This window comes from Rhodanobacteraceae bacterium, from assembly GCA_024234055.1.
Lineage (GTDB): Bacteria > Pseudomonadota > Gammaproteobacteria > Xanthomonadales > SZUA-5 > JADKFD01.
The window spans coordinates 868,093-1,078,740 of the sequence record JACKOW010000001.1 but is presented as its reverse complement, the minus strand read 5'-3'; the positions used below and the strand labels follow the sequence as shown (position 1 = coordinate 1,078,740).

Here is a 210,648-nt window from a genome sequence, read left to right as displayed (position 1 = left end):
GAACCCGTCGAAGAGCTATCGTTCAGTTTTCGCGATCTGCGCCCTGACCGCTATGCTGCGCAGAGACCTTGCAGGGCGACAAACTGATGTCCATGACTGAGACTGGCCTCGGCAGCACACGGGTGGATCCAGGCGAAAGCGAAGATGCAGATTTCGACCTGCCATCCTTTCCCAGCGGACTTTCCCGGCGGGACATTGCCGCCGGGCGGGATTTCTGGCTGGGCCATGTGCACGCGCGCGGAGGGCTGGCTTTCGATGCGCTCGACGGATTTCTGACCGCCCTCAGCGTGCTGCCCCACCCGCCGCTGCCCGACCGCTGGATGGCCCTGGTGCTGGGCGAGGAACTGGCCAGCGCTCGGGCGTCCGAACGCGAGGAAGCCGTGGCCTGGATGTTCCGCATGGCCACGCATGTCGGGCAACGCGTGCGCCTCGACCCCGCCGAGCATCAGTCTTCAGTGCTGCCCGAATTCGACTTCTTTCCCGCCGACGACAGCGAGAGCGAGGAACAGGCCGAACAGCGCACCGCCAGATCCTGGTCAGCCGGCGCCGGCAGCGCGCTGGCGCTGGATCCGGCAGGCGTGGAAGACATGATGCGCAACGAGGCCCTGCGCGCGGAACTGGCGCCCTTTGTATTGCTGGGCCGCGACGGCGACGACGACGCCCACACCTACACCCGCAAGGAACGCCTGCGCCTGATGCGTGCTGCCGCCTGGGGCGCGCATCGGCTGTGGAAGCACTATCAGCCCATCCGCGAGCGCGGAGGCCTGAAACAGCAACCCGTGCGCGCCGCCGACACCCCCGGCCGCAACGACCCCTGTCCCTGCGGCAGCGGCCGCAAGTTCAAGGTCTGCCATGGTGCAGCCCGCCATTGATTCGGTTGTCGGTTGTCGGTTGTTGAAAGAGCGGGCTCACGCGGAGACGCGGAGAACAGCAGACGCGTAGGTCACGTTGGCCGCGCAGCGGGCTACGTGACGCGGCCTTCCTCAAGTGTGGGTCGCGCCAATGTAGGTTCAGACTTGTCTGGACCGACAGGTTGCGGGGATCTCTGAGCAAGACCGCGCTGGCTGACGCAGAAACGCGTCCAGACAAGTCTGGACCTACAACTGCAAACGCCCGCGCGTCTGGCACGCCTCGCTCTACTCCGCGCCTCCGCGTGAACCGGCTCTTACCGACAACCGACAACCGACAACCAAGAACCCGCTCTAACCCCGCTCCAGCAACTTGCGCAGATCGATGAGCGCGGCGTTGGCGCGGGAGATGTAGTTGGCCATGACCAGGCTGTGGTTGGCGAAGAAACCGTAGCCGCCGCCGTTGAGAATCATCGGGCTGTACACCGGTGACTGTGCTTCTTCCAGTTCGCGGATGATCTGCTTGACGCTGATCACCGCATTCTTGTCCTGCAGCACCGGGCGAAAGTCTCGCTCCACGGCTTTCAGCAGATGCAGCAGGGCCCAGGTGGCGCCGCGGGCCTCGTAGAAGACGTTGTCGATCTCCATCCACGGCGTGCGCGTGATCACCACGGTTGGCGCCTGGGTGGACTGCTGCGCCGAGCCCTCGTTGGCCAGATCGGTGTTGATCCGGACCTGGCCGACGCTGGTCGACAGACGCTGCGACAAGGAGCCCATCTGCTTCTCGACCAGCACCAGCCAGGACACCAGATTGTCGGCGCGCACGTAGAACTGGGCGTTGAACTCGTCTTCGTCGGCCAGCCGACCCAGGTAGGACTCGAGGTGCTCGATACCCTCACGATATTGAGCCTCGCTGGAAGGCAGCATCCAGTGGTCGTTGCTGTAGGCAAACAGCGGCTGCGCCTCGCGCAGATCCTTGTCGTCTTCGGACTGGCTCTGCGAGCGCGAGAAATCATTGCGCAGGGACAGGGTGAAATCACGGATCTGCTGCAGCGCGCCAAACTCCCATTCCGGGATGTTGTCCATCAGCACGCCGGGAGGCGCGATGTCGTTCGACAGATAGCCGCCCGGCTTGTCCAGCAGGGTCTCGGCCACCTTGATCACGGTCGATACGCTGACGTAACCCGGGACAATTCTCTGGCCGGCCGCCTTGGCGCGGGCTTCGGCCGTCGCCTGGACCTTGAACGGAGCCGGCTCGGCGGTCCACCACAGCATCAGCACCAGCACCACCAGCAGGTAGACACAGAGCAGGGCCAGCAGGCCCCGACCCCACCAGCTGCGTACCTTCGGCACCTTGTCACCTGAACCCAACGGCGGCAGATCAAGATCCGGACTTTCCATGATTGGCATCCTCGAAGGCTATGCCCCATCCTAACTCAGTCAGCCTTCACCGCTACTGAGTGTGCGATCGACTGCGCGCGCTCGTGGGCGAGCACCGCCGATCCCAGTTCACGCAGGAATGGACGGCCGATCTCCTGATAGGCATAGCGGCCGTCGTTCAGTACTCCGTCGCGGTCGACGAAAAGCACCGCACTCAGGGCAAAGGCAAGGCCACGCTCGGTGTCATGCACGAAGGCGCTGTCGCCGATGTAGCCATAGGATTCGGCATTCTTGCTGGCGATGACCAAGGATGCGGGCAGGCGTCCGGCGCCATCGACCGGCATCAGCCACTTGCTGTGGTCGTCATGAAAATCGGCGGCTGGATACTGCGGATCCGGGCAGGCACTCGGCGTCATGCGCATGATCGAAGCCAATTGCAGGCGCATCGTGGGATCCAGAGCAAAGGCCGGCTGATCGCCCACGGCAGCGCCACTGCCCAGTTCCAGCGTCATCTGGTGCACATCCGGCAGCGGCATGAAGTTCGATGTGCTGAAGTCATGGGCGGCTTCGATGCGAAGGCCGTTCTCCATCCAGGCCTGGCCCTTGAGTGCCGAGCCATGCGGAAAACGCTGCGCGCGCTCGCGGGCGATGGCAGGGGTCGCTGCCCGCAACTGTCCGTCGGCACCCATCAGGCGTGCGGCGAGCTTGCCCGCTGAACGGCCCGTACAACCCAGACGGGCACCTAGACGACAGTCTCGGTAACCGAGCTCGAGCAGGCGCTGATGCAGAGCATCACTGCCGATCAGTTCATAGAGCGCGTTGTAGGCGCGGTTGTCGCTGACCACCAGCATCGCCCGCAACAGTCGCAGCAAGGGCCAGCCCTCTGTCTCCGCAGCCGGCAAGGGCGCGCAGGCAGCGCGACGGTCCAGGACCAGTCGCAGCGCTGGCAACTGTTGCGACAACTGCGCCGCGCTCAGAAACTCGCCGATCAGCGCCGCCAGCGGCAGCTTGACGAAACTGGCTGCCGCGAACCAGCGCTCGCGCTGAACACCGTACTGATGCTGCGCCTGCACTCGCCAGCCATCGCCCGCTGGCGCCAGTCGGGTCCAGATGATCTGCGGCTCGAAGGACCGGGCGTCGGCCAGCACCCGCCGCACCGTCGGCCCCGCGGCCTTCAGCAGTTCCGGCAGTGGATCGCCATCGACCGGCGCGGCGGCCCGCAGCGACCCGGCACAGGCGCCGAGGCCCAGCGCCGCAAGCGCGTCACGGCGACGCATCGTCCTGGGCCAGAGGCTCGGTGCGCTTGCGATACAGCTGCAGATTGCTGTCATTGCGGCGGTGGCGGTAGCCGATGCCGAAGTCCAGCGGCTTCGGTTCGCCCCGCGCATAGGCTTCGCGCAAGCCAGGCTGCTGCCAGTTGTTGAACAGCGCGATCGGCGAGCCATAGCGGCCATAGAGGGTGGCCTGCCACAGCGCCGGGCGGAACCACACATGCGGAATGCCGGAATCGTCCTGCAATACCAGTTCGCTGTGATCGAGGATCAGCTTGCGCACCCGCGAGAAATAGGGTTTGTACATCAGATACGAAGCGCTCTTCAGATAGGTCGCCTGCGGATCGAAATCGGCAATGTAGTCCAGATACTGCGGCGTGCGACTGAGCCCGCCGTCGCCCAGGTCCGCGGCGAAGTACTGGAGGCGCCTGAAGCCCGCATCCTCGGGCAGGAAGTAGTCGATCTCGACGCCGGCAATGGTGCCTTGGGGCGGCTTGGCCGCCAGCCTGGCATCGGCCCTACACAGCTGTCCCGACGGCGCCAACAGGATGAAACGCACATCGAACACCGCATAGCCGGCTTCGGCCAGGAACACGAACAGGATCGGAGTGACACCGGAGAAGCGGCTGCGCCGCAGATCCACGGTCAGATCGTTGGTGCGGAAGAAGCTGAAGGACAGGATGGCGTACAGGGAGCGCCGCACTTCGGCCAGACCCGCCTCGATCTCCTGTGGACGCAAGCCGGTGAAGTCCGGCACGTCGCCGATCGGCTCCAGGCCGGTCAGTACCGAACGCTGCACGTCCGGGAACAGCGTCAGCAGATACAGCGCGTCAGGACCGCTGAAGGGATAGTAGATCCGCTTCGGCGAATCCTCCGGGCCGCCGAGTTCGGCGCGGGCAAAGCGGGCTACGGGCTCGATCTGGGTGGTGCGCAGCTTGGCGAAACTCTGACCCAGGGTCTGCCGATGGCTCTCCAGTGCCTCGGCATCGATACGCTCGGCCAATTCCGATTCCAGCGGTGCGCGCAAGCCAGCCAGTATCCGTGCGGTATCGTTGAGAGCTCCACGATTCCATTCGGGTTCCGGGCTCGCGCCAGGGCACAGCTCCAGCGCCGGCGCCGCGCTGCTGATCAGCAAGGCCAGCGCCGCCAGCATCAGGGTCAGCCTTGGGAACGGCAGGGGCAATCGGCTTGTCTGGCGTGCGAGTTCAGCAGCTGAGTTCAACGGCGTGTTTCCGGGGCATGGTGGCGCAGAGGCCAGTATCCAACAAAGGCCACGGCGATGGAGGCCAGCGACAACAAGACCGCCTGCGGCTGATTGGCTGACAGGAACACCACCATCCAACTGTTGAGCGCCAGGAACAGCAAGCCGGCGGTCCAGCCGAAAGGGGCACGGAAGGGTCGCGGGCGATCCGGCTCGCGCCAGCGCTCACGCAGGAAGCCGACAATCACGGCGATGTTGAACAAGGTCAGAGAAACGCCGATGAAATTGACCACGAACTCGAAGCTGGCGGTGAGCAACAGCAGCATGATCAGCAACCACTGAAAGACGATCGCGTGCCGCGGCGAACCGCCGCTGTGACGGCGCCCGAAAACGGCAAAGGGCGGCCAGTCGTCGGCCATGGCCGCCAACACACGCGGCCCGGCCAGCACCATGGCACTGACCGTCGACACCAGCGTGAAGGCAATGGCACCGCCGACGATCATGCCGCCGGCCTCGCCGAACAGCGCTCGCCCGGCGAGAAAGCCCACGGCCAGCTCGTTCTCCACCGACATCGTGCCCGGATCGACCCGCACCAGATCGGCAAAGGGCACCAGCCGCAGAAAGGCCCAGTTGACCGCCACATAGAGCAGGGTCACGAGTGCGGTGCTGGCCAGCAGCGACAGCGGCAGATTGCGCTGCGGATTGCGGACCTCGCCGGCCACGTACAGCGCCGCGTTCCAACCCAGGTATGCGTAGGTCACATAAACCAGCGACACGGCAAAGGCCGGATCAAACACGGTGGCAGCCAGATCGGTCTGCACCAACGCCCGTTCTGGCGCTACCAGCAGCGCCGCCACGACGATTCCGAGCATGACCAGGATCTTGAAGGCCGTGGTGACCACCTGGAATCCGGCCCCGATTTCCACCCGCAGCATGTGCAAGGCACTGATCAAGCTGACCAGCACGAGGGCCACGGTGGTCGGCGCCTGCGCCGCTGGCGGCCAAAGCTTGCCGAAGTAGGCCGAAAAAGCCAGCGCGGCAGCGGCAATAGGCCCGGCAAATCCGGCGACGACCGAGATCCAGCCCGCCAGGAAGCCAACCGCTGGATGAAACAACTGGGTCAACAGCAGGTATTCGCCACCCGAGCGCGGTCTGCCGGCACCGAGTTCGGCGTAGCAGAGCGCCCCGGCCAGCGCCGACAGCCCCCCGAGCACCCACAGAAGCAGGATGGCGCGCTCGTCAGGCAAGGCGTGCACCTGATAGCTCAGCGTGGAAAACACGCCGGTGCCGATCATGTTGGCCACCACGATGGCGCTGGCGCTCCACAGGCCGAGGCGGCGCAAGACGGGTGCGGTTTCAGGCAAGCGGGCGGTCCGGCAAGAGCAATCAGGGCAGTATGCCGATCTCGACCGCAGGCGCGTAATGGTGGTTGTGGCAATCGCGGCTAAAGCCGCCCTCACCAAACATACCGCAAGCAATTGAATCAAAACATTTTCCGCAAAGTACGCAAAGGACGCAAAGTAGAGCGACTCCAGGATTTCGGTTGGCGGTGTCGCCAGACATCGTGCTCAACCGGACAACCATTGAATTCTTCGCGTCCTTTGCGTCCTTTGCGGACAAAAAATGCCCCCCGAGTTCGCCGACAGTTTGATGCGCGAACAAGCGCAACTACCGGGGCGGCTTGGACTCCCACAGGGCCTCGGCGCGACTCTCCTACAACAGCGCCCGTAGCCGCTCCGGAACCCGATGCTCGGTCGCCGGCTGCAACATCGGCGCCATCGCCAGTGCCGACGCGTCGATCCGGGGCAGGATCTGCTGCTGGAAGCGTTGCACGATCAGATCCTCGCGCCAGTCGGCGCGTTCGCACAGGGCCAGCAGGGCGGCACGCGATTCCCTGCCTTCCCCTACGCACTCGAAAGGCTTGACCGCACCGAATTCGAGCAGCGCGTCGAAACCGTCGATCTGCTCGCGTTCGTCCAGCAGATTGCGGCCAAAAATGGCCAGCAAGGCCGGCTTGCTCATGAACGGCGCCAGCGCCAGGAACACGAAGCGGCACTTCGGACATTCACCACACCAGCGCGAGGATGGCCGGGCACCGAGAATGCGGAAGTTGCGGTTGCAGCTGGAAAACAGCGAGTGATAGCGGGTCAGACGGGCAAAGCGCTCGGTCACGGCCAGTTCGGACAAGGGCCGCAGCAGCGAGTAATAGCCCAGATCGGATGCCACATGCGAGCGCAGGTAGTCGGCAAACAGCGACTCGAAGCGCAGGCTCTTGCTCCACTGGTGGTTGATGTCGAGCTCGTTCTCGCTGAAATTGCCGACGCTGGCCGAGGCTTCATTCGAGAACACGATCTCGTCGTATCCGTAGAGCAGCGCCGCCAGGACCAGAATGGCCGAGTTGATCGCGGTGACCGGGATATGGCCGTTCCAGGCGCCCTGGCGATTGAGTTCGAACAGTTCCGGCGCAATCGTTCTCTGGATGTTGAGCAGGGGCTGTCCGGTGGCTTGAGCACAGGCACGGATCAGGTCGGAACGGCCGATCCAGACCACGGCGAAGGCTTCGCCGGCCTGCTTCAGGGTTTCGATGCTGACCAGAGAATCCTTGCCGCCGCCGATGGGCACCAGCGCGCGCCGGGGCAGGCCTAGCTGCGCTGCTGTCGATGCGGCTGCTGCACCTCGGGGAAAGCATATCTGCTCGCGCAGGTCGAGCCCGTTCTGATGGGCGAATTCTCCCAGGCCATGCAGATAGGTTTCGTTGAGCAGATCGGCCAGCGCCGGATCCGGCAGGGTGCCGGCAAACTCGATGCGTTCGGGCACCAGCGCCTTGTAATAGCTGACGCCGGCAATCCCGTGCAGCAACATCAACGCCTGCGCAAAGGCCTGCTCGCGTCCAGCCGGCACTCGGGCCGGGGCGCCGGGAAACTGGATGCGCTCGACCATCGGCGGGCCGTCATCGAAGGCATAGGCCAAGCTGACCTCGCCGTCGGCATAGGCGGCCTCGGCCAAGCGGAAGACCTGGGCATGCGGGCGGGTGGAATTCGGGCTCATGCGCGGATCTCGGAGATGGGGCAAGGGAAACGGGGCACGGGGCACCGGAGTTGCCGGGAATATGGGACCTCAGGCTCTGCGCTCTTCCCCTGCCCCCTGCCCCTTGCCCCCTGCCCCGTTGGGGAACGGGGCACGGGGCACGGGAGTTGCGGGGAATATGGGACCTCAGGCTCTGCGCTCTTCCCCTGTCTCCTGCCCCCTGCCCCCTGCCCCGCTTCTGCCACTCTAAATGGAATCGTCATAGACCTCTCGCACCAGACCGCGCAGGTTGTAGTTCGACGCCATCGAGGCACCGTAGGCACCGGCATTGGCGATAAGCACCACATCGCCCTCGGCGCTGGCGGGCAACAATCGATCGCGTCCCAGGATATCGCCCGATTCGCAGATCGGTCCGACCACCTGCCAGCGTCCGGCGGAGGGTTCATCGAGGCGACTGAGGTTGACGATCTCGTGCCAGGCCTCGTACAGCGCCGGGCGCAACAGGGTGTGCATGCCGGCGTCGATACCGAGGAACTGGGCGCCGCTCTTGCGCTTGGTCTGGTTGACCCGCGCCAGGAGCACGCCCGCCTCGGCCACCAGATAGCGCCCAGGCTCTATCCACAACTGGTAGCGCGGATACATGGACTTGACCTCTGCCAGCGCGGCATCCAGTTCGCGCAGATCGAGCGCCGGCTCGCCGGGCTCGTGGGGCACGCCCAGACCACCGCCGATATCCAGATATCGCAGCGCCGGAAAGCGCTCGGCCAACGCCGCGAGATCCGAGTACACCGATTTCCAGTGACCCACGTCGAAGATGCCGCTGCCCAGATGCGCGTGCAGACCGACGATGACCGCGCCGGCACGTCGGGCGCTGGCGACGGCCTGATCCAGATCAGCCAGACCGATACCAAACTTGCTCTTCTCGCCGCCGGTCTTGACCTTGTCATGGTGACCGAGTCCACGTCCCAGATCGAAGCGCAGCAGAATCTCGCGACCGTCCCAGAGCTCCGCCCAGTCGTCGAGCAAGGCCAGATTGTCGACGGTGACGTTGACGCCGAGTTCGAGTGCCTGCTGGTACTCGCTGCGTGCCGCAAAATTCGGGGTGAACAGGATTCGATCCATCGGCAGATCCGGAACCGACTGGCGGATATGGGCGAGCTCACCGCTGGACACGCACTCCATGCCGAAACCCAGTGTCGCCAGCCGCTGCAGAATCTGCGGATGCGGATTCGCCTTGATGGCGTAGTAGCGTCGATCGACGGCAGCCAATCCCAGCAAGCCTTGAGCCCGCGCGCAGAGCACACTGTCGGCGTAGACATAGGTCGGCGTTCCGGCGCCGGCATGGGCCAGCAGTGCGGGTCTGACGTGCTGCCACCAGCTCGGCTGCGGCGCCGGCCGCAGCCCTTCGAGCTCACGCCAGGCCGGACCGAACACCGGATCACCCTCGGCACCGGTCAAGCGGGCGCGCACCAGCAGGGCATGCAGACTGGGCACCACGCCGTCGGCATCGGCCGCGTCGATGACGAAGGTCAGATTCAGATTGTTGGACGATTGCGACACCAGATGCACGCGCCTGGCACCGACCTCGGCGAGCAGTTCACTCAGTCGGTGCATCATGCCGCGCATGCCGCGCCCCACCAGCGTCACTGCGGCGCAAGGCGCAATCACCTTGACCCGGCAGACCTGGGCCAGATCGCTGCACAACGCTTCCAGGGTGCCGGCGTCCAGCAGATTGTCGCTGGGATCCAGCGACACGGTGACATTGGTCTCGGCCGAGCCGATCAGATCTACTGACAGTCCATGACGCTTGAAGATGCCGAAGACGTCGGCCAGAAAGCCCACCTGTTGCCACATGCCGATGGATTCCATCGACACCAGGGTGATGCCGTTGCGCATGGAGATCGCCTTGACGCTGGGCGCGCCAGCGGCTGACTCGGCGCTGATCTCGGTGCCGGGAAAATCGGGGCGCTCGGTGTCCTTGATCCACAAGGGCACGCGCACCTCGCGCACCGGTGCAATCGCCCGCGGGTGCAGAACCTTGGCGCCGGTGGTGGCAATCTCCTGGGCCTCGTCGTAATCCAGTTGTCGCAGCAGTCGGGCATCGGGCACCAACCTGGGATTGGCACTGAACATGCCCGGCACATCGGTCCAGATCTCGACCCTGTCGGCACCCAGCAGCGCGCCGAAATAGCTGGCCGAGGTATCCGAACCGCCACGCCCCAGCAGCACGGTGTCGCCTTGAGGCTGGCGGGCAATGAAGCCCTGAGTGATGAACAGCGATCCGCGCATCGCCAGATCTTCCCGAATGGCCGCACTCGGGCGCGGATCGCAGATGGCACTGAGATAGCGTGACCAGTCAGTCTGGATGGCCTGTTCGCGACTGGTCAGGTAGTCGCGCGCATCCAGCCACTGCAGATCCAGACCCAGACTCGCCAGAAATCGCGCGCCGATGGTGCTGGACCAGAGTTCGCCCTGGCCGAGCAGTTCGGCTTGCCAGGCAAACGCGCCCGAAGCTGCGCGCACATCGCTGACCAGGCGCCGCAGGGCATCCACCCGTGGATTGAGAAACTCGGGGGACAAGCCGAGCTCGGCCGCAAAGCCGCGATGGCGTTCGATCAGGGACTCGGCCCCGGCGGCCATGGCGGCCGCATCGCCATGCTGCGCCGCCATGGCCTTGAGCGCGTCGGTGACACCGGACAGGGCCGAGACCACCGTCAGCACCCGCAAGCCTTCCTGATGGCGGGCACTCATCAGACGACCGATGTTCTCCCAGCGATGTCGCCGAGACACGCTGGTGCCACCGAATTTCAGGACGACCCAGCGCGGATCAGCGGCGGCAGGAATCACGGGCAAGGCCCTCGGCAATGGTCGGACCGCGCTATGATGCACTGCAGCGAAGACGATGGGCTATGGAGATGTCGCAGCGTCAAATTGGCGCCGCCTGCCACCGTCCGTCGGGCCGTTCGGATTTGCTTCAGGTTTCGTTGACAGGACCACAGTCGCCCAGTAACCTTCGCCTCGCTATGCGTCCAGCGCACCCTTTGCTTGCCGCCGTTATCAAGGAATCAGAACAATGAAAATGCGCACTATCCTCATCGCCGCTGCCATCACAGCCGTCCTCGCGCCGACACTGTCCATCGCCAAGAGCCAGACCCTGGGCCGTGGTGTGCACGGTAATGCCCGCGCCGGTGCACCGGATGGCGTAGCCACCTCCAACTTCATCGTTGACCTCAGCGGCATCAGCACCGATGCACTCTGCGGCGACGCTGCGACCCCGGGCGCCGGCAGTACCGTCGTTTCGGTCAACCTCGGCAAGAATGCCGTCGTCACGGGCATCGGTGGCGTGGGTTCGTACGAGTCCTTCTCGCCCAGCTGGCGTTCGGAAGTCAGCGCGATCTTCCGTGGCAATGACCCGCTGCAGTCGATCCAATTGGCCTTCTCGAACGACGACAGCTCAGGCGTGGCCAACTACAACATCCCGATCATCGATCTGACTGGTCAGGCGCTGTCGAACATCAACACCGGCAACGCCGGCGTGTTGAACATCGAACTGTGCGAAACCTTCGCAGACGCGGACGTCAGCCCGGATGCCACCTTTGCTGCTGGCGCCAACCTGCAGATTGCTTACTACGTCCCGGCCGTTCCGGCCCCGGCGATGAGCACCTGGAGCATGCTGGCCCTGCTGCTGGGCTTTGGTCTGGTCGGTGGTCTGGCCGTCCGTCGCTTCTCCTGAGTAAAGCCCGAGGCGACCTTCGGGTCGCCATGAGCTCCAAGACGCCCGCCTTGCGCGGGCGTCTTGCTTTCAGCGGCGGCAAAGTTCAGTCTGTTCGGCCTTTCTGCTGCAGGGCCGTATGCGAGGGCCCGATGCCATGCTGAGACCCTTCGTACAGATTGATGTCTTTACCGCCACGCCGCTGGCCGGAAATCCGGTGGCTGTGGTCCTCGATGCCAACGGCCTCGACGACGCGACCATGCAGCGCTTTGCCCGCTGGACCAATCTGTCGGAAACCACTTTCGTGCTGGCGCCCACCGCGGCCACGGCCAGCTACCGCGTGCGCATATTCACGCCGATGGCGGAACTGCCCTTTGCCGGTCATCCCAGCGTCGGTACGGCCTGGGCGCTGCTGGATGCCGGATTGATCAAGACTGACTCGGGGCCGCTGTTCCAGGAATGCAACGCCGGCCTGCTGCCACTCAGCGTGGAGCACAGCGGGGCGCAGCGCGTGGTCTCGGTGCAGGCCCCACTGGCCCGTCGCAGCGCCATCAGTCCCGAGTACATCGAGGCGCTGCCGCGCGCTGTGGGCGGCATCGGCGCCAGCTGTGGAGAACGCCCGATTCTGTCAGACGTAGGCGCCCGCTGGATTCTGCTGGAACTGCCCAGCCGTGCCCAGGTTCGTTCACTGATACCAGACATGGACCTGATCGCATCGATCAGCCAGGCCGTCCGTGCCGAGGGCCTGGCGGTGTTCTCGTTTGAACCCGAGCAGGCTGTACCGCTGGAATTGCGAGCCTTCGCCCCTGCCACCGGCGTGCCGGAGGATCCGGTGACGGGCAGCGCGCATGCCGCAGTCGGCGACTGGCTCAACACCCAGGGCCGACTGCAGGCGGTAGGCGGACGCTATCCGGCCAGTCAGGGCAGCGCCGTGGGCCGCAACGGCGAAGTCCACGTCAGCGCATCCATCGATGGCCGTGTGTCCATCGGCGGTCGCTGCTGTGCCCTGATTCGCGGCGCCGTCGATCTCTGATCAAGTTCTCCGTGGGAACGGAAGCCGCCCGCTGCGGTCTGAACATCGCTGCGACACCCGTGCTCGCAACCTACCGCTCATGATCGAGGATTCCCTTATGCAACAACGCCATCTCCGTGCATGGCTGCCGACCGCACTGGCACTGACTCTGGTGGCCTGTGGCGGCGACGACCCGAAGCCGGCGCAACCCGTGCCGGAGACCGCCGACGCGACCGCGCCGGGCAACTCCATGCCGGCCGCCGTGCCGGTACCGGTGGCCAACACGGCCTTCGAAAAAGGCATCACGGAACTCGCCCGGGGTGCCAGCGTGCATTTCGAATCCGAGCTCAGCTTGCCAGATGGGCGCATTCAGTACGCCAGCGGCGTCGGCCACGAGGAGCAGTACGCCTTCACCGTGCGCAGTCTGCCGCAGCCCGACCCCAATGCGGATGGTGCCTGGTACATGCGCAATGGCAAGTATCTGAGACAAACCGCAAACGGTTACGACGAGAGCATGCTGACACCTGAGTCGGTGACCATCATGGTCGAAACGCTCAAGGCCTTTCCCCGCAGCGAGGCGGATCTGAGCGCCCCGAGCGCACCGCCGGATCAGGCTGACGGCATCAGCTGTCAGCCGCGTGAGGTCGCCATGGGCGCCTCGCCACGTTTGCTTGGGCGCTTCCAGGCCATGGGCGTATGCGTCGACGAGAGCAATGCGCATGTGATCAAGCTGTCCGCCACCTCACAGGCCGGCTCGCGCCTGTCCGCAGTCTTCTCCAAGCACGGTGAAGCCGTGCAACTGCCGGATCTCAAGGTGGCCGACTGGACCCAGGAGTACCCACGCCGAAAGTAAGCCTTCACAGGCTCGCCGCAAACGGCGAGCCTTGGGTTCGGCAGGCAAGCGGCGGCAGGCGGAACTCAATCATCCGCCGGCTCGACGGCTACCCGCACCCGGATCTCGGTGCCCGGCTGACGCTCGCTGAAACTGTGGCCGATGACGCCCTTGTAGTCATAGGTGACATCGTAGCCCAGCAACTGCCGCTCCTTGCGGTACTCGGGGCGCTCTTCGCAGCGACGCTCAGTCACCGTGCGCTCGTAGCGCGGGGCATAGCCATCGTAATAGCGACGATTGTTGTCCCGCGCCACCGCCGTTCCAAGCGCGAACCCGGCAACAGTGGCGGCGGCGCGGCCATCACCATGACCGAACTGGTTTCCGATCAGCCCCCCGATGATGCCGCCAACGATCTCGGGAGTTTCACCGCCGCGCCGATAGGGCGCGTAACGGGGACCCGAAACGTAGGTCACCGGCTCGTTCCAGCACACCCGGCGCGGCTCTGAAACCGCCACCTCGTCATACACCGGCTGCACATCGACGACCCGGGCGAAGTCATAGCTGACGGCGCCCCCTGAACGATCGCCGTAGTCGTCTTCAGGATAGTAGGACTGGGCCGATGCTGCTGCAGCGGGACAGACCAGAAACAGGGCGAGTAGCGTGTGACGCAGCGTAGTCATAGGACCGAGGCTCCCGAAGGTTTGACGCCGCCAGTGGCGCAGACCCAGAGCCTAGGCCGAAGGCCTGAATTGCTTCTGAATTTCTCCTGGGCAGTTGCCGTTGATTCAGGCTTTCCCCACCGGAAACAGAAAAGGCCCGCATCAGCGGGCCTTTGTTGTCACCATCAGGACATCACTACTGGCGCTTGTCGCGCAACTCGCGGTCGATCTCGTACTGCGCGCTGGTGACGTAGGCCTCCATGGCCCGCAGTCGGTCTTCCATCTCGCGCAATCGATATTTCAACTCGCCTGCGCTGACGCCCGGGGGCGGCGCGTCCTGCCATTGGCGAGCATCCCGATCTGCCGCTGGCGGCGGCGGAGGTGGCAGGCTGGAGCGCGGAGGAAGGATCAGAGCCGCCAGCACATAGCCGACAAAAACCAGCGGCACCATCGGCGTCATGCAGGCGATGATGGTCACGATCCTCAGCGCGGTCAGGTTCCAGCCGAAATGGCTGGCGAATCCCGCCAGTACACCAGCGAACCAGCGGCGATCCACGTCCCTGTAGACCCGTGATGCGTGGCTGAAGCGCTCATTCATGCATGCTGCTCCCGTCCATTGAGCCGCCGAAGCGTACTCGTAGCCAAATCTGTGTCTGCGCCTCATATCCGACCTCGCCAGCTGGGGGTGTCGGCATCCAGGATCCGTTCCAGCGTCCGGATGCGCTCTTCCATGCGACGCGCCGTCTGCCACAACTCGGCCACTTCGCCGTCGCCATTGACCGCTTCTTGCTCGCCATCGCCGGTGCGCTTGCTGCGGTAGTGCAGGAACAACCAGACCGGCACCACGATGACCAGAAAGACAATCAGCGGAGCCTCAATCCAGGCCATTGCGCTTACCCCTTGGGCTGTTGAACACGGGCCTTGAGCGCTTCCAGTTCGCTGTTGATGCGCTCTTCGGCTTCCAGATCCACGAAAGCCTGATTCAGTGACTTGGCGCGCCCCAGATCCAGAGATTCGGCCTGTGCCTCTACCGCGTCAATGCGCCGTTCGGCATAGTCGAATCGATTCAGCATATCGTCGATCTTGGCCGAGTGAATCTGGGTTCTGGCCTTGAGCGAGGTGTGCGCGTTCTGCGCCCGGATGACGATGGTACGCTGGCGTGCCTTGGCGTCCTGCAACTTGGCCTGCAGCTTGGCGATGTCGTCATTCAGCTTGGTCAGATTGTCGCCAAGCACACCCAGATCACGGGTGACCTGTTGGCTCTGATCGGTCAGCGCAGCCTTGTGCGACAGCGCAGCCTTGGCCAGATCCTCACGGCCCTTGCGCAGGGCCAGTTCGGCTTTCTGCTCCCAGTCAGCCTGTTCGTCGTCCAGCAACTTCAGCTGGCGCTCGCGCTCCTTGCGCTCGGCGATCACCTTGGCCGCAGCCGAGCGGACCTCCACCAGCGTATCCTCCATCTCCTGAATCATGAGACGGACGATCTTCTCCGGATCCTCGGCCTTGTCCAGCAACGAGTTCAGATTCGCGTTGATGATGTCTGAAAGGCGGGAAAAGACACCCATGTTGCGTTCTCCTGTGAATTCAAACCCTGCTCGGGTACAACATGCTTTGCCAGAGCCGTGCCAACATCACAAGTCACTGTTTTTCAAGGATTAACCTTGGGGCACACCCTCATTCCAAGGATCAAGACTGGCGAGCATGGCCAACTTCAGGCGGATCTCGCCACGTCTGTTCGAATTCGCGTTGGGTGACGGTTAACACCGTCTTCCCTTAGAATCGCGCCGCCCCTCACCCACGCATCTGTCAACCGCCTCAAGGGCAGAAGACCGATGCGATCCCCGCTCCAACCGGAGGTATCAATGAAATCCATTAGGTTGGCGGCCGTTGCCGCTACTCTGTTTTCGCTGTCAGCCTGGGCCCAGAACCCAGCGCCGAGCGCCTCCGCGCCGGCTGTTGCCATGGACAAGACCAAGATGAGCTACGCGGTCGGCTACCAGTTCGGTGCCGATCTCAAGGAACGTGGCGTCGATATCGACATCAATGGCGTCATCAAGGCCATGCAGGACGGCTTTTCCGGCAAGGAAGTGGCCTATCCGCGCGAGGAGCTTGGTGCCCAGATGGAACTGCTGGAAGGCAAGCTCCGCGCCGAGGCAGAAGCCCGCTTCAACAAGCTGGCCGCCGAGAACAAGGCCGCCAGTGACAAGTTCATGGTCGAGAACCGCAGCAAGAAGGGCATCGTCGCCCTGCCCTCGGGCATCCAGTATCGGGTGATCGAGGAAGGCAATGGTGCGCGTCCGTCGCCGACCAGCGAAGTCACTGTGCACTATCGCGGATCGCTGATCAGCGGCTTCGAGTTCGACAGCTCCTTTGCCCGCGGCGTGCCGGCCAAGTTCCAGGTCGACCAGGTGCTGAAGGGCTGGCAGGAAGTCCTGCCGCTGATGCGCGTGGGCGACCACTGGCAGATCTTCCTGCCGCCGGAAATGGCCTACGGCGAGCGCGGTCCGCGCCCGATCGGCCCGAATCAGGCCTTGATCTTCGACATCAAGCTGATCGAAGTGAAGTAAGTCTCATGCTGGGGCCGCAATCGTCCTGTGGGCGGTTGCGGCCTTCGGCAGCAGCGTAGCCCTCAGCGCAACATCGATGGCGCCTGCGACAGCGGTATCCGGGCAGCGGCGCAGGCTTGCAGCAGCGACTGCTCCATTTCCAGCTTGATGCGATTGACCACGCGCAGCGCGTCCAGCGCCTGCGGAGACTGCGGCTCTTCGCCTGCCTCCAGCGCCAGCGTATCCATCTGCGCCTGCCCCAAAGCCACGCGCTCGGCCTCTTCATCTTCGACGAACTGGGCCAGGAACACGAAGCCCCGGATCAAGGCATCACGCAGCGCCTCATCGCCCTGCCCCAGACCCGCGAGCACGTGCAGCGTGGCCTCACGGATGGCGGTTCGCGGATGCGGCAGGAAGGATCTGGGCAGAGCGCAGCAGCCGGGCTCGATTTCACCCAGCACCCGACCGTAATCACGCAGAATCCTGCCGGCCAGCGCCAGCATCAGCCTTGGTCCGCCTGAAACCCGGGCGCGCGGGGGGAAACACTGAGGTGGCGGCAGGCAGTCATCATCGTCGACATGCTTTCATGCGCGCTTTGTCGAAGGCAAGCGATACACTTCACAGGATGGAATGGAACTTGAGCATTACCGCCCTAGCCGCATCCTCGCCTTGCATCGGGATATGCAAGCTCGATTCGAACGGTCTGTGCGAAGGCTGCCTGCGCAGCAGCCAGGAAATCGGCGCCTGGAGCCAGCTCCCGGAAGACGAGCGCCGTCGCATCATGGACCAGGTACTTCCCTTGCGAGCTCGGCAACGTGGCGGCCGCTGAGCAGTTTCCGCCATGGATGGCGCGCATGACGGCGGCGCTGCGGCCCCTCGATCAGCAGGCGCAGGATCCGTCCAACCTGGACGAACTGGAAGGCCTGCTGCCCGCGCACCAGCCGCTGCGTCCGGCCGCCGTACTGGTGGGGTTGGTGCCACGTGCGCACGGTTGGCAGGTCATGCTTACCCGTCGCACCGAACACCTGCCTACTCACGCCGGGCAGATCAGCTTTCCGGGCGGGCGTATGGAACCCATGGACCGCGACGCAGTTGCCGGCGCGCTGCGCGAAACCCAGGAGGAACTCGGCATTGCACCGGCCCTGGTGCGGCCACTGGGTCTGCTGGATGTCTATGGCACGATCAGCGCCTTTGCGGTCACTCCGGTGGTCGGCATCATCGACCCGGAAACGCCTATGCGCCCCGATGCCCGCGAGGTGGACGAGGTCTTTGAAGTGCCACTTCGCTTTCTGCTCGACCGCGCCAACCTCAAACGCGAAGAGCGCTTTTTCGCGGGCCGTTTGCGCGGCTACTATGTCTATCCCTACGGTGAGCGCTACATCTGGGGTGCCACCGCCGGCATGCTGGTCAATCTGATGGAGCGACTGGATCGCCATGGCTTCAACCCCGCTGATCTCGACTGCTGAACTGGCCGCGTCGCTGTCTGATCCCGATCTGCGGATCGTCGACTGCCGCTTCGATCTGACTGACCCGCAAGCCGGGGAACGGGCCCATGCCGAGGCGCGCATACCCACAGCCGGCTATGCGCACCTGAATCGGGATCTGTCGGACCTGTCGAACTCGGCAATCCACGGTCGGCATCCGCTGCCGGGCATGAGCCAGTTGGCGGCCTCATTGTCGCGCCTGGGTATCAACCGCCATAGCAAGGTGGTGGCCTACGATCAGGACAACGGCGCTTATGCTGCCCGCTTGTGGTGGTTGCTGCGCAGCTGTGGCTTTCCATCGGTGCGGGTGTTGAACGGCGGTTTCGCCGCGTGGAAGCGCGAAGGTCTGCGACTGGAAACTGGCGACACCCTGGCTGCCCGTTCCACTCACCTGCCCGAGCGACTGGAGTTGCCGCCATACCTGTGGCTGGATGCCGACGCCGTGGCCATCGGCCTTGAGTCGCAGTCGATCACCCTGATCGACGCCCGCGCCCAACCGCGCTTCCGCGGCGAGGTCGAGCCGCTGGACCTCGTGGCCGGACATGTACCCGGGGCCCTGAACCGGCCCTTTCTCGACAACCTGGACGCCAACGGCCAGTTCAAGCCGCCACAGCAGCTGCGCCGCGAATTCGAGGCCCTGCTTGGCGGGCGCTCGCCGAGCACGGTGGTGCATATGTGCGGTTCGGGTGTGACCGCCTGCCACAACCGGCTGGCCATGGATCTGGCGGGTCTGCGCGGATCGCGCCTGTATCCGGATTCGTGGAGCGGCTGGATCACGGATTCTGCGCGTCCGGTGGCGCGCGGCGACTGAGGCGCGGCAGCAAACAGCGCCGGGGTTGTCGCCGAACAAGGCAGGCGTCCGCCCGAGGAGCTATCGTCGAACGGGTACTCATGCAGGAGCCCGACTGATGGCCTCTATCCAGTTTCTCGGCGCTGCCGGCGAAATCACCGGCTCCTGTCATCTGCTGCGCGCGGCCGGCAAGAAGATTCTGCTCGACTGCGGATTGATCCAGGGGGGGCGCGAGGAAGATGCCCGTAACCGCGAGGCTTTTGCCTTCGATCCCGCCGACATCGATGCAGTGATTCTCAGTCATGCCCACATCGATCATTGCGGCCGCCTGCCCTTGCTGGTCAAACGTGGGTTCAATGGCAAGATCCACACCCAGACCGCCACGGCCGATCTGGTCCACGTCATGCTGGAGGACTCTGCCCGTCTGGCGGCCGCGGATGTCGAGCATGGCAACCGTCTGCGAGCCCGTCGTGGTCTCAAGCCGCTGGAGCCGCTGTATGAACTGGCGGATGTCGCCGATGCCGTGGCGCGGCTGAAGGCCCACGACTACGACCAGCGCTTCGAGCTTTACCCTGGCATCTCGGTGCGTCTGCAGGACGCCGGTCACATTCTCGGCGCTGCCATTGTCGAAATCTGGGTCGATGAAGGCACTGGCGAGCGCAAGCTGGTATTCAGCGGTGATCTCGGCCCCAACGGCGCACCGATCATGCGCGATGCCACGCCCATCGCCGATGCCGATCTGGTGTTGATGGAGAGCACCTACGGCGACCGTCTGCACCGCCCGCGCGACCAGACCATCGCCGAAATCGGCGAGGTCCTCGATGCCGCCCGCGGCAGCGGTGGCAATGTGATCATCCCAGCCTTCGCCGTGGGTCGCAGCCAGGAGCTGCTGTACTGGTTCGCGAAGAACTACGACGAATGGGGCCTGAAGCGCTGGAAGATCTATCTGGACAGCCCGATGGCCACCAAGGTGGTCGATGTCTATCGACGCCACCAGCAACTGTTCGATCGCGATGGCCGGCATCAATGGAACAATGGCGACGATCCCTTCACCCTGCCCGGCCTGAGCTTTGTCAGTTCGATGGAGGAATCGCAGGCGCTGAACCGCCGCGAACACGGCTGCATCATCATTGCCGGCTCCGGCATGTGCAACGGCGGTCGAGTACGTCATCACCTCAAGCACAATCTCTGGCGCCCGGGCGCGCACGTGATGATCGTCGGTTATCAGGCCCAGCACACACTGGGCCGTCAACTGGTGGACGGCCGCTCGACGGTACGGATTTTCAACGAGATCATCCGCGTCAATGCGAGGATCCACACGGTCGGCGGATTGTCTGCGCACGCTGACCAGCAGGGTCTGTTGAACTGGTACGGGCATTTTCACGCCCGACCGCCTCTGTATCTGGTGCACGGCGAAGACCAGGCGCGCGAGACCCTCGCCGAAAAACTGCGCGCCGTGCACGGTGCCGAGGTCAGCCTGGCCAGGCCGGGAATGGAGCGCACGATCTAGTCCGCATCTCTCACACCTGAGCGGGCAGATGCAGCCAAGCACTCTGTGACTGGCGCGTGCCTCGGAATCGCCTTGTTCCACTAGAAGATTGGGGGCATCTGCTCGCGCAGGTGTGAGAAATGCGGGCTAGCCCGCCCGTCGGCCCAATCCTGGGCACGGGTCATGAATCACGGCCCGTAGGAGCGCCCTTGCGGCGCGACCGGCGACGCGACGATCCTGTTCCGAGGCAGCTCGCGGCCAAAGGCTGGACACAGAGTACGCAAAGGAAAGCAAGAAAGAACGCGAAGTAGAGCGATCAGATCGTCGAGTTGCCCCGAGAACAGTGTTGTCGCGGACCACACGAGTCGGTCAGGCGCTGGGATTGGGCAACAAGCCACCGTCGTTGCGAGCCAGCCGTCGAGACGCTGGCCCACCGCTGTGGAGGGCGCCGCGCTTGCGGCGCCGCTTTGCTGTGACTGGAGATCAAGAGCGGCCGCGCAGGCGCGCGTCCCTCCTCAAAACCGCTCCGAGCTGGCCGCATCGTTCATGGCCGCTGCGTAATTCGGGCCGACACAGGTGCCTGGAATAATGCCTACTGGCGTGGAGGGGGCCTGACCCTACCCCAGCAAGCGCCCCAACCGCCGCAGCCGCTGCGCCTGCGCCGGCTCGTCGGCAGGCGGGTAACTCTGGCCCCAGACCGGCGCCGGCCAGGCGGCATCGCCCTGATGCCTGGCGACGAGGTGTACATGCAGCTGCGCAACGACGTTGCCGATGGCGCCGATGTTGATCTTGTCGGCGGCGAATTCCTGCTTCAAGCCTGCTGCCAGCCGCATCGTCAGCTCGAACAGATCCTGTCGATCCGGCTCGGGCAGATCGAACAGCTCCACGGCGCCGGGAAGTCGCGGCACCAGAATCAACCACGGCCAGGGCGCGGCCGGCATGGCCCGGATCTGGATCGAGCCCTGCTCACCCAGCTCGACACTGTCACGGGCCAGGCGCGGATCCAGTTGCCATGCGCTCATGCCAGATGCTGTTCGAAAAAAGCCAGACTACGCTGCAGGGCCAGGTTCGCACTGTGCGGCTCACCATGGACATCACCCAGGCGATTGAAGGCGTGGCCAGCGGGATAGCGATACAAAGGCGCTTGCGGCAGCGCAGCGGCCACTACCTCGACCTGATCGGCCGGGATCAAATCATCCTGCTCGCCAAAGTGAAACATCAACGGCGCCTGCGGTCGCTCGTGCAGGAACTGCGGCACCAGGCGGCCGTAGTAGCTGACGGCGGGCAGCCCCAGACGAGTCGCCGCCAGAAAGGCCACGGCGCCCCCCCAGCAATAGCCGACCACGCCGACGGCCCGGCAACCGGAGGCCAGCAGATAGTCCGCTGCCGCACGCAAATCGCGCATCGGCCCGTCAAAGCCCAGACGGCCGACCAACTCGCGACCCCGGGCCATGCCCCGGGCATCACAATCCAGCGCCACGTCAGCCTGCACACGGTCGAACAGCTGCGGCGCCAGCACCCGATAGCCGCGGCTGGCGTAGTCGGCCGCGACCGCCTGGATATGCGCGGTCACGCCGAAGATCTCCTGCACCACGATCAGGCCGGCACCGTTCCCGCGGTGTGGCCGGTGCAGGAAGGCGCTGGTGTGTGCGCCATCGATGGCGCCGAGCGCGATTCGTTCCTCACCCACAGCGGTGTTCATTGGGAACGGCTCCTAATTTGGCAGCTGTGGTCGATCGCGTGGCCGCCTGGCCAGACTCACCTCGATGGCAACGCGCAAGGCCTGGGTGATTGTCGCCAAGGGCAGGCTAGGTGTGCCCGGGCGATCGCAGACCTGCTCGCTGGCATAGGGCAGATGGATGAATCCGGCGACGGTACCCTGCTCCTCCAGCGCGTGGCGCAGGCGGAAGAACAGCTCGTTGCAGACATAGGCGCCCGCAGACAGCGACACCGAGGCCGGTATGCCATGGGCGCGCAGCGCCTCGACGATGCGGCTGACCGGCAAGGTACTGGCATAGGCCAGCGGCGCGCCCTTGATCAGCGTGCGTTCGCGCGGTTGGGCGCCGCGGTTGTCGGCAATCCGGGCATCGGCAAAATTCAGCGCAAAGCGCTCGGGCGTGATTTCGGCGCGGCCGGCGGCGACGCCGGTGGCAATGACCAGCTGCGGTCTGTTGCGGGCAATCTCACGCAACAGCACCTTGGCAGCCGCACCAAAGGCAGTCGGCAGGCACAGGGCCCGCACGCGACAGCCCTCGACCTCATGTCCATCCAGGGCCATGCAGGCTTCCGAGGAGGGATTGCGGCTATCCCCGCCGAAGGGCTCGAAACCGCTGATCAGGACTTCAGCGCTCATCGGAAACACAGCCACAGCAGCAGACAGAGATTGCCCGCCAGCAGCGGCACGGCGGTCGGAATCTGGGCGCGGATGACGGCGTTGCGATCCTTGAGATCAAGCAGCGCCACCGGCACCAGATTGAAATTTGCAGCCATCGGCGTCATCAGCGTTCCGCAGTAACCCGAGAGCATACCAATGGCTGCCATCGGCGCCGCGTCAGCACCATGCACGCCCACCAGAAAGGGCATGCCGATGCCGCCAGCGATCACCGGAAAAGCAGCAAAGGCATTGCCCATGGCCATGGTCAGCAGGGCCATGCCCAGGCCATAGGCGAGCACCGCCACCCAGCGCACATCGAGCGGCAGGACGGCACCGATGACCTCCGCCAGTGCCGTCCCGACGCCAGCCTTGGCAAACAGTGTGCCCAGCACCGACAGCAGCAGCGGCAGCACAAAGGCCCAGCCCACTGCCTCCAGCAGCTCACCGCCGCGGCCCAGGGCCACGGCCGGGCCTTCGCGGGTCATGCGCAGCGCAAGGGCCAGTGCCAACAGACAGGCGCTCGCCAGACCGTAGAGCGCTGCGCTGGCCTTGTCGAAGGCAGCCACCCCGTTGATCTGCAGCAAGGACAAGGACAGGGTCAGGATCACCGTGACCAGCGGTATCGCCAGCACCGGCAGCAACAACGAGTAGCCGCGCTCACCCTGGGCCTTGGCGGTGCGGTCCGCGGATGCGGTGACGTGGGGCAAGCCGAAGCCCGCAATTACGGCCAGAATCAATACCAGAGCCCCTGAGATCGCCCCGGGAATCAGATCGCCGAAGATCAGCAGTAGCGCCAGGATGGCGAAAAAGGCGCTGCGCGCGAGCCGCCGTGGCCGACCGGAATCACGTGCCGCGCGCGCCGCAATCAGCGCGAAATACGCACCCATCAGGATGTAGAGCGGCGTCAGCGTCATCCTTGGCGCCTGCGGCGATCACGCCAGAGCAGCCGCGCCCCATGGATCAGAAAGGCCAGAACGGCCGTTGGAATTCCCCACAAGGCAATCTCCAACGGCGCCAGCTGCAGTCCGCGCTCGGAGAAATAGGCCTGCATCAGCAGCACTGCACCGAAGGCCAGGAACAGGTCCTCACCGAAAAACAAGCCGACATTGTCGGTAGCGGCTGACATGGCCCGCACGTCTTCGCGTTCCTCGTCGCTGAGTTGGCGCTCTGGTGCCTCGGCTTCAGCCGCCGCTTCGGCCATCGGTGCCAGCAGCGGCCGCACCATCTGCGGATGTCCGCCCAGACTGGTCAGACCCAGCGCCGCAGAAGATTGCCTCAGCGCCAGATAGGCCAGCAGCAGGCGGCCCGTACGGACGCCGCGCCAGGCCCCAACCACCCGCGCCGCCAGGCGCCGCAGCCCATGTGCCTCCATCTGCGCGATCACCGGAAAGGCGAGCACGATCACCAGCAGATAGCGGGCCTTGTTGAAACTGGTGCCGAGTACATCCAGAAACTCGATCCATCCCAGACCGCTCACCAGCCCGGCGCTGAGGGCCGCGACCAACACCACCCGCGCCGGGTGCTGACGCAGAGCAAAACCCAGCACCACCACCAGCACCGGAATCAGCGCCCACAGCGTAGCGCCGCTCATGGCGCGCGAATGCCGAGGCCCGCTGCCAGCAGGTCGGCACGCAATTGCGAGGCCAGCGCCAGCGCGTGCGGTCCTTCGCCATGCACGCAGAGCGTCTGCACTTCGGGAAGGATCCGCGTGCCATCGACGGCCGCTATCGGCTGGGCGCTGGCCAACGCCAGCCCCTGCGCGCGCGCCGCGTCGAGTTCCAGCAGCGCGCCCGGCTGGCTGCGCGGGACCAGCTGTCCGTTGGCCAGGTAGCCACGGTCGGCAAAGCCCTCGCACACATAGTGCCGCGACGAGTCCTCGCAGACCCGTCGCAGCGCGCCCTGATCCGGTCCGTAGATCTGCAAGTCCGGCCCGGCCGCGAGCACGGCATCGACAAAAGCTCGCGCCAGCGCCGACTCCCGCGCCAGCATGCCGTAGAGCGCACCGTGCGCCTTGACGTGGTGCAGCCGGCCACCTGCGGCCCGCACAAAGCCGTCCAGGGCCGAAATCTGGTACAGCGCCAACGCGTACAGGTCCGCCGCGTCGACGCGCATCTCGCGACGGCCAAATCCGACCAGATCCGGCAAACTCGGATGTGCCCCCACCGCGACGCCCGAGGCCAGAGCGGTGGCCACCGTGTGCTGCATGGTCAGCGGATCACCCGCGTGAAAACCGCAAGCGATGTTGCAGGAACTGACCACCTTCAGCAGAGCCGCGTCATCGCCCATGGTCCAGGCGCCGAAGCTCTCACCCAGATCCGCATTCAGATCGCAGTATTCCGCCATGAGCGCCAGGGATCTCGATTGCCGGCCAGCCCGCTGCTGGCTCCATTCCCGAATCTACGCAAGATTGCGCTTGAGGTCGAACCCGATGTGGTCAGCCTGCAGCCCCGGCTGCAGGCAGATTCACCTCACCGAGGCGAGCCCGGACCGCGATTTGCATGCGGACCAGGCGCTCTCGCCGCCAGATCCAGAGTCGCTGCGCCAGCGCCACGCTGATTGGTTCGAACCTGAGCTCGGACCCGGGCCGACGCTGCGCCAGTCGCGCCAGGTCGACACCGGCCAGATGTCCGATGCGCGGATAGCCACCAATGGTCTGGGCCTCGGCCAGCAACACCAGCGGCCCGCCGTCCGGCGGCAGCTGGATCGTTCCCGGAACGACCGGCTCACTGACCAGTGAGCCCGCATGGCCGATCTCCAGGGCCGGGCCATCCAGACGGGCAGCCATGCGGTTGGACGCCGGCGACAATCGGAAAGGCTGGGTATAGAGCGCACGTCGCTGATGCAGCAGATGGGCATGAGCCCCTTCGATGATTCGCAGGGTGGCCTGCCCTTCCATATCCAGTATCGGCTCGCCATCGGCCCACCACGGCGCGGCCTGGGCGTGGGCACCGGACAGACGCTGCGTCAGCACGGCCCAGGGTTCTGGCTGGGAACTGGCCAGTGGCAGACGCGCGCCTCGTTCCAGCATGCCGGGAAACTGGCCGCCGGCCGAGACTGCGCTGCGGCTGCCCAGGACTTCCGGTGTCGCCAGCCCGCCGGCCACGGCCAGATAGCAGCGATGGCCAAGGCGCCCTGGCGACAGCGACAGCTCGGATCCGGCCGCGATCCAAAGCGGCCTCCACAGCGGCGCGACCGCCTCGTCGATACGGGCCTTGCAGCGAGCACCGCACAGGGCAATGACGGCAGGCTTGCGGAAGCGTAATCGGGAATACCCGAAACCGATCTCGAGCGCGGCTGTATCCGGTGCGTTACCCACCAGCACATTGCTGACCACCATGGACCAGTCGTCCAGCGGTCCGGAACCGGGCACTCCCTGCGCTCGCCACGGCCAGCGTCCTGCATCCTGGACCCCACTCAGGGGTGCGATCTTGTCGATTTCAATCACGGGCAACAGCCACCGGCACGAAGCGCACGGCATCGCCGGGTTGCAGCCACACTTCTGGTTGTCGCTGGCAGTCAAACAGCGAAAGCGCGGTACGCCCGATCAGATGCCATCCCCCAGGCGAGGATGCCGGGTAGATGCCGGTCTGGGCGCCGGCCAGTGCCACAGATCCAGCAGGCACGCTGCTCCGAATGGAACTTCGCCGCGGCAGATGCAGCGCCTCGGGCAGGCCAAGCAGATAGGGAAAACCCGGTTGAAAGCCGGTCATGGCTACCCGGTAGAGCGTGCCGGCATGAACGTCGATCACCTGCTTCGCACTCAGCCCGGTGCGTTCGGCCACCTCAGCCAGATCGGGCCCGTCCTCACCGCCGTAGCGCGTTGGAATGTCCCGGACCCGCGGGGTCGATTCGGCCTTCGCCGCATCCAATGGGGCGAGCAATGCCTGAAGTTGTTCCTTCAGTGCGACCGTACCTCCATGCCTGGCGAGCATCGGCAGATCCAGATCGAGTACCAGTGCCGCATAGGCCGGGGCGCAGGCCCTCACCCCCTGCAATCCAGCATGGCTGATGGCCGCACAGGCCCGATGCACCAGACGGTTGGTCTCGATGCAGGCGGAGTCACCGAATCGCAGCAGCAACGCGCGATCACCGAGCGGCCAGAGTTCGTAGTCCATCGTCGGCAGTATCCCATCGGAACACCGTAGACGTCAGCAAGCGGGGAGGACTCGCTGGCACTGCCTCGGGACCACCGCCGTGTCCCTGCACAATGTGCTGCAAGGCCAGGCCTTCATCCGGCCACCGGGCGTAATATGGATGTAGCCCTGCCCCCGACGGCCAATCGGGAATAGTGGGGAATCGGAACGCAAAGGGTTTGAACTGCGATAGCATCAACGTCAGGGAGAGAATCCATGGCCAATGCGCGGACTCGATTCGATACCATCTGCGAGTATCTGGCTCGCACTCACGAAGCCTCGCTGGGACAGCTCTACGGCAAGCCCTGCGCGATGATCAAAGGCCATGCCTTCATCGTCTATTGCTTTGATGGGGTTGCCTTCAGACTGAGTGGCCGCAGCAGACTGCAGGCCTCGGCCTTGCCCGGGGCCCGTTACTGGGATCCGCTCGGTCGCGATGTACCGAACATGGACTGGATCCACGTACCCGAGGCCAATTTCATGCGCTGGGATCGCCTGGCCCTGGAATCGGCGCGTCTGGGCAAGGAAGGTTTCCGCGGTCCGCTGATACGCAGCAGCGCGCCTGCGGAGGCTCCCGTGGAAGACCCGTCCCAGCGTTCCGTACGCAAGCTTGTGCCGAATTTCTCATTCTCGAAACTGTGGTCGTTGATGCCATTGGTCGGGCGCGCCGAGCGCTAGTGCGCTCAGCGCCCTTGCGCCTGGAATCACCCTCAGCGGCGAGCTTGACTGGCAGCGAGATCCCGGGTCAGCCGGTCTAGGATTGGGGGCATCTGCTCGCGCAGGTGTGAGAAATGCGGGCTAGACGAAAGCCTGCTCTCTGCGCCTGACCGGTCTGTCGTCTGGTCGCGACGCGTGGTCGCTCCGGTGGCTGCAAGGGTGACGATCAATTCATACTTACGGCGTGCGCGCATGAGGTGTGGCGCGACCGCCGGATCAGGGCTTCGTGGTCGCGACGCGAGGTCGCTCCTGCGGCCAAAAACCAGGCGCCGCCTGCAGAGGCAGGCGGCGCCGTGGACCTCAGGACTTCGGTGGCATCCAGTTCAGCCTTTCGGTCGGCCGCAGCAACCAGCGGCACAGTGCCGGCAAGAAGACGATGGCAGCGATCATGTTGACCACGAACATGAAGGTCAGCATCAGGCCCATGTCGGCCTGGAACTTGAGGTCAGAGAAGATCCAGGTGGCCACACCCACCGCCAGGGTCAGTGCGGTGTAGAAGATGGCGATACCGGTGGTCTTCAGTGCCTCGAAGTAGGACTGGCTCAAGCCCTTGCCCTGCTGCATCAGTTCGCGCATGCGCGCGAAGATGTAGATGGCGTAGTCAACACCGATACCCACACCCAGGGCCACCACGGTCAGTGTGTTGACCTTGAGGCCGATGTTGAGCTCCACCATGAGGGCTTCACCCAGTGCCGTCACCAGAATGAGCGGCATGACGATGCAGGCCGCCGCCAGCGGGTTCTTGAAGCTGAGGATGCACATCAGGAACACCGCGGCGTACAGCAGATAAAGCATCGGTTTTTCGAGCCGCGTCACCGTCTCGTTGATGGCGGCTGCCACGCCCACACTACCCGTGGCCAGACGCAGATTGACCTCATCGGTGCGGTATTCCTCGCCCTTGTCCGCGGCTTCCTGCATCGCGGCATCGCGCACCACCCGGAAATTGACGTCATAGTCGCCATTCCTGGTACGGAAATCCTTCACCGCGGCAACGACACGGGTAATGGTCTCTGCCTTGTGGTCCTCGGTGAAAATGATGATCGGCATGGCCTTGCATTCGGGCGAATCGATCAGGCCGGAATCGGTTTCCACACTCTGCAGACTCTGACGCATCACCTCCGCATTGCGCGGCAGCGAACGCCACTTGATGCTGCCTTCATTGTACCCGGCAGTCACGATTCGGCCCACCATGGGCAGCGAGATCACCTGTTGTACGCCCGGCACGTTCTGCATGTTCCAGGCGAAGCGATCAATGGTCTCCATCGCCGGATAGCTCTCGGTGCAGGCAAAGGGCCCAACCTCGGCGATCACGTTGATGATGTCCGTCGACAGCGAGAAACGATCGGTGATCAACCTGGAATCCTGGTTGTAGCGGGCCTCGGGCCGAAGTTCAGCCACACCGTCCTGGGCGTCGCCCACCATCATCTTCTCACCGTGCTGGTGGGCAAACCACCAGGTCGTGGCTCCCAGAATGATGATCACAGCCGCGGTGCCATGGCGGCTGAATCGGGTCAGGAATGACCAGATGTGATCGAAAGCCGTGATCTGGCGCAGTCGATACGCACGCTTGCGTGGCAGATTCTTGAGCTTGGTGTAGGACAACAGAATCGGCAGCAGGATCAGGTTGGTGAAGATGGTCAGGAACACACCCACGGTAGCGGTCACCGCAAGTTCGAAGATCATCTTGACCGGTATCAGCAGGATGGTGCCGAAACCGATGCAACCTGCCACCAGAGCCACCGACCCGGGAATCAACAGACGCCGAAAAGCGCGCACGGCGGCCTCTTCCGATGGCACACCCTTGCGGTGTTGCAGTTCCTCGGGTGTTCCCTCCTCCAATCCACCAAAGAAGATCTCGCCACGATAGCGATTGATCATCTGTTCGCCGTGACTGACGGCGATGGCGAAGATCAGGAAGGGTGTCAGCATGTTCATTGGATCGATGCCGAAACCCATCAGCCGCAGTGCGCCCAGCATCCAGATCACGGCGATGAAGGCTGCCAGCACGGTCAGACTGGCGAGCTTGAAGGAGGTCGAGTAGATGAACAGCAGCAACCAGGTGAACAAGATCGTCGCCAGGAAGAAATACATGACCGAGCGCGCGCCATTGGCGATGTCATCGACCACCTTGGTGAAGCCGATGATGTGCACCGTGACGTTTCCGGTTTCGAGCTGTGAGCGGATGGCTTCCAGACGTTTGCCGATGGCCTGATAGTCAAGCTTTCCGCCCTCAGCTGCCGTTTCCGGGATCAGCTCGGCTTGAACCATGGCACCGGAGAAATCCTTCGCTACCAGCCGTCCGACGATGTTGGCCTTGATGATGTTGGTGCGGATGGTCTCGAAGTCCTCGGCAGTGGGATCAAAGCCGGGGGCAGTGGTCGAGAAATTCGCAGGGATCACGTTGCCGCCGGCAAAGCCACCTTCGACGATCTCCACGAAGCGGGTGTTCGGCGTGAATACCGATCGAACGCGCGCCGGATCAACCTCCGGAATGGCCTTGACCGCCTCAGTCGCGGCTTCCAGCGCCGTGAAGTACTCCTTGTTGAAGATGTTGCCGGACTTGTCGATCAGCGCTACAAAGACTCGGTTGGCGCCACCGAACTCAGCCTCGTAGTCCACAAAGGTCTGCATGTACTCGTGCTGCAGCGGCAGCTGCTTGCGGAAGCCCGCGTCGATCTTGAGCGTGCTGGCGGCCGCCAGGAATCCGAGGGTGATCAATGCAAAGATCACCAACACCAGTCCGCGATTTCCGAAAATGATCTTTTCCAGCGTTGGATACCCAGGGTGATCCGCGCCCGATCCGAAACCTGCCATGATCTTCTCCCCGGTTAGTTAGGCTGGTAAGTGGCGACGCCGTTTTCGCCCACGGTCAGGAAATCGGTCTCGCTCAGGGGCAAGACGCCACTCATGACACCGCCGTCGGTGAAGGTATAGGCACGCATCTGATCGGAGCCCGCCGGCAGCAGCAGCACGGTACCGCTGGCTCCGACCAACACGGCACGACTACCCGATACCGCCGCCCCGCCCAGCAAGCTCGCTTCGGTGCCGGTCTGCAGTTGCCGCCAGGACCGACCAAGGTCTCCGGTGGCAAAGGCGTTCCCGCGCAGCCCGAAGGCCAGGATCGAACCGTTGTCCAGGGGCACTGCACCAAACATCGAGCCCTCGTAGGGCAGGCTCTCCCGCACCCAGCTGAGTCCATCGTCGGTGGATCTGTAGGCCGACCCCGTTTCGCCAACGATCAACAGACCCAGCGGATTCCTGACGATCGCGTTCAAATGCGGATCGCCTTCATCACTGCCCATATCCGAACTGGCCAGGCCCGAATCCGGATCGATTTCTTCGTTGTCGGCCTGATCTACCCTGGTACCCGCCGTCACCCGGTCACTGATCAGTTCCACCGTCCAATGGGCGCCACTGTCGGTGGTGGACAGGAACTGGCCGTAGGCGCCGATGGCGTAGCCACGCTCCTCATCCAGAAAGAGCACATCCAGCAAGGGCCCCTCGGCCTGGATGTCGTGATGCTGCAGGGTCCACGTCAGACCGCCATCGCTGCTGTAGATCACGACCTGGTCGTGACCGACGGCCCAGAGCTTGTTGTCGACCGCGGTAACCGCCGTCAACATCGAACGCGTGGGCGACGGTACTTGGCGCCATTCGCTACGGGACTCTGACACCAGAATATGCCCGCGGTCACCGACGACTACTGCACGATCCCGCGAATTGGTGGCATCCAGCAGCAAAGAGCGCTCGATCTGCTCCAGAGACAAGATCTGTGCCGGTGTGGTCGCCGGGTCAGGCCACGCGGTGCCCGCGGTCGTTTCGGCTGTGGTTGCTACATCCTGCGCATTCAGCGCGGACACCATCAGGAGCCCCAGGATGGCTGCCAGCGGCATCGTCCGCCGGTCGTGTTCTAGTGGGTGCCTCATTCGCTTCCCCTCGAATCGGCTGCATTCAGATTCAATCGGTTCAGTAAGTTGCTGTCCAGCCCTCACCTTCCCTCGCCGCAAAAACAAACGCCAGCAGGGGACGAGCGGCCCCGGCTGGCGTGCACAAGCTACTGCTCAGCGAACGCCGCGATTTCGGAGAGCCTGCGGCGAGAAGTTTTCAGGCGAAGTCTGGAACGAGAAGTCGACTGGCGTTTCCTTGTTGTCGATACCAACCGAGATGTAGCGACCGGACTTCAGATCGTAATGGGTTTCCAGGGTCGTCCACAGCACCGGCTGGTCGTAGAAATTGACGATAGCGGCTTCACTGAAGCGCCACAGTTGCTCCTGACTGTCGTAGTGATCGACCAGGATGATCTGCCAGCTGTCCTCATCCACATAGAAGGTGCGACGCTTGTTGATGTGACGGAAGCCCTGCTTCAGTGTGGCTTCGACCACCCACACTCGATGCAACTCGTAACGCATCAGATCCGGATTGACGTGTCCCGGACGCAGGATGTCGGAGTAATCCAGCCCACCCGCGTGAATCTTGTAATCGTTGTAGGGCACGTAGATTTCGCGCTTGCCCGCCAACTTCCAGTCGAAACGATCAAGCGCACCGTTGAACATGTCGAACATGTCATTGGTACGCAGACCGTCCGATGCCGTACCCGGATTGTCGTAGGCCACATTCGGAGCCTTGCGGACACGACGCTGACCCGGATTGTAGACCCAGGCCTGACGTGGCTGAGCTTCCTGATTCAGCGTTTCGTGCACCAGCAGCACGCTGCCGGCCAGACGCGCCGGGGCCAGCACCTCCTGATAGAAGTAGGTCAGGACGTTGTTGATGTCAGCGATGGTGTTGCCTTCTTTCCAGTACAGACCGAGCACTTCCTCGCGGATACGAACCGGTATGTAGGATCCGGAGGCTGTCGGTGCGGCCTGATTGGCCCAGCGCTTCACGGCAACGCCGCGATACTTCATCTTGTGGTTCCAGATGACCTGGTAACCATCCTGCGGGATCGGGAACGGAATACCCTCGGCCACATCGGACACGCCGGCACCCTGACCGATCATCTTGGCAGTGACCGCATTCTTCTTGGTCATCTGATAGACACGATCACTGAAAGACGCGCTGCGACGAGTCGGATAGATGTCCATCCGATAGGTCGGGTACTTCGCAAACATGGCCTGCTGGCCGACCGTCAACTTGGCAGCATAGTCCTTGTAGTTGGCCGGCGTGATCGAGAACGCCACCTTGTCCGTCGGGAACGGATCGGGATGGAAAATGCCAACCTTGTAGGTTGAGGGCGGGCGGGTGATGCCGCCCTCCCAAGCCGGGATGGTGCCTTCCTTGTTGCCCGCCTTCTCGCCGCCCATCGGCGTCAGATCGCGGCCAAGTCGGTCGGCCTGGGCCTGTGGAACGCCAGCTTGCAAACCAGCCGCCATCGACAGGCCAATGATCGCGCCAAGTAGGCGCACCTTGCGGATCGTCATGATGCTCTCCCCTCCTGTCGACATGTTCAGAATGCGTAACGTGCGGTGAAGGCCACGAAATCACGGTCATTGATCAGATTGAAGTTGCCAGCGCCCATGAATCGGGTGTAGCTGACGTCCACGCTCCATTCATTGAGATAGTTGGCTTCGACACCGACTGTGAGCGAGCGACGACCCTCAAGGAAGTTGCCACCCGGACCCGGCGTGATGCCGTTGACGTCATGGTTGAAGGCAACACGCGGCGAGAGAGTGTAGGCAGACCCGAAGGCATTGTTGTAATCGGCACGCGCCGCCAGACGGTAGCCCCACGAGAACTGCGTCGGGAAACCTTCATTCAGCGTTTGCGGATTGCGGAAAGCGCCAGTCAGGAAATCCGGACCACCACCGGTATCGGTACCGTCACCCTGGTAACGAAGCACATCCGGCGAGGGCAAATCCCAGACCTTGGTGAAACCCATTTCCAGTACCGATGCGATCTGATCGGCGGCAACCCAGTTGCCAGGCCCGAAGATCTTGGTGGCGGTGAACTGGAACTGGCTGATTTCGTGGCGATCCCAACCGCGCACGTACTCACCCGGGCCGACGGATCCGAGCTGGCTGATGAAGCGGTTCACCGGCTGCGGGATCAGGTTGTTCAGCGGGCTCAGCGCCGTAAACAGCAGTTCGACGTCATCGATCTGCAAGGGCGCATTGGGGCGGTAGCTCAACTCACCCTGCAAGGCAATGCCCGAGGCCTCCAACGTGGTGTTGAAGCTGAAACCGTAGAGTTCGATGTCTTCCGGGTATTCGGCAAAGTAGCGCGCCGAATTGGCATTCGCGTTGGTCACGCTGATGCTTGACAGCACCGGGATGCGACTATGGTAGTTCAGGTAGTACAGACCGAACTCGGTGTTGTTCAGCTCCGGCGCGAAGTAACGGAAAGCCACGCCGTATTGACCACTCTCCTTGGCATAACGATCGGGGGCGCGTGGCACGGCTGCCGCACAAGCGCCTGAGCGCTGGATTGCCAGCGTGAACGGATCCAGACCCAGCGGGTTCTGACCGGCAAGAATGGCCGGACAGGCTGCGAAATTGATCGGCTCCGGCACAAGGCCGAAGTTCAGCATCACGTAGTCACCGCCTAGCGCCGCAACATCGTTGGTGCTGAAGTAGGTACCCGACGGCTCCGGCTCGGTGATCTCGAACTCCGCCATGTACAGGGCTTCCATCGAGAGGTTCTCGTTGAAGCTGAAACTGGCGTGGAGCATGTCGATCGGAAGAAAGGCCTCCTTCAGTTCGGAACCTGCAATGCGCAGTTTCGACACGTCGATCGGGTTGACGACGTTGATACCGCCCTGGATGAAGGTGCTCTCGCCCCAACTGACCACCTGGCGACCCAGGCGTACGGTGGAATCGACGTTGCCCATCTGGAAATTGGCGTAGGCAAAGAAGTCCAGCAACTGCGTGTCCTTGCCGACCTTCTGCTTGGCCAGATTGGTCAGGTCATTGCGGCGCTGGTTTTCGTAATCGTAGAAGGACGTGGCGCGGGCGAAACCACCGAAGTGTTCGCCATATTGCCAACTCAGTTCGCCATTCCACTTGATGGCGTTGCTGAACACATCGCCCCGATCCCATTTGCGGTTGCCGTCATCGCTGTTGACCGAGAAGCGCCCTGGCAGCAGGCGCTGCTGGGCGTTCGGCAGAGCCCCCGGGAAGGGAATCCCGGTGGGAATGGCGGCAGACGGCGGTACCGGCGTAAACAGATTGGCCTTGCCGATCAAGCCCTCCGAGGGCTTCTCGACGCGCGACTGGATGCCGTAGCTGAAGGTGTTCGAGGTGGTCAGCGAGAATTCGCCGCTGCTGTACTCGTAAGCCAGTGCGGGCATCGCGCCCGCCGCAAGGGCGACCGCGACAGCTGCAGTGAGCACGCGATGCTTCGGCGCGCGTGGGTTTCCGGTGAGCTTCATATTGATCTCCATGGTGATCATTCCGGGTTCGCGTCGAGTGCGTTACTGCGTGCGAATGACAGAGGTGTCGGTAACCGGCACCGTAGTGCCACCGGTCAGCAACATCGCAGCCATCTGCCGTTGCATCTCCACGGTGGCCTCAGCCGATGAAGCCGTCGACAGCAGAGAGCCGTGATCGCCCTTGATGAAGCGAACGGCGCCGCGGATGCCGTTGGCATTGGCTGTGCTCTGGGTGATCGAGGACAGACCCATGTAGGCGATCAGCGGCTCAGTACCGGCCAAGGGTGCTCCGGAAACCGTGTTTGGAATGACCTGGTCCGGCAGGAAGCCGGGGCCACCCACCACTTCGTGCAACAGGATGCGCTTGCTGGTGGTCAGCCTGGCGTAGTTGATCGGATCAGCCGAATCGATGACGGTCTGCGTCGCCAGCAGGAACTGCCCCAGAACGCCCGGGAACGAGGGCGAACTGGTGGTGATCCCGGCGGCCGCCGCGACCCCTGCGCGAATGCGGGGACCGAAGGTGGGGCTGCCGTTGAGCAGGTAAGCGATCTGACCACCGGGCACGCTCAGCACTGCCGTGTTCACGTTCGGCTCAAGGGCCATGAAGATCGTGCCGACGATTGAACCCAGCGACTGGCCAACGAAGCCAATGCGCGAGCCGTCGAAATCCGGCACGGAGTTGCCGTTGACGTCCATGGCCGGGATCGATGCGGTCAGGGCAAACAGATCCGTCACCGCCTGTCGGTTGTTGTCGCGAGAGGTAAGCAGGCTGGCCAGATTGATCGAGTGCGCACCCGAGCTGTCAACCACGCCATCCGGGCCAGGCGCACTGGTGGCATTGTTGATCAGATCCACATCGAAGGTGCGCTCGCGGGCGCCCAGCGCGGCGAAAGGCGTGCCGCCGATGTAGAAGGGTCGACAGAGATCAGCCGGGTCGGTCGGCGATGCACCGTGCAGCGGCTGATCGATAGCCACGACCGCGAAACCGGCCTGCGCCATCGTCGCCGAAATGGCCAGCATGTCACAGCGATTGCGGGTAACGCCGTGCTGGAAGATCGCCACCGGCCATCCCGAAGCCGGGCGGGTCTGACCCGAGGCCGCATTGGGCAGGGTCACCAGTACCGGCACCGTGACCGACGAGGTCTGCACCGGAATCGGATTGGCCACCGTCAGATTGGTCGAGGTCGGATCGAGCCCCAGGGCATTGAAGGGCGGCACATAGGCCCCCGCTGCCGCTTTCCAGAAGCCGGTCAACACGGCGGTCGGCGGAGCAGCCGGCGTACCGGTGCCTGGCGCCGTCAGGTAGTAAGGCAGCGTGATTACGCCGATGTAGATGTCGGCAATCGGCGGCAGGTTGGCAACGGCAGTGGTCAGCCCGGTCGGCGCAAACTGCGAAGGCGCGGGCTGGACCTGAGCACGCAACGCGCGCAGGGTCGGCGACACACCCTGCGTGTTGGCCACCCACGACAGCACGATGTCATCACGAACCACGCCCTGACTGGCCGCGGCGGATTCAATAGAACCGGTCAACTGACGCAGGGGCTCTAGCGCGCAGGCACTGCTGGCCGGCAGCAAGGGATCCAGCGACACGCAGCTGGTGCCGGTACCCGAAGACAGCGGCGTGGTGCGCTTGGTCAGGAAGTAGGTCAGATCCGGCGTGGCGTTGTTGCCGGCCGTATCGGTGACGCCCTTGGTGATCACCGCCATGTACGACTTCAGCTCTTCCAGCGGCTTGGTCGGAACGATGGCCAGGGTTCTGCCCGTAGCATCGGTCGTGGCTACAGCAGCGACATATTCGGAAGGCGAAGCCAGTTCGCGCACGACGCGTTGGACCGCGCCGGCCGCAGGTCCGGAGGTGAAGATCTGCACTTCGAACACCCGAACCGTTTGTCCCGGAACCAGCGTGGACGGCGCAATCGCGGCCGAGAAGGTGGTCGTCCAGGCAGCGCTGGTGCTGAAACCGTCCAACGCGTTCAGGGCAACGAAGGGATCCGAGAAATTGTTGGGATTGGCCACCGGCGCGTTCAGCGTCAGATCGCGACTTCCCAGCAACAACAGGTTGTTGGGCAAGGGCAACACCGACGTGGACGGATCGAACCGCGCCGTCATGATGCCGCTGACGAAGCTACCGTTGGTGTTGGTGGCTGGAGGTTGCGGGGTAGCCCGCGGGCTGTTGCTGCTGCCTGAGCAAGCGCCCAACAGGAGACCGGCGATAGCCAGTGGAACGAGCCGCTGGAGGTGCATGCGCGGATTCCTTTTATCGGTAAACGGGACGGGATGAGACGATCTGATGATAAGTAGTGCTGTCAATTGAACGCAACACAAAACTAACGTTTGCATCAACTACTTATGCTGCAGTGCAGCAGGTGACTGCCGATCGATTTCACCCAGCCACGCGAGATTCGGCAGAGCGCCGAATCCCGCATACGCTGGCGACTTGATGCGCCGCAGGGCGAGTCCTGACACCCGGATCAGGCCCGCATCATGGCCAGTGCGGTGTCCAGCATGCGATTGCTGAATCCCCATTCGTTGTCATACCAGGCACACACTTTAACGAGTGTCCCGCCCATCACCTTGGTGAGGGTGGCATCGTAGATCGAAGAGCGCGGGTCGTGGTTGAAATCCACCGACACCAGCGGCTTGCGGTTCAATCCGAGAATGCCGGCCAACGGGCCGTCAGCCGCAGCCTGGACCAGTCGGTCGATCTCGGCCACCGAGGTCTCGCGCGCGGCGACAAAAGCGAGATCAACCACCGACACGTTGATGGTGGGGACGCGCATGGCGAACCCATCGAGGCGACCATTGAGCTCAGGCAACACCAGGCCCACGGCTGCGGCAGCACCGGTCTTGGTCGGTATCTGCGACATCGTCGCTGACCGCGCCCGGCGCAAATCCGAGTGATAGACATCAGTCAGTACCTGATCATTGGTGTAAGCGTGAATGGTCGTCATCAAACCATGGACAATGCCCACGCCCTCATGCAGCACCTTGGCCAGCGGCGCCAGACAGTTGGTGGTGCAGGAGGCATTGGATACCACGGTGTGCTCGGATTTCAGCGTGTGATGGTTGACCCCGTAGACCACCGTGGCATCAACATCGGCGCCACCGGGCGCACTGATCAACACCTTTTTGGCCCCGCCGGCCAGATGCTGGCCGGCCTTGGCCTTGGAGGTGAACAAGCCGGTGCATTCCATCACCACATCCACGCCGAGCTCAGCCCATGGCAACTTGGCCGGATCGCGCTCAGCCAGGGCGCGAATGCGATCGCCACCGATCACCAGCGAATCGCCATCCACGCCCACCTCGGTGCGAAAACGGCCGTGAGCGGTGTCGTATTGGGTCAGATGCGCATTGGTAGCAGCATCACCCAGATCATTGATGGCGACAATCTGGATGTCCTGGGTGCGGCCGGACTCATACAGGGCACGCATGATGTTGCGACCGATGCGGCCATAGCCATTGATACCGACGCGTAAAGCCATGATGTACTCCTGGATCGACAAGGGATGCCGCATACTAGCGAGCGTGGCGTCCCGATGCGATGTATCCCGAGCGTGTATGCAAGGGACGACTCGTCGCCAGAATGGCAATCTCGATCAGAGCTCCCGAAGCGATCCGCGAATCCCTCGGAATCAGTATCGGCAGCTCTTGCTAATCGAACGATCGCAGGCTACTATGGTGAGCTTCTGGTGCGGGGTGGAGCAGTCAGGCAGCTCGTCGGGCTCATAACCCGAAGGTCGCAGGTTCAAATCCTGCCCCCGCTACCAATGGTTTTCGACAGAAAGCCTCTTCGGAGGCTTTTTTGTTGCCCGAATTTCACCGATGCCGGGGTTGCATGGCTGCGCAGCGAAAGGCGGAAATCGAGGGTCTGCTTGGCCCCACGGTGCAGGCACTGGGACTCGAATTGTGGGGCACGGAACTGGCGCTGTCGCGCGCCGGCGGTCTGCTGCGCCTCTACATTGACCACCAGGATCGGCCGATCACGCTGGAAGACTGCGAGCAGGTAAGCCGTGAGGTCTCTGCGTTGTTGGACGTGCACGACCCGATTACGGGCAATTACACGCTGGAAGTCTCGTCGCCAGGCCTGGACCGTCCCCTTTACGGTGCCGAACAGTACGCCCGCTTCATCGACAGTGATGTGCGTGCGACGACGGCCCTGCCGATCAACGGCCGCAGACGCTTCCAGGGCCGTATTGTCGGCGTCGAGGACGGACAGGTGACTCTGGCAACGGATACCGGCCCGGTGGTTTTGGCTGTGGCTGACATTGAAAAGGCGAAACTGGTCCCGCGATTCACGCCGCAGGCGGCGTCGCGTTCCTCTCGCAAAGGAAAGAAAGATGAGTAAGGAAATGTTGCTGGTTGCCGATGCGGTTGCCAACGAGAAGGGCGTGCCGCGCGCTGTCATTTTTGACGCTCTTGAGGCAGCGCTGGCCTCCGCTGCCAAGCGCAAGCATGGCGGCGACATTCTCACGCGCGTGGTCATCGATCGCGTCAGCGGCGATTACAAGACCTTCCGCCGCTGGGAAGTCATCGAAGACGACGCGCCGCTCGAGTTTCCCGAGCGCCAGTCGGCACTGACCGTCGCCATCGAAACCGATCCGAAAGTCGAAGTCGGCGGCTTCATCGAGGAGCCCATCGAGAACGCCGAGTTCGGTCGCATCTCGGCGCAGGCGGCCAAGCAGGTCATCGTCCAGCGCGTGCGCGAAGCCGAGCGGGCCCAGGTCGTCGACCAGTACCAGGACAAGGTCGGGTCCCTGGTGACCGGCATCATCAAGCGCATCGAACGCGGCCATATCTACCTGGATCTGGGCGGCAATGCCGAAGCGATCATCCTGCGTGAGCGCGTGGTTCCGCGCGAGAACTTCCGCGCCGGCGATCGTGTACGCGGCATTCTCTACGACGTGCGCAGCGAGGCTCGCGGGCCGCAGCTGTTCGTGTCGAGAACAGCACCCGAGTTCATGATGGAACTGTTCAAGCTGGAAGTGCCTGAAGTCGGTCAGGGCGTGGTGACGGTCATGGCCGCCGCCCGCGACCCCGGCGATCGCGCCAAGATTGCGGTGCGCGCCAACGACAACCGCACCGATCCGGTCGGCGCCTGCATCGGCATGCAGGGTTCGCGCGTCAAGGCGGTGTCGAACGAGCTCAACGGCGAGCGCATCGACATCGTGCTCTGGAACGACAATCCGGCGCAGTTCGTCATCAATGCGATGGCACCGGCTGAAGTCCAGTCCATCGTCGTCGACGAAGAAAAGCACGCCATGGATCTGGCAGTGGCGGAGGACAAGCTGTCCCAGGCGATCGGTCGCGGCGGTCAGAACGTGCGTCTGGCCAGCAAACTGACCGGCTGGCAGTTGAATGTGATGACCCAGGCTCAGGCCCAGGCCAAGAGCGAGGCCGAGTCCACGCAGGCAGTGGAGATGTTCGTCGAGAAGCTGCAGGTCGATGAGGAGATCGCGGCGATCCTGGTGCGCGAAGGCTTCAGCAGCGTCGAGGAAGTGGCCTACGTGCCGGCAGGCGAACTGCTCTCGGTCGATGAATTTGATGAAGATCTGGTTGAGGAACTGCGGGCGCGGGCGCGCGATGCCCTGCTGACCGAGATGATCGCGAAGGAGGAGGCGCTCGAAGAGCACCGCCCGGATGATTCGCTGCTGGCCGTCACCGGTATGGACGAGGCTACCGCCTACGCCCTGGCCGGCCAGGGCATCCGCACCCGGGAAGACCTCGCGGATCTGGCGGTGGACGAATTGATGGAAGTCGAAGGCATGACCGAGGAGCGCGCTGCGAGTCTGATCATGACCGCGCGCGAGCCCCTGTTTGCCGGCGAGAACCAGGCTTGAAAGTACACGATGCGCGGCACATGAGCTGCCGCGGTCGACGCTGAATTTGGAGAAGTGCATGGCAGGAGTGACCGTCGAAAAGCTGGCAACCGTGCTGGGGGTAGGCCCCGAGCGCCTGCTTGAACAGCTGGCCGAGGCCGGCATGAAGTTCAGCAGTGTCCAGCAGGAAGTCAGCGCGAGCCAGAAGATCGCGCTGCTGGAATACCTGCGCTCGTCTCATGGCAAGGCCAAGGCCGATCTCAAGGCCCCCAGTCAGATCACGCTGAAGCGCAAGACCGTCAGCGAACTGACGGTGCCGACCGGCGGACCAGGGCGCGGCGCCAAGACCGTCAATGTCGAGGTTCGGCAGCAGAAGGTCTACGTCAAGCGCAGCACCGTGGCAGAGCAGGCCGAGAACGATCCCGAGCGCGAGGAAGCACAGCGCCTGCTGAACGAATCGCACCTGCGTCGCGAGTCTGAGGATCAAGCCCGCCGCGAGGCCGAGGCCCGCCGTCAGGCAGAAGAGGAACGCCAGCGCGAGCAGGAAGAAGAACGCCGCCGCGAGCGCGAGAAGGCCGAGCGTCTGGCCGCCGAGGAAGCAGAGCGCGTGCGCGAGGCCGAAGCACAGCGCCTGGCCGAAGAAGAACGGGTCAAGACCGAGGCCAGCAAGCCGAAGAAGGTCCGGGTCGAAGCCGACGAGAAACCGCGCGGTCACAAGCCCGACAAGGCCGGTGCGCGACGTGCCCCGGTGGCGCGCGTGCTCCAGGACGAAGTCGTGGCCGACGAGCCGGAACCAGTGGCCGCGGCAGGTCAGCTGCACCTGAGCGATCACGCCCGTCGCGCCAAGAAGAAACCGCATCGTCGGCACTCGGCTCCCGAGCCGCAGCGCGGCGGTCGCGATCATGGCTTTTCGAGGCCGACGGCTCCTGTGGTCCGAGAGGTGGAAGTGGGTGACACGATCGTAGTGGCGGAATTGGCCCAGAAACTCGCGGTCAAGGCGCCGGAAGTCATCAAGGCGCTGATGAAGATGGGCGTCATGGTGACCATCAACCAGAACATCGATCACGACACCGCTGTCCTGGTAGCCGAGGAACTGGGCCATTCGGTCAAGAAGTCAGGTGCCCGAGACGTCGAGGCCGAAGTGGTGTCGGTGGATCCCACCGCCGGAGAAGCCGTGCAGCGCCCGCCCGTAGTCACGATCATGGGCCATGTCGACCACGGCAAGACCTCGCTGCTCGACCATATCCGCCGCACCCGCGTGGCCGCCGGCGAAGCCGGTGGCATCACCCAGCACATCGGCGCCTACCATGTGAACACCAAGAAAGGGATCATCACCTTTCTGGACACCCCGGGTCACTCGGCCTTTACCCAGATGCGCGCCCGTGGCGCCAAGATCACCGATATCGTGATCCTGGTCGTGGCAGCCGATGACGGCGTGATGCCGCAGACCATCGAAGCCATCAAGCACGCGCGCGCCGCCAAGGTGCCGCTGATCGTGGCTGTGAACAAGATGGACAAGGCCGACGCCGATCCGGAGCGCGTCAAGCAGGGTCTGCTGCAACACGATGTGATACCCGAAGAATACGGTGGTGATGTGCAGGTGGTTCCGGTATCGGCCAAGGCCGGAACTGGCATCGACAATCTGCTCGAAGCCATTCTGGTGCAATCTGAAGTGCTGGAGTTGCGGGCACCGGTCAAGGGTCGCGCTCGCGGCACCGTGGTCGAATCCACACTCGACAAGGGCCGTGGTCCGGTCGCCACCATCCTGGTGCAGAGCGGCACCTTGAAGAAGGGCGACATCGTGCTGGCCGGCATGCAGTGGGGCCGCGTGCGCGCCATGTTCGACGAGGCGGGTCGGCAGATCGCCGAAGCCGGACCGTCGATACCCGCGGTGGTCATTGGCCTGCAGGGCACGCCCTTCGCTGGCGACGATTTCATGGCCGTCGCCGACGAGCGGGCCGCCCGCGAAGCAGCGGCGGCCCGTGAGCTGCGCAGCCGCGATGTGCGCCTGGCCAAACAACAGTCCTCGAAACTGGAAGATGTCTTCGCGCAGATGGGTCAGGGTGAGATTCAAACTCTCAACCTGCTGGTCAAGGCAGACGTTCAGGGCAGCACCGAAGCGCTGCGCGAAGCACTGAGTGCGCTGGCCACCGATCAGATCAAGGTCAACATCATTTCCTCGGGTGTGGGCGGCATCACTGAATCCGATGCCACGCTGGCCGTTGCGGCCAAGGCCGTGGTCATCGGATTCAATGTCCGCGCCGATGCCCAGGCCCGCAAGGTGTTGCAGGAAGGCGGCGTCGAGGTCAACTACTACAGCATCATCTACGAAGCCATCGATCACGTCCGCAAGGCGCTGACCGGCATGCTTGGCACTGAAACCCGGGAGAAGATCCTGGGTCTGGCGCAGGTGCGCGAGGTCTTCCGTTCCAGCAAGTTCGGCGCCGTGGCCGGCTCCATGGTCATCGAGGGCGTGGTCAAGCGCAACAAGCCGATCCGCGTGCTGCGCGACAATGTCGTCATCTTCGAGGGCGAACTGGAGTCGTTGCGTCGATTCAAGGACATCGTCGAGGAAGTCCGCAATGGCATGGAATGCGGCATTGCGGTGAAGGAATACAATGACGTCAAGGCCGGCGATCAGATCGAGTGTTTCGATCGGATCGAAGTCCAGCGCACGCTGGGTTGATCGGGAGAGACGCTGTGGCCAGAGGTGGTTTCGAACGTACCGACCGTATCGCCGCATTGTTGCGGCGTGAGGTCGCTGTGCTGGTGCATGAAGATGTCAAATCACACCAGTTACCCGAGATCAGCGTATCCGATGTCGAGGTGAGCCGCGATCTGGCGGTGGCCAAGGTGTTTGTCACCGCACTGAATCCGGAAGACGCCAAGCCGGCGCTGACCCTGCTAAAGGAAGAGGCCAAACGCTACCGTCAGTCTCTGTCCAAGCTGATGTCGACGCGCACCGTGCCCGAATTGCGCTTTCACTATGACGATTCGGTGGATCGTGGTGGACGCATTGATGAATTGTTGCGGCAAAGCCGGGCCGCCGATGATTCGATCGGCTGAGTGGCCCCAGGCTCGGGTCTGATCAACGACAGCGTTCAGACCCGCAGTTCGACCTCGGCGCCGACGTTGCAACCGCAGACTCCTTGATAGCCCGCCATCGATATGCGCTCACGCAAACGCCATCTGGATGGCGTGCTCCTGCTCGACAAGCCTTCCGGCCCCAGTTCCAACGCAGCCTTGCAGCAGGTGAAATGGCTCTACCGTGCCCACAAGGCTGGTCACACGGGCAGCCTGGACCCACTGGCGGGCGGCCTGCTGCCTATCTGCTTCGGCGAAGCGACCAAGCTCAGCAGCTATCTGCTCACCGGCGACAAGGGTTATCGCGCGATTGCGCGTTTGGGCCAGCGCACCGACACCCTGGATGCCGAAGGCCGACTGCTGGCCGAAGCGCCCATCGATGAGATCGATACAGTCCACATTGAAACCGCGCTGATCGGGTTCCGCGGCCACATCCGCCAGATCCCGCCGATGTACTCGGCGCTGAAGCGCGGCGGCGAGAGCTTGTATGCGCTGGCGCGACAGGGCCTGGAGGTAGAACGCGAGCCGCGCCAGGTTCATATCGACCGGCTGGAGCTGGTCGACTACACGCCGCCCTTCCTGGTGCTCGACGTCGATTGCTCCTCCGGCACCTACATCCGCACACTGGTCGACGACATCGGTCAGGTCTTGGGCTGTGGTGCCCACGTGCATGCGCTGCGGCGAACCTGGGCCGAGCCCTTTCGCGACCCGGAAATGGTCGAGTTGAGCGCACTGGAGGCCCGGAACGGGCAATTCGCTGCTCTGGACGCATGCTTGTTGCCGTTGGAGTCGATGGTAAGCGCCCTGCCCCGAGCTACCATAGACGGGCCCGACCTGCAGCGTTTTGCCCATGGCAACCCGGTACGCCACGTCGGCGCTCCGGTCTCCCAGGCCATCGCCGTACATGATTCACTGGGACAACTGCTGGGCATGGCCCGCTGCGCCGACGGCGAGACCTTGAAGGCGGTGCGGGTACTCAACCGATCGACGTCCTGACAGGCAAGCGAATGGTCATCGTCGAGAATCACTCGCCTGAACCACCTGGAGAAATGCACACGTGGCCAAACGCAGAGTACTGATCACCGGGGCGTCCGCTGGCATTGGTGCCGCCTGCGCGCGCGAATGGGCTTCGCGCGGTTGGGACCTGCTGCTGGTGGCGCGCCGCCTGGAACCCATGCGCGAACTGGCTCGCGAGTTGGAGACCGCTCATGGCACCTCGGTCGAGGTGATGAGCGCAGATCTCGCCGACCCCGCTGCGCCGGCCACGTTGTGGGCCGATATCCAGGCTGCCGGACTGCAGATCGACGGCCTGATCAACAATGCCGGTTACGGCGTGCCCGGCTCCTTTCTGTCGGTGCCCTGGAGCACGCATGCCGACTTCCTCAGGGTGCTGTTGTGGGCACCCACGGAACTGACCCATCTGCTGTTGCCGGCCATGCAGGCCCGGGGCTATGGCCGTATTGTCAACGTGGCGTCCCTCGCCGGTCTGGTCCCGGGAACCGCCGGACACACACTCTACGGCGGGACCAAGAGCTATCTGATCCGGTTTTCGCAGTCGCTGGCGCAGGAAGTGCGCAGCAAGGGTGTCCATGTCACGGCGCTTTGCCCGGGCTTCACCTACAGCGAGTTCCATGACGTCAACGGCATGCGCCCTGCAGTCTCGCAGATGCCCCGATTCCTTTGGATGGATGCGGCCACGGTGGCGCGCGAAGCCTTCGACGCCGTCGAGGTCGGAAAGATGATCCATGTCAACGGCCGCATCAACCGCGGACTCGCCCTGCTGGCGCGGCTGTTGCCTCAGCGCTTGGCTCTGGCCCTGATGGGCGGCCAGTCGCGCCGATTCCGACGCCAATGATCGTCACATTTGTGTTTCATTCAGGTTGACCCGCGGCTGGCCAGCGAATAGACTCTTGTTCGCTGTGCGTAGCGTCGAGACAGGCGTGCGCTCAACTCGCCCTCACAAGAAAGAAATGGATCCCGCCATGAAGAATTCCTTGATTTCTGCTGCCCTGCTGCTGCTCGTTTCCGGCGCGGTCTCCGCGCAATCGGCCAACGACGCTGGAATCGCTGTTTCCGGCGGCGGTCGTTCGCTCACCGGCCCGGTCGTCCCGTCGGGTCCCGGCCTGACCTGCGCGCCAGCCGGCCCGGTTGTGTCCACTTTCACCGGCGGCACCACGCAGTCCGGCCGTATCTTCCGCGACGGCATCGCCAGCACCTGCGCCGGCAAGGCCTATCCCGGCATCTTCAACCCCGGCACCACGTACAACTACGAAACCTTCACCTACGGCAACACCGGCGCCACCCCGTCCTGCGTGACGATCAACTTCGATCCGGATGCGGGCGCCACCCCCTGCGGCACCAACGCACACGCCAGCGCCTACGCCGGCAGCTATGACCCGGCCAACCAGGGAACCAACTTCCTGGGTGATGTTGGCTCCAGCGTGGCCCAGCCGTTCGCATTCACGATTCCTGCCGGACAGCAGCTGGTGCTGGCCGTGACCAACACGGCTAACGCCGCAGTATGTACCTTCGCCTTCGAAGTGGTCGACCTCCCGTGCGTGATTGCTCCGCCGGTGCCGGCTCCGGTGAACTCGCCGCTGGCCATGATCCTGCTGGGTCTGGCGCTGGCCGGTCTGGGTGGTCTGGTGGTTGCTCGCCGCAGCTGATCCAAGGTCACATCGGTTGAATCAGAAGCCGCCTTCGGGCGGCTTCTGCGTTTGCGGGGTCCGCAGGCGGATCCAGATCCTGAATCCGCCTGCGCCCGGCGTTTACCAATGGCAATGCCGAGCCATTTCCCCGCGACCTCCGGAACCCGGCGGGCTAAACTTGCGCCCTTGCCTTCAAACGGATGACGCCAGCGATGACCTACCCTGCCCAGACCCGATTTGCTGCCGAACTGGCCGAGATCGAGCAGCAAGGCCTGTACAAGCGCGAACGCATCATCGCCACCCCGCAATCGGCGGAAATCGAGCTGGCCGACGGGCGCAAGATGCTCAATTTCTGCGCCAACAACTATCTTGGGCTGGCCGACCATCCAGAGGTCATCGCCGCCGCCAAGGACGCGCTCGACAGTCATGGCTTCGGGGTCGCCTCGGTGCGCTTCATCTGCGGCACCCAGGATCTGCACAAGCAGCTGGAACGCACCATTTCCGAGTTCTTCGGCACCGAGGACACCATCCTTTACGCCGCCTGCTTCGATGCCAACGGTGGCCTGTTCGAGCCCCTGCTGGGGCCTGAAGACGCGATCATTTCCGACGCTCTGAACCATGCCTCGATCATCGATGGCGTGCGCCTGTGCAAGGCCCAGCGTTATCGCTATGCCAATGGCGACATGGCCGACCTGGAGCAGCAGCTGCAGGCTGCGGCCTCGGCACGCACGCGGATGATCACCAGCGACGGCGTGTTCAGCATGGACGGTGCCATTGCTCCGCTCGATCAGCTGACCGCTCTGGCGCGCAAGTACGATGCGCTGGTGCATATCGACGAGTGCCATGCCACCGGCTTCCTCGGCGCGACGGGCCGCGGCACCGCCGAGTTCCACGGGGTCATGGACCAGATCGACGTCTATACCTCGACCCTGGGCAAAGCCCTGGGCGGCGGCCTCGGCGGCTTCACCACCGGCCGCCAGGAGATCATCGATCTGCTGCGCCAGCGCTCCCGCCCCTATCTGTTTTCGAATTCACTGACGCCCTCGATCGTGGCTGCCAGCATCAAGGTCTTCGAACTGCTGACCCGCGCCGACGATCTGCGGGTCAAGCTGATGGAGAACACCCGCTATTTCCGCGAGCGCATGAGCGCGGCCGGATTCGATCTCAAGCCCGGCCAGCATCCGATCACTCCGGTGATGCTGCATGATGCCAAGCTGGCGCAGGATTTTGCTGCAAAGCTGCTGGATCACGGGATCTACGTGATCGGCTTCTTCTTCCCGGTGGTACCCAAGGGCCAGGCCCGCATCCGCGTGCAGCTGTCGGCGGCACATGAACGCGAGCACCTGGACCGCGCCATTGCCGCCTTCACCGCGGTGGGACGCGAACTGGGCGTGATCGGGTAGCGGCACGGGGCACGGAGTTGTCGGTTGTCGGTTGTCGGTTGTCGGTTGTCGGTTGTCGGTTGTCGGTTGTCGGTTGGAGCTTGCTCTGGCGCAGGCCAGGAAGCCCGCTGGCTACCGCTGCACTGTGGGAGCGGACGCCGTCCGCTAACGCATCCTGCCCAGGCTGAAATCAGCGTCATTTCGAGCCACCTGTTTCGGCCCGAAACTGCTCACGAGCCATGAACCACCGGCGTCATTGCGGGCGCACCGAAGCATTCCAGCAGCGGCTCACACCATCACGACGCCGTTCGCCTGCCAAAGCTTCGGTGCATCCAAGCGACCACACGCTTGCGTACCGTCTGTACGATGCGCCCTAATTGGGGATTGCATCCCGATCGGAGTCCAGCCATGAGTGAGCATCACGCCGCGATTCGCTTCACCCACAGCAGCGGCAGTTTTGCCGACAAGAGTTTTTCGCGCGATCACCAATGGCTGTTCAAGGGTGATCAGACCCTGCTGGCCTCTTCGGCCCCGGACTTCAACGGCAATGCGGCGGCGGTCGATCCCGAAGATGCCTTCACGGCGTCTCTCGCCTCATGTCATATGCTGACCTTTCTGGCGATTGCGGCGGTCAAGGGTTTTGAAGTGCGCTCCTACGCCGACGATGCCGTCGGCACCCTGGACAAGAATGCCGAAGGCCGCATGAGCATGGTCAAGGTGGTGTTGCGTCCACGCGTGGTCTTTGGCGATCGGCAGCCCAGTCGCGAGGAACTTGCCGGATTGCATGAGCGTGCCCACAAGGCCTGCTTCATCGCCAACTCGGTCAAGACCGAGGTCACGGTAGAGCCCCAGACAGACTGACAGGAAGTGCTGATGAGTCATGAACACTCCGTTGCCAATCCCGCCTTGCAGGCCGCCCAGCTGGAACAGGCCGTGGCTGATGGCCTGCAGCACGCGCGCCGCCGTGTGGGCGAGGCCGCGCTGCAGATGGAGCGAGGCGTCGGCGAGGCCATGGACAGCGCCCGCGCCCAGATGGGCCATGCCGCAGAACGCGTCGAAGGCGTCATCGACGATACTGTCAGCCGAACGCGCGGACTCTGGACCCGTGCCTGGGTGGCGCTGGTGCGCTGGTTCGATACCAGCGCAGCCTTGCCCGTGGACGCCGCAGCGGCAGATCGCATTGACTGGTTGCGGGTGATTCCCTTCATCGGCTTGCATCTGGCCTGTATCGGCGTTTTCTGGGTGGGTTTCAGCTGGTTTGCGTTGGGCACGGCAATCGTCCTGTACCTGATCCGCATGTTTGCCATCACCGGCTTCTACCACCGCTACTTTTCCCATCGCGCCTTCAAGACTTCCAGGCCACTGCAGTTCCTGTTCGGGATGATCGGCGCCAGCTCGGTACAGCGCGGTCCGCTGTGGTGGGCCGCCCATCATCGCCATCACCATCGTCATTCAGACCAACCCGGCGATCTGCATTCTCCGGTGCAGCACGGCTTCTGGCGCAGCCACATGGGCTGGTTCATGACGCCGCGGGCCTTCGGCATCGATTTCAAGGTGATTCCGGATCTGGCCAAATTTCCGGAGCTGCGCTTCCTCGACCGCTTCGACATCCTGGTACCGGTGCTGCTGGCGGCGCTGCTGATGTGGATCGGAAACCTGCTGGAGCACCACGCGCCGGGCTTGGGCACCAACGGTCCGCAGTTGTTGATCTGGGGCTTCTTCGTCTCCACCGTGGTGCTGTTCCATGCCACGGTCACGATCAACTCGCTGGCGCATGTCTGGGGCAAGCGCCGCTACCAGACCCGTGACGACAGCCGCAACAACTTCTGGCTGGCGCTGATCACGCTCGGCGAGGGCTGGCACAACAATCACCACCATTATCCGGCCTCGGTGCGTCAGGGCTTCTACTGGTGGGAACTGGATCTCACCTGGTACGCGCTCAAGCTGATGAGCTGGTGCGGCCTGGTATGGCAACTGAAACCCGTGCCGGCGCGCATCCGCGATGCCCGCAGCCGTCGACCGGGCGGCTGACACCATGCGCATTGCCATCATCGGATCCGGCATCGCTGGCCTGGGTGCCGCCTACCTGCTCGCCCGCGAACACGAGGTCGTGGTCTACGAGGCCGAGGATCGGCTGGGCGGACACACCCATACCCACGACATTGACGGGGGCTCAGGCAAGATCAGCATCGACACCGGCTTCATTGTCTTCAATCCGGATCACTATCCGCTGCTGACACGCCTGTTCGCCGAACTCGGGGTCGAATCGCAGCCGACGACCATGAGCTTTGCGGTCAAGAACGAGCTCAGCGGACTCGAATACAACGCCACCAATCTGAATCGGTTGTTCTGCCAGCGCAGCAACCTGCTGAGCCCGCCGTTCTGGCGCATGGTGCTCGACATCCTGCGCTTCTACCGCGAGTCGCCAGCGCTGCTGCGCGATCCCGGTCCCGGGCCTTCGCTCGGGGAGTATCTGCGAGAGCACGGCTATGGCAGGCTGTTCATCGAGGATCATCTGCTGCCGATGGCATCGGCGTTGTGGTCCTCGCCCACAGCCACCATCCTCGATTTTCCGGCCAGGTACCTGGTGCAGTTCATGGCCAACCACCAGATGCTGGATGCCGGCAATCGGCCCCCTTGGCGCGTGGTCAAGGGCGGTTCGGCCCGCTATCTGGACAAGCTGGTGCCGGCCATCCGCGGCGAATTCCGCACCGGCGCCGCGGTGCGTCGGGTGGAACGCAGCGAGAACGGCGTGCGTGTATTCAGCCAGGGCGATGAATCGACCTTCGATCAGGTGGTGTTCGCCTGCCACAGCGATCAGGCCCTGGCCATGCTCGACGATCCCAGCGACAGCGAGCGCGAGATCCTCGGCGCCATCAAGTTCCAGCGCAATGACACCGTGCTCCACACCGACGCGAGCCTGCTGCCGAAACGTCGAGCTGCGTGGGCGGCCTGGAATGCACTCAAGCTCAAGCCGGTACCGGGGGCGGCCGAGGCGCCGGCCTGCACGGTCAGCTATTGCATGAACCTGTTGCAGAGCCTGAGTTGCAGCACGCCTTACATCGTCACCTTGAATGCCACCCAGCGCATTGCGCCGGAGCGGATTCTGGCGCGCATGGACTATGCGCATCCGGTCTACACCCACGCCTCGGTGGCTGCGCAGGGCCGCTGGTCCGAGATCAACGGCCTGCGCCGCAGCTGGTATTGCGGCGCCTACTGGGGCTGGGGCTTTCACGAAGACGGCTTGCGCAGTGGCGTGCGCGTTGCCAGCGCGCTTGGTTGTCGCTGGGACTAGCGATGAGCGCCAGCGCACTGTACCTGGGCCACGTCCGGCATCGGCGCAGCCGACCGCATCCACACGGATTCCGCTACCGCATGGCGCAGCTGTATGTGGATCTGGATGAACTCCCGCAGCTGCTGCGCGGCCGTTGGCTGTGGTCGCTGGAGCGGCGCAACATCGCCAGCTTCCGGCGCAGCGACTATCTGGGCGATCCGAAGCAACCGCTCAAGGAAGCCGTTTACGACCGCGTCGAGCAGGCCACGGGGGCGCGTCCGTGCGGCCCGGTGCGGCTGCTCGCGCACTGGCGCTTCTTCGGCTATTGCTTCAATCCGGTCAGCTTCTACTACTGCTTCGAGCCGGACGGCCAAACCCTGCTGGCGATCGTTGCCGAGATCACCAACACGCCCTGGGGCGAACGCTTTGCCTATGTGCTGCCGGCAGCCGAGGCCGCCCGTCATGGCACCGCGCAGCGCGTTCATGCGTGGAGTTTCGACAAGGCTTTCCACGTGTCGCCCTTCCTGCCCATGCAGATGCACTATGACTGGCGTTTCGAGCCGCCGGGCGCGGATCTGCGCGTGCACATGAATGTGGCCGACGAGGCCGGCAAGATCTTCGATGCCACGCTGGTGATGCAAAGACGACCGCTTGATGGCGCCGCGCTCACGAAGTTTCTGTTGAACTACCCATGGATCACCGCCCAGGTTGCCTGGAAGATCTACTGGAATGCGCTGTTGCTGAGGCTGAAACGCACCCCCTTCTTCGCTCACCCCAAAACCTCCTGAGGTGCCGTGCTGATGACTGACAACACCCTGGATGCCGGATACACGGCCACCGCCACAGCGCCTACCGACATCACCGGCCCCTTCTTCAAGCGCCGCCTGCTGGGTGAGTTGACCCGCCTTGACCACGGCCATCTCAGCCTGATCGATGGCAATGAACGCTATGAGTTCGGCGCGGTGAACGCCGCCGCTGGACCACGCGCCACCGTCCGCGTGCACCATCCGGAGGTCTATCGGCAGATGGCGCTGGGCGGCAGCGTCGGCAGTGCCGAGGCCTACATGGATGGCGCCTGGGACTGCGATGATCTGGTGGCGCTGATCCGCATCCTGGTGCGCAATCGCGAGGTGCTCGACAACATGGAGGGCGGCATGGCGCGCCTGGCCACCTCGGCGCTGCGCCTGTGGCACACGCTCAGACGCAACACCCGCGACGGCAGCCGCCGCAACATTGCCGCGCACTACGATCTGGGCAACGAATTCTTCGAGTTGTTTCTGGATCCCTCGCTGATGTACTCGAGTGCGATCTATCTCAACGAGTCGGAGAGCCTGGAGACGGCCCAGCAGCGCCGACTGCAGCGCATCTGCCAGAAGCTGGATCTGCAACCCGGCCAGCGGCTGGTGGAGATCGGCACCGGCTGGGGTGGCTTTGCCATCCACGCCGCCCGGCATCACGGCGTCCACGTCACCACCACCACCATTTCCCAGCGCCAGCATGATCTGGCGCGCGAACGCATCGACCGCGCCGGACTGGGTGATCGCATCACCTTGTTGCTGGAGGACTACCGCGATCTCAAGGGCCGCTATGACAAACTGGTGTCGATCGAGATGATCGAAGCCATCGGCCACCAGTATCTGGATACCTATTTCGCCAAGGTCTCCGGTCTGCTGGAGAATCATGGCAGCGCCCTGATTCAGGCCATCACCATCGAGGATCACCGCTATCAACGGGCGTTGACCGATATCGATTTCATCAAGCGCTACATCTTCCCGGGCAGCTTCATTCCCTCGAACGCGGCCATGCTCGGTGCCGTCGCCCGCAGCTCCGATCTGCGGCTGACCCATCTGGAAGACATTGGACCGAGCTATGCGCTGACCTTGCGCGCCTGGCGCCAACGTTTCCAGGCGGCACTGCCCGAAGTCAGGAAGCAAGGCTACTCGGAGGCTTTCATCCGCATGTGGAACTACTATCTGTGCTACTGCGAGGGCGGCTTTCTGGAGCGCTCCATTAGCGACGTCCATCTGCTGCTGTCCAAGCCGCAGAACCGACGACCGCAGTTCCTCCCCGATCTGAATCCGGAAATCTGATGAACATCGTACTCAATCTGGTGCTGTTCCAGATCGGCTGGGTGGTCACGGTGTTCGGTGCCGGCCACGACGCCTGGTGGGCCGGGCCGCTCTCGCTGCTGATCTTGGCTGCGATCACCTTCAAGTTGACGCCCTGGCCGCGAACCGACATGGCCCTGGTCTGCGTGGCCTGCCTGGTCGGGTTGATTGTCGACAGCGCCTATGTGCAATTCGGGCTGCTGCGCTTCGCCGAGCCGGTCCCCTTCGACGGACTGGCGCCAATCTGGATTCTGGGCATGTGGATGAGCTTTGCGCTGACCCTCAACCACTCCATGCGAGTGTTCAAGCCGCACCTTGGCCTGGCAGCACTGTTCGGACTGATCGGCGGTCCAGTGGCCTATTACGTGGCCGGCAGCAAATTTGCGGCGGTCGAGATGCTGGCCTCGCCCTGGCTGGTCTATGGTGCGATTGCCGTGGTCTGGGGCCTGCTCACCCCGCTGCTGTTGATGCTGGCGTCCAGCTGGGTGCCCAAACTTGACCCGGCCACACCGCGGCTGTCATGAACGAGCTGCTTCTGCACCTGGGCATCGCCTGGATGACCTCGGCCTTGGCCATGAGCGCGGTCTGGTACATCCAGAAACGCACCGCCAATGCCGGCTTTGTGGATGTCGCCTGGGCCGCGCTGCTGGGAGTGGCGGCCCTTTACTACGGCGCAGTGGCGGATGGTGCACTGCTGCCGCGGCTGGTGGTCGCGCTGCTGGCTGCCACCTGGGGCTTCCGCCTTGCCCTGCACCTGCTGCATCGGGTGCTCAATGAGGAAGAGGACGGTCGCTATGCCCATCTGCGCGCGCATTGGCAGGGCCATCAGGGCAAGTTCTTCCTGTTCTTCCAGGCCCAGGCACTGGCTGTCGCCCTGTTCTCGCTCCCTTTCCTGGTAGCGGCCAGCAACCCGGTGCCGGAGTTGACCGCCACCATCACGCTGGGTATCTGCGTGTGGCTGGCCAGTCTGGTCGGTGAATCCATCGCCGACCTGCAGCTGGCCCGCTTCCGTTCCAATCCGCGCAACCGCGGAAAAACCTGTCGCGACGGTCTGTGGCGTTACTCACGTCATCCCAACTACTTCTTCGAATGGCTGCACTGGTTTGCCTATGTTTGTCTGGCCTGGGGCTCACCCTGGTTCGTGCTCAGCCTGATCGGCCCGGCGCTGATGCTGGTATCGCTGTGCTGGGTCAGCGGCATCCCCTTCGTCGAAGCCCAGTCGCTGCGCTCCCGCGGCGACGACTATCGCGAGTATCAGCGCACTACCAGCATGCTGATTCCGTGGTTTCCGAAGAACAGTGAAAAGTAAAATGTAAAACGTCAATGCTGTGCGCGCTTCGATTGACGTTTCACGTTTCACCTTTGACCCATCTCTTCCCTTCCTCTGACCTTCACGCAAGTACCCATGTCCCTCATCTCCCTCTGCGAACGCGGCTTCATTCCTGATGCTCTGACCCGGGTCGGCATTCGCCGGCTCAATGCGCAGAGGTTGCGCGAGGAGTACGCCGGTGACTGGTATAAGCGCTTCCGCTCGCGCATCGACGGCTTGCGCAGCAGTCCGATCGCGATCGAAACCCGGGCCGCCAACGAGCAGCATTACGAGTTGCCGCCGCCCTTCTTCCTGCGCTGCCTGGGCAAACGCCTGAAGTATTCGAGCTGCTACTACAAGACTGGTAGCGAAAGCCTGGATCAGGCCGAGGAAGCCATGCTCGGCCTGTACAACGAGCGCGCCGAACTGGTCGACGGTCAGAGCATTCTGGAACTGGGCTGCGGCTGGGGCTCACTGACGCTGTGGATGGCCGAGCAGTTTCCGAACTCGCAGATCACGGCGGTGTCGAATTCGGCACCGCAACGCGAGTTCATCGAAGAACGCTGTCGCGAGCGCGGTTTCAACAACGTGCGCATCATCACCTGCGACGTCAATCAGCTGAAGCTGGATCCGAACAGCTTCGATCGCTGTGTCTCGATCGAGATGTTCGAGCACATGCGCAACTACGAAATCCTGCTGGGGCGCATCGCCTCCTGGCTGAAGCCGGGCGGCAAGCTGTTCGTGCACATCTTCGTCCATCGCGAAGTCATGTATCCCTTCGAGATCGAGGGCGAGGACAACTGGATGGGCCGCTATTTCTTCACCGGTGGCCTGATGCCGGCCGCTGACACGCTGCTGTACTTCCAGAAGGACCTCTGCCTGGAACAGCAGTGGCGCGTGAACGGTCGCCACTACCAGCAGACCAGCGAACACTGGCTGGCCAATACCGATGCGCATCGCGGCGAGATCCTGGATCTGTTCCGCGCCACCTATGGCGCCGATCAGGCCGCCGTCTGGTTGCAGCGCTGGCGCATGTTCTACCTCGCCTGCGCCGAGTTGTTCGGCTACGCCGGGGGCGAGCAGTGGCTGGTCGGGCACTATCGCTTCGTGCGCCGCTGATGCCGCAGCCCACTGGATTTATGTTGGTGGCGATGGCATACGGAGCATCCTGATCGATCGCCGGGAGCCGGCCATGAGCGCTGCATCGCACATTCCGCTGCCGGACTACCGCGAATATCCGCCCGCCGAAATGCAGGCCCGTGCCGATGAATTCGCGGCCGATCTGGCGCGGCGGCGCACGGTGCGCGAATTCTCCGACCGGCCGGTGCCGCGCAGCATCATAGAAGCCTGTCTGCGCGCGGCCGGCACCGCCCCCAGCGGCGCCAATCAACAGCCCTGGCGCTTCGTCGCCGTGGCCGACGCCGAGCTCAAGCACCGAATCCGCGAGGCCGCCGAGGCCGAGGAGCGCGCCTTCTACGAGCACCGCGCCCCGGCGCAGTGGCTGCAGGCGCTGTCGGCCATCGGCACGGATGCAAACAAGCCCTTTCTGGAGATAGCGCCCTGGCTGATCGGCATCTTCTACGAGCGCTTCGCCTTCAACGAGCAGGGCGAGAAGGTCAAGCGCTACTACCCGCATGAATCGGTGGGTATTGCCACCGGCATGCTGATCGCGGCCCTGCACCGCGCCGGTCTGGCCACGCTCACGCACACACCGAGTCCGATGGGCTTTCTCGGTGAGATCCTGGGCCGACCGAACAACGAGATGGCCTATCTGCTACTGGTGGTCGGCTACCCGGCCGAAGGTGCGCAGGTGCCGGCCATCGAGCGGCTACCGCTCACGGCCTACGCGCAGTTCAAATAGACCTTGTCCATCCTCGGCCATCTGTGTCTGCTGCTGGCGGCGCTGGTCTATCTGATCCCCTGGTTGGGACTGCAGCTGGGCCAGGCCCGGGGCAATGATGCCGGCGCCGGGCTGCTGTGGGCCTCGGTGTGGTTCGGGCTACCAATGGGTGCATTGCTGACGGGCGCATGGATGGTCGTGGTCACGCGAGGCGGCATGGACTGGCTGGCACGCGAACGCGGGCTGCAGTATCTGGCGATCCTGTTGGCTGGTTTGGGTTTCACGGTGGTCGTGACCATGGCCTCGGCGCTCAGGCTGGAACCATCCAGCCAGATTCCCTGGGCAATGCGTCCGCTGGTGCCATGGGCAGCCTGGGTCTTGCCTGCAGCCCTGATCCTTGCGGCAGCGCTGGCACTCAATGGACTCAGCCATGCTGCCGCCCAGGCATCGGTGCGCGGGATCTGGCTGACCACCACGGCACTGTCGGCGCTGGTGGCACTGGGCCTGGTGATGGAAATGGCGCAATCACAGCAAGTCCAGCGCCAGCAGCAGCTGCAGCAGCAGTCGGCGGAACAGGACCGGCGCGATCAGCAGACCCATGACGAAGTCGCCCGGATGCGCCTGCCGGACCATCTGTCGCAGCTGCTCAACCACAGCAATGTCTACGAGAATCCAGCCGTGCGCGCCCTGGCCTTGCAGAAACTCGCCGAGCATCCTGATCTGACCGCCGCCGTGGCCCGGGAGTTGACCCGCGGCCGTGCCTACGAGGCCGTCATCTATCTGCAGGGCAATGATCCCCCGCACCCGGAGCAGCTGGATCAGGCCATCGCCATCGGGATCGAGCGGATCGCTGCCGAACTGGCCTTGGACATCGAGCGCACGCACACGCTCTACGCCGAACAAGGAGAAACCGAAGTCCTGCGAATCCTGGATGTGCTCAAGCGCTATCCACGCGGGCACAGCGACTATCGCCCGGCGATGCGCCGATTGCGTGCGGCGCTGGACGACCCGCGCCAGAATCAGGTACCGCTGAAGGCGCGTGCGCTGCTCGACCGATGGCTGGCAGCCCATCGGGGCTGATTCGGCGCTCTGGAGACATTCGCCAATCACCGCGACGGTCGCAACACCGCGGCCCGTAGCCGGCCGCACGCGCAACATGACCGACGACCGGGGTTACCCGGAATCCGCCGCGCACACACGCGCACCGCGAGCCTCTATGCTCTCCTCCCCGCTCTGATCCCGTTGTCGCTGATCCTGCATGTCGGACCCGTCGCCCCTGATTCCGGAACACACGCCGCTGATGCGTCAGTATCTGGCGCTGAAGGCGCAGCAGCCGGATTTGCTGCTGCTGTTCCGCATGGGCGACTTCTACGAGGTTTTCTACGACGATGCCCGTCGAGCCTCCAGCCTGCTCGAAATCACGCTGACCCAACGCGGACAGTCCGCTGGCCAGCCGATCCCGATGGCCGGCATCCCGGTGCACGCGCTCGATGGCTATCTGGCCAAACTGATCAAGCTCGGCGAGGCGGTCGCCATCGCCGAGCAGATCGGCGATCCCAAGGAAGCCAAGGGACTGGTCGAACGCCAGATCACGCGCATCGTCACTCCCGGCACCGTCGTCGATGACGCCCTGCTCGAACAGCGCCGCGACAATCTGTTGCTGGCGGTGGCGGTGGGAGGCCGAGGGCACGAGGGCACGAGGGCGCGAGGGCACGAAACGGTGGAGAAACCGCGCGTTGCGCTCGAAACCTCGGCAAGCCCCTCGTCCCCAGACTCGGCTCTTGCCTGCCCTCCTGCCCTCGCGCCCTCGTGCCCTCGCCTCGGCCTGGCCTGGCTAGATCTGGGCTCCGGCCGCATCCGCCTCAGCGAAATCGAGGCCTCGGCGCTGCCATCGGAAATCGCGCGACTGGCGCCTGCCGAATCCCTGTTCCCGGAGGATCTGAATCCGCCGGAGGGCTGCGAGGCCGGACTGGTCCGCCATCTGGCGCCCTGGCACTTTGATGCCGACGCTGGCCGCCGCGCCCTGACGTCGCAATTTGCCGTGCGCGATCTCAGCGGCTTTGGCTGCGATCACCTGGGGCCGGCTCTGGGCGCGGCCGGGGCGCTGCTGCAATACGTGCGCGACACGCAAAAAGCCGCCCTGCCCCGCCTTGCCAGCCTGTCGCTGGAACAGGGCGAGGATTCGCTGCATCTGGACGCCGCCACCCGGCGCCACCTGGAAATCGAGGAACATCCCTCCGGCCGTCGCGAACATACGCTGGTCGGCATTCTCGACCGCTGCCTGACGCCCATGGGTGCGCGTCTGCTCAGGCGTTGGCTGGCGCGGCCACTGCGCGACCACGTCGAGCTGCGACGACGCCAGGATGCGATCGAATCAGTGCGCAATCTGGCACTGATGGAGCCCCTGCGCGAGGCGCTGACGCCGCTGGGCGACGTCGAACGCATGCTGGGCCGCCTGGCGCTGGGTTCGGCCCGACCGCGCGATCTCTCCGGCCTGCGCGATGCGCTGGGGGCCTGTCCGGCTATCGCCGGCATTGCCGAGCAGGGAACACCCAGCGCGCTGATCGAGTGGGCCCAGGCCTTGCGCGGTCTGGATGACACCCATGCGCTGCTGCTGCGCGCGATCGTGGCCGAGCCACCGGTGATCATGCGCGATGGCGGTGCGATTGCGCCCGGCTTTGACGCCGAACTGGACGAGCTGCGGGCACTGTCAGCCGGCGCCGACGAATATCTGGTGGACCTGGAACGACGCGAGCGCGAGGCCACCGGCATCAGCAACCTGCGCGTGGCCTACAACAAGGTGCACGGCTTTTATCTGGAAGTCACGCGCTCGCACCTGGATAGGGTGCCGCCGCGCTGGTCGCGGCGACAGACCCTGAAGGGCGCCGAACGCTACATCACCGAGGAATTGAAGACCTACGAGGACAAGGTGCTCGGCAGCCGCGAGCGCGCGCTGATGCGCGAGCGCGGGCTCTACGAGGAACTGATCGCGACACTGCAGACCCAGCTCGACACCTTGCGCGCGGCAGCCGATGCGCTGGCCCATCTGGATGTGGTGGCGGCGCTGGCCGATGGCGCCGAGCGCTGGAACTGGGTGCGTCCGGCCCTGTGCGCCGAACGCGTGCTGAAGATCGAGAACGGCCGCCATCCGGTGGTCGAGATCGTGCGCCGCGAGCCCTTCGAGCCCAATGATCTGGATCTGCACGACGATCGCCGCATGCTGGTGATCACCGGTCCGAACATGGGTGGCAAGAGCACTTACATGCGCCAGAATGCTCTGATCGTGCTGCTGGCACATATCGGCAGTTGCGTGCCGGCGAGCAGCGCCCGCATCGGGCCGATCGATCGCATTTTCACCCGCATCGGTGCCGGCGACGACCTGGCCCGCGGACAATCGACCTTCATGGTCGAGATGAGCGAGACCGCCCGTATCCTGCACAACGCCAGCGAGCACTCGCTGGTGCTGATGGACGAAATCGGTCGCGGCACCAGCACCTACGATGGTTTGGCCATCGCCCGCGCCTGCGCCATCGAACTGGCCGAGCGCAATCGCGCCTACACCCTGTTCGCCACTCATTATTTCGAGCTGACCGAACTCGCCGACGAGTGCGAGGGTGTGGCCAACGTGCATCTGGACGCGGTCGAGCACAGCCACGCCCTGGTGTTCCTGCATGCGGTCAAGGCCGGCCCGGCCAATCGCAGCTTCGGTCTGCAGGTGGCAGCGCTGGCCGGGTTGCCCGGCAGCGTGCTCAAGCGCGCCGAGGCGGTGCTGCGGGGGCTGGAAGAAGGGGCACGGGGCGCAGCGCCGATGGTCGGGACCGGGGACCTGGGACCCGGGACCCGGGAGAGCCGCGCCGCCACTGCAGCGCCAAAACCGGCGCAGTTCGATCTGTTTGCGGCGCCGTCGCCAGCGCTTGATGCCTTGCGGGAAATCGATCCGGATACGCTGACGCCACGCCAGGCGCTCGATCTGCTGTATCGGCTGAAGTCGCTGGCGGGGTGAAGGGCAAGAAGGCGCGAGGCACGAGGGCACGAGGGCACGAGGGCAAGAGGGCACGAGGGCACGAGGGCACGAAAGATCTCAGAATCACTACTAGCCAAACCCCATGGCGCCCGCACGAACCGCCAAGGGCAAGTCCATTAAAGCCCTGCACACAAAAAATCTGACAGCCCCCAGACTCTCGGCACTTCTGCTTTTCCATGCCCTCTCGCCCTCTCGCCCTCTTGCCCTCTTTCCCTCGAGCCCCTCGTGCCCTCTCGCCCTCGTACCCTCTCGCCCTCTCGCCCTCTCGCCCTCTCGCCCTCTCGCCCTCTTGCCCTCCTGCCCTCCTGCCCTCGCGCCCTCGCAACCCAAAGGCGCAGCCTGCACGCCAATTCAGGTAGCCTTCGCCCGGTTTCTCTGGAGGTCTCTCACAGATGTCGGCTACACGCGCACTGATCTTGTTGCTTGCCGGGGTTTTTCTCGGCTCACTGTGCAGCTTTATTGCTGCTGGCGCCTTGCAACAGCGACATGCCGTGCCCAAGGGCACGATGGCCTTGATGCAATACCACTATTCCCAGGCACGCCAGAACGCGAGCTCCAATCGCTGCGACGGCCCAGCGGCTCTGCACCATGTCGGCCGCTTGCGGATGCTGGCCGAGGACGCCACCCCGATCTTCGCCGCGATCGGCTACGCCGATGCCACCTTCGAGCGTCGTCGCCAGGCCTTCCTGACGGAAGTCGACAAGGGCATTGCTGCCGGGGCTGACTGCGCCGGCATAGGCACGGCCTTGAAACAGATCAACGATGCTTGCGCGGCCTGCCATCACGAGACGCGTTAACGCCAACCAGCGCCGCTGGATACCCAGAAGTTCTCACCAAACATATCGCAAGTACCTGATTGAATGGCACGAGGGCGAGAGGGCACTAGGGCACGAGGGCACGCAAGAGCAAGAGCTCGCGGTAAGGCTGACTTTGCGCGCCCTCGCGCCCTCCAACGTTTGATGCGCGAATGAGCCCATCGCCGGAGGCGAAGGGGAGTCCCACGCCGCTCTTGTTGGCGGTCACGCACGGAGGAATCGGGCGTCATGCAACACCGACGGCGCACTGGGATAGACTTGCCCCAGCCTGATTGACTCGAAATGCGTGCGCAAGAATTCTTCCAACACCGATCGCGCGACCGTCATGGCCGGGCCGGACGGCGAAGCGCTGGACCGGCCACCCCGGCTGATCGTGGTCAGTGGCGTGTTTCTCGGTCAAGAACTGGAACTGGGCGCGGAGCCGGTGATCATCGGGCGCGCCAACGAGGCCACGCTGAGCCTGCAGCATCCCAGCGTGTCACGCAGCCACTGCCGGGTCTGGCGCGAGGGTGAGCGTTTCTTCATCGAGGATCTGGGCTCCACCAACAAGACCTACCTCAACGGCCAGGCGGTGATGCGGGCCGAACTGAGTGACAGTGACCAGATTGGCGTTGGCAACCACGCCCTGAAGTTCTTTCGCGGCGCCAGCGCCGAATCCCGCTATCACCAGGAACTGATCGATCTGGCGGTGCACGATGGCCTGACCGGTTTCTACAACCGGCGACATTTCCGCATGTTGCTGGATGAACATGTCGGCAGGGCCAAAGTCGGCACTGCACTGTCGGTGCTGATCGTCGATCTGGACCATTTCAAGCAGATCAACGATCACTTCGGGCATCTGGTCGGCGATCAGGTCATTGCCAGCGTATCGCAACTGATCCGCGATCTGGCCGGCGTCAATTGTCAGCTCGGGCGGCTGGGCGGCGAGGAATTCGCCGTGGCCATGGCCAACGGCAGCCCGACGCAGGCTCGGGAATTTGCCGAGAGCATTCGCGCCCGGGTGGCCCAGCATCGCTTCGATGTGCACGGCGAACCGCAGCGGATTTCGGCCAGCGTGGGCATCGCCAGTTGGAACGACAGCATGCACACCAGCGCCGACCTGCTGCGCCTCGCCGATGAACGGCTCTACCAGGCCAAGGCCAAAGGACGCAATCGGGTCGAATTCGAGTAAGGCTGTTGAACGAGGGCGAGAGGGCACGCAAAGGCCAACGCAGCGCGAGCTTCGAGCTTCCTCGTGCCCTCGTGCCCTCGTGCCCTCGTGCCCTCGTCTTCAGGTTAGACTTTGCGCTGACCCTTGGATGGAGCGACCCGATGCGCCGTGTTTTGCTGACTTTGTCGTTGTGTGCCTCGTTGCTGTCCACCTCTGCAATGGCCCAGACCAAGCCTGAGGATGCGATCAACTATCGCCGTTCGGCGTACACCGTGTTGCTGTGGAACTGGATGCCGATGAACGCCATGGTGCGCGGCCGGATCGCATTTGACGCCGCCGAATTTGCCCGTCGCGCCGAGCGCGTGGCAGCCCTGGCCCCACAACTGCTGGAAGGATTCCTGGAAGGCTCGCATGAGGGCGCCACTACGGATGCGAAGCCGGCCATCTGGACCCATTTCGACGACTTCAGCGCCAAGATGAAGGATCTGGAGCGCGAAACAGCGGCGCTGGCGAACATCGCCAAGGGTGGAGACGAAGCCGCCATCAAGGAGCAGTTTGCCAAGACCGGTGGTGCCTGCAAGGCCTGCCACGACGAATACAAGGCGGACTGAGCACCCAGGCGCCGCATCCGGCGCCGCCTGCCCGCGCCCGTGACTTCCGACCTGCTTGCCCTACGGTCAATTGGTGTTATAGTTGACTACAACACCAGTGCATCGAACTGGCGAGCACGGAGTACCTCATGGGCAGACGAATCAGCTCGAATCTCATTCTGATCGCGATGATCAGCGCATGCCTGGGCGCCGTTGCCAGTGCCGGCGAACGCAATCCGGGCGCAGACCTGACATTGGCCGCCGCAGCCAGCCTGCCGGAGTCGGCGGAGAGCGTGGCTGCCACGCTGTTGCTGGCCGGTTCGCGCCCGGATCTGGCAGACGTATCGGTCGGCTGGTTTGCTGCGGAATCGAGCCCGCAAGGCAAGTCGATCGCCGAACGCGCCCTGGATGATGCCGCGCACAGCGCCGGCGCGGTCGCCAACGAACTGGAAATGCCCTTCTTCTCCTTCGGCGGCAGCGCGAGCTCGGAGTAAGCCCATGGTCCATGTATGGAACGATGCCGTTCCCATCTACCGGCAGCTGCGCGACCGGGTAGTGGCGATGATTCTCGATGGCGAACTCAAGGAAGGTGAGGCCGTACCCTCGGTGCGCCAGGTCGCGGTGGACTTCCAGATCAACCCGCTTACCGTGTCCAAGTCCTACCAGGAACTGGTGGATGAGGATCTGCTGGAGAAGCGCCGCGGGCTGGGTCTGTTTGTGCGCGAAGGCGCCCGCGAGCGGCTGCTGGAACTCGAACGCCAGCGCTTTCTCAGCGATGAATGGCCAATGTTGAAAGCACGACTGGCCCGAATGAATCTGGATATCAGCAAGTTACTGACGACGGGGGATGCATGAACGCGGTGATCGAGTCAGTGGGACTGAGCAAGAAATACAAGGACAAGCAGGCGCTTGACCATTGCGACTTCCGCATCGAGGCCGGTCGCATCGTCGGGCTCATCGGCCCCAATGGGGCCGGCAAGACCACGGCGCTGAAAGCCATCCTGGGCCTGACCAACTACGACGGCCGCCTGTCAGTCCTCGGTTTCGACCCCTTCTCGCAGCGCAGCAAGTTGATGGAGGAAGTCTGCTTCATTGCCGACGTCGCCATCCTGCCGCGCTGGATTCGGGTGCGCGAGGCCATCAGCTATGTCGAAGGCGTACACGCCAGATTCGATCGGGCCAAGTGCGAGCGCTTTCTGGCAGCGACCCAGATCAAGATGCACAGCCGTGTGCGCGAACTCAGCAAGGGCATGATTGCCCAGTTGCACCTGGCGCTGGTGATGGCCATCGATGCGCGTCTGCTGATCCTCGACGAACCCACGCTGGGACTGGACATCCTTTACCGGCGACGCTTCTACGAGCAGTTGCTGAACGACTATTTCGACGAGACCCGGACCATTCTGGTCACCACCCATCAGGTGGAAGAGATCGAGCACATTCTGACCGATCTGCTGTTCATCAAGGACGGCAAGATTGCCCTGTCCGCCACCATGGACGATGTCGCCGAGCGCTACATCCAGGTGCTGGTGGGCAGTGACCGGATCGAGGCAGCCCGAGCGCAGAGGCCTATCGCCGAACGCAAGATGCTGGGCAAGAGTGCCTTCCTGTTCGACGGTTTGTCTCGCGAGCGCGCCCGCGAACTGGGCGAGGTACATCAAGTAGGCGTGGCCGATCTGTTTGTGGCCGTGATGGGTGGAGGTGCAGCGTGAACATCGCAATGAGCCGGTTCAAGACTTCGCTGCAACGGGAGCTGTGGGAACACCGCGGTGGTTTCGTCTACACCCCGCTGATCATCGGCGCTGTACTGCTGCTGTTGCTGATCATGGGCGCCGGCAGCAGTTTCTTCTGGCAGTTCAAGATCGATGGCGCCGAAGCCATGACCGAGGGCGCGCTCAAGCTGGCCGAGGCCAATGTGCAGCCCGAGCAACTGAAGCTGGGCGTGGACGCCTTTCTGTGGGTCACCGCCATCCTTTGGCAGGCGGTGCTTTTCATCGTGCTGTTCTTCTACTTTGTCGGTTCGCTCTACGATGACCGCAAGGACCGCAGCGTGCTGTTCTGGAAATCGATGCCGGTATCTGATCTGGAAACCGTGATCAGCAAGCTCGTGTTCGGCGTGGTGGTCGCGCCACTGTTCATGCTCGGCGCGCTGATCATCGGCCAGATCGTGCTCCTGCTGGCCAGCGGCGTGGTCGTCATGGCCCATGGTGGCAATGCCTGGAAACTGCTGTGGGCACACGCCTCGCCCTTCCCGGTGTGGGGTCAGATCCTGGCGATCCAGGGGGTTCAGGCGCTGTTCCTGCTGCCGCTGTTCGGCTGGTTGATGCTGGCCAGCAGCTTCGCCCGCAGCAAGCCCATCCTCTGGGCGGTGCTGCCACCGGTGGTGTTCGCGATCATGGAGTCCTTCATCGGCTTCACCGCGCACTTTTCGCTGAGCAAGGTGATCTGGGAGTTCGTCCTGCGACGGTTGGCAGCCGGATTTGCCCCCATCAGCTTCAGCGCCAATTTCGGCGACGGACAATCGATGCAGGCCGGCCTGTCCGGCACCCGCTTTGCGACCGAGTTCTCACAGGTACTGGGTCGCCTCGGCACTTCCGATCTGTGGATAGGCGTGCTCATCGGTGTGGTCTTTCTGGCCGGGGCGGTCTATCTGCGGCGCTATCGGGACGAATCCACCGGCTGAGGCCCATTCAGGTGGGCTCGCGAGACCCGCGAGCCCACACGCTTGCCTGAGGCCTGATCGCTTCGCTATACTGCGCGGCTCTCGCCAAGGCGAGAGTTTCCCTCGGGGTGTAGCTCAGCCTGGTAGAGCGCTACGTTCGGGACGTAGAAGTCGCAGGTTCAAATCCTGTCTCCCCGACCAGATCGGCCTGCAACGCAGGCAAACACGCCCCGCCCAGCGGGGCGTTGTTGTTTCTGCTTCCAGCTGACTGCCGCCGCGGCGGATCGACTGAACCTCATGGTGCGCTGGAGCGTCGCCGCAGGCTGACGATCAGCGGTCGATGGTCCGAACCGATGTCCGGCCCGATCCGGAATTCCGCAACTTGCCAGTCCGCCCCATGCAGCAGATGGTCGATGGGCAGGCCCAGTGCGCAACTGACCCATCCCGTCGGACACCAGGTCGGCCACGGCAATCGAGCTTCGGCTGCGTCTGCCAGCCCGGGTTTGCGCCTGAACTTGCGCTCCAGAGCCGGTTGCGCCCAGCAGGGACCAGCCATTGAGCACCAAGCCCGCCAGCAAGACCATCTGGCCCGGCCGCGCGCGCAACACCAGAGCGCCGATCAGACCGGCGATCATTGCTGCCTGATATTGCCAGCGAAAATGCGACAGCAGGTCCAGGCTCCAATGCCAGTGACCGGCGAAACCCAGCAGCGCGCAGCCCACTGCCAGCAGCCCGAAGCGCATCAGCAGGCCAGAAACCGGGCGCCGCAGCACACTCACAGGCCGCGAACCCGGCGCCCGGGCGCTATCGTGTGGATGTGCTCGACCCCAAGAGGTGCCCCATGCTGCAGCTGCGCCCGGCCACACCGGCCGATGTACCGGCAATCCTCGACCTGATCCGCGAACTGGCCGATTTCGAGCAGTTGCTGCACGAAGTCAGCGCCGATGCGGCAACGTTGGGCAAGCACCTGTTCGGCGAGCCGGCGCGGGCCGAGGTACTGATGGCCGAGGTGGCCGGAGAAACGGCTGGATTCGCGCTGTTCTTCCACAACTTTTCGACCTTTCTGGGCAAGCCCGGACTGTACCTGGAAGATCTGTACGTACGGCCCCCATTCCGGGGCCGCGGTTACGGTCGTTTTATCATGAGGCATCTGGCCCGGTTGGCCGTTGAGCGCGGTTGTGGTCGCCTCGAATGGTGGGTGCTGGACTGGAACGAAGCGGCCATCCGCTTCTACCGCAGCCTGGGGGCGGTGGCGATGCAGGATTGGACCGTTCAGCGTGTCAGCGGCGAAGCTCTGTTTAGATTGGCCCAAAGCAGGTCCGAGTAATCGCCGATGAGCAAGTCCGCATTCTGGTTGAGAGTCGCCCTGGCGCTGTCCCTGATAGCGCTGGCCTGGCTGTCGCCGCTGGACCATTACGCGCAGGCGCAGGCGCAGGACGGCCTCAAGCGCGCACTCGCCACCTTTGCCGTGGCGCGCGCGCTGAACGGCGTGATCTCGGTCGCTCAGGGTACCGAAGTGGCCGTGGAACCGGCTGGCGTGGGCATGACCTTTACGCCCGGACAGGTGCTGGATCCGATCAACGATCTGGTCGAGCAGTTCTCCAGCCTGATGCTGGTCGCCAGCGTTTCCTTCGGCGTGCAAAGCGCGCTGCTGGCGATAGGCGGTCATTGGTTGCCATCGGCACTGCTGAGCCTGTTGTTGCTGATCTGGATCTGGAAGCGGCGCACGGCGGCCCGGAGCCTGTGGCTGGACCGGATCCTGTTGCTGCTGGTGCTGCTGCGTTTCGCGGTGCCGGTGGCGGCGCTGGGCAGCGACCTGGCGTACCGGCTGTTCCTCGCCGATCGCTACCAGCAAAGCCAGAGCGCGCTCAGCCTCAGCGGCGATGAACTCGGTGAACTGGCAGCTCCGGAGCCACAACCCGGACCGGAATCCCTGGGCAGCCGCATGCAACGCTGGTGGGCTGATGCCGGCAAATCGCTGGACCTGTCGGCGCGTCTGCAGCGACTGAAGGAAGCCGCCGCCCAGGTGACAGAGCATATTGTCGAGTTGATCGTGGTGTTTCTGCTGCAGACACTGATCATCCCGCTGCTGTTGCTTTACGGCCTCTGGCACGGGACGCTCGCGCTGATGCGCAGCCGCGGTTAGCGCGCGGCGCGTGTGCGCGCCGGTGGTTGGTGGTTGGTGTCGGGACTCGGGACTCGGGACTCGGGACTCGGAGAGGCTACCCACACCGGCGTCATTGCGAGCCACCTGTTTCGGCGCGAAACTGCCCACGGGCCATGAACCCGCCGTCGTAGGTCATGTTGTCCGCGTCAGCGGACTACGTGACATCGATTTGCGTCACGTAGCTCGCTACGCGAGCAACGTTACCTACAACAGCAAATCAACAACTTACGATATGGGTTCATGGAGAGCGTAGCGAAGCAATCCAGGCGTGTGCGGCACGACCCTGGATAGCCTCGTCGCTGCGCGGCACAACGGGCTACGCACGACCGTTTTCCGGGCAGATCGAAGATACTCACGCTTTTCTTCGTGTTCTCTCTGCTTTTCCTTCGTGTTCTCTGCGTCCAGCTTCTGGCCGCGACCTGCCTCAGGACGGGGTTGTCGCGGTGCCGGTCGCGACAGCCGGTCCTTTTCGTCCATTGGCGGACAGAAACTCTAACGCTGAGAACGCCGAGGAACGCGGAGAACGCAGAGACGAGCCGGTCCAGGATTGCCCTGATTTTCTCCGCGTACTTTCTGCTTTTCCTTCGCGATCTCGGCGCTCTGTTTCTGGTGTCGATCCACCTTGCTCCGGATTTTCGCGGATAGCGGGCGCGACGCGAGATCGATCCAGGTGAACCCGCCTGATCATGAACGCTAGTGCGGTCCGCGGGATTAGCGTCCAGACGAGTCTGGACCTACAAGGGTCAGGCGCCGCTAGACTCTGCGACCCTGGGCGCTCATCGACACGGGCGCCGCACTGTCTTTTGGAAACTGCATGACCGCCAACGCCCGTGCCCAATGGCAGATCCATTTCTGCGTGCTGCTGTGGGGCTTCACCGCCATCCTCGGCAAGCTGATCTCGCTGCCAGCCCTGGCGCTGGTGGTGTGGCGCATGTTGCTGGTGGCGCTGGTGCTGGCGCTGGTGCCGCGGGTGTGGCGTGGGTTGACCCGATTGTCGCCGCGCATGCTGCTCGGCTTTGCCGGCATCGGCGTGGTCGTGGCTCTGCATTGGCTGACCTTCTACGGCGCCATCAAGCTGGCCAATGCCTCGGTCGCCGTGACTTGCATCGCCTTGGCACCGGTGTTCCTGGCGCTGGTGGAGCCGCTGATCACTGACAAGCGCTTCGACGCACGCGAGTTGGCCTTGGGCATCGCCGTGGTGCCCGGCGTGGCCCTGGTGGTCGGCGGCGTGGCGCCGGACATGCGCCTGGGGGTGGCGGTGGGCGCACTGTCGGCGCTGCTGGTGGCGATCTTTGGCTCGCTCAACAAGCGCTACATCGAGCGTGCAGATCCACTGACGGTGACCGCGATCGAACTCGGCGCCGGTGCGCTGTTCCTGTTTCTTCTGGGGCTGCTGGTGCCGACGCTGGGCGATCCCCTGCCCTGGCCCTCGTCAGCGGATGCCGGCCTGCTGCTGCTGCTGGCGCTGGCCTGCACGCTGCTGCCCTTTGCGCTGTCGCTGGTGGCCCTGCGTCAGCTCTCGGCCTACAGCGCCCAGTTGGCGATCAATCTCGAACCGGTGTACGCCATCCTGCTGGCCATTCCCCTGCTCGGCGAACAGCATGAGCTGTCGCCCCAGTTCTATCTCGGCGTGGCCATCGTGCTGCTGGCGGTCATCCTGCATCCGTGGCTGCAGGGACGCGCATCGCGGCCGCTGGCGACGCCGCCTTAGCGCTCTGGCCATCGTGCCGTGGTTTCCGGAGCCTGGCCAGAATCAATTTGTTTGTCCGCAAAGGACGCAAAAAACGCAAAGGAAAGCGAAGATTCTCTCCAGTAGGGCGTTGGCAAGTGCGTGGTTTGCTGCACCATGGGCTGGCGGAATCGGTTTGCGTCCCTTCCGATTGCGCCAGCTACAGTCCGGATACTGTCGGCAGGAAGGGGTAGTGAGGCGTCATCGCATGTACGGCTGAGGCCGCCCAATTTTGCGGCCCTCGCTCTCTTTGCGCCGTTTGCGTCCTTTGCGGACCAATCAATGCCTTTCCAGGCACCGACCTACCCTGCCGAAGGCAAAGCGACGACCGCCTGCTCCAGCAACTCCCGCAACAGACTCTGCGCCGACTGCGCCAGGGCCGGATCGAACTGCTCGGGCTGACGTTCGTCCAGATAGCTGGCCTGCGCCATTTCCATCTGCACCGCACTGATGCCCCTTGCCGGCTGGCCGTAATGCCGGGTGATATAGCCACCCTTGAAGCGGCCGTTGATGACGTAGGAGCCGCTGCGCGCGGCGATGACCTCGGCCAGGGCCTGCTCCACGGCCGGTGCGCAGCTCTGGCCATTGGCAGTGCCGATGTTGTAGTCGGGCAAACGCCCCTCGAAGAACATCGGGCACTCGCTACGAATGGAATGGCCCTCCCACAGCAGCGCCCGCCCGTACCGCGCATGGATGGCTTCCAGCGTGGAGTGCAGTGCGCCGTGGTAGGGGCGCCAGTAGCGAGCTACTCGCTCTCGAACCTGGGCGTTATCGGGCGCCCGGCCCGGCAGATAGATGTCACCGCCGGCGAATAACTGCAAGGGACAAAGTCCGGTCTCGGCGCGGCCGGGATATAGCGGCGCACCGTCCGAGGGGCGATTCAGGTCCACCACATAGCGCGACCAGCGCGGCCGGATCAGATACGCACCCATATCGCGGGCAAAATCGTACAGCTCGGCCACCCGCCAATCGGTGTCGGGCGACCGCTGCGCCGGCTCCGTCATGTCAGCCGCGATTTCCGCCGGAATCTCGCTGCCATCGTGAGGCAGGCTGATCAGCAATGGGATCGAACCCTCAAGCCGGCGAAAGTCTTCGCCGGCCCTCCAGGGCAACCACCAATCCGAATCGGTCATGGGCTACTCCGCGACGGCCTGCGGCCGCCGTTCAATGAAAACGCGCCGGTGCGTAGGGCGCCGGATCGACATTCGGTGGCCGGCCGGTGAGCAGGTCCGCGATCAGCAGGCCGGTGGCTGCCGACATGCTCATGCCCAGCATGCCGTGGCCGGTGGCCAGCCACAGATTGTCGAACCCGGGCGCCCGGCCAATGATCGGCAAATCATCGCTGGTCATCGGGCGCCAGCCACACCACTCCTCGATCCGCTCGGCCCCGATCGGATCGACCACATACTCGGCCGCACCCCGGATCAGTGCATCGAGACGCGTGCGGTTGAGAGCCTGATCGTAGCCGGAAAACTCCATGGTACTGCCAACCCGATAGCTGTTTTCCCAGGGCGTGATGGCCACACTGCGCTCGCGACAGACAATCGGCACTCGCGGTGCGCGCGTCGGCACCGTGCTGGTGATCGAATAGCCCTTGCCCGGCTGTATCGGCACTCGCAGCTGCAGTTGTCGGGTCAGCAAGGGGCTCCAGGCCCCCAGTGCCAGCACCAGTTGCGGCGCACTGAAATCGCCGCTGCTGGTCGACACCGTGTTGATACGGCTGCCATCGCGACCGAGTTGCCGGATCTCGGCACCCTCGGTGATGCGCACGCCGAGGCCGCGCACCACCCGAGCCAGTTCCGCCACGTAGCGATCCGGCTTGAACTCGGCGTCCAACGGCGTATTGAAGCCACCGATCACTTCAGGTCGCAAGGTCGGTTCGCGCAGACGCAAGGCAGCGCCGTCCAGTGGCTCGACGTCCATACCCACCGAGCGCAGGGCCCGCGGCCACCAGTCGAAGGCGGCCAACTCGGCCTCGCTGCGAAACACGGTCAGATGCCCGCGCTCGCGGAACTCGCAGTCCATCGACTCGTTGTGGATCAATTCGCCGAGCAGGCGTCGTGATTGGAGCAGCAATCGCGCCTTGCCCGCCAGCGCCTGCTCGAAGTCCTGCCAGTTGCAGCGCCGGGCAAATTGCCAGAGCCAGCGCCAGAGGACGGGATCGATGCGGGGCCGGACGTAGAAAGGCGCGTCAGACTGGACCATCCACGTCAGTGCCTGACGCACCATGCCCGGTTTGGCCAGCGGCGGGGCGTGACTGGGGGTGATCGTTCCGCAATTGCCGTGCGAAGCACCGCTACCGGGTGCGCTTTGGTCCAATATGGTCACTTCCCGACCTGCCTTGGCCAGAAAATAGGCGCAGGACAAGCCAATCACGCCTGCGCCGAGGACCAGAACTTCGCTCTTCTGTGTCATGACGGAAGTCTACGGCAGCTGCAGGCGCCTGTGCTCGTGGCGGCGTCAGAATCAGTACTCAGACCGCCAGAGGCCCCGAGCCTGCGTCATTGCGAGCGCAGCGAAGCAATCCATGCTCTTGTTTCTAGACATTTTTCCAGCACCGCCCCCCCCGCAATCGAGAACGCCGTCGCAGGTCCATGCAGCGATCAGCAAGCCAGGAATGAGGCGCCGTCGACAGTTGTTCTCAGCTTCTGTGACGAGGTTGGCATTGAATCTGCATATGCCCTGACCGAGCCCAATCCCCAGGGGGCTCGCTCAAGTAAGGACGGTCATGCGGACTTCTACTCCCCAAGAACTCGCGTTTGCGCTCAGGTCTCCCTCCTCGGGTCCCCTGGCGGCCGTCGTTTGCGCACTGGCTGATTTGTTTGAAGACCCCAGCTTCAACGAAGGCCATCGCGCGCTGCTCAGTCAACTGCTCGCCGGCGGGGAAGTTCCCCATTTCCTCGCCGAGCGTGCGGCTGAGCGTTTGACCAGTTTCGCCAGTACGCTGGAAGATCTGCACAGCCAGATTCTTTCGGACAACGCCAGCAATCCCTTCGATGAACTCCCCAGCATCGAAGCTCCCCGCTTGCGTCGAGTGGTTTGAAGCCCAGCGGCGCGGAGTCCCTAGAGGCTCCCGCCGCTGCCCCAACGGGCTGCTGAACCACCACACTCCCTGGTTTGAATTCTCCACCGGCCAGACTTGGTGTCGGTCGTCAGTGTTGGTGTCGGATCAGAGCCCGGCAACACGCATGCTCCTGTAGCCCGAACTGCGCGCAGCGCTGTCCGGGCGGAGGATGGTTGTCGGTTGTCGGTTGTCGGTTCGACGCCGCTCAAACCACTCTCACCAAGAATGCCGCAAGTGCTTGAATCAAAACATTTTCCGCAAAGGACGCAAAGGACGCAAAGTAGAGCGATTCCAAGTTGTCAGCCGGTCGTGTCCGCCGCTCAGCCAACCAAGCTTTGAAATCTTCGCATCCTTTGCGTCCTTTGCGGATAAAAAAATGAAACCCCGAGATCGCCGACAGTTTGATGCGCGAATTAGCGCACCGCCAGTGGCGACCGGGGCTCTCACTGCGCCTTGGCAGGCACCAGCAGATTGCGATCACTGTCGGCAATGGTGCCGGTCTGCAGACTGGGCGGCAGATGTCCCACATCGCCGGCGGCGATCAGCCGGGTGCTGCCATCTGGCTCGATGCGGATGGTGGTCATGCTGGTGTGACCCACCGACATTTCCAGCCAGGCCTTGGTGTCCACCCCCAGCGCCCGGGTGATCAGATAACGGGTGACATTGCCGTGGCAGACCAGCAGCAATCGGTCCGGTTGGCCGGCAGCCGGCTTGAAGCGCGTGTCGAAGACCCGATCCAGCTGTTTCGCACAGGCTTCCAGCTCAGCGGTATCGATGGTCGCAGTGATATCGCTGCGGCGCGTGGGTGGGGTGCATTCGGCGAGATCGGCCACGGTCTCGATCGGCACCTCGTTCAGGTCTGCGACCAGTACCCGGGCGGTCTCCTGGGCGCGAGTCATCGGACTGGCCAGAACCTGATCGAAATGCGGCAGACCCTTGAGGCGCGCACCCAGCAAACGCGCCTGAGCCACACCCAGGTCGGTCAGCCCAGGCCCAAGCTCTGGGTCGGCCGAAGGATCGGCTGCGTAGTGCCCGTGACGCACCAGTACGATGGTGCGAGCTGCAGGCTCAGCAGCCGCACAAAACTGTGCCGCTGCGACCAGTACCAGAAAGAATACGGCTAGCCGCATTTGGAATAGCCGCAGTTGAGGCAGGTCTGACATCCGTCCATCAACACGACGGCCTTGGTGCTGCATTTTCCGCACATGCTGGCGCTGGGCGGAAAACTGGCGCTTTCACTGGCGGATGCGGGTGGCGGAACCGGCACTACGGCCAGCGCCGCCTTGGCCTCGGCAGCTGCAGCAGGCGCGCCTACCTCAGACTTTTTTTTTGCGGTTTCGCCTTGCCTGGAGTCATATTCGGCGCGCTTCTTGGCGATTGCTTCGCGCTGCTCGATGCTGAGCTCGTCGCCCTGCAGCATGCCGATCTTCTTCAGGTGGTCCTCGACCACGAAACCGAGTTCGGCCACGATCGAGGGCATGTACACGCCGCCCGACTTGAAGTAGCCGCCCCGCGGGTCGAACACTGCCTTCAGCTCCTCGACGATGAAGGTGACATCACCGCCCTTGCGAAACACCGCGCTCATGATGCGGGTCAGGGCCACGGCCCACTGAAAGTGGTCCATGTTCTTGGAATTGATGAATACTTCGAACGGCCGGCGAGACTCGTGCTCGGTGCCTTCGTTGAGCACGATGTCGTTGATGGTCACGTACAGCGCGTGCTCGAACAGCGGCGACTTGATCTTGTAGGTGCTGCCATCGAGCATTTCCGGACGCTCGACGCGCTCATGCATATGAATGACTTCAGCGCCGGTGTCCTGCTCTTCTTCCACCGGTTTGGCAGCCGCAGCGGCTTCGGCTGCCTGGGCCTTGGCCAGGTCTTCCGGCTTCTGCACGGCGTAGCCGGTGATCTTCTGGTTGATCTTGATGGTCATGTGTCTGGTCCTGATCCTGCAAGCACGCATCCCGATGCCTGGGCGCGTTTGCGAAATTCGTGTGGCTACGATGGGATTTCCGCGCCGGAGCCGGTGACGGCTTGCGCTCGTCAGTACGCTCTACTGCGCGGAGATCAATTTCAATTCATTGCCCTGCTGGTAGGCGGTGGTCACTTCGAGATCGCGACCGATGCGTGCCAGTTCCAGCAAATGGTCAATCTGGATCATGCGGTCCGGGTTGCTGAGCAGGACGATCTGGTCGATGACGTAGCTGCGCTTGACGCCAGCCAGCGCGTCTTCCAGCCCGAGCGCATCGAAGACTTCGTCCTGAAACAGGAACTGACTGTCGCCATGCGGCAACAATTCCACTCTCAGCTTCTGTCCGGGCACCAGATCCGCCGGCAGCGCGACCTGATTGGGGTTGCCCGAGCCTGGCTGGATCTTCGGCGGTGCCTGATTCGCCGACAGCACCGCTTCCTTCAGCGCCTGCTGGGACTTGTCGGCACCGTATTTGGCGTTGAGCTCGGCCAGATGCTTTTCATAGGCGTCTCGACTGCGTGGGGCGAGCATGGTTTCGCCTTCTCCCGGTGCGGCCTGTGACCACGCCGGCGCCATGAAGATCAACGCACCTGCGCAGAGCAACCACCCTGTCCAGCCCCTCATGACCTACCTCCTGACACCCCGCCCGCGAGGTGCGTCGAATAATGCGCTCGCCGCCGTCACGGCTGGCGAGCGTGTACGCTTGACGCTGCCTTATTTCTTGGCAGCTGGCTTCTTTGGCGCAGCCTTCTTGGCCGGTGCCGCCGCTTTCGCTGCCGGCTTCTTGGCCGCCGCCGCCTTGGCCGCGGGCTTCTTCGCCGCAGGCGCCTTTGCCGCGGACTTGGCCGGAGCCGCCTTCGTGGCGGGAGCCGCCTTCTTCGCTGGCGCCGCAGCCTTCTTCGCTGCCGGCTTCTTGGCTGCCGTCGCCGGCTTCGCCGGAGCCGCCTTGCCAGTTACCGCGGCCTTGGCCTGAGCAGCAACCTTGCCAACATCGGCCTTGGCCTTGGCCAGACCCTTCTTCGCCGACTTGACCTGCGCTTCCACGGCCTTCTCGACCTTGGCGACCTGCTTCTTGGCAGACTTGACCTTGGCCTCCACCGCCTTTTCAACCGCCTTTTCAACCTTGGCGACCTGCTTCTTGGCCTGCTTGGCCTTGGATTCAACCGCCTTCTCGACCTCGCTTGCCTTCTTGCTGACGGTTTTCTTCACTTCATCCGCCTTGGCCTCGACAGCCTTGCGGGCCTCGCCCACCTTCTTCGCAGCCGCCTTCTTGACTTCCTTGACCTTGGCCTCGGCAGCAGCCACCACTTCCTTGCCCTCGGCGATCAGTTTTTCACCAATGGCCTCGGCCTTGCTTTTCAGGCTTGCCGGTTTCTTGGCCCCACTTTTTTTTCCGCTCATGTCGACCACTCCCTCGCTCACGTCTGCGCCCGCAGCGGGCGCGGTCAAAACTTTCCGTAATAGCCTTCTTTCAGGGCATCAAACAGGTTGGCCGCGGTGTGCAATTCACCGTCGTACTCGACCTCTTCATTGCCCTTGGCTTCGACCACGCTACCGTCTTCCAGTTCGAAGCGATAGGTCGTGTTCTCAAGATCATGCTCCTTCACCAGCACGCCCTGAAAGGCCTCCGGATTGAAGCGGAATGTCGTACAACCTTTCAAGCCCTGCTTGTGCGCATACAGATAGATATCCTTGAAGTCGGCATAAGGATAATCGGTTGGCACATTGGCGGTCTTGCTGATCGAGGAATCCACCCATTTCTGGGCTGCAGCCTGGATGTCCACATGCGCTTTCGGACTGATGTCATCTGCGGACACGAAATAGTCCGGCAGCTTTTCTTCGGCCTTGTCGCTGTAGGGCATGGCCCTGGGATTCACCAGATGGCGGTAGGCCAGCAGTTCGAAGCTGAAGACTTCGACCTTTTCCTTGGACTTCTTGCCTTCACGGATGACATTGCGCGAATAGTGATGCGCAAAAGAAGGTTCGATGCCGTTGCTGGCGTTGTTGCCGATCGACAGCGAAATGGTGCCGGTCGGTGCGATCGAGCTGTGATGGGTGAACCGGGCACCGGTTTCCGCCAGTTCCGCGACCAGTTCCGGCGCTGCCGTTGCCAGACGCTGCATGTAGCGCGAGTACCTGGCATGCAATACGCGGCCGGGTATGGAATCACCGATCTTGTAGCCGTCTGCTTCCATTTCCGGTCGCTTGCGCAGCATCTCGGCACTGACCTCGAAGGTCTCGGACATGATCGGCGCCGGACCTTTTTCGCGCGCCAGTTCCAGAGCTTCCTCCCAGCCAGCAACCGCCATGTCGCGGGCCACGCTCTCGGTGAATTCCAGCGATTCCGGCGTGCCATAGCCCATCTTGAGCATGGTCAGCGTCGATCCCAAGCCCAGAAAACCCATGCCGTGCCGGCGCTTGCGGATGATCTCGTTGCGCTGGCCTTCCAGCGGCAGACCGTTGATCTCGACGACGTTGTCGAGCATGCGAGTGAACACCCGCACCACTTCCTTGTACTCATCCCAGTCGAAACGCGCACGTGCGGTGAACGGTTCGCGCACGAACTTGGTCAGATTGACCGAGCCCAGCAGGCAGGATCCGTACGGCGGCAGCGGCTGTTCGCCACAGGGATTGGTGGCTCGGATGTGCTCGCACCACCAGTTGTTGTTCATCTCGTTGACGCGGTCGATCAGGATGAAGCCGGGTTCGGCGAAATCGTAGGTCGAGGTCATGATCATTTCCCACAGACCCTTGGCCCTGATCTTGCCGTAGATCTTGCAGGCCACCAGACCGTCGTCGCGACTGACGTAGTTTTCACGGGTGGGCCATTCCCGCCAGATCACCTGACTGGCATCGTCCAGGTTGATCTCTTGCTGCTCCTTGACATGCACCGGAAACACCAGCGGCCAATCGGTATCGTTTTCCACCGCTTCGATGAACTGATCGGTGATCAGCAGCGACAGGTTGAACTGCCGCAGACGACCGTCCTCGCGCTTGGCCTTGATGAATTCCTTCACATCCGGATGGGCCACGTCGAAGGTGCCCATCTGTGCCCCACGACGACCACCGGCGCTGGATACCGTGAAGCACATCTTGTCGTAGATATCCATGAAACTCAGCGGGCCCGAGGTATAGGCGCCGGCGCCCGACACATAGGCGCCGCGCGGGCGCAGCGTCGAGAACTCATAACCGATGCCGCAACCTGCCTTCAGCGTCAGACCGGCCTCATGGACCTTGCCCAGGATGTCATCCATCGAATCGGTGATCGTTCCGGACACGGTGCAGTTGATGGTGCTGGTCGCCGGCTTGTGCTCCAGCGCGCCGGCATTGGAGGTAATGCGCCCGGCCGGAATCGCGCCACGACGCAGGGCCCACAGAAAGCGCTCGTACCAGTAGGCGCGCTTGTCGGCGGTGTCTTCGGCATCGGCCAGGGCCCGCGCGACGCGTTTGAAGCTGTCGTCCATCGTCCGGTCGACTGGATCACCGAGCTTGGCCTTGAGTCGATATTTCTTGTCCCAGATATCCTGGGAGGCCGGCTGCATCGGAATTTCCAGTACGTCATTGCGTACCGCTTCGAGTCGAACGGTGCTCATCAAGTATAGCCTCCCCAGGCTCTGGCGCGTTTTCTTGTATGGTGGTCGGGCAACTAGTTCTAGTGCCAGTCTGAACCCGGACCACTACATCTAGTGGTGGCAACGGTCGGGGAGTTTGAGTAAGCCGGGGCCATCCGTCAAGCGCGAATCGACCCGATTGTGACCCGGAGCCGGCGCAACCGACGAGCGGCGTTGTCGCCCCTCAGACACTTGCGCACCAGCTGCAGCGGTGGCGCCCTCCGCCCCGGCAGCAGGGCTCGCGATCAGATCCCGCGGATCATGTCGTCCACCGAGCGCGGGTGGGCGTAGAGAAAGCCCTGACCCATGCCGCAACCCAGATTCTGCAGGGCCTCACACTGCTCCTGGGTTTCGATGCCCTCACCAATCACTTCCAGTCTCAGCGAATCGGCCAAGGCATGGATGGCGCGGACGACCGCCGTGCTGCCACCATCGCGACCGGGATGAAGATCGCTGACGAAGGAGCGATCGATCTTGAGCGAGTGAATCGGAAACCGATGCAGATAGCTGAGCGAGGAATAGCCGGTGCCGAAATCGTCGAGCTGTACCAGCACGCCGGCCTCACGCAGGCGTTCCAGCAGGCGTCGGACATGGTCGGGATTGTCCAGCAGGGCGCCCTCGGTCACCTCCAGGCGCACCCGGCGCGGATCCAGCCCCTGGGCGCCGATAAGGCGCAATACCGATTGGTCGAAATCGGCGGCCCGCAGCTGTCTCGCCGAGACATTGATGCTGATGTAGGCATCCCGTACCGGCAGCCGGTGCGCATCACGACAGGCCAGCGCAAACATCTGCCAGTCAATCTGTTCGATCGAGCCGTTGTCTTCCGCCACGTTCAGGAACTCGCCCGGCGACAGCAATCCACGCTCGCTGTGGCGCCAGCGCAGCAGCGCCTCGTAACCTACCACCGAGGCATCCTCCAGACGCACGATGGCCTGAAAATGCGGTTCGAACTCGCCGCGCGCCAGCGCCCGACGCAGATCGCCTTCCAGATCGAGGACCCGCAGGGCTTCGGCCCGCAAGCGTTCGTCAAACAGCTCGATGCGCTGACGCCCCTGCGCCTTGGCCCTATACATGGCCACATCGGCGTCGCGCAGCAATTCCTCGGGTCGCGTATAGCGCGAATGGGCGAAGGCGATGCCGATGCTGGCCGAGGTAAACAGTTCCTTGCCGCCGATGCGCATGGGTTCGGACAGCGAGGAAATCAGCCGTTCGGCGACGAAGGTGGCGCGATCCGGATGTTCCAGATTATCCAGCAGCACGGCAAATTCGTCGCCGCCCAGACGGGCTACGGTATCGGGTTCGCGCAGCGCATGCGCCAGGCGTTCGGCTGCCTGCTTGAGCAACTCATCGCCGACCAGATGACCGACGCTGTCGTTGATCACCTTGAATCTGTCCAGATCCAGGAACAGCACGGCAAAACCGTGGGACTCGTTGCGCTTGTAGCGTGCCAACGCCCGCGCCAGCCGGTCCAGCAGCAGGGCGCGGTTGGGCAGACCGGTGAGCGTGTCGTGCAGCGCCTGGTACTTGAGCGTGTCCTCGATGCGCTCGCGCTCGACGATCTGATCGGTCAACTCGCGATTGGCCACTGCCAGTTCACGGGTACGGTCGGCCACGCGCAGTTCCAGATCGGAATAGGCACTGAGCAGCGAATCGCGGGCACGCTTGCGCTCCAGACCGTTGGCGATGTGATAGGCGACGAAAGTCAACAACTCCTGATCACGCGGCGTGAACAGATTGTCCATCGAATAGCTCTGGACTGCGATCACGCCCACCGCGCGCTCATCGCAGACCAGCGGCACACCGAGCCAGGATACCGAGCGCGGGCCGAAACTCACCACATCGCCCGCCGCCGCCAGCGCCTCGATCGCGTCACGGTCCACCAGCACCGGGTGCACGCTGCGCAACACGTATTCGGTCAGACCCTTGGAAATTCTGCGGCGCGCGCGGATGTTGTCGCGTTCGTCGACGGAATAGGGAAATTCCAGATACTCGCCGTCGTCGGACAGCAGCGCGATATAGAAATTGCGGGCGTACAGCAACTGGCTGACGATGCCGTGCACCTCGGCATAGAACTCTTCGAGCGAATCGGCCGTGCTGGAAATCTCGGCGATGCGGTAGAGCGCGGCCTGCAGCCGCTCGCTGCGCTCGCGCTCCCGAACCTCCAGGCGCAAGCCATCATTGGCGCTGGCGAGTTCATGGGTGCGCTGCTCGACATGGAGTTCGAGGTCTTCCTGGGCCCGCTTGCGATCGAGCGCCGTCAGGATGTGCTGGGCGACGTAGCTCAGCAGCGTGCGGTCATCCTCGGTAAAGGTGTGCTCGGCGCTGTAGCTCTGCACCACCAGGGCGCCACGTACCGCGCCCGGGTTACCCACAGGCACACCCAGCCAGCTGATGCTGGCCGGGCCCAAAGGGAATTCACCACTCAGACCCAAGGCCTCGCGCAGCTGGTCGGACGGCCCCATCTGGGACCGACCACTGCGTATCATGGCCAGGCTGATGCTGTTTTCCAGCTCGCTGATCGGAAAGGCCTGACCCGGATCAGGCGGGTCCTGATCCTCGGTATCGGCAAAGTACAGAAAGCGGATGTGGGCGCCATCCGGGTCCACCTGCAGGATGAAGAAGTTCTCCGCATACATGAGCTCGCCCATGATCTTGTGCACGCCATGCAGCATGTCGGGCATGTCGAGGTCAGAGCTGGCCATGTCGGCGATCGCATAGAGCGCTCGCTGCAGGCGTTCGGCCCGCTCCAGTCGGGTGACCGCCTGGGTGAGCGAATCCAGCTCCAGCAGGCGCCCAACCGCTCCGGCCACGTCTTCGCGGAACTGGGCCCATTCAGCCCGCCGGGGAAAGACTGTCCCCATCGGGCATGCCAGAGACGCGCCTCCCATGACCCCCGCGACCAGCTCCTGGCGAGCCAGCGGCAATCGATCGCGGCTTTCGGGCGCCAGTCGCAACAGTTGGCTCTCCGCTGCCCCAAGCGTGCCAACGGGTGCGATCTGCCAACCGACGCGGTCGTCCGGCCCCGCCGAGCGTGACCACCAGATCAACGCGACTGGCCCGAATCGGAAACGCCGATGGGCCTCGCGGGAAACCAGATGCCCCAGCGTGACGAGATCGGAGGCTCGCAGCAATTCACGAACGAAGGCGGCATTGCTGCCGCTCGTGAGATGCTCCTGCCCCACAGACACCATCTCCTGCACGCGTTCGCCCTGATGAAGCCTGAATACATATTAGTGCAGAGGCGGCACCCTGGTGACAGTCCCGGTGAAATTTCAGCTCATGCGACCAGACCCATCGACGCTGTCGACGAATGTTCCGAACTGCGCGTGGCCACGGCGGTCATGTTCATATGAAAGATCGGCAATTGGCATTCACCCGGCGGCTGCTGCAGGATAGGCCTCCGAAAATCCGCGCGCGTCCCGGGAGCAGATCATGATCTACAGCAATATTCTGGACACCATCGGCGGCACGCCGGTCGTCCGCATCAACCGACTGGCCCCGCCGGGCGTCGAGATGTACGTCAAGGTCGAATCCTTCAACCCAGGGGCCTCGGTCAAGGACCGCCTGGCGCTGGCCATCATCCAGGACGCCGAGGCCCGTGGCACCCTCAAGCCCGGGCAAACCGTCATCGAAGCCACCAGCGGCAATACCGGCATCGCTCTGGCCATGGTCTGCGCCGCGCGCGGCTATCCTTTTGTGTCGGTGATGGTCGAGACCTTCTCCATCGAGCGCCGCAAGATCATGCGCGGCTATGGCGCCAAGGTGATCCTGACGCCGGCCGCAGAACGCGGCACCGGCATGGTCCGGCGTGCCGAGGAACTGGCCCGCAAGCACGGCTGGTTTCTGGCCCAGCAGTTCGAGAACCCGGCCAATCCGGCCTATCACCGCAGCACCACGGGCCCGGAAATCCTGCGCGATTTCGCCAACCGGCGCCTGGACTATTTCGTCAGTGGCTGGGGTACCGGCGGCACCATGACCGGGGCCGGACAGATGCTCAAGCTGGCGCGACCCGACATCAAGATCGTGACCACGGAACCGGCCGGTGCCCAATTACTGGCGGGCCAGCCCTGGGCACCGCACAAGATCCAGGGCTGGACCCCGGATTTCGTGCCGGCGGTGCTTGATCGCACAGTCTTCGACGAGAACGTGCCTGTCGATGACCTGACAGCGCGCGACACTGCGCGCCTGCTGGCCCACCACGAAGGCCTGTTCGTCGGCATTTCCGCCGGCGCCACCTTTGCCGCAGCGCTGGAAGTGGCGCGCAAGGCCAGCGCCGGCAGCGTGATCCTGGCCATGCTCCCCGACACCGGCGAACGCTATCTGTCGACTTTCCTGTTCGAGGGCGTGCCCGAGGGTTCCGACGACGAGTGGCTGGCGGCGCAGTAGCGGGCACGGGGCACGGGGCACGGGGCACGGGGCACGGGGCACGGGGCACGGGGCACGGGGCACGGGGCACGGGAAAAGGCTCGCATGCCTGATGGTTCATTGCGAGCCAATTGTGTGAACCCGACACTGCATACGGGTAATGAACCAAAAGCCTGCGTGCAAGAGCGCCCTTGCGGCGCGACCGCTGCGGCGGACCTGCGGTTTGCCAGTCGCGACGCAAGGTCGCTCCTACAGGCAAGCTGGCGGTTCATGGCCCGTGGGCAGTTTCAGGCCGAATCAGGTGGCTCGCAATCACGCCTGACGTTGTCCGGGTCAGAGCGCAGACTCGCCAACTGCCCGCTCTTCCCCCTGCCCCTTTTCTCCCCTGCCCCGCTTCTACGGCCCCAACGGCGGCAGGCGCACCTCGAAACAGGCGCCGCCCAAGGACTCGGAGCGGCTGACCTTCATCTCGCCGTCATAGGAGGCGACGATGTCGCCGATGATCGACAGGCCGATGCCGTGGCCCTGCACGCGCTCGTCGCCGCGCACGCCGCGCTTGAGCACCTCGCTGATCTTGTCTTCCGGTATGCCCGGGCCATCGTCCTCCACCCGCAGCAGCAGGCCCGGACGACGGGCGCGGGCCTGATCGATGGGCGCAGCCGTCAGCAACACCCGCGACTTGCACCACTTGAAGGCATTGTCGAGCAGATTGCCGAGCAGTTCCATCAGATCGCCCTTGTCGCCGTGGAACACGCTGCGCTCGTCGACCTCGAACTCGGCCAGAGCGCCCTTGCGGGCGTAGACCTTTTCCAGCGTCAGTGCGATTTCCTCGGCATGCGCCAGCACCGGCAGCGGCGCGGCGTAGGTTTGATGCCCGGATTTGGCGGCGCGGGCCAGCTGGTAGGCGACGATTTCATCCATCCGCACCACCTGCTCCAGGCCGGAGCGCTTGAGCTTGTCGACCTCTGTCTCGTTCTCGATCAGACCACGCATCACTGCCAGCGGCGTCTTCAGGCTGTGGGCCAGATCGCCCAGCGTGTTGCGATATCGCCGCAGATGCTCGCGCTCGCTGCGGATGAAATCGTTGAGTCCGCGCGTGAGCGCCGCCAGTTCCAAGGGATAGTTGCCGGATAGCTGCTCGGACTCGCCGCGCTCGACCAGCGACAGATCGCGGGCCACGGCACGCAGCGGGCGCAGACTCCAGAACAGCAACAGGGCCTGAAACATCAGCAGCAGCAGCCCCAGCCCACCGAGCACCACCCACATGGTCTCGCGGAAGGCGCCGATCTGGCGCTTGACCGAACTCTGGTTCTCGCCGACGTTGATGGTCAGCCGCACATCCTTGCCGCTGGGCGAACGGGCCTCGAACAGCACGCCCATGCTGAGCATGTAAACGCCGCCAACACGGGTACGGATCGGCCCCTTGTAGGTCATCTCACCCGGCTTGAGTGCATCCTCGAAGGGCAGATCGCGATCCAGCGCCGAGCGCGACTCCCAGCGGAAATTCTCGGCGTAGACCGAGGCATACAGGCCGGAGCCGGGGCGGTCCAGCCGCGGTTCAGGCAGGAATTCAGGCACCAGCACGGCACCACCCACCGAGATATCGGTGCGGGCCAGAAAGGAATACAGCACCGATTGCAAGCGCTCGCGCAGCACCGAGTAGGCCCAGTTCTCGAATGCCCGCTCCAGCGCATAGCCGGTGAGCCCGATGAAGGCCGCCAGCACCAGACTGGCGGCCAGCAGCGAACGCGCCGCAAGCGAGAACTGGCGCCTGGCGCTCATTCGGGCGTGCTTACCTTATTGAGTGGCAACTGACCAGACACAGCATTTTCCGCAAAGGACGCAAAGGACGCGAAGGAAGGCAATGCACCCCGGCAAACAGTCGCGCGCGCCAAGGCTGCCGCAATCCCGATGTCAATCTGGCTCTCTTTGCGTCCTTTGCGTCCTTTGCGGACAAAAAACAGAACGTCCGGATCGCCTCCAAACCCGAGTTCCCATAACCGCACCAAGTTGAGCGGCCGGTGCGGTCATGGACGCCCTCAGGACGTACGCGGTATCGAAAAACGATAGCCGCGGCCGCGCACGGTCTCGATCGGCTTGAGCTCGCCTTCCGGATCGAGCTTCTTGCGCAAACGGCCGATGAAGACTTCGATGACATTGCTGTCGCGATCGAAATCCTGCTCGTAGATGTGCTCGGTCAGATCGCTCTTGGAGACCAGCTCGCCGGCATGCAGGATCAGATACTCCAGCACCTTGTACTCGTAGCTGGTCAAATCGACCGACTGGTCGTTGACGGTAACCGACTGCGCTGTGGTGTCGAGCTTGACTGGGCCGCATTCCAGCAGCGGCTTGCTCCAGCCGGCGCTGCGCCGAACCAGGGCGTTCATGCGTGCCAGCAATTCTTCGATATGGAAGGGCTTGACCAGATAGTCGTCGGCCCCGCACTTGAGGCCCTCGACCTTGTCCTCCCAGCTGCCGCGCGCGGTCAGGATCAGGATCGGATAGCGACGACCGGACTCGCGCAGGCGCTTGACCACCTCCAGCCCGGGCAGCTTGGGCAGGCCGAGATCAACGATGGCGACATCGAAGGGGACCTCCTTGCCCATGTACACGCCCTCATCGCCATCGGCGGCGGTATCCACGGCAAAGCCCTCGCGTTGCAGACGCGCGGCCAGGGTTTCACGCAGGGGTGCTTCGTCTTCGACCAACAGGACTCGCATGGGCAGGCTCCTTGAAAGCGCTCAGGCTGGAATCTGGAAAATGCGTACACGACCGTCGGGCATCAATACCTTGATGCGATAGACAACCGTACCACGGGTTCGAATGGTATCGGCAGCCAGTACCTTGCCGCCGGTCTCCCGTTCGACCTGCTCGATCGCTTCCTTCAGGGTAGCCGCTTCCGCGGGCCAGGCGGCCCACAGTGTCAGCCACGCGATCAATGCAATTCGGAACAAGGACGACATGCTCGGCACTGGTTATGCGTACTCCATGCATCATAGTCGGCGCGGAGGCGCCAGACCACGGAAGCTGCATCCTTGCAGACCGGGCTCTAGCCCAACCTGAACGAGGTTCAGGAGAAGTCTGAAACTCTTCGAATTTGCCAGCAGCGTGTGCCGCACAGCGGCTCACCGGGGCTTTGCCGCGTCAACTCCCGGACAGCGCTACGCGCAGTTCCGGCCGAGGGAACTGGTGTCGGTTATTGGTGTCGGTGTCGGAGAAAAGCCGTTGCTCACTCCGACACCGACACCAGCAACCGACACCCGCTCTACCAACCCTGCCGCAGCCGCGCTGTCAACGCCTCCGCGGTCGCCGGCAGCGTTTCCACCTGTGCCGGCCGTGCGAGCAGCGCCGCGAGCGCTGGCGGTACATCGACGGCGTGCCCGATCAGCGGCTCGACCACATCGTCGAACTTCGCCGGATGTGCAGTGGCCACCAACAGCATCGGGGCGCCGTCACCGTGCTGACGCAGTTGCGCCATGATCTCGACCGCGCAGGCCGTGTGCGGGCACCAGATCTGATGGTAGTCACGCTCGCCCTCGGCAATGCGCGCGCGAATGCGCGCGTCATCGACCCGATGGGCGTGGATGCCACTGGCGCGCAGATCCCGGTCCCGGAAGAACCAGGCCAGGCGTTCGAAGTTGCTCGGATCGCCGACATCCATGGCGTTGGCCAGGGTCGCGATGCTGGGACGACCGCGGTAGTTCGCGCCTCCGAAAAATTCGGATAGCGTCGGATTGGCATTGGTGGCGAAAAGCACGTCGCCCAAGGGGAGCCCCATTTCCCGAACTAGCACCGCCGCCAGCGCATTGCCCAGATTCCCGGTGGGAATGATCAGCGTCGGCGCCGCGAATGGATCTCCCGGATCCCGGGTCCCGGGTCCCCGGTCCCGAGCCAGCTTCAAGGCCGCGTAGGCGTAATACGCCATCTGCGGCAGCAGCCGACCCAGCGAGATGCTGTTGGCGCTGGTCAGGGCGTAGCGCGAGGCCAGCTGGCGATCGCCGAGCAGCTGTTTGACCACGCGCTGGCAGTCGTCAAAACTGCCATCCACCTTGAAGGCATGCACATTGTCGCCAAAGGCGCCGAGCTGATGCGCCTGGCGTGCCGACACCCGGCCATCGGGATACAGGATGACCACCTGAAAGCCGGGACGCCGATGGAAGGCAGCGGCGACCGCGCCACCGGTGTCACCGGAGGTGGCCACCAGTACCGTGCGCAAAGGGTCATCGCGCGTGCGCAATCGCGCCAGACAGGCAGCCAGGAAGCGCGCGGCAAAATCCTTGAAGGCCGCGGTGGGGCCGTGAAACAACTCCAGCAGCCAACTGCGTCCGTTCTCGATCTCGACGATGGGCACCGGCAAGTCCAGCGCCTCGCGACAGATCTCACCCAGCTTCGGTGCCAGCGAGCTGCCGGCGAAGAACGGCGTCAGCAGGCGCTCGGCGACTTCGGGCAAGCTCTGGCAGCCCTCGAAATCATCGATGTTGAACGCCGGAAGGCGTTCGGGTACGTACAGCCCGCCGTCGGCAGCCAGCCCGGCCGACAGCGCCGCATCCAGCGTCACCGGCCATTCCTGACGGGCATCGCGGGTACTGAAGTAGCGCATGATCCTGGAATCCTCAGTTGGACGGGGTAGAGTGTGCGGTTTTGGGGGTGTAGGGCAAGGCGCAATGAAGCTGGAATAGCGAGCTATTCCGACGAGTTGCAACGCAGCGATGCGCCGCCAAAAGCGTGCAATCTGCCCCGTAGCGAACTCGCCTGATGGGTGACGGACCAGAATCTCGAAAGCCCGAAGAATCAGCGTGCTATGGGCGCCGAAAAGCGGTCAACTGAGGATTCCAGGATTATTCGCTCCTGCTGATCACGCTGGCGCCGCTGTTGGCAACGGCGCTGATGAGGATGTCACTGGCCAGCCCGGCCTCGGCGAAAGCCGCCGACATGGCCTCGCCCGCGGCAGTGGCGGCGTCGCGCTGCTCGAACCAGGCGAATACGCTGGGGCCGGCACCGGAAATTGATGCGCCGAGCGCGCCGGCGTCGAGCGCTGCCTGCTTGACTGCGGCGAATCCCGGGATCAGCGAGGAACGGCGCGGTTCCACCAGCACATCGCGCAGGCCGCGCCGGATCAACTCGAAACTGCTGGTGTAGCAACCGGCCAGCACCAGCGCCAGGCCTTCGCTCTGGGCCACGAATTCACTCAGCGCAAACACCCCGCGCAGGGCTTCGCGGGCCTTGCGTGTCTCCAGCACGAAGTGCGGGTGCACCAGCACCGCAATCAGACCCGGCGGCACCGGAATCGGTACCAGCCGATCGGGCGTCGCCAGCACCAGACCACCCAGCAACTGGGGGCCAACATTGTCGCCATGCAGGCTGCCGCTGGCGGCACGCTCGCCTTCCAGCGCATAGGGATAGAGCTGTGCCGGCGTCAGCGGCTCGGCCAGCAAGGCATTGGCCGCCGTCAGCGCCGCCGTCGCCGAGGCCGCTGAACCGCCCAGGCCCGAACCCAGCGGAATGCCCTTGTCGATCTCGAGCTCGACGCCGAAATCCAGGTCCAGCGCCGCCCGCCAAGCCGCCACCGCCCGCGCCGCCGTGTTGTTTTCCGCGTCGAAGGGCAGATCGGTCACCACCCCGGTGATCCCCCGAACCCGCACGATCGGCTCGGCAATCCGCGTAGCCGTCACCCGATCCCCGATTCCCTCCAAGGCATGCCCGAGCAGATCAAACCCCACACCTACATTGCCGACGCTCGCAGGCGCAAAAGCCGATGCCGTGCGAGCGCCAGCCCTTCCCTTTTCCATTTTCCCTTTTCCCTTTTTCTGCTCTTCACTCACAACGGTGCCCCGAGTGACGACGCCACCCGCAGCAGATCGGCAAACACACCGGCGGCGGTCACGTCCGGGCCAGCGCCCGGGCCGCGCACGATCAGTGGATTGTTGCGGTAGCGCGAGGTGGCGAAGGACACGATGTTGTCGGTCAGCGCAATGTGCGCAAAAGGATGAAAGGCCGGCAGTGCCTTCAGCACCACCTCGGCACGGCCATCGGCTTCCAGCACCGCGCAATAACGCAACACCTGATGGCCATCGCGAGCCGCCTTGAAGCGCTCGTGCATGGGCACGTCCATACAGGACAAGCCGCTCAGGAACTCTTCGATGCTGGCATCGGCCAGCTCGGCTGGCACCAGCGACTCGACGTGAACCTGATCCACCGACAGCTGCATGCCCATCTCGCGCGCCAGGATCACCAGCTTGCGGGCCACGTCCAGACCCGAGAGGTCATCACGCGGGTCGGGTTCGGTATACCCGGCCGACTTGGCCTGCCGCACCAGCTCCGAGAACGGAACTTCGCCGTCGTAGCGATTGAACAGATAGGCCAGCGTGCCGGAGAAGATGCCCTCGATGCGCTCGATGCGGTCACCGGTATCGATCAGATCGCGCAGCGTGCCGATCACTGGCAGACCGGCGCCCACGGTGGCTTCGTAACGCCAGCGCGCGCGCCCGCTGCGGGCCGCCGCCTGTACCGCCTGATAGCGCTCGAAGGGTCCACCGCCGGCCTGCTTGTTTGGGGTCAGCACATGGATGCCAGCCGCCAGCCAGCGCGGATAGTGATCGGCCACTTCGGAACTGGCCGAGCAGTCGATGATCACCGCATGCGGCAGATGCTCGGCCTGCACGTGCCGGGCAAAGGCGTCGAGATCACAAGGCACTCCCTTGTCCTCCAGCGCTTCGCGCCAGTGACTGAGATCCAGCCGCTGTTCGTCGAGCAGCATCTTGCGCGAGCTGGCCAGCGCGCGCACGCGCAGATCCAGATGGGTCTCGCGCAGCAGCCGGCCACGGGCCTCGGCAATCTGGTGCACCAGGGCTTGACCCACCTGCCCCGGCCCGATGATGCCGATCGACAGCGTCTGCGCGGACAGATAGAAACCTGCGTGCACCGCGCGCAGCGCACGCGTGGCCTCGCCCTCGGCAATCGCCACCGAGATATTGCGCTCCGACGAGCCCTGGGCGATGGCGCGCACATTGACCTTGGCGCGACCCAGCGCATTGAACAGCAGGGCGCAGATGCCCGGCGTACCGGCCATGCCCTCGCCGACCACGGCGAGCACGCTGATGCCGCGCTCCGACATCACCCGCTGGATCTGCCCACGCGCGATTTCACGGGCGAAGGCCTCGGCCAGCACCTCACGGGCACGGTCCGCGTCGTCAGCCTTGATCACGCAGCAGATCGAGTGCTCGGACGAGCCCTGCGAGATCATGGTGACCGACACCCTGGCGTCGCGCAGCGCCGCAAAAACGCGCTCGGCGGTGCCATGCACGCCGATCATGCCGGCGCCCTCGATGGTGACGATGGCCATGCCGCCAATCGTGGTGATGCCCTTGATCGGCGGCTCGGCGCCGCCTTCGGCATCGATTCGGGTGCCGGGATGATCCGGATTGAAGGTGTTGCGGATGAACACCGGAATACCCTTGGCGGTGGCCGGGGCCATCGTCTGCGGATGGATCACCTTGGCGCCGAAATAGGCCAGCTCGAAAGCTTCCTCGTAGGACACATGGTCCAGCACCATGGCCTCGGGCACACGCCGCGGGTCGGCCGAGAGCACGCCGTCGACATCGGTCCAGATATGAATTTCGGCAGCGTCGAACAGGGCCCCGAAGATGCTGGCTGAATAGTCGCTGCCGTTGCGCCCCAGCGTGGTAATGCGGCCATCCGACAGCCGCCGGGCAATGAAACCCGTGACCACCACGCGCTTGCCAGGGTGATGGCGACGATATTCCGCCAGCAGCTTCTCGCTGGGCAGCCAGTCCACCGCCACATTGAGTTCGGTGGCGGTCACCCGCAAGACCTCGCGGGCATCCAGGAATTCGGCAGTCTCGCCCAGCGCCCGGAAATGCGCCGAGAGCATCTGCGCCGACCAGACTTCGCCCAGTCCCGCCACAAGTTCGACGATCTCGACCGGCACGGTGCCGAGCAGTTCTACACTGCGCAGCAGGTGGGCGAGATCGGCAAAGCTCTGGTCCAGCGCCGCCGCAAAGGCCGGCGCCTGCTGTCCGAGCAACTCGTCGGCTGTGGCCAGATGTCGCTGTTTGAGCGCCGCGAGCTCGGCCGCCCAGTGGCCGGAGCGAGTCGCGGCCTTCTCGGTAATGCCGATCAGGGTGTCGGTAACCCCCTGCATGGCCGATACCACGACCACTTGAGCTTCATCGTCGCGCTTGACCATGAGTCGGGCGACGGCTTGATATCGGGCAGCGTTGGCAACACTGGACCCGCCAAACTTGTGGGCGATCCACCGCATAGTGCGAGTTTCCTGATGGTTGATGCGGCGAAGCGACCCTCCCCGGCGCTCCGAACCTGCGACAGTGCCAGAGACCGGGCAGAGGAATCAATCCGTGAGGTGTTTGTCCAGGGTGTGAAGATGGTTGTCGGTTGTCGGTTGTCGGTTGTCGGTTGTCGGCGCGAGTACTCCGGCTGCGGGTTGCAGCCCTCAGGACTCGCCAAACTACGACGTCATTGCGAGGAACGACGTGACGAAGCAATCCAGCCGGTCGCCGACAAGGCCCTGGATGACTTCCGCTGGATCAAGTCCGGGGTCGCAATGATGCTTTGGGAGTTCAAGCGGACCTGGAACGGTGTCCGACCCTAAGGAGCGTCCAGACAAGTCTGGACGTACCACAGCAAGAGACACGCCAGCCCGCGCCTTGGCCTACACCGACAACCGACAACCAACAACCCGCTAAAAACCCACCCACTCGGTCTGCGGCCCGTAGCCGCCGGGCACGCCCTTGCTGACCACGGCCACGGCGTCGTGCGGGTGCAGGCTTTCCTGGTGCACGGCGCGGGCCCAGAAGTCGGCGATGCGCGGATCGGCCGCCAGCGCCGCGCGCACGCGCCGTCCCGCGTCTTCGCAAAACATCAGATTAGCGCCGTTCAAGCGCGCAAAAGCCTGTTCATCCTCGCGCTTGACCGCGGTCTGCACCGGTGTCTTCAACGCGGATTCCAGCAGATCAATGAAGTCGACGATCGGGAAATCCTGGAAACTCGGCAACAGACGGGCCCGCAACTGCATCAGGCTGCGCTGGCTGTGCGGCGTGGCCATGATGCCCTGCTCGGTGCCGAGCCAGGCCCGCACCTTGGCGTGATCCAGCGGCGCATCGACGGCAAAGTCCTGGGAGAACTGTTCCTGGATCAGCTGCCGCGCCAGCGCTGCCGAACACGGGCAGGTGCTGGAGTAAACCACCTCCGTCGCCAATTCCAGGCTGTAATGGCCGCGCTCGTACAGTGCCGAAATCGACACCGGATAGCGGCGCCAGCCGCTCTTGTCGCTGGCCAGCGCCGGGCGGCGCAGCATGTGATCGAAACGGATGCGCAGGGAGGCGCTGTCGCTCAGATCCTGATGCGAATCCAGGAAATCACGCAGCAGACCGTGCACCGAACGCGGTGTCAGGCTTTCCTCGCTCAGATGCCGGTCCACGTGCAGATACAGACGTGACATGTGGATGCCGCGGGCCTCGGCCCGGCGCAGATTGACGTAGGCACTGACCCGCGCTGGCGATTGCACTACCTTGCCATCGACGCCGATCAGGGTCACCGGCGCCTCGATGGCATCCATCCCTACCCAATCGAGCTGGCCGGCATGCTCCGATGCCAGTCCCTGGGCAATATCGGGCATGGCCCGCACCGTGGCTTCGCTACGCATCTGTCGCTGAACTCCTGTCATCCGGCACCGTTGCCGGGAAGGCCGCCATTGACGACCCTGCTGAAGGCGCGATGCTAGCGGCGCCGACGTGCTGCAGGCGTCAAGTGTAGCCCAATGGCGTCGAGCGCCGGCACGAGGGCCTGGACGGGGGCACGGGACGCGGGGCACGGGGCACGGGGCACGGGGCACGAGGGCACGAGGGCACGAGGGCACGAGGGCACGAGGGCACGAGGGCACGAGGGCACGAAAAAGGCTACGGGCTTCGGGCTCGTGATAGGGTCGGAGCGGCCTATGGCCGCCCCGCCCTCCGAACCGTACGTGCGGTTCTCCCGCATACGGCTCTCCAGCGGGTGGTTTCCTCATCGGGATTGGCTCGCTCGGCCACGGGCTGTGGTCAGGGTGTACAGCCCGAGCTGGGCGAAGTAGGCAATCACTTGCCTCCTTGGACGCCGTTACCCAGCGCCGCCAACATGCGGTCGGTCCAAATGCTCCGGTCTACCCAACCCAAACCCTCGGGCCGGTTCGACGTCGCTTGCCTAGGCTCAGCCAATACCGCGACTTCACTTGCGTTCTCGGTCATCAGATACCTTCCACCTCCACCACACCTATCCCGCTTCCCTACCCGTGGTTTATGGTGACCACGGCTCTCGCGTACGATCCAGTTGGACTCAGGCAGAGGAGCGGCCCTCCAAACCCTGCGCGACGTCCCCGCCACGCGCCCCCACCACCACATCGCCGACACGGTACTACCAGGACTCTGACTCCTGCCGACCACACCCCGACCGACAGGTCTCCTCGCTTCACTCACACACACGTCCCAGCGTTCCACCTCCAACCACGCGGACGACCCGGTCATCGCTTTACACGCCAAAACAGCGTGACCGATGTGTTCCAGACTTCGCCATAACCCAGCAAGCTCGTCGTCGTTCCACGCCGAATCGAGTTCGTCTCCTGCAGACCGCCAGTTCGCTTCCGGTTGCTCTCCACCCCACCTCACGGCGACGCAGTTACCCTCAGCTACGGGGCCTTGGCTTACCCCGGCACGGACTTCCACCGTGCTGTGTGTGTGCGCTTGCGAGCGCACTAGGTCCAGACTTGTCTGGACGCTTCTTCAGCACATCGCCAAGAGCGTCCGGACAAGTCCGGACCCACAAGAGCAGACGTGACTCCGTTCCGCTCTCCATGAACCCATATCGTAGGTTGTTGATGCGTCATTGCGAGGAGCGCAGCGACGAAGCAATCCAGGGTAGCGCCGCACACCCCTGGATTGCTTCCCCCGGATCAAGTTCGGGGTCGCAAAGACGCCGGGGGTTCATGGCCCGTGGGCAGTTTCAGGCCGATACAGGTGGCTCGCAATGACGCCATCAATGACCTCATTCCGTGCCCCCGCCCTCGTGCCCTCAAGCATCTTCCACTAGAACAAGCTCAACTGCGCCGCCACCGCCGATGGGCGCTCCTGTTCCTGTTCGCCGGCGAAGGCGGGCAGATCCGCCAGTTCGGCGCCGGAATGCTGCAGTCGTTGGTACAAGCGACGCGCCAGTTCCGGTGCGTGGCGGTCGTCCGGGGTGTGGGTGAAGAAGTACGGCGACAGTCCGGCCTTCAGCCACTGCGACAGCGTATCCACCCAGATCCCGAGATAGTCGTCCGCGGCCTCCACCTGATTCTGACCCACAAAGCGCACCATCGGGCGCTGACCGATGGCCTGGGTGCGCAGGGGCAAGGCCGGCTTGCGCGACTGGGCCTGCTCGGTGCTCGCATCCAGTCGGGCACCGGCATGCACGCAGCGGGTATCGAACAGACAGCGATCGATGGAATGTTCGCGCAGCAATTCGTGCAGCGCGACCTCGTTGGCGCCCTGATCAAAGAAATCGGGATGGCGCACTTCCACCGCGTACTCGAACTCACCGGGCAGCTGCCGCAGAAAGGCGCGCAACACGTCCAGGTGCATCGCCCCGAAACGTGGCCCCAGCTGCAGCATGAACGGCCCCAGCCGCGGGCCCAGTGGGGCCATCAGCTTCAGGAATTCCGACGTTTCGATGCCACAGTTGCGCAGCATCATTCGATGACTGATGTGGCTGGGAAACTTGAAGCAGAAGCGAAAGCTCTCCGGCGTCTCATCGCGCCAGCGCGCCACCGCCGCGCTGCTGGGCAGGGCGTAAAAGGTGGAATTGCCTTCGACGCAGCCGAACACCTGCGCGTATTGAGTCAGGTAATCCTTGCGCTCGGCGCCACGCGTATACAGCGCACCACGCCAATCGGCGCAAGCCCATACCGGACAACCCATTCTCAGCGTCGAGGTCATCGGCCGATCCTACGCCGATGCGTCGCCTGCATGAAACCTGGACCGGACGGCAAGGTCCTGCCAGGAGCGGACGCGAAGATCACGAAGGAGGGGCAGAAAGGGCGCGAAGGGAAGCGTCGGAGACGGACAAGGCGGGCTGATGCTTTTCGAAACCAGTGGCGGTGCAGCGTATCCAATCCCGCAGCAGATTCTGGTCCTGCCCCGTGCCCCGATGGGACAAACCTGAGCTCGCGTCAAGCGCAGCCGCCCGGACTCCCATCAATGGTGCTCTCCTTCGCGTCCTTTCTGCTTCTCCTTGGCGTCCTTCGCGTCTTGCTTCTGGCCGCACCACCAACGAGGTCAATGGTTTTCGCGAACCGCGACGGCCTTCTGACCTATCCTCCGGCAGTCAGAGAACTGCTCATCCGCGATCAACCCATGGCAGGAACCCGCTACCGAGCGCCGCAGGCACCATCGACCGCCGTGATCACGCGTGCCGGCTTCGAGCGTCTGCGCGCCGAACTGGACGAACTCTGGCGTGTGCGCCGACCCGAGGTGGTGCTCGCGCTGAGCGCGGCGGCGGCCGAGGGTGACCGTTCGGAGAACGCCGAATACACCTATCGCAAGCGTCAACTCGGCGAGATTGATCGACGCGTGCGCTATCTGACCAAGCGTCTGGAGCAGATGCGGGTGGTGGACACGGTTCCTGCCGATCCGCGCGCCGTCTTCTTCGGCGCCTGGCTGCTGCTGGAAGCGCTTGATGAGGAGCGCGAGCTGAAGGTGCGCATCGTCGGCCCCGATGAAACGGATGCGAAATTGGGTTGGATCAGCATTGATTCTCCGCTGGCGCGGGCAGCATTGAAGAAGCGCATCGACGACGAGTTCGAGGTCGAACTGCCCGCCGGCCGCGCCCGCTATGTGATTGTCGAGGTCAGTTACGCGGGGCCAGTCTAGGCACCGGCTCAGCTCGTGAACCCAGGCCAGACCTGCGAGATCAGGCGCGCATCCATCCCAAAAGCCGCTCCGAGCCCATCCTGTCGCCCACGGCGCGGTCGCCGAATTGAGCCGACACCGGCAGTCACTGCCCTCACAGCATGTCGCCTGAGTCAAGCCGCTCCGCGAAGCGGACTCGGCTTGAACGAATTGTCAGGTTGCCGCCCGAGGGCAACGGCTCAGGAGCCCTTCGATGCGCCCGCGCGTGTAGCGTTGAAGCAACACCGGATAGAGGTTCACCAGGACATTGCCCGCAGTCAAATACGCCGCCCAGCCGTGCCAACCCACACTCCACGCATACGCCGCAGAAACCGCGCCAAGGGCCAACAGAACGATGTGGCCACGCTCGCTCTGTCTGGTGCGCACGATAAATGCGATTGCCGACTTCCGGCACCTGATCAATCGAAAGCTCGGGTCTTTCCGTCGCTCCCAGCGGTTCGCGAAATCTCCGTTTGGTGCGAACTTCCGGAAAACGAGCACGCCGAGTCGCTCGTACAGGCGGCCGGAGCGCTCGAAGCGGTGTATGCGGAAGTAGCGATCAGGCAAGGCCCACCACAGCGCGATGCATGCAGCAACGGGAAGCAGGAACCAAGCTCCCGGCAGGAGTTCACCGCTCGGGTACGCAAAGGGCCTCAGCGGCCCCCAGATGTACAGCCAGAACATCATCAGCGGGCCAAGCCACCCGCCCGCCATGCTGGCGAATGGGACGATGTTCAGCCCATGCGTGGGCGGATCGAGCAGCGGCGGTTCGCTTCGCATGGCCCAACGGCTCCAGAATCCTCCGGGGCAGCCTAGCACGAAGTTCTGAGCGCTCTTCTCCGCGTTGTCGCCGCTTTTCCTTTGCATCCTCTGTGTCCAGCTTCTGGCCAAAACCTGCCTCCAGCCAGGTCCGTCGCGAAGCGGATTGCGCCGCGAGGGTGCGTCTGCAGTTCGAGTTTCACGGGGCGGGTCGATCAATCTGCTGCGCCGCAACACATCCTCTCCTTGGCGCGATCCAGGTCAAGGCGTAGTGTCGGTGAAGCCACCATCATCGGTGCCTGCAGGATGAAAAAACGGCTGGCACGGTCGCCAGCCACCCAGAGAGACGCCGTGCCGATCGCGCCCGATTCGGACGATCGCCGCGGCTGACCACCAGCCAGGGAGACTCCGCTCATGCCCGCCTATACCACTGATCAGATTCGCAACGTCGCGCTCGTGGGCCACGCCGGCGCCGGCAAGACTTCATTGTTTGAAGCCCTGCTCTATGCCGGCGGCGCCACCACCACGCAGGGCTCGCTGGAGCGCGGCACCACCGTGTCCGATTTCGACCCGATGGAACGTGATCGCCAGCATTCGATCGGCAGTTCCATCGCCTCCATTGACCATGCCGATACCCACATCAACCTGATCGACACTCCGGGATACCCGGATTTCCGCGGCCCCACCCTATCAGCGCTGGCTGCGGTGGAAACCTGCGCCATCGTGGTCAATGCCAGCAACGGCATCGAGTACTCGACCACGCGCATGATGGAGTACGCCAAGGGTCGGCGGCTGTGCCGCTTGCTGATCGTCAACAAGATCGATCAGGACGGCAATGATCTGGAGATGCTGGTCGAGCAGTTGCGCGAGAGTTTCGGCAACGAGTGCCTGCCGATCAACCTGCCGGCGAAGGGCCGTTCCGCGGTCGTCGACTGCTTCTTCAACCCCAGCGGCGAATCGGATTTCTCGTCGGTGGCCGAAGCCCACCAACGCATCATCGACCAGGTGGTCGAGATCAATGAAGACATCATGGGCCGCTATCTGGAGGAGGGTGAAGAGGGCTTGTCCGGCGCAGAACTGCACGACGCCTTCGAGCAATGCCTGCGCGAGGGCCATCTGGTGCCGATCTGTTTTGTCTCCACCCGCAGCGGCGCCGGTGTCAAGGAACTGCTGGATCTGTTCGAGAAGCTGATGCCGAATCCGGCCGAGGCCAATCCGCCACTGTTCGTCAAGGGCAGCGGCGCCAAGGCCGAACCCTTCCGCACCGAGCCGGACCCCGCCAAGCATGTGGTGGCCGACGTCTTCAAGATCGTCAATGACCCCTTCGTCGGCAAGCTCAGCGTGTTCCGCATCTATCAGGGCACGGTGCGCAAGGACACTCAACTGCTGATCGATGATGGCAAGAAACCGTTCAAGGTCGGGCATCTGTTCAAGCTCCGTGGCAAGGATCACATGGAGATCGAGGACGCGATCCCCGGTGACATTGCCGCGGTGGCCAAGATCGAGGACATCCACTTCGACGCGGTGCTGCACGACAGCCACGACGAGGACGAGATCCGCCTCAAGCCGATCAATTTTCCGCAGCCGATGTTCGGCCTGGCCATCGAGCCGGCCACCCGCGGTCAGGAGCAGAAGCTGGCCACGGCGCTGCACAAGCTGTCCGAGGAGGATCCCTGTTTCCGCATCGAGCATCACAAGGAACTGAATGAAACCGTGATCCGCGGCTTGGGTGAATTGCATCTGCGGGTCATGCTGGAGCGCATGAAGGAGCGCTACAGCGTCGATGTGCTCACCCGTCCGCCGCGCATCGCCTACCGGGAAACCGTTTCAGCCAATGCCGATGGCCATCATCGGCACAAGAAGCAGACCGGCGGTGCCGGCCAGTTCGGCGAGGTTTACCTGCGCATCGAGCCATTGCCGCGCGGCGCAGGTTTCGAGTTCGTTGACGAGGTCAAGGGCGGCACCATTCCCGGCCAGTTCCTGCCGGCCATCGAAAAGGGCGTGCGCCAGGTGCTGGACCAAGGCGTCATCGCCGGCTATCAGATCCATGATGTGCGCGTCATCGTCTACGACGGCAAGCACCATCCGGTGGACTCCAAGGAAGTAGCCTTCATCAGCGCTGGCAAGAAAGCCTTCATTGATGCCGTGACCAAGGCCAGGCCGCTGGTGCTGGAGCCCATCGTCAATCTCGATGTGACCATTCCGGCCGAGCATGTCGGCGACATCACCGGCGGCCTCGCCACCAAACGCGCCAGAATCAACGGCACCGACTCCCTGCGCGGCGACGAGATGATCGTCAAGGCCCAGGCGCCGCTGGCGGAAATCTCCGAATACAGCAATGAGCTGAAGGCCGTCACCGCCGGACGCGGGCGCTACACCATCGAACTCAGCCACTACGAAGCGGTCCCCGGGAACGTGCAGAAGCAGCTGGTGGAGAGCTACAAGCCCAGGCATGAGGAGGAGTAGTTGCCAAGGGCACGAGGGCGGGAGGGCACGAGGGCACGAGGGCACGAGGGCACGAGGGCACGGGGGCACGGGGGCACGGGGGCACGGGGGCACGAGGGCACGCTAGATCAAGGGCCGACGTCGAGGCAACCTCTGCGCGCCCTCGTGTGTTCTACCCGCTCGATGCGCGAATACGCGTACCGACCTGGATGACTGGGACTCCAACTGGGGGCCGGGACTCGACTGTGGGAGCCGGCTTTGCCGGCGATTCGCTTGCTGGACGGATGCCTTGCGCGGACGCAGATCACCCCGAACCAAATGCCATAACACATTGTTTTAATAGCTTGAGATCGATAGGACACAGAAGAACAAGGGCTCGCGGCAAGGCTGCGTTTTACGTGCCCTCGCGCCCTCTTACCCTCGTCCCCGCCACACCAACTCTGGCAACCCGCGCTCCCTCAACCTCAGACCGGTTTATCCGCCGCAGCGCTGCGCACTTCGTGCTGGCGCCCCGCCACGAAGCCTACCCAGGCGGTCACACCGGCCATGATCGCGCCCCAGAGGTAGATGCCGCCGGTGCCGAGGCCCAGCAGCCCCATGCCCTTGATTGACCACTGCGTGGCGACATCGCTCAAACGATAGACAAAGGTGTCGATGAAGCTCTTGCCCTTGTAGCGGACTTCGCGATTGAGCGTGGTGTAGCAGCTGGCGATCGCGGGTTCGCCGAAGGCGAAGCGGATGCCGCGACTCAGCACCTGAAACAGCCCGATCATGAACGCCGTCGGCAGCACGACCAGCGCACCGAGTCCGGCCATCAGCATCAGCGGCATCAGGGTCATCAGCCGCGCGGTACCCAGACGCAGGAATAGCCAGCGCGCCAGGAACACTTCCAGCGTGAAGGCCAGCAGATTGGTCAGCAGATCGATTCGGGCAAAATAGGCTGCACGCAGGGCGTCGTCCGCGTACAGCACGCGGACCATGAAGCCCTGCTGCTGATAGAGGATGCCGCCGCCGATACCACTCAGCAGCATCAACAGGGCCAGCCAGCGCAATGGGATCTGCTGCACGACCAATCGGAAGGCGGCCAGACTGGTGCCGCCAATGAGCGCATCCATGTCGCCGGCGTCGGCGCGCCCGCTGGCGGCCCTGGCATGACGACCGAGCAGAATGGCGCAGCCCATCGACAGCGCCAGGAAGCCGAAGGACAGCAGCAGCACGCCATCGATGTCGATGTGTCCGGCCAGCAGCATGGTCAGCCCGGCACCGCTCAGGCCGCCGGCCGATCCGCCCGCGGCAATGAACCCGAACACCCGCTTGGCCTGTCCCGGGTCGAAGACATCGGTCATGTAGCTCCAGAACACCGAGACCGTGAACAGATTCGCCACCGACAGCCAGATGTAGAACACCAGGGCCATGCCGGTGCGCCATTCGGGCACTTGCCACACCGCCAGAAAACCAAGGATGCAAGCCAGAAAGAAGGCGTAGACCACCGGCACGAAGACCCGCCGGGCAAAGCGAGAAACCAGCGCGCCGTAGAGCGGCTGAGCCAGCAGCATGCACAGGAAACTGCCGGTGTAGAGCCAGTTGTAGAATTCGGGCCCGATGCGTACGCCCATGGCTTCACGCACCGATCGCAGCATGTAGTAGCTGGTCAGCAAGCCGAAGAAATAGACAAAGGCGATCAGCAGCGCTGCGCGCTCACGCCGGTCTACCTCGAACAGGGCTTTCAACTGCATCCTGACAGTGCCTTGGTTGAGCTGCGCTGCAGCATGAATGAAGCCGGGTCGAGACAGCGTTGGGGCTACCCGAGGCTGAGAGGCATCATGCCCAAAGGGCGCCCGGTCGACCAGTCACATCAACGCTCGATCGCCAATGTCCCGACGACTTCTGCCGGGATTCTTCGAATCCGGCGGACTGCGAGCCCACATGTCTCACACCTGTTGCGAAAGATCGCGCAGGGCTTTGCGACTCGCGCCAGGCGCGACGACGAGGAATGGTGATTCCATGGCGAGGAGGAGCAACGCAGCGATAGTCGCAAAGAACCAGCGAGGTCCGCAAAGCGGGCAGATGCAGCCAAACACTCTGTGACTGGCGCGTTCCTCGGAATCGCCTTGTGCCACTAGAAGATTGGGGGCATCTGCTCGCGCAGGTGTGAGGAATGCGGGCTAGACTCATCCGAAGGTCCTGGACGAGGTCAACCTAGATGGGTTTCACGCAGACGCCGCCACAATTGTCCAACCCATACCTGACCGACCGAGTCCTGCAATCGGTGCTGCGCCGTGCCATGCCGCCCGCACTGTTCGAGCATTTTCACGAGGAAGCCAACGAGCTCGGCCAGGTCATCGCCGACGAACTGTACCCGCAGCAACTGCGAGAACGGCAGATCGAGCCCGTGCATACCCCTTTCGATCCCTGGGGCCGGCGCATCGATCACATCGAACTCACGCCACTCTGGAAGGCCATGCCGCAGTTGGCGACTCGCTTCGGCCTGGTCTGGCATGGTTACGACCAGAGCAAGGGCGCCCACGCCCGTTTGTTCCAGTTTGGCATGGTCTACCTTGCCAGCGCCGCCAGCGATTTCTACACCTGCCCGCTGGCCATGACCGACGGTGCAGCCCGGGCGCTGGTGGAATCCGGCAACTCGGCGCTGGTGCAAAGAGCCCTGCCGCACCTGACTGCGCGCGAGGCGCACCAACTCTGGACCAGTGGCCAGTGGATGACCGAAACCAGCGGCGGCTCGGATGTTGGCGGTACCGAGACTCGCGCCGAAGTAGACGCGGACGGCCAGTGGCGAGTCCATGGTCGCAAGTGGTTCACCTCGGCGGCAACTTCGGAGATGGCATTGCTGCTGGCGCGGCCTGCTGGCAATGCCGAGGGCACCGACGGCCTGGCCTTGTTCTACTGCGAACCGCGCGACCGCGGCGGTCGTTTGCAGAACATCACCATCGACCGGCTCAAGGACAAGCTTGGCAGCCGCAAGCTGCCCACAGCGGAACTGCGGCTGGACGGCACCCCGGTGGAGCTGGTCGGCGAGCCCAGCCATGGCGTACGCATGATCGCCCCGGTACTGAACCAGACCCGCGTATGGAACGCGCTGGCGGCGCTGAGCGTTTACCGCCGCGGCTTGCAGTTGCTGCGCGACTACGCAGCACGGCGCCGGGTTTTTGGTCGCATGCTCCGCGAACAGCCCTTGCATCAACACACCTTGGCCGGATTGCAGGCAGAGTTCGAAGCCGGACTGCACCTGTCCCTGTACGTGGCCGAGATGCTGGGCAAGTCCGAGCTCGGTCTGCTGGATGATCGCCATCGCTTGCTGCTGCGATTGCTGATACCGATCACCAAGCTGCTGACCGCCAGGCAGACCGTCGCCGGCATCAGCGAGATCGTCGAAGGCTTTGGTGGTGCCGGATACATCGAAGACACCGGGCTGCCGGCATTGCTGCGCGACGCCCAGGTGTTCAGCATCTGGGAAGGCACCACCAATGTGCTGTCACTGGATGCCCTGAAGATTCTGTCCAGTGATCACACCTGGTCCGCCTTGCATGCGGCCCTGGTGGCCCTGCTCAGCCAGACTGGGTCCGAATTCGACGCCATTGCCACGCAGATAAGAGATGGCTACGAGTCGGCCTACGCGGCGCTGCACCATGAACACGGCGCGAATCGCGGCGAAGCGTTCGCGCGCGGAATCGCCATGACCCTGGGTCGCTGTTTCGCGCTGGCCGTGCTGCTGCGCCACGCGGCCTGGTCGCTGCGTGCAGAGGGCGATCCACGACCAGCGGCAGCGGCGCGACGGTTTTCTGCCCATGGCCTGATCTGCCTGCAGGCGGGTGAGGCGCTGGACTCACGCATTCTGGCCATCGACGAACTGGAGTAGCTCCGTGCAGCATTTGTGCATCGTGACCACCGGCGGCACCATCGACAAGGTGTATTTCGACGATCTCTCGACCTTTCAGGTGGGCGAACCGGCGATCGGCCGGATTCTCGACAACCTCGGCGTGGCTTTCACCTACAACGTCATAGCGCTGATGCGCAAGGACAGCCTGCACGTCACCGATGACGATCGCGAACTGGTGCGCCACACCATCAGCGCCCAGCCGCACGCGCATGTGCTGGTCACTCACGGTACCGACAGCATGGTCGCCACCGCGCGGGTGCTGGCCCAGATTCCCGACAAGACCATCGTCCTCACTGGCGCGCTAAACCCCGCCCGCTTCCAGGGCTCCGACGCGGTGTTCAACATCGGCTGCGCCATCGGCGCCGTGCAGGTGCTGCCGCCTGGCGTGCACATCGCCATGAACGGCCGGGTCTGGGATCCATTCAAGGTGCGCAAGAATCGAGACGCCAATCGTTTCGAGGCTGGCTGAGCGCGCTGACACCGGCCTGCGCCATGCCGCTGCAGATATGATCGGACGGAGTTCCGCCGACCTGGGTCTGGGCATGAGTGATGACATCCCGTACAAGAACAATCCCCTGCATGGAGTCAGCCTGAAGCAGATGCTGGTCGAGCTCGTGGATCACTACGGCTTCAACATTCTGCATGCTTACCTGAACATCCATTGCTTCAAGACCAATCCGAGCGTTGAATCCAGCGTCAAGTTTCTGAAGAAGACCGATTGGGCGCGCGAGAAGGTCGAGGGTTTCTATCTCTACCAGTTCAAGAGCCTGCCCCGGGCCTCTGATGAACAGTTTGCGCTGCCGCCCCGAGATCGCATCGTGCCCGCCGATCAATCACCCGGCGAGCCTGCCCAACTCAGCCTGGAAGCCGCGGAACGGCTGGCCGAGAAGCGTTTGAAGAAATCTGCCGAGCGCGCCCGCGGCGAGGACCGTCCCACGGGCTCCAATCGATATCGGGCCGATCGGCGCGCTGGCCGCCATGCAGACGATCGAAGCACTACCCGTTCCGGCGAGGGCGCAGCCAATCCTTCGGCGAGTTCAGACCCTTCGACGGCGAAGGCCGTGGACCCGTGGGCCAAGTGGAGAAGCTAGAGTCGGTTCGAGCAAGGCCCAATCGGGCGGGGTTTGTTGCCTGGCCAGGCTAGATCAGAAGCGCCGAGTGCAACTCGGCGATCCCGGCAAGCGTCCTTGCGCAGACTGAGGCCGACAAAAAAGCCCCGGCTTGCGCCGGGGCTTGGATTTGCTACTCAGTGAAAGCTGCTCAGAACTGCAGGCTCCACTTGTCGAGGTAGCCGGTGTCGCCGCGGGCGTTGTCATTCACGCGCAGCTTCCAGGTACCGTTGGCCACCTCGGTGGAGGCATTCACGGTGAAGGTCTGGATGATGTTGTCGGTGCCGCCGCCGCTGCGGTTGTGCAGCACATAGACCGAACCGTCCGGCGCGATCAGATCCACCTTCAGATCGCCCTTGTAGGTGTGGTAGATCGTCACCGCCACCTTCAGGGTGCTGGGTGCGTTGCCGGTGCGGCCGGACACGCTGATCGGGCTCTCGATGGTCGAGTTGTCAGTGATGTTGTAGTTGGTCTGGTTCTCGAAGAAGCTCGGCTGGGTGCCGCCGCCACCACCGGCAGTCCAGTTGGCCGTCAAGGTGAAGTTGACGGTTCCCGTGGCATAGCCATAGACGCGAATGTAGTAGGTACCGGCACTGGGTGCGGCGAAGGTACAGGTTTCGTTGCCCGAACCGGTGTAGGGGCGGCAATCGTAGCTGGTCAAGCTGGGCGCCGAACCGTAGCGCACGTACAGATCGACATCGCCGCTGGCATTGGTGGTGGCGATGTTGAGGTTGGTCGAACCGGACGGAACGACAACCGTGTACTCGGCAAAGCTGCTGTTGGCGCTGCTGGAGTTGGTGCTGCCCGTCACCGGCACACCCTTGCTCAGCACTCCACCACTCGGCGGCGGAGTACCGCCACCGCCACCGGTCACCGCTGCGATCGTCGCTGCTGCGTCGATGATGCCGGCGCCGCAACCCGAGCAGCTGGCGGGGAACGGCCGGGCGTTGCTCTTCAGCAGGCTTTCGATCTGTGCCGGCGTCTTGCTGCCCTTGCTCAGGATCAGTGCCGCCAGACCGGCCACGTGTGGCGTGGCCATGGACGTACCCTGATACCAGGCGTAGCTCTGCGAGCCCGGTGTGGTGGTGCCCGAATTCAGCGTCGACAGGATGCCGTTGCTGGACGAGCTGCGGACATCGCCACCGGGTGCGGCCACATCGACCAGCGTGCCAAAGTTCGAGTAGTAGGCACGACCACCACTGCGGTTGGTGGCTGCCACGGTGACCACGTTGCTGCAGTTCGCCGGTGTGGCCCCGGAAGCATTCACATTGGAATTGCCGGCAGCGACGATCACCACAGTGCCGCGATTGACCGCGCCGTTGATCGCGTTCTGGTAGGTGCTGGCACAGGTGCTGCTGCTGCCGCCCAGACTCATGTTGATGACCTTGGCTGGCGTCGCGTTGGCCGGTACGCCGGACACGCTGCCGCCGGAAGCCCAGGTGATGGCGTCCGCGATATCGGACAGCGTGCCACCGCAGGCAGCGAGTACGCGGACCGGCTGGATCTTGGCGTTGAAGGCCACGCCGGCGACACCGGCGGCGTTGTTGGTCACGGCGGCAATGGTGCCGGCCACGTGAGTGCCGTGCCAGCTGGAATTGGAGGCCGGAGAACCCGAATAGCACTGGCCTGCCGTGGTCCAGTCGCCCTGGTCGGCCGGATTGGAGTCACGTCCGTTGCCGTCACGGGCATTGGCCGAGCTGGACACGAAATCGTAGCCCGCGACCACATTGGCGTTGAGATCGGTATGACTGGTGATGCCGGTATCGAGCACCGCCACAACCACACCACTACCGGTGGCATTGTCCCAGGCGGTCGGCAGATTGGCGCCTCCAGTGGCTTCGAAGTAATGCCATTGCTGGCTGTAGGAGGAATCGTTGGGTGAGAGGAAGGGCACCATGATCTGATCGGGCTCCACATAAGCCACGTTGGGATCAGCAGCCAGGTCGTTCATGACCTTGAGCAAGCTGCCGTCATCCAGCGCTTTTCCAATCTTCACAAGGTGCCCGCCAGTGGACAGCGTACGCACATAACTCAGCGTTTGACCCGTTCGCGAGGCGACCTGGTCCAGATGGCGACTGATGGCACTGACGGCATCCCCAGCCGCGCGTGCATCGCCTTCGTTGTAGCCCACAATGATGGCGTCGTACCGGTACGAGTCTGCCAGCGCCGCTGCATTCACTCTTGCGTCTGCAGCGCCGATGAATGCATCGCTGCCTCCTCCCCCGAGTGTCTGCGCGCCGCTCGCGCCGGCCACCAGCAGGCCGGTCAGCAAGGCTGTACCCAATAACGATTTAGTGAACTTGCTAGTCATATGCAGTAATCCCCAAGTTGAATACGCTTTGTAGCCACAGTTCCGCACCGCTGAAGCGGTGCCCTCCCAGAACGTAAATGCCCAACCGCACGACAGATCTCATCCTCCCCAGGATGAAACCGGTCACTGGATGGGCGTCCTGACCTTAGATTTCATGGCAGTTCGGGTCAATCAGGGCACAATCTGTAGCAGTGCTTTAGACGTGCTGCAATGCAGCAATCAACGGGTTCAAGCCGCCCGAGACGTTCATGAACGAAAGCAGAACGCCTTGGTTAAGGTTTATTCAGGATTGGTGTCCAGCGAAACCATTTTGTGCGGCGCACAACAAGTCGCGGACCGAATGACATACGAATAGAGCATATTTCACGCGCTCATCCGGGCACATGCGACCCGCCTGCCCAGAGACTCATCGCCACCGGATTCAGGCCCGCAGGCGTTCGCGCAGATGCACCGGTTTCTGCCGACGCCACCACAACAGGACGGCGATCAGAATCAGCCACGGCTGTAATCTGTGGGCCCAGAGCATGCGATTGTGCGCGGTGCTCTGAGCACGATCGAAGAAGACCGCGACAGCTGAGGGCGGATAGGCCTTGATGGACTCTTCCAGGGGATCCGCCACGGATCGGGCAGTGTCATCGCCCAGGGTTTCCAGCCCGGGAATCTTGCGCAACAAATCGCCGCCCAGAACATAGGTGGCAGCCATCAGAGCATCGCCATTGAAGCCGTTGCGAATGGCCGAACCGATACGTGGCTCACTGGCGAGCGCGCTGAAAGTCACCAGATTGTAGGCCAGCGTACCCAGGCAAACGATGATTGCAATCACGGCCGAAATGTAGCCCCGCGATATGGATTGACCCTTGCTTGCACGCATGTTGGTTTCCAGAGTCTCGGGTGATGGCCCATGTTAGCGCAGCAAGGGTGTTGTTCCTGCGGCAAGCGTCTCAGCTACGACCAAAGGCGAGGTGCAGATCGACGCCGACGAGTGTCTCCACGGGTCTACAACTTTGATTATCCTGATCGGGCGCACACTCGCGAGGCGTTTTTCGTTGCAGAATGGACGCACAGGGAGCGGGAGAAGAGCGCATGAGTTCAAGCGCCATGCCACAAGACCACAGCGATCAAGGCCACGTCGAGCGGGCGCGGGAAGAGTTGCGCACGCATGCGACCAGTCTGATGTTGGCGTGGGAGAAACTCAATTCGAGTCGCTGGAATGCGGCCCATGGCCGAGGCCTGCAGCTGGCCGCCAAGCAGTTGGTGCGTGCCTGCGAGCGTCTGCGCCTGTCCCTGTCGCGCAAGGCCGGCGAACTCGAGACCTTCGTCCGCGTTTTTGTCGACACGTCGCTGGTCCCAAACAATGAACAGCTTCGTACACTGTCGGCTTTGGTGAGCACGCTGGCCAGCACCGTGCTGGCGCTGGACATGGTCAGTGCCAGCGAAGCAGAAACGAGCAAGGTGATCGCAGCCCCCATCGCCACCGCGCCGGCCGCTGTGACGCCGGCTGCCGTAGCCAGCAACACGCCTATCCGCGCCGAATCCAGCACGCCAGCACCCGAGCCACGCGCGCACAGGGCAGTCCACGAGGATCTGATAGTGCTGATTGGCGACGCCGACGAGTTTGGCGTGGAACTCGCCCCGGCCTTCGCCGAGCATGGCTACAGCGTCAAGAGCTTTACCCGCACCGAGCCGGCTCTGGCGCTGATGGCGACGATGATTCCCAGGGTTGTGGTGCTGGCACCTGCTGCGTCCAATGGCATACCCATGCTCCGCCGTGTAATGGCGGCTCGCCCCGAGCTGCAGGAGTCGCATCGGGAGCCGACCCTGGCCGTGGTGACGCCGCGCCAGGATCTGGGACGGCGTCTGGTTGCCCTGCGCCAGGGCGTCCGCTATTTCGAGCCGCCACTCGACCCCCTGGCCATGCTGGTGGCACTGACCAGCGAAGCGGTCACGGTAGGTTCGCCGAGCCGTGTACTGCTGGTCGACGGCGATCGCGAACGCGGCCATCTTTCTGCAGGTTGGCTCAAGGAGGCCGGCTACACCGTGCGCTTCTGCCAAAGCTCTGCCGATGCGCTGGATGCCATCGAGAGCTTCAAGCCACAGGTGGCAGTGATCGACGCCGACATGCGCGGCGCCGAATCCATGCGTCTGGTCAACGGCTTGCGCGACAACCCGCAGAGCGCCGACATCCCCGTGGTGCTGGCCGCCAGTTCACGCGAGCTGGCCTTGCGTGAGCAGGCCATCGCTGGCGGCGCCGACGAGTACCTGCTGAAGCCGCTGAAACCGCGCCATCTGGTCAGCGTCATCGAATCGCGACTCAAGCGCAGCAAGCGCTTCGCGCCGAAGCGCTCTCTAGGCCGCGATGAATCCACCGGCCTGTATTCCCGTCGCGAGTTCATTGATCGCGCCGATGCCGCCGTTGGCCAGAAGAACGCCGTGGTGCTGTTCATCGTGCTTGACGAGCATGAAAGCCTGCGCAAGCAGTTGGGAATCTCCGGCCAGACCCGCCTGGATCTGGTGGTAGGACAGGCCCTGAAGGAGAACCTGCGCGCAGAAGACATGCCGGCGCTGTATCAGGATTGCCGCTATCTGGTGCTCCTGCGCCGCAGTGACCGCGCTGCGGCACTGGCCAGCGCCGAGAACCTGCGCGAAAGCCTGGCCCGTCGGCGCATTCAGATCGGCGAGCGCGAAGTTCCGCTGCAGGCCAGCCTGGGCCTGGCCAACCTCGACGGAGACACCGCCGATGTCGGGGTGCACAACGCCGAAGCCGCCGGTCTCGCCGCCATGCATCTGGGTGGCAATCGCAGCATGTGGTACGAGACCAGCAGCGCAAGCCTGATTCCGGCTGAGCGCGATTCGCAGCTGCGCGGACTGATGCAGACACGCCGTTTCGGCCAGTACATGGAAATTCGAGGCGCCCCGCTGCTGCCGCTACGGGGTCGTGTGCCGGGCCAGTACGAACTGGTGCTGCAGTGGCGACCGGGCGGCAACGCCCAGGCGGCCGCCAGTCAGTCCGATATGGTCCGATTGGCCCGAGACGCCGGCTGCGTCAAGGAATTCGACCGCTTCGTCGTTGGCGAGGCCCTGTCGGTGCGTGCCGACCTGCTCAAGCGCGGGCGCCAGGTACGTCTGGTGGTGGATCTGTCGCCATGGTCGCTGGACGACGGTGGTTTTGCCGATTCGCTCGAGCATCTGTTGCGTGAGCGGCGCTTGTCGGGCACCGGCCTGGCGCTGACGCTGCCAGCGGCAGTACTCGGCGATCGCGTCGATGCGCTGGTGGCACTCGCGCAACGCCTGAAGCCGCTGGCGATCCGCGTCGGCCTGCGCGACATTGGCAGGGACATGACCCTGGTCCCGCGATTGCGCGGCGTTCCTGTCGACTACCTGCGACTGGCGCCGGAGCTGTCCTCGGGTGTCAGCAGTGGCGACCGGGCGACGGAATTGCTGAGCGCCCTGATCCGCCGCGCCCATCAGGGCGGCATGATGGTAATCGGCTGCAGCGTCGACAATCGCGAGCAGGCACAGCACCTGAAGCTGGTCGGCGTCGACTACGCCGAAAGCCCCAGCCTGGGCGCACCCTCCACCCAGTTCGACTTCGACTTCGCCCGCTGGATGACCGATCTGCAGAAGGCCCCGGTTTGAGGGCGCGAGGGCAAGAGGGCATGAGGGCACGGAAACGCAGATTCGGCGCGCTCACGAGCTCTTGCGTGCCCTCTCGCCCTCGCGCCCTCGTGCTCTCGCGCCTTCCCGCGTGCGCAACCACAGACCCAGGAAATAGACCAGCGCCAGCCCGGCTTCGGCCAGCGCCCAGCCGCGCTCGTTCGGAGTGGCGAAGGCCTCCATCGCGCCGTGGCAGAAATACACCCAGGCGGCGATGCCGCCGTAGATCCACGGACCGCGCAAACGAAAGGCAAGTGCCGCGCAATAGGGCAACAGGGGCAGCAGGATGGCGGCGAGTCCGGCTGCCAGACCCGAGACCTCGGCATGCACCGACACATGCCAGCCCAGCCGCAACAGCAGTATCGCCACCAGCGACAGCGCACACAGACGCGCGCCGCTCATGACCGATCCAGTTTCGAGGCGATGGTCGCCACGCGCTTGCCCAGCGCACGGGCCAGCGCCTTCTCGTCATCGCCGAGCTGCACCGCACCGTGGGTACGTGCCAGGTGTCCGGCGCCGTAGGGGGAGCCGCCGCCTTCGGTGCGCGCCAGGCCCGGCTCGGAATAGGGCAGCCCCACCAGCAGCATGCCGTGATGCAACAGGGGCAGCATCATGCTCAGCAGGGTGCTCTCCTGACCGCCATGTGGGCTGCTGGTGGAGGTGAAAACCGCCGCCGGCTTGCCGGCCAGCGTACCGTTCAGCCATTGGCTGGCGGTGCTGTCGATGAAGGACTTGAGCGGGGCCGCCATGTTGCCGAAGCGGGTCGGACTGCCCAGGATCAAGCCGCGACACTCGGCCAGATCGTCGACGCTGACATAAGGCGGGCCGACATCCGGCACCTCCGGCGCCGATACCGCACCTGCAGCCGGCACCAGTTCGGGCACGGTGCGCAAGCGCGCCTGCATGCCTTCCACCTCGTCCACGCCAGCAGCGATTCGCCGCGCCAACTGCGCCGTACTGCCGTGTCGGCTGTAATACAAGACCAGAATGCAGGACATCGTTTGCCGCCGGTAAACAGGAAAGCGGATGTTAGACCGGTTCATGCGAGCGACTCGTTTAGACTCGCGCGAATGACTGCGATCAAGCCCAATCGATGACCCCGCGCGCCCCTCTGAGCAAGGCGCTGATCAATGCGGTTCAGGAGCCGCTGGCCTTTTCGCGCTTCATCGCCCGGCGCTTCAGCGACGATCAGTGCTTTGAATCGGCCGGCGCGCTGTCGTACACCACGATCTTCGCGCTGGTGCCGCTGCTGACGGTCGCGCTCAGCATCTTTGCCTCCTTTCAGGAGTTCAGCCGCTTCAGCGAAGCGGTCACCAGCTTCGTTTTCCGGCATTTCGTGCCGACCTCCGGTGAGGAAATCGAAGCCTATGTCCGCGACTTTGTCTCGAAGGCATCACACCTGACCGTGTTCGGCACCGTGGCCTTGTTTGTCAGCGGGCTGCTGCTGATGACCTCGATCGAGCATTCCTTCAACCGCATCTGGCGCGTGGTGACACCACGCCGGGCACTGGCGCGCTTCGTGGTGTTCTGGACCACATTGACGCTGGGCCCCCTGTTGGTCGGGGCCGGACTGGCGGTCAGTTCGGCGCTGCTGGCAAGCCCATATCTGTCGGATTTCTCCTACGCCTACCAACTGGAGACGATGGCGCTGGCGGCGATGCCCTTTCTGGTGACCTTTGCCGCGGCCACGCTGTCCTATCTGATCATTCCCAACTGCCCGGTACGTTTGCGGCACGCGCTGCTCGGCGGGTTGTTCACGGCAACCGCCTTCGAGCTCGCCAAGATCGGCTTTGCCGAGTTCGTCGGGCACTTTGGCAGCTATCGTCAGATCTATGGCGCGGTCGCCATCATTCCGCTGTTCCTGCTGTGGATCTACGTGTGCTGGGTGGTCGCCTTGCTCGGAGCGTCGCTGTCGGCGGCGCTCGGCGCCTTCACACACGAGGCCAACAAGCGAGATCTGCCTGAGCGCGAGCGCTTCCCGGCCTTGCTGCAAATGCTGGCGCAGTTGCGCACGGCGCAGGCACGGGGCGTGGGTTTGTCCATCGGCGAGCTTGCCAGCACCCTTCCCGACGTCCCCGAATCCACCATCGCCGAACTGCTGCGACTGCTGGAGAGCCTGAACATCGCCCAGCGCACGGATATCGGCAGCTGGATCCTGTCGCGCGACCCTGATCTGGTGCGCATCCGCGAACTGTACCGCTCCGGGGCCTTCCTGTTGCCGCTGTCGGGTGAGCATCGATCCGGCCCTCGCGAGCGCAAGATCGACAACCGTATCGACGAGCTCTGCGAGAGTGCCGCGCAGGCCGCGGAAGCGCAACTGGACCGTGCCCTGGCGCAGATGTTCGAACCCGTGCCAGCCGCCAAACCCTCGCTGGAACAAGGTACCCGACCCGAGGTGCAGACAGCTGCACCACCAGCCCTGGTGCAAGCTATGCCAGAAGGAGATGTCGTGACTGAACGGCCGCCCTCATGAACCGCTGGCGGGCGTCATCGACCAAGCCCTGCGCCGGTCATTGCATACTGATTCCCAGATTCCAAGGACATACCGATGAGAGCAATACCCCGCCTTGCCACCTTGGCCTTCGGCCTGATTGCCGCCGGTCTGCTCCAGGCCGCGCCCGTCGATCTCAATGTGACCACGTTGGATGGCAAGAACTTTGCCGTCTCCGATCACGCCGGCCAGTGGATCGTGGTGAACTATTGGGCCACCTGGTGCGGACCATGCATCAAGGAGATGCCCGAACTCGACGCCCTCGACCGCGAGCGCGATGACGTGCTGGTGCTGGGACTGGCCTTCGAAGACACCTCCGCCGACGATCTGCAGCGTTTCCTCGGCAAGCACCCGGTGCAATACGCTATTGCCCCCGTGGACGTCTACGCGCCACCGGAGGCTTTCGCGGTGCCCCGGGGATTGCCCACCACGCACCTGCTCGGCCCGGATGGCACCTTGCGCCAGAGCTTCATAGGCCCGGTCACCCGTGCCGATCTGGAGCGGGCCATCGCCAGCAACCCCCCTGAAATCAAGCGCTGAGGCAGCGCCATGCGGGTCAGACGCTACCTGGTGAGTGGTCGCGTGCAGGGCGTGTTCTTCCGCGCATCGACCCAACAGTGCGCGCGCGAACTGGGCATATCCGGCCATGCCCGAAACCTCGCCGATGGCCGCGTCGAAGTGCTGGCACAAGCAGACGAGGCGGCGCTGGCGCAACTCGAGGCCTGGCTCTGGCGCGGGCCACTTCAGGCCGACGTGCGATCGGTGGTCGCGGAGGACAGTGAGGAATCGGTAGCGGCGGGCTTCATCGTTCGCTGAGGGCGAGTGTCGAGGGCGAGACTTCTCCGAGCAAACAAGCGGTAGCCCATTGATCTTTGCCCTCGACAGACGGGGGCAGGGGGCAGGTACACATACCCGACGCGTGATCAGACCGTGCGGCGAGATCGGTCCCCTGCCACCTGCCCCTTGCCCCTTGCCCCTTGCCCCCTTTCGCTTGTTCGATGCGCGAAGAATCGCAGCACCGCGAGCGACCTGGATTCCCGACAAGCCTGTGGCATCCTTTCCCGCCCGTCCTGCCCGATCCGCCGTCGTGCCCGAATCCCACCCTGTCATCTGCACCGAACGCCTCATCCTGCGCCCGCCGTTGCTCGAGGATCTGGATCGTTGGGCCGAGTTCATGGCCGATCCGGATACGGCGCGATTCATCGGCGGCGTGCAGCCGCGGCAAATGGTCTGGCGCAGCCTGATGTGCATGGCCGGTGCCTGGACGCTGAGCGGTGTCAGCATGTTCTCGGTGATCGAGCGCGACAGCGGACGCTGGGTCGGCAGGCTAGGCCCCTGGCAACCCGAAGGCTGGCCTGGCACCGAGGTCGGCTGGGGTCTGCATCGGGATGCCTGGGGCAAGGGCTACGCGCTGGAGGGCGCACGCGCCGCCATCGACTACGCCTTTGACCAGCTGGGATGGACCGAGGTCATCCATTGCATCGATCCGGACAACAAGCCCTCGCAGCGCGTCGCCCAGGGCCTGGGCTCAACGCTGCTGGGCCCGGCCATCCTGCCCGCGCCTTTCGAGCACTTGCCCTGCGAGAAATGGGGACAGACGCGCGAAGAGTGGCGCAGGGGCAAGCGCTGAAGGAACGAATTTGAGCGCTGCGAGTGCGTGATTGCGAGCCGAGTGTGTCGGCCCGACACGGCACACAGGCCATGAACCGCAAGTTCGACCGCAGGAGCGACCTCGCGTCGCGACCGGCAAGCCGCGGTCGCGCCGCAAGGGCGGTCCTACCGGCGAACCCATCAAGTCAGCGATCGAATCACCACGCCCACATCGCGGCCAAGGCCAAAGCCTGCGAAACTTGGCGACCACGCCATCGACACCGGAGCCGCCATGGGCAAGACCACGGGCATGATGAAAGGCAAGGACTACCGCAAGGCGCTGGAGCCGCTGCAGGAAGAACTCAATGTGATGCACCGTTGGCTGCAGCACACCGGACAGCGGTTGCTGGTGGTCTTCGAAGGCCGTGACACCGCCGGCAAGGGCGGCGCCATCAACGCCATCAGCGAATGTCTGAATCCGCGCGCCTGCCGGGTGGTGGCGCTGAGCAAGCCCACCGAGAAGGAACGCACGCAGTGGTATTTCCAGCGCTATGTCGAACATCTGCCCAGCGCCGGCGAGATCGTGCTGTTTGATCGCAGCTGGTACAACCGCGCCGGCGTGGAGAAGGTCATGGGCTTCTGCAGTGAGCCTGAGTACCAGAGTTTCCTGGACGACTGCCCCAAGTTCGAGCGCATGCTGGTCAACAACGGCATCCTGTTGTTCAAGTACTGGTTCGGCTGCGACCAGAAGGAACAGGAACAGCGCCTGGCAGAGCGCCTGACGGATCCGATCAAGCGCTGGAAGATCTCGCCCATTGATCTGGCCGCGCGCGAACGCTATGCCGACTACACCGCCGCCCGCGATCGCATGCTTGAAGCCACGAACCTGCCTGAAGCCCCGTGGACGCTGGTCGACATGAATGACCAGAAACGTGGTCGCCTCAACACCATCCGCCACCTGCTCGACCACCTGCCCGATCACGACGTGGCCATGGACCCGCTGGAGCTGCCGCCGCTGAGCAAGCGCGCCGCCAGGGAAAGTTATCCGCGCGGCGTGGCCCGGGCCAAGACGGTTTATTGACCCGAGCCCGACGCGTTCCTGAGCACCACTCGGATACACTGACGACCGCAATCGCCCCCGAGGATGCCACCCATGTCTTGGTTCAGAAGCTGCGCGATGATGGTCCTGTCCGTGTCCCTTGCCGCGCCGCTGGAATGCGTCGCTGCGGGTGAAAGCGACTGGTCTGGACTGACGCCCTTCGGCGCGACCCTGGCCGGCAATGCCGAGGGCACGATCCCGGCCTGGGAGGGCGGCATCCAGCGACCCATCGCCGGCTATGCCGGTCCTGGATCGATGCATGCCAATCCCTACGCCGATGACACCGTGCTGTACACGGTGACCGCAGAGAACCTGGATCAGTTCGCCGCGCTGTTGAGCCCCGGGCTGCAGGCCATGCTCAAGCGCTATCCGCAGAGTTTCCGCATTCCGGTCTATCCCAGCCGACGCAGCCATGCGGCTCCGCAATGGGTCTACGACAACACCCGCAAGAATGCCGAGACCGCGCACTTGACCGCAGACGGCAACGGCGTTGAGGGCGCCTACGGCGGCATCCCTTTCCCGCGCGCCGATCAGGCATTGCAGATGTACTGGAATCACATCACCCGCTGGCGCGGACAATTCATCTCCAACGAGGGTACCGACGCCAGTGTCTATCCCGATGGCAAGCTCAGCCTGGTCTCGCGCAACACCGAGGTGAAGTTCCAGTACTACGACCCCACCGGCAGCGCCGACACCCTGAACAACCGCCTGTTCACGCTGAAGTCGGCGGTGACGGCGCCGGCGCGACTCGCGCGCTCGGGCGTGCTGGTGCATGAAACGCTGAACCAGGATCTGGCCTCACGCCAGGCCTGGGTCTTCGACAACGGTCGTCGACGCGTGCTGCGGGCACCACTGCTGGCCTTCGACATGAGCGTCAGCGCCGCCGACGGCCTGATGACCGCCGACGACACCGACATGGTCAATGGATCACCCAGCCGATTCGACTGGAAACTGATCGGCAAGCAGGAGATGCTGATCCCCTACAACAACTACGAACTGGAGCGGATCGAGCTCGAGAAACTGCTGACGCCCAACCATCTGAACCCCGATCAGACCCGCTTCGAACTGCACCGGGTGTGGGTGATCGAGGCCACGCTCAAGACCGAGTGGCGACATGTCTACAGCCGTCGCGTCTTCTATCTGGATGAGGACAGCTGGAGCGTGGCCATCGCCGACCAGTACGACACCAATGCCAAGCTCTGGCGCGTCAGTCTGGCCTTCCTGAAGAACTTCTACGAACTGCCGGCCACGCTACCGGCGGCCTATGTCTTCCATGATCTGCAGTCCGGCCGCTACCACGCGCAAGGGCTGGCCAAGGACGGCAAGGAGGCAATGACCCTGGAAGCCGTGCCGGCCGACACCCAGTTCACGCCGGCCGCGCTGAGCAAGTTCATTCGCTGATCCGAGGGCATGGGGGCACGAGGGCACGAGGGCACGAGGGCACAGGGCACGAGGGCACGAGGGCACGAGGGCACGAAAGAGCATAGGCTTCGCAAGCTATTGATTCTGCATGCCTCTCGCTTCTCGCCCTCGTTCAAGCCTGTGCACTGACCCCTTGCTGAGAGGGACGGGACATCCAAGCGCCGCCCGTCTGGGTCTGGAACGCGCACCGGCCATGAACCTGGTGGCCGGCTCGAAGCGGCTTTGAGGAGGGACGCGCGCCTGCGCGGCCGCTCTTGATGTTCCGGCATACGCGAAGCGGCGCCGCAGCGCGGCGCCCTCCACAGCAGCTGAACGCCGTCGTCATGCCGTGCTACGCCCACCGGTCACATACTCCGCAGCCCTGGCAATGGCCTCGCCCAGCACCTCCGGTGGCTGCGCTCCGGACACGCCCTCGCGCAATTGCGGGAACACGAAACAGGGCACGCCGCTGATGCCCATGCGCCGCGCCAGCTCCTCGTCGGCACGCACTTCATCGGCAAAAGCGTTGCCACTCAGCAAGGACCGCACCTGCTCCTCGGCCAACCCGCACTCCATGCCCAGCACCCGCAAGGTGGCGTGATCTGAAATCGCGCGACCTTCGTGCAGATAGGCACGGAACAGACGCTCCTTGAGCTCGGTTTGCACACCCTGCTCAAGCGCCAGCGCCAGCAGCCGGTGTGCATCGAAGGTGTTCGACGGGCGGATGCGATCGAAACGCAGATCGAGCCCGCGCGCGCGCCCGGCCTGCACCATGCGGGCAATGAAACCCTCGGCTTCGGCCCGAGACTTGCCGTACTTCTCAGCCAGCCGGGCCGCGTAATCGACCTGCTCGGGCGCTTCCATCGGCGCCTGCGGATTCAGCTCGAAGGCGCGCCAGCGCAAGGACACCGGATGCGGCGAGCGCTCGATCGCCTGTTCCAGCGAGCGCTTGCCGACCCAGCACCAGGGACAGGCGATGTCCGACCAGATCTCAATCTCTACGGTATTCATGGCGCCCCCTGTAGAAGACCCTGCGTGAGGTCGAGTGAAAGTCGATCGCGTCAGCGTCAGCGCTCCACCGATGGGGCCGCTGCATCGGCGGCGACCACCCTGGCCGACGTCTGCCCGCGCCGCCAACCATCGGCCGCGTAAATCGCCAGTGCCGCCCAGATGCAGCCGAAACCGATGGCCTGGGTGACATCAAAGCTCTCGCCGAGGATGAAGATGCCGCACAGCAGCTGCAGGCTGGGGCCGATGTACTGAAGCAGACCGATCATCGAATACGGAATGCGCCGAGCGCCGTAGGCAAATCCGATCAGCGGCAGCGCCGTCAGTGCACCGCCCACGATCAGCAGTGCATCGGTGCGCAGATCGCCGCCGGCGAATATCCCGGTGCCTTGCCACTCGGTCCACAGCAGCCAGCCCAGTGCCACCGGAAACAGGATCAGACTCTCGATGGCCAGACCGGGCACCGAATCCACCGCCACCAGCTTGCGGATCAAGCCGTACACCCCAAAGCTGCAGGCCAGCGCCAGCGCAATCCACGGCGGCTCCCCGTGCACCAGCGCCAGCCAGAGCACACCGGCCGCCGCAATCGCGACTGCCGTCCACTGCGCCCTGTTCAGGCGCTCATGCAGCACCACCACCCCCAGCAACACATTGACCAGCGGGTTTATGAAATAGCCCAGACTGGCCTCAACCACACGACCGTTGGTGACCGCCCAGATGTAGATGCCCCAGTTGATGCTGATGAGCACACTGGACAGCAACAGCATGCGCCCGACCTTGGCGCCTGACAGCGCCCGGCCGAGCCAGCTGCTGCCATCGCGGATCAGCAGATAGCCGACCACGAAAACGCCGCACCAGATCACCCGATGGGCGATGATCTGCATTGCCGGCACCGCTTTGAGCAGATACCAATAGAGCGGAAACACCCCCCAGAGCACGAAAGCAGAGATCGCCGCCAGCAAGCCGCGGCGATCGACAGGAGCAGAGGGGGTCATGTCTTCGGGAAGTCAGCGAGAAAACGATTGAGGATATTACGATTTCACGCGAGCCAAGTCCGTGAATCCACGGTAACCGCGAGCCCGCTCATGGCAGCAACAGGCCGGAGACCATGCGGCATGACGGCCTGAACGCACTCGGCAACCGCGAGACACGCGCCCCTGTCAGCAGGTCCGAAATCCGCCATCATTCGACAACAATTCAGACCAGTGGATGGCTCGGTGAGCAAGGACGCAGCCAATCGGGAAATGCGGATACTGGCCTCGGCAACGCCGCGGGCCCTGGCCCTGATGGAATTGCTGGCGCTGCGGCCCGATGGCACTACCTTGAACCTGCTCGGGTTGTTGTACGGATTTGCCGGCTATGAAATCGGCGCTGCCGGTTTGTCTCCGGAGGTCGTGCGCGTCAGCTTGATGCCGGTGGCCGGCCTGCTCGGCGAGCCTATCCATCAGGGTTATCAGCGCCTGCGCACCCCGGCGCTGCGTCGCCACCTGCTGGACAGCTTTCAGGACTCCAACCGCGCCGCCCTGTGGCGCAAGACCTGCGAGCAGATTGGCGAGAGGGTGCGCAAGATCGGCTATTTTCATCGCCCGCAGGCGCAAGCCTTCGCTCTGCGCGCGCTGATGCTGGCCGGCGTCAGTCCCCAGCAAATCTCCAGGGCACTGCTCGACGGCCCGTCCGGGGAATCGCTGGATTGGTATGAAGCCCAGCGCGACGTGATGCCGAGCCCTGTCGTACTCGAGCGCTTGCTGCGGCTGGATCCTGAACTGGCACTGCGTCAGATCGCTCACCTGTTGTACGTGCGCTCGAACTCGCCGCTGCCGGACATGCCCGAGCTCTTCGATGCGGCCATCCCGTTGATGCCTCGCTGCGATATCGGCGAGGTGCCGATGCGCGCCATCGCCATGGCGGCCTGGATTGCTGGTCGTGGCGACGTGCTCGCTGCAGTGCCCGACTCCGCTGTGTTCGCCCGCCGGGATCTGGCCCTGCTGGACCTCGCTGTTGGTAGTCATCGTCCGGAAGCGGTGGTGGCCTTCGTGCGTGCTGCCGGCAAGAAGCCGTCGAAAAAGGCGCCCTCCGAGTTTGCCTGCGCCGAGCCCTGGCTGGAACTGCCGGGTGCGCTGGCGCGCTTGGCGCTGCTGGCCAGCGGCAATACGGACGACCGCGCGCTGCTGGAGCGGATGCTGCGCAAATTGTGGAAGGACCAGTTGGGACAGCAGACCGATCGCTGGATAGACAACGCCCTGCAGTGCCAGCTGCGCGGCCAGACCTGGTCCTCGCCGCGGATGGCGGAGTCCGCCGTCGGTGAGCCACAGGCCAAGTTGAACGTCAGCTCCACCCTGGTCTTGCTGCTGCTGGCGCACTGGAACGGAACGCCGCTCGATCCCGTGGTTTCGAAGACGGTGGACCACAGTCTCGCCCATTTTCAAGCCCTGCAACTCAAGCCGCTGGTCGATCTGTTGGCGCCCATCCGCGACCGAGCCGCAAGCGCCGGGCCTGCGCTCTGGTTGCAGCAGCAGCGCCCGTGGCAGCGTCTGCTGAGTGCGCTGGATGAACTGTCGCGTGCCGCTGACAAGTCGGAACAGAAATCTGCCAGCGCCAGCAAGTGCTCGCGTATCCGGGTGATGATCGGGGAGTTGAATCCCTACGGTCACCATGTCCAGATTCGCTTTCTGGAACAACGCCAGACGGCAAGCGGCTGGACTCCGGGGCGGCAGCTGAGCAGTCCTGCCCAGATGCAGGCGGCCATGAGCCGACTGGCGCTGGACAATGATGGAGATCGTTTGCTGCTGAAGGCCCTGTCGGCGCCAGACTGCGACTATTACGCCGAGCGCCTGTGGGCCGAGAGTCCGGTGCTCGATGTGCTCGGCGGCTGCTCCGAACTGGTCGCGGAATCCGATCAGCGGGCGCTGCGCTTCGAGTTGCTGAAACCGGTGCTCACGGTCGAAAGGCGCCCCGATCAAAGCCTGTCGCTCGCCCTGAGTCCCAAGCCCGATCCGCAGTCTCCCTCGCGGCTGGCGCTGGTCGATGATCGGCTGCAGTTGACCCGCTTCTCCGATCAGCATTTGCGCATCGCCCGCCTGATCGAGGACGGTGGCGATCTGCCCGAAGACAGCATGCCCGAGCTGGTCAAGTTGCTGCCGGGCTTGACCCGCACGTTGGGCGTGGATGCGCGTCTGCCTGATGCCGAAGCCCTGGCCGACATCGATCACCGCATCCATGCCCTGATCGAACCGCTGCGCGAGGGCCTGCGCGTGCGCTTGCGGGTGCGGCCACTGGGTGAATTCGGCGTGTATCTGCTGCCGGGCAGCGGGCACAGTGAACTGATCGGCGTCCGTGAGAGCCTGCCGGTACGCGGCACCCGTGATCTGGACGCTGAGCGGCAATCCCTGGCAACGCTGTTGCAGCGCGTGCCTGAATTGTCCGGCGCGGAGTCGGTCGAGGGGCTGGATTTCAGCGACGCGCCGAGCGCACTGGAGATCTTGTCGGCCCTGTCTGAAAATCCGCAGCAAGTCCCGCTGAACTGGCCGGCGGAGCGGCGCTGGACCATGACCCGCACCCATGGCGCGTCCAGCCTGCAGCTCAAGGTCAAGGCACAGAAGGATTGGTTCCACGCCGAGGGCGGTCTGGCGCTGGATGACGGCAGCGTGGTCACGTTGGCCGCGCTGCTGGAAGCGCTACCATCGTCGCAGGGGCGTTTCGTGCGGCTCGAAGGCGACCGCATCGTTGCCCTGAGTCAGGATCTGACCCGCCGTCTCAACAGCCTGCGGGCACTGGCCGACGACCGCGGTCGCATCGAACTGGCGCCGGTAGCGGCTGCCGCACTGCAGCCATTGCTCGATTCCGAGGCACAACTCGATCTTGATCAGGGCTTCCGCGAGCAGTTGCAGCGGATGGAAAGCGCGGCTGCCAAGGATCACCCGCTGCCGCGCAATCTGCAGGTGGAACTGCGCGACTATCAGCTTGACGGCTATCGCTGGATGATGCGTCTGGCGGATTGGGGCGGCGGCGCCTGCCTGGCCGACGACATGGGCCTGGGCAAGACCATCCAGGCACTGGCAGTGCTGGCGGCAAGAGCAGCCAAGGGCCCGGCGCTGGTCGTGGCCCCCACCTCCGTGGTCAGCAACTGGCGCAATGAACTGAATCGATTTGCGCCGGCGCTGGAGGTCATCACCTACGGCGACGGCGATCGCAGCGCTGCCCTCGATGCTCTCGCGCCCGGTTCGGTGTTGCTGGTCAGTTACGGCTTGCTGACCGTCAATATCGAGGCCTTCGCCGAAATCCGTTTTGCCACGCTGGTGCTCGACGAAGCCCAGGCGGTAAAGAATGCCCAGGCGCAACGAACGCTGGCGGTGAGACGGATCCAGGCCGATGCCCGTATCGCCACCACCGGCACCCCGATCGAAAACCATCTGGGCGAGCTCTGGAGCCTGATGCGCATCCTCAACCCAGGATTGCTCGGCAGCCAGGACCGCTTCTCCAAGCGTTTCATCGCCGCCTTGGAGCGGGATTCGCGCGCGCCCGAGCGCGACACCCTGCGCCGGCTGATCGGGCCCTTTCTGCTGCGCCGCCTGAAGTCGCAGGTACTGGACGAGCTGCCACCGCGTACCGAGATCGTCGTCACCGTCGAACCCGGCGCCGAAGAAGCCGCCTTGCTGGCCGCAGTCCGACGCCAGGCCGTCGAGCGCCTGGCCCAAGGCGGCGTCGCCGAAGAGAGCAAGCGTTTCCATGTGTTGGCCGAACTCACCCGATTGCGCCGGGCCGCCTGCCATCCGCGCCTGGTCGCGCCGGAATTCAAACTGGCCGGCGCCAAACTGGAGCAACTGCTGGAACTGGTGCAGGAGCTGAAAGAGAACCACCATCGCGCCCTGGTGTTCAGTCAGTTCACCGACTACCTGGCCATCGTCCGCGAAGCCTTCGACGCCCACGGCGTCAGCTACCAGTATCTGGACGGCAGCACCTCCATCAAGGCGCGCGAGATCGCGGTGCGCGAGTTCCAGAACGGCTCGGGCGACGTCTTTCTGCTGAGTCTGAAGGCCGGCGGCGTCGGCCTCAATCTGACCGCCGCCGATTACGTGATTCACCTCGACCCGTGGTGGAACCCGGCGGTGGAACAACAAGCCACCGACCGCGCCCACCGCATCGGCCAGACCCGCCCGGTGACGGTCTACAAGCTCGTGGTCAAAGGCAGCATCGAGGAGCAGATCCTGTCACTGCACGGTGCCAAGCGTGAACTGGTCGACAGCGTGCTCGGCGAACAGGAGATGAGCCAGCCGATCAGCGTGGAGGAACTGGTGGGGCTGCTGCAGGGCTGAGCCCGGGCTGCTTGCTGACGTAGGTCCAGACTAGTCTGGACGCTCTTGGGGACCCGCCGAAGAAGCGTCCAGACAAGTCTGGACCCACAAGAGCGGACGGCCCGTTCGCGAGCCGACGAAAGTCGCACACGATGACACCAGTTTTCAGGCACACCGTTATCGAGCCACCGCTGCGAAAGCCAACTCGACTTCCCGCGATCCCGGTTCTCCGTAGCGCTTCGCCACGGCGGTGGGCTGATACAGCGTCGGGTTGGCGAAGATCTCGACCAGCGCCTCGTGAATGGCGTCGACATCGTCGCCGTACATGAAGTAACTCCAGCAATTCCCCTGGCCGATGGTCGTGCCGCTGCGGACCAGTCCGGCGCCCTTCAGCCTGGCAATGACGTCGATCATGGTCGTGCGCACGGCGTCGGCGTGTTCGTTGCTGATCGGGTGCCCGGCGTCGAGGTCGAAGACCAGCGTCAGGTGTTGTGGGCGATCTCGCAGCAGCGCGGCATGGCCACGCTGCTTCAATTCCTGCAAGACCATCTGTTCGTAGTGAAACAACGAGCCCTGGAACCAGGTCGTGGCCATCGATTCCGGGTAGTAGCTGCCATCCACGCGGCGTACAGCCTGATCTGATTGCGCCTCGACCGACAGCAGCTTCAGGTAGTCGGCCAGGCCGAAGGCTGAAATCTGCTCGTCCACGCGCCGCGTCACGTCCTGCAGGTGTGCCCAAAGGGCGTCGTCCGAATGCGTCCTCAGCTGCTGCCAGCCGAGCTCCCATTCGCAGCGCGGAAAAGCCGTCGACGCCTGCGCCTCGCCGCGCTCACGCAACGCACCTTGCTCTGCCCATGCCGGCGGATCCTCACCCCTGCACCATTGCTCGAATTCCTCATCCGGACAGCGGAAATGCTCACGATACTGGCGCATGAAGTCAGCAAAGGACTCCCGATAAGAAATCGCGCCACCGATCTGTGGATCCACAGCCTCGTAGCCTTCCGTGTGGAAACGCTTCAACAAGCCGTGGATTGCGGCGTAGACCGTGCGGACGTCTGCACCCATCGACATGGCCAGCCCGATGCGATCGTAGCTGACGTAGACATCGCCGAGCTCGGCACTGAAGGCCGTGAACATGCCATCGTCGTCGTCAAAGCGAATCTCGGGCTCGAAAGCCTGCAAGATCTCCCGCGCCCGCGCGATGCGCCGAAGCTGATCCGGATGCGGCTCACCCTTGCGCCCCCGTTTGCGCAAGTCGGCGGGAATACGAAGCGAGAAATCGTAGGACATGGGCGGGTCTCGGTTGAGCGGTATTGGGTCACCTGCCGAAGGCCGGCAGCTCCAAACCCGCGGTCATGGCATCGCCGACGTGGGTGACGGCAAAGATATCAGTCCGAACGCGAGCCGCCATCGGTAGCAAAGAATCTCCTCGCGCTCGAAGCGCTTGGTGTCTCGCCGTACAGAAGTCGCACCGTCGCAGGCCTAGGGTCGGATCACCGGGCACAGGTGTATCACCTGCAGCGCCCGCGACCCACGCAATCACTGGAGCAAGCCATGAACAAAGATCAGGTGGACGGACACGTCAAGGAAATCAAAGGCAAGGTCAAGGAAGTCACCGGTCGGGTGATCGGCGACAAGACCATGGAAAACAAGGGCAAGCTGCAGAATGCCGTCGGCAAGGCTCAGGCCGGCTACGGCGACGTCAAGGAAGACATCAAAGACGCAGTGTGATCGCTGACAGCACCAGGAATTCCGCGCCAGTCAATGGCGCGGAAGGCCCGGCGCTGAAATCCCGATGCGGACGATCACCACGTCAGCTCCATCAGCAAGGCTCAGACCGCCGAGCGTGCGACATTGATCTTTGCAGCGTTTGATCAAGGGTCCACACACCTGTCAGGCGGTTTCTGCATGAAAGACGTTCTCGGCCATTCCTCCTCTCGCTTCCCTGCAATTGCGTGGTTCGTGCTGGCTCTAGGCACTTGCTGGATCAATTTCGCATTCAAGGCCAGGCAGTTGGGCGTGACTTCCTTGGCAAGTCCCCACTTTCTTGAAGCGCTCGTCTATGGCCTCGGGGCCTTCCTGGCAGGTCTGGTTTGCCTGATCTGGAAGAAATACAGATCGCCAGGCGCATATTTCCGCGTCTCGGCCGCACTCGGCACTTTGGTCGTCCTGGGCAGGTTGCACATCGGTTCCTGAGCCGGATTTGCCCCAGGTACGAGTGGAAATCGCACAGGCTGAACACGCACCAGGTGGCGCGAGCCTCCCCAAACACCTCCGATTCGTTCAGCGCCTTCTCGGATCCAGCCTGCCTACGGCCTTCGCCATTTGCGCATAGGCGGCGCTTGATGCGACATGCTCGACGTAGCCTCTGATCTGCCAGAGCGAGCGCTTGTTCAAGACCGCGGCCATCGGTTTTCGCGGCAGGCGGATCGCCAAGCCGTCGCCGAGCCGATAGATGGCATTGTCCCAGCCAGCAGCGACAAAACGGATGGGTCGACCGTGCAGGTCCGGCGCCTGATCGGGGAGCAAACTTGACACCAGATTCGTGCCTGCCTCAGCGTCGGTTGCTGCAAGAGTAGGCATCAATACGCCAGTTTCCATGGCCTTCATCGGGTCAGGCCGCACTGTGGGGGCGAGATGGGTGTCAGATCGGGGTGACGCATCACTGCGTCTGCAGCCGCGTCGCGATGGCGACCTTGCGGCTCGGCTCCAGCGATCCGCGGACTGCGGCCGCGTAGACCGTCCGCAGCACCTCGTCGTCGGTCATTGCCGCAGCCGCATCGAGCGCATCCTTGCCATCGGCGGCCCTGGCAAGCGGATCAGCACCAGCGTCCAGCAGCACTTGCACCATGGCCGCCGCCTGCCCGGGCTGATCGCCGAGAATCCTGGGAGCGAGATCCAGCATCAAGCGCAGCGGGGTGCGGCCCTTGGCATCGCGCGCATCGACCGAGAACCCTGCCGCCAGCAACGCACGAACGCTGCGCAGATTGCCGCGCCAGGCGGCCTCGTGCAGCAGGGTATGGCCCTCGGACAGCCAGTCGCTGCTGCTCCATTCCAGATTCGCGCCCTGATCCAGCAGAAATGCCAGGAGTTCCGCCTGAGGGGACTCAGCCAGCGTCATTGCGTACGGATAACCGTCCTGCTGAAGGTCGGGTGCCGGCAGCCGCGCACCGTGCGCGAGCAATGCCTGGACGCTGATCAGATCCTCTCGTTCGATCGCCCGCATCATCGGCGATCGACCGTTCCGATCGAGCGCGTCCAGCCGTGACACTGCCGACAGCACTTCATCGAGGATGACAGGGTCCCGCGCATAGCCGAGGAGATGCGCTGGCCCTTCCCCCTGATCATTCACGACATCGACGATTGCGCCGGCCCGCAACAGATGTCTCGCATTCTCCATGCGACCGGCGGCCATGGCTGCCAGCAATGGCGTGTTTCCGAAATCGTCCCGCAATTCCAGGTTCGCGCCCCGGGCCAGTGCCAACAGCAGCAGTTCGCTGTCGAAGGCCTCTGCAGCAGCATGGATGTCGATGGTGCCTGGCTCCGTGCGCAGTATCGGCAGCCCCTGTGCGTCACGCGCCCAGATCGCGTCAAAATCGACCTCACCGTCTTCATCGATCAGCCCTTCAATCAGCCAGGCGTGACCGCTGCTGCGATCAATTTTCCGACCCTGAATGGTTCCGGCCACCTCCAGATGGTGGTCGTCGTTGACCACAATTTCTGCCAGCAGATCGCCTCCGACAAAGGCATATCCGTCGTTGTAGACCCCGAAGAAACTGCGACCGACCCGTACCGTGCCCTGAATCAACCAGGAAGCGCCACCGTGTGCGATGCGATCTGCCTGCACATTGCCGAGAACAACCAGGGTTGGACCCGCTTCCAGCTGCAGATTGCTGATACGTCCGCTGACCTTGAGATTGCCTTCGACCAGGAGCCCGCAGGCTTTGACCTCGGTCCAGGGCGGCGCATCCCAATCCAGAAGGAGGTCGCCGTCGATCTCGAGATCCTGGGCGACACGTACAAAGGGCATGCCCTCACACCGGGCAACAGTCTCGCGCAGCACATACTGTGCATCGCCAGGAAAACCGGACACCAATTTGAGTACCTCGGCGACCGCCATCAGCGAAGTCAGATCGAGCACAACGGCATCCTCCGTCCACCGGCCCCTGAGCGATCGGCCTCGTGATCCGTTGTCACAGGCCTGCCCCCCGGCGCAACCGCGATGGATTCAATACGCAACAACAGGTGGACGGCGGCGAAGGAGTCGATTCCGGGGTCTTCCACAAATCGTCGGAAGTAGTCGTCCCCAAACATGCCCAGCCCGGGCTGCAGGTAACGCGCAGCAAAAGCTGCCCATGCCGGCGCCAGATCTGTGACTTCCAACCTGTCGGCCAAGGCCTCCACGATTCTTGCTGGATCCTGGTCAGACTGCGCCAGACTCTGCATCAGACGACGCCTGGTCGAGGGCTGCTGCGGGCCAAATCGATCAAACTCGCACAGCCAGAACACAAAGGCGGCAATCATGCGCCGGACTGCCTCTCGGATTCCCGCTGCGCTCTCGTCATCGGGCGCCCCAAAACAGTCAACTGAAATCAGGCTGTCTGCCATCATTTGATTCTCGTGGGTTGGAAGACGCTATCCACATTGTGCTTCAACCCAAGCCTCGAACCCTGGGTAGGCGGCCTTCGCTCTGGCAAGGATTTGGCACCGACAGCGGCCAGGTCGAGCCCGCGTCGGCACCGCCACGCCAAGGACACCGCGACCTTGTACCAGCTCGGACTGACACTCACCGCCACGACATCACCCATTGACTCATCATCGCCATCAAGCCACACCGCCAGCCCGCGCGGGTCGAATCCTCCGCACACCAACAAGCATCCGCCGCGCAAATCCAGAGTGCCCATGACCCGATTCTGCATGGCATCAAGCTCTGCCCGCGAGGCTGATCTATTCAAAGCCATCGTTGAACAAGTCCGCAGCGGCCTGCTTCCAATGTTGCAGCAAGGTCTGCAGGGCCAGCGGTGAATTGCCGGCCGCGGCATTGCCGGCCTGATCGGTGTCGTTGACTCCGTGACAGCCACCGCAGACGCGGATCTCACCCGGCTGCAGCGACACCCAAACCCGCTCGCGCACCACGGGCAAGCCGCCCGGCGACAAGCTTTGCCAGGTCAGCGCTCGCTGCGCGGGCACGATGATGGCTGCCGAACCGTCACTGGCCAACGGATAGCTGCCCGCGAATCCGGGCACCTGCAGATCAGGAAAGGGCGTGTCGTGGAGTGGCCGCGCCAGCACGCGCCGTCCGGGCAGCGGGTTGGAGATCCCGCCTTTTCCACGCACGAGGTCACCCTGCAGCACTTCCAGCTTGTCGATATCGTACAGCTGGGCGCCAGGCGGATTCACGCTGGTGGTCTGCACCCCACCCGGCACACGCAGGTTGAAGGGCTGCTGTCGGTCGGCGCTGTCGCGGCTGGTGTTGTTGCGGACCACGATCACCCCCAGCCCGCGCTCAGCCAGCCAGCTTCGGAAGCTGACCGGATCGACCGCTTCAGCATCGAACACGGCCTGCTCGGCAGCGGCGATCGACGGCGCCTGGGTGGTGGGTGGCGGGGTTCTCTGGCGCAACTCAACCGGATCGGTCTCCCACAGACGCACGTTGGTGTAACGCACCAGATCGTCAGGGCGCCAGAAAGCCGTGGTCTTGCGTATGCCTTCACTACCGGTCAGGAACGGTCCGGCCGCCGCCAGGTCGCCGGGAGTACCGCTGAGCAGGCGCAGTCGAAACTCATAGCGATTGCTCGGGTTGCTGACCGCCACTGTCTGGCCATTGATCACTTCGGTGGTCGGGTTGGTGCTGGTGGCCTCGGCACGGGTTTCCGGGCTATGCGCCGCCAGCAGCCGACCATCGATCAGCGGCGCCGGATCGCGGTAGCGTCCGCTGTCGCCGGGTCGCTCCGGATCGTTGTCGCCTCGAAACCCAAAGGTGTTGGGATGGGTAGCCGCCGAGCTGCGCATCAATGTGGGCGTCATGCCGGCCTCGCTGTGGTCCAGGAACAGCAACTGACCAGCACCACGCGCGCCGAACTCCACCGTGCGCACGGCAACGAAATGGTTGGCCAGGCCGGGCAATTCGCGCAGGTCGTGAAAGTTGTCGGTGGCATGTTGATTGGGACGCATCGGCGCCTGAAAGCTGAACGGCACCAGCGCCGGATCGTCGTTGAACGAGCGCTCGAAAAAGCTCATCTGTTCGTGCCGACCCCAATGGTTCAGCGTCTCCAGAGTCGTTCCATCCTGCCGCAGTTCCCAGGGCATGAAAAGGTTCATGGCGTGCGGAACCATGTTCGATCCTGGATAGAGGATATTGATGTAAGCCTGCTGACGCGGCTCCGGAAAGATCTCGTGGGTCCCGCTGATGGGCATGCGCACGGCATCGGCGGCTTCGCTGGCGTAGGTGAAGGTGCCGTACCCACCGCCCTGGAACAGGTCCGCATCGGCCTGCTGATCGCGGATCAGGTGATCCCAGCGGTTGAACACGATTCGGCCGTCGGCGATCACCCGCGGATGGAAGTCCCCTGATGGAGAATGGGTATAGGCCCGCACCTCGCCGCTGCTCGGGTTGAGGACGTACAAACCGCTCACGATCGGCTGACTCTCATACTCGTCGTGTTGCGGATACAGGTAGGCCCGGTTGCCCTGCGGTCGTGCCGATGCAAACAGGATGCGCCCATCCGACAGATAGCTGGGCTGCACGTTGGAATACTCGGGCTGGTTCGGTACCTTGCTAATCACCGGAGTGTCAGTGGGACCGAGCCCGCTGACCTCATACAGCTGCCAGCGCCAGTCATGTACCTGGAAGCGCCCCGGGCTGCCCACGATCATGCTGAACACCAGCCTCTGCCCATTCCAATGAGGCTCCGGGTCGCGCACGGCAATGCCGCCGAGATTGCCCTTGGGATCCTGTGCCTCGGGATAACCCGCCTGGCCGGATGAGCCCGGCGTTGCGCAGATCGGCTGGGTGCAGCCCCAGCCTGCCGCCGCGGTCAGATTCTTGAGCATTCCATCCGGATAGAGGATGTACAGATCACTGCCGCGCGGTGCCTGCTCAGGACCGCCGAGGTGATTGGTGAAGACGTCGTTCAATGAGGGGTAGCCGCGCATGGGCGGCATCTGGGCAACGAAGACGATGGGATTGGGCAGGGGTGGATTCGGGACGTCTGCCGCAGCGGTGAACGAGGCCAGCCCCAGGAGCCCGGTCGACATGCAACGACCGAGATCCATCCGCTGCGAATGCTGATCCGCCTCAGGCTGGCGCAATGGATGGCGGCCAGAAGCGGTCGAGTCGTTTCCACCCCGTGAGATGAAGACCCGTGGCGCATGGAGGCACCGACGAAGCACTGCGATAGGGGGCATGCGCATGTCCGAGGTCCTGAGGCTGGTTACTCGTGTAAACGACACGCATCGGCGAAACGCACACGCTGGCCCCGCGAGGATCGATCCGTGCGCACCGATGATTCACCGCGCCGGTGCGACGCGACCTCAGGGAATGGGAAGGGGGAGCCGGATCGACGACGACGCGCCAGGTACAGTGTCCCGGCACCTGAGCCAGCGAGTCTGAATCCTGTCTGCCTGGACACGGACTTCATGCCAGTCCTCGATCGAGTTCTCCGGCGAATCCGTACCCGTACCCTGCAGCCAGTAGCGCTCCAGTCGCACCAGGAAGCGTTCCGGAGCGACCTGCAGGGTCAGGCCCTGGCGACCGTCCACATCCTTGATCGCACCGATGCGCTCCCTGACATCCAGGACCGTTCCGGCGTCGAGGTCGATCAAGACCAGGCTCAGTTGGTCCCAGCCGGGTCGGTCGTCCACCGACAACCACAACAGCAGGCTGGACTTTCGGGAAGCCTGCATCTGATCCTGCACCAGAAAGGCACCCAGATCGCGGCAGAGCGAGGGTCTGTCGGCCACCACCGAACGCGCCCTGAAGATGCCGGGCGCCACGGGCAAGTGCAGTTCGCGCCGGTCAGGCAGGAACAGTGTGGCGGTCATGCCGGCCAGCTCCGGGTCGCCGCCGCGAGCGCTGAAGACAAGCCGGAAAGGCAGGCCCTGCAGGTCGCACTCGGCTTGCCAGTCAATCACAGCCCCCGTTGCAGCCGCTAAGCCGGTGGCGGGCCGGGCCTGCGCCAACAGCAGTACACAGAGCAGCGCAACCCAAGCGACCCACCGGCTGCATCCAGGGACTGCCGAGCCTGCGCACGCGCCCAGATTCCGCGCATGCACGCTGGGTCTGAAGCCGTGTGCATCGCCAGAACGGGTCGCTGTGGGCGTCGATCTCAACGTGGTGTCAGCTACAGTGCGCAGCCGTATGCCTGCAAGGCCGGCTTGGCGGCATCCCGGGCCTGCTGGCAAACTTGCGGCAAGGCCTCACGAGTTGCCGAATTGGCCGCCATCTCGGCCCAGGACTTCTTCCATTGCGCAATACCCACCTTCATCTGCTCGCTGGCTGCCGCTGGCACCTGGTTGGTGAGGCACTGTTCGTAGGCGACCAGGAAGTTGTCGCAATCGGCAATACCGGTGCTTGCGGCGGATTTCGGGTTGCTTCCCGCGGGGGATGCAGCGGCCGGCTCGGATGGCGCAGGAGCGGCAGGGGTCGGCGCAGCGCTGACGGGCGGCTCAGCTTGCGAGCAGGCCGCAAGAATCAGGATGAGGGCAAGTCCGGAAGGAAGTCGATGCATGGACACGAAAGTTCTCCAAGGCGTCTGAGGGCGACGGCACTGTTTGCTCGTCGGACCGGAGAAACGAGCCACGACATCAGATCGCACATCCGATCCCATCTCACCCGTGCTCGAAGGCCCACCTGCTGCCACTTGTGGCACTGGAGCGTGCGAGACCTCGTTGCTGTTGAGCGCGACTCAAGTGATCCGATCCGAAGCGATGACTGCGGGCACGACAGCCGATCTGAGCGCTGCACGGGCAAATTCGCTCGCCGGATGGCTGGACGGTCCCCGTTCCGGGCCAGATTCAGCCTGTATCTTGCCCCCAACCGAATCCAAGGCTTCCGCCAGCCCGCTCATCAGCAAAGACCCTGCCATGGATTACCGAGACCCTGAAACCACGATCGAACTGCTGCAGAAGAGTCATGATGGAGATCAGGCAGCCCGCGATCGGCTGCTGGCCCGTTATCTACCGATACTGTCGCGATGGGCGCATGGCCGCCTGCCGCAGCAAGCGCGCGACCTGTCCGAGACGGCCGATCTGGTTCAGCTGACGCTGATTCGTGCGCTGAACAATCTTCCGACGTTTGTATCTCAGGGGCCCGGGGCCTTTTTCGGATATCTGAGGCAGGTCATGAACAATCTGGTACGCGATGAGTTACGGCGAGTCGGTCGGAAGCCATTGCAGGTGGAAATGGACGAGCAATGGCCAGAAGATCAGCCCACGCCCGGCGCCAACATGGTCACCCTGCAGGCACTCAAGAACTACGAGAAGGGACTGTCCGAGCTGGATCCCGAGCAGCGCGAGCTGGTGGTCATGCGGGTGGAGCTGGGGATGGGCCACGAGGAAATTGCCAGAATCATCAACAGCCCGAGCAGCAATGCTGCTCGAATGAAGGTCGCTCGTGCGCTGGCCACGTTAGCGAAGCACATGGCCGCCACGCCCGCATCGGGACGGGCCTGAAATGATCGTCGACGACGAGCAATTGCTGCTGAAGTTGAGCGAGCAGATTGCTGCTGGCGAGACCATAGACTGGGGTCAGACCCAGGGCCTTTCGCCAACGCTGTGCGAACAACTCCGGCAGATCGAACTGCTGGCCGGAGGATTTGTCGGGGATCCAACCCAGCCTGCGACCGACTCTGCGGAGTTGATGCTCGGCATCGGTGAACGATTTGGCCCTCTGGTGGTTCGGTCCCTGCTCGGCAGCGGCAGCTTTGGCCGTGTCTACCGCGCATACGACGCCGAGCTGGATCGGGAAGTCGCCCTCAAGTTGGTGAATGCCCATCGACGCGGCCGCGCTGAAGTTCTGCGCGAAGCGAGATTGATGGCACGGATCGACCATCCCAACGTCCTCAAGGTCTACGGCGCTCTTGAGGACCAGCAGCGCATAGCCTTTGCCGTTGAGTTGATCGAAGGCGAGACGCTGGAAGCCTGGTTCGCCAGGCACGAACCGCTGGGGCCGCATGCGCTGGTGGCCATCGGACTGGAGCTGTGCGCGGCGCTCTGTGCGCTGCACCAGGCCCAGATCCTGCATGGTGACCTGAAGCCGAGCAACATCCTGCGCCACCCGAACGGGCGCTGGATCGTGGCGGATTTCGGCTCCGGTCAACATACCGCCGATCCGGGCTGGGCTTCGGGAACGCCCCGCTACATGGCACCTGAGCTGCTAGAGCGTGGACAGGGCTCGCCCGCAAGTGATCAGTACGCACTGGCGGTCGTACTTTTCCGCCTGGCAACGCGCCGCTATCCCTATGCGGGTGACACCCTGGATGCCGTTGCCGAAATGCAGCGCAGAGGCGTCCGCGAACGACTGCTGGACCTCCGACCCGATCTGCCCAGAGCGCTGGTCGAGGCCATTGAGCAAGCCCTGGAGCGTGATCCGAAACAACGGCATGCGTCGGTGGGCGCCATGGCGGCCGCATTGTCAGCCGTCATTGCCGAGCCGCTCGAAGGATCGCGGCGGGGTCGCCGTGGCTGGATGCTGGCCGCGCTGACCTTCGCTGTGATAGTGGCAGCCTCTCGCCTGGTCTCGACCGTGCCGGTTGCCGAAGACCACCTGGCATGGATTGCCCGCCATGCCGGCGATTCCCGCGAGCTCGCTCTTGGTGACCCCATTGGTGCCGATGAGGGACTGACCCTGGAGTTGGAGCTGCAACAACCTCGCTATCTCTATGTGATCAATCAGGATCGCCAGGGCGCCCGCTTCCAGCTGTTCCCCTTGCAAGCCGGCAAGCTCCGCAACCCTCTCTCTCCCGGCCGCTATCAATTGCCGGGAGAAGTCGACGGCGCCATCGCGGATTGGCGCGTCACCAGTCCCGGAGGACGGGAATACTTCCTGGTGATACTGGCCGACCGCCCCATTCAGGAACTCGCGGAACTCAGGCTGAGCGAGGCCGGCGCGATGCCGCAGAATTGGCTCGCAGCCGAAGACAGGGTCCGCGGCGTTGGCGGCACGCGTCCGCGAAGCGCCGAGGAGGATCCGGACTGGCAGTGGGTGGAGCAACTGAAGCAGAGCTACCCCCAAGCCCGTTTCGAACGCTTCGAGCTGGCCAATCCGTGAGCCATGAGCGCCCGGATCCAGGTGACCTGGCCCCGCCTCGGCCAGGATCGATCAGCCGGCGATTGCTCGATTGGCTGACTCCCTCGCGGCCTTTGCGTGCATTGGGACAGCTTCGTGCAGTACGCGCCGATGCCAGGCTCAATATCTATCCCATTGATGCCAGCAGCCTGCGGCTACTTGATCCCGAGCGTGTTCACTACACCTTTCAGATGCTGCGCGAGAGTGGCTTTCGGCAGAGCCAACTCGATCTGACCGGCGCGGATCTGGCGCAGCTTTCGCTGCAACCGGCCTTGCTGCTCAGCCCCTTGGCCAGCGCGCGCTGGCTGGCAGTCGCAGACCGCGCCTTGAGTGCAGCGACCTTCGCCTTCATGTTCCAGCCGTTCACGTTGGCGGTCTCGAATGAGTGCTTGCTCAGCGGTCGCGTGGTCCCGATGGCGAGTCGATCCAGGCTGGACTGCTGCACCTTGCGGGTCAGCGAGGTATCACAAAGACTGCTGCTGCAATTTCAGAGCCATGACCCCGACCTGCGGCAGGACATCGATCAGGCCATGTTCGCATTGACCAACCCGACTGCGGCCTGACTTCCTCTTTCAGCATCACCTTGATCAGTCGCAGTCGATGTTTCGGGCTGCGGGGTAGCGCTGGTCGTGGCCATGATTGGCCAACGTCCGGCCGATCACGCTTGCGCAAGGGAAACGAACTTCAGTTCGATTGCCAAAGCAATCCGGTGCCCAGCTGTTCCAGTTCCCGAAGCCGCCGAATGGTCAGGACCGCTTCGCAGTAGGTTCCAAACTGGCTCGGATGGGCCGCCCCATCATGGTAGTCAACCACAAATGCACATTGCGCCAGCTTCAGCTGGATCCAGGCCTGCTGCATGCTCCGAAGGTGGCGCTTCTGCTTCTCGTCGGCGATCGCCATGAGCTTCCCGTAAAGAACGTTCAGCTCACGATCCGCCCGCTGCAGGGCCTGGTGATGACATTCGCCCCATTGCACCTGTGAAGTCGCAGATGGACAGGGAATCACGGTGCCATCGAAGAATGTTCCGGTCGGTTCGTCGGCCTGAGCACTCATTCTCGCTCCAAGCAGGCAGACCAGCAGCAGCCACTTGTTCATCAGATCTCCCTTGATCCCGAGGCCGCATCCACCAGCGCCGATGCGCTCACGCGAGAGGCCTAAGCACAGGATTCCAACATGGAAACGGCGACAGCTTACCGGGCGCACGTAGCGCGAGATGCCAGCGAGAGGCGCCGGGCGATTCCAACATCTCAACGCCGAGCACGGTTGAATCCGGCGCGTGCAAGCTTTCCCGGCAGTCAAGGCGCACCAACCCGGACGCACGATTCGCGACCCAAAACCCCAGAAACAACAAAGCCCCGCAATGCGAGGCCTTGAGAAGTTCTTATGAATCAATCGCTTGCGTGGTGGGCGGTGCAGGGATCGAACCTGCGACCCTTGCCGTGTGAAGGCAATGCTCTACCGCTGAGCTAACCGCCCGATACAAGCTAGCCGTGAAGCATAGGCGCTGGCGCGGCTGATCGTCAACTCGACTCGCGAGAGCTCTGGTCAACTCGTGTCCAGACAAGTCTGGACCTACGCGAGTGGCGTTGCCGCAGCGGACCAGGACTCAGCGGGTGTCGCGGCTGCGGCGGTAGTCAACGTGTTCGCGAGCCCGGTCGTAGGCACTCTGACTGCGGTAACCGCGGTCTGAGCGCTCGTAGCTGGCGCGGCGGTAGTCGTTGCGATCCGAGCCATGGCGATCACGGTCGTAGGCTCGCGAATATCCACGGCTGTACCGGCCGTGGTCGCGATAGCCGTAGTCACGATGGCCGTAGCTGCGATAACCACGGTCGTAATAGCGCGGGCCGCTGCTGTAGCGATAGCCGTAGCTGTAGCCGCCGTAATAACGGGGCGCGTAATAGCTGCTGTAGTAGCGTGGCGCGTAATAACCGCCGTAGTAGCGCGGACCGCAGCCATAGTAGCAATCGTTGTAGTAACGCACAGGCGTGCGGTAGCTGCTGAGGTACCAGGGATCGGCCCAGGGATCGCGATAGCCGTAGCCACTGTAGCCCCAACTGGGTCCGTAGCCGAAAGCGCTGAAAGAGCGATAGCCGTGGTTGCCGATGGCGACGGAATAGCCACCATGGCGGCCGTAGTCGGTGTAGCCGATGGACCAGTTGCCGGCGCTGGCGGCGCCCGCGTAGCTGAATCCGACGAAAGTGATCAACAATGCCAGCCAACGAATCATGGTGATGTCCTCCGTTCCTTCGCCCCTGGAAGGCCTTTCCAAAGTAAAGGACGCGGCTGAATCGCGGATGAAGTTTGCGGCTCGTGCGGTGACACGTTCAGCTGTCTGGCGATTCGATCGTTCGCGCTCGCTGTTGTGGGTCCAGACTCGTCTCGACGCTGTGGTCCCGTGGTGCATAAGCTGTTTCGACCCGACATTGCACACGGACCATGAACCACAAGCCGGCCTGTAGGAGCGACCTCGCGTCGCGACCGGCCGACCGCACGTCCGCGGCAGTAGTCGCGCCGCAAGGGCGCTCCTATAGGTGAACGAAGCCGGCGCTGCGCTCGAACGACAGAAAACTCAATAATTTACGACATGGTTTCATGGAGAGCGTAGCCTGGCAATCCAGGCGCAAGGTCGTGGAAACACTGGATTGCTTCGTCGCTGCGCTCCTCGCAATGACGCCGGCACTGGGTGGTGCGGCCACTTCGGTCGTAGCCGGGGCCTATTGAAGCCAATCAACCCACCCTGCCCTACACCTCCGCCAGAGGCCGCAGCCAGAAGGCACGATGGATGCGCTGGTCGCGCACGAAATCGGGTGGGATGCTGGCCTCGGTGACATCGTCGACACGGGCAATCGCAGACAGTTCCGGATCGATCTTGAAGCGCCGGAGATTGCAGACGAACAGTACCCGACCGCCTGGCGCGAGGCAGCGCAGGGCATCGCGCAACAGGGCAGCGTGATCGCGTTGCACGTCGAAGACCGTCGGCGTGCGCTTGGAGTTGGAGAAGGTCGGCGGGTCGACATAGATCAGGTCAAACTGACCGCGGCAGTTGCCCAGCCAGCGCACCGCATCATCGGCCACCAGGCGGTGACGACGGCTGTCTATCTGGTTCAGACGGAAGTTGCGTTCGGCCCACTGGATGTAGGTGGGCGACAGGTCAACGCTGGTGCTCTCGCTGGCGCCGCCCAGCACCGCCGCCACCGTGGCCGATGCGGTGTAGCAGAACAAGTTGAGAAAACGCAGCCCGCGCGAGCTGTCCTGGATCCAGGCGCGCACCTGGCGGCCGTCGAGGAACAGGCCGGAATCCAGGTAATCCTGCAGATTCACTTCGAGCCGGGCATCGGCTTCGCGCACGATGAAGTGGTCGCCGCTGTGGTCCTGGCGTCGGTACTGACCTTCGGGGGTCTGACTGCGACGCTGCTTGAGGTAGATGCGCTCGGTGGGTATGTCGAAGGCGCGGCGCGCGGCGAACACCAGATCCTTGAAGCGTTCTTCGGTCTTGGCCTGCGGAATCTCGCTCGGCGCCTGATATTCCTGGATGTGCAGACGATCGCCGTAGACATCGATGGCGGCCGCGTATTCGGGCAGATCGGCGTCGTAGACGCGATAGCACTCGATCTGTTCACGTTCGAGCCAGCGCTTCAGGCGCTTGCGATTCTTGTTGATGCGGTTGTAGACCATCTCGGCACCGGGGCTGCGGAAGCGCACCGGTGCATCGGCGCGGTGCTCGGCCGCGGCCGTGATCGGACCGGTGATCAACAGACATTCGAGGCTGCCGTTGTAGATCTTCTGGATCTTCTCGGCGCGCAGCTCGGTGGCCCGCGCCAGCGCGTCGCTGCCGGCGATCAGGGCAAAGCGCCAGCCGACAAAGCCTTGCTTGAGGGCGCCACCGAATTCGCGGTGCAGCGGCATCAGTTCGCGTTCCTGCCCCAGGCGCTGGCCATAAGGCAAATTGCCCACGACCAGACCGGCGGCAAAATTCGCGGGCGGCTTCAGGCGGGTCGCGTCCAGTGTGCCGAGCTGGCAGAAACCAGCCATGCGCGCGGTCTGCAGCTGGCCGCGGGCGATACGGATGGCCTGGGCATCACTGTCGCTGCCAAAGGCGCGAGCGCGCATCTGGCGCAGACCCTGCTGGGCGCGCTCATCGGCTGCGGCCCGCACCTCATTCCACAGGCCGGCATCGTGCCCGCCCCAGCGTGACCAGGCGAAATCCTGGCGCAAGTTCTGCGCCGGCACGCCCGCCGCCATCCACAGCGCTTCGATCAGCAAGGTGCCGCCGCCACAGAAGGGATCGACGATCGCCACTTCCTGATCGGCCATCTCCGGCCAGCCGGCGCGTACCAGCACGCCGGCCGCCAGATTTTCCTTGATCGGTGCTTCATGACCGGGCCGCCGATAGCCGCGCTCATGCAGGGCGCCACCGACCATGTCCAGTGACACCGCCGCCCGTGAGCCCTTCAGGGCCACATTGACCGTGACATCGGGCGATTCGGCATCGACGAAGGGTCGCGCCCCGCCGTGTTCGCGGAAGGCATCGGCAATGGCGTCCTTGACCCGGAGCATGGCGAAGCGGGTGTCGTTGAAGGCCGGCGACTTGCCGGCCACCTGCACCGCAAAGCGATGATCAGCGCTGAAGTGTTCATGCCAGCGCACCGTGCGCGCCAGCGCGTACAGATCGTCCGGATTGGCAATCTCGCCGGCTGCCAGACGCAACAACCAGCGGCTTGGCAGACGCGCCTGATAGCCGATGGCATAGGCCGCGGCCAGCGTGGCCGAGCACTCGACCCCGGCCACGGTTTCGCGGATGTCCTCGGCGCCAAGCGCGGCGAGTTCGCGTGCGAGCAGGGTTTCCAGTCCGCGCGCACAGGTGGCGAAGAAGCTGTGCGTGCTCATGCCGCCACAACCGCTGCCTGCGGCAGCCAGCGACGCAGAAAGCGCTCGAAGTCGGCGTCGATGGCGTCGATCACGTCGGTCAGGCGATGGTCGGCATCGTAGAGCTTGAATTCGGCCGCGTTCGACTTGGCCAGCGCGTAGACCTCATCGGGCCCGATCAACTCGTCATGCCAGCCATGGACGATGGCGATATGGGTGGCACGCAGCCCCAGATCCGGCGCGATGCCGGGCAGACGCACCGGTGGCGCCAGCAGGAACAGGCCATCGATGTCGCGCTGCAAGGAAGCCAGTCCCGATACGTAGGCGCCCAGGCTGGACCCGACCAGAATCAGCGGGCGCGGCGCCGCGTCGATCTTCGGCAGCAAACGATCCAGCCGCCGCAGCGGATCGACAATGCCCTGATCGTCGACCCGTTCGCTGCTGAATCCCAGCGCCTGCGCCACCTGGGCCAGGCGCGTGACCTTGGTCGCATTGGGACCGCTTTCCATGCCATGCGACAGGATCACATGGCCAGTTGCTGCTGAAACAGACATCGATGACTCCAGAAAAGGGCTGCGCCGGTGCGCCCGCGGACTGCCGCGCGCTGCCCTGACGATGCCCGTATCCTACCGAAGCTGCAGCCACTACCCGCGGATGGGCCGATGTTTATCGTGCAAGCTTTGCCGTATGCGGACAAACTGGAACGGCGGGAGCTCGGCGATATCCGCCTGCTGGTCATCCATTGCACCGAATTGCCTGATCTGGCGATGGCCCGCGAATACGGCGAGCAGGTGGTTTATCCCAGCGGCACCGGCAACAGCGGGCATTACTACATCGATCGCGACGGCAGTTGCATTGAATATGTGCCGATCGAGGCCATCGCCCATCACACCCGCGGCTGGAACCCACAATCGATCGGCATCGAACTGGTCAATAGCGGGCGCTATCCGGACTGGCTGGATTCGCGCCGGCAGCAGATGAGTGAGCCCTATCCACCGGCGCAGATCGCTGCGCTACTGGACCTGATTGCCGATCTGCGCCAGCGCTGCCCGATGCTGACCGATATTGCCGGACACGAGGACCTGGATCTGAACGAGGTGCCAGCCAGCGACGATGCTGCGCTGAAGGTACGGCGCAAGCGGGATCCGGGCCCGATGTTTCCGTGGGCCGAGGTGGTGGCAGCCAGTGGATTGCGCAGGCGCATGGCCGCGGAGATGCCATGAGAAGGAATCGTAGGTCACGTTGTCCGCAATGCGGGCTACGTGACATCGGCTCACCTGTGGGAGCGGCTTCAGCCGCGACTGGAGCAAATCGCGACTGGAGGGCGGCTCCAGCGGCCTCGTCACGTAGCCCGCTGCGCGGCCAACGTGACCTACAAAAGACGCCCCGTCACGTAGCCCGCCGCGCCGACTCCATGACCTGTGACCTCCATACGCCCGCGTAGCGTAGATTGTTCGTGACCATGGCCACCATAATGGTCCATCTTCCTCCGTCGAGATGACCATGCCATCCGATCTTCTGAGCTTCTTCGCCAGCGGCCTCACCGGTTCGCCGTGGTGGTTGCTGCTGCTGTACTTCGTCTTCGTGACCCAGCTGACCATCTTCGCCGTCACCTTGTATCTGCATCGCAGTCAGGCCCATCGCGGCGTCGACTTCCATCCGGTCATCGCCCACATCTTCCGCTTCTGGGCCTGGCTGACCACGGCCATGGTCACCAAGGAATGGGTGGCAATCCATCGCAAGCACCACGCCAAGTGCGAGACCGAGGAGGATCCGCACAGCCCTCAGATCTACGGCATCAAGAAGGTACTGTTCCATGGCGTCACCCTGTACCAGCAGGCGCGCAAGGATCGCGCGATGGTGGAGCAATACGGCTCGAACACACCGGACGACTGGCTGGAACGCCATCTCTACGCGCCGCTGCCGGCACTCGGGCCGACGCTGATGGCGCTGATCAACATCAGCCTGTTCGGTTCGATCGGCCTGGCCATCTGGGCCATCCAGATGCTGTGGATACCGGTGATGGCCGCCGGCGTGGTCAATGGGCTCGGTCACTGGTGGGGTTATCGCAATTTCGAGACCACCGACAGCTCGACCAATCTCACGCCCTGGGCTTTTTTCATCGGCGGTGAAGAGCTGCACAACAACCATCACGCCTATCCGAGCTCATCGAAGTTCGCGCTGCGTCGCTACGAATTCGATATCGGCTGGGTGGTGATCCGTATGCTGTCGGCGCTGGGTCTGGCCAAGGTCACGCGCGTGGCGCCGAGTCTGGCGGTACGGCCCAACGTCAACCTGCCGGACATGGACACAGTGCGCGCGCTGCTGACACACCGCTTCGGGGTGATGCGCGAGTATTTCCGTGGTGTCATCGTGCCGGTACTGCGTGAAGAAGCCGATCGCGCCGGCGACAAGATGTCGCAGCTGCGCGGGCGCTTGCGCCGGGCGCTGGCCAACAACGGCCGCTGGCTGGATGAGGAATCGCGCGAGCGCATGGGCGCCTGGGTGCGCGAGCGACCGCTGGTCAGCGTGGTCATGGACTATCAGCGCCGTCTGGCCGAAACCCTGGAGCGTTCAGGTCGCAATGGCGATGCCCTGATCGAAGCCCTGCGCGTGTGGTGCGAAGACGCCGAACGTTCCGGCGTTGCCGCGCTGGAGCAGTTTGCCCGGCGTATCAAGGGCTACCAACTGGTTGGGGCGTGAGCGGGGAAGGAGATTCGGGCAGGCTTGGAAAAGCGGGGCAAGGGGCAGATGTCCAGACGCGACGCAAGTTCCGAGGAATTCCCGGTCGCCCCTGGCGGTGCGCTTATTCGCGCAACAAACATAGGAGGGCGCGAGGGCGCGAGGGCACGAGGGCACGCAAAGGCAGCCTCACGGCGAGCTCTTGATCTTGCGTGCCCTCGTGCCCTCGCGCCCTCGTGCCACAAAATCAAACACTTGCGGCATGTTTGGTGAGAGCAACAGGGTGAGTCCCCTGCCCCCTGCCCCGTGCCACCTGCCCCGTGCCACCTGCCCCCACGCAAGCGAATCGCCAGGGGCACCCAAAACCCCACAAGCGCCGGATCGGAACACACACTGATGAGCTTGACCGCATGACCCAATCGGCCACCGCACCGCGGCCGGCCTATGGATTGATCGCCCTGTTGGCCGGGCTGTCGATGCTCGGCCCTTTCGCCATCGACACCTTCTTTCCGGCTTTCCCGGCGATTGCCGGCGCGCTCTCGGCCACGCCTTTCCAGATGCAGCAGACGCTGGCGCTGTATCTGGTGGCCTACGCGCTGATGGCCTTGCTGCACGGCGGCGTGTCTGATGCGCTCGGACGGCGGCCGGTGATCCTGGTGTCGATGGCCATTTTCACCCTGGCTTCGATCGGCTGTGCGCTGTCGCAATCGATAGAACAGCTGCTGGCCTTCCGCGTGCTGCAGGGCCTGAGCGCCGGTGCCGGTGTCATCGTCGGCCGCGCCATCGTCCGCGATTGCTTCGAGGGCGCCCGCGCCCAACGTGTGATGAGCGGCATCAGCATGATCTTCGGCATCGCCCCGGCACTGGCACCGATCATCGGCGGCTATCTGCTGGTCCTGGGCTGGCGGGCATCGTTCTGGTTTCTGGTGCTGCTGGCCGTGGGCTTGTTGCTGGCCTGCTGGCGCCTGCTGCCGGAAACGCTGCCCGAGGAAGCGCGCAAACCGCTGGATGCCGGACAGCTCAGTCGCGGCTATCTGCACATGCTCAAGCACGGCCGCTTCGTGCTGCTGTGCTTTGCCGGCGGCTTCAATTTCGCCGCGCTGTTCCTCTACATCAGTTCGGCGCCGGCCTTCGTGCTCGATATCCTCAAGCTCAACGAATTGCAGTTCGGCGCCTTCTTCGTGCCCACCATCAGCGGCATGGTGATCGGTTCCTTTGCCAGTGGCCGCATGGCCGGCCGGGTGCAACCACGCAGCGGTCTGAAACTGGCCTATGCGCTGATGATCATCGCCGGTGTGTCCAATATCCTCTACACGCAATCCGTCGATCAGGTGCAGTGGCCGTGGGCGGTGCTGCCCATTGCGCTGACGGCTTTCGGCGTAGCCATCGCCTTTCCGCTGCTGACCATCGCCTGCATGGATCTGTTCCCCGATCGCCGCGGCGGCGTCAGCTCACTGCAGATGTTCCTCAGTCTGCTGGTCAATGCCAGCATCGCCGGATTGGTGGCGCCGCTGGTGCACCAGAGCGCCCGATCCCTGGCGATCGGCTCGATGCTGCTGACCGTTGTCGGCATGATTCTGTACGTCTTCGCGCGCTCGGCGATACCGAAGACTGCCGCTGCGGCCCCGGCATGAACTAACGCTCATGCGGGAGCCGTTCGGGGCTGAGTGCTTGTCTGTGGGAGTCCCGGTCGCCCCTGACGGTGCGCTTGTTCGCGCATCAAACTGTCGGCGAACTCGGTGTTTCATTTCTTGTCCGCAAAGGACGCGAAGGACGCGAAGATTCAAATGCTTGTCCGGTTAAGCACGATCTCTGGCGACACCGCCAACCGAAAACTTGGAATCGCTCTACTTTGCGTCCTTTGCGACCTTTGCGGAAAATGTTTTTGATCAAATGCTTGCGGCATGTTTGGTGAGAGCCGCCCGCGTCCGCGACCGAAGGTGGGGCCGGTCGCGGATGAATCCGCTCCCACAGTGGTCTTTCCCTACGGCATCTCCCGCAGCAGCAAACCCAGCAACACCGCATCCTGCAGCTCGCCGGCCACCAGCCAGCGCTCGCGGGCGTAGCCTTCGCGCTGGAAGCCGAGGCGCTCGACCAGTCGCAGTGACGCGGCGTTGCGCGGATCAACATCGGCCTCGATGCGCCGCAGCTGCATCTGGTCGCGGGTGTGTTCGAACAAGCGACGCAGGGCTGCCTGGGCGTAGCCGCGTCCCCACCACGCCGAACCGAGGATGTAGCCGATCTCGGCCCGGCCCTGCTTGAGGTCCAGGTTGAACAGCGTGGTGGTGCCGATGATGCGGCCATCGTCGATGTGCTCAATGCCCCACTGGAACAGATCGCCGCGCTCGCGGCCGCTGTCGATCGCCGCCAGATAACCGCGGGTCTCGTCGAGGTCGACAAAGGCCGGACGGCTCCAGTAGCGCATCGCGGTGGTGTCCGAAAACACGACGTGCAGATCAGCCAGATCGGGCTCGCCCAGTTGCCGCAGGCGCACCTGACCAGCTTCCAGCGTCGGCAGAGTGTGGCTCATTGACGTGTTTCCACCTTGGGCAGCGTACGGAGGTAGCTGTATAGCGCGTTTACCTCGGTGTCGGTCAGGCCGGAGAAGGCCGACCACGGCATGAATTCCTTGTTCATGACACTGCCATCGGGACGCTTGCCCTGCCGCAGTGCCATGCTGAATTGTTCCAGCGTCCAGGTGCCCAGATGGCCCGTCGGGGTCAGGTTGGCGGCCGGCGGCGCCTCGGGGGGCATTGCGGCCATCGGGCCACCGGAAAAATCGGCGCGATGGCAGCCCGAGCAGATCTGCGCCAGATAGGCGCCGTGTTCGATGCCGCTGTCCGGTGGCAGCACGGGCGGCTTCTGATTGTGATCGATGCGCTCGACGGTCAGCAGCGGCAGTTGCCCTGCGCCCAGCAGCACCTTGCCCAGAAAGGTCAGGGCCGTAGGCTGCAACTGACGATCCACTGGTGGCAGGCTCTTGAGATAGGCCAGCAGCGCAGCGAAGTCAGACTCGGACATGTTGGTGTTGTCATCGCTCGGCATCAGGATCAGCGGCCGGCCGCCCGGGCCTATGCCATGGCGGATGGCGAGTTGCCAGTCCCTGTCGGTGTAGGCGGCGGTGACGCCGCCCAGCCCGCCGGTGAGATTGGGCGGCACCAGGGCGCCGATCGGCGCCAGCGCCAGGACCTGTCCGCCCAGATCCGCACCGTGGCATTCCTTGCAGCCGCGGATCTGGGCGATGCGCTCACCCTCGGCCAGATCAACACCAGCAGTTGCCACGGAACTGCTGGCCGGCTCGATCTTCCAGCGCTTGGCCATCTTGGCATCACCGCGCCAGGCAAGCACGCCAACGCCGACAGCCATCAGCAGCAGCAAGCTGAGCCCCACCCACAGCAACTTCTTGACCAGTCTCACCTGATTCCTCCCGCAGATCTTCTGTCTTCACGATACGTGCACGATATCAAGCCACCAAGGAGACCACGCCTGCCCAGAAAGTCATGTCCGATCAGCGGACGTGGCGGACATTCAGGGGGACAGAACGGCGGTCGCAGCTGTCGCGGGTGAATCCACTCTCACCGAACGTGCCTCAAGTCATTCCCTTGAGGGCACGAGGGCGAGAGGGCACGCAAGATCAAGACCTCGCGGTGAGGCTGCCTTTGCGTGCCCTCGTGCCCTCGTGCCCTCGTGCCCTCGAATGTTCGATGCGCGAATAGGCGCACTGCCAGGGGCAACCGAGACTCCAACAGCCGCACGCTCTGCTGTGGGAGCGGATTCATCCGCGATCAACCGGCCCCAGGTCTTACCCAGTGATCGCGAGCAGAGTCCGCCCCCCAGCCGCCCGCTGTCGTCACAAAGCAGTAGACTTCGGCCCTCCCGTGCCCACCGACTCCGCCCATGTCCGCAGCCGACGCCCTCGGCCCCGATAGTCCTTTTGCCGCGGACCCGAACTTTCTGCCGCGCGAGCAGCAACAACGCATGGCGGCGGCGATCGAGAGCGTGCTCGACGAGCGCGGATCACTGGTGGTCGAAGCCGGCACCGGCACCGGCAAGACCTTTGCCTATCTGGTCCCGGCACTGCTGGGCAATCGCCGGGTCATCATCTCCACCGGTACCAAGACCCTGCAGGATCAGCTCTTCCATCGCGATTTGCCGAAGGTTTGCGCCACGCTGAAGCTGAACCCGAAGAAGGCCCTGCTCAAGGGCCGCGCGAATTACCTGTGTCTGCACCGACTGGATCTGGCCGAAGAGCAGGCGCGCCTCGCCAGCCGCGAAGCAGTACGCGATCTGGCCGAAATCCGGACCTGGGCGCGGCTGACCCGCCACGGCGATCGCATGGAACTGGATGCGGTGCCGGAGGATTCCAGCGTCTGGCCCTGGGTAACGTCCACCGCCGACAACTGCCTGGGCAGCGAGTGCCCCAAATTCAACGACTGCTATGTGGTCAAGGCCAGGCGCAAGGCTCAGGAATCGGATGTGGTGGTGGTCAATCACCATCTGCTGTTTGCCGACCTCGCCATCAAGCGCGAAGGCTTCGGCGAGATTCTGCCCGGCGCCCAGGCTTTCATCCTCGACGAGGCGCATCAGATTGCCGAGGTCGCCAGCCAGTTCTTCACCACTTCAGTGAGTTTCCGGCAGTTGACTGAACTCTGTCGCGACACGCTCACCGAAGCGGCCACGCAAACTGGTGGCCTGGCGCTGCTGAAGCCGGCGGTGACCGATCTGGAGCAAGCCACCCGCGAATTCCGCCTCGCGCTCGACGATCTGCCGAACAAGGGTTCGTGGGCCCTCGCCAGTGAACGCCCGACCGTGGTTGAAGCCCGCGATGCGCTCGCCCAGGCACTGGATGCCCTGGTGCAGACGCTGGAAGCCCAGGCCGAACGCAGCACCGGCCTTGAAAGCTGCGCCGCTCGCGCCGGCGAATCGGCCTCGCGTCTGCAGCGGGTCACGGGCAGCGGCTTGGCTGGCGAAATCTGCTGGTTCGAACTGTTCCAGCGCGGATTTGCCTTGCACGCCACGCCGCTGGATGCCGCTGAACCCCTGGCTGAATATCGAATCAATTCGCGTGCTGCCTGGATTGCCACCTCGGCCACGCTGGCCGTAGGGCCATCCTTTGCCTTGTTCCAGAACAGCACCGGCTTCACGGATGCGCAGACGCTGCAACTCGACAGCCCCTTCGACTACGCCAATCAGTCGCTGCTGTACCAGCCCACGCGCATGCCCGAACCCAACACCTACGGCTACACCGAGGCGGTGATCGAGGCCGCGCTGCCGGTGCTGGCCGCCTCCAAGGGCCGCGCCTTCCTGCTGTTCACCTCACACCGCGCGCTGCGCGAGGCCGCGGAGATCCTGCGTGCCATCGCCCATTTCCCGTTGTTCGTCCAGGGCGAGCGCCCCCGACCGGCGTTGCTGGCCGATTTCATCGCATCCGGCAACGGCGTGCTGCTCGGCGCCGCCAGCTTCTGGGAAGGCGTGGATGTGCCTGGCGACGCGCTCTCGCTGGTGGTCATCGACAAGCTGCCCTTCGCCCAGATCGGCGATCCGGTGATGGAAGCCAGGCTCGATTCGATCCGCAAGAACGGCGGCAATCCCTTCCGCGACTACCAGCTGCCCAGCGCGGTGCTGGCGCTGAAGCAGGGCGCCGGCCGACTGATCCGCAGCACCCGCGACCGCGGCGTGTTGATGCTCTGCGACCCACGCCTCAACACCAAGGCCTATGGCCGTCAGTTCCTCGATTCGCTGCCGCCGATGCGGCGGACACGGGTGTTGGCGGATGTCGAGGGCTTCTTTGCCGGATAGTCCGAGGCACTCACTGGGCACGAATCCGGTCCGGTGAGCCTGGCATCGGTGGGCTGGCGTACCGACGGCCGGCACCATCGCTTGCAAACTGCATCGGCAGGCTCGGCACATGCACCGGGCGCTGCCCCACTTCATTGATGCAGGGCCAGACCATGTACGCCAATCCGATTGCCGTCGCAGTGCTTGCGGCGCTGTGCCTGTCTGCGCCGATCGCGGCCGCAGTACCCGACGTAACCCCGGCTCAAGCGTCGTCTGCTGCGGCCCCGGCGCATGCCGAAGTCGTGCAGGACAGCGCCAGCGACGATGTCACCCGCGCCCAGGTATGGCTGGATCGCGCACATTTTTCCCCCGGTGAAATTGACGGGGTGTTCGGGTCGAATGTGTCCAAGGCGGTGGCAGGGTTTCAGCGCAGCCGCGGTTTGCCCGACAGCGGCATGCTCGACGCCGCCACCTGGGTTGAACTGGAGCGTGAAGGTGCACCAGCACTGATCGACTACACCATCACCACCGAGGACGCTGCAGGACCCTACATCGAGATTCCTGCCAGTCTGATCAAGCGATCCGAGCTTGCAGCACTGGGCTTCCGCTCTGCCGCCGAAGCGCTGGGTGAGCGCTTTCACGCCAGTCCAGCGCTATTGCAATCACTGAATCCGGGCAAGCGTCTGGATCTCGCCGGAGAAATCATTCAGGTGCCCAACGTGAATGGCGTCTCCGAGTTGCCCAAAGGCAGCCGAGTCGTGGTCGATCAGTCCGAGCTGACCGTCGCCCTGCTGGACGCGGACGATCGCGTGATTGCCCAATTTCCCGCCACCACCGGCAGCAGCCATGACCCCCTGCCGCTGGGCGACTGGAAGATCAAGGGTGTCGCCCGGAACCCGGTATTCCACTACGACCCGAAGCTGTTCTGGGATGCCAATCCCGGTAATGCCAAAGCCGTCCTTCCGGCGGGCCCGAACAATCCGGTCGGTGTCACCTGGATCGACTTGACCAAGGAGCACTACGGCATCCACGGAACGCCGGAGCCGGCCAAGATCGGCAAGACCGAATCGCACGGCTGCATCCGCCTGACCAACTGGGATGCTGTCCGCTTGGCCAACTCCGTGTATCCCGGCATGCCGGCCACCCTGCGCGACTGAGCGGAGCGCATTCCATGAGGCCACTGGCGACATTCGCCCTCGGTGCGGTCTTCGGCGCCATCACCTGGTGGCAGCTGGCGCCGCGAGTAACTGAGCTGGATCTGCTTGGTCCAGCGCGGCCGCTGCTGGCGCCGCCGATAGCGCTCGCGTCACGCGAGTCCGAGCACTCCGAACCGGTCGCCGAAGTCCCTGTCGCCGACACCCATCCGTCAGCCGTGATACCGAGAACGGAAGAAAAGTTGTCGGCGTCGATGTCGGCCTTCGCAGCCGCATCTGCTTCCCCCACCCTGCCGCCCTCTGAGCCCTTTGCGACCGACATGCCGCCGCTAGTGCGCCCGCCCTCTGCGCTGCTGACGATGCCGGTGATGGGCGTGACAATGGACGCTCTGCACGATCAGTTTGCCGACCCCCGGGGTGAGGGCCGCGGCCATGAGGCCATCGATATTGCGGCGCCGCTGGGCACACCGGTGCTGGCGGTAGCAGCCGGCAGGGTGGAAAAACTGTTCGACAGCAAGCGCGGGGGTCTCACCGTCTACCAGTTCGATGTCGAGGACAAGCTCGCCTATTACTACGCCCACCTGGATCACTACGCCGACGGCCTCAGCGAGGGCCAGCAACTCGCCCGCGGTGAAGTCATCGGCTATGTGGGGTCCAGCGGCAATGCCAATACCCTGGCCCCGCATCTGCACTTCGCCGTTTTCCTGCTGGGGCCTGAAAAGCACTGGTGGCAGGGCACGCCGATCAATCCCTATCCCTTGCTGGGCGGGGATTGAGCGGCGGGCCACTTGTCCACGCCCCATATCGTGAACACTTGATGCGTCATTGCGAGGAACGCAGTGACGAAGCAATCCAGGGACGTGCGGCAGTGCATCTGGATTGCTTCGTGGCGCTCGCAATGACGCCGGTACAGGGCGGGCGCGCAGTCGTAGCACGGAAATGCGCGAAGCGCTCTGCTGGGGTGAGGCGAAAGGCGCCATGGGTGCGCTGCCGTACCGACCGGCGACCCGGGTCTGCCTAGGCTGAAACTGAACACTCGCGCCATTCGTTCGAGTCTTGCCTCGCAGCCCACAGGAATCACCATGCGCAACTCCGGCAAAGCCCCCACAACGATCGTCTGGATCATCTCTCTCGTGCTCTACATCATCGCCCTCGCGGCCTATTTCGGTGTGGTTCGAATCGACGGGCAGATCGCCGCAGCCGCCTGGATCATCGGCCTGGGACTGCTGTTGCTGGGCTGTCGCGTGCGCGGACTGTGATATCTGCGCGGTCTTCGGTCCGGCATTCACTCCGGATCGAAATGGCAGGTCGAAGCAAGAGCCATCGCGGATTAATCCGCTCCCACGGGGTCCAGGAGACTGTGAGACCGCGCAACTGTGGGAGCGGGCTCTGCCCGCGATGAATCCGGCAGATTGAGACAAGAGCTGTCGCGGACGAAGTCCGCTCCCACGGGGACTGATAGAATCGCCGGCTTTGCTCTCGCGCCGACCCGCCATGAATCCGGAAACACCCGTCGCCAACCACTTCATCCGCACACTGATTCGCGAAGACCGCGCCGCTGGCCGTCATGGCGGTCAGGTGGTCACGCGCTTTCCGCCGGAGCCCAATGGCTATCTGCATCTGGGACACGCCAAGAGCATCTGCCTGAACTTCGGCATGGCGCGAGAGAACGACGGGCGGTGCAATCTGCGATTCGATGACACCAATCCGACCAGGGAAGACATCGAGTACGTTGAGGCCATCAAGGCCGACGTCCGCTGGCTGGGCTTCGAGTGGGCGGCGCTGCGGCATGCCTCGGACTACTTCGAGGTGTTCTATCTCTGCGGCGAGAAGCTGATCCGCAAGGGTCTGGCCTATGTCTGCGATCTCAGTGCCGAAGAAGTGCGCGAGTACCGCGGCACGCTGACTCAGCCCGGCCGCAACAGCCCGTGGCGCGACCGCAGTGTCGAGGAGAACCTGGATCTGTTCCGGCGCATGCGCGCGGGTGAGTTCGCCGACGGCTCGCGCACCCTGCGCGCCAAGATCGACATGCGCTCGCCGAACATCAATCTGCGCGATCCGGCGCTGTATCGCATTCGCAAGGTGCCCCATCAGAACACCGGCGATGCCTGGTGCATCTATCCGATGTACGACTACGCCCACTGCATTTCCGACGCCGTCGAAGGCATCACCCATTCGCTGTGTACGCTGGAATTCGAGGATCACCGGCCGCTGTACGACTGGTGCCTGGATCAGCTGGATGTGATGGGCGATGCCAGCCTGACCGAGCCGCTGCGCGCGCAGGGGCTGGAGATGACGGCTTCCCGCCCACGCCAGACCGAGTTTGCCCGCGGCAATCTCGATTACACGGTGATGAGCAAGCGCAAGCTGATCTCGCTGGTGCAGGAAGGGATGGTCGATGGCTGGGACGATCCGCGCATGCCGACGCTGATTGGCGCTCGTCGCCGTGGATTCCCGGCCGCCGCCATTCGCACCTTCTGGGAGCGCATGGGCTACAGCAAACAGGTCGCCACCATCGAATTCAGCGTGCTGGAAGGCGTGGTCCGCGAGGAACTGGACGTCAGCGCAGCGCGGCGCATGGCCGTGCTCGATCCGATCAAGCTGGTGTTGAGCAATCTGCCCGAGGCTCACGAAGAACAACTGAAGTTCTCCAATCACCCCAAGAATGAGGACTTCGGTACGCGCCAGGTGCCGTTCTCGCGCGAGCTGTGGATCGAGCGCGAAGACTTCATGGAAGTGCCGGCCAAGGGCTTCCATCGTCTGGTGCCGGGGGGCGAAGTGCGCCTGCGTGGCGCTGGCATTGCTCGTTGCGAGGAAGTGATCAAGGATGCCGATGGCCGCATCGTCGAGTTGCGTGGCAGCCTTGACCTGGATTCGCGTCCCGGCATGCCGGGCGCCGATCGCAAGATCAAGGGCACCATCCACTGGGTCAGCGCTCGGCACGCCCTCGCAGCAGAAGTGCGCCTGTACGATCGACTGTTCGATGTGCCCGATCCGGACGACGACACCGACGGCAAGACCTATCGCGATCATCTGAATCCCGATTCCAAACGCGTGGTGCAAGCCTGGCTGGAACCCTCACTGGCGGCCACAGAGCCCGAACAGCGTTTCCAGTTCGAGCGCCTGGGCTTCTTCGTGGCCGACCGCCGTGACCACAGCACCGAGCATCCGGTCTTCAACCGCATCGTGACCCTGCGCGATTCCTACGCCAAGCCGCGGTGAGGCGGTTGCTGGTTGTCGGTTGTCAGTTGTCGGTTGTCGGCGAGACGTATCACGCGGAGGCACGGAGAGCGCGGAGAAGAGCGAAGTCCCCGATCGGCAACTGTGGGAGCGGACTCTGTCCGCGACAGCCGCTCGGGTACGGCCACCTGAGCTTTTTTGGGCCAGACTTGTCTGGACGCTTCTTCACCACTGCGCCAAGAGCGTCCAGACAAGTCTGGACCCACAAGTGCCAGAAGTAGGTCAGGTTGACCCGAAGGGTCTACGTGACAGCTGCGTCAGTCACGTAGCCCGCTGCGCGGCCAACGTGACCTACGTCCCCAAACGCCACCCTTTCACCTTCCACCTTTCACGTTTAACCTCGCCTCATTCCGGCATCAACACCGACAACCGACCACCGAGATGATCCTCCCTGTCCAGATCCACCTCACCCTGCCCGCCTGGACCCAGCATGTGGTCGACATGGGCCGGCTCTACCCCACTGACGAAGAGCAGGTGCTGCTCGCGATTGAGCTGGCGCGGATGAACGTGGAGCAGAACAGCGGCGGTCCTTTTGGCGCGGCGGTGTTCACCGCCGAGGGCAAGCTGATCAGCATCGGCGTCAATCGGGTCATCCAGCAGAGCTGCTCGGTCGCCCATGCCGAGATGATGGCCTACATGACCGCGCAGCAACGACTGCAGCGATTCCGGCTCAATGCCAATGGCGAGAAGATCACCCTGGCGACCAGCGCCCAGCCCTGCTGCCAATGTTATGGGGCCACCGTTTGGGCAGGCATCGACCGGCTGCTGATCGGCGCGCGTTCGGAAGACGTCGAATCCCTGACCGGCTTCGACGAAGGCCCGCTGCCAAGCGAATGGGTGGCCGAACTGAATCGCCGCGGGATCGAAGTCAGGCAGGATATCTGCCGTGAGGCCGCCCGATCGGCACTGGCGCGCTATCGCGAACTGGAAGGCCAGATCTACTAGCCCCGACACCGGCCATACGCCAGCGAATGTCGGAGATCATGGCACGATCGCCGACGATCGTGTCTGGACAGCAGCCGCGCGCACCCGCAGACTACGCGACCTTCACCAAACGCAACTCAGTGCATGGCGCGCATACTGCTGCTCAACGGCCCCAATCTCAACCTGCTCGGCAGTCGCGAGCCTGAGGTCTATGGGCGCACGACGCTGAGCGAGATCGAAACCGAGCTGGCCGCGCGTGCAGCCGATGGCGGACACGAGCTCTGCTGCCTGCAGAGCAACGCCGAACACCTGCTGATCGAGCGCATCCATGCAGCGCGGCAAGACGGCACCCGCTTCATCGTCATCAATCCGGGCGCATTCACGCACACCAGCATCGCCCTGCGCGATGCCCTGACCGGCGTCGGCATCCCCTTCATCGAAGTGCACCTGAGCAATGTGCACGCTCGCGAGGAATTCCGGCAGCGCTCCTATCTCTCCGACGTCGCCGCGGGTGTGATTACCGGCCTCGGCGTCGACAGTTATCGCCTCGGACTCGACGCGGCCATGCGCCGCATCAGCTGAGCCATCTTTAGCACACACAGCAAGACTTCTGGGAGTCCGGCCATGGCCATGGATATTCGCAAGATCAAGAAACTGATTGAGTTGCTGGAAGAATCGAATCTGGCCGAACTCGAGATCCGCGAGGGCGAGGAAACCGTGCGCCTGAGCCGCTGGCCCAAGAACCTGCCGATGATCAGCGCCGCGCCGCAGATGGCGCCGATCCAGGTGGCCTCCGATGCCCAACAGCCGGTACAGCCATCTGCTCCGTCGATCCCGGGCGCCGCCCATCAGGCCAAGCCAGCGGAGCCCGTACACGACGGTCAGGTGGTGCGCTCGCCGATGGTCGGCACCTACTACGCCGCCGCCTCGCCCGGCGCTGCGCCGTTCCTGAAAATCGGCCAGCAGGTCAAGGTCGGCGACACCCTCGGCATCATCGAGGCAATGAAGATGTTCAATCCGATCGAAAGCGAAGTCAGCGGCACCGTGGTCAAGATCCTGGTCGAAAACGGCCAGCCGGTTGAATTCGACGAGCCGCTGGTGGTGATTCAGTGAGCTTTTTCTGCGGGACTCGGGACTCGGGACTCGGGACTCGGCGTCGACACGTCAACTCGACCCAAAACCAGAAAATCACGACCATCAGCTACTGCCTACCCATCAGCATGCAAACCTCCGCTCTGACATGTCCGCGGCGCCCTACCGGGTCACGCATCTCCCGCGACTCGGCTTTTCCGAGTCCCGAGTCCCAAGTCCCGAGTCCCGGCATCGGACGTAGCCTAGAGCCTTCTCGGAGCACGACCCATGCTTGAAAAAATCGTCATCGCCAACCGTGGCGAGATTGCGCTGCGGGTGCTGCGCTCCTGCCAGGCGCTGGGGATCAAGACCGTGGCGGTGCACTCCACGGTGGATCGCAACCTCAAGCATGTGGCCATGGCCGATGAGTCGGTCTGCATCGGCCCGCCCGCGCCCAAGGACAGCTATCTCAATATTCCGGCACTGATCGCAGCGGCCGAGGTGACCGACGCACAGGGCATCCACCCGGGCTACGGATTTCTGTCCGAGAACGCAGACTTTGCCGAGCGCGTGGAGGAATCGGGCTTCGTGTTCATTGGACCCCGGCCGGAGACCATTCGTCTGATGGGCGACAAGGTATCGGCCATCACCGCGATGAAGGAAGCCGGCGTTCCCTGCGTGCCGGGATCGGGCGCTCCGCTGACGGACGACGCGGCCGAAAACGCCCGCATCGCCAAGGACATCGGCTATCCGGTCATCATCAAGGCTTCCGGTGGCGGCGGCGGACGCGGCATGCGCGTGGTTCACACCGAGATGGCGCTGCTGAACGCGGTGGCCATGACCCGCAGCGAAGCCAAGTCGGCCTTCAGCAACGATCAGGTGTACCTGGAGAAATTTCTCGAGAACCCGCGCCACATCGAAATCCAGGTACTGGCCGACGGCCAGGGCAATGCCATCCATCTGGGTGAGCGTGACTGCTCGATGCAGCGCCGGCACCAGAAGGTGATCGAGGAAGCGCCGGCGCCCGGCATTTCCGAGAAGCAACGGGCCGAGATCGGCGCCGTCTGTGTTGAGGCCTGCAAGCGCATCGGCTATCGCGGCGCCGGCACCTTCGAGTTCCTGTACGAGCGCGGCAAGTTCTATTTCATCGAAATGAACACCCGCATCCAGGTCGAGCATCCGGTCACCGAAATGGTCACGGGCGTCGATCTGGTCACCGAGCAGATCCGCATCGCCTCCGGTGAAAAGCTGCGCTACCAGCAATCGGACATCGTGCTGCGCGGGCATGCCATCGAGTGCCGCATCAATGCCGAAGACCCGAACACCTTCATGCCCTCGCCCGGCACCGTCACCCGCTACCACCCGCCCGGCGGTCCAGGCATCCGCATGGAAACGCATCTGTATGACGGCTACCGCATTCCGCCGAACTACGATGCCATGATCGCCAAGCTGATCGCCCATGGCCCCGATCGCGCCACCGCCATCGCCCGCATGCGCGTGGCCCTGAGCGAATTGGTCATCGACGGCATCAAGAGCAACATCCCGCTGCAGCAATCGAACATGCTCGACCAGATGTTCCAGGTCGGTGGCTTCAACATCCACTATCTGGAGCGGCGGCTGGCGGAGGCGCGGAAGTGAGCTGAGATCAGTAAAACGTGAAATGTGAAACGTCAATTCAAAGCCGGAAGCCCGCAGCCTTTGGCTGTGATTGACGTTTTACGTTTGACGTTTGACTCTGTGCACGTCTTCATTCGCTCCAACGCGACAATCCCGCCACGCCCCGTCAGAACCAACGAGGCAGTAAGACGTGAAATGTGAAACGTCGATTTGAAGCCGGAAGCCGTGGCCTTTGGCTCTTGTTGACGTTTTACGTTTTACGTTTGACTCTGCACACAGCCCGCTGCTGCCAGCGCGGCACCACCACCACCACCCACAGACCCCCCATGCCCTGGCTAGAACTGCACCTGCGACTTGAATCTTCCGACCACGCCAGCGTGGAAGCGGCCCTGGATGCGGCTGGCGCGCTGGCGCAGACGCTGACCGATGCCGAGGACAATCCGGTGCTGGAACCGGCGCCGGGGGAAACTCCGCTGTGGCCGCAACTGCAGCTGCAGGCGCTGTTTCCGGTGGAGCGTGATCCGCTGGAACTGCTGGTGGCGCTGGATGGACAGCTGCCTGAAGACGTCATGCGCAGCGCGCGCTTCGCGCGCCTCGATGACCGCGACTGGACCCGGGCCTGGATGGACCACTACCAACCCATGCTCTTCGGCAAACGCCTGTGGATCTATCCGACCACTGTCGAGCCGCCGGCCAATGACGATCTGGTGATCGTGCGCCTGGATCCCGGCCTGGCTTTCGGCACAGGCACCCATCCAACCACCGCACTGTGCCTGGAGTGGCTGGATGGGCTGAGCTGGAAGGGCGAGTCGCTGTTCGACTACGGCTGCGGTTCCGGCGTGCTGGCGGTAGCCGCGCTGCGCCTGGGTGCCGGCCACGCCTTTGGCCTGGACAACGACCCGCAAGCACTGGTCGCGTCGCACGAAAATGCACAGCGCAATCAGGTGCTGGACCAGCTCACGCTGCTCTCACCCAAACACGCGCTGCCACCGGCCTGCGACCGCCTGGTGGCCAATATCCTGCTGAATCCGCTGCTGGAACTGGCCGAACGCATCGCCGGTACCGTCAAATCCGGCGGCGCCGCCGCCTTCTCCGGCATGCTCAAGGGCCAGGAGGTCGAGTTCATCGCCCGCTACCGCGAGTACTTCGATCATTTCGAAGTGGCCCAGCGCGAAGACTGGATTCGGGTCACGGCGATTCGGCGCTGAGGCAAGGCCAGTCGCTGAATGTCTGCCTTGGCCATCCCCCTTGCACAACGTTGGACGGAAACCCAGAGCTCAGTTCTCGAACCCACTTGAGAAGATAGGCAATTCTGGAATCATCCATTGCGCGTAGTGATCCGACACTTGACCACCTGCCAGGTGGAAGGTGCCACCCACATGCAGGACGCTGTTGGTCATTGCAAGGGACCCCACGCTGCCATCCACACCGATGATCCCTGAGGCCGAGAGCGCGTTCCAACTGCCCGCACTCCAACGCGCGATATTGTTGAGAACCGTGCCGCCAGCGGTGGCAAAAGTACCACCCACGTAAAGTGAGCCCTGATGCGCATAGAGCGCATACACTCCATTTCTCGACGCGGTATCGATCCCCGTACCCAGCGCATGCCAGGCGCCGCCATCCCAACGCGCGAGGTATGCGATCGGGGATCCTGCGACTTCTGTGAAGCTCCCACCCACATATACGTCGGAACCAAAGGCTTGAATAGCTGCCACCGGGGCGTCCACACCTTCGCCGCCGAGCCCCGAGAGTGCGCTCCAGTTCACGCCATCGAAACGCGCAACGTTCCGCGCAGGCACCCCTCCGGCTGAGGGAAACTCTCCTCCTACATACAGATATCCACCGACCGCCTTGAGCGCATACACTGCGTGCTGACGGTTGCCAAATGTACCGACGAACAAGGGGGTCCAGGAATTCCCATTCCAGCGGGCCAGATTCGCCGCAGTTTGGCCTCCTGCCAGCGTGAAACTCCCCCCGGCATAGAGTTCGCCGTTGAAGAATTCGAGTGCGAAGACTGCGTCATTCGAACTGAACAACGTGCCGATTCCATCCCCCAGCGGATGCCAACCAATGCCGTCCCAGCGCGCCACCTTGTTTGCGATGGTGCCGCCGATACCACCGAAGTAGCCGGCCGCGTACAGATCACTGCCATCAGCCAGAAGCGTGAGCGTGGCCTGAGACTGTCCCGAGCCCATGTCGATCCAGGCACCACCATTCAACTGGACGAGGTTGCTGATGGGTTCGGATCCCGCTTCCGTGAACCCGCCGCAAAGGAAGACGCGTGATCCGATGGTGGCTATGGCGCCCACGGGACCATTGACGCCGTTGGCAGCCGTACGCGGCGAGCCCAGCGCACTCCAGCCGCCGAGGTCCCACCTGGCGATGTGGTCCGCAGCAATCCCACCGGCGCTTCGATGAAACCCCCCGACGTAAAGAGCGATTCCAGATTGCAGCAACGTATCCACGCCACCGCCGCCGATTTCACTTGAGAAGCTGCTCCAGGATGAACCGTTCCAACGGGCCAAGTGGAACGCGGGGTTCCCCGCTGCTTGAGTGAAATAGCCTCCGACCACCAACTGCCCATCACTGATAGCGAGTGCCCTCACCTGAGAGCTGACGCCATCGCCGCTGCTGCCCGCGAGGCTGGACCAGCCACTTCCGTTCCATCGTGCGATGTTGCGCGCCGGAGCCCCACCTGCAGTGGTGAATTGCCCGCCAGCGTAGAGTTCGCCACCGTACAAGGCCAGAGCATACACCGGTCCTCCGACCCCATTGTTGCCGCCACTGCCGAGCGTGCTCCAGGCACTTCCATTCCAAACTGCCACGCGATTGGCGGTTGAACCAATTCCACCCGATTCAAAAACACCGCCAACGTACACATCGTTTCCATTGACGGCGATTGCACGTACGCCACCCTGGAAATTTCGTGTGTCCGCACCAAGCGCTTCCCAGGCATTCCCATCCCAGCGTGCAAGCCCGTAAGCCGTGACGCCGCCAATGGTGTCAAAGGAGCCGCCGGCGTAAAGATGAGTAGCGGTGGCGGCGAGCGCATAGGTCGTGGTGCCTATACCGCCAAGCCCCATGCTGCTCCAGTTCACGCCATCCCAACGTGCGAAATCAGGGGCGCTGATTCCGCCAGCGTGTGTGAACTCCCCACCCGCGTACAAGCTGCCCTGGAACCAGGCCAGCGCATGGATCTCCACAAAGCTGCCCGGAATCGCCGTAATGCCGCCGCCCAGGGCGCTCCAGTGATGACTGCCGGGATCGTACATCGCAATGTTGTTGACGCTGACGCCACCGCAATTGGTGAAGGCGCCGGCGACGGTTATTCGCCCGTCCGGAGCCTGTGCCATCGACATCACCCGACCATTGCAGCCCTGAGTGATTCCCGGGAAGACCGCCCAACTTCCATTGTCCTGCAGTGAAACTGCGCTCAGCGGAGAGCAGATTCCGGCCAGGAGGAGGGCGAAAGCGAGCATCAGGATTCGACGCGCGTTGTAGGGTCTATGTAAGTTCATGTGGGCCCAGACTCATTGAATAAATGCGACGCGCGATTGCAGGCCAGCAAACGGTGCCGGCAAGCCTAGTGGGTGTACCAGACAGCAAGTTACAATTGTATCAGATTCGCGGCAATCTAGTCGAATGGTTGCTCGAATTCCCGCACGATTGGCCCATCGAGTCGATCAACCCGCCATCGCTGGCCCAACTTCGCCACCACTTTCGAGAACACTTTTACATTCAATGGCTTGTGGTCGAACGATTTCAGGTGTGGCACTACAAATCGGTTTCCGCCCGGAATCACCGGCGACCTACTAGGCGAGTATCGAGATCCAAAGCTGTGCTTTGCAGCGTTGATCGAGCTGATGATGGATCGGTCGCAGGCCAAGCTCGGACTTGAGGGAACGAAAGGCAGACTCGACGTCGGTGAGCTGCATATAGGTGCGCCACAGGGTTTCGGTGCCACCGCCAAGGTTCTCCGGTACCTGCCGCGTGCCTTGGATCTGGATGCCGTAGATACCTTCGATCGTGCGATTGCTACACACGGGATTGAAGCGTGCGGCAGCCATCACCGGGCTGCCGGCAATCAGGGCCGGTGCCAGAACCGTCACTGAAATAGCATCACTCGAATGGAAACGGTTTGCGACGCTCACGTCGATTCTCCGGGAAGTAGGTATCGGGGCAGCGGTTGAGGGGGTCGATCGCAAGCTGCCCTGCAACTACTCTTGGAGCTTTGGCGATGCCGATTACACCTCGGTATCCGAGGTCTGCAGGAAACAACTGCGCCGCATCGGGTCGGCCGCCAGCCCCACCCAAACCCTGCCTCCGCTTTTCCCCTCTCCAGCACCGTGCAGCGGCTATGCTCTGTGCCCATGTACACCCAATGCCTACGCTGCCATACCGTCTACCGCCTGCAGGCGGCGTCGCTGGCGCGTGCGCGTGGGCAGTTCCGTTGCGGGCATTGCGGGGAGGTGTTCGATGGACTGGATCGCTTGGTCGATCAGTTGCCGGAGACGCCCTTCCAGGAATTGCCCGAGGTCGAGGCCAGCGATACCCCCGTGGTGCTGGCGCTGCCGGCCATGCGTCCGGCACCACGCCAGCCGGCCCTGTTCGAAGGCGACATACCAGCCACCGGCGGACGCCGTGAACCGCGTCTGCCCGGGGAATGGATTGCCCATGACCGCGCCCACCGCGGTCGCGGCATGCCGGCCCCGGACACCGTCCCGGAAATGCGCATTCCGGCGCACATTGCTGGACCCAGTCGCAAGCCTGCCGGCACGCCCAGGAGCGGCAATGGCCGTTGGTGGTTTGGCAGTTTCATCCTGGCGCTGACACTCGGCGGGCAGATCGGCTATGCCGAACGCGAACGCCTGCTGGAGGACGACCGCGTACGTCCGCTGCTGGATCGCGCCTGCGAACAGTTCAACTGCCGTTTGCCGATGCGCACGGCGGTGGACGAAATTCGACTGGTGAGTCGCGAGGTACGCCCGCACCCTGATGCGCCCAAGGCCCTGCTGATCAGCGCCAGCATGGTCAACGATGCCGCTTTCACCCAGCGCTTCCCGGTGGTTGAAGTCACCCTGTCGGATCTGGGTGAACGCGCGATCGCCAGCCGGCGTTTTCGGCCCGAGGAATATCTGGCTGAAGCGGAAAGCATCAGCCGAGGATTTCCCGCGGGCGCGACCGCACCCCTGGTCTTCGAGGTCAACGACCCCGGACGGGAAGCCGTCGCTTTCGAATTCCGTTTTCTCCCGACCCCGTAGACGGGAATCGCCGCAAGCGATTCAACGCTCAGTCTTGCGTCCAGATGGCCCGGCGGAATCCGCCCGCGAATGCGCTCGCGAAAGCCGACCCCTGTCGCGGGCCGGTTCGGCCTTACGCGCGCCAGCGGTAGCCGACACCGTGCATCGTGTCGACGGCGTCGAATTCCTTGTCGACGGCGACGAATTTCTTGCGGATGCGCTTGATGTGGCTGGTGATGGTGGCTTCATCGACGACCACCTGCGCGGCGCTCATCAGCTGATCGCGATTCTTGACGTGGCCGGGATAGCGGGCCATCGCGTGCACGATCCAGAATTCAGTCACCGTCAGCGGCACCTCGATGTCCTTCCAGGTCACGCGCATGCGGTCGCCTTCCAGCTTGAGGTGGCCGTGCTCCAGCAGCTGATCCTTGCCGGTGGGCAGGCTCAGGGCCTCGACCCGACGGAACAGCGAGACGATGCGCGCCAGCAGATGCTGCAGGCTGATGTCCTTGGTCAGATAGTCATCGGCGCCCAGACGCAAGCCGGAGATGATGTCCAGATCGGCATCGCGGGCGGTCAGAAAGATGATCGGCAAGGCCGTCGAACGCTGGCGCAGTTCCCGGCACAGCTCGAAGCCGCCTTCCGGTTCATCGCCCAGACCAATATCGATCAGCACCAGATCGGGCATGCGTAGTGCAAAAGCCGTGGAGGCCTGGGTGCGTGAGGCAAAGGTCTGCACTTCGTAGCCATAACGCTTCAGCGCATCGGCGTAGTTGGCGCGAATGGCGGGTTCATCTTCGACGATCGCGATCTGTCGGGCCATGGATCTTCTAGGTCAGGTGGGCACGGGCGAACGGTAGGCCTCGGGGCCGGACTTCGGCAAGCGCCGGCCGCCCCTTGTCCGCGATTTGCCCGATGGTGCCCGCAGACTGCTGCGCGAGATTGGGCGCAGAGCCTCAACGCCGAGAACGCGGAGAGGCGCGGAGAACGCGGAGAGAAGCTGAAGTGGTTGACTTGTGGAATGCCACAAGGCGCGGGATTGTGCCTGCAGTCCAATCATCTGAAGGAGGAAACGTCGGCAACGATACTCGCGCGCCTGCGCTCCGCCGTCACGGCATTCCTTGAATGCCAGTGCTCTTCTCAGCGTTCTCCGCGTATCTCTGCGCTCTCCGCGTTGAACAGCGTTTCCTCCAAATCAAAACGCAGCGGCAATCTCGGCGCGCATCTGGGCGATGGTCGCAGTGTAGTCGGGTGCGTTGAAGATGGCGGAGCCGGCGACGAAGGTGTCGGCGCCGGCCTGGGCGATGGCGCGGATGTTGTCGACCTTGACCCCGCCATCGACTTCCAGGCGAATCGCGCGACCGCTGGCGCTGATGCGCTGGCGTGCTTCGCGCAGTTTGGCGAGGGCGCCTGGGATGAAGGACTGGCCGCCGAAGCCCGGGTTCACCGACATGATCAGAATCAGGTCCAGCTTGTCGATGACATGGTCCAGCCAGTTCAGCGGCGTGGCCGGATTGAACACCAGGCCGGCCTGCAGGCCCTGTTCGCGGATCAGGCCAATGGTGCGATCCACATGTTCGCTGGCTTCCGGATGAAAGCTGATGACGCTGGCGCCGGCCTTGGCAAAATCGGGGATGATCCGATCTACCGGCTTGACCATCAGATGCACATCAATGGGTGCAGTGATCCCGTATTTACGCAGCGCCTCGCAGACCAAGGGGCCGATGGTCAGGTTCGGCACGTAGTGGTTGTCCATCACGTCGAAATGCACCCAGTCAGCGCCGGCCGCGAGCACTTTCGCAGTGTCCTCGCCCAGCCGGGCGAAATCGGCAGACAAGATGGAGGGGGCAATGACTGGACTCTGCATGGGAATACTCCTGCGCGACAGGCCGAGCATGCTAGCAGCCTGTGCAGCCCGGTCCGCCAAAAGGCTGACACGCATCGCGCTCACGGAATGCCGCCTGCCATTAGAATCGGCCCTCCCACCAGATCCGAGCAAGCGCTGCCCATGATCCAGGAACTGCACGCCGAAGGCCGCCGCAGCGGATGAATCTGATCGGCAAATTGATCGGCGCCGGTCTGGGCTTCGCAGCCGGCGGGCCGATCGGTGCGGTCGGCGGGCTGGCCCTTGGCCACGCTCTCGATGCCGGCTGGCTACGCTGGCGACCGCAGGAAGGCCTGACCCGGATCGACCCGCGAATGGCACGGATAGAATTCCTGTTTCTGTGGCTGGGCCATCTGGCCAAGGCCGATGGTCGCGTCAGCGAAGGCGAAGTCGAGGCCGCGGAGCGCCTGATGACCCGACTGGGCCTGGATCGAAACGGGCGCGAGTCGGCGGTGGCCGCCTTCCAGCGCGGCCGCCATGAGCCACTCGACGCAGAGGTGGAAGTACGACGGTTCCGGGGCCAGGTGCAGGTTCCCGATGACGAACTCAGTGACATGTTGCGCTCGCTGGCCGATTTCGCACGCAAGGACGGGCCGATGACGCCGGCTGAGCGCGGGCTTATCGAGCGTCTGGGCGCTGCCTTCGGCCTGTCGCGCGAAGCGGTGACCGATCGCATTGCCGATCGCAGCAATGACGCCACACTGCCCAGCCTGGACAGCTGCTATCGATTGCTCGGATTGAAGGCAAACGTCAGTGACGAAGAACTGACCCGCGCCTGGCGGCGCCTGCTGACCCAGCACCATCCCGACAAGCTGCAGGGCCAGGGCGCCGATGCGGCGGCACTGAAGGCGGCCGAGAAGCGCACCAGGGAACTGCGCGCCGCCTATCAGCGCATCCTGACCGCCCGCGGCAAGTCTGGCTGAGCCATGAAGGCCCTGATCTTCGCCGCCGGCAAGGGCGAGCGTATGCGCCCGCTGACCGAGACGCGGCCCAAGGCGCTGCTGGAAGTCCGTGGACTGCCGCTCATAGGCTGGCATTTGCGCGCCCTCAAGCGCGCCGGTATCAACGACATCGTCGTCAATACCGGTTGGCTCGGCACGCAGTTGCCCCAGACGCTGGGGGATGGCGGTGATTACGGTGTGCGCATCCACTGGTCGCACGAGCCCAGCGACCCTCTGGAAACCGGCGGCGGCATGCGTCAGGCGCTGGCACAGCTGGGCACCGATCCCTTCATCGCCACCAATGCCGACATCCATTGCGACTACGACTATGCGCAACTGCCGGCGCAGCCCCGGGGACTGGCGCACCTGGTGCTTGTCGACAATCCCGAGCACCACCCGGGCGGGGATTTCGTGCTCGCAGGTACGCGCCTCAAACTCTGCGGCAGTCCGCGACTGACCTTTTCCGGCATCGGCGTGTACCGACCGGAACTGGTTGCCCATCTGCCGCCGGGCCGCTACGGCCTGGCCCCGATCCTGCGCGAGGCCATCGACTTCGGCATGGTCAGCGGCGAACACCATCGGGGACTGTGGTCGGATGTAGGCACACCGGAGCGGCTGGCGGCGTTGAACGGCGTTTCCCGATAGCCAGGCGCGGGACGCGGAGCTGCTCTGAGGAGGGCCGCGCGCCTGCGCGGCCGCTCTTGATCTTTCAAGCACGGCAGCGCGGCGCCCTCCCCAGCAGCACGCACGGGCAGGAGATCTGTGGGAGCGGACTTCGTCCGCGATCGGTGCAGCGGTGAACCCCAATAGCCCGGATCGCGGCTGAAGCCGCTCCCACCGCGCTCGGGCGTTGCCGACGAGGCCTTCGGGCTGTCAGCGACCCGCGCCGAAGCCGCGCCACGATACGCCCGGGTTGATGGCCTGCCCCCTAAACCTGCACCCAGACGATCCAGAACTGCACGAAGCGATAGGCAAAGTGGCTGATCCCCAGCGCCAGGAACAGCAGCGGCAGAGCCAGGACGGTGCGCAGCAGGCCCAGACCGTAGACCCTGCGCACGGCCACGGTCCAGTGCGTCAGCAGCAGCAGCAATAGCAGCACCCGCAGCAATACCCCGAATTCGGCCAGCGGCAGCACTGAGTTGGCGAGCCACAAAACCGGCGGCAGGATCGCCACCGCGTAAAGCAGGAAGAAAGCGAACAGATGCAGCGCCACGATGACGTGCTCGGCGTAATACCAGCGCCGCCAGCCCGCCAGCAGACCGAGAAACAGGGCTATCACCGGCACATGGGCAATGACCATGCTGCGGGACACTTCGTCGGCAATATCCTGATAACGCGCCGACAGCTTTGCCCAGCCGGGCAAGGCCGAATCTCGCATCGGCAGGTCGCAGTCCAGGGCTTCCGGCGCTATCCGTCGACTGACCTGCGATTGCACCAGCGCCGACCAGGGCTGCAGGCAGGCTTGATCGAGCAATGACAGATTGAAGTCAGTCATCGGCGAGCGCACGAAGTACACAAGGTTGATCAGCAGGAATAGTGTCAATGGCGCCAGATAGCGCTTGCGCTGGCCCTTCAGATAGGCGCTGGACAGGGCGCCGGGTCGCAGCAGCAGATCCCGAAAGCTCTGCCACCAGCGGCCTTCCAGTGACGTCAGCTGCTCCCACCAATCGAGCAGCAGTTGTGCGAGCGAGCGATCGCCGGGTTTCAGCCGCTTCTGGCCGCAGACATGGCACCACTCACCCTGCAACAAAGTGCCACAGTTGGCGCAAAGCTCGGAGTCCTGGATTGCGGTCACCAGGGTGGCACTCTACTGTGACTCACCAGCCCATGACTCTAGCGCAATGCCCTCCCGAATGACGCCAGGCCGCCTCAAGCTCTGGACCCGATGGTGGCCACCTTTCTTGTTCTCCGGCATCCGGGTGATGCGCATCGGCGAGGACTGGCGCTCGGCCCGAGTGCAGCTCAAGCTGCGCTGGTACAACCGCAACTACGTGGGCACGCAGTTCGGCGGGGCGCTGTTTGCGATGACCGATCCCTTCTGGATGATCCTGGTCATGGAGAATCTCGGGCCCGACTACGTGGTCTGGGACAAGGCGGCGAAGATCGACTTCATCAGTCCGGGTCGCGGTGATGTTTTTGCCGAGTTCCTGTTGCGTGGGGAAGAACTGGACGAACTGAGGCGCAACGCCGCCGGCGGCGAGAAGGTGCTGCGCTGGTTCAGTGTGGATGTGCGCAGCAAGGACGATACGCTGGTCGCACGGGTGCAGAAGCAGCTCTATGTGCGGCTCAAGGCCCCGCGCTGAATCCGGCATCACGATCGTCGATGACGATGGCATTCAGGCGCTCGGCCAGTAGAAGCACCAGCTGTCGCTGCAACTCCCGCGGCGTACGCTGCGCATCCAGCCGCCAGGCATGGCTATGGGGTGGCTCGAATCGTGCGGCGACCGCTTCGACCAGGTCGGGATCACGATCCGGCGCAGGGTGAGCCGAATCCCGGCGTACCCGGGCCATGGCCTCCTCCACCGGCAGATCCAGCCAGCACCATTGCAGCTGCCCGCCAGCCTCGTCGACGGCGTCTTCGAACAAGTCCCGATCTGCCTTCAACGCGAAGGTCTTGCCGTCGATGATCAGATTCATGGCCGCGCGTACGCCGCTGCCGGCACGTCGCAGCAGCAGGCGATCGGCCTCGAGTCGGGCTGCCGCACTGGCATCGCCCGGGTACAACTCGGCACGGATCTGGTCACGGTCGAGGATCGACCAGCGCGTGGCTTCGGACAGCAGTCGTGCCAGACTGGACTTGCCCGCGCCCGGCAGTCCCATCAGAGCCAGCACCAGCGGCGCATGACCTGCAGGTGGGCACAGCGCTAACATGGGCTCATCCCTTGGCGGACACAGGATCGTTCATGACTGACTCCCGATTGCAACGCGCCTACGATAGCGCCCGTCGCTGGTTGCGCGAAGAACTGCCTCAGGCCGAAGAACAAGCCGCCCAGAGTCTGCTGCACGTCATGAGCACGATTCGCGAGTATCTGGTGGCAGCCGAAGAACTCACTCGCGATGAAGCACAACTCGTTGCCGAAACGCTGCGCTACGACCTGCGCGAAGCGGCACACCACTGGCAGGATCTGAAACTCGAATACGTCGACTGGGCCAAGTTCGACGTCGAACGCATCGAAACGGCTGTTCTGGAGAAACTCCGGGCCGCGGCCGATCCCACCTGGGTGGAACTGGCCCGCTTCCAGGGCGGCCGCGAGCGCCTGAAGGATGGTCCCGCGCCGGAATAGCACGCCGTCCTTGCTGCGCAAAGACGAACTGCCCTCCTGACTCGGGAGTCTGAACGGACCGTTTGTTCAACGCAGAGAACGCAGAGGGGCGCAGAGAACGCTGAGAAAAGCGGTTCAGCAGTAGATCTTCGTTGGATCGTTGCCGAGGGTGACGTGCCAGGGCGTCTCGCCTTCCAAGGCGACGCTGACTTGTGGGCCCTCCGAGGACAGTGCTGCCAGCGCGGAGAACCCTCAGGGACACAAATGCGTCATTCCCGCGCAAGCCGGAATCCAGTGCTTTCATGCACTTGGGCATGCGTAGATTCCCGCTTTCGCGGGAATCACGAATGATTCAGAGGATTCCTCCATGGCGAAGGTCTCTTCTGCCCTTCTCCGCGTTCTCTGCGCCCCTCTGCGTTCTCCGCGTTGACCGCCTTTCCCCCAGGACGCCGTAAGTCAACGCCGCGCCGGCAGGGCTTCCTTTTCGATCTGCTCCAGCGTGGCGTGGCGCACATCGGTGCCGCGCACGATGTAGACCAGGTGCTCGGCGATATTGGCGGCGTGATCGGCCACCCGGTCGACAGCGCGCGTGATCGAGAGCATATCCAGCAAGCCCGGCACCGAATCAGGCTGGGCGGACATCCGCCGCACCACTTCCTTGCTGACTGCCGAGGTATCGCGGGCGAAGCTGCGGTTGCTGCGCAACACGGCCACTGCAGCCTCCAGATCGCTGCGCACGAAGGCATCGAGGGCATCGCGCAGCAATCTGCGGGCGCGCTCGGCCAGTCCATCGATATCGCTGACCCAACCGCTGTCGCTTGCTCCGCTTTCCTCCACGCTGGCACTCAAGCGCGCAATCTTGCGGGCCTTGTCGCCGATGCGTTCCAGTTCGGACACGATCTTGCTGACACCCAGCACCATGCGCAGATCACTGGCCGCCGGCTGGCGCTTGGCGATGACATGCGCGCAGGCATCGTCTATGCGCACTTCCAGCAGATTCACCGAGGCGTCGTTGGCCACGACCTCATCGGCCAGCAAGGACTTGGCGGTCAGCAGGGCTTCGATGGCTCGCTTGAACTGCTCATCCACCAGCCCACCCATTTCCACGACCCGCGTGCGCAGGGCGGTCAGATCAGCGTCGAACTGTTTCGACAAGTGATCGCTCATGTTCATTCTTGTTCTCCCTGCGCCGCAACGACGGAGGCCGCGCAGTCAGCATTGTGACAGTTCTCAGCCGAAGCGCCCGGTGATGTAGTCCTCGGTCTGCTTCTTTTGTGGCCGGAAGAAGACATCATCTGTCCAGCCAAATTCAATCAGGTCGCCCAGATACATGTAGGCGGTGAAGTCGGAAACACGCGCGGCCTGCTGCATGTTGTGGGTCACGATCAGGATGGTGACCTTGTTGCGCAACTCGTGGATCAACTCCTCGATGCTGGCAGTGGCTATAGGATCCAGCGCGCTGGTCGGTTCATCGAAGAGCAGCAGTTCGGGATCGCAGGCCAGCGCACGGGCAATGCACAGACGTTGCTGCTGCCCGCCCGACAGGGTGGTGCCGAGGTCATCCAGCCGATCCTTGACCTCCTTCCACAGCGCTGCATTCTTCAGCGCCTCCTCCACCCGATCCATCAGCACCGTGCGTCGCTTCTCGCCGCGTATGCGCAGGCCATAAGCCACGTTCTCGAAGATCGACTTGGGAAAAGGATTGGGCTTCTGGAACACCATTGCCAGACGCATGCGCACTTCGATCGGGTCGACATCGCGCGACAGCAGATTGACATCGTCGGGATGCAGGCGGATCTCGCCGTCGTAGCGGGTGCCCGGATAGAGATCGTGCATGCGGTTGAAACAACGCAGAAAGGTGCTCTTGCCGCAACCCGAAGGCCCGATCAATGCGGTGACGCGCTTGTCGTAGATAGGCAGGTTGATCGCGTTGAGCGCCTGCTTGTCGCCGTAGAAGAAGTTCAGATCGCGAGCTTCAGCCTTCTTGGCCAGCGTGGCGAGATCGGGTTTTTTCGGCTCGTCGTTCATCGGAATCACCAGTTGAGGTTACGGCGCAGGCGGTAGCGCAGCCAGATGGCAATGGCATTCATCGCCAGCGTCATGGCCACCAGCACCAGGGCCGCCGCTGAGGCATTGGCCTGAAAGGCTTCCTCCGGGCGTGAGGTCCAGCCGAAGATCTGAATGGGCATGGCTGTGAAGGGCGACCACAGCCAGTCGAAGTTGATGAAGGGAAAGCTGCCATCGATCGGCGGCGGTGGCAGGAAGGCAATGAAGCTGACCGCACCGATGGTCACGATCGGCGCCGTCTCGCCGATGGCACGCGACAGACCGATGATCACGCCGGTGAGGATGCCGGGCATGGAGTACGGCAGCACGTGGTCCTTGACCATCTGCCAGCGGGTGGCACCCAGCGCATAGGCCGCCTCTCGGATGGCCCCGGGTACGGCACGGATGGCTTCGCGCGTGGCCACGATCACCACCGGCAGGATCAGCAGCGCCAGCGTCAGGCCCGCCGTGAGCACGCTGGCGCCGAGGCCAAAGGTGTGCACGAACAGGCCGAGCGCCAACAGGCCGTAGACAATCGAGGGCACGCCGGCCAGATTGTTGATGTTGATCTCGATCAGCGCCGTCATCCGATTGCGAGGCGCGTATTCCTCCAGATAGATGCCTGCCGAAACACCCACCGGCACAGCGACGAAGGCGGTCACCAACATCACCACGAAGCTGCCCACCCAGGCTGCCAGAATACCGGCGCGTTCGGGGCGGCGGGAGGCAAACTCGGTGAAGAAGCTCCCGTTCAATCGACTCCAGCCGTCACTGACCATGTCAAGGAACAGGGCGACGAAGGTGCAGGCGGCGAACAGCAGGGCCGCCACCCCCAAGCAGACGAACAGTACATCCTTGCGCTTGGCGCGGGCGATGGTCGCCTGCAGATCGGCAGCGACAGCCATCTCAGTACTCCTCTCGAAAGCGACGGCGCAACCAGTAGCCGAGCAGGTTGAAACACAGGGTCAGCACGAACAAGGTCAGACCGGCAGCAAAGATGGTCTGATAGCCAACACTGCCATGGGGCAGATCGCCCTTGGCCACCTGCACGATGTAGGCGGTAATCGTCGCTGCCTGTTCCGTTGGATTGAAGGTCAGATTGGGCTGCATGCCCGCGGCCACGGCAACGATCATGGTTTCGCCGACCGCGCGAGAGATTCCCAGAATGTAGGCCGCGGCCAGTCCGGAAAAGGCCGCTGGCACAACCACGCTCAACGCCACCTGCAGGCGGGTCGCACCCATCGCATAGGCCCCCTCGCGCAGTGCCATCGGCACCGCGCGCATGGCGTCCTCACTGATGGAGCTGATGTAGGGCACGATCATCACGCCCATCACCAGTCCCGCCGACAACAGATTGAAGCCAGGCAAACCCGGTATGAACTGCTTGAGCAGCGGAGTCACGAAGAACAGGGCGAAGTAACCAAAGACGATGGTCGGAATGCCGGCCAGCAACTCCAGCACCGGCTTGGCGATCTCGCGTGTGCGTGCCGAGGCAAACTCCGACAGGTAGATCGCCAGAATCGTGCCCACGGGGATGGCCACGCACAGCGCGATACCCGAACTGGTCAATGTGCCGGACAGCAGCACCCAGATGCCGAAATGAGGGTCGGAAAACAGCGGTGTCCACTGCGAATCGGTAAAGAAACTGATGATCGACACTTCGCGGAAGAAGGCGATTGATTCCTTCAGCAGGATGAACACGATACCGACGGTGGTCGCCACTGCCACCAAGGCAGCACTGAACAGCAAGCCCTCGATGAATCGCTCGCGCAGGTGACGTGAACGCCGATAGCGCAGCCTTCCGGCAACCTCCTGACTGGATAACGCTGGTCCCATCTTTCCCCCGAAGCTCGTCAAGCACGACGGGCGCGATCAGCTCGCGCCCGTCGTGACCAAACATCTAGTCTACCGATTCAGCGTTACAGGCTCGCTTCGCGCTCAAGCAGTTCTTCGATGGTGATGGACGTCGCCGGCTCGCCGTGGAACACGGTGCCAACCTTGCCTTCGGCCAGATGCTTGCGTACGCCATCATAGGCGGCCTTTGGCAGCGGCACATAGCGCACCTCTCGGGCCAACTCGGCGACGTTGTCGAAGTAGAAATCGAGGAACTGCTTGATCTCGGGACGTTCCATCGATTTTGCACTGACATAGACGAACATCGGTCGCGCCAGCGGCACATAGGTGCCGGCGATGACCGCCTCTTCGCTCGGCAGCACGCCCGGAGCGCCTTCGGTCGGCGCAATCGCCAGAGCCTTGAGCTTGTCCTGATTCTCGGCGTAATAGGCATAGCCGAAATAACCGAGCGCATTCACATCCTGGGCTACGCCCTGGACCAGCGTGTTGTCGTCTTCCGATGCCGTGTAGTCGCCGCGGCTGGACTTGGCCTTGCCGACCACGGCCTCGGTGAAGTAGTCAAAGGTGCCGGAATCGGAACCAGCGCCGTAGAGCTTGAATTCGGCATCCGGCCAACTCGGATCGATCTGGTTCCAACGCGAGATGGTGCCTTGTGACTCGGGCGCCCAAATCTTCTTCAGCTGCTCGACGGTAATTGTCGACAGGAACTCGTTCTTGGGATTGGCGACCACGGTCAGTGCGTCGAAAGCCACCGGCAGTTCGTAGTAGCTGATGCCAGCAGCGGCGCAGATCTCCATTTCCGACTTCTGGATCGGTCGCGAGGCATTGGCGATGTCCAGCTCGCCGCGGCAGAACTTCTTGAAGCCGCCGCCCGTACCGGAAACGCCCACCGTCACCTTCAGCTTGCCCTGGTTCTGCATCTGGAATTCTTCGGCGATCGCCTCGCTGATCGGATAGACCGTGCTGGAACCGTCCAGCTGAATGACCTGAGCCTGGGCCGCAGGCGCCGTCGAGCTGGCTACGCTGTCCGTGGCCGGAGCGGGTGCCTCTGGCGAACCGCAGGCGACCAGCGCCAGGGCAACCATCGACGACAGCAGGGAAACTCGGAGGGTTTTCATCAGGGCTACTCAACTGGGGAAGATGGAACGAGAGTGTGTGATGGAAACATTGCAGCTATATGACAATGCCGCAGCAATTCTTGCGTTCATCGCGCAAACAAGGGCCTAAACCACCATTGATGGCAGATTTGCGAAAGACGGGTGATGCTTTGGTCATCATGCTGTAACAAAGCGGTCACATGCTTGTCTCCATTCCGTCACCGAGACTTCCGCCATGTTGCCTCGCGTCATTGCCTGCGCCCTGATCTCCAACCTTGCTCTGACTTCCCTGCCCGCCCGTGCCGACGACTGGAAGTGGTCAGCCAACGGCAATACCCACCTGGACTGGAACCGTACCAACGAGGGAGACCAGAGCACGAGCCTCAGCGGCATCCGACGGAGTCGGATTGCGGTTGGCGTGAAAGCACCGAATGGCTTCGATGCCAAGGCTGAATATGACGTCCACAGCGATGTCTGGACGGATATGTTCATCCGATGGCGTCCCAACGCGAACCATGCCGTGCGCGTGGGCCAGTACAAGCAACCCTTGTATCTGGACGAGCAGACCAGCGACCGCTACACGATGTTCATGGAGCAGGGCTTGCCCAGCAGCTTCTCGATAGCGCGGCGACTGGGCGTGGAATATGTGTACGCCCGCGGCCCCTGGCGCGCCACGGTCAGCACCTATGACAGCGATGCCGAGGGCCGCAATGGCGGCACCGGCCTTGGCGCCCGTGTGGTATGGGCGCCGATCAACACCGAAACCTCGGTCGTCCACTTCGGCCTTGCGGCCACGACCGAAGCGCCGGACAGCAAGAGCGCGCGCTTCAATTCGCGCAGCGAGGCCTCGAACTTCTCGCCAAGGCGCTTCGACACCGGCTCGATTGCCGGTGTCTCGGATATTCGTCGGACCGGTCTGGAAGCCCTGTGGATCGAGGGCTCATGGTCGGTCCAGGGCGAATACCTGCGTGCCGATCTGGCCCGATCGGGCGCCTCAGACCTGAGCTTTGACGGCTGGTATGTCCAGACCAGTTGGTTCCCCAGCGGCGACCGCCGCGGCTACAAGGAAGGCGCCATCGACGGCCCTGTGCTGGGTGAGGACGGACGCGCGTTTGAACTGGCATTGCGTGTCAGCCATCTGGATCTGGACGATGGACTGGTGCGCGGCGGCAACACCATCAATGTCACCGCGGGTGCCACCTGGTACCTCAACAAGAATGTTCGACTGGTGGCCAACTACGTGCACGTGGATGGCGAACGCGGCAGCGCGATCGTTGACCCGAACATCCTCGAGACCCGGATTCAGTTGTCGTACTGAGGTACGGGAATCGAGAATCGAGAATCGAGAATCGGGGCACGGGGCACGGGGCACGGGCACGGGCACGGGCACGGGCACGGGCACGGGCACGGGCAGGATGGTTCAATGCTCGGGCGGCGCTAGTCCCGCTTTTCTGGGTCCAGACTTGTCTGGAGCTACAGAAGCCGGCACATGGTTGTGGTTGCGACCCTTCGAGTGCCTGCTTTGGCCGTCTGCGCATAGACTCGGGGCACTGCCCTGTCCCCGAATCCCATGCGCGTCGTCATCAAGATTGGTACCTCCACCGCCACCGAAGACGGGCGCCTGTCGGCACCGCGCTTGATCGAGTACGCCCGGACGCTGGCGGGCCTGACGGCCGCTGGCCATCAGATCGCCTGGGTCAGCTCGGGTGCGGTCGCAGCCGGGCGCGAGGCCCTGGGCATTGCCCCGGGTGAGCGTCGGGTGGCGGCCAAGCAGATGCTTGCCGCCGTCGGGCAACCGCGACTGATGGCGCTCTACAGTGAGCTGTTTGGTCACTACCGACAGACCGTGGCCCAAGTGCTGCTCACGCGCACCGATCTGGAGCAACGCCGCAGCTATCTGAATGCGCGCCGCACCTTCGAAGAGCTGTACGCCCACGGAGTGCTGCCCATCGTCAACGAGAACGACACCGTGGCCACCGAAGAGATCCGCGTCGGCGACAACGATCAGCTGTCGGCGCTGGTCGCCAATCTGATTGATGCGCGTCTGTTGATTCTGCTGACCGATCAACAGGGCCTGTTCGATGCCGATCCACGGCTGTCGCCTGAGGCTCAGCTGGTTCCGCGCGTCGACACACCGGAGATACCCGAGGCGCTGTGGCAGGCGGCGGGCGGTCGCGCCGGCGCTCATGGCACCGGCGGCATGCTGACCAAGCTGCGTGCTGCCGACATCGCCCGGCGCGGCGGCACCGAAGTGGTCATCGCCAGCGGCGCCGATCCCCAGGTGATCTCGCGCTTGATCGAAGGCGCGGCGATCGGCACCCGTTTCAGCGCGCTCACCCCCCCGCGCGAGGCGCGCAAGCGCTACATCCTCGGCGGGCTGCGCACTGGCGTGGGCGTATCCATTGATTCAGGTGCCGAACAGGCATTGAGTCAGGGAAAAAGCCTGCTGGGCGTGGGCATCAGGCGGGTCGACGGCGATTTTGATCGTGGCGACACGGTCACGGTTCACACCGAAAGCGGACGTGCGTTGGCACGCGGCATCGCCAACTACGGCGCCAGTGAGCTCAAACGCATCGCCGGCAAGCGCTCCGGCGAAGTCGAGCTGATCCTCGGCTATGACTTCGGCCCGGAATTCATCCATCGCGACGATCTGGTGATGCTATGAAAGTGATCGAGTCCGTTCGTGCGCAAGCGGCCGCCGCGCGCACTTCATGCCGTGTGCTCAAGCGCAGCAGTTCCGCGGAGCGCGACGCCTTCCTGATCGGACTGGCCAGCATTCTGCGTGAGCAGAGCGAGGCCATCGTCGCCGCCAACCGCACCGATCTGGATCAGGGCGCGATCGCCGGCCTGGATGGCGCCATGCTTGACCGGCTGCGGCTGACGCCGGCACGCATCGAGGGCATGGCCAGCGATCTGGAGCGCATCGCCGCGCTCGCCGACCCGCTCGGTCAACGTTTTGAAGTGCACACGCTGCGCAATGGCCTGCGTGCCCACAAGCGCCGGGTGCCGCTGGGCGTGCTCGGCGTCATCTACGAATCGCGGCCCAATGTCACCATCGACGTCGCCGCGCTGGCGATCAAGACCGGCAATGCGGCGGTACTGCGGGGCGGCAAGGAGGCGATTGCCAGCAACCGCATCCTGCTGCGCATAGCCAGGGAGGCGCTCAGCAGCAGCGGCCTGCCCGTCGAGGCACTGCAGTTCATCGACTCGATCGAGCGCGAGGCCAGTCTGGCTCTGCTGCAGCAGGATGATCTGGTCGATCTGATCATCCCCCGCGGCGGCGCCGGCCTGCATGCCTTCTGCCGCCGCGAAAGTCGCATACCCGTGATCACTGGCGGCATCGGCATCTGCCATCTGTATGTGGACCAGGCCGCCGATCTGGCGCGGGCGCTGCCGGTGATCCGCAACGCCAAGGTACAAAGGCCCACCGTCTGCAACGCACTGGATACAGTGCTGATACACCGCCAGGTGGCTGCCGACTTTGTACCTGAACTGGTGCGAACGCTGGCAGCCGATGGCGTCGAATTCCGCTGCGATGAGCGGGCCCTGGCGCTGGCTGCCAACCAGACATCAGCACGGGTGAGCCCTGCGGGCAGCGCGGATTTCGACACGGAATGGCTGTCTCTGATGCTCGGCATCGCCATCGTCGACGATGCCGAAGCCGCCATGCGCCATATCGAAGCCCATTCCAGCGGTCATTCCGACGGCATCCTCAGTGATGACGCGGTGCTGGCAGAGGAGTTCCTGGCCCGCATCGATTCCGCCGCGGTCTACTGGAACTCCAGCACCCGCTTCACCGACGGCGGCGAGCTGGATCTGGGCGCTGAAGTGGCCGTGTCCACCCAGAAACTGCATGCCCGTGGGCCGATGGGTTTGACCGAACTGACCAGCTACAAATGGGTGCTGGAAGGCGACTACAGCTCGCGGGTGTAGGTTGCCTTGAATGTAGGTCACGCTGCTCGCGTTGCTGGCTAGCCCGCATTTCTTACACCTGTTGCGGAAGATCGCGCAGGGCTTTGCGACTAGCGCAAGGCGCGACGACGAGGAATGGTGATTCCATTGCGAGGAGGAGCAACGCAGCGATAGTCGTAAAGAACCAGCGAGGTCCGCAAAGCGGGCAGATGCAGCCAAACGGTCTGTGACTGGTGCGTGCCTCGGAATCGCCTTGAACCACTAGGAAATTGGGGGCATCTGCTCGCGCAGGTGTGAGAAATGCGGGCTAGGTGACAATCGCTGCTCACGCGGAGCCGCGGAGAAGAGCGAAGCACCTCGGATTCTCTCCGCGTTCTCGGCGTCTCCGCGTGAGCCCGCTGCCTTGCTATTCCTGGCCACCCGCGCGGGTCAGTCGTTCTGCACGCTTCGCCGATGACTGAAGATGAAATAGCGGCGGATGCCGAAGTTCCAGAAGAACACCACGCCGGTCGCCAGCACCTTGGCGATCAGCACATCCACGCCCAGCTGTTTGAAGAACATCCACAGGGCAAACTGGTTCATGGCCAGGCCCATGGCGCTGACCAGAAACACCAGACCTATCTCGGTGCGCTTGCCAAAGCGCGCGCCCGAGGTGAAGACGAAAGTGATGGACAGCACATAGTTGACGGCGGTGGCCAGCACGAAGCTGAGGGCTGAAGCGCCGAACCAGTGCCAGCCGAGCAGCTTCACCAGAATGGCGAACAGGGTGAAGTCGACGGCTGCAGCGGCGCCTCCGACCAAAAAATAGCGGGCAATGATCATCGCCGCAGGTTGTACTTGAGGATGCACCAGATCGCGCGTACGCCGTCGCGCCAGCCGATCTTCTTGCCCTCGGCATAGGTGCGGCCGTGATAGGAAATGCCCACCTCGTAGATGCGACAGCCCGTCCGCGCCACCTTGGCGGTGATTTCCGGCTCGAAGCCGAAGCGCTTTTCCTCGATGGTGATGCCCTGGATGATGTCCCGCCGGAACACCTTGTAGCAGGTCTCCATGTCGGTCAGGTTCAAGTTGGTGAACATGTTCGACAGCAGTGTCAGGAAACCATTGCCCACGCTGTGCCAGAAATACAGCACGCGGTGCGGATGACCGCCCATGAAGCGCGAACCGAAGACCACATCGGCCTGGTCCGCCAGGATCGGCGCCAGCAGGATCGGGTACTCGTTGGGGTCGTATTCCAGATCGGCATCCTGGATCAGCACCACATCGCCGGTGGCGGCGGCAATGCCATCTCGCACCGCCGCGCCCTTGCCCTGGTTGACGGGGTGAATCACCAGCTTGTGGATGCGCTCACGCAGCGGCCCGGTCAACAGCGCCTGGGTACCGTCGGTGGAGGCGTCATCAACAACGATGATCTCCTTGTCGACGTGCGGCGAATTCTCCACCGCAGTGAGCACCTCGGCGATGGTGGCGCGCTCGTTGAAGCAGGGGATCACCACACTCAGGCGCATGTCAGGGGAGCTCCTCGGTCATCCACAGTCTTGGCATCCTCTCGCCGATTATCGAGGGCACGAGGGCGCGAGGGCACGCAAAGGCAGCTTCGAAGCGAGCTTGTGACTTGCCCTGCCCTGGTGCCCTCTCCGCTCAAAACGCGGCGTTGCCGGGCGTACGCGGGTACGGAATCACGTCGCGGATATTGGCCATGCCGGTGACGTAGGCCACCAGGCGTTCGAATCCCAGTCCGAAGCCGGCGTGCGGCACCGTGCCATAGCGGCGGAAATCGCGATACCACTGGTAGTCGTGCGGCTGCAGTCCAAACTGGATCATGCGCCGATCGAGCAGATCGATGCGCTCTTCGCGCTGACTGCCGCCGATGATCTCGCCGATGCCCGGCGCCAGCACGTCCATGGCCGCCACGGTCTTGCCGTCGTCGTTGAGACGCATGTAGAAGGCCTTGATCTGTTCCGGGTAGTTCATGACCACCACCGGCCGGCCCACGTACTCCTCGGTCAGATAACGCTCGTGCTCGGTCTGCAGATCGGCACCCCAATGCACCGGGAATTCGAAGGCCTTCTTGGCCTTCTGCAGGGCGAGCACGGCATCGCCGTAATCAATACGGGCGAATTCGGAGTTGGCCATCTGCTCCAGTCGCGCCACCACGCCCTTGTGAATGCGCTCATCGAAGAAAGCGAGATCCTCGGCACAGCGATCAAGCACGTCCTTGAACACCGATTTCAGCAAGGCCTCGGCCAGATTGGCGTCGTCGTTCAGATCGGCAAAGGCAATTTCCGGCTCGATCATCCAGAACTCGGCCAGATGTCGCGGCGTGTTGGAGTTTTCGGCACGGAAGGTGGGGCCGAAGGTGTAAACCTTGCTCAGCGCCAGGCAATAGCCCTCGACCGCCAGCTGTCCGGATACGGTCAGGAAGGCTTCCTTGCCGAAAAAATCCTCGGAAAAGTCGATCTTGCCGGCATCCGTGCGCGGCAGATTGGCCAGGTCGAGCGTGGACACCCGGAACAGCTGACCGGCCCCTTCGCAGTCACTGGCGGTGATGATCGGGGTGTTGACCCAGCAGAAACCGTGGCTATCGAAAAAGCGATGGATGGACTGGGCGATGGCATGACGTACCCGGGTAACCGCGCCGAAGGTGTTGGTGCGCGGTCGCAGATGGGCGACTTCGCGCAGGAACTCGTAGGAATGCGCCTTGGGCTGGATCGGATAGGTTTCCGGATCATCGACCAGACCCAGTACCCGCACGGAATCAGCCTGGATCTCAAAGGCCTGGCCCTTGCCCTGCGAAACCACCAGCGTGCCGGTCGCCTCGATCGAGCAACCGCTGGTCAGCAGCTGGATTTCGCTGGCGTAGTTGTCCAGCGTGGCCGGCGCCACAATCTGCAGATTGGACATGCAGCTGCCATCATTCACCTGAATGAAGGAGATGCCGGCCTTGGAATCGCGCCGTGTACGCACCCAACCCTTGACCGTCACCTTGCTGCCTTCGGCGTGCGCTCCTGCCAACGCGTCCTTCACCGTGCTCCAGGCCATGCTCTTGATTTCCCGATGATCGAACCGCATTCAGCGGCGAGGCTGCGGATGATACAGTGGCCGACAGAGACTGGCGCCCCGAGCATCCGGCGCCCCGCCACAAAGTGAGTATGGAAATGCCGATTACCCTGACCCCCGCCGCCGCCGATCGCGTCCGCCACTTCGTGGTCGAACAGGGTGGAGGCCTGGGCCTGCGCCTGGGCGTACGCAAGACCGGCTGCAGCGGCTGGGCCTATACGGTTGACAAGGCCGAAGCCATCGGCGACGACGATCAGGTCTTCGAACAGTTCGGCGTCAAGGTGGTCATCGATTCCAAGGCGCTGGCCCTGCTCGACGGTACCGAAGTCGATTTCGTCCGCCAGGGCCTGAATCGCAACTTCGTGTTCCGCAATCCCAATGTCGCCGGGGAATGTGGCTGCGGCGAGAGCTTCTCGGTGGAGCGCGCGGCGATCTGATGGGTGCGGCATGACCACAGCAGCAAAGCGTTTTTCCGCAAAGGACGCAAAAAACGCAAAGTAGAGCCAAGATCTTCAATGGGCTGGGTTTGATTGCCGCCGACTCGAGTCCAGAGTCACCCGAGAGGGTCAGAGCATGGCTGACCAAGGTCACCTGGGTGGACGGCTCGCTTCGCTTGGGAGCAAACCGCAACATCACCCTGCACTGGGCGTATTTCGGCTTCGTTTTGGGGAAACGAGCCGCTGACTGCCCATCTCCCATTGGCATTGTTTGCGTCCTTTGCCTCCCTTGCGGACGAAAATCTGCTTTCCAGACCGCCAAAAAACTACGTCCGACAGCCTGCTAGCCCGCCGTCTTCAACAACCTCTCCAGTTCATCCGAGGCCCGTCTGAACTCGATGCCGGCCTGCCTGGCCATGCCGGTGGCATCGCGCAGCGTGCCGGCGCGGGCGCCATGTTCGATCAACTTGGCCACGTCTGACAGCGCCATCGCACCCAGATTGGCGCTGGTCGATTTCAGCGAGTGGGCCGGCGCAATCATGGCCGAGACATCACCCCGTTCGGCTGCCGCCGACAGGAGCTGAAGGTTCTTGGGCGTGTCTTCCAGGTAGACCCGAACCAGGGACGTGAACTCGCTGCCCATGACATCAATCAGCTCATTGACGATGCTCTCGTTGATTGACGGGGCCGTGGGCGTAAGCTTGACCGGCTCGGAACTGCGTACCGGCACCGGTGCCGGGGCTGGAGCGGCCGGCTTGGCCGATGTAACTGCCTCCGCGCCCGGCACGGACGGTCGATTCTTGGGCATCCACTTGCGGATGGTCTGTTCCAGCAGCCCCCTGTTCAGCGGCTTGGACATGTAGTCGTCCATTCCAGAAGCCAGGCACTTTTCCCGGTCACCGGCCATCGCATTGGCAGTCATGGCGATGATGGGAATACGCGGGATCGAGCGTTCCTGCTCCAGCGTGCGCCGCGAACGCGTGGCGGTGTAGCCGTCCATGACTGGCATCTGGCAGTCCATCAGCACCACGTCATAGCTGCCGCGGCCCATCATTTCGAAGGCCTCCTTGCCGTTCTCGGCGACGTCGAAACTGATGCCGATCAGGGACAACAGGCGTTGAGCCACCTGACGATTGACCGGATTGTCCTCGACCAGCAGGGCATGTCCGCTGAGCTTGGCCTGCGGCTGGGCATCGCTGGCGGCCGCCGTCGGGGCCTGGGCTGCGGCGCCGGCACCCAGCCGGGCCGCTTCCTCCAGCAGGTTGAAGCGTCGCTCACCGGGCGCTTCCACTTCCAGCAACTTGTTCAGCATCTGCATCAGATCAGATTCGCTGAACTGCCGTTTCACCTGGGCCATGCGGGCCGGCTCGATCGTCAGCTCAGCAGGTACGGGCTCTTCACCCTCGAAGAAGACCAGCTTCAAGCGTTCGAGGATGGGCTCACGGCCGACGTTTCGCGCTAGCGCCGGCGCCGTGTTGCGCATGCTGCCAAGGTCGACGAGTGCCACATCGAAGGCCCAGTTCTCGCCCAGCGTTGCGGAAGACTTCAGCTTGCTGATGGCATCGGCAGTGGTGTTGGTGGCGATCTGGCTGATCCCCCAGCTCTGGCAGTAGCCAGTCAGTCGCTGGGTCAGCTTGGCGTCGGTGCTGACGATGAGCGCGCGCGCGCCCGACAGATCGCGACGATTCGCGCCTACGTCGCCGATGGCCTTCAGAAACGAGACGCTGAACCAGAATACCGAGCCCTTGCCGAGTTCGCTCTTGAGCCCGATCTTGCCGCCCATCAACTCGATGATGCGCTTGCAGATGACCAGCCCGAGCCCGGTTCCGCCATAGTTGCGGGTGGTCGAGGTATCGGCCTGCGAAAAGGGCTGGAACAATTTCTCGGCCTTCTCCGGCGCAATGCCCATGCCGGTGTCGCGCACGGCAAACAGAACCTCCGAATGCGTGCGGGTCTCTCCGCGCTTGCTGATCTGGATCTGGATCGAGCCCTTCTCGGTGAACTTGATGGCATTGCTGACCAGATTGGACAAGACCTGGCGTAGACGTACCGGATCACCCCGACATGCCAGGCGCACATTGGGATCAAAGCTGACGCTGATCTTCAGGCCCTTGTTTTCGGCAGCGCGATCCATCAGGCGCGTCACCGAATCGACCACTTCCTTCAGGTTCAGGCCCACCGTCTCGAGTTCGAGCTTGTTGGCTTCGATCTTGGAGTAGTCGAGGATGTCATCGATGATGCGCAGCAGGTGGCGCGCTGACTGCAGCGAGGTATTCAGGTACTCGCGCTGGTCTACCTCAAGCTTGGTGTCTCGCAGGATTTCCAGCAGCGGAATGATTCCGTTCAGCGGCGTGCGCATCTCATGGCTCATCGTCGCCAGAAATTCGCCTTTGGCCATGTTTGCCGATTCGGCTGCCTGCTTGGCCGCCGCCATTTCCTTTTCGAGATTGCGATGGCGCTCCAGTTCGGTGCGCAGTTGGATCAGTTCATTGGCATCGATCACCGGCCGCGATTCGGGGGAGCTGTCCTTCTCACGCTCCCGGCGCGCCGCGAAGAACTCGGCGAAACTGGGCCGCTGCGACTCGATCCGGGCTTCGGCGAGCAAGGCCATGCGGCGCTCGATCAGCAAATTCAGGATGACCAGAAGCACGGACAGCAGTGCCGCCGTCCACTCAGCCTCGCGCCCTCCCAACAACAGGAACACCATCGGCGCCAACAACAGGACCAGCACGCCCACCAGGAATCTGAACTCGGATGCGAACAGCCACACACTGGCCGTGGCCAGTCCAGCGATGGTCAGCACCATCGGCATGTTGTAGTCGCCGCGTGGCAGGATGCCGTAGGCGACGCCGCCATAGCCCCAGCTCAGCGCACTGAGGATGAGCAGGGCCTGCGCCATCTGGAGAGCGCGGTCCGCATTGCTTTCAAGCAGACGCCACCACATGCCGAAGGCCGCCACTCCCAGTAGCACATGCACTGCGCCCCAGGCCAGCAGCAGGCCACCCGGTGCCCACGACAGCGCTGCCAGCACCGTCAATGCGGCCAGCACCGCGCTACCGACGCACCAGTACAGCACCGCCTCTACGCCGGTCTGCTGACGCCATCTTCCAGCGTCTGCGTGGCCCCCATCACTCATGCTGCCCCCCTGTGGAATATCGTTGCCACTCAAAGGTCACAACGCCGATGCGCTGAAATCAAAGCCTAGCTCGGTGCCTGGCTGCTGCACGAAATTACCCTGGATCAAATCCACACCCATGGTCCACAAGGCAGCCGCGCTTTGCGCTGTCTCCACCTTGGGCGCGATGACATAGCGACCGCCGTCGTGCGCAGCGCGCACCAGCGTGCGCAGCTCGTCTGCATGGGCATTGATGTTCGTGCCGCGGGTGTACTTGTCAGCCAGTTTCAGATAATCGGTCGCTATCACGCCCAAGAGCTGCAGGGCCGTCAGGCCGCCATCGTATTCGTCGATGACGATGCGCACGCCCAACTCGCGCACCTCGTTGAAGAAGGCCAAGGCCTCGCTCATGCCGGCCAGTACATCGCTGAGCTTGAGCTCAAGCGCGATCGATTCCGGCGCGATGCGACGGGTGTCCAGCAATTGTCGCAACCAGGGCACACGCTCTTCGTCACGCGTGCTTTCCACCGACTGATTGACGAAAAGACGCACCGGCCGACCCTGACGCTTGCGCTCCTCGATGACCCGCAGGCACTTGGCTACGCACCAGCGATCCACCGCGGGCAGCAAGCCAGCGCCACGCGCTGCGGCAATGACCTCGGGCGCTCCAATGATCTCGCCGGCACTGCCGCGCAATCGCAGCAATACCTCGTACTGTTCCTCGCCCGTGGAGTGCAGGGAAACGATGGGCTGGAACAGCAACTGGAAGCCATCTGTTTCCAGCGCGCGGGAAATGGCCTCGACCAGGCCACCGCCGGCGCTCAGGGGCTCCGGTTGGTAGACCAGCACGGCACCGTCATCCTTGCCTTGGCGAGCACGGGCGCACGCCCGTTCAGCCGCGTTCAGCATCTCGGCGGCATCGGCAATCCGCGCCGAAAAGGGCGCGATGCCGATTCGGGCAGTCACGCTGACTTGATACTTTTCTGCCTCAAGCTCGTCGCTGGCTATCTTCCGGGAGATTTCGTGCGCCAGCGACTCGAGTTCCGCGCCATCGCGTACCGGGCTCAGCAGCAGGAAGCTGGAGTCCCCATAGCGGGCCGCAAACTCGTCCGGACGCGTGAAACTGGCGATGTTGGCGCCCAGTTCACGCAGGATCGGCTCATAGGCCGCCAGGCCGTGCTGCTCGCGGATGCCCTGAGCACCCTCGATCTCGATGAAGAGCACGCCGCCCTGCTGACCGCGATCTTCGGCACCCAGAAGGTCATTGAGGCGATCAATGACAAATGTGCGATGAAACAAGCCGGTCGTTGAATCCTTGGGATCGAGCACGCGCTTGCGCGCCAGCTGACGGGCGCGCCGAGCGCGGTTGTTGACCGCCGAGATGAGAAACTTGGGCCGGATCGGCTTGGCCAGAAAATCATCACCCCCGGCCGACAATGCCTCGAAGTGCTTTTCCGAATCCTGCTCGCCAGACAGGAACACGATCGGCGTGTTGATGAACTGATCGCGCTCACGAATGATCGACGTCAGCTCCATGCCGGAGATGTTCGGCATGTACAGGTCCATCAGGATCAGATCTGGTCGGAACTGTTCGAGCTTCTCCAGCGTATCCAGGGCATCGGTGACCGCCAGCGTTTCCATGCCGGCCTTGCGCAGAACTGACTCCGCGAACATCGCCTGCGAACGATCGTCCTCGACAATCATCACCCGGAAAGGATCGCCGTTCTCGGTCTCGACCAGTTCACGCACACGCAAGGAAGCCTCATGCGCCGGAATGGGCATGGGCAGGAAGGCGTCGACGCCAGCCCGCATCGCCTTGAGGCGCGCGCTCAGGTCGTTGTGTTCGGCGAAAGCCACCAACGGCAGCTTCCCGGGAACGCGCTGTCGCACGCGCTTGACGAACTCGCCCAGATGCTCGATCTCGCCAAAGAAGGCGGCATCGATCAGGATCAGGTCGGGCGCCAGCGATCCCAGCATCTCCTTCAGCTCTTCCGGGCTTTCCAGGCGCTCGACGGCATAGCCCAACTGACCGAGTCCGTGGCTCAGCTCGCGCCCGAAAGGGGCGATGTCCGCGAGATAGAAGATACGACCGGTGCGTGCCCGCGGTGCCGGTTTGTCTGTACTGTCTTCCGCTACCGGTGGCGCCGGTTCGGGCTCGACCCGCGCCTGCTCCAGACGTGTACGCTCGGCGGCATCGGCCACATCCAGGGCGAATACCGAGCCGGCGTTGACCAGCCGCGGCGCTTCCTCGGCGATCGGCGGCAGACCCAGCGGTTCGGGATCGCCCAGTGACCACGGCTGCGCCATGGCCGCCGATGGCGCTGCCGGCGGCGTGCCATGCGTGTCGCTGCTCAGCAGGGCCACATCGCGATGGCTGAAACGCCGCCAGTATTCCTCCGGCGGCGTGAGCCCGGCCGGCACGTGGACCTGCCCCGGCCGCTCCGGCATGGGCACGACAAAATCGCGGGCGGTTCTGATCTTTGGAGCCTCCGGCTCCGCGGTGGCCACCAGAGCCCCAAGCCGGGCCTCGATGGCGGCCTTGAGATCGTCGCCGGGCATGCGCAGTTCGCGGATCAAGGGCTCCAGCAACTGTTCGATCTGGAACAGCGCTTCGCTGGCGTCCACCAGGCCGTAGCGGCCAGCCGCACCCGCAAGACCCTGTACATCCTGATAGAGCAAGGTGACGGTATTGACGTCCCATACGCCCCGACAGACGCGATGCCCGCGCTTGCGCACCGCCTCCAGGCGACGCGGCAGATGCTTCAGAAATGCCTGACGAAGCTCGGCATTTTGCTGTGACTCATCCTTGGGTAGCACGGCAGGCTCTGAGCACGAGATGACCCCACTATACCAGCGGGCTCTGCCGGCAAAAGCCCGTTGCGGGCGATCGGTCGAAATGTTTGCGAGTTGCGCATGAACGGCCGGGACGGAAAGCTTGTGCGTTGCGCGAATCGGCGTCTATAAGCCCAATGGCCGCCCGGGAACTGCGACCATGCGGGACTGCTGCAAGGCGCTCTCGCTGGTGCCGGCGGATCCCCTTCGGTCGCATCGCCCGATTGCACTGATCCTGAGGCTTGCCCAGAACCCGGTCCCATGAGCTCCAGACGCACGCTGCTGTACGAAGACGATCTGCGCCGCAATCGCCGCCGGAGCTGGCTGGTCGCCCTGCTGTGGGTGAGCAGTCTGGCTGCCCTGTATCTGCTGATGCGCTACATCATGATGCCGGACTTCGGGCAGGTCGCCACCGAACTCGCGCACACGCGCCGGGCACTGTCCGAGTCCAGGGCCGAGATCGAACAACTGCAACAGCAGCTGGCCCAGCACCAACGCGGTGAGCAGGTGGCTGAGAGTGCCAATCAGGAACTGCAACAAGCTCTGGCCAGCCGCCAGGAAGAGATCGCCTCGCTACGCAATGACCTCAGCTTCTTCCAGCGTCTGATGGAAGGCGGCGCCCAGCAAGCCGGGCTGGCCGTACACAGCCTGAGTTTGCGGGCCACGGACGACCCGCGCTCATTTCAGTTCGCGCTGACATTGAGTCAGAATCTGAAGCGCAACCGTCAGGCCTCCGGTCGCGTGGAACTCTTTGTCAGCGGCGCCGATGGCGACCAAAGCAAGCGCCTGGGCCTGGATGCACTGGGAGGGACCGGACCGGGGCTGGAGTTTTCCTTCAAGTACTTCCAGCAGCTGACCGGAATGATCATGCTGCCGGAGGGCTTCAAGCCCGGCTCGGTCAGCCTCAAGGTCGTGCCCGAAAGTGGCGGTCCGGTAGAACGAGAATTCATGTGGAAGGACGTGATCCAACAAGGGAGTTGACGATGTTCGGCGACAAGAAGACCAGCAAATCCATACCCGCAGGCGCCATTGAGTGCCTGGTGGGCGAACGCATGAACATCGTCGGCGACATCAGATTCGCCGGCAGCTTCATCGTCGAAGGCCGGATCAAGGGTACGGTGATCGCCGAAGAATCCGGCGACGCGGTGCTGAAACTGTACGAGCGCGGTCAGATCGAGGGTCAGGTTCAGGTTCCTCAGGCCGAAATTCACGGCGAGATGCTGGGTGATGTGGTATCCGAGAAGCTGATCCTGGGACCCACTGCCCGCGTACGCGGCAATCTTTACTACCGGGTGCTTGAAATGGCGGCCGGTGCCCAGGTCAACGGCCAGATGGTCCACCAGGAAGAGCCACGCAAGCAGCTCTCCGGGCCGGCGGCCGAAGTGTCTTGAAAAAGGCGTCCGGCAACCGCATCTCCTGAGCTTTGAGGGTAATCATCATGACTGAAGCCGTTGCCGAGGAAAGCATGGTCTTCACCAGCGCCGCCGCTCACAAGGTACGCGAGCTGATGCTGGAGGAAGGCAATCCGGCCCTGAAGCTCAGGGTCTACATCCAGGGCGGCGGCTGCTCTGGATTCCAGTATGGTTTCAGCTTCGACGAACAGGCGGCCGAAGACGATCTCGCCATTGAGACCGATGGTGTGACCCTGGTGGTCGATCCGATCAGCCTGCAATACCTGGCTGGTGCTGAAGTCGACTACTCGGAAAGCCTTCAAGGCGCGCAATTCGTCATTCGCAACCCCAATGCGAAGACCACCTGCGGCTGCGGTTCCTCGTTTGCTGTTTGAGGCAGCGGCGCCACCACCAGGCCCGCTGCACACCGACGTCGCCATGTTCAGCGGCCGGAGTTTTTCTGATGGGCTCGGAGCAGCGTAGCGCACGCAATTTCTTTGCCGGTCTGCCGCTGGATCGCTCCACCGGCTGGCGCCGCCGTGCCGGCCGCGGCGAGATCGACGTCGACCCTGGCCATGCCCTGTGCTTCTTCATCAGCGAACGAGGCGAGATCCTCCTGACGCGCGGCCAAGGCCTGGTCACCGCTGCCAGCGCGGCAGAGCTGACCATGGATGCCGAGCGACGGCTGGCGCTGGGCACCGTCGACGGACGAGTCATCCTGGCGCTGGTGGTAGACGACAGCGGGCGCGACCAGTGCATCAGCGAGCAGCGTCACTGGGTGGATCTGCGCCTGGCAGCGCAGTCGCTGCCGCTGTCCGAGGCCGGCTATGCCGCCTACGCGCGGGCGCTGGTGCACTGGCATCAGCGGCACCGCTACTGTGGGCGCTGCGGAGCGCCGACGCGGATCGAGGATGGTGGACATCGGCGTCGATGCACGCAGGATTCCTGCGGGACGGAACAGTTTCCGCGCCTCGATCCCGCCATCATCGTGCTGGTGGAGCACCAGGGCCGGGTGCTGCTCGGACGCCAGCCGAGCTGGCCACCGCGCCGCTATTCGGTATTGGCCGGTTTCGTCGAGCCCGGAGAAAGTCTGGAAGACGCCTTGCGCCGCGAAGTGCTGGAGGAATCCGGTGTGCAGGTGGTGGAATGCGACTACCACTCGTCTCAACCCTGGCCCTTTCCGGCAAGTCTGATGCTGGGATTCACCGCCCGCGCCGAGACCGATGCGCTGAGCTACGGCGATGAACTGGAGCACGCGGCCTGGTTTTCAGCCGATGAATTGCGCGACGCGGTGCAGGCAGGTGAGATTCGCCTGCCGCCACCATTGTCCTTGTCGGCACGTCTGCTGGAAGACTGGTACCACGAGCGCTGCGGGCGCGACAGCGCAGAGATCCTGCCGCCCGGCGATCGCTGGGGCTGAGGCACGGGGCAGGCACGGGGCAGGCACGGGGCACGGGGCACGGGGCACGGGGCACGGGGCACGGGGCACGGGGCGCGGGGCGCGGGGTGCGGGGTGCGGGGTGCGGGGTGCGGGTTTTCAGAATCACCCTATCACGGCGTCGTTGCGAGCCACCTGTGTCGGCCTGAAACTGCCCATGGGCCATGAGCCACAAACCCGCCTGTATGAGCGACCTCGCGTCGCGACCGGCAATCCGCACATCCCCAGCGGTGGTCGCGCCGCAAGGGCGCTCCTACGGGTGGACGAAGCTGGCGCTGTGCTCATGCGGACTTCAAATCAACAAGTTACGATATGGGTTCATGGCCCGTGAGCAGTGTCGGGCCGAAACAGGTGGCTTTCCATGAACCCATATCGCAAGTTGTTGATGCGTCATTGCGAGGAGCGTAGCGACGAAGCAATCCAGTGCTTTGCGGCACGTCTCTGGATTGCTTCGCTAAGCTCGCAATGACGCCGGGGGTTCATGGCCCGTGCGCAGTGTCGGGCCGACCCAGGTGGCTCGCAATGACAGAGGATTCAGAGCGCCCCGAAGAAATGAACGCTCTTCTTCGCGTACTCTCTGCTTTTCCTATGCGTACTCCGCGGGCGGCTTCTGAGCACGACGTGCCTCTGGCCAGGATCGTCGCGTCGCTGGTCGCGCCAAAGCCGATTCCCTGATCAAATAGCAGCTTGAACGCGACCCGTGGATTCTGGAGATTTGGCTCATGACTCTGGCCTTGCTGGCCCTGCTGATGGTTCTGGCTGCGGGCGCACTGGCTCCCGAGATGAATCAGTTGCGGCACTTCCTGTGGCTGCGCGGCTACCTCGACTGGCTGGGCGCGCGCCTGGCCACCTTGGAGCTGTGGAACAGCGAGTTTGGTCTGGCGCTGATCCTGCTGCCCTTGCTGGCTGCCACGGCCTTGCTATCGGCGGTGCTCGGTAGCCATCTGCATGGATTGCTGCATTTCGGCTTCGCTCTGGTGATGCTGTTCTGGTGCTGGGGTCCGCGTGACCTCGACGCCGATGCGCGCCGCGCCGCCACGGCCGAGAATGCCGAGCAGCGCCAGCAGGCGTTGATTGCGCTGGGGGGCAACACCGGAGATGCGCCGGTGCGCAGCGGCCAGCTGGTGGATGCGGTGTTCAGCTCCGGCCTCAGCCGCTGGTTTGCCCCGGCCTTCTGGTTCATCGCTTTCGGCCCGACCGGGGTGCTTGGCTATCGGTTGACCCAGCTGTTGGCACAATCGTCCGATCTGCAATCCAGACTGCCAGCGCCGCAAGTTCAGGCTGCGGCTCATCTGCACGCTGCGCTGGCCTGGTTGCCGGCGCAGCTGATGACCCTGGCGCTGGCGCTGGCCTCGGATTTTGATGCCGTGGGCAAAGCCTGGCGCGAACATCATGACGCCCACGGTCAGGGCTTCCTGCACGCTGACCTGGGTTTTCTGGCGACCACGGCCCGCGCCTGTGTCGATCTGGACGACGAGGAATTCGTCTCGGCCGACGGCGCCCCGATCCGCGATGAAGCGGTCGAGGAAGCCCGGCGCCTGCTCTGGCGAGTGCTGACCGTGTGGATGGTGCTGCTGTCCATCGTGGTCCTGGCCGGTTGGGCCAGCTGAACTGAATCGATCAGCCCGAGCACCCGTCTCCGGAGCGTCGCGAGGCCGGTGTTATTCTCGCCGGTCTCTCGTCACCATGGGTGCTCAGCATGTCGATCTCGGACCAGCTCAAGCAAAGTGCGCTCGAGTACCACCGCCAGCATCCTCCGGGCAAGATCAAGGTCACCCCGACCAAGGCCCTGACCACCCAGCGCGATCTGTCCCTGGCCTACTCGCCGGGCGTGGCGGCAGCCTGTGAGGTGATCGTCGACGACCCGCGAGAGGCCTCCACCGTCACCGCCCGCGGCAATCTGGTGGCCGTGATCACCAACGGCACGGCTGTACTGGGTCTGGGTGCCATCGGTCCGCTGGCTGCCAAGCCGGTCATGGAAGGCAAGGGCGTGCTGTTCCAGAAGTTCGCCGGCATCGACGTCTTCGATATCGAGATCGATGAGCGCGATCCGGACAAGCTGGTCGACATCATCGCCAGCCTGGAACCGACCTTCGGCGGCATCAACCTCGAAGACATCAAGGCGCCGGAGTGCTTCATCGTCGAGCGCAAGCTGCGCGATCGCATGAAGATTCCGGTGTTTCACGATGATCAGCACGGCACCGCGATCATCGTCGGCGCGGCGGTCGTCAATGCCCTGCATGTGGTCGGCAAGGAGATTTCCGAGGTCAAGCTGGCGGTCTCGGGCGCAGGCGCGGCCGGCATTGCCTGCCTGGACATGCTGGTTCAGCTGGGCATGAAACCCGAGAACATCCTGGTTACCGATCGCAGCGGCGTGGTCTACAAGGGCCGCGCCGAGGACATGGATGCCGACAAGGCTCGCTATGCCCGCGACACCGAGTTGCGCACGCTGGCCGAGATCGTCAATGGCGCCGATGTGTTCCTCGGGCTGTCGGCCGGCGGTGTGCTCAAGCAGGACATGGTCAAGACCATGGCCGCCAATCCGATCATTCTGGCGTTGGCCAATCCCAATCCCGAAATCCTGCCCGAAGATGCGCTGGCGGTACGCCCGGACGCGATCATGGCCACCGGCCGATCGGACTATCCCAACCAGGTCAACAACGCCCTGTGCTTCCCCTACATCTTCCGCGGTGCGCTGGATGTGGGTGCCACGACCATCACCGAGCCAATGAAGCTGGCCTGCGTGCACGCCATCGCCAAACTGGCGCGCGAAGGCGCTTCGGATGTGGCCGCAGCGGCTTACGGTGGCGAAATGCGCAGTTTCGGTCGTGATTGCCTGATCCCGCAGCCTTTCGACCCGCGTCTGCTGGTGCGCCTGGCGCCCGCCGTGGCCCAGGCGGCCATGGATTCGGGCGTTGCCGTGCGTCCCATCGAGGACATGACGCTGTACCGGCAGCAGCTGAACCAGTTCATCTTCCGCACCGGGCTGATGATGAAGCCGGTGTTCGATGCCGCCCGGCGCGAGCCCAAGCGAGTGGCCTTCGCCGAGGGCGAAGAGGAAGTCATGCTGCGCGCCGTGCAGGCGATCGTCGACGAGGGCTTTGCCCGACCGACGCTGATCGGGCGCCCGGCGGTGATCGAACAGCGCATCGAAAGGCTGGGCCTGTGGATCAAGCCCGGCGAGCATTTCGACGTCACCAACATCGATTCCGATCCGCGCTTCCCGGAATACTGGCAGCACTACCATCGTTTGATGGAGCGTCGCGGCGTATCCCCGGCCGCGGCCAAGGCCGTGGTGCGCTCGCGCAGCACCGTGATCGGCGCGCTGATGGTTGAGCGCGGCGAGGTCGACGCCATGATTGGCGGCGTGGTCGGACGCTTCCAGCGCAAGCTCGAGTACTGCCAGGACATCATTGGCCTGGAAGGCGACATCGAAGCCCCGGCGGCGATGAGCGCCATTGCCTGCGATCGCGGCACCTTCTTCTTCCTCGACACCTACGTCAATCTCGATCCCAGCGCCCACGAACTGGCCACGGCGACGATCATGGCCGTCGAGCGTCTGAAGGTCTTCGGCATCACCGCCAAGGTGGCATTGCTGTCGCACTCGAATTTCGGCAGTGAGGACAGCCCCAGCAGCCGCAAGATGCGCCAGGTGCTGGATTTGCTGCGCGAACGCGCTCCCGATCTGGAGGTCGAGGGCGAGATGCATGCCGACGCCGCCCTGGATTCGACCATCCGCGAGCGGATCTTTCCGAACTCGCGCCTGACCGGTCAGGCCAACATGTTCGTGTTCCCGACCCTGGATGCCGCCAACATCACCTTCAACATGGTGCGCGTGCTGACTGGCGGCGTGTCCCTGGGCCCGATCGTCATGGGATTGAAGAAACCCTGCTACGTGCTGACCAATTCGGCGACGGTGCGGCGCGTGGTCAACATGACCGCGCTGGCGGTGGTCGAGGCCCAGGTGCGAGCCAGGCAGCTCACGGAAGGCTGACACCCGGCGCTGCACCATTCAGCCATTGATCCACTTCATGACGGGACCAGACAGCCTTGGATTCACTCACCCAGATCGTGCTCGGCGGCACGCTGGCCGCAGCGCTGGTGCCGCCGGGCCAGCGTCGCCGGGCGCTGGTCTATGGCGCAGCGCTGGGCACCCTGCCGGATCTGGACGTGCTGGTCGGCTATGGCAATGCCGTGGCCGACTTCACCTATCACCGCAGCTACAGCCACTCGCTGATCGTGTTGAGCGTGCTGGCGCCATTGCTTTGGTGGCTGGCCCGACGCCTTGATCCTCACCTGTCCCAGACACCGGGCCGCTGGCTGCTGGCCTTCTGGTTGGCGCTGATCACCCATCCCTTGCTGGACGCCATGACCATCTACGGCACGCAGCTGTGGTGGCCGCTGGACAACACGCCAGTCGGGGTCGGCAGCATCTTCATCATCGATCCGCTGTACACCCTGCCGCTGCTGATCGCGATGATCTGGGTGGCGCGACGACCCCTGAGCGTGGGCGCCGGACGCTCGCTGCCCGTTGCGCTGGCGCTGTCCAGTGCCTACCTCGGCTGGAGCGCCCTCGCCCAGGCCCACATCGCAGCGCACGCGCGCGCCGATCTCGGCAGAAAACTCGGTCCGGAGGCCCAGCTGGTGGCACTGCCTAGCGCCTTCAATACCGTGCTCTGGCGCATCCTGGTGCGCGAACCCGGCGGCTATCGCGAGGCCTATTACTCCTTGCTGGCCGATCACCGGCCCGGGCCCTGGCGGCGCTTTCCCAGCGCCGACCACCTGACCCCCTCCCTGACCGGCCAGTGGGCCTTCGAGCGCCTGCGCTGGTTCACCCACGGCTATTACGCCGTACGCGAACTCGATGACGAGATTCGAGTCACCGATCTGCGCATGGGTTCCGAGCCCGCGTACGTCTTCAGTTTTGCCATCGCCCGCCGCGAAGGGCAAAGCTGGGCGCCGATCATCAGCGAGGCCGCGCCGCCGCTGCGACCGGTGGGTCGCGCACTCGGCTGGCTGGTCAATCGCATGGTCACGCCAGGGCAAGCCATGGAACCGCCGGATGTGGTGCTCGGCGAAGGCGCAGAGGCGGAAGTGCCCGCCCGCTAAACCCGAGAAGCAGCGGAGCAAGTTCCGCTCTACCCAAGCCGCGGTGTACGAGGCTGTTGTCGTGCCGAGCTTGCTTGGCAGGGCGCCCATGAAGTGTTCGCCGCAACTGAACAGCTTCGAGCGTTTAACCCCACTCTCCGCCCTGGGGCGTTTCAGTCAGTGAACCCCAGCCGCAGGAGACGGCCATGACCCCGCGTAAGCTCGTATCACTGTTTGCCCTCGCAGCCGCTGTGTTGCCGACCTTTGTTCTGGCGCAGCGAGTCGACGTCACGCTCGAGGATCGCACCCTCAATCGCAGCATCCCGCTGATCCGTCACGACGGTCAGATGTACGCCGCCGGCGAGCCCGGACACCGCTATGCCATTCGCCTGACCAATCGCACCGGCGAACGCGTCCTGGCTGTGGTCTCGGTCGACGGCGTCAATGTCGTCACCGGCCAGACCGCCAATCCGCAGCAATCCGGCTATGTGCTCGGGCCCTGGCAGAGCACGACGATCAACGGCTGGCGCAAGAACATGAGCGAAATCGCCGCTTTCAACTTCGCGCCGCTGCCGGAAAGCTATGCCGCCCGCACCGGACGACCCGACAATGTCGGCGTGATCGGCGTCGCGGTCTACAACGAGCGCCGCTTCACCCCGCAATACCAGGAGCCCTACGAGATTTCGAAGAGCGCCCCGTCCGCCCCCTCTGCCAGCGATCAGGCTGCAAGCGGTCGCGCACAGGAAGGCTATCGTCAAGAAGGCGAAAAGCGTCTTGGAACCGGCCACGGCGAGCGCGAATGGTCCTACGCCCAGAGCACCGAGTTCGTCCGCGCCAGCTCCCAGCCCAGTGAAATCAGCGCGATCTGGTACGACAGCCGTCGCAATCTGATCGCCGCCGGGATCATGCCGCGAGTCCCGCGCTACTACGCCGGCCGCGGCGACGCCCGCCCCTTCCCGGGCTTCGTACCCGATCCCTGGTAAGCCCATCGTTCCATGGTTGACACAAAGGCGCCGCAGCAATGCGGCGCCTTTCTGGTTTGCAGATGGCACGGGGCACGGGGCACGGGGCACGGGGCACGGGGCACGGGGCACGGGGCACGGGGCACGGGGCACGGGGCACGGGGCACGGGCACGGGGCACGGGAAAAGGCTACGCGCTTCTGGCTCTTGTAGGTCCAGACTTGTCTCGACGCTTTTTCAGCATGTCGCCAAGAGCGTCCAGACAAGTCTGGGCCTACAAGAGCCGGCGTCATTGCGAGGAGCGCAGCGACGAAGCAATCCAGGGTAGCGCCGCACATCCCTGGATTGCTTCGCTACGCTCGCAATGACGCCGGGGGTTCATGGCCCGTGGGCAGTTTCAGGCCGACACAGGTGGCTCGCAATGAGGCCCAGGTGTGAGCTCTTCCCGTGCCCCATGCCCCGGATTCCGCGCCCCTCTCCTCCGCTATCCCCCATACAGCGCACGCTTCGGTGCGCCGGTGTAGGCGGCGGCAATTCTGGCGGCACGCGAGGGCGGCAGTTCCTCGGCCAGCAGCGCATACAGGCGCTTGCCTTCGGCGATACGTGCAGCATCATCCTGGGCCGGTGCGCCGGCGATGATGAGCACGATCTCGCCACGCTGCTGGTCGGCGTCGGCCAGCACCCGGGCCTGCAGGTCGGCGAGGCTGCCGTCGAGCACGGTCTCGAAACGCTTGGTCAGCTCGCGGCCAATGACGGCCCGGCGGTCGGCGCCGAAGGCCTGTACCGCTGCCGCCAGGGTGTCGGCGATGCGATGCGGCGCTTCGTAGTAGATCAGGGTGCGGCTATCGGCGGCGACCGCCTGCAGCCGGGTCAGGCGCTCGCCGGCCTTGGCCGGCAGAAAGCCCTCGAAGCTGAAGCGGTCGGTGGGCAGGCCTGACACCGACAGCGCGGCGATCAGCGCGCAGGCCCCGGGAATGGGCGATACCGCGAATCCGGCGGCGCGCACGGCGGCTACCAGTCGATAGCCGGGGTCGCTGATCAGCGGCGTACCGGCATCGGAGATCAGCGCCAGTCGCTGGCCTTCGCGCAAACGCTGGACCAGTGCCTGGGCACGCTCGCCCTCGTTGTGCTCGTGCACGGCCAGCATCGGTTTGGCGATGCCGGCATGGCGCAGCAGCACGCCGCTCTGGCGAGTGTCCTCCACCAGGATGGCATCGACCGCGTCCAGAACTTCCCGGGCGCGAGGCGAGAAATCGCCGAGATTTCCGATCGGCGTGGCCACGACATAGAGCGTCGACGGCGCAGTAACACTGGTCATCTTTCCCCCAAGCTATGATGCGAGGTTCATACCGCACGATAGCGCTTTGCTCATGATGCCGATGTTGCCCCGATCATTCCTGCTGATGGCTCTGACCATCACCCTGGTCGCTTGCCAGCCCACGGCCGTCCGGCGGGCTGATCTGCCGAGCGAAATGGACGCGCAGACCCTGTATCTGCAGGGCGAATTCCGCTCCGCGGCGCAGGCCTGGCTGGAACTGGCCAAGGCCAATCGCGGTGACCGCGCCCGCTATCAGGTGCGGGCAGCCGAAGCCTATCGCGAAGAGGGCGATGATCAGGCCATGAGGGCATTGCTCGACGGCATTGATCGCCGCAAGCTGCCGCCCGACGATCTGATGCGCATGGATCTGTTGCAGGCCGAGCTGGCGCTGGCGCAGGGCGATGCCGCCGGTGCACTGGCACTGTTGGCAGTGCCAGACGGGCGTTTGCCTGAAGATCGGGCGCCGCGCCTGTACGAGCTGCGGGCACGTGCGCATGCCCAGCAAGAGCAGGTGCTCGAGGCCATTGCCGATCGGGTCTCGCTGGATCGTTTGCTGGCCGATGGCCCCGACAAGGCCGCCAATGCGGCCGAGATTCGCGCCCTGGTCGGCACCCTGCCGGAAGACGAGTTGCGCCTGCGCCTGCGACAGGCCGACCGCAATGATCCGCTCTACACCTGGCTGTTGGCCGGCGCCAGGGCCCAGGCTGAGGCACGCGGCAATGGTGGCAGTTACGCCAGCGACATCGCCGCCACCCGGCCGCTGGAAGCACAAGCGCCCGCCATCGTGCTCAATAATATCGAACGCGCCACCTACGGCCGTGTGGCCGTGCTGCTGCCGAATGGGGGCTCGCTGGCAGCGGCTGCACGCGCCGTGCGCGAGGGCATCTTCGCCGCTTATTTCGCCGACCCCAATCCACGGCCGGCGCTGCGGGTCTACGACAGCGGCAACACCGTGGAGGAAACCATGGCCGCCTACCAGCAGGCCCTCGATGACGGCGCCGAGCGGGTGCTCGGACCGATTTCGCGCGAAGCGGTGACTGCCCTGTTCCAGAGCGATGTCACCCGGGTGCCGACGCTGGCCCTGAACTATGCCGATGCGCCGGCACTGCCGCCGCCGGGCAGCCTGCAGTTCGCCCTGCTGCCGGAAGAAGAGGCCGCGTCCGCGGCCGATCGCATGATTCAGCGCGGTTTGCGTCGCGCCCTGGTGCTGGTGCCCAGAGACGAAGTTGGCCAGCGTGCTGCAGCCGCCTTCGGCGAGCGCCTGCGCGCCCAAGGCGGCGTGGTTGCCGGTCAGACTGAGTACGACCCTTCGGCCGCCGATCAGTCGAACGAAATCCGCAAGCTCACTGGCATCGAGCAGAGCCAGGCCCGCCTGCAGTTCCTGCGCGGCATGCTGGGAGCCGACCTGAAGATGGATCCCACGCCGCGGGCCGATGTCGACGCCATCTTCCTGTTCGCCCGCAACGCCCAGGCCCGGGTGTTGTTGCCGCAGCTGAAGAGCCTGGAAGCCACCCGCTTCCCGATCCTGGCCACCAGCGCCATCTATGGCGGCAGCAACAGCAGCGATGATGTCGACCTCGACGGCGTGGAATTCAGCGAGGTGCCATGGTTGCTGGGTGCCACCAATGAACGCTCGATTCCGAGCCGCTCGGACCTGGTGGCGCTGAAGACGGCATCCGGTCCGGCTGCCCGCCTGTTTGCCTTCGGCATGGACGCCTACCGCCTGCTGCCGCATCTGGAATGGCTGGAACGCAATCCGGGGCGGCCGGTGATCGGTGCCACCGGCGCGCTCAGCGCCGATCCCAACGGCCGCATCCGCCGTGAACCGGGCTGGGCGCGCTACACCGGCGCCAGTCCGAGGCCGGTGGACTGAAGTGCTCCAGGCCCTGGCTGACCGCTGGCGCGCCCGCCTCGTGACCTTGCTGGGAAACGTGCGAGGGCACGAGGGCGGTGAGGCGCGAGGGCGCGAGGGCACGGGAGCACGAGGGCGCGAGGGCGCGAGGGCACGAGGGCGCGAAAAAGCGGGCACCGGCGTGGTTGGGGCGGCCGCGGAGTCGGAGGCTCTGACGCATCTGCAGGCCGCTGGTCTGAAGCTGTTGGCACGCAATTTCCTGGCTCGCGGTGGCGAGCTGGATCTGGTCATGACCGAAGGCGATTGCGTGGTCTTCGTGGAAGTGCGCTTCCGCGCCGCGGGCAGTCACGGCGATGGCATCGACAGCGTTTCGACCAGCAAACAGAGGCGGCTGATCGCCGCTGCTCGCCAGTTCCTGGCGGATCATCCGCGATATGCACGCAGGCCCAGTCGCTTCGATGTCGTGGCGCTCGGCGCCGGTGACCTGCGCTGGGTGCGCAATGCCTTCGTGCTGGATGGATCGGGCTGGTGAAGCCTCTCCCGCAGACTTTGCGCGATGCGCTGCCGACAACAGCGCTGCTCAGCGATGCCGCCAGCTGCGCGGTCTACGGCTACGACAATTCCAAACGCCAGGGCCCGGTGCTGGCGGTGGCCTTGCCGGACAGCGAGGCCCAGGTGCAGGCCCTGGTGCGAGCCTGTGCCGCCGAGCGCTTGCCGATCGTCGCTCGCGGCCGCGGCACCGCGACCACCGGCGCCGCGGTGCCCCTGAGGCCCAGCGTGGTGCTCTGTTTCGAGCGCATGCAGCGCATCGTCCATATCGCCCCGGGTGACCGCTACGCCCAGGTCGAGCCCGGCCTGATCAATGGCGATCTGCAGCGGGCCCTGGCCGAACATGGTTTCTTCTGGCCGCCGGACCCCACCAGCGCGCCCTACTCGACCGTCGGCGGCAATCTGGCCTGCAATGCCGGCGGACCGCGCACCGTGAAGTACGGCGCCTGCAGGGACAATATCCTCGGTCTGCGCTTTGTTTCCGGCAGTGGTGAGCTGATCGTCTGCGGCAGTTTCACCAGCAAGGGCGCCGTGGCCTATGACCTGACACGCTTGCTGGTGGGTTCCGAGGGCACGCTCGGCCTGATCACCCAGGCCACGCTCAAGCTGACGCCGCTGCCGCAGGCGCGCGCCGGACTGCGTGCGCTCTACGATTCCATCGACAGTGCCGCTGCGGCGGTGTCGCGGCTGATGGCACAGGCCGCCACACCCTCGGCACTGGAGTTCATGGATGCCAGGGCAATCAAACTGGTGCGCCAGCGGGCCGGCCTGGCCTTGCCTGAATCGGCACAAGCCTTGCTGCTGATCGAAGCCGATGGTTCCCGAGCGGCGCTCGCCTACACCGTGGCAGCGATTGCCGCCGCCGCGCAGGGCCCGGGTTGTGTGGAGCTACGACAAGCCGGCGACGAGACCGAACAGCAGGAGCTGTGGGCGGCGCGCAAGGCGCTCTCGCCGATCTTGCGCTCGCTGGCGCCGCGCAAGATCAACGAGGACGTGGTGGTGCCGGTGACGCGGCTGCCGGCGCTGACCCGTGGGCTGCAGCAACTCAGCGAGAAGTACGACACCCTGATCGTGTGCTTCGGCCACGCCGGCAACGGCAATCTGCACGTCAACCTGCTCTACGATCCCGCCGCTGGTGATGCCGAGAGCCGCGCCCGCGACTGCCTCAGCGCGGTCTTCGATCTGGTGATTTCCCTCGATGGCACGCTCTCGGGCGAACACGGCATCGGCATCGACAAGCGCGACTTTCTGCCACGGGCGATGCCGGCCGAAACCCTGAACCTGATGCGCGCGATCAAGGCCCAGTTCGACCCGCACGGGATTCTCAATCCCGGCAAGGTGTTGCCGCCCTAGGGCTGGTTGCTGGTTGTTCTTGCGCGCTGTTGCTCCGGTAGAGCGGAGCTTGCTCCGCTGCTTCTGCCAGGCTTTGGCTCTTCCGGCAGCGCAGAAAAGGCCCCAATTCCTGCCGAGCAAGCTCGGCACTACAACAGCCTCATACACCGACGCTTTGGTAGAGCGGAGCTTGCTCCGCTGCTCTGGCTGGGCTTTGGCTTTGCCTGGGTGGTGAGAGCGTCCAGACGAGTCTGGACGTGCAAGAGCCGTAGACCCTGCCGAGCAAGCTCGAGCAAGCTCGGCACTACAAAGGCCTGTTACACCGTTGCTGTGGTAACAGGAAGCTTGCTCCATCCCGGAACGAGTCCGCTCAAGGCAGGATCTCCAGGCGATTGCCAGCGCCGTTCAGATTGCGGCCCAGCGTGATCCACAGCTCATTCGAGCCGGGTCGCAAGGAGGGTAGATAGTCCACATCCAGGGCCAGCACGGCGCCGTTGAATCGCACCACGCTGGGGAAGCCGGCCGCAGTCCAGTTGCTCACGATGATCAGCGGCCGGATCAAACTGCCACCGGCCAGCGCGAAGTTGGCGTCGAGGCTGTTGCCGCTGGCGCTGAAGGCCCAGGCGCCGCGGACGTGATTCCAGCCGGCGGGACTGTAGTTGACCGTGTCGGGTCGGGCGACGCCAGCGGGGCCGTTGGTGTTGACGCTGCCGATGGTGGCGGTGACTACGGTGTTCTGTACCGTTTCCAGTTCGGCTACCTGGGTGCCGACCGGGTCCAGGCTGTGACGATCGAGCACCACCCAGGTGGCGTAGCTCTTGCGCGGCCAACCGCTGGCGGTGGCATTGGCCAGCGGGCCGCCGTAAAAGGCGCTGCCGTGCACGAAGTAGCTCTGCTGACCGAGCCAGCCGAAGTTGGCGCCCCAGGCCAACCGGGTGTTGTTGGTGCTGCTGGCGCCGAACAGCGAATAGTTGATCGACTGGTAAGGCCAGTTGAAATCGCAGGGCATGCGGTAGTTGTTGCCGAACACGGTGCATGCCAGTCCGGCGGCGCTGGTGCTGTTCCAGCGATCGGTGCCGAAATATCCGCCAGCATCCTGCTGGGTGATGGTCTGGGTCTGCACGGTGCCCATGGTGGCATCGATGGCTGTGGTCCAGAGTTTCACATAGGGCACGGTGTTGGGCTGATTCCAGGTCCATTGGCTGTCGAAGGTGACCGGATTGCCGGTGGACGCAAACTTGTAACGATCGCCCCAGCCGACCCCGGCGATGACACTGTGCGCCGCCATGTTGGCACTGCCGTCGAACAGCATCTCGCCATAAGGCGCCCGGGTGTCGTCTTCCAGGGCATCCACCGGCACGGCATTGGGCAGCGCACCGGTCAGATCCCAGGTCATCGCCCACAGCGGATGATCGCGGCCATTCGCGATGACCCACTCGATGGTGACCGGGACCTGATACTGGGTATTGGGCGGATTCGCGGTGGTCCGCGAATAGCGCGGATAGCGCTGGGTAAAGCGCAGGATGGCGTGATGACGGCCTTCGAAGACGCGCTCGAACTGTCCGCTGAAGCCATGCCCCAGCGGCGAATCGTCATTGCCACCGATCCCGGTGGTGCCCTCGGCGCGGTGGCTGACCACATAGCCGAAACCGCCGGCAAACTGGTTGGTGGCGCGAACGATGCGGGTGCCGCCGGGCGTCTGATATCGATACTCCCAGAGCTCGCCACCACGCTGCCCCTGGGGCCCAACCTGGCCGTCGTTGTGGGCCAGCACCGCCACCCGCGGCTGATCGTTATGATCGCGCCAGGTGTAGCGATCGCCGAGCAGGCCGCCGACCATCTGATCACGCTCGATCTGCAGCGCGCTGGCCGGCGGCGGCGGGATGCCGCCCCCTTCAAAGCCATTGGCGAACAGCAGATTGCCGCCGCCACCCGACGGGGGTTCCAGACTGATGCTGTCCACATACAACACCGGCTGGGTTCCGGCGATATCCGATTGCAGATCGATGCGGTCAAAGCTGCCGCTGTAGCTGAGCGGTGGCTGGGTGATCTGCACCAGCACTTCGCGCCACTCGTTGGCGGCAATGGCGCCACCGCTGATGTAGCTGTCGAGTTCAGCATCGGCCACCGGCGTGCTGTTGCCGCCGGCATCGGTGGTCTGCAGATAGATGCGAAGCTGCTGTCCGCCGCTGGCGCCGCCGTGCACGTACAGTCGGATGGTCGGATAGGCGACCGTGGAATAATCCACATTGATGTTGGCCATGCCGATGGCATTGAAGTCATTGCCGGTGAAGGCGATGGAAGCGGCGCCCGACTGCACCGGCGCCGGGTTGGCGAAATTCGGCGCCGGCGCGCCGAAGGAGTAGTCGGCAAAGCCGCTTTGCAGGGAGTCGCTGAAGACCGGAACAGACTGGGCAGGCAGGAGCCCGGCGAGCGGCAGACACAACAGCGCGAGCACAAGGCGAACGGCCATCGCACACTCCTCAGCCGCAGGCATGGGCACCGGCATCGGCGCTCACCGCGGAGCGCCGACAGGATAGCCCCATTTTCCGTGCGATAGCAGCCGACTGGCGAATGGCTCGCCCTGCGCCAGTCGGTGATCAGCTCAGTCGGGCAAGCTGTCTTCCACGGCACCAACCCGGACGATGCCCCGACGCGCCAGTTCCAGCTGATCGGATTGCCAGTCCAGATAGGCCTCGGTCTGCCAGTACTGCCTGGCGTAATAGGCGGTCATCGGAATCTGGCGGCCGCCCGCTGCGCCGACCATGCCCAGCATGCCCGAGGCCGAGCGCGCATAGATGTCGACGGAACCGCCGCCAGCGGTAGGCAGGATCACGCTGCCGTTGCCGCCGTATCCCAACCGGCTGCCGGTGCTGGAGCGTTCCTTGCGCAGATGCTTGTTCAGACGGGGCAGAGCCCGCTCATCGCCCATGCTGGCATAGAGTTCCTGGCCGATCGCCAGAGCCCGCTCACGCTCGTTGGCGTCGAGCTCGGACCAGAATCGCTCGCGCTTGGCCACAAAGGCGACAAACTGGCGTTCTGCTGCGAGATCCATCCAGGCATAGGCCCGGGCACGATCCTGTTTCACGCCTTCACCCTGCCAATAGAGCTCGGCCAGCATCGCCTGCGACAACTTGTCTCCCCAGCGCGCCGCTTGCTGAAACTCGGTCACTGCCTGCTTGGCGCGACCATCTTCCAGGTGCGCCTGACCTTGCAGACGATGCTTCAGATCCGGGTGCGCGCGGCGGAAGTGGGGCGATTGCCATAGATCGGATTCCACCTTGCGCGGCTGGAACACCTCGGTGGCGGAGACACTGGTGGCGCAGAGCGCCAAGCCAGTCGCCAGGGAAATCAAGAGCAGTCTGGAATTCATCTCGGAGTCCTCGTCTGACCGTTTCGGGCGGTTGGATGAAGCCTATCCCTGCGACTGCGCGTTTGGGCGATGTTTAAGCAGCGTTCATGTTGATTTTAGGGGCGGGGAGCACGAGGACGCGAGGGCGCGAGGGAACGAAAGACCTCACTACGGCCGAGTGCCAGCTTCTTCATGCCCTCGCGCCCTCGTGCCCTCGTGCCCTCACGCCCCCGCCCCCACTCCCGCCGGCAGCGCCGCTACCAGCGCTCGCAGCGCCGGCGATTGCGGATTGGCCAGCAGCGAGGCCACCGGTCCGGTTTCCACGGCGCGCCCCTGGTCCATGACCAGCAGGCGCTGGCAGAGACGGGCCACGGCGCCGAGATCGTGGGAGATGAACAGCAAGGCCAAGCCGCGCAGTGTGGCGAGGCTATCGAGCAGATCCAGAATCTGCGCCTGCACGGCAGGATCGAGCGCACTGGTAGCTTCGTCGCAGATCAGCACCTCCGGCTCGCAGGCCAGCGCCCGGGCGATGGCCAGACGCTGGCGCTGGCCGCCGGAGAACTGGCTGGGGTAGCGCCACAGTGCGGCTTCATCCAGGCCGACCTCTCGCAGCAGTGCCAGCGCGCGATCCAGTTGCTGGCCTGCAGTCGGCGGTGTCGGCGCAAAGCTCAACGCTTCGAAGAGCATCCGGTCTACCCGCTGAAGCGGATCCAGCGTCCGGTAGGGATCCTGAAACACCATCTGTACGCGCCGGCGCCAGCGCCGTAACTGGCGCGATTCCAGCTCGGACAGGCTGCGACCGAACCAGTCAACCCGACCGCTCAGCACCGGCATCAGCCCAAGCAGGCCGCGCGCCAAGGTCGATTTGCCTGAACCGGAACTGCCCACGACCGCCAGACGCTCGCCCGGCGCCAGCGACAGGCTCAGGCCCTCGACCACCGACGGCGGAGTGCGCGACCAGGGCCAGCGTCGAGCGGGCTGGTAACTCAAACTGAGTGCCTGTGCCGCCAGACTGGGGCCAGCCGATTCAGGCGTGGCGCCGCTGGCGGCGACCGTTGCGCCGTTCGAATCGGTGAGACTGGCAACCTGCAGGCAGCCATCTGTCAGCTGATAAACCCGTTCGCAGTATTCGGCGACGCGCGGCAGATCGTGGCTGATCAGCAGCAGCGCCATGCCCCGTGCCCGGGTCGCGGCCACCAACAGTTCACAGACGCGCCGGGCCAGCACCGGATCCAGCGCGCTGGTGGGCTCATCGGCCACCAGCAGTGCCGGCTTGGGCAACAGCGTCAGTGCCAGCATCAGGCGTTGGCGCTGACCGCCCGAAAGCTGATGCGGATAGGCGCGCAGCCAGCGCGGATCGGCCTCCATGCCGACATCGCGCAGCGCCTCGGCGATCCTGCCATCAGCAGCGGCCGAATCGAGTTCGGGTGCATGCACCGCCAGAGCCTCGCGCAACTGGTCCTGGATGCGGCGCAGCGGGTGCAGGCTGGCTGCGGCATCCTGGAACACATAGGCGATCTCACGGCCGCGCAAGGGCGCAATCTCGTCAGGAGGCAGCAACTGACCGCGCCAGTGAACAAGGCCGCCGCGCAGCTCTGCAGCTGCGGGCAACAAGCCGATCAGGGCCCGCGCCAGCAGGCTCTTGCCGGAACCCGACGCACCGATCAGGCCACAGACCTGGCCCTCGGCCAGCGCCAGATCAACGTGCGTGAGCACGTCATCGGCAGCGCGAAATCCGACACGCAACCCGCTCAACTGCAGCAGAGGCGCGTTCAATCGGAACTTCCGGTCAAGTATCGCAAGCGCTGTCGCAAGGCATCGCCGAGCAGGCCAAAGCCCAGCAGTACCAGCGCCAGCGCCGCCGCCGGTATCCACAAGGTCCACGGCGCCCATTGCAGATCCTGCACACCTTCGGCCAACAGCGTGCCCAGACTGCCCACCGTTTCGCTGGGCCCGAGGCCCAGGAAGGCCAGAAAGGACTCGACCAGAATCGCCTGAGTCACCACCGAGCCAAAGGCGGTCAGTGCTACCGGCAGCAGATTGGGCAGCAGATGGCGCGCGATCTGGGCCGTCGCGCTGGCGCCCTGCAGCTGGCTGGCGAGCATGAATTCAGTCGTGCGCAGGCGCCGCGCCTCCGGTCTGAGGATGCGCGCGGCATCCAGGCTGCCAAAGCCGCCCACCACCAGAATCAAGGCCCACAACGAGGGCTCGAACAAGGCGATCACCAGAATCGCGATGAGCATCAGCGGCAGGCTGAGCAGGACGTCGTTGGTACGCATCAGCGCTTCGTCAACCCAGCCGCCGGCATAGCCGGCAATCCCTCCGATCAAGGCGCCGACGAGCAAGGCCAGCACGCCAGCACCGAGTCCGATGGCCAGGGAAACGCCGATGCCGGCCAGAGTCCGCGCCAACATGTCCCGGCCAATGGCATCGGTACCAAACCAGTGGCCGTGAGCGATGCCCGGCGCCAGCAGATCCTGGCCCCACAGCGGCTGTTCCGGCGAGTACGGCCACATCCACGGCGTCAGCACGGCCAAGGCACCGAGCAACAGCAGGCCGAGCAAGGGCACGATGACCGAAGCACCGCCCAGCAGACTCAGCAGCGGGTGACGATCTGCGACGGGCGACTGCGTCTCAGGCAAGGGTGGCCTTGGTGCTGAGCGCCTTGAAGTCGATTTCCTCCAGCTTCACCGGCTCGCCCAGGAAATGACCCTGGGCATGGTCGGCACCACAATCGGCCAGCCACTTCAGCGTATGCAGGCTGTCAACGTGCTCGGCGATAACCCCAAGGTCCAGGGCGTGCGCCAGCGACACCATCGAGGCGACCATGGTGCGATCGCGCGAGGATTCGCCCAGATCCGTGATCAGGCTGCCTTCGATCTTGACGAAATCCACCGGCAGGTGTTTCAGATGGCTGATCGAGCTGAAACCGGTGCCGAAATCATCCAGGGCGAAGCGCACGCCGACCTTGCGCAAGCCCTGCATGAACTTGCGCGCCGCGTGCAGACTGCCGATTTCGCTGGTTTCGGTGACCTCGAAGATCAGCCGGTTGGCCTGCACGCCGGAGCCGCTGATCATCTGCTCGATCAGCTTCAGCGCTTCCGGGTCCTGCAGGGTCGAATTGGACAGATTCACAGTGAAGCCCACGCGCGAATCGGCGGGCAAGGTGGCCAGGAACCGCAGCGCCCGGGCAATCACCCAGAGATCGATCTTCGGCATCATGCCCACGCGCTCGGCCAGCGGCACGAACACCGAGGGACTGACCAGCTGGCCGTCGCGGTTGACCATGCGGATCAACAGTTCGAACAGGGCTTCGCCGCTGCTGTGCTGGTGCAAACGCCAACCCTGCGAGCGCAACGCCGCCTCGTCGGCATCGCGGATGCCCGCCACCGGCACGATCGGCTGCGTCAGCAGCAGGAAGCGATCTTCGTGCAGCGCTTCGCGCAAACGCACGATCCAACCGGCGTCCAGTTCCCGGGCAATTCGGGCATCGGCGCCCGAGACATAGATCTGGGTCTGATCGCGTCCTCGGCGCTTGGCGTCGTGGCAAGCCAGCCGCGCGTGCTCGATCACGTACTCGGCGCTGGGAGCCTCGCCACTGAGAATGGCCACGCCGACCGATCCACTGACCGCCACTTCGCGGCCATAGAGCTGGTAATTGCCGTCCTTGACCAACTCGCGGAAGCTGTCGGCGATGGTGAACAGATTCTCCAGCTGCACGCCGGAGAGCAGCAGCGCGTAGTGATCATCCTCCAGCCTTGCCAGCGCATCGTCCGGACGCAGTCGCTGCGACAGCAGATGCCCGACATCCACCAGCACCCGATCGGCCGCCGCCTGGCCGGCGTTTTCGACAATCATGTTGAAGCGGTCGAGATCGATGTAGAGCAGCGCCGAATAGCCGCCGCGCTCGCGCCGGATCTCCAGTTCCTGGGTCAGCGACTGGGTCAGACAGCGACGGTTGGCCAGACCGGTGAGCTGATCGTGCAGCAACTCCCAGCGCAGGCGATCGGCGCTCTTGCGCTCGGAAATATTGCGGAAAACCACCACCGTGCCCTCGCGCCGGCCCTGGATGGCCAGCGGCAACACCGTGCATTCAACCGGCAGCGCCTGCCCGGCGCGGGTCCAGAACACGGTTTCGTAGGAGCTGAGTTCCGAGCCCTCGCTGTAGGCGCGGGCCAGCGCCGAATCCTGCACGCCGATGCGCTCGCCATCCTCGGCCGCGAAATGGATCAGCTGATGGGCTTGCTTGCCGATCAGCTCCTGCTCATCCAGATAATCCAGCACCCGCACTGCCGCCGGGTTGGCAAAGGTGATGACGCCCTGCCCGTCCACACCGTAGACGCCGTCGCCCACGGCCCGCAGGATGCCGTCCAGTCGCAAGCGTTCGGCCTCCACCGATTTCTGCGACTGGATGGTGCGGGCCAGTGCCTTGATCCGCGCCAGCGTCAGCTCCAGCACCTCGTTCTTGAACATGCATTCCATGGCGCCAGCTTCGAGGCTGCGCTTGATGATCGCGTCCTTGTAGCTGCCAGTGATGATGGCGATGGGCATATTCCGGGTGGCCGTGGACGTCACCAGGCGCCGCGTCAGCTCATCGCCGCTGCCATCGGGGAGGTAATAGTCGACGATGGCCAGATCGTAGGCACCGCTCTGGCCCTTGGCATAGCCCTCCTGCACCGACGCCGCCGTATCGACGATGAAGCCATTGCTTTCCAGCACCTGACGGTAGGCAAAGCGCACGCTCTGGGAGTCATCGACGAACAAGACCCGCAGCGGCGCAATGCTTGGCGCCTGCACCAGGCTCTCGGGAGACGGCCCGGGACTGTCGGCTGCCTCTGGCGGCAGCAACTGCTTCAGCGCCGCCGGAATGCGGCCGAAATTGGACCACAGCAGCAGGAATGCGTTGCGCCGCCGCGCCAGCCATTGCGCCAGGAAGGGTGTCTTCTCGTGACTCAACACCAGCACCGCCAGCGCCGGTGCCCGCGAATCACCAAGTTGGGTCATCAGCGCCTCGAACTCGGGCGTGGATCGCTGCGGCGCGCCAATCACCAGCACCTTGAACTTGACCGCACCGGCATCAATCGATGCCAGCAATTCGTTGGCTTCGGCATAGTTGCCGATCATCCGGTCCACGGTCTGGTGACTGGCCGCCAGCGTGCGCTGCAGCAAATGACTCAAGGTGGCCGACGTCTCTACGATGACAATGCCAGACATAAACCCTCGATAGGCAATGGCGGAGATACGCGTCGGCGGCAAGGCGAAGTCGGCGTCGACTGACACGATGGCGACCCCGTCGACGCCAAACCACACACGCGCCTCGGTAGACCGAGCATATGAACAGCTGACCGGATTCTATGCAAGCCCTGGCGGGCGGCATGTGACGAATGTCGGGGCACGAGGGCGCGAGGGCAAGAGGGCACGAGGGCACGAGGGCACGGGGCACGGGGCACGGGGCACGGGGCACGGGGCACGGGGAAAGGCTACGGGCTTCGGTGCTCTTGTGGGTCCAGACTTGTCTGGACGCTTCTGGCGAGTTGAAACAAGAGCGTCCGGACAAGTCCGGACCCACAACAGCCGGTTTTGGTGGGTCCAGACAAGTCTGGACTCACAAGAGCCTGCGGCCCGGGCCATTGAGCTATTGCGGAGAGAGTCCGCATTCACCAAAAATACGCTAACGCATTGATGTATAAGCATGCAATAGAAGTGGCAAGGGGCAGGGGTCCAACCTCGACGCATGATCTGACCGTGCCGCGACGTGGGTCCCCCGCCCCCCGCCCCCTGCCCCTTGTTTGATGCACGAACAAGCGCACCGCCAGGGGCGACCGGGACTCCCACAACCCACAACCCACAACCGACAACCAAACTAAAGCGGCTCCACCCGCGCGCCCTCACTGACGCGGTCATCCGGATGCACCACGATCAGGTCGCCGGCCTCGACGCCGCTCAGGATCTCGGCCTCCAGGCCACTGCGCCGCCCAAGCGCTACCTTGCGCAGGTGGGCACGGCCGTCCTCGATCCGGAACAGCGCCCAGTCTTCGCCGCTGCGGAACAGAGCGCCACCAGGAACGGTCAGGGCTTCGCCGCTGGACAGGATGAACTCGGCGTCGACGCGGTAGCCGTCGCCCAGGCGCTGCCACTGTTCGGCGGGCGACACCAGGTCGGCCAGCACGTAGACCCGCTGCTCCTCCACCCCAAGCGCGGAGATCTTGGTGAAGCCGACCGGTTCGACCCGTCGCACCCGCGCCTGCAGGGACTGCTCTCCACCCCAACGGTGCAGGCGCACGTCCATGCCCGGCGCCACCCGAACTGCGTCGGACGAGAGCAGATCGACTTCCACTTCGAGGCTGGTCGGATCTCCGATCTCCAGCAAGGGTTCGCCCACGGCGACCGGTCCGGCACTCTCGCGCAGGCGCGCCAGGATCACGCCAGCTACTGGCGCCGTGATTTCCACCAGCGTGTCATCACCGGCGCTGGCACCCTGTTGCTGCAACAGCGCCTGCGCCGCCTCCTGTTGCGCCTGGGCCAGCTGCAACGTGAAGCGTGCCGCCGCCAACTCGGCACGGGCCTGCTGCGCCTGACTCTGGGCGCGATCGCCCTCGCGTTGCGCCAGCGTGCCTGAAGCTACCATCGGCAGCACCCGCTGCAATTCTTGCTGCGCCAGGGTATCGGCGGCTTTGGCGGCATTGATGCGCGCCTGCGCCTGACTCACCGCCGAGCCGGCCGCGCGCGACTCGAACTGCAGCCGTTCACGGGTGGCGGGATCCAGCAGGGCGCCCATTGCCGGCGCGATGCGCACCAGCACCTGACCGGCGCTGACAGGGTCGCCCGGACGCCATTCAAGGCGTTCCACCTCACCGGCCACGGCAGCCGTGATCCGGTAACGGTGCACGACCCGGGTTCGCCCTTCCTCACGCAGACTTTCAACGAGTTCCTGGCGCTGCACCTGGGCCGTGTCCACGCGCACCCGCTCGCCACGAAAGCCGAAGTACAGCACCGCCACGACCAGCGCCGCCGCCAGCAGCAGACCCGCACGGGCCGCAGGAGAACGCATCGCGCTCAACCCTGATCCCCCGAGGCTGCGCCCGTGTCCGCCTGCTCGCGTCCGTTTGCCGGCTGCTGCGCTGTCCGCGCACGCTCGGCGCGTTCGCGCAGCAGGCGTTGGGTCTCGACATCCATCAGCAGCGCCGTCGGCGGGCGCAACCGACTCGCCACCCGATCCTGAATGAACAGATACAAGGTCACGAAGCTCATCACTGCCGCGCCCAAGGGCGCGACCACGCCCCTGAACGTATCGGTACTGACAAAACTGCACGACCCCATCAACAACAGGGTAACGCCGAGTGCAATCCAGCGCGCCATGGTGTCTCTCCGTCTGCGCTCCAACCATAGGGGAGTCTGCACAATTGTGGCCGTGGGTGTCATGCGCTGGAGCGTTTGACGGTTGTCGGTTGTCGGTTGTCGGTTGTGGGTGTCGGTTGCGGGCGCGCGTTCTTGTAGCTCCAGACTTGTCTGGACGCTGGTGGTGATCCCGGCACTGTTCGCCTGGGCCAAATGGCGGCAGATCGCCCGTGGCCAGCTTTCGTAGGTCATCTGGCCTGAAAGGCCTGCGTGACGCGCTGAAGCGACTCAACCGCCACGCATCTGATCAGCATCGGAACCCGTCGCGCCTGCCAGAAATTGCTGGACGCCTTGTCCCCCAGTTCCCTTGCGGCGCTACCGAAGCCAGAAGCGGGACGCGAAGATCACGCGGGACCTGCTGGCGATTCACGGTTTTCGCGAGTATCACGGCGGCTGGTGGACAGATCGGGGTCGCAGCGGTGCCAGCGCGTGCGAGCTGTCACGCAGACCGCTGACGCGGTCTTGTGACCTACAAGAGCGCTTGCGCGAGCACCTGTTTACGCGCCCTTTCGCGCCAGGCGAAACGCACGCGATCCAGCGCCGGAATCACGTGGTCCCACGCTTCCCCGCGAATCTCGACTGGACGGCCCTGGTCGGAAAGATGCGCATCGTCGATGTCGCCAGTCCAGGCGAAGACGATGTCGTTGCAATGCTCGGCATCGCGCACCACCAGCAGCCGATCATCGAAGACCGCGGCAATGCGCTCGATCGGATTCCCGCCCTGGACCTGATCGCGGGCGATATTGGCCACCAACACGCCATTGCCGCGCAGCGCGCGTCGGCACTGCAGATAGAAGCGCAGCGTCGCCAGCGGCGGCGGAATACCGACGCGGTCATAGGCATCCAGCAACAGCACGTCATAGCGATTGCGGGCGCGGGCGATGTAATCGGCGCCATCGGCCAGATGCACGCTGAGGCGTTCGTCGTCGGGTGGCACCTGGAAGATGGCGCGCAAATCCATCACCAGCGGGCTGTTCTCGACCACCTCCATCGCCGAACTCGGCAGGTTGCGGTGACAGAACTTGACCAGCGACCCGCCGCCCAGACCGATCATGCCGATCCGCGCCGGCGCCGGATCGAACAGCACGAAACCCATCATCGCCCGGGTGTAGTCCAGCGCCAGCGCATCGGGTGCGTGATTCCACATCTGGCTCTGGATCTGGTGCCCGGCAAAGCGCAGCGAGGTAGCCGTAGAGGTCTCGGCCAGATAGGGCCTGACGATACGATCGACGGCG

General features: G+C 64.0%; 178 protein-coding genes, 3 tRNA genes and 1 pseudogene (1 of these 182 only partly in view). 93 read left to right on the top strand and 89 right to left on the bottom strand.

Features of this window, described 5'->3' with window-relative positions; all coding sequences use genetic code 11:
- Window positions 1-92: 92 nt before the first annotated feature.
- Window positions 93-872, top strand: coding sequence for a UPF0149 family protein (locus H7A19_04405; GenBank protein MCP5474063.1), 780 nt, complete (start codon window positions 93-95; stop codon window positions 870-872).
- Between the two features lie 330 nt (window positions 873-1,202).
- Here H7A19_04405 and H7A19_04400 read toward each other — a convergent pair whose 3' ends face one another.
- The 6 genes from H7A19_04400 to H7A19_04375 all read right to left on the bottom strand — a co-directional run bounded on the left by H7A19_04400 (window position 1,203) and on the right by H7A19_04375 (window position 10,538).
- Entirely contained in the window at window positions 1,203-2,258 is a 1,056-nt protein-coding gene (locus tag H7A19_04400; GenBank protein ID MCP5474062.1) for a DUF2333 family protein, read from the bottom strand.
- Between the two features lie 26 nt (window positions 2,259-2,284).
- On the bottom strand, window positions 2,285-3,505 hold the full coding sequence (locus H7A19_04395; GenBank protein MCP5474061.1) for a serine hydrolase: 1,221 nt from the start codon (window positions 3,503-3,505) through the stop codon (window positions 2,285-2,287).
- Entirely contained in the window at window positions 3,492-4,682 is a 1,191-nt protein-coding gene (locus H7A19_04390; GenBank protein MCP5474060.1) for a hypothetical protein, read from the bottom strand. Before H7A19_04390 ends, H7A19_04395 begins: the two co-directional genes overlap by 14 nt.
- Window positions 4,683-4,717: 35 nt before the next feature.
- Window positions 4,718-6,064 (bottom strand): amino acid permease, encoded by a 1,347-nt coding sequence (locus H7A19_04385; GenBank protein MCP5474059.1) that lies wholly within the window; start codon window positions 6,062-6,064, stop codon window positions 4,718-4,720.
- A gap of 349 nt (window positions 6,065-6,413) precedes the next feature.
- Window positions 6,414-7,748 (bottom strand): endonuclease domain-containing protein, encoded by a 1,335-nt coding sequence (locus H7A19_04380; GenBank protein ID MCP5474058.1) that lies wholly within the window; start codon window positions 7,746-7,748, stop codon window positions 6,414-6,416.
- Between the two features lie 225 nt (window positions 7,749-7,973).
- Entirely contained in the window at window positions 7,974-10,538 is a 2,565-nt protein-coding gene (locus H7A19_04375) for a bifunctional aspartate kinase/diaminopimelate decarboxylase (protein MCP5474057.1), read from the bottom strand.
- Between the two features lie 262 nt (window positions 10,539-10,800).
- Between H7A19_04375 and H7A19_04370 the strand changes: the two genes are divergently transcribed.
- From H7A19_04370 to H7A19_04360, 3 genes are all read left to right on the top strand, one after another.
- On the top strand, window positions 10,801-11,460 hold the full coding sequence (locus H7A19_04370) for a hypothetical protein (GenBank protein ID MCP5474056.1): 660 nt from the start codon (window positions 10,801-10,803) through the stop codon (window positions 11,458-11,460).
- Window positions 11,461-11,578: 118 nt separating this feature from the next.
- Entirely contained in the window at window positions 11,579-12,472 is an 894-nt protein-coding gene (locus tag H7A19_04365; protein ID MCP5474055.1) for a PhzF family phenazine biosynthesis protein, read from the top strand.
- A 97-nt stretch (window positions 12,473-12,569) separates the two neighbouring features.
- Window positions 12,570-13,304, top strand: coding sequence for a hypothetical protein (locus H7A19_04360; GenBank protein ID MCP5474054.1), 735 nt, complete (start codon window positions 12,570-12,572; stop codon window positions 13,302-13,304).
- Between the two features lie 65 nt (window positions 13,305-13,369).
- On the opposite strand, the gene H7A19_04355 is transcribed toward H7A19_04360, so the two are convergent.
- From H7A19_04355 to pspA, 4 genes are all read right to left on the bottom strand, one after another.
- Window positions 13,370-13,963, bottom strand: coding sequence for a glycine zipper 2TM domain-containing protein (locus tag H7A19_04355; protein MCP5474053.1), 594 nt, complete (start codon window positions 13,961-13,963; stop codon window positions 13,370-13,372).
- Window positions 13,964-14,138: 175 nt separating this feature from the next.
- Window positions 14,139-14,540, bottom strand: a complete 402-nt coding sequence (locus H7A19_04350; protein MCP5474052.1) for a PspC domain-containing protein — start codon at window positions 14,538-14,540, stop codon at window positions 14,139-14,141.
- Window positions 14,541-14,602: 62 nt separating this feature from the next.
- Complete coding sequence (gene pspB, locus H7A19_04345; protein MCP5474051.1) at window positions 14,603-14,830, bottom strand: envelope stress response membrane protein PspB; 228 nt, start codon at window positions 14,828-14,830, stop codon at window positions 14,603-14,605.
- A 5-nt stretch (window positions 14,831-14,835) separates the two neighbouring features.
- Window positions 14,836-15,504 carry a phage shock protein PspA gene (pspA, locus tag H7A19_04340; protein MCP5474050.1) on the bottom strand — a complete coding sequence of 223 codons (669 nt, stop codon included), beginning with the start codon at window positions 15,502-15,504 and terminating at the stop codon, window positions 14,836-14,838.
- A gap of 297 nt (window positions 15,505-15,801) precedes the next feature.
- On the opposite strand from pspA, the gene H7A19_04335 reads away from it, so the two are divergent.
- A complete protein-coding gene (locus H7A19_04335) occupies window positions 15,802-16,506 on the top strand; it encodes an FKBP-type peptidyl-prolyl cis-trans isomerase (GenBank protein ID MCP5474049.1) in 705 nt (234 codons plus the stop codon).
- A gap of 62 nt (window positions 16,507-16,568) precedes the next feature.
- Here H7A19_04335 and H7A19_04330 read toward each other — a convergent pair whose 3' ends face one another.
- A complete protein-coding gene (locus tag H7A19_04330) occupies window positions 16,569-16,988 on the bottom strand; it encodes a hypothetical protein (protein ID MCP5474048.1) in 420 nt (139 codons plus the stop codon).
- A 122-nt stretch (window positions 16,989-17,110) separates the two neighbouring features.
- Here H7A19_04330 and H7A19_04325 point away from each other — a divergent pair.
- The 3 genes and pseudogenes from H7A19_04325 (at window position 17,111) to H7A19_04315 (ending at window position 20,269) form a co-directional block, all read left to right on the top strand.
- Window positions 17,111-17,951 (top strand): annotated as a pseudogene (locus H7A19_04325) (DUF1289 domain-containing protein).
- Window positions 17,920-18,780, top strand: a complete 861-nt coding sequence (locus tag H7A19_04320) for a sulfurtransferase (GenBank protein ID MCP5474047.1) — start codon at window positions 17,920-17,922, stop codon at window positions 18,778-18,780. Before H7A19_04325 ends, H7A19_04320 begins: the two are co-directional and overlap by 32 nt.
- Window positions 18,781-18,877: 97 nt before the next feature.
- On the top strand, window positions 18,878-20,269 hold the full coding sequence (locus H7A19_04315) for an MBL fold metallo-hydrolase (protein MCP5474046.1): 1,392 nt from the start codon (window positions 18,878-18,880) through the stop codon (window positions 20,267-20,269).
- 596 nt (window positions 20,270-20,865) lie between these two features.
- On the opposite strand, the gene H7A19_04310 is transcribed toward H7A19_04315, so the two are convergent.
- The 8 genes from H7A19_04310 to pxpB all read right to left on the bottom strand — a co-directional run bounded on the left by H7A19_04310 (window position 20,866) and on the right by pxpB (window position 26,737).
- Window positions 20,866-21,270: an HIT family protein gene (locus tag H7A19_04310; GenBank protein ID MCP5474045.1), complete on the bottom strand. Its 405-nt coding sequence runs from the start codon at window positions 21,268-21,270 to the stop codon at window positions 20,866-20,868.
- On the bottom strand, window positions 21,267-21,950 hold the full coding sequence (locus H7A19_04305) for a dienelactone hydrolase family protein (protein ID MCP5474044.1): 684 nt from the start codon (window positions 21,948-21,950) through the stop codon (window positions 21,267-21,269). Before H7A19_04305 ends, H7A19_04310 begins: the two co-directional genes overlap by 4 nt.
- 12 nt (window positions 21,951-21,962) lie before the next feature.
- Window positions 21,963-22,601 (bottom strand): pyroglutamyl-peptidase I, encoded by a 639-nt coding sequence (gene pcp, locus H7A19_04300; GenBank protein ID MCP5474043.1) that lies wholly within the window; start codon window positions 22,599-22,601, stop codon window positions 21,963-21,965.
- Window positions 22,598-23,536, bottom strand: a complete 939-nt coding sequence (locus H7A19_04295; protein MCP5474042.1) for a DUF979 domain-containing protein — start codon at window positions 23,534-23,536, stop codon at window positions 22,598-22,600. The genes pcp and H7A19_04295 overlap by 4 nt, the downstream gene beginning before the upstream one ends.
- Window positions 23,533-24,198, bottom strand: coding sequence for a DUF969 family protein (locus tag H7A19_04290; protein ID MCP5474041.1), 666 nt, complete (start codon window positions 24,196-24,198; stop codon window positions 23,533-23,535). The genes H7A19_04295 and H7A19_04290 overlap by 4 nt, the downstream gene beginning before the upstream one ends.
- A gap of 11 nt (window positions 24,199-24,209) precedes the next feature.
- Window positions 24,210-24,965, bottom strand: a complete 756-nt coding sequence (locus H7A19_04285; protein MCP5474040.1) for a LamB/YcsF family protein — start codon at window positions 24,963-24,965, stop codon at window positions 24,210-24,212.
- Between the two features lie 91 nt (window positions 24,966-25,056).
- Window positions 25,057-26,067, bottom strand: coding sequence for a biotin-dependent carboxyltransferase (locus tag H7A19_04280; GenBank protein MCP5474039.1), 1,011 nt, complete (start codon window positions 26,065-26,067; stop codon window positions 25,057-25,059).
- Complete coding sequence (gene pxpB / locus H7A19_04275; protein MCP5474038.1) at window positions 26,060-26,737, bottom strand: 5-oxoprolinase subunit PxpB; 678 nt, start codon at window positions 26,735-26,737, stop codon at window positions 26,060-26,062. The genes H7A19_04280 and pxpB overlap by 8 nt, the downstream gene beginning before the upstream one ends.
- Before the next feature lie 234 nt (window positions 26,738-26,971).
- On the opposite strand from pxpB, the gene H7A19_04270 reads away from it, so the two are divergent.
- Window positions 26,972-27,433, top strand: coding sequence for a hypothetical protein (locus H7A19_04270; GenBank protein MCP5474037.1), 462 nt, complete (start codon window positions 26,972-26,974; stop codon window positions 27,431-27,433).
- A 339-nt stretch (window positions 27,434-27,772) separates the two neighbouring features.
- Here H7A19_04270 and H7A19_04265 read toward each other — a convergent pair whose 3' ends face one another.
- The 6 genes from H7A19_04265 to gap form a co-directional block, all read right to left on the bottom strand.
- Window positions 27,773-30,286 (bottom strand): MMPL family transporter, encoded by a 2,514-nt coding sequence (locus H7A19_04265; GenBank protein ID MCP5474036.1) that lies wholly within the window; start codon window positions 30,284-30,286, stop codon window positions 27,773-27,775.
- A gap of 14 nt (window positions 30,287-30,300) precedes the next feature.
- Window positions 30,301-31,398, bottom strand: a complete 1,098-nt coding sequence (locus tag H7A19_04260) for a hypothetical protein (protein MCP5474035.1) — start codon at window positions 31,396-31,398, stop codon at window positions 30,301-30,303.
- A 135-nt stretch (window positions 31,399-31,533) separates the two neighbouring features.
- Window positions 31,534-32,886, bottom strand: coding sequence for a DUF1329 domain-containing protein (locus H7A19_04255; protein MCP5474034.1), 1,353 nt, complete (start codon window positions 32,884-32,886; stop codon window positions 31,534-31,536).
- 32 nt (window positions 32,887-32,918) lie between these two features.
- Window positions 32,919-34,850 (bottom strand): DUF1302 domain-containing protein, encoded by a 1,932-nt coding sequence (locus tag H7A19_04250; protein ID MCP5474033.1) that lies wholly within the window; start codon window positions 34,848-34,850, stop codon window positions 32,919-32,921.
- A gap of 30 nt (window positions 34,851-34,880) precedes the next feature.
- Window positions 34,881-37,082 (bottom strand): Ig-like domain-containing protein, encoded by a 2,202-nt coding sequence (locus tag H7A19_04245; protein ID MCP5474032.1) that lies wholly within the window; start codon window positions 37,080-37,082, stop codon window positions 34,881-34,883.
- A 227-nt stretch (window positions 37,083-37,309) separates the two neighbouring features.
- Entirely contained in the window at window positions 37,310-38,320 is a 1,011-nt protein-coding gene (gene gap, locus H7A19_04240; protein ID MCP5474031.1) for a type I glyceraldehyde-3-phosphate dehydrogenase, read from the bottom strand.
- Between the two features lie 208 nt (window positions 38,321-38,528).
- Between gap and H7A19_04235 the strand changes: the two genes are divergently transcribed.
- From H7A19_04235 to H7A19_04100, 28 genes are all read left to right on the top strand, one after another.
- A tRNA-Met gene (locus H7A19_04235) sits at window positions 38,529-38,605 on the top strand.
- 68 nt (window positions 38,606-38,673) lie between these two features.
- A complete protein-coding gene (gene rimP / locus H7A19_04230; protein MCP5474030.1) occupies window positions 38,674-39,183 on the top strand; it encodes a ribosome maturation factor RimP in 510 nt (169 codons plus the stop codon).
- A complete protein-coding gene (nusA, locus tag H7A19_04225) occupies window positions 39,176-40,675 on the top strand; it encodes a transcription termination/antitermination protein NusA (GenBank protein MCP5474029.1) in 1,500 nt (499 codons plus the stop codon). The genes rimP and nusA overlap by 8 nt, the downstream gene beginning before the upstream one ends.
- 58 nt (window positions 40,676-40,733) lie before the next feature.
- The gene (gene infB / locus H7A19_04220) at window positions 40,734-43,340 is read left to right on the top strand and encodes a translation initiation factor IF-2 (GenBank protein MCP5474028.1); all 2,607 of its coding nucleotides are present in this window, start codon (window positions 40,734-40,736) and stop codon (window positions 43,338-43,340) included.
- 14 nt (window positions 43,341-43,354) lie between these two features.
- Window positions 43,355-43,720 carry a 30S ribosome-binding factor RbfA gene (gene rbfA, locus H7A19_04215; GenBank protein ID MCP5474027.1) on the top strand — a complete coding sequence of 122 codons (366 nt, stop codon included), beginning with the start codon at window positions 43,355-43,357 and terminating at the stop codon, window positions 43,718-43,720.
- 102 nt (window positions 43,721-43,822) lie between these two features.
- Window positions 43,823-44,734 carry a tRNA pseudouridine(55) synthase TruB gene (truB, locus tag H7A19_04210; GenBank protein MCP5474026.1) on the top strand — a complete coding sequence of 304 codons (912 nt, stop codon included), beginning with the start codon at window positions 43,823-43,825 and terminating at the stop codon, window positions 44,732-44,734.
- A gap of 61 nt (window positions 44,735-44,795) precedes the next feature.
- Window positions 44,796-45,593, top strand: coding sequence for an SDR family oxidoreductase (locus H7A19_04205; protein MCP5474025.1), 798 nt, complete (start codon window positions 44,796-44,798; stop codon window positions 45,591-45,593).
- Window positions 45,594-45,720: 127 nt separating this feature from the next.
- Window positions 45,721-46,404, top strand: a complete 684-nt coding sequence (locus H7A19_04200) for a hypothetical protein (GenBank protein ID MCP5474024.1) — start codon at window positions 45,721-45,723, stop codon at window positions 46,402-46,404.
- 194 nt (window positions 46,405-46,598) lie between these two features.
- Window positions 46,599-47,789: a glycine C-acetyltransferase gene (gene kbl / locus H7A19_04195; protein MCP5474023.1), complete on the top strand. Its 1,191-nt coding sequence runs from the start codon at window positions 46,599-46,601 to the stop codon at window positions 47,787-47,789.
- 387 nt (window positions 47,790-48,176) lie between these two features.
- The gene (locus H7A19_04190) at window positions 48,177-48,629 is read left to right on the top strand and encodes an OsmC family protein (GenBank protein MCP5474022.1); all 453 of its coding nucleotides are present in this window, start codon (window positions 48,177-48,179) and stop codon (window positions 48,627-48,629) included.
- Window positions 48,630-48,800: 171 nt separating this feature from the next.
- Entirely contained in the window at window positions 48,801-49,799 is a 999-nt protein-coding gene (locus H7A19_04185) for an acyl-CoA desaturase (protein MCP5474021.1), read from the top strand.
- Window positions 49,800-49,803: 4 nt separating this feature from the next.
- Window positions 49,804-51,063: an FAD-dependent oxidoreductase gene (locus H7A19_04180; GenBank protein ID MCP5474020.1), complete on the top strand. Its 1,260-nt coding sequence runs from the start codon at window positions 49,804-49,806 to the stop codon at window positions 51,061-51,063.
- Window positions 51,064-51,065: 2 nt separating this feature from the next.
- Window positions 51,066-51,830, top strand: coding sequence for a DUF1365 domain-containing protein (locus tag H7A19_04175; GenBank protein MCP5474019.1), 765 nt, complete (start codon window positions 51,066-51,068; stop codon window positions 51,828-51,830).
- Window positions 51,831-51,842: 12 nt separating this feature from the next.
- Window positions 51,843-53,132: a class I SAM-dependent methyltransferase gene (locus H7A19_04170; protein MCP5474018.1), complete on the top strand. Its 1,290-nt coding sequence runs from the start codon at window positions 51,843-51,845 to the stop codon at window positions 53,130-53,132.
- Window positions 53,132-53,674, top strand: a complete 543-nt coding sequence (locus H7A19_04165; GenBank protein ID MCP5474017.1) for a DUF2878 domain-containing protein — start codon at window positions 53,132-53,134, stop codon at window positions 53,672-53,674. The genes H7A19_04170 and H7A19_04165 overlap by 1 nt, the downstream gene beginning before the upstream one ends.
- On the top strand, window positions 53,671-54,459 hold the full coding sequence (locus H7A19_04160; GenBank protein MCP5474016.1) for a DUF1295 domain-containing protein: 789 nt from the start codon (window positions 53,671-53,673) through the stop codon (window positions 54,457-54,459). Before H7A19_04165 ends, H7A19_04160 begins: the two co-directional genes overlap by 4 nt.
- A 96-nt stretch (window positions 54,460-54,555) precedes the next feature.
- On the top strand, window positions 54,556-55,578 hold the full coding sequence (locus tag H7A19_04155) for a class I SAM-dependent methyltransferase (GenBank protein MCP5474015.1): 1,023 nt from the start codon (window positions 54,556-54,558) through the stop codon (window positions 55,576-55,578).
- 73 nt (window positions 55,579-55,651) lie between these two features.
- Window positions 55,652-56,320: a nitroreductase family protein gene (locus H7A19_04150; GenBank protein ID MCP5474014.1), complete on the top strand. Its 669-nt coding sequence runs from the start codon at window positions 55,652-55,654 to the stop codon at window positions 56,318-56,320.
- Window positions 56,321-56,323: 3 nt separating this feature from the next.
- The gene (locus H7A19_04145; protein MCP5474013.1) at window positions 56,324-57,379 is read left to right on the top strand and encodes a hypothetical protein; all 1,056 of its coding nucleotides are present in this window, start codon (window positions 56,324-56,326) and stop codon (window positions 57,377-57,379) included.
- A gap of 178 nt (window positions 57,380-57,557) precedes the next feature.
- Window positions 57,558-60,302, top strand: a complete 2,745-nt coding sequence (gene mutS, locus H7A19_04140) for a DNA mismatch repair protein MutS (GenBank protein ID MCP5474012.1) — start codon at window positions 57,558-57,560, stop codon at window positions 60,300-60,302.
- Between the two features lie 413 nt (window positions 60,303-60,715).
- Entirely contained in the window at window positions 60,716-61,120 is a 405-nt protein-coding gene (locus tag H7A19_04135) for a hypothetical protein (protein MCP5474011.1), read from the top strand.
- 304 nt (window positions 61,121-61,424) lie between these two features.
- Entirely contained in the window at window positions 61,425-62,309 is an 885-nt protein-coding gene (locus tag H7A19_04130) for a GGDEF domain-containing protein (protein ID MCP5474010.1), read from the top strand.
- Window positions 62,310-62,449: 140 nt separating this feature from the next.
- Entirely contained in the window at window positions 62,450-62,899 is a 450-nt protein-coding gene (locus H7A19_04125; protein ID MCP5474009.1) for a cytochrome c, read from the top strand.
- Between the two features lie 128 nt (window positions 62,900-63,027).
- The gene (locus tag H7A19_04120) at window positions 63,028-63,372 is read left to right on the top strand and encodes a hypothetical protein (protein ID MCP5474008.1); all 345 of its coding nucleotides are present in this window, start codon (window positions 63,028-63,030) and stop codon (window positions 63,370-63,372) included.
- 4 nt (window positions 63,373-63,376) lie between these two features.
- Window positions 63,377-63,733 (top strand): GntR family transcriptional regulator, encoded by a 357-nt coding sequence (locus tag H7A19_04115; protein MCP5474007.1) that lies wholly within the window; start codon window positions 63,377-63,379, stop codon window positions 63,731-63,733.
- On the top strand, window positions 63,730-64,587 hold the full coding sequence (locus H7A19_04110; protein MCP5474006.1) for an ABC transporter ATP-binding protein: 858 nt from the start codon (window positions 63,730-63,732) through the stop codon (window positions 64,585-64,587). Before H7A19_04115 ends, H7A19_04110 begins: the two co-directional genes overlap by 4 nt.
- Entirely contained in the window at window positions 64,584-65,558 is a 975-nt protein-coding gene (locus tag H7A19_04105; GenBank protein ID MCP5474005.1) for a hypothetical protein, read from the top strand. The genes H7A19_04110 and H7A19_04105 overlap by 4 nt, the downstream gene beginning before the upstream one ends.
- 103 nt (window positions 65,559-65,661) lie before the next feature.
- Window positions 65,662-65,738, top strand: a tRNA-Pro gene (locus tag H7A19_04100).
- Window positions 65,739-65,832: 94 nt separating this feature from the next.
- On the opposite strand, the gene H7A19_04095 is transcribed toward H7A19_04100, so the two are convergent.
- Entirely contained in the window at window positions 65,833-66,093 is a 261-nt protein-coding gene (locus tag H7A19_04095) for a hypothetical protein (protein MCP5474004.1), read from the bottom strand.
- A gap of 285 nt (window positions 66,094-66,378) precedes the next feature.
- Here H7A19_04095 and H7A19_04090 point away from each other — a divergent pair, with 285 nt between their 5' ends.
- From H7A19_04090 to H7A19_04080, 3 genes are all read left to right on the top strand, one after another.
- Complete coding sequence (locus H7A19_04090; protein ID MCP5474003.1) at window positions 66,379-66,864, top strand: GNAT family N-acetyltransferase; 486 nt, start codon at window positions 66,379-66,381, stop codon at window positions 66,862-66,864.
- Window positions 66,865-66,870: 6 nt separating this feature from the next.
- Window positions 66,871-67,683, top strand: coding sequence for a hypothetical protein (locus tag H7A19_04085; GenBank protein ID MCP5474002.1), 813 nt, complete (start codon window positions 66,871-66,873; stop codon window positions 67,681-67,683).
- An 835-nt stretch (window positions 67,684-68,518) separates the two neighbouring features.
- Window positions 68,519-69,415, top strand: coding sequence for an EamA family transporter (locus H7A19_04080; GenBank protein ID MCP5474001.1), 897 nt, complete (start codon window positions 68,519-68,521; stop codon window positions 69,413-69,415).
- Between the two features lie 320 nt (window positions 69,416-69,735).
- Here H7A19_04080 and hutG read toward each other — a convergent pair whose 3' ends face one another.
- Window positions 69,736-70,566 carry an N-formylglutamate deformylase gene (hutG, locus tag H7A19_04075; protein MCP5474000.1) on the bottom strand — a complete coding sequence of 277 codons (831 nt, stop codon included), beginning with the start codon at window positions 70,564-70,566 and terminating at the stop codon, window positions 69,736-69,738.
- A gap of 31 nt (window positions 70,567-70,597) precedes the next feature.
- Window positions 70,598-71,848 (bottom strand): FAD-dependent oxidoreductase, encoded by a 1,251-nt coding sequence (locus tag H7A19_04070; GenBank protein ID MCP5473999.1) that lies wholly within the window; start codon window positions 71,846-71,848, stop codon window positions 70,598-70,600.
- Window positions 71,849-72,251: 403 nt separating this feature from the next.
- On the opposite strand from H7A19_04070, the gene H7A19_04065 reads away from it, so the two are divergent.
- Complete coding sequence (locus H7A19_04065; protein MCP5473998.1) at window positions 72,252-72,476, top strand: hypothetical protein; 225 nt, start codon at window positions 72,252-72,254, stop codon at window positions 72,474-72,476.
- Between the two features lie 464 nt (window positions 72,477-72,940).
- Here H7A19_04065 and H7A19_04060 read toward each other — a convergent pair whose 3' ends face one another.
- The 6 genes from H7A19_04060 to H7A19_04035 form a co-directional block, all read right to left on the bottom strand.
- Window positions 72,941-73,627 (bottom strand): histidine phosphatase family protein, encoded by a 687-nt coding sequence (locus tag H7A19_04060; GenBank protein MCP5473997.1) that lies wholly within the window; start codon window positions 73,625-73,627, stop codon window positions 72,941-72,943.
- Entirely contained in the window at window positions 73,618-74,430 is an 813-nt protein-coding gene (locus tag H7A19_04055) for an NrdJb (protein ID MCP5473996.1), read from the bottom strand. Before H7A19_04055 ends, H7A19_04060 begins: the two co-directional genes overlap by 10 nt.
- Before the next feature lie 120 nt (window positions 74,431-74,550).
- Window positions 74,551-75,093, bottom strand: coding sequence for a hypothetical protein (locus H7A19_04050; GenBank protein ID MCP5473995.1), 543 nt, complete (start codon window positions 75,091-75,093; stop codon window positions 74,551-74,553).
- Between the two features lie 90 nt (window positions 75,094-75,183).
- Window positions 75,184-75,891, bottom strand: a complete 708-nt coding sequence (locus H7A19_04045) for a hypothetical protein (GenBank protein MCP5473994.1) — start codon at window positions 75,889-75,891, stop codon at window positions 75,184-75,186.
- Between the two features lie 23 nt (window positions 75,892-75,914).
- Complete coding sequence (locus tag H7A19_04040; GenBank protein ID MCP5473993.1) at window positions 75,915-78,062, bottom strand: adenosylcobalamin-dependent ribonucleoside-diphosphate reductase; 2,148 nt, start codon at window positions 78,060-78,062, stop codon at window positions 75,915-75,917.
- 263 nt (window positions 78,063-78,325) lie between these two features.
- Complete coding sequence (locus tag H7A19_04035) at window positions 78,326-81,271, bottom strand: EAL domain-containing protein (protein MCP5473992.1); 2,946 nt, start codon at window positions 81,269-81,271, stop codon at window positions 78,326-78,328.
- Window positions 81,272-81,512: 241 nt separating this feature from the next.
- Here H7A19_04035 and cysK point away from each other — a divergent pair, with 241 nt between their 5' ends.
- The gene (gene cysK, locus H7A19_04030; protein MCP5473991.1) at window positions 81,513-82,466 is read left to right on the top strand and encodes a cysteine synthase A; all 954 of its coding nucleotides are present in this window, start codon (window positions 81,513-81,515) and stop codon (window positions 82,464-82,466) included.
- A gap of 375 nt (window positions 82,467-82,841) precedes the next feature.
- Here the strand turns inward: cysK and H7A19_04025 are convergent, their stop codons facing one another.
- From H7A19_04025 to H7A19_03990, 8 genes are all read right to left on the bottom strand, one after another.
- Window positions 82,842-84,227 carry a GHKL domain-containing protein gene (locus tag H7A19_04025; protein ID MCP5473990.1) on the bottom strand — a complete coding sequence of 462 codons (1,386 nt, stop codon included), beginning with the start codon at window positions 84,225-84,227 and terminating at the stop codon, window positions 82,842-82,844.
- 257 nt (window positions 84,228-84,484) lie between these two features.
- Window positions 84,485-85,165 (bottom strand): response regulator transcription factor, encoded by a 681-nt coding sequence (locus tag H7A19_04020; protein ID MCP5473989.1) that lies wholly within the window; start codon window positions 85,163-85,165, stop codon window positions 84,485-84,487.
- Between the two features lie 21 nt (window positions 85,166-85,186).
- A complete protein-coding gene (locus H7A19_04015; protein MCP5473988.1) occupies window positions 85,187-85,408 on the bottom strand; it encodes a hypothetical protein in 222 nt (73 codons plus the stop codon).
- Window positions 85,409-85,710: 302 nt separating this feature from the next.
- Window positions 85,711-87,045 carry a threonine synthase gene (thrC, locus tag H7A19_04010; GenBank protein MCP5473987.1) on the bottom strand — a complete coding sequence of 445 codons (1,335 nt, stop codon included), beginning with the start codon at window positions 87,043-87,045 and terminating at the stop codon, window positions 85,711-85,713.
- A 238-nt stretch (window positions 87,046-87,283) separates the two neighbouring features.
- Window positions 87,284-88,234 (bottom strand): homoserine kinase, encoded by a 951-nt coding sequence (locus H7A19_04005; GenBank protein MCP5473986.1) that lies wholly within the window; start codon window positions 88,232-88,234, stop codon window positions 87,284-87,286.
- A gap of 29 nt (window positions 88,235-88,263) precedes the next feature.
- On the bottom strand, window positions 88,264-90,726 hold the full coding sequence (thrA, locus tag H7A19_04000; protein ID MCP5473985.1) for a bifunctional aspartate kinase/homoserine dehydrogenase I: 2,463 nt from the start codon (window positions 90,724-90,726) through the stop codon (window positions 88,264-88,266).
- A gap of 438 nt (window positions 90,727-91,164) precedes the next feature.
- On the bottom strand, window positions 91,165-92,127 hold the full coding sequence (locus H7A19_03995; protein MCP5473984.1) for a GTP cyclohydrolase I FolE2: 963 nt from the start codon (window positions 92,125-92,127) through the stop codon (window positions 91,165-91,167).
- Window positions 92,128-93,541: 1,414 nt separating this feature from the next.
- Window positions 93,542-94,429: a DUF72 domain-containing protein gene (locus tag H7A19_03990; GenBank protein MCP5473983.1), complete on the bottom strand. Its 888-nt coding sequence runs from the start codon at window positions 94,427-94,429 to the stop codon at window positions 93,542-93,544.
- A 417-nt stretch (window positions 94,430-94,846) separates the two neighbouring features.
- On the opposite strand from H7A19_03990, the gene greB reads away from it, so the two are divergent.
- Window positions 94,847-95,362 (top strand): transcription elongation factor GreB, encoded by a 516-nt coding sequence (gene greB / locus H7A19_03985; protein MCP5473982.1) that lies wholly within the window; start codon window positions 94,847-94,849, stop codon window positions 95,360-95,362.
- A gap of 192 nt (window positions 95,363-95,554) precedes the next feature.
- Here greB and H7A19_03980 read toward each other — a convergent pair whose 3' ends face one another.
- Window positions 95,555-96,160, bottom strand: a complete 606-nt coding sequence (locus H7A19_03980) for a hypothetical protein (protein MCP5473981.1) — start codon at window positions 96,158-96,160, stop codon at window positions 95,555-95,557.
- 393 nt (window positions 96,161-96,553) lie between these two features.
- Here H7A19_03980 and H7A19_03975 point away from each other — a divergent pair, with 393 nt between their 5' ends.
- A complete protein-coding gene (locus H7A19_03975; protein MCP5473980.1) occupies window positions 96,554-98,605 on the top strand; it encodes an elongation factor G in 2,052 nt (683 codons plus the stop codon).
- A gap of 443 nt (window positions 98,606-99,048) precedes the next feature.
- Here H7A19_03975 and H7A19_03970 read toward each other — a convergent pair whose 3' ends face one another.
- Window positions 99,049-100,320: an MFS transporter gene (locus tag H7A19_03970; protein MCP5473979.1), complete on the bottom strand. Its 1,272-nt coding sequence runs from the start codon at window positions 100,318-100,320 to the stop codon at window positions 99,049-99,051.
- 467 nt (window positions 100,321-100,787) lie between these two features.
- On the opposite strand from H7A19_03970, the gene H7A19_03965 reads away from it, so the two are divergent.
- The 3 genes from H7A19_03965 to H7A19_03955 all read left to right on the top strand — a co-directional run bounded on the left by H7A19_03965 (window position 100,788) and on the right by H7A19_03955 (window position 103,570).
- Window positions 100,788-102,458, top strand: a complete 1,671-nt coding sequence (locus H7A19_03965; GenBank protein MCP5473978.1) for an acyl-CoA dehydrogenase family protein — start codon at window positions 100,788-100,790, stop codon at window positions 102,456-102,458.
- A gap of 4 nt (window positions 102,459-102,462) precedes the next feature.
- On the top strand, window positions 102,463-102,948 hold the full coding sequence (locus tag H7A19_03960) for an asparaginase (GenBank protein ID MCP5473977.1): 486 nt from the start codon (window positions 102,463-102,465) through the stop codon (window positions 102,946-102,948).
- A gap of 73 nt (window positions 102,949-103,021) precedes the next feature.
- Entirely contained in the window at window positions 103,022-103,570 is a 549-nt protein-coding gene (locus tag H7A19_03955) for a DUF2132 domain-containing protein (GenBank protein ID MCP5473976.1), read from the top strand.
- A 169-nt stretch (window positions 103,571-103,739) separates the two neighbouring features.
- Here H7A19_03955 and H7A19_03950 read toward each other — a convergent pair whose 3' ends face one another.
- A complete protein-coding gene (locus tag H7A19_03950) occupies window positions 103,740-105,899 on the bottom strand; it encodes a S8 family serine peptidase (GenBank protein MCP5473975.1) in 2,160 nt (719 codons plus the stop codon).
- A 421-nt stretch (window positions 105,900-106,320) separates the two neighbouring features.
- Window positions 106,321-106,770, bottom strand: coding sequence for a hypothetical protein (locus H7A19_03945; protein ID MCP5473974.1), 450 nt, complete (start codon window positions 106,768-106,770; stop codon window positions 106,321-106,323).
- Window positions 106,771-106,982: 212 nt separating this feature from the next.
- Here H7A19_03945 and H7A19_03940 point away from each other — a divergent pair, with 212 nt between their 5' ends.
- Window positions 106,983-109,535 (top strand): EAL domain-containing protein, encoded by a 2,553-nt coding sequence (locus H7A19_03940; GenBank protein ID MCP5473973.1) that lies wholly within the window; start codon window positions 106,983-106,985, stop codon window positions 109,533-109,535.
- Window positions 109,536-109,586: 51 nt separating this feature from the next.
- Here the strand turns inward: H7A19_03940 and H7A19_03935 are convergent, their stop codons facing one another.
- Together H7A19_03935 and wrbA are read right to left on the bottom strand one after the other, a co-directional pair.
- Window positions 109,587-109,955 (bottom strand): DUF2069 domain-containing protein, encoded by a 369-nt coding sequence (locus tag H7A19_03935; GenBank protein MCP5473972.1) that lies wholly within the window; start codon window positions 109,953-109,955, stop codon window positions 109,587-109,589.
- Complete coding sequence (gene wrbA / locus H7A19_03930; protein ID MCP5473971.1) at window positions 109,952-110,551, bottom strand: NAD(P)H:quinone oxidoreductase; 600 nt, start codon at window positions 110,549-110,551, stop codon at window positions 109,952-109,954. The genes H7A19_03935 and wrbA overlap by 4 nt, the downstream gene beginning before the upstream one ends.
- A gap of 95 nt (window positions 110,552-110,646) precedes the next feature.
- Here wrbA and H7A19_03925 point away from each other — a divergent pair, with 95 nt between their 5' ends.
- The 6 genes from H7A19_03925 to H7A19_03900 all read left to right on the top strand — a co-directional run bounded on the left by H7A19_03925 (window position 110,647) and on the right by H7A19_03900 (window position 116,134).
- Window positions 110,647-112,026 carry a YihY family inner membrane protein gene (locus H7A19_03925; GenBank protein MCP5473970.1) on the top strand — a complete coding sequence of 460 codons (1,380 nt, stop codon included), beginning with the start codon at window positions 110,647-110,649 and terminating at the stop codon, window positions 112,024-112,026.
- 75 nt (window positions 112,027-112,101) lie between these two features.
- A complete protein-coding gene (locus H7A19_03920) occupies window positions 112,102-112,584 on the top strand; it encodes a TlpA family protein disulfide reductase (GenBank protein ID MCP5473969.1) in 483 nt (160 codons plus the stop codon).
- Between the two features lie 9 nt (window positions 112,585-112,593).
- Window positions 112,594-112,860: an acylphosphatase gene (locus H7A19_03915; GenBank protein MCP5473968.1), complete on the top strand. Its 267-nt coding sequence runs from the start codon at window positions 112,594-112,596 to the stop codon at window positions 112,858-112,860.
- Window positions 112,861-113,131: 271 nt separating this feature from the next.
- On the top strand, window positions 113,132-113,674 hold the full coding sequence (locus H7A19_03910; GenBank protein MCP5473967.1) for a GNAT family N-acetyltransferase: 543 nt from the start codon (window positions 113,132-113,134) through the stop codon (window positions 113,672-113,674).
- Between the two features lie 270 nt (window positions 113,675-113,944).
- Window positions 113,945-114,715, top strand: a complete 771-nt coding sequence (ppk2, locus tag H7A19_03905; protein ID MCP5473966.1) for a polyphosphate kinase 2 — start codon at window positions 113,945-113,947, stop codon at window positions 114,713-114,715.
- 63 nt (window positions 114,716-114,778) lie between these two features.
- Entirely contained in the window at window positions 114,779-116,134 is a 1,356-nt protein-coding gene (locus H7A19_03900) for a DUF1329 domain-containing protein (GenBank protein MCP5473965.1), read from the top strand.
- Between the two features lie 342 nt (window positions 116,135-116,476).
- Here H7A19_03900 and H7A19_03895 read toward each other — a convergent pair whose 3' ends face one another.
- Complete coding sequence (locus H7A19_03895) at window positions 116,477-117,145, bottom strand: DsbA family oxidoreductase (protein MCP5473964.1); 669 nt, start codon at window positions 117,143-117,145, stop codon at window positions 116,477-116,479.
- A gap of 56 nt (window positions 117,146-117,201) precedes the next feature.
- Window positions 117,202-118,137 carry an EamA family transporter RarD gene (gene rarD / locus H7A19_03890; protein ID MCP5473963.1) on the bottom strand — a complete coding sequence of 312 codons (936 nt, stop codon included), beginning with the start codon at window positions 118,135-118,137 and terminating at the stop codon, window positions 117,202-117,204.
- Between the two features lie 222 nt (window positions 118,138-118,359).
- On the opposite strand from rarD, the gene H7A19_03885 reads away from it, so the two are divergent.
- A complete protein-coding gene (locus H7A19_03885; GenBank protein MCP5473962.1) occupies window positions 118,360-122,454 on the top strand; it encodes a DEAD/DEAH box helicase in 4,095 nt (1,364 codons plus the stop codon).
- A 156-nt stretch (window positions 122,455-122,610) separates the two neighbouring features.
- Here the strand turns inward: H7A19_03885 and H7A19_03880 are convergent, their stop codons facing one another.
- Window positions 122,611-123,723 (bottom strand): hypothetical protein, encoded by a 1,113-nt coding sequence (locus tag H7A19_03880; GenBank protein MCP5473961.1) that lies wholly within the window; start codon window positions 123,721-123,723, stop codon window positions 122,611-122,613.
- A 264-nt stretch (window positions 123,724-123,987) separates the two neighbouring features.
- Here H7A19_03880 and H7A19_03875 point away from each other — a divergent pair, with 264 nt between their 5' ends.
- Window positions 123,988-124,164, top strand: a complete 177-nt coding sequence (locus H7A19_03875) for a CsbD family protein (GenBank protein ID MCP5473960.1) — start codon at window positions 123,988-123,990, stop codon at window positions 124,162-124,164.
- Between the two features lie 177 nt (window positions 124,165-124,341).
- Window positions 124,342-124,629 carry a hypothetical protein gene (locus tag H7A19_03870; GenBank protein MCP5473959.1) on the top strand — a complete coding sequence of 96 codons (288 nt, stop codon included), beginning with the start codon at window positions 124,342-124,344 and terminating at the stop codon, window positions 124,627-124,629.
- An 87-nt stretch (window positions 124,630-124,716) separates the two neighbouring features.
- Here H7A19_03870 and H7A19_03865 read toward each other — a convergent pair whose 3' ends face one another.
- From H7A19_03865 to H7A19_03840, 6 genes are all read right to left on the bottom strand, one after another.
- Window positions 124,717-125,043, bottom strand: a complete 327-nt coding sequence (locus tag H7A19_03865) for a hypothetical protein (GenBank protein MCP5473958.1) — start codon at window positions 125,041-125,043, stop codon at window positions 124,717-124,719.
- Between the two features lie 52 nt (window positions 125,044-125,095).
- Window positions 125,096-126,574 carry an ankyrin repeat domain-containing protein gene (locus H7A19_03860; protein ID MCP5473957.1) on the bottom strand — a complete coding sequence of 493 codons (1,479 nt, stop codon included), beginning with the start codon at window positions 126,572-126,574 and terminating at the stop codon, window positions 125,096-125,098.
- Window positions 126,562-126,957, bottom strand: coding sequence for a hypothetical protein (locus tag H7A19_03855; GenBank protein MCP5473956.1), 396 nt, complete (start codon window positions 126,955-126,957; stop codon window positions 126,562-126,564). Before H7A19_03855 ends, H7A19_03860 begins: the two co-directional genes overlap by 13 nt.
- Before the next feature lie 423 nt (window positions 126,958-127,380).
- Complete coding sequence (locus H7A19_03850) at window positions 127,381-129,690, bottom strand: hypothetical protein (protein ID MCP5473955.1); 2,310 nt, start codon at window positions 129,688-129,690, stop codon at window positions 127,381-127,383.
- Between the two features lie 276 nt (window positions 129,691-129,966).
- Complete coding sequence (locus H7A19_03845; GenBank protein ID MCP5473954.1) at window positions 129,967-130,566, bottom strand: hypothetical protein; 600 nt, start codon at window positions 130,564-130,566, stop codon at window positions 129,967-129,969.
- A 209-nt stretch (window positions 130,567-130,775) separates the two neighbouring features.
- Window positions 130,776-131,168 carry a hypothetical protein gene (locus H7A19_03840; protein MCP5473953.1) on the bottom strand — a complete coding sequence of 131 codons (393 nt, stop codon included), beginning with the start codon at window positions 131,166-131,168 and terminating at the stop codon, window positions 130,776-130,778.
- Between the two features lie 193 nt (window positions 131,169-131,361).
- On the opposite strand from H7A19_03840, the gene H7A19_03835 reads away from it, so the two are divergent.
- Genes H7A19_03835 through H7A19_03825 form a run of 3 tightly spaced genes read left to right on the top strand, consistent with a single transcriptional unit; the run spans window position 131,362 to window position 134,283 of the window.
- Window positions 131,362-132,105, top strand: a complete 744-nt coding sequence (locus H7A19_03835) for a sigma-70 family RNA polymerase sigma factor (GenBank protein MCP5473952.1) — start codon at window positions 131,362-131,364, stop codon at window positions 132,103-132,105.
- Between the two features lies 1 nt (window position 132,106).
- Window positions 132,107-133,702, top strand: a complete 1,596-nt coding sequence (locus H7A19_03830) for a protein kinase (protein ID MCP5473951.1) — start codon at window positions 132,107-132,109, stop codon at window positions 133,700-133,702.
- Complete coding sequence (locus tag H7A19_03825) at window positions 133,699-134,283, top strand: hypothetical protein (protein ID MCP5473950.1); 585 nt, start codon at window positions 133,699-133,701, stop codon at window positions 134,281-134,283. The genes H7A19_03830 and H7A19_03825 overlap by 4 nt, the downstream gene beginning before the upstream one ends.
- A gap of 121 nt (window positions 134,284-134,404) precedes the next feature.
- On the opposite strand, the gene H7A19_03820 is transcribed toward H7A19_03825, so the two are convergent.
- The 5 genes from H7A19_03820 to H7A19_03800 all read right to left on the bottom strand — a co-directional run bounded on the left by H7A19_03820 (window position 134,405) and on the right by H7A19_03800 (window position 139,140).
- Window positions 134,405-134,815, bottom strand: coding sequence for a DUF1311 domain-containing protein (locus H7A19_03820; GenBank protein MCP5473949.1), 411 nt, complete (start codon window positions 134,813-134,815; stop codon window positions 134,405-134,407).
- Between the two features lie 306 nt (window positions 134,816-135,121).
- Window positions 135,122-135,196, bottom strand: a tRNA-Val gene (locus H7A19_03815).
- Between the two features lie 130 nt (window positions 135,197-135,326).
- On the bottom strand, window positions 135,327-135,947 hold the full coding sequence (locus tag H7A19_03810) for a hypothetical protein (protein ID MCP5473948.1): 621 nt from the start codon (window positions 135,945-135,947) through the stop codon (window positions 135,327-135,329).
- A 515-nt stretch (window positions 135,948-136,462) separates the two neighbouring features.
- Window positions 136,463-138,607, bottom strand: coding sequence for a bifunctional 23S rRNA (guanine(2069)-N(7))-methyltransferase RlmK/23S rRNA (guanine(2445)-N(2))-methyltransferase RlmL (rlmKL, locus tag H7A19_03805; protein MCP5473947.1), 2,145 nt, complete (start codon window positions 138,605-138,607; stop codon window positions 136,463-136,465).
- Window positions 138,604-139,140 (bottom strand): alpha/beta fold hydrolase, encoded by a 537-nt coding sequence (locus H7A19_03800; GenBank protein ID MCP5473946.1) that lies wholly within the window; start codon window positions 139,138-139,140, stop codon window positions 138,604-138,606. Before H7A19_03800 ends, rlmKL begins: the two co-directional genes overlap by 4 nt.
- Before the next feature lie 108 nt (window positions 139,141-139,248).
- On the opposite strand from H7A19_03800, the gene H7A19_03795 reads away from it, so the two are divergent.
- The 3 genes from H7A19_03795 to H7A19_03785 all read left to right on the top strand — a co-directional run bounded on the left by H7A19_03795 (window position 139,249) and on the right by H7A19_03785 (window position 142,902).
- The gene (locus H7A19_03795; GenBank protein ID MCP5473945.1) at window positions 139,249-139,809 is read left to right on the top strand and encodes an N-acetylmuramoyl-L-alanine amidase; all 561 of its coding nucleotides are present in this window, start codon (window positions 139,249-139,251) and stop codon (window positions 139,807-139,809) included.
- A gap of 280 nt (window positions 139,810-140,089) precedes the next feature.
- Window positions 140,090-141,289 (top strand): fatty acid desaturase, encoded by a 1,200-nt coding sequence (locus H7A19_03790; protein MCP5473944.1) that lies wholly within the window; start codon window positions 140,090-140,092, stop codon window positions 141,287-141,289.
- Window positions 141,290-141,678: 389 nt separating this feature from the next.
- On the top strand, window positions 141,679-142,902 hold the full coding sequence (locus H7A19_03785) for a multidrug effflux MFS transporter (GenBank protein ID MCP5473943.1): 1,224 nt from the start codon (window positions 141,679-141,681) through the stop codon (window positions 142,900-142,902).
- 350 nt (window positions 142,903-143,252) lie between these two features.
- Here the strand turns inward: H7A19_03785 and H7A19_03780 are convergent, their stop codons facing one another.
- Both H7A19_03780 and H7A19_03775 read right to left on the bottom strand, forming a co-directional pair.
- Complete coding sequence (locus H7A19_03780; GenBank protein MCP5473942.1) at window positions 143,253-143,798, bottom strand: GNAT family N-acetyltransferase; 546 nt, start codon at window positions 143,796-143,798, stop codon at window positions 143,253-143,255.
- On the bottom strand, window positions 143,795-144,685 hold the full coding sequence (locus H7A19_03775; GenBank protein MCP5473941.1) for a c-type cytochrome: 891 nt from the start codon (window positions 144,683-144,685) through the stop codon (window positions 143,795-143,797). Before H7A19_03775 ends, H7A19_03780 begins: the two co-directional genes overlap by 4 nt.
- 480 nt (window positions 144,686-145,165) lie before the next feature.
- Between H7A19_03775 and H7A19_03770 the strand changes: the two genes are divergently transcribed.
- From H7A19_03770 to prmA, 10 genes are all read left to right on the top strand, one after another.
- Entirely contained in the window at window positions 145,166-147,067 is a 1,902-nt protein-coding gene (locus tag H7A19_03770) for an ATP-dependent DNA helicase (protein MCP5473940.1), read from the top strand.
- A gap of 137 nt (window positions 147,068-147,204) precedes the next feature.
- Window positions 147,205-148,203, top strand: a complete 999-nt coding sequence (locus H7A19_03765) for a murein L,D-transpeptidase (protein ID MCP5473939.1) — start codon at window positions 147,205-147,207, stop codon at window positions 148,201-148,203.
- Window positions 148,204-148,217: 14 nt separating this feature from the next.
- Window positions 148,218-148,976 (top strand): M23 family metallopeptidase, encoded by a 759-nt coding sequence (locus tag H7A19_03760; GenBank protein ID MCP5473938.1) that lies wholly within the window; start codon window positions 148,218-148,220, stop codon window positions 148,974-148,976.
- A gap of 306 nt (window positions 148,977-149,282) precedes the next feature.
- Window positions 149,283-149,459 (top strand): hypothetical protein, encoded by a 177-nt coding sequence (locus tag H7A19_03755; GenBank protein MCP5473937.1) that lies wholly within the window; start codon window positions 149,283-149,285, stop codon window positions 149,457-149,459.
- 235 nt (window positions 149,460-149,694) lie between these two features.
- A complete protein-coding gene (locus H7A19_03750) occupies window positions 149,695-151,422 on the top strand; it encodes a glutamine--tRNA ligase/YqeY domain fusion protein (protein ID MCP5473936.1) in 1,728 nt (575 codons plus the stop codon).
- 402 nt (window positions 151,423-151,824) lie between these two features.
- Window positions 151,825-152,385, top strand: coding sequence for a nucleoside deaminase (locus H7A19_03745; GenBank protein ID MCP5473935.1), 561 nt, complete (start codon window positions 151,825-151,827; stop codon window positions 152,383-152,385).
- 123 nt (window positions 152,386-152,508) lie between these two features.
- Entirely contained in the window at window positions 152,509-152,946 is a 438-nt protein-coding gene (aroQ, locus tag H7A19_03740; protein MCP5473934.1) for a type II 3-dehydroquinate dehydratase, read from the top strand.
- Between the two features lie 48 nt (window positions 152,947-152,994).
- The gene (locus H7A19_03735; GenBank protein MCP5473933.1) at window positions 152,995-153,477 is read left to right on the top strand and encodes an acetyl-CoA carboxylase biotin carboxyl carrier protein; all 483 of its coding nucleotides are present in this window, start codon (window positions 152,995-152,997) and stop codon (window positions 153,475-153,477) included.
- Between the two features lie 246 nt (window positions 153,478-153,723).
- Window positions 153,724-155,073 carry an acetyl-CoA carboxylase biotin carboxylase subunit gene (gene accC / locus H7A19_03730; GenBank protein MCP5473932.1) on the top strand — a complete coding sequence of 450 codons (1,350 nt, stop codon included), beginning with the start codon at window positions 153,724-153,726 and terminating at the stop codon, window positions 155,071-155,073.
- A gap of 305 nt (window positions 155,074-155,378) precedes the next feature.
- Window positions 155,379-156,260 (top strand): 50S ribosomal protein L11 methyltransferase, encoded by an 882-nt coding sequence (prmA, locus tag H7A19_03725; protein MCP5473931.1) that lies wholly within the window; start codon window positions 155,379-155,381, stop codon window positions 156,258-156,260.
- 69 nt (window positions 156,261-156,329) lie between these two features.
- Here the strand turns inward: prmA and H7A19_03720 are convergent, their stop codons facing one another.
- Window positions 156,330-158,531 (bottom strand): delta-60 repeat domain-containing protein, encoded by a 2,202-nt coding sequence (locus H7A19_03720; GenBank protein ID MCP5473930.1) that lies wholly within the window; start codon window positions 158,529-158,531, stop codon window positions 156,330-156,332.
- Between the two features lie 333 nt (window positions 158,532-158,864).
- The gene (locus tag H7A19_03715) at window positions 158,865-159,203 is read right to left on the bottom strand and encodes a hypothetical protein (protein MCP5473929.1); all 339 of its coding nucleotides are present in this window, start codon (window positions 159,201-159,203) and stop codon (window positions 158,865-158,867) included.
- Between the two features lie 219 nt (window positions 159,204-159,422).
- On the opposite strand from H7A19_03715, the gene H7A19_03710 reads away from it, so the two are divergent.
- A complete protein-coding gene (locus H7A19_03710) occupies window positions 159,423-160,313 on the top strand; it encodes a zinc-ribbon domain-containing protein (GenBank protein ID MCP5473928.1) in 891 nt (296 codons plus the stop codon).
- 112 nt (window positions 160,314-160,425) lie between these two features.
- On the opposite strand, the gene pdsR is transcribed toward H7A19_03710, so the two are convergent.
- Together pdsR and rpe are read right to left on the bottom strand one after the other, a co-directional pair.
- Window positions 160,426-161,115 carry a proteobacterial dedicated sortase system response regulator gene (gene pdsR / locus H7A19_03705; protein ID MCP5473927.1) on the bottom strand — a complete coding sequence of 230 codons (690 nt, stop codon included), beginning with the start codon at window positions 161,113-161,115 and terminating at the stop codon, window positions 160,426-160,428.
- A 372-nt stretch (window positions 161,116-161,487) separates the two neighbouring features.
- On the bottom strand, window positions 161,488-162,159 hold the full coding sequence (gene rpe / locus H7A19_03700; GenBank protein MCP5473926.1) for a ribulose-phosphate 3-epimerase: 672 nt from the start codon (window positions 162,157-162,159) through the stop codon (window positions 161,488-161,490).
- A gap of 179 nt (window positions 162,160-162,338) precedes the next feature.
- Between rpe and H7A19_03695 the strand changes: the two genes are divergently transcribed.
- Together H7A19_03695 and H7A19_03690 are read left to right on the top strand one after the other, a co-directional pair.
- Complete coding sequence (locus H7A19_03695; protein MCP5473925.1) at window positions 162,339-163,100, top strand: TerB family tellurite resistance protein; 762 nt, start codon at window positions 162,339-162,341, stop codon at window positions 163,098-163,100.
- A gap of 3 nt (window positions 163,101-163,103) precedes the next feature.
- On the top strand, window positions 163,104-163,763 hold the full coding sequence (locus H7A19_03690; GenBank protein ID MCP5473924.1) for a nucleotidyltransferase family protein: 660 nt from the start codon (window positions 163,104-163,106) through the stop codon (window positions 163,761-163,763).
- A 283-nt stretch (window positions 163,764-164,046) separates the two neighbouring features.
- Here H7A19_03690 and H7A19_03685 read toward each other — a convergent pair whose 3' ends face one another.
- The gene (locus H7A19_03685) at window positions 164,047-164,913 is read right to left on the bottom strand and encodes a DUF3667 domain-containing protein (protein MCP5473923.1); all 867 of its coding nucleotides are present in this window, start codon (window positions 164,911-164,913) and stop codon (window positions 164,047-164,049) included.
- Window positions 164,914-164,971: 58 nt separating this feature from the next.
- On the opposite strand from H7A19_03685, the gene H7A19_03680 reads away from it, so the two are divergent.
- Window positions 164,972-165,421, top strand: a complete 450-nt coding sequence (locus H7A19_03680; GenBank protein ID MCP5473922.1) for a DUF4442 domain-containing protein — start codon at window positions 164,972-164,974, stop codon at window positions 165,419-165,421.
- Here H7A19_03680 and H7A19_03675 read toward each other — a convergent pair.
- Window positions 165,405-165,989 carry an AAA family ATPase gene (locus H7A19_03675; protein ID MCP5473921.1) on the bottom strand — a complete coding sequence of 195 codons (585 nt, stop codon included), beginning with the start codon at window positions 165,987-165,989 and terminating at the stop codon, window positions 165,405-165,407. The two genes, H7A19_03680 and H7A19_03675, sit on opposite strands and share 17 nt — an antisense overlap.
- Window positions 165,990-166,021: 32 nt before the next feature.
- Here H7A19_03675 and H7A19_03670 point away from each other — a divergent pair, with 32 nt between their 5' ends.
- Window positions 166,022-166,402, top strand: coding sequence for a hypothetical protein (locus H7A19_03670; protein MCP5473920.1), 381 nt, complete (start codon window positions 166,022-166,024; stop codon window positions 166,400-166,402).
- Between the two features lie 435 nt (window positions 166,403-166,837).
- On the opposite strand, the gene phoU is transcribed toward H7A19_03670, so the two are convergent.
- The 5 genes from phoU to H7A19_03645 form a co-directional block, all read right to left on the bottom strand.
- On the bottom strand, window positions 166,838-167,548 hold the full coding sequence (gene phoU / locus H7A19_03665) for a phosphate signaling complex protein PhoU (protein MCP5473919.1): 711 nt from the start codon (window positions 167,546-167,548) through the stop codon (window positions 166,838-166,840).
- A 63-nt stretch (window positions 167,549-167,611) separates the two neighbouring features.
- Window positions 167,612-168,409, bottom strand: coding sequence for a phosphate ABC transporter ATP-binding protein (gene pstB / locus H7A19_03660; GenBank protein ID MCP5473918.1), 798 nt, complete (start codon window positions 168,407-168,409; stop codon window positions 167,612-167,614).
- Window positions 168,410-168,414: 5 nt separating this feature from the next.
- Complete coding sequence (gene pstA / locus H7A19_03655) at window positions 168,415-169,332, bottom strand: phosphate ABC transporter permease PstA (GenBank protein ID MCP5473917.1); 918 nt, start codon at window positions 169,330-169,332, stop codon at window positions 168,415-168,417.
- Between the two features lies 1 nt (window position 169,333).
- Entirely contained in the window at window positions 169,334-170,263 is a 930-nt protein-coding gene (gene pstC, locus H7A19_03650) for a phosphate ABC transporter permease subunit PstC (protein MCP5473916.1), read from the bottom strand.
- Between the two features lie 83 nt (window positions 170,264-170,346).
- On the bottom strand, window positions 170,347-171,399 hold the full coding sequence (locus H7A19_03645) for a PstS family phosphate ABC transporter substrate-binding protein (protein ID MCP5473915.1): 1,053 nt from the start codon (window positions 171,397-171,399) through the stop codon (window positions 170,347-170,349).
- Between the two features lie 214 nt (window positions 171,400-171,613).
- Between H7A19_03645 and H7A19_03640 the strand changes: the two genes are divergently transcribed.
- From H7A19_03640 to H7A19_03630, 3 genes are all read left to right on the top strand, one after another.
- On the top strand, window positions 171,614-172,696 hold the full coding sequence (locus tag H7A19_03640) for a hypothetical protein (GenBank protein MCP5473914.1): 1,083 nt from the start codon (window positions 171,614-171,616) through the stop codon (window positions 172,694-172,696).
- A 252-nt stretch (window positions 172,697-172,948) separates the two neighbouring features.
- The gene (gene proB / locus H7A19_03635) at window positions 172,949-174,043 is read left to right on the top strand and encodes a glutamate 5-kinase (GenBank protein ID MCP5473913.1); all 1,095 of its coding nucleotides are present in this window, start codon (window positions 172,949-172,951) and stop codon (window positions 174,041-174,043) included.
- Entirely contained in the window at window positions 174,040-175,311 is a 1,272-nt protein-coding gene (locus tag H7A19_03630) for a glutamate-5-semialdehyde dehydrogenase (protein ID MCP5473912.1), read from the top strand. The genes proB and H7A19_03630 overlap by 4 nt, the downstream gene beginning before the upstream one ends.
- A gap of 408 nt (window positions 175,312-175,719) precedes the next feature.
- Here the strand turns inward: H7A19_03630 and H7A19_03625 are convergent, their stop codons facing one another.
- From H7A19_03625 to asnS, 3 genes are all read right to left on the bottom strand, one after another.
- Complete coding sequence (locus tag H7A19_03625) at window positions 175,720-176,112, bottom strand: GtrA family protein (GenBank protein ID MCP5473911.1); 393 nt, start codon at window positions 176,110-176,112, stop codon at window positions 175,720-175,722.
- The gene (locus tag H7A19_03620; GenBank protein MCP5473910.1) at window positions 176,109-176,798 is read right to left on the bottom strand and encodes a glycosyltransferase family 2 protein; all 690 of its coding nucleotides are present in this window, start codon (window positions 176,796-176,798) and stop codon (window positions 176,109-176,111) included. The genes H7A19_03625 and H7A19_03620 overlap by 4 nt, the downstream gene beginning before the upstream one ends.
- A 133-nt stretch (window positions 176,799-176,931) precedes the next feature.
- Complete coding sequence (gene asnS / locus H7A19_03615) at window positions 176,932-178,332, bottom strand: asparagine--tRNA ligase (protein MCP5473909.1); 1,401 nt, start codon at window positions 178,330-178,332, stop codon at window positions 176,932-176,934.
- Between the two features lie 116 nt (window positions 178,333-178,448).
- On the opposite strand from asnS, the gene H7A19_03610 reads away from it, so the two are divergent.
- Window positions 178,449-178,787 (top strand): iron-sulfur cluster assembly accessory protein, encoded by a 339-nt coding sequence (locus H7A19_03610; GenBank protein ID MCP5473908.1) that lies wholly within the window; start codon window positions 178,449-178,451, stop codon window positions 178,785-178,787.
- A gap of 343 nt (window positions 178,788-179,130) precedes the next feature.
- On the opposite strand, the gene H7A19_03605 is transcribed toward H7A19_03610, so the two are convergent.
- Together H7A19_03605 and H7A19_03600 are read right to left on the bottom strand one after the other, a co-directional pair.
- Window positions 179,131-181,923, bottom strand: a complete 2,793-nt coding sequence (locus tag H7A19_03605; GenBank protein ID MCP5473907.1) for a response regulator — start codon at window positions 181,921-181,923, stop codon at window positions 179,131-179,133.
- 36 nt (window positions 181,924-181,959) lie between these two features.
- Window positions 181,960-184,719: an EAL domain-containing protein gene (locus tag H7A19_03600; GenBank protein ID MCP5473906.1), complete on the bottom strand. Its 2,760-nt coding sequence runs from the start codon at window positions 184,717-184,719 to the stop codon at window positions 181,960-181,962.
- 276 nt (window positions 184,720-184,995) lie between these two features.
- Between H7A19_03600 and H7A19_03595 the strand changes: the two genes are divergently transcribed.
- The 8 genes from H7A19_03595 (at window position 184,996) to H7A19_03560 (ending at window position 193,634) form a co-directional block, all read left to right on the top strand.
- Window positions 184,996-185,715 carry a hypothetical protein gene (locus H7A19_03595; protein ID MCP5473905.1) on the top strand — a complete coding sequence of 240 codons (720 nt, stop codon included), beginning with the start codon at window positions 184,996-184,998 and terminating at the stop codon, window positions 185,713-185,715.
- A gap of 2 nt (window positions 185,716-185,717) precedes the next feature.
- A complete protein-coding gene (locus tag H7A19_03590) occupies window positions 185,718-186,125 on the top strand; it encodes a polymer-forming cytoskeletal protein (GenBank protein MCP5473904.1) in 408 nt (135 codons plus the stop codon).
- A gap of 47 nt (window positions 186,126-186,172) precedes the next feature.
- Complete coding sequence (gene erpA, locus H7A19_03585; GenBank protein ID MCP5473903.1) at window positions 186,173-186,520, top strand: iron-sulfur cluster insertion protein ErpA; 348 nt, start codon at window positions 186,173-186,175, stop codon at window positions 186,518-186,520.
- 68 nt (window positions 186,521-186,588) lie between these two features.
- Entirely contained in the window at window positions 186,589-187,545 is a 957-nt protein-coding gene (nudC, locus tag H7A19_03580; GenBank protein MCP5473902.1) for an NAD(+) diphosphatase, read from the top strand.
- A 740-nt stretch (window positions 187,546-188,285) separates the two neighbouring features.
- Complete coding sequence (locus tag H7A19_03575; protein ID MCP5473901.1) at window positions 188,286-189,173, top strand: hypothetical protein; 888 nt, start codon at window positions 188,286-188,288, stop codon at window positions 189,171-189,173.
- Between the two features lie 95 nt (window positions 189,174-189,268).
- Window positions 189,269-191,557: an NADP-dependent malic enzyme gene (locus tag H7A19_03570; GenBank protein ID MCP5473900.1), complete on the top strand. Its 2,289-nt coding sequence runs from the start codon at window positions 189,269-189,271 to the stop codon at window positions 191,555-191,557.
- Window positions 191,558-191,613: 56 nt separating this feature from the next.
- Window positions 191,614-192,672: a metal-dependent hydrolase gene (locus H7A19_03565; GenBank protein MCP5473899.1), complete on the top strand. Its 1,059-nt coding sequence runs from the start codon at window positions 191,614-191,616 to the stop codon at window positions 192,670-192,672.
- A gap of 185 nt (window positions 192,673-192,857) precedes the next feature.
- Window positions 192,858-193,634 (top strand): hypothetical protein, encoded by a 777-nt coding sequence (locus tag H7A19_03560; protein MCP5473898.1) that lies wholly within the window; start codon window positions 192,858-192,860, stop codon window positions 193,632-193,634.
- Between the two features lie 462 nt (window positions 193,635-194,096).
- Here the strand turns inward: H7A19_03560 and rsmI are convergent, their stop codons facing one another.
- Window positions 194,097-194,930 carry a 16S rRNA (cytidine(1402)-2'-O)-methyltransferase gene (gene rsmI / locus H7A19_03555; GenBank protein ID MCP5473897.1) on the bottom strand — a complete coding sequence of 278 codons (834 nt, stop codon included), beginning with the start codon at window positions 194,928-194,930 and terminating at the stop codon, window positions 194,097-194,099.
- A gap of 61 nt (window positions 194,931-194,991) precedes the next feature.
- Here rsmI and H7A19_03550 point away from each other — a divergent pair, with 61 nt between their 5' ends.
- From H7A19_03550 to H7A19_03540, 3 genes are all read left to right on the top strand, one after another.
- Entirely contained in the window at window positions 194,992-196,803 is a 1,812-nt protein-coding gene (locus H7A19_03550; GenBank protein ID MCP5473896.1) for a penicillin-binding protein activator, read from the top strand.
- A gap of 160 nt (window positions 196,804-196,963) precedes the next feature.
- Window positions 196,964-197,314: a YraN family protein gene (locus tag H7A19_03545; GenBank protein ID MCP5473895.1), complete on the top strand. Its 351-nt coding sequence runs from the start codon at window positions 196,964-196,966 to the stop codon at window positions 197,312-197,314.
- Window positions 197,308-198,684, top strand: a complete 1,377-nt coding sequence (locus tag H7A19_03540) for an FAD-binding protein (protein ID MCP5473894.1) — start codon at window positions 197,308-197,310, stop codon at window positions 198,682-198,684. The genes H7A19_03545 and H7A19_03540 overlap by 7 nt, the downstream gene beginning before the upstream one ends.
- Window positions 198,685-199,033: 349 nt before the next feature.
- On the opposite strand, the gene H7A19_03535 is transcribed toward H7A19_03540, so the two are convergent.
- The 8 genes from H7A19_03535 to H7A19_03500 all read right to left on the bottom strand — a co-directional run.
- The gene (locus tag H7A19_03535) at window positions 199,034-201,136 is read right to left on the bottom strand and encodes a hypothetical protein (GenBank protein MCP5473893.1); all 2,103 of its coding nucleotides are present in this window, start codon (window positions 201,134-201,136) and stop codon (window positions 199,034-199,036) included.
- A 132-nt stretch (window positions 201,137-201,268) separates the two neighbouring features.
- Window positions 201,269-202,036: a sel1 repeat family protein gene (locus H7A19_03530; GenBank protein MCP5473892.1), complete on the bottom strand. Its 768-nt coding sequence runs from the start codon at window positions 202,034-202,036 to the stop codon at window positions 201,269-201,271.
- A 201-nt stretch (window positions 202,037-202,237) separates the two neighbouring features.
- A complete protein-coding gene (locus tag H7A19_03525; protein ID MCP5473891.1) occupies window positions 202,238-203,791 on the bottom strand; it encodes an ABC transporter ATP-binding protein in 1,554 nt (517 codons plus the stop codon).
- Entirely contained in the window at window positions 203,788-204,657 is an 870-nt protein-coding gene (locus H7A19_03520; protein ID MCP5473890.1) for an ABC transporter permease, read from the bottom strand. Before H7A19_03520 ends, H7A19_03525 begins: the two co-directional genes overlap by 4 nt.
- Window positions 204,650-207,229, bottom strand: a complete 2,580-nt coding sequence (locus H7A19_03515; protein MCP5473889.1) for an EAL domain-containing protein — start codon at window positions 207,227-207,229, stop codon at window positions 204,650-204,652. Before H7A19_03515 ends, H7A19_03520 begins: the two co-directional genes overlap by 8 nt.
- A gap of 649 nt (window positions 207,230-207,878) precedes the next feature.
- On the bottom strand, window positions 207,879-209,066 hold the full coding sequence (locus H7A19_03510; GenBank protein ID MCP5473888.1) for an efflux RND transporter periplasmic adaptor subunit: 1,188 nt from the start codon (window positions 209,064-209,066) through the stop codon (window positions 207,879-207,881).
- Between the two features lie 5 nt (window positions 209,067-209,071).
- Entirely contained in the window at window positions 209,072-209,374 is a 303-nt protein-coding gene (locus H7A19_03505) for a hypothetical protein (GenBank protein MCP5473887.1), read from the bottom strand.
- Between the two features lie 508 nt (window positions 209,375-209,882).
- Window positions 209,883-210,648, bottom strand: partial view of a spermidine synthase gene (locus H7A19_03500; GenBank protein ID MCP5473886.1) — the 3' portion only. Its footprint extends 14 nt past the window's final position; the window shows 766 of its 780 coding nt (coding positions 15-780); its start codon lies off the right edge, out of view; the stop codon is at window positions 209,883-209,885.

What these genes read in the sequence shown, in the direction of transcription:
- H7A19_03870 (MCP5473959.1), top strand. Translation starts at nt 124,342, where the DNA reads ATGAAAGACGTTCTCGGCCATTCCTCCTCTCGCTTCCCTGCAATTGCG.
- rarD (MCP5473963.1), bottom strand. Translation starts at nt 118,137, where the DNA reads ATGACCCCCTCTGCTCCTGTCGATCGCCGCGGCTTGCTGGCGGCGATC.
- aroQ (MCP5473934.1), top strand. Translation starts at nt 152,509, where the DNA reads ATGGCGCGCATACTGCTGCTCAACGGCCCCAATCTCAACCTGCTCGGC.
- H7A19_03865 (MCP5473958.1), bottom strand. Translation starts at nt 125,043, where the DNA reads ATGAAGGCCATGGAAACTGGCGTATTGATGCCTACTCTTGCAGCAACC.
- rsmI (MCP5473897.1), bottom strand. Translation starts at nt 194,930, where the DNA reads ATGACCAGTGTTACTGCGCCGTCGACGCTCTATGTCGTGGCCACGCCG.
- H7A19_03550 (MCP5473896.1), top strand. Translation starts at nt 194,992, where the DNA reads ATGTTGCCCCGATCATTCCTGCTGATGGCTCTGACCATCACCCTGGTC.
- H7A19_03515 (MCP5473889.1), bottom strand. Translation starts at nt 207,229, where the DNA reads ATGTCTGGCATTGTCATCGTAGAGACGTCGGCCACCTTGAGTCATTTG.
- H7A19_04395 (MCP5474061.1), bottom strand. Translation starts at nt 3,505, where the DNA reads ATGCGTCGCCGTGACGCGCTTGCGGCGCTGGGCCTCGGCGCCTGTGCC.
- H7A19_04135 (MCP5474011.1), top strand. Translation starts at nt 60,716, where the DNA reads ATGTCGGCTACACGCGCACTGATCTTGTTGCTTGCCGGGGTTTTTCTC.
- H7A19_04200 (MCP5474024.1), top strand. Translation starts at nt 45,721, where the DNA reads ATGAAGAATTCCTTGATTTCTGCTGCCCTGCTGCTGCTCGTTTCCGGC.
- H7A19_03605 (MCP5473907.1), bottom strand. Translation starts at nt 181,923, where the DNA reads ATGAGTGATGGGGGCCACGCAGACGCTGGAAGATGGCGTCAGCAGACC.
- H7A19_03675 (MCP5473921.1), bottom strand. Translation starts at nt 165,989, where the DNA reads ATGTTAGCGCTGTGCCCACCTGCAGGTCATGCGCCGCTGGTGCTGGCT.
- H7A19_04400 (MCP5474062.1), bottom strand. Translation starts at nt 2,258, where the DNA reads ATGCCAATCATGGAAAGTCCGGATCTTGATCTGCCGCCGTTGGGTTCA.
- pspA (MCP5474050.1), bottom strand. Translation starts at nt 15,504, where the DNA reads ATGGGTGTCTTTTCCCGCCTTTCAGACATCATCAACGCGAATCTGAAC.
- H7A19_03640 (MCP5473914.1), top strand. Translation starts at nt 171,614, where the DNA reads ATGTTGCCTCGCGTCATTGCCTGCGCCCTGATCTCCAACCTTGCTCTG.
- H7A19_04335 (MCP5474049.1), top strand. Translation starts at nt 15,802, where the DNA reads ATGAAATCCATTAGGTTGGCGGCCGTTGCCGCTACTCTGTTTTCGCTG.
- H7A19_03955 (MCP5473976.1), top strand. Translation starts at nt 103,022, where the DNA reads ATGAGTGATGACATCCCGTACAAGAACAATCCCCTGCATGGAGTCAGC.
- ppk2 (MCP5473966.1), top strand. Translation starts at nt 113,945, where the DNA reads ATGATGAAAGGCAAGGACTACCGCAAGGCGCTGGAGCCGCTGCAGGAA.
- H7A19_03855 (MCP5473956.1), bottom strand. Translation starts at nt 126,957, where the DNA reads ATGATTGCCGCCTTTGTGTTCTGGCTGTGCGAGTTTGATCGATTTGGC.
- pxpB (MCP5474038.1), bottom strand. Translation starts at nt 26,737, where the DNA reads ATGGACTACGAACTCTGGCCGCTCGGTGATCGCGCGTTGCTGCTGCGA.
- H7A19_03950 (MCP5473975.1), bottom strand. Translation starts at nt 105,899, where the DNA reads ATGACTAGCAAGTTCACTAAATCGTTATTGGGTACAGCCTTGCTGACC.
- pdsR (MCP5473927.1), bottom strand. Translation starts at nt 161,115, where the DNA reads ATGGCCCGACAGATCGCGATCGTCGAAGATGAACCCGCCATTCGCGCC.
- H7A19_03990 (MCP5473983.1), bottom strand. Translation starts at nt 94,429, where the DNA reads ATGACCTCGACGCTGAGAATGGGTTGTCCGGTATGGGCTTGCGCCGAT.
- H7A19_03710 (MCP5473928.1), top strand. Translation starts at nt 159,423, where the DNA reads ATGTACACCCAATGCCTACGCTGCCATACCGTCTACCGCCTGCAGGCG.
- rpe (MCP5473926.1), bottom strand. Translation starts at nt 162,159, where the DNA reads ATGCAGAGTCCAGTCATTGCCCCCTCCATCTTGTCTGCCGATTTCGCC.
- greB (MCP5473982.1), top strand. Translation starts at nt 94,847, where the DNA reads ATGGCAGGAACCCGCTACCGAGCGCCGCAGGCACCATCGACCGCCGTG.
- H7A19_03630 (MCP5473912.1), top strand. Translation starts at nt 174,040, where the DNA reads ATGAAAGTGATCGAGTCCGTTCGTGCGCAAGCGGCCGCCGCGCGCACT.
- H7A19_04350 (MCP5474052.1), bottom strand. Translation starts at nt 14,540, where the DNA reads ATGAATGAGCGCTTCAGCCACGCATCACGGGTCTACAGGGACGTGGAT.
- H7A19_04355 (MCP5474053.1), bottom strand. Translation starts at nt 13,963, where the DNA reads ATGACTACGCTGCGTCACACGCTACTCGCCCTGTTTCTGGTCTGTCCC.
- H7A19_03530 (MCP5473892.1), bottom strand. Translation starts at nt 202,036, where the DNA reads ATGAATTCCAGACTGCTCTTGATTTCCCTGGCGACTGGCTTGGCGCTC.
- prmA (MCP5473931.1), top strand. Translation starts at nt 155,379, where the DNA reads ATGCCCTGGCTAGAACTGCACCTGCGACTTGAATCTTCCGACCACGCC.
- H7A19_04315 (MCP5474046.1), top strand. Translation starts at nt 18,878, where the DNA reads ATGGCCTCTATCCAGTTTCTCGGCGCTGCCGGCGAAATCACCGGCTCC.
- pcp (MCP5474043.1), bottom strand. Translation starts at nt 22,601, where the DNA reads ATGAGCGCTGAAGTCCTGATCAGCGGTTTCGAGCCCTTCGGCGGGGAT.
- H7A19_03610 (MCP5473908.1), top strand. Translation starts at nt 178,449, where the DNA reads ATGCCGATTACCCTGACCCCCGCCGCCGCCGATCGCGTCCGCCACTTC.
- H7A19_03680 (MCP5473922.1), top strand. Translation starts at nt 164,972, where the DNA reads ATGACGCCAGGCCGCCTCAAGCTCTGGACCCGATGGTGGCCACCTTTC.
- H7A19_04380 (MCP5474058.1), bottom strand. Translation starts at nt 7,748, where the DNA reads ATGAGCCCGAATTCCACCCGCCCGCATGCCCAGGTCTTCCGCTTGGCC.
- H7A19_03535 (MCP5473893.1), bottom strand. Translation starts at nt 201,136, where the DNA reads ATGGCCGTTCGCCTTGTGCTCGCGCTGTTGTGTCTGCCGCTCGCCGGG.
- H7A19_04160 (MCP5474016.1), top strand. Translation starts at nt 53,671, where the DNA reads ATGAACGAGCTGCTTCTGCACCTGGGCATCGCCTGGATGACCTCGGCC.
- H7A19_03770 (MCP5473940.1), top strand. Translation starts at nt 145,166, where the DNA reads ATGTCCGCAGCCGACGCCCTCGGCCCCGATAGTCCTTTTGCCGCGGAC.
- H7A19_03995 (MCP5473984.1), bottom strand. Translation starts at nt 92,127, where the DNA reads ATGCGTAGCGAAGCCACGGTGCGGGCCATGCCCGATATTGCCCAGGGA.
- H7A19_04320 (MCP5474047.1), top strand. Translation starts at nt 17,920, where the DNA reads ATGGCTTCAACCCCGCTGATCTCGACTGCTGAACTGGCCGCGTCGCTG.
- H7A19_03620 (MCP5473910.1), bottom strand. Translation starts at nt 176,798, where the DNA reads ATGCGCCTGAGTGTGGTGATCCCCTGCTTCAACGAGCGCGCCACCATC.
- accC (MCP5473932.1), top strand. Translation starts at nt 153,724, where the DNA reads ATGCTTGAAAAAATCGTCATCGCCAACCGTGGCGAGATTGCGCTGCGG.
- H7A19_04270 (MCP5474037.1), top strand. Translation starts at nt 26,972, where the DNA reads ATGGCCAATGCGCGGACTCGATTCGATACCATCTGCGAGTATCTGGCT.
- gap (MCP5474031.1), bottom strand. Translation starts at nt 38,320, where the DNA reads ATGGCTTTACGCGTCGGTATCAATGGCTATGGCCGCATCGGTCGCAAC.
- H7A19_03935 (MCP5473972.1), bottom strand. Translation starts at nt 109,955, where the DNA reads ATGAGCGGCGCGCGTCTGTGTGCGCTGTCGCTGGTGGCGATACTGCTG.
- phoU (MCP5473919.1), bottom strand. Translation starts at nt 167,548, where the DNA reads ATGAGCGATCACTTGTCGAAACAGTTCGACGCTGATCTGACCGCCCTG.
- H7A19_03780 (MCP5473942.1), bottom strand. Translation starts at nt 143,798, where the DNA reads ATGAGCCACACTCTGCCGACGCTGGAAGCTGGTCAGGTGCGCCTGCGG.
- H7A19_03970 (MCP5473979.1), bottom strand. Translation starts at nt 100,320, where the DNA reads ATGCAGTTGAAAGCCCTGTTCGAGGTAGACCGGCGTGAGCGCGCAGCG.
- H7A19_03820 (MCP5473949.1), bottom strand. Translation starts at nt 134,815, where the DNA reads ATGAACAAGTGGCTGCTGCTGGTCTGCCTGCTTGGAGCGAGAATGAGT.
- H7A19_04150 (MCP5474014.1), top strand. Translation starts at nt 55,652, where the DNA reads ATGAGCGCTGCATCGCACATTCCGCTGCCGGACTACCGCGAATATCCG.
- H7A19_03875 (MCP5473960.1), top strand. Translation starts at nt 123,988, where the DNA reads ATGAACAAAGATCAGGTGGACGGACACGTCAAGGAAATCAAAGGCAAG.
- H7A19_04250 (MCP5474033.1), bottom strand. Translation starts at nt 34,850, where the DNA reads ATGGAGATCAATATGAAGCTCACCGGAAACCCACGCGCGCCGAAGCAT.
- H7A19_03595 (MCP5473905.1), top strand. Translation starts at nt 184,996, where the DNA reads ATGAGCTCCAGACGCACGCTGCTGTACGAAGACGATCTGCGCCGCAAT.
- H7A19_03945 (MCP5473974.1), bottom strand. Translation starts at nt 106,770, where the DNA reads ATGCGTGCAAGCAAGGGTCAATCCATATCGCGGGGCTACATTTCGGCC.
- H7A19_04090 (MCP5474003.1), top strand. Translation starts at nt 66,379, where the DNA reads ATGCTGCAGCTGCGCCCGGCCACACCGGCCGATGTACCGGCAATCCTC.
- H7A19_03625 (MCP5473911.1), bottom strand. Translation starts at nt 176,112, where the DNA reads ATGATCATTGCCCGCTATTTTTTGGTCGGAGGCGCCGCTGCAGCCGTC.
- H7A19_04370 (MCP5474056.1), top strand. Translation starts at nt 10,801, where the DNA reads ATGAAAATGCGCACTATCCTCATCGCCGCTGCCATCACAGCCGTCCTC.
- H7A19_04115 (MCP5474007.1), top strand. Translation starts at nt 63,377, where the DNA reads ATGGTCCATGTATGGAACGATGCCGTTCCCATCTACCGGCAGCTGCGC.
- H7A19_03795 (MCP5473945.1), top strand. Translation starts at nt 139,249, where the DNA reads ATGTTTATCGTGCAAGCTTTGCCGTATGCGGACAAACTGGAACGGCGG.
- H7A19_03785 (MCP5473943.1), top strand. Translation starts at nt 141,679, where the DNA reads ATGACCCAATCGGCCACCGCACCGCGGCCGGCCTATGGATTGATCGCC.
- kbl (MCP5474023.1), top strand. Translation starts at nt 46,599, where the DNA reads ATGACCTACCCTGCCCAGACCCGATTTGCTGCCGAACTGGCCGAGATC.
- H7A19_03925 (MCP5473970.1), top strand. Translation starts at nt 110,647, where the DNA reads ATGACCCCGCGCGCCCCTCTGAGCAAGGCGCTGATCAATGCGGTTCAG.
- H7A19_04095 (MCP5474004.1), bottom strand. Translation starts at nt 66,093, where the DNA reads ATGGCTGGTCCCTGCTGGGCGCAACCGGCTCTGGAGCGCAAGTTCAGG.
- truB (MCP5474026.1), top strand. Translation starts at nt 43,823, where the DNA reads ATGCGCTCACGCAAACGCCATCTGGATGGCGTGCTCCTGCTCGACAAG.
- H7A19_03690 (MCP5473924.1), top strand. Translation starts at nt 163,104, where the DNA reads ATGAAGGCCCTGATCTTCGCCGCCGGCAAGGGCGAGCGTATGCGCCCG.
- H7A19_04080 (MCP5474001.1), top strand. Translation starts at nt 68,519, where the DNA reads ATGACCGCCAACGCCCGTGCCCAATGGCAGATCCATTTCTGCGTGCTG.
- H7A19_04110 (MCP5474006.1), top strand. Translation starts at nt 63,730, where the DNA reads ATGAACGCGGTGATCGAGTCAGTGGGACTGAGCAAGAAATACAAGGAC.
- H7A19_03975 (MCP5473980.1), top strand. Translation starts at nt 96,554, where the DNA reads ATGCCCGCCTATACCACTGATCAGATTCGCAACGTCGCGCTCGTGGGC.
- H7A19_04330 (MCP5474048.1), bottom strand. Translation starts at nt 16,988, where the DNA reads ATGCTGGCGCTGGCCGGCAGGATTCTGCGTGATTACGGTCGGGTGCTG.
- H7A19_03790 (MCP5473944.1), top strand. Translation starts at nt 140,090, where the DNA reads ATGCCATCCGATCTTCTGAGCTTCTTCGCCAGCGGCCTCACCGGTTCG.
- H7A19_04365 (MCP5474055.1), top strand. Translation starts at nt 11,579, where the DNA reads ATGCGAGGGCCCGATGCCATGCTGAGACCCTTCGTACAGATTGATGTC.
- H7A19_04125 (MCP5474009.1), top strand. Translation starts at nt 62,450, where the DNA reads ATGCGCCGTGTTTTGCTGACTTTGTCGTTGTGTGCCTCGTTGCTGTCC.
- H7A19_04085 (MCP5474002.1), top strand. Translation starts at nt 66,871, where the DNA reads ATGAGCAAGTCCGCATTCTGGTTGAGAGTCGCCCTGGCGCTGTCCCTG.
- H7A19_04295 (MCP5474042.1), bottom strand. Translation starts at nt 23,536, where the DNA reads ATGACGCTGACGCCGCTCTACATCCTGATGGGTGCGTATTTCGCGCTG.
- H7A19_03750 (MCP5473936.1), top strand. Translation starts at nt 149,695, where the DNA reads ATGAATCCGGAAACACCCGTCGCCAACCACTTCATCCGCACACTGATT.
- H7A19_04025 (MCP5473990.1), bottom strand. Translation starts at nt 84,227, where the DNA reads ATGAGCGCCAGGCGCCAGTTCTCGCTTGCGGCGCGTTCGCTGCTGGCC.
- H7A19_03735 (MCP5473933.1), top strand. Translation starts at nt 152,995, where the DNA reads ATGGATATTCGCAAGATCAAGAAACTGATTGAGTTGCTGGAAGAATCG.
- nudC (MCP5473902.1), top strand. Translation starts at nt 186,589, where the DNA reads ATGGGCTCGGAGCAGCGTAGCGCACGCAATTTCTTTGCCGGTCTGCCG.
- H7A19_04070 (MCP5473999.1), bottom strand. Translation starts at nt 71,848, where the DNA reads ATGACACAGAAGAGCGAAGTTCTGGTCCTCGGCGCAGGCGTGATTGGC.
- H7A19_04285 (MCP5474040.1), bottom strand. Translation starts at nt 24,965, where the DNA reads ATGGCGGAATACTGCGATCTGAATGCGGATCTGGGTGAGAGCTTCGGC.
- H7A19_04180 (MCP5474020.1), top strand. Translation starts at nt 49,804, where the DNA reads ATGCGCATTGCCATCATCGGATCCGGCATCGCTGGCCTGGGTGCCGCC.
- H7A19_03830 (MCP5473951.1), top strand. Translation starts at nt 132,107, where the DNA reads ATGATCGTCGACGACGAGCAATTGCTGCTGAAGTTGAGCGAGCAGATT.
- pstB (MCP5473918.1), bottom strand. Translation starts at nt 168,409, where the DNA reads ATGAACGACGAGCCGAAAAAACCCGATCTCGCCACGCTGGCCAAGAAG.
- H7A19_03940 (MCP5473973.1), top strand. Translation starts at nt 106,983, where the DNA reads ATGAGTTCAAGCGCCATGCCACAAGACCACAGCGATCAAGGCCACGTC.
- H7A19_04310 (MCP5474045.1), bottom strand. Translation starts at nt 21,270, where the DNA reads ATGAGCGCATGGCAACTGGATCCGCGCCTGGCCCGTGACAGTGTCGAG.
- H7A19_03880 (MCP5473961.1), bottom strand. Translation starts at nt 123,723, where the DNA reads ATGTCCTACGATTTCTCGCTTCGTATTCCCGCCGACTTGCGCAAACGG.
- rlmKL (MCP5473947.1), bottom strand. Translation starts at nt 138,607, where the DNA reads ATGAGCACGCACAGCTTCTTCGCCACCTGTGCGCGCGGACTGGAAACC.
- H7A19_04155 (MCP5474015.1), top strand. Translation starts at nt 54,556, where the DNA reads ATGTCCCTCATCTCCCTCTGCGAACGCGGCTTCATTCCTGATGCTCTG.
- nusA (MCP5474029.1), top strand. Translation starts at nt 39,176, where the DNA reads ATGAGTAAGGAAATGTTGCTGGTTGCCGATGCGGTTGCCAACGAGAAG.
- pstA (MCP5473917.1), bottom strand. Translation starts at nt 169,332, where the DNA reads ATGGCTGTCGCTGCCGATCTGCAGGCGACCATCGCCCGCGCCAAGCGC.
- cysK (MCP5473991.1), top strand. Translation starts at nt 81,513, where the DNA reads ATGATCTACAGCAATATTCTGGACACCATCGGCGGCACGCCGGTCGTC.
- H7A19_04265 (MCP5474036.1), bottom strand. Translation starts at nt 30,286, where the DNA reads ATGGCAGGTTTCGGATCGGGCGCGGATCACCCTGGGTATCCAACGCTG.
- H7A19_03590 (MCP5473904.1), top strand. Translation starts at nt 185,718, where the DNA reads ATGTTCGGCGACAAGAAGACCAGCAAATCCATACCCGCAGGCGCCATT.
- H7A19_03810 (MCP5473948.1), bottom strand. Translation starts at nt 135,947, where the DNA reads ATGATTCGTTGGCTGGCATTGTTGATCACTTTCGTCGGATTCAGCTAC.
- H7A19_03835 (MCP5473952.1), top strand. Translation starts at nt 131,362, where the DNA reads ATGACTGCGGGCACGACAGCCGATCTGAGCGCTGCACGGGCAAATTCG.
- H7A19_03670 (MCP5473920.1), top strand. Translation starts at nt 166,022, where the DNA reads ATGACTGACTCCCGATTGCAACGCGCCTACGATAGCGCCCGTCGCTGG.
- thrC (MCP5473987.1), bottom strand. Translation starts at nt 87,045, where the DNA reads ATGCGCTACTTCAGTACCCGCGATGCCCGTCAGGAATGGCCGGTGACG.
- H7A19_03510 (MCP5473888.1), bottom strand. Translation starts at nt 209,066, where the DNA reads ATGCGTTCTCCTGCGGCCCGTGCGGGTCTGCTGCTGGCGGCGGCGCTG.
- H7A19_04060 (MCP5473997.1), bottom strand. Translation starts at nt 73,627, where the DNA reads ATGCGGCTAGCCGTATTCTTTCTGGTACTGGTCGCAGCGGCACAGTTT.
- H7A19_03965 (MCP5473978.1), top strand. Translation starts at nt 100,788, where the DNA reads ATGGGTTTCACGCAGACGCCGCCACAATTGTCCAACCCATACCTGACC.
- H7A19_03895 (MCP5473964.1), bottom strand. Translation starts at nt 117,145, where the DNA reads ATGAATACCGTAGAGATTGAGATCTGGTCGGACATCGCCTGTCCCTGG.
- H7A19_03560 (MCP5473898.1), top strand. Translation starts at nt 192,858, where the DNA reads ATGACCCCGCGTAAGCTCGTATCACTGTTTGCCCTCGCAGCCGCTGTG.
- H7A19_03755 (MCP5473937.1), top strand. Translation starts at nt 149,283, where the DNA reads ATGCGCAACTCCGGCAAAGCCCCCACAACGATCGTCTGGATCATCTCT.
- H7A19_03695 (MCP5473925.1), top strand. Translation starts at nt 162,339, where the DNA reads ATGAATCTGATCGGCAAATTGATCGGCGCCGGTCTGGGCTTCGCAGCC.
- H7A19_04015 (MCP5473988.1), bottom strand. Translation starts at nt 85,408, where the DNA reads ATGTCGTCCTTGTTCCGAATTGCATTGATCGCGTGGCTGACACTGTGG.
- proB (MCP5473913.1), top strand. Translation starts at nt 172,949, where the DNA reads ATGCGCGTCGTCATCAAGATTGGTACCTCCACCGCCACCGAAGACGGG.
- erpA (MCP5473903.1), top strand. Translation starts at nt 186,173, where the DNA reads ATGACTGAAGCCGTTGCCGAGGAAAGCATGGTCTTCACCAGCGCCGCC.
- hutG (MCP5474000.1), bottom strand. Translation starts at nt 70,566, where the DNA reads ATGACCGATTCGGATTGGTGGTTGCCCTGGAGGGCCGGCGAAGACTTT.
- infB (MCP5474028.1), top strand. Translation starts at nt 40,734, where the DNA reads ATGGCAGGAGTGACCGTCGAAAAGCTGGCAACCGTGCTGGGGGTAGGC.
- H7A19_04035 (MCP5473992.1), bottom strand. Translation starts at nt 81,271, where the DNA reads ATGGTGTCTGTGGGGCAGGAGCATCTCACGAGCGGCAGCAATGCCGCC.
- mutS (MCP5474012.1), top strand. Translation starts at nt 57,558, where the DNA reads ATGTCGGACCCGTCGCCCCTGATTCCGGAACACACGCCGCTGATGCGT.
- H7A19_03720 (MCP5473930.1), bottom strand. Translation starts at nt 158,531, where the DNA reads ATGCTCGCTTTCGCCCTCCTCCTGGCCGGAATCTGCTCTCCGCTGAGC.
- H7A19_04005 (MCP5473986.1), bottom strand. Translation starts at nt 88,234, where the DNA reads ATGGAAAAGGGAAGGGCTGGCGCTCGCACGGCATCGGCTTTTGCGCCT.
- H7A19_04185 (MCP5474021.1), top strand. Translation starts at nt 48,801, where the DNA reads ATGGGCCATGCCGCAGAACGCGTCGAAGGCGTCATCGACGATACTGTC.
- H7A19_04040 (MCP5473993.1), bottom strand. Translation starts at nt 78,062, where the DNA reads ATGAGCACCGTTCGACTCGAAGCGGTACGCAATGACGTACTGGAAATT.
- H7A19_03980 (MCP5473981.1), bottom strand. Translation starts at nt 96,160, where the DNA reads ATGCGAAGCGAACCGCCGCTGCTCGATCCGCCCACGCATGGGCTGAAC.
- H7A19_03765 (MCP5473939.1), top strand. Translation starts at nt 147,205, where the DNA reads ATGCAGGGCCAGACCATGTACGCCAATCCGATTGCCGTCGCAGTGCTT.
- H7A19_03760 (MCP5473938.1), top strand. Translation starts at nt 148,218, where the DNA reads ATGAGGCCACTGGCGACATTCGCCCTCGGTGCGGTCTTCGGCGCCATC.
- H7A19_03575 (MCP5473901.1), top strand. Translation starts at nt 188,286, where the DNA reads ATGACTCTGGCCTTGCTGGCCCTGCTGATGGTTCTGGCTGCGGGCGCA.
- wrbA (MCP5473971.1), bottom strand. Translation starts at nt 110,551, where the DNA reads ATGTCCTGCATTCTGGTCTTGTATTACAGCCGACACGGCAGTACGGCG.
- pspB (MCP5474051.1), bottom strand. Translation starts at nt 14,830, where the DNA reads ATGGCCTGGATTGAGGCTCCGCTGATTGTCTTTCTGGTCATCGTGGTG.
- H7A19_03900 (MCP5473965.1), top strand. Translation starts at nt 114,779, where the DNA reads ATGCCACCCATGTCTTGGTTCAGAAGCTGCGCGATGATGGTCCTGTCC.
- H7A19_03920 (MCP5473969.1), top strand. Translation starts at nt 112,102, where the DNA reads ATGAGAGCAATACCCCGCCTTGCCACCTTGGCCTTCGGCCTGATTGCC.
- rimP (MCP5474030.1), top strand. Translation starts at nt 38,674, where the DNA reads ATGGCTGCGCAGCGAAAGGCGGAAATCGAGGGTCTGCTTGGCCCCACG.
- H7A19_04245 (MCP5474032.1), bottom strand. Translation starts at nt 37,082, where the DNA reads ATGCACCTCCAGCGGCTCGTTCCACTGGCTATCGCCGGTCTCCTGTTG.
- H7A19_04165 (MCP5474017.1), top strand. Translation starts at nt 53,132, where the DNA reads ATGAACATCGTACTCAATCTGGTGCTGTTCCAGATCGGCTGGGTGGTC.
- H7A19_04190 (MCP5474022.1), top strand. Translation starts at nt 48,177, where the DNA reads ATGAGTGAGCATCACGCCGCGATTCGCTTCACCCACAGCAGCGGCAGT.
- H7A19_04120 (MCP5474008.1), top strand. Translation starts at nt 63,028, where the DNA reads ATGGGCAGACGAATCAGCTCGAATCTCATTCTGATCGCGATGATCAGC.
- H7A19_04305 (MCP5474044.1), bottom strand. Translation starts at nt 21,950, where the DNA reads ATGAACACCGCTGTGGGTGAGGAACGAATCGCGCTCGGCGCCATCGAT.
- H7A19_04020 (MCP5473989.1), bottom strand. Translation starts at nt 85,165, where the DNA reads ATGCGAGTCCTGTTGGTCGAAGACGAAGCACCCCTGCGTGAAACCCTG.
- H7A19_03915 (MCP5473968.1), top strand. Translation starts at nt 112,594, where the DNA reads ATGCGGGTCAGACGCTACCTGGTGAGTGGTCGCGTGCAGGGCGTGTTC.
- H7A19_03800 (MCP5473946.1), bottom strand. Translation starts at nt 139,140, where the DNA reads ATGTCTGTTTCAGCAGCAACTGGCCATGTGATCCTGTCGCATGGCATG.
- thrA (MCP5473985.1), bottom strand. Translation starts at nt 90,726, where the DNA reads ATGCGGTGGATCGCCCACAAGTTTGGCGGGTCCAGTGTTGCCAACGCT.
- asnS (MCP5473909.1), bottom strand. Translation starts at nt 178,332, where the DNA reads ATGGCCTGGAGCACGGTGAAGGACGCGTTGGCAGGAGCGCACGCCGAA.
- H7A19_03850 (MCP5473955.1), bottom strand. Translation starts at nt 129,690, where the DNA reads ATGTCGACCGGGCTCCTGGGGCTGGCCTCGTTCACCGCTGCGGCAGAC.
- H7A19_04405 (MCP5474063.1), top strand. Translation starts at nt 93, where the DNA reads ATGACTGAGACTGGCCTCGGCAGCACACGGGTGGATCCAGGCGAAAGC.
- H7A19_04055 (MCP5473996.1), bottom strand. Translation starts at nt 74,430, where the DNA reads ATGACCATCAAGATCAACCAGAAGATCACCGGCTACGCCGTGCAGAAG.
- H7A19_03645 (MCP5473915.1), bottom strand. Translation starts at nt 171,399, where the DNA reads ATGAAAACCCTCCGAGTTTCCCTGCTGTCGTCGATGGTTGCCCTGGCG.
- H7A19_03505 (MCP5473887.1), bottom strand. Translation starts at nt 209,374, where the DNA reads ATGGCGCGCTGGATTGCACTCGGCGTTACCCTGTTGTTGATGGGGTCG.
- pstC (MCP5473916.1), bottom strand. Translation starts at nt 170,263, where the DNA reads ATGGGACCAGCGTTATCCAGTCAGGAGGTTGCCGGAAGGCTGCGCTAT.
- H7A19_04170 (MCP5474018.1), top strand. Translation starts at nt 51,843, where the DNA reads ATGACTGACAACACCCTGGATGCCGGATACACGGCCACCGCCACAGCG.
- H7A19_04260 (MCP5474035.1), bottom strand. Translation starts at nt 31,398, where the DNA reads ATGAGGCACCCACTAGAACACGACCGGCGGACGATGCCGCTGGCAGCC.
- H7A19_04360 (MCP5474054.1), top strand. Translation starts at nt 12,570, where the DNA reads ATGCAACAACGCCATCTCCGTGCATGGCTGCCGACCGCACTGGCACTG.
- H7A19_04050 (MCP5473995.1), bottom strand. Translation starts at nt 75,093, where the DNA reads ATGAGGGGCTGGACAGGGTGGTTGCTCTGCGCAGGTGCGTTGATCTTC.
- H7A19_04175 (MCP5474019.1), top strand. Translation starts at nt 51,066, where the DNA reads ATGAGCGCCAGCGCACTGTACCTGGGCCACGTCCGGCATCGGCGCAGC.